211 protein-coding genes, 4 tRNA genes, 3 rRNA genes and 1 pseudogene (2 of these 219 running past the window's edge) are annotated in these 226781 nt (G+C 70.8%); 136 read left to right on the top strand and 83 right to left on the bottom strand.

Annotated features, from left to right (window positions below):
- Together glyA and DEJ18_RS14145 are read left to right on the top strand one after the other, a co-directional pair.
- On the top strand, nt 1-689 hold the 3' portion of the coding sequence (glyA, locus tag DEJ18_RS14150) for a serine hydroxymethyltransferase (protein WP_284177809.1). The gene continues 616 nt to the left of window position 1, outside the view; only the last 689 of its 1305 coding nucleotides appear in the window; the start codon falls outside the window, past its left edge; the stop codon is at nt 687-689.
- Nucleotides 686-1609 carry a tetrahydrofolate dehydrogenase/cyclohydrolase catalytic domain-containing protein gene (locus tag DEJ18_RS14145; RefSeq protein WP_111210071.1) on the top strand — a complete coding sequence of 308 codons (924 nt, stop codon included), beginning with the start codon at nt 686-688 and terminating at the stop codon, nt 1607-1609. The genes glyA and DEJ18_RS14145 overlap by 4 nt, the downstream gene beginning before the upstream one ends.
- 239 nt (nt 1610-1848) lie before the next feature.
- On the opposite strand, the gene galK is transcribed toward DEJ18_RS14145, so the two are convergent.
- Together galK and galT are read right to left on the bottom strand one after the other, a co-directional pair.
- Entirely contained in the window at nt 1849-2988 is a 1140-nt protein-coding gene (gene galK / locus DEJ18_RS14140; protein WP_111210072.1) for a galactokinase, read from the bottom strand.
- On the bottom strand, nt 2985-4082 hold the full coding sequence (gene galT, locus DEJ18_RS14135) for a galactose-1-phosphate uridylyltransferase (RefSeq protein ID WP_181434154.1): 1098 nt from the start codon (nt 4080-4082) through the stop codon (nt 2985-2987). The genes galK and galT overlap by 4 nt, the downstream gene beginning before the upstream one ends.
- 63 nt (nt 4083-4145) lie before the next feature.
- On the opposite strand from galT, the gene DEJ18_RS14130 reads away from it, so the two are divergent.
- Both DEJ18_RS14130 and DEJ18_RS14125 read left to right on the top strand, forming a co-directional pair.
- Complete coding sequence (locus DEJ18_RS14130) at nt 4146-4991, top strand: DeoR/GlpR family DNA-binding transcription regulator (RefSeq protein WP_258376877.1); 846 nt, start codon at nt 4146-4148, stop codon at nt 4989-4991.
- Nucleotides 4988-5935, top strand: a complete 948-nt coding sequence (locus tag DEJ18_RS14125) for an aldose 1-epimerase family protein (protein ID WP_111210074.1) — start codon at nt 4988-4990, stop codon at nt 5933-5935. The genes DEJ18_RS14130 and DEJ18_RS14125 overlap by 4 nt, the downstream gene beginning before the upstream one ends.
- A 115-nt stretch (nt 5936-6050) precedes the next feature.
- Here the strand turns inward: DEJ18_RS14125 and DEJ18_RS14120 are convergent, their stop codons facing one another.
- The 3 genes from DEJ18_RS14120 to DEJ18_RS14110 form a co-directional block, all read right to left on the bottom strand.
- Nucleotides 6051-6371, bottom strand: coding sequence for a hypothetical protein (locus tag DEJ18_RS14120; RefSeq protein WP_111079892.1), 321 nt, complete (start codon nt 6369-6371; stop codon nt 6051-6053).
- 160 nt (nt 6372-6531) lie between these two features.
- Nucleotides 6532-7170 carry a TetR/AcrR family transcriptional regulator gene (locus DEJ18_RS14115; RefSeq protein WP_146241515.1) on the bottom strand — a complete coding sequence of 213 codons (639 nt, stop codon included), beginning with the start codon at nt 7168-7170 and terminating at the stop codon, nt 6532-6534.
- Nucleotides 7171-7315: 145 nt separating this feature from the next.
- Nucleotides 7316-7388 (bottom strand) — tRNA-Lys (locus DEJ18_RS14110).
- A 43-nt stretch (nt 7389-7431) separates the two neighbouring features.
- Between DEJ18_RS14110 and DEJ18_RS14105 the strand changes: the two genes are divergently transcribed.
- The 3 genes from DEJ18_RS14105 (at nt 7432) to DEJ18_RS14095 (ending at nt 10160) form a co-directional block, all read left to right on the top strand.
- Nucleotides 7432-8061 (top strand): DNA-directed RNA polymerase subunit beta, encoded by a 630-nt coding sequence (locus DEJ18_RS14105; RefSeq protein WP_111079888.1) that lies wholly within the window; start codon nt 7432-7434, stop codon nt 8059-8061.
- A gap of 657 nt (nt 8062-8718) precedes the next feature.
- Nucleotides 8719-9318, top strand: coding sequence for an ECF RNA polymerase sigma factor SigK (gene sigK / locus DEJ18_RS14100; RefSeq protein ID WP_111079887.1), 600 nt, complete (start codon nt 8719-8721; stop codon nt 9316-9318).
- Nucleotides 9315-10160 (top strand): anti-sigma factor, encoded by an 846-nt coding sequence (locus DEJ18_RS14095; protein WP_111210076.1) that lies wholly within the window; start codon nt 9315-9317, stop codon nt 10158-10160. The genes sigK and DEJ18_RS14095 overlap by 4 nt, the downstream gene beginning before the upstream one ends.
- 160 nt (nt 10161-10320) lie before the next feature.
- Here the strand turns inward: DEJ18_RS14095 and pstB are convergent, their stop codons facing one another.
- The 6 genes from pstB to DEJ18_RS14065 all read right to left on the bottom strand — a co-directional run bounded on the left by pstB (nt 10321) and on the right by DEJ18_RS14065 (nt 17989).
- Complete coding sequence (gene pstB, locus DEJ18_RS14090; protein ID WP_111052332.1) at nt 10321-11100, bottom strand: phosphate ABC transporter ATP-binding protein PstB; 780 nt, start codon at nt 11098-11100, stop codon at nt 10321-10323.
- Between the two features lie 76 nt (nt 11101-11176).
- Nucleotides 11177-12256, bottom strand: coding sequence for a phosphate ABC transporter permease PstA (gene pstA / locus DEJ18_RS14085; RefSeq protein ID WP_111210077.1), 1080 nt, complete (start codon nt 12254-12256; stop codon nt 11177-11179).
- Nucleotides 12257-12276: 20 nt separating this feature from the next.
- Nucleotides 12277-13227 carry a phosphate ABC transporter permease subunit PstC gene (pstC, locus tag DEJ18_RS14080; protein WP_111079884.1) on the bottom strand — a complete coding sequence of 317 codons (951 nt, stop codon included), beginning with the start codon at nt 13225-13227 and terminating at the stop codon, nt 12277-12279.
- Between the two features lie 161 nt (nt 13228-13388).
- Nucleotides 13389-14504 (bottom strand): phosphate ABC transporter substrate-binding protein PstS, encoded by a 1116-nt coding sequence (locus DEJ18_RS14075; protein WP_111079883.1) that lies wholly within the window; start codon nt 14502-14504, stop codon nt 13389-13391.
- A gap of 375 nt (nt 14505-14879) precedes the next feature.
- Nucleotides 14880-15803 carry an NUDIX hydrolase gene (locus tag DEJ18_RS14070; protein WP_181434155.1) on the bottom strand — a complete coding sequence of 308 codons (924 nt, stop codon included), beginning with the start codon at nt 15801-15803 and terminating at the stop codon, nt 14880-14882.
- A gap of 20 nt (nt 15804-15823) precedes the next feature.
- Nucleotides 15824-17989, bottom strand: a complete 2166-nt coding sequence (locus DEJ18_RS14065; RefSeq protein WP_111210079.1) for an RNA degradosome polyphosphate kinase — start codon at nt 17987-17989, stop codon at nt 15824-15826.
- A gap of 209 nt (nt 17990-18198) precedes the next feature.
- Here DEJ18_RS14065 and DEJ18_RS14060 point away from each other — a divergent pair, with 209 nt between their 5' ends.
- The 8 genes from DEJ18_RS14060 (at nt 18199) to DEJ18_RS14025 (ending at nt 35222) form a co-directional block, all read left to right on the top strand.
- Complete coding sequence (locus tag DEJ18_RS14060) at nt 18199-18480, top strand: pyrophosphorylase (RefSeq protein WP_111210080.1); 282 nt, start codon at nt 18199-18201, stop codon at nt 18478-18480.
- Between the two features lie 104 nt (nt 18481-18584).
- On the top strand, nt 18585-23981 hold the full coding sequence (locus DEJ18_RS14055) for a DUF6531 domain-containing protein (RefSeq protein ID WP_111210081.1): 5397 nt from the start codon (nt 18585-18587) through the stop codon (nt 23979-23981).
- 15 nt (nt 23982-23996) lie between these two features.
- Nucleotides 23997-24446: a hypothetical protein gene (locus DEJ18_RS14050; protein WP_111210082.1), complete on the top strand. Its 450-nt coding sequence runs from the start codon at nt 23997-23999 to the stop codon at nt 24444-24446.
- A 755-nt stretch (nt 24447-25201) separates the two neighbouring features.
- Entirely contained in the window at nt 25202-25690 is a 489-nt protein-coding gene (locus DEJ18_RS14045) for a hypothetical protein (RefSeq protein WP_146241516.1), read from the top strand.
- A gap of 113 nt (nt 25691-25803) precedes the next feature.
- Nucleotides 25804-26160 carry a hypothetical protein gene (locus DEJ18_RS14040; RefSeq protein WP_146241517.1) on the top strand — a complete coding sequence of 119 codons (357 nt, stop codon included), beginning with the start codon at nt 25804-25806 and terminating at the stop codon, nt 26158-26160.
- Between the two features lie 562 nt (nt 26161-26722).
- Complete coding sequence (locus DEJ18_RS14035) at nt 26723-29413, top strand: hypothetical protein (protein WP_111210087.1); 2691 nt, start codon at nt 26723-26725, stop codon at nt 29411-29413.
- A complete protein-coding gene (locus DEJ18_RS14030; protein ID WP_111210088.1) occupies nt 29410-30771 on the top strand; it encodes a type 1 periplasmic-binding domain-containing protein in 1362 nt (453 codons plus the stop codon). The genes DEJ18_RS14035 and DEJ18_RS14030 overlap by 4 nt, the downstream gene beginning before the upstream one ends.
- Before the next feature lie 167 nt (nt 30772-30938).
- Nucleotides 30939-35222 (top strand): type VII secretion EssC family protein, encoded by a 4284-nt coding sequence (locus DEJ18_RS14025; RefSeq protein WP_111210089.1) that lies wholly within the window; start codon nt 30939-30941, stop codon nt 35220-35222.
- A 149-nt stretch (nt 35223-35371) separates the two neighbouring features.
- Here DEJ18_RS14025 and DEJ18_RS14020 read toward each other — a convergent pair whose 3' ends face one another.
- Genes DEJ18_RS14020 through DEJ18_RS14010 form a run of 3 tightly spaced genes read right to left on the bottom strand, consistent with a single transcriptional unit; the run spans nt 35372 to nt 39035 of the window.
- Complete coding sequence (locus DEJ18_RS14020) at nt 35372-37486, bottom strand: serine/threonine-protein kinase (RefSeq protein ID WP_111210090.1); 2115 nt, start codon at nt 37484-37486, stop codon at nt 35372-35374.
- Between the two features lie 47 nt (nt 37487-37533).
- On the bottom strand, nt 37534-38355 hold the full coding sequence (mshD, locus tag DEJ18_RS14015; RefSeq protein WP_181434156.1) for a mycothiol synthase: 822 nt from the start codon (nt 38353-38355) through the stop codon (nt 37534-37536).
- Between the two features lie 8 nt (nt 38356-38363).
- Nucleotides 38364-39035 (bottom strand): response regulator transcription factor, encoded by a 672-nt coding sequence (locus DEJ18_RS14010; RefSeq protein WP_111210092.1) that lies wholly within the window; start codon nt 39033-39035, stop codon nt 38364-38366.
- 99 nt (nt 39036-39134) lie between these two features.
- Between DEJ18_RS14010 and DEJ18_RS14005 the strand changes: the two genes are divergently transcribed.
- The 3 genes from DEJ18_RS14005 (at nt 39135) to ygfZ (ending at nt 41272) form a co-directional block, all read left to right on the top strand.
- Nucleotides 39135-39440, top strand: a complete 306-nt coding sequence (locus tag DEJ18_RS14005; protein WP_111210093.1) for a hypothetical protein — start codon at nt 39135-39137, stop codon at nt 39438-39440.
- A gap of 153 nt (nt 39441-39593) precedes the next feature.
- Complete coding sequence (locus DEJ18_RS14000) at nt 39594-40196, top strand: heme-binding beta-barrel domain-containing protein (RefSeq protein ID WP_111210094.1); 603 nt, start codon at nt 39594-39596, stop codon at nt 40194-40196.
- Nucleotides 40196-41272, top strand: coding sequence for a CAF17-like 4Fe-4S cluster assembly/insertion protein YgfZ (gene ygfZ, locus DEJ18_RS13995; RefSeq protein WP_111210095.1), 1077 nt, complete (start codon nt 40196-40198; stop codon nt 41270-41272). Before DEJ18_RS14000 ends, ygfZ begins: the two co-directional genes overlap by 1 nt.
- Nucleotides 41273-41371: 99 nt before the next feature.
- Here ygfZ and DEJ18_RS13990 read toward each other — a convergent pair whose 3' ends face one another.
- Nucleotides 41372-42160: a class I SAM-dependent methyltransferase gene (locus DEJ18_RS13990; RefSeq protein WP_111210096.1), complete on the bottom strand. Its 789-nt coding sequence runs from the start codon at nt 42158-42160 to the stop codon at nt 41372-41374.
- Between the two features lie 43 nt (nt 42161-42203).
- On the opposite strand from DEJ18_RS13990, the gene DEJ18_RS13985 reads away from it, so the two are divergent.
- The gene (locus DEJ18_RS13985; RefSeq protein ID WP_111210097.1) at nt 42204-42950 is read left to right on the top strand and encodes a phosphoglyceromutase; all 747 of its coding nucleotides are present in this window, start codon (nt 42204-42206) and stop codon (nt 42948-42950) included.
- Nucleotides 42951-43176: 226 nt separating this feature from the next.
- Here DEJ18_RS13985 and DEJ18_RS13980 read toward each other — a convergent pair whose 3' ends face one another.
- Both DEJ18_RS13980 and phoU read right to left on the bottom strand, forming a co-directional pair.
- Nucleotides 43177-43719 (bottom strand): P-loop nucleotide/nucleoside kinase family protein, encoded by a 543-nt coding sequence (locus tag DEJ18_RS13980; RefSeq protein ID WP_111210098.1) that lies wholly within the window; start codon nt 43717-43719, stop codon nt 43177-43179.
- Nucleotides 43720-43912: 193 nt separating this feature from the next.
- Complete coding sequence (gene phoU / locus DEJ18_RS13975; protein WP_111079863.1) at nt 43913-44584, bottom strand: phosphate signaling complex protein PhoU; 672 nt, start codon at nt 44582-44584, stop codon at nt 43913-43915.
- A 146-nt stretch (nt 44585-44730) separates the two neighbouring features.
- Here phoU and DEJ18_RS13970 point away from each other — a divergent pair, with 146 nt between their 5' ends.
- Together DEJ18_RS13970 and DEJ18_RS13965 are read left to right on the top strand one after the other, a co-directional pair.
- A complete protein-coding gene (locus DEJ18_RS13970; RefSeq protein ID WP_111079862.1) occupies nt 44731-45897 on the top strand; it encodes a sensor histidine kinase in 1167 nt (388 codons plus the stop codon).
- Nucleotides 45894-46574 (top strand): response regulator, encoded by a 681-nt coding sequence (locus tag DEJ18_RS13965; protein WP_111079861.1) that lies wholly within the window; start codon nt 45894-45896, stop codon nt 46572-46574. The genes DEJ18_RS13970 and DEJ18_RS13965 overlap by 4 nt, the downstream gene beginning before the upstream one ends.
- 125 nt (nt 46575-46699) lie before the next feature.
- Here DEJ18_RS13965 and DEJ18_RS13960 read toward each other — a convergent pair whose 3' ends face one another.
- Complete coding sequence (locus DEJ18_RS13960; protein ID WP_146241518.1) at nt 46700-47287, bottom strand: hypothetical protein; 588 nt, start codon at nt 47285-47287, stop codon at nt 46700-46702.
- Between the two features lie 188 nt (nt 47288-47475).
- Between DEJ18_RS13960 and DEJ18_RS13955 the strand changes: the two genes are divergently transcribed.
- The 4 genes from DEJ18_RS13955 (at nt 47476) to rlmB (ending at nt 51914) form a co-directional block, all read left to right on the top strand.
- Nucleotides 47476-47958, top strand: coding sequence for a CarD family transcriptional regulator (locus DEJ18_RS13955; protein WP_017888066.1), 483 nt, complete (start codon nt 47476-47478; stop codon nt 47956-47958).
- Nucleotides 47959-47965: 7 nt separating this feature from the next.
- Nucleotides 47966-49285: a 2-C-methyl-D-erythritol 2,4-cyclodiphosphate synthase gene (gene ispF / locus DEJ18_RS13950; RefSeq protein WP_181434157.1), complete on the top strand. Its 1320-nt coding sequence runs from the start codon at nt 47966-47968 to the stop codon at nt 49283-49285.
- Between the two features lie 171 nt (nt 49286-49456).
- Nucleotides 49457-50866, top strand: coding sequence for a cysteine--tRNA ligase (gene cysS, locus DEJ18_RS13945; RefSeq protein WP_111210099.1), 1410 nt, complete (start codon nt 49457-49459; stop codon nt 50864-50866).
- A gap of 28 nt (nt 50867-50894) precedes the next feature.
- Nucleotides 50895-51914, top strand: coding sequence for a 23S rRNA (guanosine(2251)-2'-O)-methyltransferase RlmB (gene rlmB, locus DEJ18_RS13940; RefSeq protein ID WP_111210100.1), 1020 nt, complete (start codon nt 50895-50897; stop codon nt 51912-51914).
- Between the two features lie 251 nt (nt 51915-52165).
- Here rlmB and DEJ18_RS13935 read toward each other — a convergent pair whose 3' ends face one another.
- Together DEJ18_RS13935 and DEJ18_RS13930 are read right to left on the bottom strand one after the other, a co-directional pair.
- Nucleotides 52166-53458 carry a DUF4032 domain-containing protein gene (locus DEJ18_RS13935; RefSeq protein WP_111079857.1) on the bottom strand — a complete coding sequence of 431 codons (1293 nt, stop codon included), beginning with the start codon at nt 53456-53458 and terminating at the stop codon, nt 52166-52168.
- Nucleotides 53459-53662: 204 nt separating this feature from the next.
- Complete coding sequence (locus DEJ18_RS13930; RefSeq protein WP_111210101.1) at nt 53663-54763, bottom strand: ABC transporter ATP-binding protein; 1101 nt, start codon at nt 54761-54763, stop codon at nt 53663-53665.
- A 262-nt stretch (nt 54764-55025) separates the two neighbouring features.
- Between DEJ18_RS13930 and DEJ18_RS13925 the strand changes: the two genes are divergently transcribed.
- The gene (locus tag DEJ18_RS13925; RefSeq protein WP_111079855.1) at nt 55026-55940 is read left to right on the top strand and encodes a DsbA family protein; all 915 of its coding nucleotides are present in this window, start codon (nt 55026-55028) and stop codon (nt 55938-55940) included.
- A gap of 78 nt (nt 55941-56018) precedes the next feature.
- Here DEJ18_RS13925 and ypfJ read toward each other — a convergent pair whose 3' ends face one another.
- Both ypfJ and DEJ18_RS13915 read right to left on the bottom strand, forming a co-directional pair.
- Entirely contained in the window at nt 56019-56915 is an 897-nt protein-coding gene (gene ypfJ, locus DEJ18_RS13920) for a KPN_02809 family neutral zinc metallopeptidase (protein WP_111210102.1), read from the bottom strand.
- A gap of 147 nt (nt 56916-57062) precedes the next feature.
- Nucleotides 57063-57827 carry an NAD(P)H-hydrate epimerase gene (locus DEJ18_RS13915; RefSeq protein ID WP_111210103.1) on the bottom strand — a complete coding sequence of 255 codons (765 nt, stop codon included), beginning with the start codon at nt 57825-57827 and terminating at the stop codon, nt 57063-57065.
- A gap of 34 nt (nt 57828-57861) precedes the next feature.
- On the opposite strand from DEJ18_RS13915, the gene DEJ18_RS13910 reads away from it, so the two are divergent.
- The 3 genes from DEJ18_RS13910 to DEJ18_RS13900 all read left to right on the top strand — a co-directional run bounded on the left by DEJ18_RS13910 (nt 57862) and on the right by DEJ18_RS13900 (nt 61271).
- Nucleotides 57862-58647: an alpha/beta fold hydrolase gene (locus DEJ18_RS13910; protein ID WP_111210104.1), complete on the top strand. Its 786-nt coding sequence runs from the start codon at nt 57862-57864 to the stop codon at nt 58645-58647.
- Between the two features lie 177 nt (nt 58648-58824).
- Nucleotides 58825-59856: an aldo/keto reductase gene (locus DEJ18_RS13905; RefSeq protein ID WP_111079851.1), complete on the top strand. Its 1032-nt coding sequence runs from the start codon at nt 58825-58827 to the stop codon at nt 59854-59856.
- Between the two features lie 80 nt (nt 59857-59936).
- Nucleotides 59937-61271 (top strand): hypothetical protein, encoded by a 1335-nt coding sequence (locus DEJ18_RS13900; RefSeq protein WP_146241519.1) that lies wholly within the window; start codon nt 59937-59939, stop codon nt 61269-61271.
- 75 nt (nt 61272-61346) lie between these two features.
- Here DEJ18_RS13900 and DEJ18_RS13895 read toward each other — a convergent pair.
- Both DEJ18_RS13895 and msrB read right to left on the bottom strand, forming a co-directional pair.
- Nucleotides 61347-61419: transfer RNA gene (locus DEJ18_RS13895), tRNA-Thr, on the bottom strand.
- A 73-nt stretch (nt 61420-61492) separates the two neighbouring features.
- Nucleotides 61493-61894, bottom strand: a complete 402-nt coding sequence (gene msrB, locus DEJ18_RS13890) for a peptide-methionine (R)-S-oxide reductase MsrB (RefSeq protein WP_111079850.1) — start codon at nt 61892-61894, stop codon at nt 61493-61495.
- A gap of 73 nt (nt 61895-61967) precedes the next feature.
- Here msrB and DEJ18_RS13885 point away from each other — a divergent pair, with 73 nt between their 5' ends.
- The 7 genes from DEJ18_RS13885 (at nt 61968) to DEJ18_RS13855 (ending at nt 68042) form a co-directional block, all read left to right on the top strand.
- Nucleotides 61968-62444: a GNAT family N-acetyltransferase gene (locus DEJ18_RS13885; RefSeq protein ID WP_111210106.1), complete on the top strand. Its 477-nt coding sequence runs from the start codon at nt 61968-61970 to the stop codon at nt 62442-62444.
- Nucleotides 62444-63487, top strand: a complete 1044-nt coding sequence (locus DEJ18_RS13880) for a DUF2332 family protein (protein WP_111210107.1) — start codon at nt 62444-62446, stop codon at nt 63485-63487. The genes DEJ18_RS13885 and DEJ18_RS13880 overlap by 1 nt, the downstream gene beginning before the upstream one ends.
- Nucleotides 63488-63610: 123 nt before the next feature.
- Nucleotides 63611-63910, top strand: coding sequence for a DUF3263 domain-containing protein (locus DEJ18_RS13875; protein ID WP_111210108.1), 300 nt, complete (start codon nt 63611-63613; stop codon nt 63908-63910).
- Complete coding sequence (locus DEJ18_RS13870) at nt 63907-64503, top strand: LytR C-terminal domain-containing protein (protein ID WP_111210109.1); 597 nt, start codon at nt 63907-63909, stop codon at nt 64501-64503. Before DEJ18_RS13875 ends, DEJ18_RS13870 begins: the two co-directional genes overlap by 4 nt.
- A gap of 268 nt (nt 64504-64771) precedes the next feature.
- Nucleotides 64772-64975, top strand: coding sequence for a cold-shock protein (locus tag DEJ18_RS13865; protein WP_022903461.1), 204 nt, complete (start codon nt 64772-64774; stop codon nt 64973-64975).
- A gap of 214 nt (nt 64976-65189) precedes the next feature.
- Entirely contained in the window at nt 65190-66812 is a 1623-nt protein-coding gene (gene groL, locus DEJ18_RS13860) for a chaperonin GroEL (RefSeq protein ID WP_111079845.1), read from the top strand.
- Nucleotides 66813-67112: 300 nt separating this feature from the next.
- Complete coding sequence (locus DEJ18_RS13855; protein ID WP_146241520.1) at nt 67113-68042, top strand: putative endonuclease domain-containing protein; 930 nt, start codon at nt 67113-67115, stop codon at nt 68040-68042.
- Nucleotides 68043-68207: 165 nt separating this feature from the next.
- On the opposite strand, the gene DEJ18_RS13850 is transcribed toward DEJ18_RS13855, so the two are convergent.
- The 5 genes from DEJ18_RS13850 to DEJ18_RS13830 all read right to left on the bottom strand — a co-directional run bounded on the left by DEJ18_RS13850 (nt 68208) and on the right by DEJ18_RS13830 (nt 74647).
- Nucleotides 68208-69917, bottom strand: a complete 1710-nt coding sequence (locus DEJ18_RS13850; RefSeq protein WP_111079843.1) for a sensor histidine kinase — start codon at nt 69915-69917, stop codon at nt 68208-68210.
- A gap of 83 nt (nt 69918-70000) precedes the next feature.
- Entirely contained in the window at nt 70001-70696 is a 696-nt protein-coding gene (locus DEJ18_RS13845; protein ID WP_110824090.1) for a response regulator transcription factor, read from the bottom strand.
- Nucleotides 70697-70777: 81 nt separating this feature from the next.
- Entirely contained in the window at nt 70778-72475 is a 1698-nt protein-coding gene (locus DEJ18_RS13840; protein WP_111211553.1) for a DNA repair helicase XPB, read from the bottom strand.
- A 58-nt stretch (nt 72476-72533) separates the two neighbouring features.
- A complete protein-coding gene (locus DEJ18_RS13835; protein WP_111211554.1) occupies nt 72534-74318 on the bottom strand; it encodes a helicase-associated domain-containing protein in 1785 nt (594 codons plus the stop codon).
- Between the two features lie 26 nt (nt 74319-74344).
- Entirely contained in the window at nt 74345-74647 is a 303-nt protein-coding gene (locus DEJ18_RS13830; protein ID WP_146241635.1) for a multidrug ABC transporter ATPase, read from the bottom strand.
- A 54-nt stretch (nt 74648-74701) separates the two neighbouring features.
- On the opposite strand from DEJ18_RS13830, the gene DEJ18_RS13825 reads away from it, so the two are divergent.
- Both DEJ18_RS13825 and DEJ18_RS13820 read left to right on the top strand, forming a co-directional pair.
- Nucleotides 74702-75079: a cold-shock protein gene (locus DEJ18_RS13825; protein ID WP_111079839.1), complete on the top strand. Its 378-nt coding sequence runs from the start codon at nt 74702-74704 to the stop codon at nt 75077-75079.
- 2 nt (nt 75080-75081) lie between these two features.
- Complete coding sequence (locus DEJ18_RS13820) at nt 75082-75696, top strand: DUF3027 domain-containing protein (protein WP_111211556.1); 615 nt, start codon at nt 75082-75084, stop codon at nt 75694-75696.
- Between the two features lie 156 nt (nt 75697-75852).
- On the opposite strand, the gene serC is transcribed toward DEJ18_RS13820, so the two are convergent.
- Nucleotides 75853-76971, bottom strand: a complete 1119-nt coding sequence (gene serC, locus DEJ18_RS13815) for a phosphoserine transaminase (RefSeq protein WP_111211557.1) — start codon at nt 76969-76971, stop codon at nt 75853-75855.
- A 173-nt stretch (nt 76972-77144) separates the two neighbouring features.
- Between serC and DEJ18_RS13810 the strand changes: the two genes are divergently transcribed.
- From DEJ18_RS13810 to DEJ18_RS13790, 5 genes are all read left to right on the top strand, one after another.
- A complete protein-coding gene (locus DEJ18_RS13810; RefSeq protein WP_111211558.1) occupies nt 77145-77840 on the top strand; it encodes an iron-dependent transcriptional repressor DtxR in 696 nt (231 codons plus the stop codon).
- 332 nt (nt 77841-78172) lie between these two features.
- Nucleotides 78173-78715: a hypothetical protein gene (locus DEJ18_RS13805; RefSeq protein WP_111211559.1), complete on the top strand. Its 543-nt coding sequence runs from the start codon at nt 78173-78175 to the stop codon at nt 78713-78715.
- 586 nt (nt 78716-79301) lie between these two features.
- On the top strand, nt 79302-80327 hold the full coding sequence (locus DEJ18_RS13800; RefSeq protein ID WP_220034363.1) for a C40 family peptidase: 1026 nt from the start codon (nt 79302-79304) through the stop codon (nt 80325-80327).
- Between the two features lie 437 nt (nt 80328-80764).
- Entirely contained in the window at nt 80765-81259 is a 495-nt protein-coding gene (locus DEJ18_RS13795) for an HNH endonuclease (protein ID WP_110824428.1), read from the top strand.
- Between the two features lie 117 nt (nt 81260-81376).
- Nucleotides 81377-81451: transfer RNA gene (locus DEJ18_RS13790), tRNA-Arg, on the top strand.
- 23 nt (nt 81452-81474) lie between these two features.
- Here DEJ18_RS13790 and DEJ18_RS13785 read toward each other — a convergent pair.
- Nucleotides 81475-82434: a DMT family transporter gene (locus tag DEJ18_RS13785; protein ID WP_111211560.1), complete on the bottom strand. Its 960-nt coding sequence runs from the start codon at nt 82432-82434 to the stop codon at nt 81475-81477.
- A gap of 118 nt (nt 82435-82552) precedes the next feature.
- On the opposite strand from DEJ18_RS13785, the gene nadE reads away from it, so the two are divergent.
- The gene (gene nadE / locus DEJ18_RS13780; protein WP_111211561.1) at nt 82553-83380 is read left to right on the top strand and encodes an NAD(+) synthase; all 828 of its coding nucleotides are present in this window, start codon (nt 82553-82555) and stop codon (nt 83378-83380) included.
- A gap of 80 nt (nt 83381-83460) precedes the next feature.
- On the opposite strand, the gene DEJ18_RS13775 is transcribed toward nadE, so the two are convergent.
- From DEJ18_RS13775 to DEJ18_RS13765, 3 genes are all read right to left on the bottom strand, one after another.
- Nucleotides 83461-83865, bottom strand: a complete 405-nt coding sequence (locus DEJ18_RS13775; protein ID WP_146241636.1) for a hypothetical protein — start codon at nt 83863-83865, stop codon at nt 83461-83463.
- A 172-nt stretch (nt 83866-84037) separates the two neighbouring features.
- A complete protein-coding gene (locus DEJ18_RS13770) occupies nt 84038-84316 on the bottom strand; it encodes a GlsB/YeaQ/YmgE family stress response membrane protein (RefSeq protein WP_111079831.1) in 279 nt (92 codons plus the stop codon).
- Nucleotides 84317-84422: 106 nt separating this feature from the next.
- Nucleotides 84423-84686 (bottom strand): glutaredoxin family protein, encoded by a 264-nt coding sequence (locus tag DEJ18_RS13765; protein WP_111079830.1) that lies wholly within the window; start codon nt 84684-84686, stop codon nt 84423-84425.
- A 75-nt stretch (nt 84687-84761) separates the two neighbouring features.
- Here DEJ18_RS13765 and DEJ18_RS13760 point away from each other — a divergent pair, with 75 nt between their 5' ends.
- The 7 genes from DEJ18_RS13760 to DEJ18_RS13730 all read left to right on the top strand — a co-directional run bounded on the left by DEJ18_RS13760 (nt 84762) and on the right by DEJ18_RS13730 (nt 91976).
- Entirely contained in the window at nt 84762-85769 is a 1008-nt protein-coding gene (locus tag DEJ18_RS13760; RefSeq protein WP_258377019.1) for a PrsW family intramembrane metalloprotease, read from the top strand.
- A 58-nt stretch (nt 85770-85827) separates the two neighbouring features.
- On the top strand, nt 85828-87552 hold the full coding sequence (locus tag DEJ18_RS13755) for an adenosylhomocysteinase (RefSeq protein WP_111211562.1): 1725 nt from the start codon (nt 85828-85830) through the stop codon (nt 87550-87552).
- 59 nt (nt 87553-87611) lie between these two features.
- Nucleotides 87612-88940: an amidohydrolase family protein gene (locus DEJ18_RS13750; protein ID WP_111211587.1), complete on the top strand. Its 1329-nt coding sequence runs from the start codon at nt 87612-87614 to the stop codon at nt 88938-88940.
- Nucleotides 88937-89443 carry a cupin domain-containing protein gene (locus tag DEJ18_RS13745; protein WP_258370982.1) on the top strand — a complete coding sequence of 169 codons (507 nt, stop codon included), beginning with the start codon at nt 88937-88939 and terminating at the stop codon, nt 89441-89443. Before DEJ18_RS13750 ends, DEJ18_RS13745 begins: the two co-directional genes overlap by 4 nt.
- An 82-nt stretch (nt 89444-89525) precedes the next feature.
- Nucleotides 89526-90347, top strand: a complete 822-nt coding sequence (locus DEJ18_RS13740; protein ID WP_111211563.1) for an ABC transporter substrate-binding protein — start codon at nt 89526-89528, stop codon at nt 90345-90347.
- Between the two features lie 7 nt (nt 90348-90354).
- Nucleotides 90355-91233, top strand: a complete 879-nt coding sequence (locus tag DEJ18_RS13735; protein ID WP_111211564.1) for an amino acid ABC transporter permease — start codon at nt 90355-90357, stop codon at nt 91231-91233.
- Nucleotides 91230-91976 carry an amino acid ABC transporter ATP-binding protein gene (locus tag DEJ18_RS13730; protein WP_111211565.1) on the top strand — a complete coding sequence of 249 codons (747 nt, stop codon included), beginning with the start codon at nt 91230-91232 and terminating at the stop codon, nt 91974-91976. Before DEJ18_RS13735 ends, DEJ18_RS13730 begins: the two co-directional genes overlap by 4 nt.
- Before the next feature lie 43 nt (nt 91977-92019).
- Here the strand turns inward: DEJ18_RS13730 and DEJ18_RS13725 are convergent, their stop codons facing one another.
- Complete coding sequence (locus DEJ18_RS13725) at nt 92020-92997, bottom strand: NAD(P)H-quinone oxidoreductase (protein ID WP_111211566.1); 978 nt, start codon at nt 92995-92997, stop codon at nt 92020-92022.
- A 177-nt stretch (nt 92998-93174) separates the two neighbouring features.
- On the opposite strand from DEJ18_RS13725, the gene DEJ18_RS13720 reads away from it, so the two are divergent.
- Nucleotides 93175-93678: a hypothetical protein gene (locus DEJ18_RS13720; RefSeq protein ID WP_111211567.1), complete on the top strand. Its 504-nt coding sequence runs from the start codon at nt 93175-93177 to the stop codon at nt 93676-93678.
- 98 nt (nt 93679-93776) lie between these two features.
- Here the strand turns inward: DEJ18_RS13720 and DEJ18_RS13715 are convergent, their stop codons facing one another.
- The 3 genes from DEJ18_RS13715 to DEJ18_RS13705 all read right to left on the bottom strand — a co-directional run bounded on the left by DEJ18_RS13715 (nt 93777) and on the right by DEJ18_RS13705 (nt 96097).
- Nucleotides 93777-94658: an aldo/keto reductase gene (locus DEJ18_RS13715; protein ID WP_111211568.1), complete on the bottom strand. Its 882-nt coding sequence runs from the start codon at nt 94656-94658 to the stop codon at nt 93777-93779.
- A gap of 61 nt (nt 94659-94719) precedes the next feature.
- A complete protein-coding gene (locus tag DEJ18_RS13710; protein ID WP_111211569.1) occupies nt 94720-95214 on the bottom strand; it encodes a DUF6264 family protein in 495 nt (164 codons plus the stop codon).
- Nucleotides 95215-95224: 10 nt separating this feature from the next.
- Entirely contained in the window at nt 95225-96097 is an 873-nt protein-coding gene (locus DEJ18_RS13705) for an HpcH/HpaI aldolase/citrate lyase family protein (RefSeq protein ID WP_111211570.1), read from the bottom strand.
- A gap of 172 nt (nt 96098-96269) precedes the next feature.
- On the opposite strand from DEJ18_RS13705, the gene DEJ18_RS13700 reads away from it, so the two are divergent.
- Complete coding sequence (locus tag DEJ18_RS13700; RefSeq protein WP_258377022.1) at nt 96270-100022, top strand: AAA family ATPase; 3753 nt, start codon at nt 96270-96272, stop codon at nt 100020-100022.
- 383 nt (nt 100023-100405) lie between these two features.
- Nucleotides 100406-100993 carry a CDP-alcohol phosphatidyltransferase family protein gene (locus DEJ18_RS13695; RefSeq protein WP_111211572.1) on the top strand — a complete coding sequence of 196 codons (588 nt, stop codon included), beginning with the start codon at nt 100406-100408 and terminating at the stop codon, nt 100991-100993.
- Nucleotides 100994-101031: 38 nt separating this feature from the next.
- On the opposite strand, the gene mscL is transcribed toward DEJ18_RS13695, so the two are convergent.
- The 4 genes and pseudogenes from mscL to DEJ18_RS13680 all read right to left on the bottom strand — a co-directional run bounded on the left by mscL (nt 101032) and on the right by DEJ18_RS13680 (nt 102563).
- On the bottom strand, nt 101032-101538 hold the full coding sequence (gene mscL / locus DEJ18_RS13690; protein ID WP_111211573.1) for a large conductance mechanosensitive channel protein MscL: 507 nt from the start codon (nt 101536-101538) through the stop codon (nt 101032-101034).
- Between the two features lie 50 nt (nt 101539-101588).
- Nucleotides 101589-101885, bottom strand: coding sequence for a hypothetical protein (locus tag DEJ18_RS13685; protein WP_349775064.1), 297 nt, complete (start codon nt 101883-101885; stop codon nt 101589-101591).
- Nucleotides 101885-101977, bottom strand: a pseudogene (locus DEJ18_RS15920) (FmdB family zinc ribbon protein); the annotation flags it as partial. The gene DEJ18_RS13685 and the pseudogene DEJ18_RS15920, both read right to left, overlap by 1 nt.
- Nucleotide 101978: 1 nt before the next feature.
- Nucleotides 101979-102563, bottom strand: a complete 585-nt coding sequence (locus tag DEJ18_RS13680; RefSeq protein ID WP_111080103.1) for a 5-formyltetrahydrofolate cyclo-ligase — start codon at nt 102561-102563, stop codon at nt 101979-101981.
- Nucleotides 102564-102666: 103 nt separating this feature from the next.
- Between DEJ18_RS13680 and galU the strand changes: the two genes are divergently transcribed.
- The 6 genes from galU (at nt 102667) to DEJ18_RS13650 (ending at nt 107366) form a co-directional block, all read left to right on the top strand.
- Nucleotides 102667-103557 (top strand): UTP--glucose-1-phosphate uridylyltransferase GalU, encoded by an 891-nt coding sequence (galU, locus tag DEJ18_RS13675; RefSeq protein WP_111077980.1) that lies wholly within the window; start codon nt 102667-102669, stop codon nt 103555-103557.
- 89 nt (nt 103558-103646) lie between these two features.
- A complete protein-coding gene (locus tag DEJ18_RS13670) occupies nt 103647-104306 on the top strand; it encodes a GNAT family N-acetyltransferase (RefSeq protein WP_111079816.1) in 660 nt (219 codons plus the stop codon).
- A gap of 133 nt (nt 104307-104439) precedes the next feature.
- Nucleotides 104440-105567: a hypothetical protein gene (locus tag DEJ18_RS13665; protein WP_111211575.1), complete on the top strand. Its 1128-nt coding sequence runs from the start codon at nt 104440-104442 to the stop codon at nt 105565-105567.
- 75 nt (nt 105568-105642) lie between these two features.
- Nucleotides 105643-105718: transfer RNA gene (locus DEJ18_RS13660), tRNA-Ala, on the top strand.
- A 107-nt stretch (nt 105719-105825) separates the two neighbouring features.
- A complete protein-coding gene (locus DEJ18_RS13655; RefSeq protein ID WP_181431009.1) occupies nt 105826-106248 on the top strand; it encodes a VOC family protein in 423 nt (140 codons plus the stop codon).
- 65 nt (nt 106249-106313) lie between these two features.
- Nucleotides 106314-107366, top strand: coding sequence for an amidase domain-containing protein (locus DEJ18_RS13650; RefSeq protein ID WP_111211576.1), 1053 nt, complete (start codon nt 106314-106316; stop codon nt 107364-107366).
- Nucleotides 107367-107408: 42 nt separating this feature from the next.
- On the opposite strand, the gene DEJ18_RS13645 is transcribed toward DEJ18_RS13650, so the two are convergent.
- Entirely contained in the window at nt 107409-108665 is a 1257-nt protein-coding gene (locus DEJ18_RS13645) for a hypothetical protein (RefSeq protein WP_181434289.1), read from the bottom strand.
- 117 nt (nt 108666-108782) lie between these two features.
- Between DEJ18_RS13645 and DEJ18_RS13640 the strand changes: the two genes are divergently transcribed.
- Entirely contained in the window at nt 108783-109634 is an 852-nt protein-coding gene (locus DEJ18_RS13640; RefSeq protein WP_111211577.1) for an alpha/beta fold hydrolase, read from the top strand.
- Between the two features lie 103 nt (nt 109635-109737).
- On the opposite strand, the gene DEJ18_RS13635 is transcribed toward DEJ18_RS13640, so the two are convergent.
- Complete coding sequence (locus DEJ18_RS13635) at nt 109738-111594, bottom strand: glycoside hydrolase family 2 protein (protein WP_111211578.1); 1857 nt, start codon at nt 111592-111594, stop codon at nt 109738-109740.
- A gap of 58 nt (nt 111595-111652) precedes the next feature.
- Complete coding sequence (locus DEJ18_RS13630) at nt 111653-113083, bottom strand: CHAD domain-containing protein (protein WP_111211579.1); 1431 nt, start codon at nt 113081-113083, stop codon at nt 111653-111655.
- Nucleotides 113084-113279: 196 nt separating this feature from the next.
- Between DEJ18_RS13630 and DEJ18_RS13625 the strand changes: the two genes are divergently transcribed.
- Nucleotides 113280-114599: a maltokinase N-terminal cap-like domain-containing protein gene (locus DEJ18_RS13625; RefSeq protein WP_111211580.1), complete on the top strand. Its 1320-nt coding sequence runs from the start codon at nt 113280-113282 to the stop codon at nt 114597-114599.
- A 73-nt stretch (nt 114600-114672) separates the two neighbouring features.
- Here the strand turns inward: DEJ18_RS13625 and DEJ18_RS13620 are convergent, their stop codons facing one another.
- Nucleotides 114673-114996, bottom strand: a complete 324-nt coding sequence (locus tag DEJ18_RS13620) for a DUF1844 domain-containing protein (protein ID WP_181431026.1) — start codon at nt 114994-114996, stop codon at nt 114673-114675.
- Between the two features lie 336 nt (nt 114997-115332).
- Here DEJ18_RS13620 and infC point away from each other — a divergent pair, with 336 nt between their 5' ends.
- The 18 genes from infC to rrf all read left to right on the top strand — a co-directional run bounded on the left by infC (nt 115333) and on the right by rrf (nt 137789).
- Nucleotides 115333-116004 carry a translation initiation factor IF-3 gene (gene infC / locus DEJ18_RS13615; protein ID WP_111211581.1) on the top strand — a complete coding sequence of 224 codons (672 nt, stop codon included), beginning with the start codon at nt 115333-115335 and terminating at the stop codon, nt 116002-116004.
- A gap of 59 nt (nt 116005-116063) precedes the next feature.
- Nucleotides 116064-116258 carry a 50S ribosomal protein L35 gene (rpmI, locus tag DEJ18_RS13610; RefSeq protein ID WP_110824045.1) on the top strand — a complete coding sequence of 65 codons (195 nt, stop codon included), beginning with the start codon at nt 116064-116066 and terminating at the stop codon, nt 116256-116258.
- A gap of 29 nt (nt 116259-116287) precedes the next feature.
- Complete coding sequence (gene rplT / locus DEJ18_RS13605) at nt 116288-116671, top strand: 50S ribosomal protein L20 (RefSeq protein ID WP_110824044.1); 384 nt, start codon at nt 116288-116290, stop codon at nt 116669-116671.
- A 119-nt stretch (nt 116672-116790) separates the two neighbouring features.
- A complete protein-coding gene (locus DEJ18_RS13600; protein WP_111211582.1) occupies nt 116791-117648 on the top strand; it encodes a TrmH family RNA methyltransferase in 858 nt (285 codons plus the stop codon).
- 147 nt (nt 117649-117795) lie between these two features.
- Nucleotides 117796-118836: a phenylalanine--tRNA ligase subunit alpha gene (pheS, locus tag DEJ18_RS13595; RefSeq protein ID WP_111211589.1), complete on the top strand. Its 1041-nt coding sequence runs from the start codon at nt 117796-117798 to the stop codon at nt 118834-118836.
- Nucleotides 118836-121328, top strand: coding sequence for a phenylalanine--tRNA ligase subunit beta (pheT, locus tag DEJ18_RS13590; RefSeq protein WP_111211583.1), 2493 nt, complete (start codon nt 118836-118838; stop codon nt 121326-121328). The genes pheS and pheT overlap by 1 nt, the downstream gene beginning before the upstream one ends.
- Before the next feature lie 73 nt (nt 121329-121401).
- A complete protein-coding gene (locus DEJ18_RS13585; RefSeq protein ID WP_111079803.1) occupies nt 121402-122499 on the top strand; it encodes an N-acetyl-gamma-glutamyl-phosphate reductase in 1098 nt (365 codons plus the stop codon).
- 59 nt (nt 122500-122558) lie between these two features.
- Nucleotides 122559-123710 carry a bifunctional glutamate N-acetyltransferase/amino-acid acetyltransferase ArgJ gene (gene argJ / locus DEJ18_RS13580; RefSeq protein ID WP_111080101.1) on the top strand — a complete coding sequence of 384 codons (1152 nt, stop codon included), beginning with the start codon at nt 122559-122561 and terminating at the stop codon, nt 123708-123710.
- The gene (argB, locus tag DEJ18_RS13575; protein WP_258370979.1) at nt 123710-124786 is read left to right on the top strand and encodes an acetylglutamate kinase; all 1077 of its coding nucleotides are present in this window, start codon (nt 123710-123712) and stop codon (nt 124784-124786) included. The genes argJ and argB overlap by 1 nt, the downstream gene beginning before the upstream one ends.
- Nucleotides 124783-126009 (top strand): acetylornithine transaminase, encoded by a 1227-nt coding sequence (locus DEJ18_RS13570; protein WP_111211584.1) that lies wholly within the window; start codon nt 124783-124785, stop codon nt 126007-126009. Before argB ends, DEJ18_RS13570 begins: the two co-directional genes overlap by 4 nt.
- Entirely contained in the window at nt 126006-126932 is a 927-nt protein-coding gene (gene argF / locus DEJ18_RS13565) for an ornithine carbamoyltransferase (protein ID WP_111079801.1), read from the top strand. Before DEJ18_RS13570 ends, argF begins: the two co-directional genes overlap by 4 nt.
- 28 nt (nt 126933-126960) lie before the next feature.
- Nucleotides 126961-128157 carry an argininosuccinate synthase gene (locus DEJ18_RS13560; protein ID WP_111079800.1) on the top strand — a complete coding sequence of 399 codons (1197 nt, stop codon included), beginning with the start codon at nt 126961-126963 and terminating at the stop codon, nt 128155-128157.
- Between the two features lie 168 nt (nt 128158-128325).
- The gene (gene argH / locus DEJ18_RS13555) at nt 128326-129795 is read left to right on the top strand and encodes an argininosuccinate lyase (RefSeq protein WP_181434290.1); all 1470 of its coding nucleotides are present in this window, start codon (nt 128326-128328) and stop codon (nt 129793-129795) included.
- A gap of 3 nt (nt 129796-129798) precedes the next feature.
- Nucleotides 129799-130479 (top strand): DNA-3-methyladenine glycosylase, encoded by a 681-nt coding sequence (locus DEJ18_RS13550; RefSeq protein WP_258377023.1) that lies wholly within the window; start codon nt 129799-129801, stop codon nt 130477-130479.
- A 32-nt stretch (nt 130480-130511) separates the two neighbouring features.
- Nucleotides 130512-131825: a tyrosine--tRNA ligase gene (gene tyrS / locus DEJ18_RS13545; protein WP_181434291.1), complete on the top strand. Its 1314-nt coding sequence runs from the start codon at nt 130512-130514 to the stop codon at nt 131823-131825.
- Nucleotides 131826-132418: 593 nt separating this feature from the next.
- Nucleotides 132419-133940: ribosomal RNA gene (locus tag DEJ18_RS13540) — 16S ribosomal RNA — on the top strand.
- A gap of 466 nt (nt 133941-134406) precedes the next feature.
- A 23S ribosomal RNA gene (locus tag DEJ18_RS13535) occupies nt 134407-137535 on the top strand.
- A gap of 137 nt (nt 137536-137672) precedes the next feature.
- Nucleotides 137673-137789: ribosomal RNA gene (gene rrf / locus DEJ18_RS13530) — 5S ribosomal RNA — on the top strand.
- The 16S, 23S and 5S rRNA genes sit together here, the layout of an rRNA operon.
- Nucleotides 137790-138241: 452 nt before the next feature.
- Here rrf and DEJ18_RS13525 read toward each other — a convergent pair.
- Entirely contained in the window at nt 138242-139051 is an 810-nt protein-coding gene (locus DEJ18_RS13525; RefSeq protein WP_181434211.1) for a hypothetical protein, read from the bottom strand.
- 123 nt (nt 139052-139174) lie between these two features.
- Between DEJ18_RS13525 and DEJ18_RS13520 the strand changes: the two genes are divergently transcribed.
- From DEJ18_RS13520 to arfB, 9 genes are all read left to right on the top strand, one after another.
- Nucleotides 139175-139948, top strand: a complete 774-nt coding sequence (locus DEJ18_RS13520; RefSeq protein WP_258376918.1) for a tetratricopeptide repeat protein — start codon at nt 139175-139177, stop codon at nt 139946-139948.
- A 16-nt stretch (nt 139949-139964) separates the two neighbouring features.
- Nucleotides 139965-140954 (top strand): HAD-IIA family hydrolase, encoded by a 990-nt coding sequence (locus DEJ18_RS13515; protein WP_258376919.1) that lies wholly within the window; start codon nt 139965-139967, stop codon nt 140952-140954.
- A gap of 695 nt (nt 140955-141649) precedes the next feature.
- Nucleotides 141650-142444 carry a TlyA family RNA methyltransferase gene (locus tag DEJ18_RS13510; protein ID WP_146241583.1) on the top strand — a complete coding sequence of 265 codons (795 nt, stop codon included), beginning with the start codon at nt 141650-141652 and terminating at the stop codon, nt 142442-142444.
- Entirely contained in the window at nt 142441-143367 is a 927-nt protein-coding gene (locus DEJ18_RS13505) for an NAD kinase (RefSeq protein ID WP_111082284.1), read from the top strand. The genes DEJ18_RS13510 and DEJ18_RS13505 overlap by 4 nt, the downstream gene beginning before the upstream one ends.
- A gap of 174 nt (nt 143368-143541) precedes the next feature.
- Entirely contained in the window at nt 143542-145233 is a 1692-nt protein-coding gene (gene recN, locus DEJ18_RS13500) for a DNA repair protein RecN (RefSeq protein ID WP_111210440.1), read from the top strand.
- 103 nt (nt 145234-145336) lie between these two features.
- On the top strand, nt 145337-147049 hold the full coding sequence (gene pyrG, locus DEJ18_RS13495) for a CTP synthase (RefSeq protein ID WP_111082286.1): 1713 nt from the start codon (nt 145337-145339) through the stop codon (nt 147047-147049).
- 111 nt (nt 147050-147160) lie between these two features.
- Nucleotides 147161-147730: an NUDIX domain-containing protein gene (locus DEJ18_RS13490; RefSeq protein WP_181434183.1), complete on the top strand. Its 570-nt coding sequence runs from the start codon at nt 147161-147163 to the stop codon at nt 147728-147730.
- Between the two features lie 12 nt (nt 147731-147742).
- Nucleotides 147743-148744 carry a site-specific tyrosine recombinase XerD gene (locus DEJ18_RS13485; RefSeq protein WP_111210688.1) on the top strand — a complete coding sequence of 334 codons (1002 nt, stop codon included), beginning with the start codon at nt 147743-147745 and terminating at the stop codon, nt 148742-148744.
- Nucleotides 148745-148787: 43 nt separating this feature from the next.
- Nucleotides 148788-149210 (top strand): alternative ribosome rescue aminoacyl-tRNA hydrolase ArfB, encoded by a 423-nt coding sequence (arfB, locus tag DEJ18_RS13480; RefSeq protein ID WP_111210441.1) that lies wholly within the window; start codon nt 148788-148790, stop codon nt 149208-149210.
- Between the two features lie 21 nt (nt 149211-149231).
- Here the strand turns inward: arfB and DEJ18_RS13475 are convergent, their stop codons facing one another.
- Together DEJ18_RS13475 and DEJ18_RS13470 are read right to left on the bottom strand one after the other, a co-directional pair.
- Nucleotides 149232-149684 carry a DUF2510 domain-containing protein gene (locus DEJ18_RS13475; protein ID WP_111210442.1) on the bottom strand — a complete coding sequence of 151 codons (453 nt, stop codon included), beginning with the start codon at nt 149682-149684 and terminating at the stop codon, nt 149232-149234.
- Nucleotides 149685-149792: 108 nt separating this feature from the next.
- On the bottom strand, nt 149793-150830 hold the full coding sequence (locus DEJ18_RS13470; protein WP_111210443.1) for an LLM class flavin-dependent oxidoreductase: 1038 nt from the start codon (nt 150828-150830) through the stop codon (nt 149793-149795).
- A 49-nt stretch (nt 150831-150879) separates the two neighbouring features.
- Between DEJ18_RS13470 and DEJ18_RS13465 the strand changes: the two genes are divergently transcribed.
- Together DEJ18_RS13465 and DEJ18_RS13460 are read left to right on the top strand one after the other, a co-directional pair.
- A complete protein-coding gene (locus DEJ18_RS13465) occupies nt 150880-151215 on the top strand; it encodes a TraR/DksA family transcriptional regulator (protein ID WP_111210444.1) in 336 nt (111 codons plus the stop codon).
- A 117-nt stretch (nt 151216-151332) separates the two neighbouring features.
- Nucleotides 151333-151848 carry a TIGR02611 family protein gene (locus DEJ18_RS13460; RefSeq protein WP_111210445.1) on the top strand — a complete coding sequence of 172 codons (516 nt, stop codon included), beginning with the start codon at nt 151333-151335 and terminating at the stop codon, nt 151846-151848.
- A gap of 43 nt (nt 151849-151891) precedes the next feature.
- On the opposite strand, the gene DEJ18_RS13455 is transcribed toward DEJ18_RS13460, so the two are convergent.
- Nucleotides 151892-153136, bottom strand: coding sequence for an MFS transporter (locus tag DEJ18_RS13455; protein WP_111210446.1), 1245 nt, complete (start codon nt 153134-153136; stop codon nt 151892-151894).
- Nucleotides 153137-153272: 136 nt separating this feature from the next.
- Between DEJ18_RS13455 and DEJ18_RS13450 the strand changes: the two genes are divergently transcribed.
- Together DEJ18_RS13450 and DEJ18_RS13445 are read left to right on the top strand one after the other, a co-directional pair.
- The gene (locus DEJ18_RS13450) at nt 153273-153638 is read left to right on the top strand and encodes an ArsR/SmtB family transcription factor (RefSeq protein WP_111210447.1); all 366 of its coding nucleotides are present in this window, start codon (nt 153273-153275) and stop codon (nt 153636-153638) included.
- The gene (locus DEJ18_RS13445; RefSeq protein WP_258376920.1) at nt 153635-155182 is read left to right on the top strand and encodes a DUF7059 domain-containing protein; all 1548 of its coding nucleotides are present in this window, start codon (nt 153635-153637) and stop codon (nt 155180-155182) included. The genes DEJ18_RS13450 and DEJ18_RS13445 overlap by 4 nt, the downstream gene beginning before the upstream one ends.
- Before the next feature lie 4 nt (nt 155183-155186).
- On the opposite strand, the gene DEJ18_RS13440 is transcribed toward DEJ18_RS13445, so the two are convergent.
- Both DEJ18_RS13440 and DEJ18_RS13435 read right to left on the bottom strand, forming a co-directional pair.
- Nucleotides 155187-156041 carry an NAD-dependent epimerase/dehydratase family protein gene (locus tag DEJ18_RS13440; RefSeq protein WP_181431219.1) on the bottom strand — a complete coding sequence of 285 codons (855 nt, stop codon included), beginning with the start codon at nt 156039-156041 and terminating at the stop codon, nt 155187-155189.
- Nucleotides 156042-156165: 124 nt separating this feature from the next.
- Nucleotides 156166-156756, bottom strand: a complete 591-nt coding sequence (locus DEJ18_RS13435; protein WP_111210448.1) for a TetR/AcrR family transcriptional regulator — start codon at nt 156754-156756, stop codon at nt 156166-156168.
- 122 nt (nt 156757-156878) lie between these two features.
- Between DEJ18_RS13435 and DEJ18_RS13430 the strand changes: the two genes are divergently transcribed.
- On the top strand, nt 156879-159374 hold the full coding sequence (locus DEJ18_RS13430) for a glycoside hydrolase family 3 protein (protein ID WP_111210449.1): 2496 nt from the start codon (nt 156879-156881) through the stop codon (nt 159372-159374).
- Between the two features lie 392 nt (nt 159375-159766).
- Here DEJ18_RS13430 and DEJ18_RS13425 read toward each other — a convergent pair whose 3' ends face one another.
- Nucleotides 159767-160780 (bottom strand): LLM class flavin-dependent oxidoreductase, encoded by a 1014-nt coding sequence (locus tag DEJ18_RS13425; RefSeq protein ID WP_111210450.1) that lies wholly within the window; start codon nt 160778-160780, stop codon nt 159767-159769.
- Between the two features lie 105 nt (nt 160781-160885).
- Here DEJ18_RS13425 and DEJ18_RS13420 point away from each other — a divergent pair, with 105 nt between their 5' ends.
- Nucleotides 160886-163441: a DEAD/DEAH box helicase gene (locus DEJ18_RS13420; RefSeq protein WP_111210451.1), complete on the top strand. Its 2556-nt coding sequence runs from the start codon at nt 160886-160888 to the stop codon at nt 163439-163441.
- A 99-nt stretch (nt 163442-163540) separates the two neighbouring features.
- Nucleotides 163541-163792, top strand: coding sequence for a DUF6458 family protein (locus DEJ18_RS13415; RefSeq protein ID WP_111082299.1), 252 nt, complete (start codon nt 163541-163543; stop codon nt 163790-163792).
- 121 nt (nt 163793-163913) lie between these two features.
- Here DEJ18_RS13415 and DEJ18_RS13410 read toward each other — a convergent pair whose 3' ends face one another.
- From DEJ18_RS13410 to DEJ18_RS13400, 3 genes are all read right to left on the bottom strand, one after another.
- Nucleotides 163914-164435, bottom strand: a complete 522-nt coding sequence (locus DEJ18_RS13410; RefSeq protein WP_111210452.1) for a ribonuclease H family protein — start codon at nt 164433-164435, stop codon at nt 163914-163916.
- 197 nt (nt 164436-164632) lie between these two features.
- Complete coding sequence (locus DEJ18_RS13405) at nt 164633-165250, bottom strand: hypothetical protein (RefSeq protein WP_111210453.1); 618 nt, start codon at nt 165248-165250, stop codon at nt 164633-164635.
- Nucleotides 165237-165827: a hypothetical protein gene (locus DEJ18_RS13400; protein ID WP_111210454.1), complete on the bottom strand. Its 591-nt coding sequence runs from the start codon at nt 165825-165827 to the stop codon at nt 165237-165239. The genes DEJ18_RS13405 and DEJ18_RS13400 overlap by 14 nt, the downstream gene beginning before the upstream one ends.
- 111 nt (nt 165828-165938) lie before the next feature.
- On the opposite strand from DEJ18_RS13400, the gene DEJ18_RS13395 reads away from it, so the two are divergent.
- Complete coding sequence (locus DEJ18_RS13395; RefSeq protein WP_111210455.1) at nt 165939-166268, top strand: hypothetical protein; 330 nt, start codon at nt 165939-165941, stop codon at nt 166266-166268.
- Between the two features lie 62 nt (nt 166269-166330).
- Here DEJ18_RS13395 and DEJ18_RS13390 read toward each other — a convergent pair whose 3' ends face one another.
- On the bottom strand, nt 166331-167149 hold the full coding sequence (locus tag DEJ18_RS13390; protein WP_111210456.1) for an aldo/keto reductase: 819 nt from the start codon (nt 167147-167149) through the stop codon (nt 166331-166333).
- Between the two features lie 73 nt (nt 167150-167222).
- Nucleotides 167223-168428: an MFS transporter gene (locus tag DEJ18_RS13385; protein ID WP_111082305.1), complete on the bottom strand. Its 1206-nt coding sequence runs from the start codon at nt 168426-168428 to the stop codon at nt 167223-167225.
- Nucleotides 168429-168806: 378 nt separating this feature from the next.
- On the opposite strand from DEJ18_RS13385, the gene nrdH reads away from it, so the two are divergent.
- The 4 genes from nrdH to nrdF all read left to right on the top strand — a co-directional run bounded on the left by nrdH (nt 168807) and on the right by nrdF (nt 172798).
- Entirely contained in the window at nt 168807-169040 is a 234-nt protein-coding gene (nrdH, locus tag DEJ18_RS13380; RefSeq protein WP_058769310.1) for a glutaredoxin-like protein NrdH, read from the top strand.
- A 115-nt stretch (nt 169041-169155) separates the two neighbouring features.
- Nucleotides 169156-169572: a class Ib ribonucleoside-diphosphate reductase assembly flavoprotein NrdI gene (nrdI, locus tag DEJ18_RS13375; RefSeq protein WP_111082306.1), complete on the top strand. Its 417-nt coding sequence runs from the start codon at nt 169156-169158 to the stop codon at nt 169570-169572.
- Nucleotides 169573-169589: 17 nt separating this feature from the next.
- Nucleotides 169590-171695 (top strand): class 1b ribonucleoside-diphosphate reductase subunit alpha, encoded by a 2106-nt coding sequence (gene nrdE, locus DEJ18_RS13370; protein ID WP_111210457.1) that lies wholly within the window; start codon nt 169590-169592, stop codon nt 171693-171695.
- Between the two features lie 101 nt (nt 171696-171796).
- Nucleotides 171797-172798 carry a class 1b ribonucleoside-diphosphate reductase subunit beta gene (gene nrdF, locus DEJ18_RS13365; protein ID WP_058725585.1) on the top strand — a complete coding sequence of 334 codons (1002 nt, stop codon included), beginning with the start codon at nt 171797-171799 and terminating at the stop codon, nt 172796-172798.
- A 182-nt stretch (nt 172799-172980) separates the two neighbouring features.
- On the opposite strand, the gene DEJ18_RS13360 is transcribed toward nrdF, so the two are convergent.
- Both DEJ18_RS13360 and DEJ18_RS13355 read right to left on the bottom strand, forming a co-directional pair.
- Nucleotides 172981-173403, bottom strand: coding sequence for a PRC-barrel domain-containing protein (locus tag DEJ18_RS13360; RefSeq protein ID WP_111210458.1), 423 nt, complete (start codon nt 173401-173403; stop codon nt 172981-172983).
- A gap of 973 nt (nt 173404-174376) precedes the next feature.
- Nucleotides 174377-174673, bottom strand: coding sequence for a hypothetical protein (locus DEJ18_RS13355; protein WP_146241546.1), 297 nt, complete (start codon nt 174671-174673; stop codon nt 174377-174379).
- Nucleotides 174674-174765: 92 nt separating this feature from the next.
- Between DEJ18_RS13355 and DEJ18_RS13350 the strand changes: the two genes are divergently transcribed.
- The 5 genes from DEJ18_RS13350 to DEJ18_RS13335 are packed head-to-tail and all read left to right on the top strand — an operon-like array spanning nt 174766 to nt 178063.
- Nucleotides 174766-175359, top strand: coding sequence for a sporulation delaying protein family toxin (locus tag DEJ18_RS13350; protein ID WP_111210459.1), 594 nt, complete (start codon nt 174766-174768; stop codon nt 175357-175359).
- A complete protein-coding gene (locus tag DEJ18_RS16025; protein ID WP_181434184.1) occupies nt 175356-175877 on the top strand; it encodes a hypothetical protein in 522 nt (173 codons plus the stop codon). The genes DEJ18_RS13350 and DEJ18_RS16025 overlap by 4 nt, the downstream gene beginning before the upstream one ends.
- Nucleotides 175858-176775, top strand: coding sequence for an HTTM domain-containing protein (locus DEJ18_RS13345; RefSeq protein ID WP_146241547.1), 918 nt, complete (start codon nt 175858-175860; stop codon nt 176773-176775). Before DEJ18_RS16025 ends, DEJ18_RS13345 begins: the two co-directional genes overlap by 20 nt.
- Before the next feature lie 3 nt (nt 176776-176778).
- The gene (locus DEJ18_RS13340; RefSeq protein ID WP_146241548.1) at nt 176779-177114 is read left to right on the top strand and encodes an SdpI family protein; all 336 of its coding nucleotides are present in this window, start codon (nt 176779-176781) and stop codon (nt 177112-177114) included.
- Nucleotides 177101-178063 (top strand): CPBP family intramembrane glutamic endopeptidase, encoded by a 963-nt coding sequence (locus tag DEJ18_RS13335; RefSeq protein ID WP_146241549.1) that lies wholly within the window; start codon nt 177101-177103, stop codon nt 178061-178063. Before DEJ18_RS13340 ends, DEJ18_RS13335 begins: the two co-directional genes overlap by 14 nt.
- A 136-nt stretch (nt 178064-178199) precedes the next feature.
- Here the strand turns inward: DEJ18_RS13335 and DEJ18_RS13330 are convergent, their stop codons facing one another.
- Entirely contained in the window at nt 178200-179249 is a 1050-nt protein-coding gene (locus tag DEJ18_RS13330; RefSeq protein WP_111210463.1) for a methionine synthase, read from the bottom strand.
- 20 nt (nt 179250-179269) lie between these two features.
- Entirely contained in the window at nt 179270-180256 is a 987-nt protein-coding gene (locus tag DEJ18_RS13325; protein WP_111210464.1) for a putative oxygenase MesX, read from the bottom strand.
- A 120-nt stretch (nt 180257-180376) separates the two neighbouring features.
- Here DEJ18_RS13325 and DEJ18_RS13320 point away from each other — a divergent pair, with 120 nt between their 5' ends.
- Together DEJ18_RS13320 and DEJ18_RS13315 are read left to right on the top strand one after the other, a co-directional pair.
- Nucleotides 180377-181318, top strand: a complete 942-nt coding sequence (locus tag DEJ18_RS13320; RefSeq protein ID WP_111210465.1) for a LysR family transcriptional regulator — start codon at nt 180377-180379, stop codon at nt 181316-181318.
- Between the two features lie 220 nt (nt 181319-181538).
- On the top strand, nt 181539-181799 hold the full coding sequence (locus DEJ18_RS13315; protein WP_111210466.1) for a hypothetical protein: 261 nt from the start codon (nt 181539-181541) through the stop codon (nt 181797-181799).
- 22 nt (nt 181800-181821) lie between these two features.
- Here DEJ18_RS13315 and DEJ18_RS13310 read toward each other — a convergent pair whose 3' ends face one another.
- Entirely contained in the window at nt 181822-182925 is a 1104-nt protein-coding gene (locus DEJ18_RS13310) for an SDR family oxidoreductase (protein WP_111210467.1), read from the bottom strand.
- 181 nt (nt 182926-183106) lie between these two features.
- Here DEJ18_RS13310 and DEJ18_RS13305 point away from each other — a divergent pair, with 181 nt between their 5' ends.
- Both DEJ18_RS13305 and DEJ18_RS13300 read left to right on the top strand, forming a co-directional pair.
- Nucleotides 183107-183544: a MarR family winged helix-turn-helix transcriptional regulator gene (locus DEJ18_RS13305; RefSeq protein ID WP_220034319.1), complete on the top strand. Its 438-nt coding sequence runs from the start codon at nt 183107-183109 to the stop codon at nt 183542-183544.
- A gap of 273 nt (nt 183545-183817) precedes the next feature.
- A complete protein-coding gene (locus DEJ18_RS13300) occupies nt 183818-185254 on the top strand; it encodes an MATE family efflux transporter (RefSeq protein ID WP_111210468.1) in 1437 nt (478 codons plus the stop codon).
- A gap of 111 nt (nt 185255-185365) precedes the next feature.
- Here DEJ18_RS13300 and DEJ18_RS13295 read toward each other — a convergent pair whose 3' ends face one another.
- Complete coding sequence (locus tag DEJ18_RS13295; RefSeq protein ID WP_111210469.1) at nt 185366-185746, bottom strand: hypothetical protein; 381 nt, start codon at nt 185744-185746, stop codon at nt 185366-185368.
- Nucleotides 185743-186126, bottom strand: coding sequence for a hypothetical protein (locus DEJ18_RS13290; protein WP_111210470.1), 384 nt, complete (start codon nt 186124-186126; stop codon nt 185743-185745). The genes DEJ18_RS13295 and DEJ18_RS13290 overlap by 4 nt, the downstream gene beginning before the upstream one ends.
- Nucleotides 186127-186411: 285 nt before the next feature.
- Here DEJ18_RS13290 and DEJ18_RS13285 point away from each other — a divergent pair, with 285 nt between their 5' ends.
- The 5 genes from DEJ18_RS13285 (at nt 186412) to DEJ18_RS13265 (ending at nt 191146) form a co-directional block, all read left to right on the top strand.
- A complete protein-coding gene (locus DEJ18_RS13285) occupies nt 186412-186951 on the top strand; it encodes an RNA polymerase sigma factor (RefSeq protein WP_111210471.1) in 540 nt (179 codons plus the stop codon).
- Nucleotides 186941-187702: a hypothetical protein gene (locus DEJ18_RS13280; protein WP_146241550.1), complete on the top strand. Its 762-nt coding sequence runs from the start codon at nt 186941-186943 to the stop codon at nt 187700-187702. The genes DEJ18_RS13285 and DEJ18_RS13280 overlap by 11 nt, the downstream gene beginning before the upstream one ends.
- A 192-nt stretch (nt 187703-187894) precedes the next feature.
- Entirely contained in the window at nt 187895-189445 is a 1551-nt protein-coding gene (locus tag DEJ18_RS13275) for an MFS transporter (protein ID WP_111210473.1), read from the top strand.
- Between the two features lie 88 nt (nt 189446-189533).
- A complete protein-coding gene (locus tag DEJ18_RS13270; RefSeq protein WP_111210474.1) occupies nt 189534-190352 on the top strand; it encodes an SDR family NAD(P)-dependent oxidoreductase in 819 nt (272 codons plus the stop codon).
- Nucleotides 190353-190603: 251 nt separating this feature from the next.
- Entirely contained in the window at nt 190604-191146 is a 543-nt protein-coding gene (locus DEJ18_RS13265) for a hypothetical protein (RefSeq protein ID WP_111210475.1), read from the top strand.
- Between the two features lie 79 nt (nt 191147-191225).
- Here the strand turns inward: DEJ18_RS13265 and DEJ18_RS13260 are convergent, their stop codons facing one another.
- The 5 genes from DEJ18_RS13260 to DEJ18_RS13240 all read right to left on the bottom strand — a co-directional run bounded on the left by DEJ18_RS13260 (nt 191226) and on the right by DEJ18_RS13240 (nt 196509).
- The gene (locus DEJ18_RS13260) at nt 191226-192440 is read right to left on the bottom strand and encodes an ROK family transcriptional regulator (protein WP_258376921.1); all 1215 of its coding nucleotides are present in this window, start codon (nt 192438-192440) and stop codon (nt 191226-191228) included.
- Entirely contained in the window at nt 192437-193231 is a 795-nt protein-coding gene (locus tag DEJ18_RS13255; RefSeq protein ID WP_111210476.1) for a substrate-binding domain-containing protein, read from the bottom strand. The genes DEJ18_RS13260 and DEJ18_RS13255 overlap by 4 nt, the downstream gene beginning before the upstream one ends.
- Before the next feature lie 105 nt (nt 193232-193336).
- On the bottom strand, nt 193337-194125 hold the full coding sequence (locus tag DEJ18_RS13250; RefSeq protein ID WP_110911029.1) for a carbohydrate ABC transporter permease: 789 nt from the start codon (nt 194123-194125) through the stop codon (nt 193337-193339).
- On the bottom strand, nt 194118-195101 hold the full coding sequence (locus tag DEJ18_RS13245; RefSeq protein ID WP_111210477.1) for a carbohydrate ABC transporter permease: 984 nt from the start codon (nt 195099-195101) through the stop codon (nt 194118-194120). The genes DEJ18_RS13250 and DEJ18_RS13245 overlap by 8 nt, the downstream gene beginning before the upstream one ends.
- Nucleotides 195102-195132: 31 nt before the next feature.
- Nucleotides 195133-196509, bottom strand: coding sequence for an ABC transporter substrate-binding protein (locus DEJ18_RS13240; RefSeq protein ID WP_111210478.1), 1377 nt, complete (start codon nt 196507-196509; stop codon nt 195133-195135).
- 249 nt (nt 196510-196758) lie between these two features.
- Between DEJ18_RS13240 and DEJ18_RS13235 the strand changes: the two genes are divergently transcribed.
- The 4 genes from DEJ18_RS13235 to DEJ18_RS13220 are packed head-to-tail and all read left to right on the top strand — an operon-like array spanning nt 196759 to nt 200315.
- Complete coding sequence (locus DEJ18_RS13235; protein WP_111210479.1) at nt 196759-197562, top strand: VOC family protein; 804 nt, start codon at nt 196759-196761, stop codon at nt 197560-197562.
- The gene (locus tag DEJ18_RS13230) at nt 197559-198515 is read left to right on the top strand and encodes an aldo/keto reductase (RefSeq protein WP_111210480.1); all 957 of its coding nucleotides are present in this window, start codon (nt 197559-197561) and stop codon (nt 198513-198515) included. Before DEJ18_RS13235 ends, DEJ18_RS13230 begins: the two co-directional genes overlap by 4 nt.
- 52 nt (nt 198516-198567) lie before the next feature.
- The gene (locus tag DEJ18_RS13225; RefSeq protein WP_111210481.1) at nt 198568-198930 is read left to right on the top strand and encodes a tautomerase family protein; all 363 of its coding nucleotides are present in this window, start codon (nt 198568-198570) and stop codon (nt 198928-198930) included.
- A 2-nt stretch (nt 198931-198932) separates the two neighbouring features.
- Nucleotides 198933-200315: a GH1 family beta-glucosidase gene (locus DEJ18_RS13220; RefSeq protein ID WP_181434206.1), complete on the top strand. Its 1383-nt coding sequence runs from the start codon at nt 198933-198935 to the stop codon at nt 200313-200315.
- A gap of 120 nt (nt 200316-200435) precedes the next feature.
- Here the strand turns inward: DEJ18_RS13220 and DEJ18_RS13215 are convergent, their stop codons facing one another.
- Nucleotides 200436-201113 (bottom strand): NUDIX hydrolase, encoded by a 678-nt coding sequence (locus DEJ18_RS13215; protein WP_502866248.1) that lies wholly within the window; start codon nt 201111-201113, stop codon nt 200436-200438.
- A gap of 203 nt (nt 201114-201316) precedes the next feature.
- Here DEJ18_RS13215 and DEJ18_RS13210 point away from each other — a divergent pair, with 203 nt between their 5' ends.
- From DEJ18_RS13210 to DEJ18_RS13185, 6 genes are all read left to right on the top strand, one after another.
- Nucleotides 201317-202081 (top strand): ABC transporter ATP-binding protein, encoded by a 765-nt coding sequence (locus DEJ18_RS13210; protein WP_111210483.1) that lies wholly within the window; start codon nt 201317-201319, stop codon nt 202079-202081.
- A complete protein-coding gene (locus DEJ18_RS13205; protein ID WP_111210484.1) occupies nt 202078-204015 on the top strand; it encodes an ABC transporter permease in 1938 nt (645 codons plus the stop codon). The genes DEJ18_RS13210 and DEJ18_RS13205 overlap by 4 nt, the downstream gene beginning before the upstream one ends.
- A 4-nt stretch (nt 204016-204019) precedes the next feature.
- Nucleotides 204020-205360, top strand: a complete 1341-nt coding sequence (locus DEJ18_RS13200) for a sensor histidine kinase (RefSeq protein WP_111210485.1) — start codon at nt 204020-204022, stop codon at nt 205358-205360.
- Nucleotides 205357-206034 carry a response regulator transcription factor gene (locus DEJ18_RS13195; RefSeq protein ID WP_258371197.1) on the top strand — a complete coding sequence of 226 codons (678 nt, stop codon included), beginning with the start codon at nt 205357-205359 and terminating at the stop codon, nt 206032-206034. The genes DEJ18_RS13200 and DEJ18_RS13195 overlap by 4 nt, the downstream gene beginning before the upstream one ends.
- Before the next feature lie 43 nt (nt 206035-206077).
- Nucleotides 206078-206590 carry a GNAT family N-acetyltransferase gene (locus tag DEJ18_RS13190; protein WP_258376922.1) on the top strand — a complete coding sequence of 171 codons (513 nt, stop codon included), beginning with the start codon at nt 206078-206080 and terminating at the stop codon, nt 206588-206590.
- A gap of 106 nt (nt 206591-206696) precedes the next feature.
- The gene (locus DEJ18_RS13185; RefSeq protein ID WP_111082346.1) at nt 206697-207056 is read left to right on the top strand and encodes a hypothetical protein; all 360 of its coding nucleotides are present in this window, start codon (nt 206697-206699) and stop codon (nt 207054-207056) included.
- Nucleotides 207057-207080: 24 nt separating this feature from the next.
- Here DEJ18_RS13185 and DEJ18_RS13180 read toward each other — a convergent pair whose 3' ends face one another.
- Nucleotides 207081-207722, bottom strand: coding sequence for a GntR family transcriptional regulator (locus DEJ18_RS13180; protein WP_111210486.1), 642 nt, complete (start codon nt 207720-207722; stop codon nt 207081-207083).
- Between the two features lie 119 nt (nt 207723-207841).
- On the opposite strand from DEJ18_RS13180, the gene DEJ18_RS13175 reads away from it, so the two are divergent.
- The 3 genes from DEJ18_RS13175 to DEJ18_RS13165 are packed head-to-tail and all read left to right on the top strand — an operon-like array spanning nt 207842 to nt 210661.
- Nucleotides 207842-208540 carry a DUF969 domain-containing protein gene (locus tag DEJ18_RS13175; protein ID WP_111082348.1) on the top strand — a complete coding sequence of 233 codons (699 nt, stop codon included), beginning with the start codon at nt 207842-207844 and terminating at the stop codon, nt 208538-208540.
- Nucleotides 208537-209607, top strand: coding sequence for a DUF979 domain-containing protein (locus DEJ18_RS13170; protein ID WP_111210487.1), 1071 nt, complete (start codon nt 208537-208539; stop codon nt 209605-209607). Before DEJ18_RS13175 ends, DEJ18_RS13170 begins: the two co-directional genes overlap by 4 nt.
- On the top strand, nt 209594-210661 hold the full coding sequence (locus DEJ18_RS13165) for a DUF2891 family protein (RefSeq protein ID WP_111210488.1): 1068 nt from the start codon (nt 209594-209596) through the stop codon (nt 210659-210661). Before DEJ18_RS13170 ends, DEJ18_RS13165 begins: the two co-directional genes overlap by 14 nt.
- Nucleotides 210662-210682: 21 nt before the next feature.
- Here DEJ18_RS13165 and DEJ18_RS13160 read toward each other — a convergent pair whose 3' ends face one another.
- The gene (locus DEJ18_RS13160; protein ID WP_111210489.1) at nt 210683-210988 is read right to left on the bottom strand and encodes a putative quinol monooxygenase; all 306 of its coding nucleotides are present in this window, start codon (nt 210986-210988) and stop codon (nt 210683-210685) included.
- Between the two features lie 166 nt (nt 210989-211154).
- On the opposite strand from DEJ18_RS13160, the gene DEJ18_RS13155 reads away from it, so the two are divergent.
- Nucleotides 211155-211766: a hypothetical protein gene (locus DEJ18_RS13155; RefSeq protein ID WP_111210490.1), complete on the top strand. Its 612-nt coding sequence runs from the start codon at nt 211155-211157 to the stop codon at nt 211764-211766.
- Entirely contained in the window at nt 211766-211996 is a 231-nt protein-coding gene (locus DEJ18_RS13150) for a helix-turn-helix domain-containing protein (RefSeq protein ID WP_111210491.1), read from the top strand. The genes DEJ18_RS13155 and DEJ18_RS13150 overlap by 1 nt, the downstream gene beginning before the upstream one ends.
- A gap of 4 nt (nt 211997-212000) precedes the next feature.
- Here DEJ18_RS13150 and DEJ18_RS13145 read toward each other — a convergent pair whose 3' ends face one another.
- The 4 genes from DEJ18_RS13145 to map all read right to left on the bottom strand — a co-directional run bounded on the left by DEJ18_RS13145 (nt 212001) and on the right by map (nt 215153).
- Complete coding sequence (locus DEJ18_RS13145; RefSeq protein WP_220034320.1) at nt 212001-212900, bottom strand: 5-oxoprolinase subunit C family protein; 900 nt, start codon at nt 212898-212900, stop codon at nt 212001-212003.
- A complete protein-coding gene (locus DEJ18_RS13140; protein ID WP_111210493.1) occupies nt 212897-213529 on the bottom strand; it encodes a 5-oxoprolinase subunit B family protein in 633 nt (210 codons plus the stop codon). The genes DEJ18_RS13145 and DEJ18_RS13140 overlap by 4 nt, the downstream gene beginning before the upstream one ends.
- Nucleotides 213526-214299 carry a LamB/YcsF family protein gene (locus tag DEJ18_RS13135; protein WP_111210494.1) on the bottom strand — a complete coding sequence of 258 codons (774 nt, stop codon included), beginning with the start codon at nt 214297-214299 and terminating at the stop codon, nt 213526-213528. Before DEJ18_RS13135 ends, DEJ18_RS13140 begins: the two co-directional genes overlap by 4 nt.
- A gap of 77 nt (nt 214300-214376) precedes the next feature.
- On the bottom strand, nt 214377-215153 hold the full coding sequence (gene map / locus DEJ18_RS13130; RefSeq protein ID WP_111210495.1) for a type I methionyl aminopeptidase: 777 nt from the start codon (nt 215151-215153) through the stop codon (nt 214377-214379).
- 49 nt (nt 215154-215202) lie between these two features.
- Between map and DEJ18_RS13125 the strand changes: the two genes are divergently transcribed.
- The 3 genes from DEJ18_RS13125 (at nt 215203) to DEJ18_RS13115 (ending at nt 218262) form a co-directional block, all read left to right on the top strand.
- Complete coding sequence (locus DEJ18_RS13125; protein WP_111082358.1) at nt 215203-215535, top strand: helix-turn-helix domain-containing protein; 333 nt, start codon at nt 215203-215205, stop codon at nt 215533-215535.
- Between the two features lie 129 nt (nt 215536-215664).
- The gene (locus DEJ18_RS13120) at nt 215665-217206 is read left to right on the top strand and encodes an MFS transporter (RefSeq protein ID WP_111210496.1); all 1542 of its coding nucleotides are present in this window, start codon (nt 215665-215667) and stop codon (nt 217204-217206) included.
- 195 nt (nt 217207-217401) lie between these two features.
- A complete protein-coding gene (locus tag DEJ18_RS13115; protein WP_111210497.1) occupies nt 217402-218262 on the top strand; it encodes a glycoside hydrolase family 16 protein in 861 nt (286 codons plus the stop codon).
- A gap of 134 nt (nt 218263-218396) precedes the next feature.
- Here DEJ18_RS13115 and DEJ18_RS13110 read toward each other — a convergent pair whose 3' ends face one another.
- Both DEJ18_RS13110 and DEJ18_RS13105 read right to left on the bottom strand, forming a co-directional pair.
- Nucleotides 218397-220529: an Ig-like domain repeat protein gene (locus DEJ18_RS13110; protein WP_111210498.1), complete on the bottom strand. Its 2133-nt coding sequence runs from the start codon at nt 220527-220529 to the stop codon at nt 218397-218399.
- Nucleotides 220530-220644: 115 nt separating this feature from the next.
- Nucleotides 220645-221916 (bottom strand): HupE/UreJ family protein, encoded by a 1272-nt coding sequence (locus DEJ18_RS13105; RefSeq protein ID WP_111210499.1) that lies wholly within the window; start codon nt 221914-221916, stop codon nt 220645-220647.
- A gap of 124 nt (nt 221917-222040) precedes the next feature.
- Between DEJ18_RS13105 and DEJ18_RS13100 the strand changes: the two genes are divergently transcribed.
- Nucleotides 222041-222787, top strand: coding sequence for a type 1 periplasmic-binding domain-containing protein (locus tag DEJ18_RS13100; RefSeq protein WP_111210500.1), 747 nt, complete (start codon nt 222041-222043; stop codon nt 222785-222787).
- 142 nt (nt 222788-222929) lie between these two features.
- On the top strand, nt 222930-223286 hold the full coding sequence (locus DEJ18_RS13095; RefSeq protein WP_111081350.1) for a hypothetical protein: 357 nt from the start codon (nt 222930-222932) through the stop codon (nt 223284-223286).
- Between the two features lie 175 nt (nt 223287-223461).
- Here the strand turns inward: DEJ18_RS13095 and DEJ18_RS13090 are convergent, their stop codons facing one another.
- Complete coding sequence (locus DEJ18_RS13090; RefSeq protein WP_111210501.1) at nt 223462-224940, bottom strand: MFS transporter; 1479 nt, start codon at nt 224938-224940, stop codon at nt 223462-223464.
- A 137-nt stretch (nt 224941-225077) separates the two neighbouring features.
- Here DEJ18_RS13090 and DEJ18_RS13085 point away from each other — a divergent pair, with 137 nt between their 5' ends.
- Complete coding sequence (locus tag DEJ18_RS13085; protein WP_111210502.1) at nt 225078-225650, top strand: TetR/AcrR family transcriptional regulator; 573 nt, start codon at nt 225078-225080, stop codon at nt 225648-225650.
- A 15-nt stretch (nt 225651-225665) separates the two neighbouring features.
- On the opposite strand, the gene DEJ18_RS13080 is transcribed toward DEJ18_RS13085, so the two are convergent.
- The 3 genes from DEJ18_RS13080 to DEJ18_RS13070 all read right to left on the bottom strand — a co-directional run.
- Nucleotides 225666-225965, bottom strand: coding sequence for a hypothetical protein (locus tag DEJ18_RS13080; protein ID WP_111210503.1), 300 nt, complete (start codon nt 225963-225965; stop codon nt 225666-225668).
- Complete coding sequence (locus DEJ18_RS13075) at nt 225962-226276, bottom strand: DUF7882 family protein (protein ID WP_110825899.1); 315 nt, start codon at nt 226274-226276, stop codon at nt 225962-225964. The genes DEJ18_RS13080 and DEJ18_RS13075 overlap by 4 nt, the downstream gene beginning before the upstream one ends.
- A gap of 313 nt (nt 226277-226589) precedes the next feature.
- Nucleotides 226590-226781, bottom strand: the 3' end of a protein-coding gene (locus DEJ18_RS13070; protein ID WP_181434186.1) for an MFS transporter. 1074 nt of this gene lie beyond the right edge of the window; the window shows 192 of its 1266 coding nt (coding positions 1075-1266); its start codon lies beyond the right edge, outside the window; its stop codon occupies nt 226590-226592.

Raw genomic sequence — 226781 nt, 5'->3', positions numbered from 1 at the left:
TCGCGGACGAGGTCGGCGCGACGCTCTGGGTGGACATGGCGCACTTCGCCGGGCTCGTCGCCGCGGGCCTGCACCCGTCGCCCCTCCCGCACGCCCACGTCGTCTCCTCGACGGTGCACAAGACGCTCGCCGGTCCCCGCTCGGGCATCATCCTGTCCAACGACGAGTCGCTCTTCAAGAAGCTCAACTCGGCCGTGTTCCCCGGGCAGCAGGGCGGCCCGCTCATGCACGTGATCGCCGCCAAGGCCACCGCGTTCCTGCTCGCCGCGACGCCCGAGTTCAAGGACCGCCAGGAGCGCACGCTCCGCGGGGCGAAGGCCCTCGCGTCGCGCCTCACCCAGCCCGACGCCAAGGCCGCCGGCATCGACGTCCTCACCGGCGGCACCGACGTGCACCTGGTGCTCGTCGACCTTCGCGAGTCCGAGATCGACGGCAAGCAGGCCGAGGACCTCCTGCACGAGGTCGGCATCACCGTGAACCGCAACAGCGTGCCGTTCGACCCGCGCCCGCCGATGGTGACCTCGGGCGTCCGCATCGGCACGTCGGCGCTCGCGACCCGCGGGTTCGGTGACGCCGAGTTCACCGAGGTGGCGGACATCATCGCGCTGACCCTCATGCCGAACCCGGACATCGAAGCGCTCTCGGCCCGGGTGAAGGCCCTCACCGACGCGTTCCCGCTCTACGCGTGAGCGACGCGCTTCCCCGCGAGCGCTGGGCCGGTGAGGGCAGTGCCGTCCGCATCGACGGCACCGCCCTCGCCGCCCGCACGCTCGACGACCTGAAGGTCCGCATCGACCGCCTGCACGACCACGGCTTCCGTCCCGGTCTCGGCACGATCATGGTCGGCCAGAACCCGGGGTCGGTGTCGTACGTCGCCGGCAAGCACAAGGACTCGGCGCAGATCGGGCTCGACTCGGTCCGCATCGACCTGCCGGAGACCGCCAGCGCTGCGGACATCCGGGGCGCGATCCTGCAGATGAACGACGACCCCCGGGTCACCGCGTTCATCGTGCAGCTCCCGTTGCCGCAGGGCATCGACCCGATCCCGATGCTCGAGCTCATGAACCCGGCGAAGGACGCCGACGGCCTGCACCCGACGAACCTCGGTGAACTCGTGCTCGCCGTGCCGGGCGGTGCCGGCACGATCGACGCCCCGCTGCCGTGCACCCCGCGGGGCATCGTCGCGATGCTCGAGGCGTACGAGGTCCCGATCCGGGGCAAGCACGTCACGATCATCGGGCAGGGCCTGACGGTCGGGCGTCCGCTCGGCCTGCTGCTCACCCGCCTCGAGGCGACGGCCACGCTGACGCACTCGCTCACCGAGGACGTCGCCGCCGAGTGCCGTCGCGCCGACATCGTCGTCGCGGCCGCCGGGGTCGCCGGGCTCGTGCAGCCGGACTGGGTCAAGCCCGGTGCGGCGGTGATCGACGTGGGCATCAGCCGCATCATCGACGAGACCACCGGGAAGGCGAAGCTCCGCGGCGACGTCGACCCGTCGGTCGCGCAGGTCGCCGGCTACCTGTCGCCCACGCCGGGCGGTGTCGGCCCGATGACCCGGGCGATGCTCATGAAGAACGTGGTCGAGGCCGCGGAGCGCCACCTGCGCTGAGCGCCGCGGCGCGTCTTCCGCCGGGCTGGTCGGCGGAAGCGACGGTTCCACGCCGACACCCGGCGCGGAACCGTCGCTTCCGCGGAGTACGAGCGCGTCCCGTCACCCGGACTGGAGGCGCGGATCACCGCCGCCACGCGCCTCCGCGGTGCTACAGAGTACCCGAGCCACGAGGGCTGACCGCGCGCGTCCGAGTCGCCCTGCTCGGGCTCGGCGTGCCCGGCTTGCCGGGCTGCGCGTCAGTCGCGCCGGGCGCCCTGCGCGGCGTGCACCGTGAAGACGGTCGGCTCGCGGTACCGGGCCGCCGCGAAGGCGGACGTGACCGCGTCGGTGATCGCGCCACGCGCCTCCCGGTCGACCAGCGCGATCGCGGCACCGCCGAAGCCGCCACCGGTCATGCGCGCACCGACAGCACCGTGCGCCATCGCGGTCTCGACCGCCAGGTCGAGCTCCGGCACCGAGATCTCGAAGTCGTCGCGCATCGACGCGTGCGAGGCGACGAGCAGGTCACCGATCGCACGCGGACCCTGCTCACGGAGCGTCCGCACGGTGTCGAGGACGCGCTGGTCCTCGGTCACGATGTGCCGGACGCGGCGGAACGTCTCGTCGTCGAGCAGCTCCTGCGCGCGCGGCAGGTCCGCGACCGACACGTCACGGAGCGCGGGCACACCGAGCACCTCGGCCCCCCGCTCGCACGAGTCACGGCGGGCCTTGTACCCACCGGTCGCGTGGGCGTGCTCGACGCGGGTGTCGATGACGAGGACCTCGAGCCCGTTCGCCTCGAGCGCCAGGTCGACGACGGCGGTGTCGAGCGTGCGGCAGTCGAGGAAGACGACCGCGTCCTGCTCGCCGAGGAGTGACGCGGACTGGTCCATGATCCCGGTCGGGGCACCGACGGCGTGGTTCTCGGAGTACTGGCCGACGCGGGCCAGCGTCTTGCGGTCGAGCCCGAGCTCCCACAGGTCGTCGAACGCGAGCGCGACGCCGCACTCGATCGCCGCGCTCGAGGACAGGCCCGCGCCGACCGGGACGTCCGAGTCGATGAAGACGTCGAAGCCGGTCTTGTCCGACAGGTCCGCACCGGCCTGCTCGCGCAACGCCCAGGCGATGCCGAAGACGTACGCCGACCAGCCGTCCATGGCGTCGGGGGCGAGGTCATCGAGGGACAGCGAGACGGCGCCGCCCTCCTGGTCGAACGCCGAGGCCACGCGGATGACGCGGTCCTCGCGCCGAGCGATGTCCGCCGTGGTCCGGCGGTCGATCGCGAAGGGCAGCACGTACCCGTCGTTGTAGTCGGTGTGCTCACCGATCAGGTTCACACGGCCGGGCGCGGAGTACCGCACCGTCGGCTCGTACCCGAACACCTGTTGGAACGTCATGCTCGTTCGATCCCTCCTCGGATGAACTCGGCCGCCTTCTCGGGCACGAGGTCCCCGATCCAGGCGCCCATCGCGGCCTCACTGCCGGCCAGGAACTTCAACTTGTCCGCTGCCCGTCGCGGCGAGGTGATCTGCAGCATCAACCGGACGGTGTCGCGCGCGGTGTGCACCGGCGCCTGGTGCCAGGCGGCGATGTAGGGCGTCGGGTCGCCGTAGAGCGCGTCGAGGCCACGGGTGAGCCGCAGGTGCATGTGTGCCAGTTCGTCCTTCTCGGCGTCGGTGAGCCCGGCGAAATCCGGCACGTGGCGGTGCGGGAGCATGTGGATCTCGATCGGCCAGCGCGCGGCGAACGGTACGAAGGCGGTGAAGTGCTCGCCGGCGAGGACGACCCGGTCCGACGCCCGCTCGTTCGCGAGGTGCTGCTCGAACAGGTCCGGCCCGAAGCGCTCGATCGACGCGAGCAACCGCTGGGTGCGCGGGGTGATGTACGGGTAGGCGTAGATCTGCCCGTGCGGGTGGTGCAGTGTGACGCCGATGGCCTCGCCGCGGTTCTCGAACGGGAACACCTGCTGGATCCCGGGCATCGCGGAGAGTGCCGCGGTGCGGTCTGCCCACGTTTCGACCACGGTGCGGGCGCGCGATCCGGAGATCGACGCGAAGGAGCCGCTCGTCTCGGGGGAGAAGCAGACGACCTCGCAGCGCCCGACGCTCCGGAGCTCCCGGTTCAGGCCGACCTCGGACAGGGACTCGAGCGAGGACGGGGCGTCGTCGGCCTCGAGCACCGGACCGAACGACGGCGAACGGTTCTCGAACACGGCGACGTCGTAGCGGCTCGGGATCTCGGACGGGTTCGCGGCGGTCTGCGGCGCGAGCGGGTCCTGGTCGGCGGGCGGCAGGAAGACCCGGTTCTGCCGGGCGGCGGCGATGGACACCCACTCGCCCGTCAGGACGTCCTGGCGCATCCGCGCGGTCTCGGGACGGGGGCCGAGGACGCGCTGGTCGATGCTCCGCTCGGCGGGGAGGGTGGAATCCGCATCGTCGAAGTAGAAGAGGTCGCGGCCGTCCGCGAGCGTCGTCGCACGTTTCGTGATCACCGCTTCACTGTACTCCGAGTCGAAGGGTTGCGAAAGCAAGTGGAAGCAGACGAAACTCGTGGTGTGACGTCTGACGAGCCTCCCGTCCTGCCAGCGCTGCTGCGCCAGGACCGCATCGTCGCGCTCCTGGACGGCGCCCCCGGCATGGTCCGGACCGCAGCACTGGCCGCGGCCGTCGGCACGAGCGAGGTGACGGTCCGCCAGGACCTGGCCGCCCTGGACCGGGAGGCCCGGATCCGACGGGTGCACGGTGGTGCCGTCCGCCTCGGGGCCGGGTCGCGCGAGCGTCCGCTCGAGGAGACCGCCGTCGAGAACAGCACCGCCAAGGCCGCGATCGGCCGGGCCGCGGCGGACCTCGTCCGCCCCGGGCAGTGCATCGTCATCGACGTCGGCACCACGCCGGCGGCCGTCGCCGAGGCGCTCGTCGCCCGCGAGGACCTGATCGACGTCACCGTCGTCACGAACTCACTCACCACCGCACTCGCGCTCGAACGGGCGGTGCCGCGCATCACCGTCGTCGTCACCGGCGGGACACTGCGTCCGCTCCAGCACTCGCTCGTCGCACCGTTCAACGCGACCGTGCTGCCGATGCTGTCAGCGGACCTGGTGTTCCTGGGCGGGACGGGGCTCGACGTCGAGCACGGCCTGACCAACGTGAACCTGCCCGAGACCGAGGCGAAGCGGGTCCTCGCAGCGGCGGGCAGGCGTACCGTCGTGGTCGCGGACGGGTCGAAGTTCGGCCGGGCCGACATCGGCGTGGTGAGCACGCTGGAGGACGTCGACGTCGTCGTCACCGCGGGCGTCAGCGCGGACGCGGTCGACCCGATCCGGGCCGCCGGGGTCCACGTCGTCGTCGCGGATGCACCAGCGGGCACGACCCGCGCATCGGAGAGGAAGCAGACACCATGAGCACAGCGGCCAGCGCAGCGGCACCCACCGGCGGCCAGTACCACCTGCGGCACGCCGGACCCGACGGTGTCGTCGAGGCCGTCGTCACCGAGGTGGCCGCCGGCATCCGCGAACTCCGCGTCGCGGGCTTCGACCTGACCGAGCCGTTCCTGGCGAGCGAGGCGCCCGCCGGTGCGAACGGCATCGTGCTCGTGCCGTGGCCGAACCGCGTGGCCGGTGGTGTGTGGCAGCTCGACGGGAAGGCGCAGCAGCTCGACATCTCGGAGCCGAAGTACGGCAACGCCTCGCACGGGTTGCTCCGCTTCGCGCCGTACCGGGTGGTGGACCAGACCGAGTCGTCGATCGCGCAGCAGGCCACGATCCACCCGCAGCACGGCTGGCCGTTCACCCTCGAGACCCGGGTGCACCACGAACTCGTCGAGGACGGCATCCGGATCACCCACACCATCACGAACCGGTCGGGTCGCCCGGCGCCGTTCGCGGTCGGGGCGCACCCCTACCTGCGTGCGGGCGACACCCCGCCGGAGGACCTGGTCGTCCAGCTCGACGCGGCGACCGCGTTCACCGTGGACGAGCGGAAGATCCCGAACGGCACCCGGCCGGTCGAGGGCACGGACGTCGACCTCCGTCAGGGGCGCCGGGCCGGGGACTCGGACCTCGACACCGCCTACACCGACGTGCAGCCGGACGAAGCCGGCATCCGGCGGACGTCACTGCACGGCCCCGAGGGAGACGGCGTCGAGTTGTGGCAGGACCGGTCGTTCCCGTACGTGCAGGTCTTCACCTCCCGCGAGTTCCCCCGCGGCGACGGGAAGGGGCTCGCGGTGGCGGTGGAACCGATGACCGCGCCCGCGGACGCGCTCAACTCCGGCGAGGGCCTCCGGTGGCTCGATGCCGACGAGACCTGGACCGGCTCGTGGGGGATCCGGCGCGTCTGGTCCTGACCCGCTCCACGCCTGAGTCGACCCGGTCTCTCCGGTGGTGGCGCTGGCGGTGACTGGTGACACCAGTCACCGGTCGCCGGTCGCCGGCGTGGCCGGGTCAGGCCCGGCGGCCGGGTCAGGCCCGGCGCATCCGCAGGGCTTCGACCGCCAGGGACTCGCTCGGGTAGCGACCGATCTCCTGCGCCCACGCCGGATCGTCACCACGCAGCGCCAGGAAGTCCTTGCGCTGACGGCAGACGTACCCGAGCACGGCAGTGCCGGTCGCGACTTCTGCGAAGTCGTTGCGGATGTGCCGGATGCTGACCTTGGCGTTGCGGCGGAGGGTGTCGAGCAGGAGCTCGTCGCTCATGGTCGTCCCGGTGGCGGCGGCGAGCTCCACGAGGCGGCGCGCGTCACCGGTGGAGCTGGTCTGCGTGGCGTCGATGGGCTCGATCACGATGTACCCCGTTCGGTGTGGTTCGTTCAGTGCTGGCGTCCCGCGGTGAGCGGAACCAGGAACGACCATATCCGGGCGAATCCAACAGACTGCTGAGCGGGCCACTGATGTGGACAGAGCAGTGGCCAAGGAACACCTGGGGGTGACTTGTACCCCGGGGTCAGCTCGCGCGGGTGAGGTCCCACACCGGGGGGACGTAGGCGCGGGACCAGCCCTCGCGCAGGCGCGTGACGGCACGGTCGAACGACTCGAGCAGGTCCATCTCCGGGCGGACCATCGACTGCAACTGCAGGCCCTCGTACGTGGCGAGCAACTGCTCGGCGCCGCGGGCAGGCTCCATGGTGTGCGGTTCACGGCCAGCCGCGATGTCCTGCACGAGCGACTGCTGCACGAAGCCGTGGAAACGACGCCAGCGGCTGTGGAGCATCGGTGCGAGCGGGTGCTTCGGGGCTGCGGCGATGTTCAGCGTCGCGGTGAGGAACCGCATGAGCGACGGGTCCTCGATGTTCTTCATGACGATGGCGCGGAGGAACCGGATGGTGCCGAAGTCCGCGGCGATCGGCATGAGGGGCGTCGTGCGCTGGTCGTTCCATCGGTCGATGCTCGCGAGGAGGAGGCCGTCCCAGCTCGGGAACGAGACCGTCATCGACTCGACGCTCATGGTCGCCTCGTCGGCGACGCGGGCGGGTGTGACCTCGTGCAGGGGCAGTTCGTGGAGCACGCGGATCATCGCATCGACGATCTGCAGGCGGGTGGCGACGTCGTCGTGCTGTGCGGAGTCCATGGTGGGGCTGGGCATGTCAGCACCACACCACATGGCGGAGGCGTCGGGGTACCCCCACAACGAGAGTCCTGTCCGCTCGGCGAGTGACGAGTCGCCTCCATGACGGGCGCTCCGGGGAATCCGGCCCTGGCGCAGTGAGCGCGAAGGAAGCGGAAGGGAGTGGGCCCCGTGGGGCTCGAACCCACGACCCTCGGATTAAAAGTCCGGTGCTCTACCAACTGAGCTAGAGGCCCTCGTCGACAAGGGTATCGGGAGAGCAGCGCCTACACTGTCGCGGTGCCTCGCGAACACCACCGTCCTGTCCAGTTCACCGATGCCGAGTTCGCCGCCATCCAGGGCGGTGAGGACCCGGCACTGGTGAACCGCGTCGCCCACGACACGGCGAACGCACTGCTGCACCGTGTGCGGGAGGACCCGGATCCGGCGGTTGTCGAGCGGTTGGTCACCTACACCGACGTGCACGGCATCGACGCGATCGCGGAGCTCTGGGCCCGCGTCGGAGCGCACACCCTGCCGGGAGCCCTGTGGCGCATCTACCTGGTGCGGACGGTCATCCGGCAGAACCCGGAGGAGATCGCGTACCTCTTCGAGCGGGGCACGCAGCTCATCGGCACGATCGACCAGGCCGTCGCGGGCGCGGAGGAACCGACGGGACCAGCCGAGATCCTCACCCTGTCCGACCGGATCCTGCACGGCCTCTACACGGGGGACTTCGCGGTGGCGCTGGAGCGCGGCGCAGCGTTCGCCCGGCTCACCGCGGCGGGGGCGACGTCGGTGGCGGACGACGCGGACCTGACGGCGGCGGAGCGGGCGTCGGCCCTGACGACCCGGGCGTACCGACTCGCCGAACTCGCCGAGGACCTGTCCGCCGCGGCGGCGCTCTGGCGGCGCGACAGCCTGGACTGATCCGCACGCCCGGAGGCCCGGACGCCACGGACGGCAACGGCGAAGGACCGCACGGGCGGACCTGACCGCCGGCAGCACGGGCGCGCAGCCGCCACGCGACCGGATCCACTTCCGGACATGAGAAGACCGGGCCGCAGAAGCGCCTCTCGGCGCGAGGCCGCTCGGAGCGGCGAATATTGGAGCCCGGGGCTTGCTGCGGCCCGGCGAGTTCAATTGTACGAGACACCTCCGGGTGTGCGCCCAGGTGTTCACTCTCGGTGGACAGATCCGGCACCGGGCGCGCCCCGGTTCGTTCCGCCCCGGCCCGTGCCGCCCGCGACACGGCGCCCGGGCAACGGCCGACGGGTGCACCCGCCCCCGCCGAGCGAACCCGAAGCGATCCTCACCCAATCCGACAGCGCGAGGGTGCCGAATCATCAGCGTGACCGTCGTACGACGATCACACGAGGTCCCCGTGCGACCCGGGCCCGCTCCCGGGTCAATTCCCTGTGGGTCGCACGGGGCCTCGCCACAGGCACCGCACCACCCGCGCAGCGACCGCTGCCGCGACCCGATCCGAACGGGACCCAGCTGATGACCACCGCGACCGCCGTCGCCGAGCGCTCTGTCCAGTGCGCGCGGAGGACGCCGTACACACGGGGAGGAGGAAAACCTGCAATGCTCACTCTCGTGGAAGGCGACATGGACGGTTGGACTCCCGCGGCGCCGGAACCGGTGTCGGCGGACGACCTGCTCAGTCGGGTCGCGACCGGCGACCAGGCTGCGTTCTCCGACCTGTACGACGAGCTGTCGGGGCGGGTCCTCGGACTCGTGACACGGCTCCTCAAGGACCGTGCGCAATCGGAAGAGGTCACGCAGGAGGTCTTCCTCGAGGTCTGGCAGCAGGCGACGCGCTTCGACCAGGCCCGCGGCAGCGCCGCGAGCTGGGTGCTCACCATGGCGCACCGGCGAGCGGTCGACCGGGTGCGGGCATCGCAGTCCTCCCGCGATCGCGACACCAAGATCGGCATCCGCGACTTCGAGACGGACTTCGACTCCGTCTCCGAGTCGGTCGAGATCCGACTCGAGCACGAGCGCGTCAGCCGGGCGCTGTCCCGACTCACCGAGTTCCAGCGCCAAGCCGTGCAGCTCGCCTACTACGGCGGGTTCTCGCACAGCGAGATGGCTGAGAAGCTCGGGGTGCCGATCGGCACCGTCAAGACCCGTCTCCGCGACGGGATGATCCGACTCCGTGACGAGATGGGGGTGACATCATGACCAGCAAGCACGACGACCCCGAGCTGATGACCGGCTCGCACGCGCTCGACGCCCTCGACGACGACGAACGTGCCGCGGTCGAGCGGGCACTGCAGGGCTCCTCCGAGCTCCGCGTCGAGGCCGACTCGCTGCGTGAGACCGCTCTGGCCCTCGCGTACGCGGTGCCGCCGGTCGAGCCGTCCGCTTCGCTCAAGAGCGCGCTCATGGCGAAGATCGCCACGACCCCGCAGCTGCCCGCCCTCGACGGCACGGAGCAGGCGAGTCCGGAACCCGTCCAGGAGGCCCGGCCCGCGCCCGTCACGGACGTCGCCTCCGACTCTGGTCGCGCCGCGTCCACCGCCCGCGCCCGCTGGTTCCAGCGCCCCGCCGCGATGCTCAGCGTCGCTGCCGCCGGCGCGGTCGTCTTCCTCGGTGTCGGCCTGGGCGTCGGCACCGCCCTCGACGACGGCAGCAACACCCCGGCGACCGCGCAGGCCGCCACGGGGCTCGACCAGATCTACGCTTCGCCGGACTTCCAGCGCAGCACCGCGAAGGTCAAGGGCGGCGGTACGGCCACCGTCGTGTGGTCCGGTCAACTCGGTCGCTCCGCGGTGATCCTCGACGGCGTCGAGGCGGCGCCCCAGGACAAGACGTACGAGCTCTGGTACATCAGCCCCGAGGAGTCGGGCGGCACCATCACGGCCGCCGGGCTCATGAACGACGTCGACGGTGGGGTCCGCTCCGCGGTCCTGCACGGCACGATGGGCGCCGGGGACGTGATCGGCATCACGGTCGAGCCGGCGGGTGGGTCGGACCAGCCGACGTCCGAGCCCGTCGTGGCCGTCCCCACCTCCGAAGCCTGACCGCGCGGTCCCGGCAGCACGAACGGAAGGCCCCCACCGGTCGGTGGGGGCCTTCCGTTCGTGCGGCGCGTCCCGCGCAATGACGGGAGGCCCGGTGCCGTCCGTGGCGGACGCGCACCGGGCCTCCCGTCCGGTGGTCAGCGGACCGACCGGCGGCCGATCACCCGAAGCGACCCGAGACGTAGTCCTCGGTCGACTTCACCGACGGGTTCGAGAAGATCGTCGCGGTGTCGTCGAACTCGATGAGGTGGCCCGGCTGACCGGTGCCCGCGATGTTGAAGAACGCGGTCTTGTCGCTGACGCGCGAGGCCTGCTGCATGTTGTGGGTCACGATGACGATCGTGAACTCCTTCTTCAGCTCCTCGATGAGGTCCTCGATGGCGAGGGTCGAGATCGGGTCGAGCGCGGAGCACGGCTCGTCCATGAGCAGCACGTCCGGCTGCACCGCGATCGCCCGGGCGATGCAGAGGCGCTGCTGCTGACCACCGGACAGGCCCATGCCGGGCTTCTCGAGGCGGTCCTTGACCTCGTTCCACAGGTTCGCACCCTGCAGCGAGCGCTCGACGATGTCGTCGGCCTCGGACCGCGAGATGCGCTTGTTGTTGAGCTTGACCCCGGCCAGCACGTTGTCCTTGATCGACATCGTCGGGAACGGGTTCGGGCGCTGGAAGACCATGCCGACCTGGCGGCGGACGATGACCGGGTCGACGCCGGGGGCGTACAGGTCGTCACCATCGACCTTGACCGAGCCCTCGACGTACGCACCGGGGATGACCTCGTGCATGCGGTTGAGGGTGCGGAGGAAGGTCGACTTGCCGCAGCCGGACGGGCCGATGAAGGCGGTGACGGTGCGGGGCTCGATCGTCATGTCGACGCCCTCGACGGCCTTGAACTTCGAGTAGTAGACGTTGAGGCCGTCGACCTCGATGCGCTTGGACACGTGGATCCTTCTGGGTTGGGTGGTCGAACCGCTGGGGCGGGAAGTCGGTGGAGGGGTGCTCGGGATCGTTTCCGCGCTAGCGCGGGAGCTTCGGGGCGAAGAGGCGGGTGATGAAGCGGGCCAGCAGGTTGAGCAGCATCACGATGAGGATGAGGAGCAGCGCTGCCGTCCAGGCGCGGTCGACGAACGGCACCGGGTTGGCGCCCTGCTGCGAGTACTGGGTGTAGGCGAACACCGGCAGCGTCATCATCGGGTCCCCGAACAGGTCGTAGTTCATGCTCGACGTGAAGCCGGCCGTGACGAGCAGCGGGGCGGTCTCACCGATGACGCGGGCGATCGAGAGCATGACGCCCGTCGTGATGCCGGCGAGGCTGGTGGGGAGGACGACCTTCACGATCGTCAGCCACTTCGGGACGCCGAGTGCGTAGGACGCCTCGCGGAGTTCCATCGGGACGATCTTCAGGACCTCCTCGGTGGACCGCACGACGATCGGGATCATCAGCACGGCGAGGGCGATGGAACCGACCAGGCCGAAGCGGGCGCCCGGGCCGAGGATCAGCGCGAAGAGCGAGTAGGCGAACAGACCGGCGACGATCGAGGGGATGCCGGTCATGACGTCCACGAAGAACGTGATGCCCCGGGCGAGGACGCCCTTGCCGTACTCGACGAGGTAGATCGAGGTGAGCAGGCCGATCGGGACGCTGATGAGCGCCGCGAAGAGCGTGATCTCGAGGGTGCCGATGAGGGCGTGGACCGCGCCGCCACCCTCGGAGATCACGCCGCGCATCGAGTACGAGAAGTACTCGGCGTCGAAGCGGGCCAGCCCCTTGGCGAGCACCGTGTAGAGCAGGGAGACCAGCGGCAGCACGGCGATCACGAAGGCGGTGACGACGAGCGAGGTGATGAGTCGGTCCACGGCCTTTCGTCCACCCTCGACGATCCGGGAGAGGACGACGATGAGGACGTCGAACAGGACCGTGCCGAGGAAGACCGCGGCCACGATGTTGAAGTCCTGCGTGGCGCCGCTGGCGGCGAGCAAGGCGAACACCAGGCCGAGGGCGACCCAACTGCCGACGAGGAGCAGCCACGGGACGGACTTGTGGAGCTTCCCGTTGGCGAAGACGTTGCCGGCGGGCTGACGGAGTGCGAGGGACATCGGGGGTGCGACCTTTCCCGTCAGGAGACTCGCTTGCGGACGATGTACCGCGCGAGCATGTTGATGACCAGGGTGATGACGAAGAGGATCAAGCCGGAGGCGACCAGGGCGTTCAGCGCCGTCCCGGAGGCTTCGGCGAACTGCAGGGCGATGTTCGCCGCGATCGTCGACGGGTTGAGCGATCCGATCAGGTTGAAGGTGATGTTCGTCGACACCGACAGGACCAGTGCGATCGCCATCGTCTCGCCGAGCGCGCGTCCGAGGCCGAGCATGATCGCGGACACGATGCCGGACTTGGCGAACGGCAGGACGGACATCCGGATCATCTCCCAGCGCGTCGCTCCGAGCGCCAGCGCCGCTTCCTCGTTGAGGGTCGGCGCCTGCAGGAAGATCTCGCGCATGACCGCGGTCATGATCGGGATGGCCATGACCGCGAGGACGATCGAGGCGGTCAGGATGGTGCGGCCGGTGCCGGAGACCTGTCCGGAGAACAGCGGGATCCAGCCGAAGTGTTCGTTGAGGAACTCGTAGAACGGGCGCACGAACCGAGCCAGCACGACGATGCCCCAGAGGCCGTAGACGACCGAGGGGACCGCGGCGAGCAGGTCGATGACGTACCCGAGCACCGGTGCCAGACGGCGCGGCGCGTAGTGCGAGATGAAGAGCGCGATGCCGAGTGACAGCGGCACGGCCATCACGAGGGCCAGGAACGCGGACCACACCGTGCCGAAGACGAGCGGGCCGACGTAGTCCCAGAAGTTCGCCGCGTCGTTCGGCAGGTCGCCCGCCTTCGCGGAGAACGCCGGGAGGCTCTGCCAGACGAGGAACGCGGCCACGAGCGCGAGGACGAAGAGGATGAGACTGCCCGCCACGACGGAGGCGGTGGAGAACACCCGGTCGCCGATACGGACGACGGCCTTGGGCTTCGACGGGGTGGCGGTGTCCTGGTCTCGGACCGGTGCGGTCGTCATGGGGCTCCTGTCGGAGGATCGCGCCCGGGGTGAACGCGAGGGGTTCGGGGGAGAGGTGATCGTGCGGGTCACGACGGGCGCGGAGGCAGCTCGCGTCGGGACGGGCGAGAGCCCGGACGCCGGTCTGGTGGGTGGGACCGGCGTCCGGGCGCTAGCGGGACTTACTTGATGGACTCGACCGCTGCTGCGGCCTTCTCCGACAGCTCGGACGACAGGGCGGCCGACTTGGCCTCCGTCGCCGCGGCCTTCTGCGCGTCCTCGGACACGACGTAGCCGAGGTACGCCTTCACGAGGTCGGCCTTGTCCTTGTCCTCGTACTCCTGGCACGCGATCGCGTAGGAGACGAGCACGAGCGGCCAGGCGCCCTCAGCGGTGTCCTTGCGGTCGATGTCGATCGCGAGGTCGTTCTCCTCGCGGCCCGAGGCCACGTCGGAGTCGGCCACGACCTGGGCGGCACCCTCGGCGGAGAGCTCGGTGGCCGTGTCGCCGACCATCAGCTTCGCCTTGTCGAGGTCACCGGCGCCGGAGTCGTCGATGTAGGTGATGGCGTTCGAGGCGCCCTGCATGGCCGAGGCCACACCCGAGGTGCCCTTCGCGCTGTCGCCGACCTGGAACGGGAAGGTCTGGCTCGGCTCCTCGGTCCACACGTCGGGGGCGTTCGCCGCGACGTACTCGGAGAAGTTCTGCGTGGTGCCCGAGTCGTCCGAGCGGTGCACGACCGTGATGTTCGACGACGGCAGGTCCACACCGTCGTTGAGCGCGGCGATCTCGTCGTCGTTCCACTTGGTGATCTTGCCGGAGAAGATGCCCGCGATGCTCTTCGCGTCGAGGGTCAGGTCCGAGACGCCGTCGACCTTGTAGGCGATCGCGATCGGGGAGATGTAGACGGGGATGTCGATGCCCTTGGAGTCCGCGGCGCAGTTCTTGAACTCGCCGGAGAGCTCCTCTTCCTTCAGCGCGGCGTCGGAGCCGGCGAAGTCAGCGGCACCGGACATGAAGTTCTCGCGCCCGGCACCGGAGCCGTCGGGCGTGTAGTTCACCGTGACGCCGGAGGCCTGCTCCTGGAAGCCGGCGGCCCAGGTGGCCTCGGCGGTCTGCTGCGCGGAGGAGCCCGAGCCGGTGAGAGTGCCGGAGAGGTTCGAGTAGTCGACACCCGAGGAGGAGGCGGACGACGAGGTGTCGCTGCCCGCGGTGTCCTCGTTCGCCGCGCAGGAGGAGAGCACGACGGCGCCGGCGATCGCGATTGCCGCGACCGAGCCGATTCGCTTGATGTTCACAGGGGTCCCTTCGGGAATGTAAGTGCAGTGGGACCGCTGTGTGGTCCCCGGGCCGGTGCTGACCCGGGAGTGACTGTAGGGACGAGAGGTGACCGGGATGACGCCCTCTGGTGAACGGAAGGTGAACGCGGGGTTCATCCGGTGCGGGTCGGCGGACGCGGGAGGCGGGCGCGGGCAGGATCGGGGCACGCTGCCCTGCGGACGGGAGGCTCGCGGGGACACTCCGGGTCCGTCACCGGACGGAGGTGCTCGCGTCCGCCTGCAGCGGCAGAGTGCTGGCCGTGCCGGCCGTGCCGGGCCCTGCCGCCCTGCCGGCCTTGCCGCCCTGCCGACCCTGCCGGTCTCTTGACCCGTTCAGCCCGCGAGATCGGCGTGTCAGGCGCTGACGGTGTTGCGGTGCGTCTCGACCGCGACGAGCTTGCGGCCAGCGATGTGCATGACGGCGAAGTCCCCGACCGAGAGCATCGCGGCACGGCGGAGGTCGAACCGCGAGCCGTCGTCAGCGGTGTCGGTCGCGATCCTGGCCACGATGTCCGGCAGCACGGGTCCGTGCGAGCACAGCACCGCGGACTTGGCCTTGTCGAGGCGCTTCCGGATGACGCCCTTCACGTCGGCGGTCCCGCGCTCGTGAGCGTCCTGGCTGATGTCGGGGGTGTCGGAGACGCCGAGCTTCGTCCTGGCGGACAGCGGTTCGACGGTCGCGAGGCACCGCGCCGCTGTGCTGCTGACGATCTTCTTCGGACCGAACGCCGCGACCGGTGCCGCCACGGACTTCGCCTGCGCCCGGCCGACCGGCAGGAGTGGGCGGGTCGCGTCGGGCCCGTCCCAGTCCGAACCGGGCACCGTCTTCGCGTGCCGGAGCGCGATCAGGGCGAAGGTGTCGTGCTCGCCCGCTGCCGCCCGCTCGGCGAAGCGGTCGAGGATCGCCACGTCCCGCTCGTAGGTGAGTCGTGCGCGGGCGTCGTCGATCGACACCCACTCGACCGCGGCGACCTCGTCGTTCGGACGGAAGGCGCCCGCCCGCTCGAACTCCTTCCGGCTCACCCGCGCCGACCAGTAGTGCACGACCTTGTCGCGTCCGCTGGGCAGGACGTACTCGGCCCGACCGAGGGGAGCACCGAGGTGCACGCGGTACCCGGTCTCCTCGTCGATCTCACGTACGGCGGCCTCGGGGACGCTCTCGCCCGGATCGACCTTGCCCTTCGGGAACGAGACGTCCTTGTGGTGCTCCCGGTGGATGAGGAGCACGAACGGGGCCCCGTCCTGCTCACGCCACACCACGGCCCCGGCCGCGACCACCGGGCCTGCCTGACCGCCACTCACCGCGTCGAGCGCTTCCGGGCCGAGATCGTCCGCATCTGCACGTTCTGGGCGTCGTCGAGCGGACGACCGTCCCCGTCCGTCGAGTGGCGCGTCCACTCGCCGTCCGACTCCAGGTGCCAGGAGCTGGTGGTCTCGGCCATCGCCAGGTCGAACATCTCCTGGACCTCGTTGATGTGCGCCGGCGCCGTGAGCCGCACCAGGGCCTCGACGCGACGGTCGAGGTTGCGGTGCATCATGTCCGCGCTGCCGATGAAGACCGCCGGGTCACCGTCGTTGTGGAAGGCGAAGGCCCGGGAGTGCTCCAGGTACCGTCCGACGATGCTCCGGACACGGATGGTCTCGCTCACCCCTTCGAGCCCGGGCTTCAGCGAGCAGATCCCACGGACCCAGACATCGACGGGGACGCCGGCCTGGCTCGCCAGGTACAGCGCGTCGATGATCTGCTCGTCGACCATCGAGTTGACCTTGATGCGGATGCCCGACGGCTTGCCGTCGCGGGCGTTCTGCGCCTCCGTCTGGATGCGCTTGATGAGGCCCTTCCGCAGGTGCAGCGGCGCGACCAGCAGTCGCTTGAACTTCTTCTCGATCGCGTACCCGGACAGCTCGTTGAACAGGCGGGTGAGGTCCTTGCCCACGGTGTCGTCCGCGGTGAACAGGCCCATGTCCTCGTAGATCCGCGAGGTCTTCGGGTTGTAGTTGCCCGTGCCGATGTGGCTGTAGTGCTTGAGCGTGCCGCCCTCCTGGCGGATGACGAGCACCAGCTTGGAGTGCGTCTTCAGCCCGACCAGGCCGTAGACGACGTGCACGCCGGCCTTCTCGAGCTTCCGGGCCCACGTGATGTTGTTCTGCTCGTCGAAGCGCGCCTTGATCTCCACCAGGGCGAGGACCTGCTTGCCGGCTGCTGCGGCGTCGATCAGGGCCTCGACGATGGGGGAGTCGCCCGACGTGCGGTACAGCGTCTGCTTGATCGCGAGGACGTTCGGGTCGGCGGCGGCCTGCTCGAGGAACGCCTGCACGCTGGTCGCGAAGGACTCGTACGGGTGGTGGACCAGGACGTCGCGGGCGGCGATGGCGCGGAACAGGTCGGGCTTCGTGTTCGGCTCGCCCGGCTGGAACTGCACCGGGGTCGTCGGGACGTGGCGCGGGTAGTGCAGATCCGGGCGGGCGATCTTGGCGATCTCGAACAGCCCGCCGAGGTCGAGCGGCGACGGCAGGCGGTAGACCTCCTGCTCGGTGATGTCGAGTTCGCGCACCAGGAGGTCGAGCGTCACCGGGTCCATGTCCTCGGTGATCTCGAGCCGGATCGGCGGACCGAAGCGCCGGCGGAGCAGTTCACGCTCGAGTGCCTGGATGAGGTTCTCGGCCTCGTCCTCCTCGATCTCGACGTCCTCGTTGCGGGTGATCCGGAACACGTGGTGCTCGAGGACCTCCATGCCCGGGAACAGGTCCGGCAGGTGGTTCGCGATGAGGTCTTCGAGGGGGATGAAGCGCAGCCGCCCCGAGTTGTCGTCCGGGAGCTTGATGAAGCGCGGGTAGTTCTGCGGCACCTTGAGGCGCGCGAACTCCTGCCGCTGCGACTTCGGGTTGCGCACCCGCACCGCCAGGTTGAGCGAGAGGCCGGAGATGTAGGGGAACGGGTGTGCCGGGTCGACCGCGAGCGGCATGAGCACCGGGAAGATCTGCTCGCTGAAGTACTCACGCATCCGCAGGCGGTCGTCCTCGCCCAGGTCGGACCAGTGCTCGACGTGGATGCCGGCGGCGTCGAGGTCGGGCTTGAGCGACCCGATGAAGGCGTTGGCGTGCCGTTCCTGCAGCTCGTGCGCCTTCATCGCGATGTCGCGCAGGACGTCGCTCGGGGCGCGACCGACGTTGGTGGGGACCGCGATGCCGGTGTCGATGCGGCGCTTCAGGCCGGCGACGCGGACCATGAAGAACTCGTCGAGGTTGGAGGCGAAGATCGCGAGGAAGTTCGCTCGCTCGAGCAGCGGCTGCGTCCGGTCTTCACCGAGCTCGAGCACGCGCTGGTTGAAGCGGAGCCAGCTGAGCTCGCGGTCGAAGTACCGGTCCGAGGGCAGCGACTCGTGCTCGATCTCCACGACCTCGTCGAAGTCGTCGAGGTCGTTCGCGACGGAGTCGCCGTCCAGCTGCGGTTCGGTGTCCATGGCCACATCCTGCCACCAGCACCCTGCACCGGGGGCGGCCCGGGTTGCGCCTGTGGAGACAGAGGGTGAACGGGCAGTTGTCGGGACGGCGGATCAGCTGTCCACAGGAGGGTACGAGCGGGTGGACGACTCGTTATGGTGGTGCGCGTCAGAGCCTCCGGGGGATCTTCTGCGCGGGGGTGCAGGTACGTAGAGAAGAGGGGTTCACCATGTCGCGTGTGCTTTCGACCGAACAGGCGAAGACCGCCATCCGTCAGATCCAGTCCATCGTGAACGGTGGGTTCACGGACCAGATCTCGCAGCTCGATGCCCAGGGGCGCATCCTGTCCGACTCGAACGTGTGGGACGGCCCGCTGGCCGGGAACTTCCGTGGGTCGACGTGGCCGGAGACCAAGGCTGCGCTGGACAAGGCGAAGACCGAGCTCGAGCAGCTCCGCACCCAGCTCGACAAGATCTCGCAGGACATCTTCACCGCGGGTGGCGGCGCCTGACACCGCCCGACAGCGCCCGGGTCGTCCGTCATGGGCGGCCCGGGCTCCCGCGTTCGACGCGGACCATCACGACCAGCACCAGTTCTTCCGGGGGGACGACAACCGTGTCAGGACAGCTGCACGCCAACACCGATCCGATCGAGTTCGACGACGCCACCGCTGACGCGCTCGCCAGTGCCATGCGCGGCGCGGCGAGTGCGATCGACGGGCAGATCGGGAGTCGTCAGTCGTACGTGTCGACGGCTTCGCAGGAGTTCCGCGGCCACTTCTCGCAGCTGTTCACCGAGAACGCGACGATCGCGAAGAGCGACGGTACGACCCTCTCAGACCTGATGCGCACGGTCGCGGGGTGGGTCGACCAGATGAAGAAGCTCGCCGCGGAAGAACGCGAACGGCGTCGCCAGGCCCGTGAGTGGCAGGAGCAGCAGGCTGAACGCAACGGGTTCGAGAAGTGGTGGGACGACACGTTCGGCACCGGGAACCCGCCGGACATCGAGAACAAGCCCGCGCCTCCTTTCGGCCCCGCGGAGATGCAGCCGAAGCCGAGGCAAACGCCGTCCCCGGGTTCCGGCGGCGGCGGGGGCGGGACGTCGTCCGCGAAGCCGGAAGACCTCCGGTCCTTCGCAACGGGCTCGGCGTCGTTGAACTCCGAGCTGTCCGGGAAGCCCGGGCTGCTCCGTGGCAAGCTGTCCGACTTCGCTTCGCGGTGCTCGTGGGGAACGATCAACGCGGACGGGCTCGTCACCGGCTTCGAGCGGTGGCTCGCAGCCAACGACCAGGACGTCGTCTGGGCGAAGACCATCGCCGACGCCTTCGCCGCCGCCGGGGGTGAAGGCGCGGTCTCGACCGTGTCTGACGCCGCGCTCGGCGCAGCCCTGCAGGCCGCGGGCGTGTCGGCCAACCGGACCGACCTGCAGATCGATCCGCCCACCGCCTACGGCGCGCAGCCGACGACCGGCTACTCGATGGACCCGGTCAACACGACGACCGGCAACTTCCTCGAGCCGGAGCTCGACCTCTCCTTCGACGGCGCATCCGCGTCCCTCAGGGTGTCGCGCATGTACAACTCCCTCGACCAGCGTGTGGGTGTCTTCGGCCCGGGGTGGGCGTCCGGCCTCGAGACCCGGCTGCTCCTCGACGACGAGGGCGCGTCCTTCGTCGGTGCCGACGGCCGACTCGTCCGCTTCCCCCGCGCCGGCGCCGGTTGGGCGCGCGGTGTCGGCGAGAACCGGTGGCTCACGGCGGAGGCAGACCTCCTGGTCGTGCGGGACAGCGAGGGTGGTCGCATCGACTTCACCCCGACTGGTCTCTGGGCCGGCGAGAGCGCCGGACCCGGAACCGCCGTGACGGTGGAACGGGACGCCTCCGATGCCGTCGTGCGTCTCCGCCACGAACGCGGTCGCTTCGTGGACGTCGAGTACGTCGACGGTCGTGTCGCCGTGCTGCGGGCCTCCGACGGACGTCGGGTGGAATACGGGTACGACGACCGAGGGCGCCTGGTCTCGGCCGCGACCCCGCTCGGGACCAGGACGTACGGCTGGGACGAGGACGACCTCATCGTGACGGTCACGAGTGCCGACGGCGTGCTCGAGGTCGACAACGTGTACGACGCGCAGCGTCGTGTCGTCGAGCAGACCAGCCCGCACGGCCGCCGGGTCCGGTTCGCCTACCTCCCCGGCCGTGTGACCGTTGTCTCCGATCAGGACGGGACGCGTTCGAACGCCTGGATCGCGGACCCGAAGGGTCGGCTCGTCGGGATCATCGACTCGGATGACCGTCGACAGTCGATGAGCTACGACCCGCACGGCAACCTCGTGTCGGCGACGGAACGCGACGGCTCGGTCACCGTGCACGCCTACGACGCACGGGGTCGGCGCACGAGGACGGTCACGCCGACCGGTGGTGACCTCACGTACGGCTACGACGACGCCGACCGCGTCACGACCGTGGTCACGGAGAGCGGCAGCGTCGTCACGTACGAGTACGAGGGTGACGAGCGTGACCCGTCGGTCGTCACCGACCCGGTGGGAGGCCGGACCGAACTCACCTGGGAGCGCGGCCTGCTCGTGCGGGTCGTCGACCCGACCGGTGTCACGCTCAGCCTCGACCACGACGCGTCGGGTGAGCTGGTCGCCGTGACGAACGCAGCCGGGCACATCGCACGGATCGAGCGGGACACCGCCGGTCACGCCGTCGCGACCATCAGCCCCACCGGCGCCCGCACGGAGTACCGCTACGGTGCCGCCGGTCAGGTCGTCGCTCGCCGAGACCCCGACGGCGCGACGTGGACGGTCGAGTACACCGCGGGTGGGCGCGTCAGCGCCGTCACCGACCCGATCGGTGCGCGGACCGTCCTCGCCTACGGCCCGGACGGCGAACTCGCCTCCACGACCGACGCGCTCGGACGGACCACTCGTCGGACGTACGACGACCAGGCCAACCCGCTGCAGGTCACCCTGCCGAGCGGTGCATCGTGGACCTTCGCGCACGACGCCTTGTCGCGCCTCCAGTCCGTCGTCGACCCCACCGGCGCAGTGTGGCGCCGGGAGTACGGGGTCAACGGCGACCTGCGCGCCGTGACTGACCCCACCGGCGTCCGCACGGAGTTCTCGGATGACCCGGCCACCGGTATCTCCACGTTGTCGGACGCGTTCGCGACGACCACGGTCCGGTCCGACGAGTTCGGACGCCCCGTCGAGGTGAGGTCCGATGAGACCGGTTCCGAACTCGTCACGTACGACGCGTGTGGCCGACCGGTCGAGCTCGTGGACGGTGAGGGTGGCCTCACCCGCATCGAGCGCGACATGAGTGGTCGTATCAGCGCCATCGTGTCGCCGAGCGGCGGGCGGACGACCTTCGAGTACGACGCCTGTGGCCGACCTTCGGCCGCCACCGACCAGCTCGGGGCCCGGACGACGATCACCTACGACGCAGACTCACGGGTCGTCGCGCGGACCCTGCCGACGGGGGACGTCGAGCGCATCGAGTACGACGTCGTCGGGCGCGTCGTCGCGCGGACCGCACCCGGAGAAGGAACGGCTCGCTACCGCTGGGACGCGGCCGGGAGGCTCGTCTCCGTCCACGACGCACGTCACGGTCGACGTCGGTTCCGCTACGACGCCGCGGGTCAGCTCACCGAGGCCGAGAACGGCGTCGGTGGAGTGACCGCCTACACGTACGACGTCGACGGGCGCCTGACCAGCGCGACTGACCCGGTGGGCGGCATCACCCGGTACACCTACGACGGCGCCGGACGGCTGACTGCCATCACGGATCCGCTCAGCAGGACGACCACCGCACGACTCGACGCCGCCGGCCGCCGCGTCCAGCAGACGGACCCCGACGGCGGGGTGGTCGAGTGGGCGTACGACGCTGCAGGACGTGAGCAGCGGCTCTCGGTGGACGGCGCCCTCGTGGCGGAGACCACGCACGACAGGGCTCGCCGGGCGGTCGTCGTCACCGACCACACGCGTGGCCCCGGACGGGACATCGAGCACGAGTTGTGCTTCGACCGGCGGGGTCTGCTCGTCCGGCGGAGCCGTGGTGGGCGGGCGATGTCGTGGGAGTACGACGCCGACGGACGTCGTACGGCGCGCACGGACCCGGACGGCAATCGCACGACATGGCGCAGGGACGCCGCTGGCCGCGTCGTCGGCGTCGAACGGGAAGGACTGACGCCCGCCGCGTTCACCCTGGACACCCTCGGGCGCATCGTCCAGGCCTCGACCGGTGACGTCGTCCAGTCGTGGTCCTACGAGCGCGGGGCGCTCGTCGAACACACCGTGACCACGCCGGAAGGCGGTACGACGACCCGCATCGACCACGACGAGGACGACCGCATCGCGGCGATTACCGGTGCGGACGGCCGGAGGACCTACACCCATGACGCCGCGGCGCAGCTGGTCAGTGCGCTCGACGGCGGCCGTGGTCGGACGTGGCGGTACGACGCGGCCGGACGCCTCGTCGCCGAGACCGTCGACGGTGCCGAACTCCGACACGAGTACGACGCTGCCGGGCAACTCGTCGCCACCACCGGTGCTGACGGTGCGCGGATCGAGTACGTGCACGACGGACTCGGTCGGCGCGTCCGGCGGACTGCTCCGGACGGTTCGACCACCGAGTACGCATGGTCGGACCTCGGGTTCCTGGCCGGCGTCGTCGAACGGGACGCGACGTACGACGAGACCGGCCGACTCGAGGTGTGGACCGACGCCCTGGGCGAGGTCGCGGAAGTCGGAGGATCGGACACCTGGTGGGACACCGCTGCGGGTGTCCCGGTCCTGGCCTCCGTCGGCGCGACGCCTGTCCTGGAGGCTCCAGGCGGGATCGTGGCCATCGACGGGAACTGGACGGCATCGACCTGGCGCGGGGCGCGAGCGACCGAAGCGACCGATCCCTGGGCGCTCCTCGCATCGACGAACGGGATCGGCGGCGGAGCTGCCCTGCCGTCCGGCGTCGGGCTGACCCCGGGCGGCAGCCTGAGCATCGCGGGGATGGAGTGGCTCGGGGCCCGGGTGTACGACCCCGTGGCGAAGGGCTTCCTGTCGACGGACCCGCTCGCTCCGGTCGTCGGAGCTGGGTGGTCGGGGAACCCCTACTCGTACGCGGGGAACGACCCGCTGCACGCGGTCGACCCGCTGGGGCTGCGGCCGGCTACGGACAAGGACCTGCAGGCGTACCGGGATGCACACCGAGGGGGTCTCTGGGAGCTCGCGGACAAGTACTCGGACGAGATCTCGACAGCGGCGGTCGTATTAGGGATCGGACTGACGGTCCTGTCCATGGTCACTCCCGCCGGGCCGATAGTCGCGATCGCGATGATGGCGGGTGCGGGTGCTGCTTTGTCCGGGGGAATGTCGATCCAAAGCAACAAAGGCAAGGACGGCAGGATCGACTGGGGTGCCGTAGGAGTCGACACCCTCATTGGCGGTGTGGCCGGAGCTGTAGGAGGCGGAGCGTCTTTCGGGTTGTCCAAGGCCGCACCGGCACTCAGTCGTTCGGGCTTCTCGTTGGCACAACGCGCAGGCCAGGTGCTCACGAAGCCGACACAGGCGGCGACCTCGAGTGCCCTCCAGGGAGCTGCGTCCAACGTGTTGGATGTGGGAGCGAAGTCGAACTGGAGTGCCTCCGGCGCCGAGTACTGGCAAGCGGCAGGTACAGGAACAGCGACGGGAGCGGCATTCAGTGCTGGATCGAGCTTCGTCTCTCCGAAGGTCGCATCGTCACTCGCGAACCGGCTCAACATCGTCCCGCAGTGGAGCTCGAGCGGCGCGCACGCCATGGCGGGGGCGCCGGCGGTTGCGCCGAACCTGGCCACGTGGAACACGGTCGTCGGCGGAGCTGTAGACAGTACGCTCGGTGGGATCGGTGCGGTGACCAACGAGATCATCCGGCCGGGAGGAGGACGCGATGCGGACAATGTGCTGCGCACGTTCGTCAATGGATTTGTCGGCGGCGCAGAGGGGCCGAATGTCAAGAACCGCGGCGCGCATGCCGGTTGACGCGGAGGAACGGACGTGAAGGAGTCAGGTGCGCAGTTGAAGCCTGGCCGGGCGCGCGCGCGGAGGCAAGTCATCGTCAACCGTTTGGTTGCGGCACTCATCGTCTTCGTAGTGTTCATCGTGCCGATCGGTTTCTTCGTGGGCGGGCCGACATTGCTGAAGTCCTATGACCGCTCGCATCTCGTCACGCTGCAATGCACCGTGGACTCTGCGGAAGCGAACAACACGTCGTCCCGGTCGAACCGAGGTATCGGCTCATCGAGTGCTGAGATTGTCCTCGCCACGAGTTGTGGCGAGTTCGTCTACGTGAACGGGGTGACATACGACAATGCTGAAGCGCTTGCGCGTCAGCTCCAACGCGATCCTGATCGATCGCTGTCGGTGGGCAAGGGCTCGATCACACTGCGGGGGCTCCTCGAGTTCTTCAATCTGCTGCCCAGGGTCCACAAGATCGGCGGCTTGTAGCGAAAACGTGCACCCGAGAAGCGGCTCGTCCGGATGAGCCGAGGGTGAGCGCACGGGACGCGCTTGTGTGTCGTCACAATCGGGATCCTGGTGCTGGTGGACCGGATTTGGTGCTCGTTACCGTGAATCTGGCTGATGTGAGACCGAAGCTGAGTAACGCTCCGCGCAGGTGTCACTACGGTGAATGCGTGGAAAGTCGATGAGGGGTAGTCAGCGAACGGTCGATACGGATTCGAGGTTGGAGCTGCGTCATACTGCTGGAGGGACTAACTCAGGTTCATTCATCAATCGATTGAGGTGCGCCGTTCGAGCGCATAAGCGCTTGTGATTCTGGTTGGTGCCGCGCACGGGGTATCCGAGGCAAAACTCGAATATCGCCGTCGGTACCCTCAGAGTCAGCAGATGGATTGGGGAATGGTAGACCAGACTGCCTGACGGTGCTACTCCATCGACGAGCACGAAGCGAAGGCGCGCGATCACGGTTCTGGCGGTTCTCGCGCTCATGCCGATCATGATCCTGGTCGTGCAAGTCGGGGGCTCTGCTCGGGACCGGACACATCCGATCTTCGTACGGATCAGGGTCATCTCAGCGGAGGGCGGAGTGCGGTCATCCGCCTCGGGTCGGGACGTGGGAGCGCCCTGCGACGACGTCAAGATCGGTCAAGGGTCTGCACGCCTGCGCGGATGGTTCCAAGCGGTCGGCGTCGCACCTAATGTGCTCGATGTGCGAACGGAACGTGGGGAGTGAGCCGCGCATGAAGTGGGACCGATCCGGCGGCCGGCAGAAGGCTACGACGATGATGATCCCCGGCGGGACATCGACGAGGAGCAACGTGGGAGCAAAACGGCACCGCGGGAACGTGCTGGTGATCTCGATGTTGAGCGCGATGGTGCTCGTCACCGCGCTGGTCCTCGGAGGCTCGTGGGCGTGGAAGGCCTACGAGCGCGCGCACGTGATCTCCGTCACGTGCACCGTGACGGGTGCCGAAGGAGACATCGGGTCGAGCACTTCCGGCAAGGGAATCGGGTCGTCGTTGGACCAGGTCGCGATCATGACGAAGAAATGTGGTCCGCTCGTCCTCCGGCGAGGGGTGACCACCGACAACAAGGACGCGATCGCCGTGAGGCTCGAAGCAGCAGGCTCGACTCGGTTCGAGATCGGCGAAGTATCATTCCGACATCGGGAGGCCCTCGTTCGTGTGCGCGAGAAGGTGTTCGTCTTCGGTTTTTCGGAGGAACCGTGACAGGGGCCTGCAGCTGTTGATCACATCGCGCTCCCAGGAGACGTATCGGTGACTGCCGCGAAGTGGAAGATGTCGAAGACCAAGGCCTGGTGTTGTTCACACTGTGGGCCTTCGTGATCGTCTTCGTGAGTGCGTTCTTCCTCGCGGGACCCGCGGTACTCCAGTCGTACGACGATGCACATCATGTCCAGCTGTCATGTGTCATCTCTTCGGCTGAGGCAAGTAGCGGGTCCACGCGCTCGGCAGGAGGCGTCGGAGCATCGGTTCCGCAGGTGGTCATCGAGTCGGGCGAATGTGGGAGGTTCGTGCTGCGCGAGGGTGTCACCGCGGACAACAGCGACGACATCGCATCTGGCTTCGAGATCGCGGAGAAGTACGATCTCGAGGCCGGCGACGGATTCCTGAAGATGCGAGGTCTGCTGCGAGTGTTCGGTGCCTCTCCGGAACTCTTCGGATACCGTCGCTCTTGAGCCTGCGCCCCGTGATCCGCGTGGGCACGGCCAGAGGGAACGAAGTGGAACTTGCCTCCCTGATCGACGCCCTGGATCAGCGCGGAGATGAGGACGCGTCTTCCGCAGAGCAGATCCTTGCAGTGCGGTCGGTCCTCGCCCGGGCTCTGGCGCAGGAACAGGGGAGTCCAGTGTCCCGTTCGATCGTGCGGGAAGCCGGACGGATGGTCGCAGACTCCTGGCCTCTCCAGAGCGAGCTCGGCGCGCTGGTGCTGACGTTCTCGCGATCGGCGTAGTCCTGGTCTCGGTGATCGCTTCACCGCTCGCCCGACGGCCTGCGGGTCGTCACCGCTGATCGTGTCGCCCGAACGGGGGACTCGAGGGCCTGTGGACAGTCGTCCCTGGACGCTGCAGCCCCGTTAGGATCGAGTCGCTTGTCGGTTCTTGAGGGGGACGATCGCCAATGTCGTTGCGCATGCTGCATCCAGGGGTACGAACGAAGAACGGCCGCGCGCTCGCCGTTGTCGCGATGGCGGGCGCTGCTGCGGTGGTCCTGGCGGGGTGCACGTCCACGGATCGCGCGGTGGAGAACCCGTCCCGCGTCCTGCAGACCGTCGACACGCGCTTGGCGGCGGACGGATCGATCACCACGATCTCCGACACCGCCATCTCCGTCGGTGCCGACGATTCGTCGTCCGAAGTCACGGAGCACGAGGCTGCCAAAGCTGCTTCCGACCTGCCGTTGCGCGTGACGACCCAGTACACGACGGCGAAGAAGAGCGGCACCGACCTCGCCGACCTCGCGGGCTACTCCGGCCGGGTCGAGATCGACCTGACCGTCGAGAACCTGACCGTCCGCTCGCGCAACCTCACCTACGACGTGGCGGGAGCCTCCCGGACGACCCCGGCGCTGGTGGGTGCGCCGTTCAGCATCGCGGCGTCGACGGTCCTGACGGGGACCGCGCCGAACCGCGTCGTCACCGACACCGCGGACGCGGGCACGGCGACCGACGGCGTCGTCAGCGCGAACGGGGACGGCGACGCCGTCGTGCAGTGGGGCCGTCTGCTGGCTCCGCCGACCTCTGGTGCGAGCAGCACGCTCCACCTCGTCGCGGACGTCGAGGACTTCGCGGCACCCTCCTTCGACCTGGCCGCGCAGCCGGGGGTCTCGACGGACCTGTCCTCCACCGGGGTCATGAACGCCGCGTTCGGGTCCGAGAAGGACTCCGAGCTCGCGCTGCAGCGGCGGACGATCGACCTCATCTCGCAGGTCAACGAGGTCCTCGCCCGCGCGGGCGGCACGATCACCGAGGTCCGCTCGAACCTCGAGACGACCTCGGCCACGCTCGGTGTCCGAACGGCGGAGCGGCTCGAGGACAGCAGCACGTCGCTGGCGAGCACCATGCAGTCCCTGTCGGGACAGCTCGGCTCGCTGCAGACCGACCTCGATGCGACGGTGAGCGGGACCCAGTCCACGGTCCTCCAGCAGCTGCAGGAGACCACCGGCAGCCTCGACGCGCTGCTCGGCGACACGTCGGCCACCGTGCCGACGCCGGCCATCGACGGGAACGGCTGCGCTGCCGAACCGCAGCCGGCCACCGGTGGTGCCAGCGTGTACGGCAACCTCCTGCGGGTGTCCGCGCAGCTCGCCGGGTACGCCGAGGCAAGTGAAGCCTGCAAGCAGCAGGTCAGCGCGCAGCTCGCATCGTCGGTCGGGCCGAGCGATCCGACGGCGGAGAAGTGCGCGGCCGAGGCCGCCCGCTCCTCCCTCACGTGTGCGCTGTTCGCGTCCTCGACGACGATCATGCAGGCGTTGACCAGGCTCGTCGCCACCGGCAAGGACCTCGCGGACAGTCTCAGGAAGACGCAGTTCGCGGAGGACGCCCTGGCCGACTACGGCAAGGTCAGTGCCGCAGTCAGTGGCATCGACGAAGAGCTGGCACAGCTCACGTTCGGGTCGACGTCCGACTCCGGCGAGACTCGGAAGGCCCTCGAGGTGCTGCGAGCAAGCGTGGAGCAGATGCCCGGAAAGATCGACGCCGTCCGGGGTCAGCTCCGCGCGGTGCACGACCAGGCGGAGGGTGCGCGGACGGCGCTCGGCGAGATAGAGGACCCGTCCGGACCGTCGATGCAGGCGCAGAACGCTGCACTTGCGGAACAGATCTGCCGCCTCATCGGACGCGACGCGAGCGGGATACCGCTGTTGCCAACGACCTCGGGGCTCACCGAGAACCAAGCAAATGACCTGCGCTCCTACCTGACGGCGACGCCGTGCGAGGACGGTGACGACCAGACGGTCGAGGAGCCGCTCGACCCGCCGTTCCCGTTCTCAAAGCCGATGGACGTCCGGCTCGATGACCAGCACGACGCATGGGACGCCATCGTGAGCGCCACGAACGTCGATGACACGAAGTCCGCCATCGGCGCCACGCTCGGAGACCTGGAGACGAGCATTGACCAGGTCAGGACGGCAATGGATGCCGTCAGGACGGCCACCGAGGAGGGCGACGGAGGTGTGCAGGACTCGCTGCATGAACTTCGACGGCTCGTCAATAGTCTCGTCGAGTCCGACCAAAAGGTGGCGACCGGCCTTGGAGCGGTCGTAACGCAGAAGGATGCGCTGGCGGAGAAGGTTGAGGAGCGCTTCGCCGATGCCAACGAAGAGACAAAAAAGAAGGTCGACGACCTCATCGACCAGCAGGTCCGCGACGTCTCGGAGCAGGCGGAGACGAGCAACACCGCGGTGATCGAGGCGTTCGACCAGTCCATCGCCGGCCTCCGCTCGACCTCGACCGACGTCACCTCCGGTGCCAAGGGCACGATCGACGAGCAAAAGGGCAAGCTCGAGCAGGAGAACGCGGCCCTCGCGAGCGCGGTCGACGAGCAGACGAGGCAGAGCCTCGAGCGCATCAACGCGAGCACCACCGCGTCGACCCGTGACATCGAAGGTGCGCGCACCCTCCTGACCGGTGACCTCAACCGCGTGATGCTCGACCTCGGCGACCGCAAGGTCAACGGTTCCGGCATCCTCGGCGCGATGGCCACGAGTGCGGCGAAGTCCGACTCCGCGGACTACCAGCTCGCCCTCGCGTCCCAGAACGCCGCCGGGTACGCGAACGTCCGCGCCGAGGACGTGTCGGGCATCTTGTTGCAGCAGGAGCAGTTCCGCGCCTCGCTCGACGCCGCCACGACCCTGCCGGCGTTCCGGATGAACGTGCCGGAGGGCGCGACCTCGACGACGCTGTACACCTTCACCATCGGGGACGCACGATGACGCACCAGGCCGTCGACGAGGTCCAGAGCACCCGCGGCCCGCGTCAGCCGCTCGTCATCGTTGCCGTGGCGGTGCTCGTCATCGCCGTCGTCCTCGCCGCCGTCGTGTTCGTCGTCGACCGGAACACACCGGCCGCCGAGGCGGTCCCGGCGACCGTGCCCGTCCCGCTCCGCGTCGCGCACGTGCCGGACGGGACCAAGATCGGCGTCGTGGTCACCCTCGGTGACGGCGAAGGGTCCGAGTGGGACGAAGCGGCACAGGGGGCCCTCGTCGCCGAACGTCGACTGACGCTCGGTGGCGTCGACGTCGAGCTCGTCACCCGGAACGACGGCGGCAGCGCCGGCGGCGGGGAGCGAGCCGTCCAGGCCCTCGTCGACAGCGGTGTCGCGGGCATCGTGGTCGCCTCGTCCGGAGCACACGTCTCCGGCGCGCTCGAGGCCGCGGCCGACGCCGGCGTCCCGGTGGTCCTCCCGTACGCGTCGAGTGGCAGTGACTCGTGGTCCACCGCCCCCTCCGCCGCATCGGTCAGCGCGGCGATGGAGCAGGCGCTCCGGGGTGCGGAGTCACCGCTCCTGGTCGACCTCGGTGGTGGCGCTCCGTCCGGTCTCGATGTCGCGCACGTGCTGACCGCGGACGACGTCGCCGACGACACTGCCCTCGCGGCAACCGTCGCGGAGCGGACCGGCGCCGTCACGGGCGCATCCACCGCCACCCCCGCAGCCGGCGACGAGGAAGCGGACGAGCAGGCTCCCGTCGACTCCGACGCGGTCGTCGTGAGCGGGCCGGCCGCACGACAGGGGGCGTTCGTCGCCGCCTTGCAGTCCGCGGACGTCACCGTCCCGGTGGTCCTCACCCCGCAGGCGACCAGCCCCGCATTCGGCACGGCCCTGGCCGACGCCGACGGCAGTCTGTCGGGCACGTTCGTGTCGGCGGGGGTGGCGACGGACGATGCGCGCGCCCTCACGTCGGATGAGCAGGGACGCGCGATGTCGGCGTTCCTCAACGGTGTCCGCGTCCTCGCCGACGATGCGGCGGCGCAGAACCTCACAGCTGACCAGCCCTTCTCCGCCGTCGCCTGGGCCGCTGACTCCCGCAGCCACGACGCGGTCGTCGCGCTCGTCCGGGCCGTGGGGTCCGCGCGCAGTGACGATCCGTCCGCCGTCGCGGACGCCCTGTCCTCCCTGCGGCTCGGCGCTGGTGACGGTATCGCCGGACCGGCGCTGGACTTCCGGCAGCAGCAGGCGTTGCGCAGCGACGCGACGGTGCTGGCGGCTTCCTCCCAGACGCTCGGACTGCGTCCCACGACGGCCGAACCGACGGCGTCGCTGGTGTGGTTCCAGGACTCCACCGCTCGCTGATGACCACCCGCACGCCCATGACCTGTTGCTGATGACCGCACGCTGACCGCCGGGGCAGTCGAAGCAGCCGCGGGAAGGCACCGGTCCCCATCCGGTCGCAGCACCGCACCCGCCGCGACACACACACCGCGGCACCCCCCGCCGCACGGACCACGAGGAGCGCGAACATGCGTCTGTTGATCGAACTCGACGACCGACGTGAAGCGGTCGAGGTCGACGGGTGGGCCGCCACGTCGTGCCTGGGCGAACTCGTCCAGTCCGCCGCTGGCATCACCCTGGAACCCGGCACGACCCTGGCGGTCGACGGACACCGGACGAGCGTGGACACCCCGCTCCGCGACCTCGTCCTGCTCGAGGGCTCCCGCATCGCACGCGCGCCGGAGGAACGGCCGCAGCTGGTGGACGGGTGGACCGTCACCCTCGCGGGCGGCCTCGACACGGGGGCGGTCGTCCCGATCCCCCGGTCCAGGAGGCTCGTGGTCGGTCGCGCACCCCAGGCCGACCTGGTCCTGCCCACCGAGAGCGCCTCGTGGGAGCACTGCACGCTCGAGCTCGAGGACGACGGCGTCCGCATCCGCGACTCCGGCTCGACGAACGGCACCGTGGTGGCGGGGCAACGACTCGACGAGGAGGGCGTCCTCGTCGAGGTCGGCACGAGTGTCATCGTCGGCGGCGCCGTGCTGCTCGTGCGCCCGGACCTGCACGAGACGACGGTCCCCGCTCCCGGCTCGCTGCCGAACCTGACGCCCGCGGCGACGGCGCCGTTCAACCGGCCTCCGCGCCCCGGGCGGAACCGGGACGTGGAGCCGGTGTCCCCGCCGGCGAAGCGGGACGTGCCGCCCGCGTCGAAGTTCAGCTGGATCACGGTCGCCGCGCCGTTGGTCCTCGCGGGGGCGATGGTCGCCCTCCTCGGCGATGCCCGTTTCGCGCTCTTCGCCCTGCTCAGCCCCGTCACGGCGATCGGCATGTGGTTCGAGCAGAAGCACCGGCGCGCGAAGAACCTCAAGGAAGAGGACGAGCGCTTCGCCGCGGCGGTGCGCGACTTCAGCGGCGAGATCACCGCTGCCGCCGCCGTCGAGGCCGCCCGTCGGCAGGAGCTCGTCCCCGACCCGGCGACCGTGGTCCGACGCGCGCTGTTGCCCGCGACCACCCTCTGGCAACGACGGGCCGACGACGTCGACTTCCTGAGCCTGCACGCCGGCACGGGCGACGCGCCCTGGCGTCCCCAACTCGACTCACGCGCGACGCAGATGAAGCTCGAGGAGGCAGCGAAGACCGCCATCGAGGAGAGCAAGCTGACCGCGGCCCCGGTCGTCGCCGACCTCAGCGACGCCGGTGTCGTCGGCATCGTCGGCGACCGCGCGGGCGCCCTCGCCCTGGCTCGGAGCCTCCTCGTCCAGGCGACGGTGCACTGCGGACCCGCAGACCTCACCGTGGGGGTGTTCTGCGACCGGGGCCGCGAGGACGACTGGTCCTGGGCCTCCTGGCTGCCGCACACCCGAGTGGCGGGGAGCAGCACCGGTCAGCGGTGGATGTCGGCCCAGCGTGACCAGGGCGCCGCGGTGCTCCGCGGCCTCCGCGAGTCCATCGACGAGCTGCCGACGCCGGAACTCCTCGTCCTCATCGACTCCGAGGTCCTCACCGAGGGCCGCGACGCTCCGGCCCGGAGCCTGCTCGGCCACGGTCGGTCGGCGCTCGGTCAGGTGCGCCGCCCCGGCGAACGACCGCGCCGGGTGAGCGGCATCGTGATCGCGACGAACGAGCAGCAGCTCCCCGCTGCGTGCACGACGATCATCACGGTCGGGTCCGACGCGGCCGCCACGGTCTACCGCCCGGAGGAGCGGATCCGTGTCGAGGACGTCGTGCTCGCCGGTCTCAGCCCGGCCGACGCCGAGCAGTGCGCCCGGCATGTCGCCCACTTCGACGACCCGGAGCTCCTCGTGCCGGGTGCCTCGCTGCCGGCGCTCGTGCGGTTGCCCGACCTGCTCGCGAGCGCCGCCCCCGCCGCCGCCGGGGAGCCGAGCGGTCCCGCGGCCATCCGCGCCGCCTGGGAGGCCCGCACCGGCTTCTCGACGCCGATCGGGTCGTCGGAGAGCGGCGTCCTCGAGATCGACCTGGTCCGGGACGGCCCGCACGGCCTGGTCGGTGGCACGACGGGTTCGGGCAAGAGCGAGTTCCTGCGTTCCTTCGTCGCCGGGCTCGCCGCGCGCAACGACCCGACGCGCCTCAACTTCCTGCTCGTCGACTTCAAGGGCGGTGCCGCGTTCGCCGCGTGTGAGCGCCTGCCGCACACGATCGGCACGATCTCCAACCTCGACGAGCAGTTGGCCGATCGCGCCATCCGGGCGCTCGAGGCCGAGCTCGGGCGACGCCAGCGCGTGTTCGCCGCAGCGGGTGCCGACATCGACAACCTCGACGCCTACCTCGCGACGAAGCCGTCCGAACCGATGCCCCGGCTGCTGTTCGTGGTCGACGAGTTCGCGATGCTGGCGAAGGACTTCCCGGACGTCCTGACGTCCCTCGTGGCGATCGCCGCCGTGGGTCGTACCCTCGGCGTGCACATGGTCCTCGCGACGCAGCGGCCGGCCGGTGTGGTCAGCGAGGACATCCTCGCGAACACGAACATGCGCGTGGCCCTGCGCGTGCAGAGCCGCGAGGACTCGACGAACGTCATCGGCGTGCCGTCGGCCGCCGGCATCGGGCGCCAGCAGACCGGTCGCGCCTACGTGAAGCTCGGCCAGGACGACATCACGCCCGTGCAGACCGCACTCGTCACCGGTCGGGCTCGCGATGCCCGCGCCGAGCAGCCCGTCACCGTCCGGCCCACCGACGTCTTCGGTGTCCCCGCGCCCGTGGCGTTCTCGGCACCGGCGTCGAACGACCTGACCGACCTCGACGTCCTCATCGACGCGATCCGGACGGCGAACGACGAGGCCGGCTACGCACCGCCGCGTCCGATCTGGCCGGAAGCGCTCGGCACCTCGGTCCCGCTCGACGCGCTCCTGCCGGAGGACGCCCCGAGGTCGCCGGTCCCGTCGCGCGTCCCCGTCGCACTCGCCGACGACCCCGACAACCAGCGGCAGATCCGGACCGGGTGGGACCTCGCCGAGGGCAACCTCATGCTCATGGGGATCCCGGGCAGCGGGACGAGCACGGCCCTCGCCTCGATCGCGCTGCAGCTCGCCCGCACGTCGAGCCCAGACGACCTCGATCTGCTCGTCCTCGACATGGGGACGGGTGACCTCGCGCCCCTGGCGGACCTGCCGCACACGAGCGCCTACGTCGGCTCCGGTGCCGGCGCTGCCGAGCTGCAGACCCGCATGCTCCGGCACCTCCGCACCGAACTCGACCGCCGCCGTGCTGCGCCGGGTGGTCGCCGCGCGGTCGTCCTCCTCGACGGCCTGGCGGCTCTCCGTGACGAGTACCAGGACTTCGAGGGCCAGCAACTCCTCGACGCGCTCTACCGCGTGTACGCCGAGGGGCCGGCGCTCGGCATCTCGTTCGCCGTGTCCACGACCCGCGCCAAGGCCGTCCCGTCGGCCATGGACGAGGTCACGACGCAGAAGTGGCTCTTCCGCCTCGCCGACCCGTACGACTACGCGACGATCGGTGTCCGCCCGAAGGACGTCCCGCCCCCCGTCCCGGGGCGGTTCATCGACTCGACGGCGAAGCTGCAGTCGCACGTGGGCACGCCGACGGGGACCCTCACCGAGGCTGTCCGTTCCGTGCGCGAGCAGTGGGGCGACGTCGCGCCCAAGGCCAGTGCGGTCGGTCGGCTCCCGGGGTCCGTCTCGGTGACCGACCTGGCCGTGCCCGCCCGCTTCGACACGGAACCGTGGCAGCTGCCGGTCGGGATCGCGGAGGACGACCTCGGCACCGCGGTGCTCGAGGTGTACGACGGCGAGCACGTCCTCGTCGCCGGTCCCGCGCGTTCCGGCAAGTCCTCGGTGCTGCTCGCCCTGGCGGCAGCGGCACGGAGCGCGGACGGCGTGAAGCCGGCGGTGTGGGGCATCTGCGACCGCCGCTCGCCGCTCGCGAACGCCCTCGAGCACGGGACGGTCGACCGGCTCGCCGTCGGTGCCGACGAGGTCCCGGCGCTCCTCGCCGGCATCCGCCTCGAGCGGGGACCGGTCCTGCTCCTCATCGACGACGCCGAACGCTTCGACGACGGTGACCAGGGCATCTCCTCGCTCCTCGCGACCGAGCGCCCCGGCCTCTGCGTCGTCGCGGCCGGCCGCTCGGCCGACCTCCGCTCGCTGTACAGCCACTGGACCCGCGCGGTCCGGAAGGCCCGCTGCGGCGTGCTCCTGCAGCCCGACGTCGACTACGACGGCGAGCTCCTCGGCGTCACGCTGCCCCGACGATCACCGGTCGCGCTGACCACCGGCCGGGGGTACGCGGCCTCGGGAGGCGCGGTGCGGCTCGTGCAGACGGCCTCCGCCGCGAGCTGACCGGCCCGGTCCCGGGCGGCACCCGTCCGGTCCGGGCCCAGCCGCATCCGGCGCGAAACCGACAGATCACCGCAGGACTCCCGCGGTGATCTGTCGGCTCCACGACCACACCGACCTCCCGGCCCACGGGCACGCCGTGAGCACCCTGGTCAGTCCCGCGTGGTGATCCCGAACGGCTGGCTCTCGAGGTTGGTGAAGTTGCCCACGGTCGCCCGCACGGTGCACGACGGCGCGACCGACAGCGCGGTCACGACGAGCCCGTCCGACGACACCGCCAGGGCTCCCGAGCATCCGTCGGCGAACCGCACGCCGGATTCACCGCCCGCGACGTCGGTCAGCATCTCCGAGGGCTTCCCGGCGCTCGGGCTGCGGTAGAGCGGGTTCAGCTCGTCCGCACCGCTCGGCCACACGGGCACGAGCGTCACGGGCAGCGTGGTCTGGCTGACGGTGCGGTCGGGGGTGCGGACGTCGACACCCTGGAGGCGCTGCACCGGGTACGCGGTACCGGTCACCTCCTGGTCGGTCACCGCTGCGGTGGTCGCTGCGCCGACGGCGTCGAGCCACTCCTGCAGCCCCGTTCCGCCGGACCCAGAGCCGCCGGACCCGGAGCCACCGGCCGCCACGACGTCCTGCGGCACGGAGGCCTGCACCGTGACGGAGCCGCCCGCCTCGATCTCGACCCCCGTCAGGCTCCACGCGCAGGCGGTGTCGACGCCGGTCAGGGACGGTTGGTTCCGCTTCGCGGTCACGCCCTCGCCGCTCCACGTCACCGCCGGGCAGTCGGCGTCCTCGTCCGCGCCGGGGAGGACCTCGAGCAGGGGTCCGCTGAGCGGTGCGGTCTGCGCGCTGTACGTGATCGAGACCTCGACGGTGCCGGCCTGGGGGTCGACGACGGCCTTGCGGGTGGTGGTCAGCCCCGTCGGGAGCGGCCGGTCCTGCTGGTACGCACTCGCCGCCTGCGCTGTCCCCGTGCCGGTGGCGGGTCCCTTGCGCCCCGCGCCCGGCAGCCACACGACGGCGGCGACGACGAGCACCACGACGAGGACGACCCCGACCACGCCGAGGGCGAGCATTCGGTTCGTCAGCCAGTCGGGCCGACGGAAGCGGCGACGGGGCGGCTCGGGTTCGGCCGTGACGACGGCCACCGGCGGGCGGGCGAGGGGACGGATGACGGTCTGCGACCCAGCCTGCCCGAGCTCGGGTTCGGGTCCCGCTGCGTCGGCGGCCGCCAGCGCGCTGCCCGCGTCCCCGTCAGCCGCACCGGCCGGGGAAGCACCCGCATCGGCCGACGAAGTGCCGGCACCGCCACCGGCCGCACCCGCAGCGCCGGACCCGCCGCGCACCACCGTCGCCGGCCGCTCGATCTCGTCGAACGACTCGGGGTCGTCGGCCCGCGGCAGGGCCGGCGCGTCCCGCAGGGACCGTGCCAGTCGGCGGAGGGTGGCCGCGGCGTCGACCGCCGAGGGACGCGCGGCCGGGTCCTTGGCGAGGAGCGACGAGAGGGCGGCCCACAGTGCATCCGGTACGTCGAGCCGCGGCGGGGTGGAGGTCACGTGCCGGTACGCCACCGCGAAGTCGGTGCCGGGCCCGGCGAACGGCGTCCGCCCGGACAGGAGCTCGTAGAGCATCACGCCGGCGCCGTAGACGTCGGCCGCCGGACCCGATCGGCCCTGGCTGATCGATTCGGGTGCCATGTACTGCGGTGTGCCGAGGAGTCCGGTGGTCTTGCGGTCCCGCTCCGCGACGACGGACGCGATGCCGAAGTCCGACACCCGTACGTCGCCCGTGCTGCCCGCGGTCCACTCGTGGTCGAGCAGCACGTTGTCGGGCTTGACGTCCCGGTGGCTGACGCCCTGCCCGTGTGCTGCTGCGAGGGCGTCGAGCGTCTCCGCGGTGACCGTCAGGGCGTCCCGCGGCGGGAGTGTGCCGACGGCGAGCAGGAGGTCGCGCGCCGAACCGCCGCCCACCAGGTCCATGACGATGGCGAGGCGGTCGCCCTCGACGACGAGGTCCCGCACCCGGACGATCGAGGGGTGCTCGAGCGCGAGGAGCACCGAGCGTTCGCGGACGAAGCGCTCGACGACGTCGGGTTCCGCGGCGAGTTCGGCACGCAGGAGCTTGGCGGCGAACTGCTCACCCGTCGCGGTGTGCTCGGTCCGCCAGACTTCGCCGGACGCCCCCGTCCCGAGCAGTTCGACCAGGCGGTAGGAGGCGCCGAGCGGCTCCCCGCGGCCGTACTGAGAGTGCTGCCCGTCCTGCGCCACAGATCCCCCGTACCCACGATCACCGGCGCGTCGCCGACGGCCTCATGTTACCGGCCGGACCTCGGCGCGGTGTACTGGACGTCGATGGTGTGGTCGCCGAACCCCTGGCGCCGGTAGAGCGCCAGTGCGGGGGCGTTGTCGCCCTCGACGTAGAGGGCGACGGCGTCGAGCCCGCGGTCGACGAGTCGTGCGGACCCGGCGCGCATGAGGACACCACCGAGTCCCCGGCCCTGCAGGTCGGGTCGGACGGCGACGGCGTAGTACTCGCCGACGCCGTCCTCGACCTTGAGCCAGCACGACCCCGCCAGGCGTCCCTCCGCGTCGCGCAGCAGGACGAGGTCGTCGCCGGAGAACCAGGCGTCGGACTCGCGTGCCCGCAGGTCCTCGAGCGTCATCCGACCCTGCTCGGGGTGCGACGCGAAGGCGGCCGCGTTGAGTGCGAGCCAGTCGGTCTCGTCCTCCGACGACCCGGGGCGGAACGCGTCGAGCCGGTAGCCGTCCGGGAGGCCCGGCTCCGGCCGCGCCGTCGGCACCGGTGCGCGCAGCTGCAGCAGCGTCCGCTCCGCGGACCAGCCGTGTCGCTTGGCGAGGGCCCGGGCGGCCGGGTGGTCGCCGTGGGACCACGCGCGGACCGGGGCCGGGTCGAGGGCGAGTGCCTGCTCGACGAGACGGGCGCCGATGCCGCGCCCACGGGCCTCCCGGCGGACCACGACCTCGACCTCGCCGTCCCGGACGACCGCGACCCCGGTGTCGTCGCCGAGCACGCGCGCCCGACCGGCGCGCAGGTCGACCAGGGTCTGGTCGGAGAACGGGGGAGCCTCGCCGTCCGCGACCGCGGCGGCGGCGAGCTGTTCGACGACGGCGAGCACTACTGTCCCTACAGCCGGTCGTCGTCGTCGTGGACGTTGAAGCGGTACCCGACGTTGCGGACGGTGCCGATGAGCGACTCGAGGTCGCCGAGCTTGGCGCGCAGGCGTCGGACGTGCACGTCGACGGTGCGGGTGCCGCCGAAGTAGTCGTAGCCCCAGACCTCACTGAGGAGTTGCTCCCGGGTGAACACCCGGGCGGGGTGCGACGCGAAGAACCGGAGGAGCTCGAACTCCTTGAACGTCAGGTCGAGCGGCCGGCCGCGGACCTTCGCGGAGTAGCTCGCCTCGTCGATGACGACGCCGGAGGCCTGGATCTTGGACCCGGTCGGGTTCTTCGAGGCGCGACCGGCGTTGAGACGGATCCGGGCGTCGACCTCGGCGGGGCCGGCGGACTCGAGGACGACGTCGTCGATGTTCCACTCGGTGGTGACCGCGGTGAGGCCGCCCTCGGTGACCACGAGGACGACCGGGGTGGTCGAGCCGCTCGTGGCGAGGATCTTGCACAGGGCCTTCGCGCTGACGAGGTCGGTGCGGGCGTCCACGAACATGAGGTCGCTCTGCGGTGCGTTGACCAGCTGCGCGGCCTCGGCCGGCACGTGGCGGATCCGGTGGCTCAGCAGGCCGAGACTCGGGAGGACGTCGCCGGGCGCGGCCGAGGTGAGTACCAGGAGCTGTGCCACAGGACCTCCAGAGGGAGAAGACGTCGTTGCGCCATCCTAGTGAGCCCGGCGCGACCCACCCGGACGGACGGTCCAGCGCGCGACTGTCATGATGGGGGCGTGAGCGAGACGACGGACCCCGTGACGGCCGAGCCGGCCACCGGGCCGAGCCAGCGCCGACTGCGCCTGGCGTCCGTCGTGCCGGTCTGGCTGCTCGCGGTCGTCGGTGCGGTGCTCGTGCTCACCCTCACGGCGAAGGACTCCTTCGCCTGGCTGTTGCTCGTGTTCGTCGCGACGGTGTTCGTGAGCTTCGTCCTGCAGCTCGCCACGCAGACGAAGGACGGCCTGGTCGAGCGGATCAGCATCGCCTCGTCGGGGTCGTTCGTGGTGGTGCTCGTGACGGCCCTCGTCCTGCTGGCTCGTTGAGCCTCCTGCGGTGTCGGTGACGGCCGCGTAGACTCCGGGCATGGATTCGCTGCTTGCGCTCGAGCTCTTCTACGTGGGCCTGCTCGGCCTGGCGTCGCTCGCGATCACGTTCATCTCGGTGTCGGTCGTCGTCAAGCTCTTCAAGGGCCAGCGGTGATCGAACTGCCCGAGGGCCTGTCGGCCGAGCTCGTCCCGCTGTCCTGGCTGGTCGGCGTCTGGGAGGGCACCGGCGTGGTCGAGTACCCCGTGGGCGAGGACGACACCGTCCGGGCCTACGAGTTCGGTCAGCGGGTGAGCTTCAGCCACGACGGCCTGCCCTACCTCAACTACTCGTCGACGACGTGGTTGCTCGACGACGAGCGCACCCCGCTCGCCGCCGAGATGGGCTACTGGCGGCTCGACCGGCCGTCCGAGCCCGGCGACCGGGGCCCGGCGATGCTGCTCGGTGACGGCCCGGTGCCGTTCTCGACCACGCAGAGCGTCGAGACCCTGCGCAACCAGACCGACGGCTTCGACGTCGAAGCGGCGATCATCCACCCGACGGGTGTCAACGAGCTCTACGTGGGCCGCGTCAAGCAGGGTCGCATCGACCTCGCCACCGACGCCGTCATGCGCTCCGCCAACGCCAAGGAGTACTCGGCGGCGACGCGCATGTACGGCCTGGTCGAGGGCAAGCTCTTCTGGGCGTGGGACATCGCCGCCCTCGGTCGGGAACTCACCTCGCACGCCTCGGGGCAGCTCGCGAAGGTCGACTGATGGGCTCGCCGTTCGCGGACCGTGACGGCTTCGTCGCCACCGATGCGGGGCCGGCCGCGCACTTCGGCAACCCGCTGGGGGAGCAGCGGCTGCTGGCCCGCGGCCGCGCGGTCGTCGAGCTCGGCCTCGGCATCGTGACGGTGACGGGGCCGGACCGCCTGTCCTGGCTCAACTCGATCACCTCGCAGCTGTTGACCGGACTCGCGCCGGGCGCCGGCACCGAGACACTGGTCCTCGACGCCTCCGGCCGCGTCGAGCACGCCGCGCGCGTGGTCGACGACGGTGAGACGACGTGGTTGCTCACCGAGGCGGACGACGCGGCACCGCTCGCGGCCTGGCTGTCGTCGATGCGCTTCATGCTCCGGGTCGAGGTCACCGACCGGTCGGCAGACCTCGCGACGCTCGGCTGGTTCGACGGCGCCGAACCGCTCGGCGGCGCCGAGCCCCTCGCGCTCTGGGTCGACCCGTGGTCGTCGGTGGCGCCCGGCGGTTGGAGCTACGCCGACCTGGAGGCCCACCCCGCCTCCGACTGGACCCTCCGGATCGCCGTGGTCACCCCCGACACCGTCGCTGCCGTCGCCGCCTCGGACGTGCCGGTGGCCGGGCTCCTCGCGCTCGAGGCCCTGCGGATCGCCGCCTGGCGTCCGGTGCTCGCCGACGTCGACGAGCGGACGATCCCGCACGAGCTCGACTGGCTCCGCTCGGCCGTGCACCTGTCGAAGGGCTGCTACCGGGGACAGGAGACCGTCGCGAAGGTCCACAACCTCGGACGCCCGCCCCGGCGCCTGGTGATGCTGCACCTCGACGGCTCGGACGGGGTCGTCCCCGCGCCGGGGACCCCCGTCACGCTCGACGGCACCGAGGTGGGGCGGCTCGTCGCCTCGGCCACGCACCACGAGCTCGGGCCGGTCGGGCTCGCCGTCGTCAAGCGCTCGCTCGACCCGGCGGCGGTGTTGACCCTCACCGCCGACGACGTGGTGGTGACCGCTGCGCAACAGGTGATCGTGCCTCCCGGTGCCGGCGCGACGGCCGACGTGCCGCGCCTCCCGCGCCTCGGGGCCGTCCGCCGCGGCTGACCCGCCGCCGATCGCGCCCCGGCACGAACATCGCGCCCTGTTCCGACGGGGCGCGTTGTTCGTGAGCGGGCGCGATGCGTGGTGCGCCGGCGGCGGCGTTCAGGCGGGGGCGACCGCCGACCACGGCACGCTGAGCTCGCCGAGTCGCCACCGCGTCACCCCGTGCAGGACCGGCCACCCGCGGTCACGCATGCCGGCCACGGTCACGATCCACCGCTGCCGAGGCCCGTACGTGCCGAGCGGCGCCGCCACCGCCCAGGACAGGTCGAGGTCGCGGAGGAACGCGTGCACCCGTTCGCCGGGGACGTTCCGGTGGATGAGCGCCTTCGGCAGTCGCTCGGCGACGATGCTCGGGACGTCGAGACCGGCCAGCCGCAGGGCGACGGTGAAGGTGTGCGGTGCCTCCCGGTCGAGCGTGACCCACGACGCGACCCGCCCGACCTCGTTGCAGGTGCCCTCGACCAGCTGCCCGCCCGGTTGCAGGCGGTCCTGCATGATCCGCCACGACCCGACCACGGCGGACTCGTCGTACTGCCGGAGCACGTTGAAGGCGCGGATCACCGCCGGTCGTCGTCCGTCCGGGGTGGGCGTCTCGAAGCCGCCGAGCCGGAACGTCACCCCGTCACGCGTGGCGGCGTTCGCCAGGGCCACGCGGGACGGTTCGATCTCGATCCCGGTGACCTCGACGTCCGGACGGACCCGGGCCAGGCGGCCGCGGAGCTCGAGCGTAGTCGTCGGACTCGCGCCGTAGCCGACATCGGCCACGAGCGGGTCGTCGGTCCGCCGGAGCACCGGGAGGGAAGCGATCCACCGGTCGACACGACGGAGCCGGTTGTGCCCGGTCGTCCCACGTGTGACGGTGCCGATCGGCGACGCGTTCCCGGGCATGGGACCAGGGTACGGGTGGAGTCGTGCTCGGTAGACTCGGCCCATGACCTCCACGCTCGTCCTGCTCCGTCACGGCAACAGTGACTGGAACCAGAAGAACCTGTTCACCGGTTGGGTCGACGTCCGGCTCTCCGAGCTGGGCGAGAAGGAGGCGAAGCGCGCCGGCGAACTCATCGCCGAATCCGGCATCGTCCCGGACGTCCTGTACACGTCGTTGCTGACCCGCGCGATCCAGACCGCGGACATCGCCCTGCTCGAGGCCGATCTCGCCTGGCTGCCGGTGAAGCGCGACTGGCGCCTCAACGAGCGCCACTACGGCGACCTGCAGGGCAAGGACAAGGCCCAGACGCTCGAGCAGTACGGCGAGCAGCAGTTCATGGAGTGGCGCCGCTCGTTCGACGTCCCGCCGCCCCCCATCGCGGACGACGCCGAGTGGTCGCAGGCCGGTGACCGCCGCTACGCCGAACTCGGCGACCAGCTGCCCCGGACGGAGTCCCTCAAGCTCGTCATCGACCGTCTGCTGCCGTACTGGGAGTCGGACATCACGAAGGACCTCGGCGCGGGCAAGACCGTCCTGGTCACGGCGCACGGCAACTCGCTGCGCGCGCTCGTGAAGCACCTCGACGGCATCTCCGACGACGACATCGCCGGGCTCAACATCCCGACGGGCATCCCGCTCGTGTACGAACTCGACGACGACCACCGCCCGACGAAGCCCGCGTACTACCTCGACCCGGAGGCCGCCGCAGCGGGTGCTGCGGCCGTCGCCGCGCAGGGCGCCAAGAAGTAGGACCACCCGGGGCGACGCAGGTCGCATCCGGTCTGGAGGCCCGTCCCGGCTGGGGCGGGCCTCCTCGCGTCCGGCCATCCGAGGGTCCGGCCATCCGAGTGTCCGGCGGTCCGGGGTGTGTGGATCGGGCGACGGGGCGGTCCGAGTGCCGGGCGGTCGGCCGGCCGGGCGGTCCGCGGGCCGGGCGGTCCGGCGTCGGGCGGTCCGGCGTCGGCTCAGGGCTGCGTCAGGCGAAGTGCGCGGCGATCTCCTGGACGAGCACGCCCACGTCGTAGGGCCGGGCGGTGTCGACCCGGACGACGGGCGTCACCCCGACCGGCCCGACCGCGACGCCGTGCTCGTCCCAGAAGGCGAGCACCGAGGCGAGGTCACCGTGCACGTCGTGGCGCACCGGCAGCGTGCCGGGGTCGTAGCGGTCGCGGAGCCGCTCCTCGGCCGTGGCCCGGTCGACGTCGCACCACACCTCGACGGCGCGTGGCGACCCTGCGGTGGTGAGCCCGGCCTCCAGGAAGGCACGGTCACGGGACGGCAGCCAGACGGCGTCGACGACGACGCCGTTCTCGACCGCGCCGGCCATCGACCACATCGTGTCCATCGCGACGCCGCCGAGCGTGCGCGGGTCGATCATCGGTCCGGCGATGTCGGCCAGGGGCTCCTTGATGCGGTCCTTCGACAGGAAGGGGCAGCCGAGCACCTCGGCGAGGGCGGCCCCCACCGTGCTCTTGCCGGAACCGGGCATGCCGTTGATGATGATCGCGACCTGGGCCATGCCCCGATCCTCCCAGGTCTCCGATCACAGCACACCGCCGAGACAGCAGGACGCCGCCGACCCCGCGGGACGCCGCGGGATGCGGCGGCGTCTCGCCGGTTCGGCGGCGTGTCAGGCAGCCGGGGCTGTCAGGCAGCCGGGCTGTCAGGCAGCCGGGCTGTCAGGCAGCCGGGCTGTCAGGCAGCCGGAGTCGTCAGGCCGGGGAGGTCGTGACGTTCGCAGCGCCGGCCCAGTCGCCGGTCGCCAGGTACTCGACCTTCTTCGCGATCGAGACCGCGTGGTCGGCGAACCGCTCGTGGTAGCGGGAGGCCAGGGTGGCGTCGACCGTGTCGACCGGCCCGCCCTTCCACGCCTCACCGAGCACGAAGTCGAAGACGCTGGCGTGCAGCTCGTCGACGGCGTCGTCCTCGTCGCGGATCTCGGCGGCGAGGGCGATGTCCTCGGTGGCGAGCAGACGCGTGAGCTTCTGCGCCATCTGCACGTCGTGGGCGCCCATCTGCTTGAACGTGCCACGGAGGCCCTTCGGCACGACCTTCTCCGGGAAGCGCTGGCGGGCGAGTTGCGCGATGTGCTCGGCCATGTCACCCATCCGCTCGAGCGACGAGCTCACGCGGAGGGCGGTGACCACGACACGGAGGTCGCGCGCCACGGGGGCCTGGCGGGCCAGGATGTCGATGGCGATCTCGTCGAGGCTCGACGCCGCGGCGTCGATCTTGGCGTCGTCGGCGATGACCTCTTCGGCGAGGGCGACGTCCGACTCGCTGAACGCCTCGGTGGCTCGGGTGATCGCGGACTCGACGAGCCCCGCGATCTCGGTCAGACGCTCTTGGACGTCCTGGAGCTCCTGCTGGAACACTTCGCGCATGGGGGAGAACCTCTCTCTGCGTACCGGACGAGTGTCGTCAGCCCAGGTGAACGATCGGTGACCTGCGGCTGAACGGTTCGCGATCCGGCCTCTGGAGAGGGGTGAACGGCGTCCGAACCGCGTGTGACCACTCCTACACTGGCGGCATGGACAACGCGTGGCTCGTGCCACTGTCGATGCTCCTCGGCGGTGTGTTCGGCGCGGGCGTCGTGGTGCTGATCATCACCGCCGAGCGCACGGCCCGGGCTGCCGACGTGGCGGAACGGAGCCTCCCCGACGGTGTCGCGGCCGTGATCGCCACCATGCACAACCCCGCCGTCGTCGTCGACCCGTCGAACACCGTGGTCGCCGCGTCGCCGCAGGCACTCGCGGTCGGACTGGTGGTCCGGCGGAAGCTCGTGCACGCCGAACTCGCAGAACTCGTCGACCAGGTCCGGCGCAGCGGAGAGATGGGGTCGGAGGACCTCGAACTCCCGCGCGGCGGTCGGGGCGAGGTCATCGGCTACCTGAGCTTCCGAGCGGCGCAGCTCGGCAACCGGTACGTGCTCGTGACGGCGGACGACCTGACCGAGAGCCGCCGGATCGACGAGGTCCGACGGGACTTCGTGGCGAACATCTCCCACGAACTGAAGACCCCGATCGGGGCGATCGGGCTGCTCTCCGAGACCCTGGTGCTCGCGGCCGACGACCCCGCCCACGTGCGGAAGTTCGCGGCGCAGCTCGTCTCCGAGTCGGAGCGGCTCGGCGCGCTCACCAAGGACATCATCGAGCTGTCCCGTCTGCAGTCCGTCGACGCGCTCGAGGCCAGCGAGGAGACGGCGATCGACAAGGTCGTCCAGGCCGCGATCGACGGCAACGAGGTCGTCGCCCGCGCCCGGAACATCGAACTCGTGCGTGCGAAGCGGTCGAAGCTGCGGGTCATCGGCGACCCGGGCCTGCTCCAGGTGGCGGTGTCGAACCTCATCGCGAACGCGGTCAAGTACTCCCCGGACAACACGCGCGTCGGCGTCGGCGTGCGCCGCGTGAAGGGGTTCGTGGAGATCGCCGTGACCGACCAGGGTGTCGGCATCCCGCAGTCCGACCTCGACCGCGTGTTCGAACGGTTCTACCGCGTCGACCCGGCCCGGTCCCGCGCGACCGGCGGGACCGGCCTGGGTCTCGCGATCGTGAAGCACATCGTCAGCAACCACGGCGGAGACGTCCGTGTCTGGTCCCAGCCCGGCAAGGGGTCGACCTTCACGATCCGTCTCCCCGAAGCAGATCCCGAACTGACCACAGCACTCGAAGAGCAACTGGAAGAGCAGCCATCGTGACCAAGATCCTCATCGTCGACGACGAGCCGGCCCTGAGCGAACCCCTGGAGTTCCTGCTGCAGCGCGAGGGGTACGACACCTCCGTCGCTGCCGACGGCGTCACCGCGCTGTCGAAGTTCGACGCGGAGAACCCCGACCTCGTCCTGCTGGACCTCATGCTGCCGGGCCTGTCCGGCACCGAGGTGTGCCGGCAGATCCGCACCCGGTCGAACGTGCCGATCATCATGCTCACCGCGAAGGACTCGGAGGTGGACATCGTCGTCGGGCTCGAACTCGGCGCCGACGACTACGTCACGAAGCCGTACTCGACACGCGAACTCCTGGCCCGGATCCGTGCGGTCCTCCGTCGCCGCACCGAGGACGACCCGGGCGACATCGGCATCCTGCAGGTCGGCGGCATCCGGATGGACGTCGAACGCCACACCGTGAGCGTCGACGGGTCCGAGACCCCGATGCCCCTGAAGGAGTTCGAGCTCCTCGAACTCCTGCTCCGCAACGCCGGTCGCGTGCTCACCCGCGGGCAGCTCATCGACCGCGTCTGGGGGTCGGACTACTTCGGTGACACGAAGACGCTCGACGTGCACATCAAGCGCATCCGGTCGAAGATCGAGCGCGTGCCGAGCACCCCGGAGGTCCTCGTGACGGTCCGCGGGCTCGGGTACCGCATCGAGGCGTAGCGCCGGGGCGGACGGAGCGACCTGGTCCCGTCCGCCGGATCCGGACAGACAGGAGGCCCGGGCCGGTTCTGCGGAACCGACTCCGGGCCTCCTGTCCGAGCGCTGGGATCACTCCCCGCCGGGGCTCACTCCGTGCCGTTGTCGCCCTCGGACGAGTCGGTCTGCGAACCCTCCTGCGTGCCGGGGGCGTCTGCGCCGCCGGTCGGCTGCGTGCCGCTGACGGAGGGGGAGGTCTCGGTCGGCGTCGGCGTGGGGGTCGGCGCGAGGGTCTGGTACTCCTCCTGCGCGCTGGTGAGGACCGGCACGGTGGCCGAGGCGCCCTCGGCGCCCTGGTACGAGAAGTACATCTTCACGAGCGAGCCGGGCTTCGCGGTGACGTCGTCGAAGTCGACGGTGTCGTGCTCTTCGTCGTCGGCCAGGACCACGGTGGAGTTGCTCGGCACCTCGACGGTCTGGTCGGTGCCGTCGAGTTCGAGCGTGACGGTGCGGTCGTCGTTCCCCGTGTTCACCAGCGTCCCGACGAACCGGGCGTCCTCGCCGGTGTCCGTGATGAGCAGGGCGTTGCGCACGTCGATGGTGCCGGTCGACACGTCGACGCCGTCGGTGATCTGACGGATCTCCTGGGTGCGGGACGGCGACAAGAATTCGCAGCCGGTCGCGCCGAGGGCGATGGTCGCAGCGACGGCGACGGACACGAGTACCCGAGCTCGCAAGAGGTTCCTCCGGAAGTTCACGTTGGCGGACCGTACGGCCCTGGCGATCATCCTACCCAGGCCCCGGGAGGCCGGGAGGTCAGGGTCCGCGCGGTCGCGGGCTCCCCTGCAGGGGGCACGGCGGTCAGGGTCCCCTTACCCGAACAGTCCTTGTGGTAAACTGGAAGTCTGGGAACGGAGCCTGATACATGCAATTCGAGGTCGGCGAGACCGTCGTCTACCCCCATCACGGGGCGGCAACCATCTCTGAAGTCAAGACTCGCGTCATCAAGGGCGAGGAGAAGGTCTACCTGAAGCTGCGCGTCACGCAGGGTGACCTGACGATCGAGGTCCCGGCGGACAACGTCGACCTGGTCGGCGTCCGCGACGTGATCGGCAAGGAAGGCCTCGACAAGGTCTTCGAGGTCCTGCGGGCACCGTTCACCGAGGAGCCGACCAACTGGTCGCGTCGCTACAAGGCGAACCTCGAGAAGCTCGCTTCGGGGGACGTCATCAAGGTGTCCGAGGTCGTCCGCGACCTCTGGCGCCGCGACCAGGACCGCGGGCTCTCCGCGGGCGAGAAGCGGATGCTGGCCAAGGCCCGGCAGATCCTCATCTCGGAGCTGGCGCTGGCCGAGAAGACCGACGAGGACAAGGCATCGACCGTCCTCGACGAGGTCCTCGCGTCCTGATCCCCGCTTGACCACCAGCGACACCACGACGACCGCACCGGCGCAGAGCCCCGCTCTGACAGCCCGTGCGGTCGTCGTCGTCGCGGCGGGCTCCGGCACGCGGCTCGGGCTCGGCACGGCGAAGGCGTTCGTGCCCGTCGCCGGCGAGCTGATGCTCGCGCGCGCCCTGCGGACGTTGTTCACGCTGGCCGAGCCGACGATCGTCGTGGTCGTCGCGCCCGCCGACCGGGTCGACGAGTGCCGGGCGCTGGTCGCCGCCGTCGCGGGTGCTGCGGTCGCGTACACGGCCGTCGTGCCGGGAGGCGCGGATCGCCACGCCTCCGTCCAGGCGGGCCTGGCAGCGCTGCCCGACTCCGTCGCGACGGTGCTCGTGCACGACGCCGCACGCTGTCTGACGCCCGCGTCGCAGTTCGAGCGGGTGTTCGCCGCCGTCGTGGAGCACGCCGACGGCGATGCTGCGGTGGGCTCTGTGGGTGGCGACGGCGCTGACGCTGGGGCTTCCGTGGTCGGCGTCGGCGTCGGCGTCGTGCCGGCGCTGCCGGTGACCGACACGGTCAAGCGCGTCGCAGGCGACGCCGTCGTCGAGACGGTCGACCGCTCGGCGCTCGTCGGTGTGCAGACGCCGCAGGGCTTCCCGCTCGCCGGACTCCGTCGGGCGTACGCGCTCGCGGCGCAGGCCGAGACCGACGACGCCGGGGTGTTCCACGCCGCGGGCGGCACCGTGCTGACGGTCCCGGGGGACGCCGACGCCTTCAAGATCACGACCGCGTGGGACCTGGGCCGCGCCGAGGCCGTCGTCGCCGAACGCGCCGGAACCGCTGCGGGACCGGCCGCGGCTGCCGGGAGCACCGCCGCGGTCGACGTCCGCGTCGGTCTCGGGATCGACGTGCACGCCTTCGATCCGGCGGTCCCGTGCCGCGTGGGCATGCTCGACTTCCCCGGTGAGCCGGGGCTCTCCGGGCACAGCGACGGGGACGCGGTCGCGCACGCGATCTGCGACGCCCTGCTGTCGGCCGGTGGTCTCGGGGACATCGGGGGGCGCTTCGGCACGTCCGACCCGCGGTTCGCCGGAGCTGCGGGTGAGGTCTTCGTGCGGGGTGCCGTCGACCTGCTCCGCGATGCCGGACTGGTCCCCGTGCGGGTCACCGTCCAGGTCGTCGGCAACCGCCCGCGCATCGGTTCGCGACGCGTCGAGATGCAGGACGCACTCGCCACGGCGGTGGGGGCCCCGGTCGCGGTGTCCGGCACCACGACGGACGGCCTCGGTGCGACCGGACGAGGGGACGGCCTCGCGGCGATCGCCACGGCGGTCGTCCGCGCGGTCTGAGCCACCCGCCCCCGTCTCCGCGCACGGGCCGGGCGGATCGTTCGTGTACCCGCTCCCCGTCGAGGGGCCGGACGCTTCCCACCGGCCGGATGCCCTCCACAGTCCGGCCCCGCTCTCCACAGGCCGGGTCGGTCCCGGAGCGCGGCGGGCGTCTCCCTCTAGGCTTGACCCGTGACCGTTCGCCTGTACGACTCCCGCGCCGCCGACGTCGTCGACCTCGTGCCCCTGGTCGACGGTCAGGTCAGCATCTACGTCTGTGGCCCGACGGTGCAGTCGTCCCCGCACATCGGACACCTCCGCTCCGCGCTCGTCTACGACATCTGGCGTCGTTGGCTGAGCCACCGCGGGTACCGGGTCACGCTCGTGCGGAACGTCACCGACATCGACGACAAGGTGCTCGACCTGGCCGCGGGCACCGACGAGCCCTGGTGGGCGCGGGCCTACCGTGTCGAGCTCGAGTTCACCGCGGCCTACTCCGCGCTGGGCATCATGCCGCCGACCTACGAGCCCCGGGCGACCGCGAGCATCCCGCAGATGCAGGACATCATCACGCGCCTCATCGACAACGGCCACGCGTACCCGGCCGCCGACGGCAGCGGTGACGTCTACTTCGACACCGCCAGTTGGCCCGAGTACGGCGCCCTGACCCGGCAGCGCCGTGACGACATGGTCGACGCCACCGACGCCGATCCCCGTGGCAAGCGCGACGCCCGGGACTTCGCGCTGTGGAAGGGCAGCAAGCCGGGGGAACCGTCGACCGCCAGCTGGGACTCGCCGTGGGGCGCGGGTCGACCCGGGTGGCACATCGAGTGCTCCGCGATGTCGCGCCGGTACCTCGGTCCGGCGTTCGACATCCACGGCGGCGGACTCGACCTGCGCTTCCCGCACCACGAGAACGAGCTCGCCCAGTCGACCGCGGCGGGGGACCCCTTCGCCTCGTACTGGCTGCACAACGGTCTCGTCACGGTGGGCGGCCAGAAGATGTCGAAGTCGCTCGGCAACTCCATCTTCGCCGCCGACTTCCTCGCCGCCGCACGTCCGGTCGTCGTCCGCTACTTCCTCGGCGCCGCGCACTACCGGTCCACGATCGACCACCACGACGGCTCTCTGGCCGAGGCCGAGGCGGCGCTCGACCGCATCGAGGGCTTCCTCGCGCGCGCCGCCGAGCGCCTCGAGGGGGTCCGGCTGGCCGACGCCCCATCGGTCCCGCAGGGCTTCGCCGACGCCATGGACGACGACCTCGCGGTGCCCCAGGCACTGGCGGTGCTGCACGAGACCGTCCGGGCCGGCAACGCGGCGCTCGACGCCGACGATGCGGAAGCGCTCGGGGTCGCGTACCATCAGGTGGCTGCGATGGTCGAGGTGCTCGGCATCGACCCGCGTGCACCGCACTGGTCGGGTGGTGCGCACGACACCTCAGCAGCACCGCTCGCCGCCCTCGTCGAACGCCTCGTGCAGGAGCGCGCCGACGCCAGGGCCGCGCGGGACTTCGCCACGGCCGACCGCGTCCGGGACGATCTCGCAGGCGCGGGCATCACGATCGAGGACACACCGTCCGGAACACGCTGGAGCATCGCCTGAACACGGCAGTGCCGAACAGGAGAACCGCATGAAGAACGTCTCGGGGAGCAAGAAGGGCCGTCCGGGCGCCGTCCGGACCGGCCGCAAGGGCAACAAGCAGGTCGGCTCCGGTGGTCAGGGCGCCCAGGCGCTCGAGGGTCGCAAGCCGACGCCGAAGGCCGAGGACCGCCCCTACCACCCGGCCGGCAAGCGCAAGGCCGCCAAGGAACGCTTCGAAGCGGCGCGCACCCGCCGCGGCGGCAGCAGTGCCTCGGCGCCGCAGACCCGCTCCGGTGGTCGTCCGCCGGCCCGGAAGACGGACGACAGCGAGCTCGTCACCGGCCGCAACTCGGTGCTCGAGGCGCTCCGGACGAAGACCCCGTCGACGACGCTCTACATCGCCGCCCGCATCGAGGTCGACGACCGCGTCAAGGAGATCCTGGCACTCGCCAACCACCGCGGCGTGCCGATCATGGAGATCATGCGCCCCGAGCTCGACCGCATCACGGGGCACGACAGCGTCCACCAGGGCGTCGCGCTCAAGGTCCCGGCGTACGAGTACGCCCTCGCCGAGGACCTCGTCGAGCGCGCGTTCTCCCGCGACCAGGTCCCGCTGCTCGTCGCCCTCGACGGCATCACGGACCCGCGCAACCTCGGTGCGATCATCCGGTCGACCGCCGCGTTCGGCGGGCACGGCGTCATCGTGCCGCAGCGTCGCTCGGTCGGCGTCACGGCGTCGGCGTGGAAGACCTCGGCCGGTGCGGCAGCGCGGACGCCGGTCGCGATGGCGCCGAACCTGACGCAGACCCTCAAGTCGCTGAAGTCGATGGGGCTGTTCGTGCTCGGCCTCGACGGCGGTGGGGACGTCGAACTCGACGCCCTCGAGCTCGCCGACCGGCCGATCGTCATCGTCGTCGGTTCCGAGGGCAAGGGGCTGTCCCGCCTCGTCACCGACACCTGCGACGCGATCGTCTCGATCCCGATCTCCAGCGCGACCGAGTCCCTGAACGCCGGCATCGCCGCGAGCGTCACCCTGTGGGAGGTCGCGCGGCGCCGTCGCTCGGCGTAGCGAGCACCACGACACCCGGGAGGCCCGGTGCCGGTCCACGAGACCGACACCGGGCCTCCCGTCTGTCGAGGTCGAGGTCGAGGTGCCGGTTCGCCGGGGCGCGGACTCGCCCGCCCGCCCCCGCTCGTCGGGGTCGCACGACATGCCGCCCGCGTCCGTCGCGGTTCCGCGACCGGGGAACCGCGACGCGCGAGATGCGCGAATTCTGGAACCCCGTGCGGGAGTGGGGGCGGAACTCCGTCGCGGTCGCGTCAGACGGACGCGCGCCAGTCGTCGACGTCCTCGTCGTCGTCCTCGCCGTCGAGCGGCAGGGCGATCGACGACGTCGGCGGGTTGATGAGCGTCCGCTCGTCCCGCCGGTGCCGCAGCACGTCGTTGATGTAGGCGGTCGTGGCCTCGGGGAGCGAGACCGAGCGCTCCTCCTGCTGCGACATGAACCAGCGGTGTTCGAGGAGTTCGTGGAACACCTCGGCGGGCTCGAGCCGTCCGCGGAGGTCGCGCGGGATCGCCCGCACGACGGGCTCGAAGACACGGGACACCCACTCGTGGGCGACCATCTCCTCGTCGAGCTCCTCGCGGCCGTTCCGAGCCCGGTACGCGTCCAGGTCGTTGAGGAGCCGTCGGGCCTGGTTCTCCTCGGCGTCCAGACCGGTCAGGCGCAGCAGTCGACGCTGGTGGTGCCCGGCGTCGACGACCTTCGGCTGGATGCGGACCTGCGCGCCGGACTCGGCGGTGCGGATCGACAGCTCCTCGATGTCGAAGCCGAGCGCGTTGAGCCGCTCGACCCGGTCGTTGATGCGCCACCGCTCGGCGGCGTCGAACTGTTCGGTGCCGGTGAGTTCGGTCCACAGGGTGCGGTACTGGGCGACGATGCGGTTCGACACGTCCACCGGGTCGGCGTTCTCGTCGAGGCGTCCACCGGCCTCGAGGTCGAGCAGCTCGCCGGCGATGTTGACCCGGGCGACCTCGAGGTCGTTCTCACGCTGCCCGTTCGACAGCCCGCCCGGGTAGAGCTTGCCGGTCTCCGCGTCCACCAGGTACGCGGCGAAGGACCCGGCGTCGCGGCGGAAGAGCGTGTTGGAGAGCGAGACGTCCCCCCAGTAGAAGCCGATGACGTGCAGCCGCACGAGCAGGAGCGCGAGGGCGTCCACGAGACGGGTGGCCGTGTCGGGGCGCAGCGTCTGCGAGTACAGGGCTCGGTAGGGGAGCGAGAAGCGCAGGTGCCGGGTGACGAGGACCGGCTGGAGTTCCTCGCCCTCGCGGCCGATGCGGTTCGTGATCACCGCGACGGGATCGACGCACGGCACGTCCATGCGCTGCAGGGTGCGGAGCATGTCGTACTCCGAGCGCGCGAGTTCAGCGCTCGTCTCCTTGACCGCGACGACGTAGCCGCTGAGGTGCACGAAACGCACCAGGTGCCGCGAGATTCCCTTCGGCAGCGCGACGATCGTCTCGTCGGGCCAGGCGTCGAGTGGCAGGTCCCACGGCAGGTCGAGCAGACCGGGGTCCACGGTGGCGGCGGTGATGGTCATGGAGTCGGGCACGACTGGTTCCTCGGGTGCTCGGCGGTGGGTCTGCGGAACTGGGCCCCCACCGTCGGTTCCCGGGCGACGCGTCAGCGCCGTCCGGGTCGTGTCGATGGGGGAGGCGGGTCACGGGCTGTGCACGCGCCTCCCGTCCGTCAGGGGGAACAGCGGGAGCCCGCCACCCGCCTGGTGCGGCGGCTGACGGGCTCCCGGTGGTGCTGATCAGGCGCTGACGACGGCCTTGTCGTCGAGGCGATCGCCCGACTCGGCGTCGAACACGTGGACGTGGCCCTGCTTCGGGCTCACGACGATCGTGTCGCCGATGGAGGGGTGCGAGCGGCCGTCGACGCGGGCGACGATGTCGGTGCGCGTGCCGGCGACGTCGGCGTGGCCGTAGAGGTAGCCGTCGGCGCCGAGCTCCTCGACGACGTCGACCGTGACCGGCAGGCCCTCGCCCGACTGCGACACGATGATGTCCTCCGGACGGACGCCGACCGTGACCGAACCCGAGCGAGCGTTCGACAGGGTGTCGCGGTCGATCGGGTGGTTGAGCGAGCCGAAGCTGATGCCACCCTCGACCACGGAGGCCGGGAGCAGGTTCATGGCCGGCGAGCCGATGAAGCCGGCGACGAAGACGTTGTTCGGCTTCTCGTACAGGTCGCGCGGGCTGCCGACCTGCTGCAGGATGCCGTCCTTGAGGACCGCGATGCGGTCACCCATCGTCAGGGCCTCGGTCTGGTCGTGCGTGACGTAGACGGTCGTGACGCCGAGGCGACGCTGGAGCGACGCGATCTGCGTGCGGGTCTGGACGCGGAGCTTGGCGTCGAGGTTCGACAGCGGCTCGTCCATGAGGAACACCTGCGGCTGACGGACGATCGCACGGCCCATGGCGACGCGCTGACGCTGACCACCGGAGAGGGCCTTCGGCTTGCGGCCGAGGTACTGCTCGAGGTCGAGGAGCTTGGCGGCCTCCTGCACGCGGGTGGCGCGCTCCTCCTTGCCGACGCCGGCGATCTTGAGCGCGAAGCCCATGTTCTCGGCGACGGTCATGTGCGGGTACAGCGCGTAGTTCTGGAACACCATCGCGATGTCGCGGTCCTTCGGCGGGACGTCGGTGACGTCGCGGTCGCCGATGCGGATGGCACCGGAGTTGACCTCTTCGAGGCCGGCGAGCATGCGCAGGGACGTGGACTTGCCACAGCCCGAGGGGCCGACGAGGACGAGGAACTCGCCGTCGGCGACGTCCAGGTCGAGGGAGTCGACCGCGGGGCGGTTGCCTCCGGGGTACAGACGGGTTGCCTTGTCATAGGTGACGGACGCCATGAGCGTTCGGTCCTCTCCACCGGCAGGTACGTGCCGGACGATCCGTAGTGAAGCGGCGGCCCGCGAGGGCCCCGGACGGTCGCCGTCGACCGTCGCTGTTCATACAACACGAGTTCTCCGGTCCGCGCCAGTGCTTCCCTGACGGTCGCCCGGAGGTCACCTGCTGGTTGGCTGGTTCCCATCGGCCGCCACTACAATCGCCGGGTCCGTCCGCCGACCGGGGGGAGGCCGAGCGGACACCGACCAGGAGGACGACCGCACGATGACCAACCGCCCCGAAGGCGACGCCCGCGCTGAGCGGAACGCGCGTCGCGCCGCCGCGCGCGAACGAGCCCAGCGAACCCGTACCCAGCAGAAGCGCCGCCAGCGGGGTGTCCGCATCGGACTCCAGGTCGGACTGGGCGTGGTGCTCGTCGCCGCGGCCACGGTCGTCACGCTCGTGCTCGTGAACTCCTCTCGGCCGGCAGGCCCCGGACCGGACACGATGGCCGACGGCGGGATCACGATCGGCGCCGGACTCAAGGCCGTCGAGCCCGGTGCGTCCTCGGCCCCGTCACCCAGCTCGACCGACTCGGCCGACACCGTGCGGATCACCCTGTACGTCGACTACCTCTGCCCGATCTGCGGTTCGTTCGAGCAGACGAACAGCGAGTACATCGAGGGCCTCGTCGACTCCGGCGCGGCGACGCTCGACGTGCACCCCGTCGCGATCCTGTCGAACCGCTCCCAGGGCACCAAGTACTCCCTCCGCGCCGCGAACGCCGCGGCCTGCGTCGCGCAGGAGTCCCCGGACTCGTTCTTCGCCGTGAACCGTGCACTGTTCGCCGCCCAACCCGAGGAGGGCACCGCGGGTCTGACCGACGAGCAGCTCGCCGACGTCGTGACGACCGTGCCGGGTGTGCGCAAGGGTTCCACGATCGAGCAGTGCATCGACGACCAGCGGTACGGCAAGTGGGTCGACGAGCGGACCACCGCGGTGACCGGCGGCGACATCCCCGGCTCCGACCTGACGACCTTCCCGGGCACCCCGCTGGTGCTCGTGAACGGTGAGCAGTACCCGTACTCCACCGCTTCGACGAACGACGAGTTCCGGACCTTCGTCGTCAGCGCCGCGGGCAGCAGTGAGACGACACCGACGCCGACCCCGAGCGCGTCCGCGTCGCCCTCGGCCCGGTGACACCCCGGCGCCTGACGCACACGGCCTGACGCGCACCACGGCCGGGACACCTCCGCGAGGTGGCCCGGCCGTCGTCGTTCAGAGGGCCGACGCGGGCACGGTGAGCGTGTCGCAACTGGTCGCACCCTGCTCGTAGCCCCGCTCGAACCAGTCCTGCCGCTGCTCGCTCGTGCCGTGCGTGAAGGAGTCGGGGTCCACCCGTCCGGTGGCGCGCTCCTGGATGCTGTCGTCACCGACGGCGCTCGCGGCCGACAGCGCATCGGCGACCTGGGCGCGGGTGACGGGCTCGAAGAACGTCTCGCCGTTCGCCGACTTCGTGGTCGCCGCGTCCCCGACCCAGGCGCCGGCGAAGCAGTCCGCCTGCAGTTCGACACGGACGCTGTCCGACGTGGCCCCGCTGCCGCTGCGGTCGGTCTCGGCGAAGGTGCCCTCGAGTTGCTGGATGTGGTGCCCCCACTCGTGCGCGACGACGTACATCTCGGCGAGCGGCCCGCCGGACGCCCCGTACGTGGACCGCAGCTCGTCGTAGAAGTCCGTGTCGACGTACAGGGCACGGTCGGGTGGGCAGTAGAACGGCCCCGTGGACGCCGAGGCCGTCCCGCACCCGGTGTCGGTCGACCCGGTGAACTGGAAGAACTCCGGCGTGGAGTAGCTGACCCCGAGTTCGCGCGCCTCGGCCGACCAGTACGTGTCGAGGGACTCCGCGGCGCCCTCCATGCGGCAGTCGATGCTCGCGTTCGCGTCACGGCCCGTGCGGCACTCCGCCACCGGCGAGGCCTCCGCGCCGCCCTGCTGGATGGTCGTCAGGCCGCCGCCACCGCCGACGACCCCGCTGAGGTCGACGCCGGTGAACTGCGCGATGAGGAACACCACGATCACGGTGCCGATGCTCCCACCACCGATCGCCACACCGCGCCCCGGCCCGCGCCGCTTGACCTTGCCACCACTGAGCTGCGAGTCGTCGTTGAACGTCATGCGATCGAACGTACGGACGGCGCACGGCGCACGTCCGCCCCAGCGCGACCTCCGGGCGTTGCGCGGACACCGGCGTCGAGCCGACACCGCCGGACGATCCCGGTCGTGCCGATCCCGCCGTACCGACCCTGGCCCGGGCGGCGCAGGTCAGGTGCGGACCAGCGGCTCCACGGTCGCCAGGTCCGCGCCGATCCCGACGTCGACGAGCTCGATCCGCCCGGCGAGCGTCGCCGCCGGCCCGCGGAGGAGCCCCGCCTTCACCCCGCCGAACGTCACCGTGACGTCGGCGTGCAGGACGTGGTCGTCCGCGATGCCGCCGGTGTCCACGTCGATGCCGCTCGGGACGTCCACCGCCACGACGAACGGCGCCCGCTGCTCACGTGCGAGCTCCCGGAGCGCCGCCACGACCTCGCGCGCGGGGGAGCGCAGCGGCCCACCGCCACCGATCCCCAGGATCCCGTCGAGCACCAGGTCCACCTCGAGCGCCGCCTCCCGGGCCACCCGCGCCAGACGTTCGCCGACCGGTGTGGCCGCGGCACGCAGGATGTCGGCTGCGCCTGCGGTGCCGACACCCGATCCGTCCTCCTCGGGGCCGTCCAGGAGGCCCGCCCCGGCCGCCAGGGCCGCCGCCAGGCCCGCCTCGTGGACACGTGAGCCGACGCGGAGGACCGTGACGTGCCTCCCGTCAGCAGCCAGGCGCGCGCCCGCGAACAGGGCGTCCCCGCCGTTGTCACCGCTGCCGGCCAGGACGAGGACGGACCCCGGTCCGTCACCGGGACGGACCGCGGGGTCGTCGAGCAGGTCGCCGACGACCGCGGCGAGCCCGTCCGCCGCGCGCTGCATGAGCGGCTCGCCCGCCTCGAGGTGGGGGCGTTCCGCCGCCCGGATCTGGTCGCCGCCGTAGCCGTCCATGGGGCCACTGTGGTCCCACTACCCTGGACGGGACATGTCACTCGTCCCCGAAGCGCCCCGTCCCCGCGTCGTCATGTCCCCGGACGGCGTGCCGCTCGCCACCTACGACTTCGGTGCCCCCGACGCACCCGCCGTCCTCGCCGTGCACGGCTTCGCGTCCGGAGCTGTCCTCAACTGGCACGCCTCGGGGTGGACGCGGGACCTCGTGCGTGCCGGACACCGCGTGATCGCGTTCGACCAGCGCGGCCACGGCGCCAGCGGGAAGCCGCACGACCCGCGCAGCTACTCCATGGACCTGCTCGTCGACGACGTCACCGCTGTCGTCGACACCTACCTGCTGGACGACGTCACGTTCCTCGGGTACTCCCTCGGCGCCCGCGTCGGGTGGCACGCCGCCGAGCGGATGTCCGACCGGGTTTCCCGTGCGGTGCTCGGCGGCATCCCCGACGCCGACCCGATGCGCCGCGTCCGCGTCGACCAGGCGTGGGCGTACATCACGGACGGCACGCCGGTCGAGGACCGCGTCACGAACGGCTACCTCACGATGGCGGCGAACGTCGAGGGCAACGACCTCCGTGCGCTCGTGGCGATGGTCGAGGGCATGCGCGACAGCGTCGAGCCGACCCCCGCGAACGCGCCGACGCAGCCGCTGCTGCTCGCCGCCGGCAGCGAGGACGGGATCAAGGACAGCGCCGTGCGGCTCGCCGCGACCGCGCCGCACGCGACCTTCGTCGAGATCCCGGGGCGGAACCACTTCAATGCCCCGACGTCGCGGCACTTCCGCCAGGCGGCGATCGCGTTCCTGGGGGAGCGGGACTGACGCTGGCGGTCCTGACGGGGCGGGACCACGCTGTGACACCGGTTCGGTGCCCCGACGTCGAGGCACTTCCGCCAGGCGGCGATCGCGTTCCTGGGGGAGCGGGACTGACGCTGGCAGTCCTGACGGGTACTCGTGGACCCTCCCGCCGCCGAGGAGGCGCGGCGTAGCGTCCGCCGCATGGAACACAGACTCCTCGGCAACAGCGGGACAGCGGTGTCCTCGCTGACCCTCGGCACCATGACGTTCGGCAGCGAGGCCGACGAACCCACCTCCCACGCGATCATCGACGCCTTCGTGGCCGCCGGCGGCACCCTCGTCGACACGGCGGACGTGTACTCGGGCAACGAGTCCGAGCGCATCATCGGCCGATGGCTCCGCGACCACCCCACGGAGGCGCAGCAGGTCGTCCTCGCCACCAAGGGCCGCTTCCCGCAGGGCGACGGCCCGAACGACCTCGGCCTGTCACGACGACACCTCCGCGTCGCCCTCGACGCGTCGCTGGAGCGGCTCGGTGTCGACCACATCGACCTGTACCAGATGCACGCGTGGGACGCCCTGACCCCGATCGAGGAGACCCTGCGCTTCCTCGACGACGCCGTGTCCGCCGGCAAGATCGGCTCCTACGGGTTCTCGAACTACCTCGGCCACCAGGTGACGAAGGCCGTCTACGAGGCGAAGGCCCACGGCTGGGCACCGCCGGTCACCCTGCAGCCCCAGTACAACCTGCTCGTGCGCGACATCGAGCACGAGATCGTGCCCGCCTGCCTCGACGCCGGCATCGGCCTGCTCCCGTGGTCGCCGCTCGCGGGTGGGTGGCTCTCCGGCAAGTACCAGCGTGACGAGGCCCCGACCGGCTCGACCCGCCTGGGCGAGGACCCGAAGCGCGGCATGGAGGCGTGGGAGGCCCGCAACGCCGACGAGCGCACGTGGCAGGTGCTCGACGCGGTCTCGAGCGTCGCCGAAGCGCACGGGGCCTCGCGGTCCCAGGTGTCCCTCGCCTGGCTGCTCGCCCGGCCGGCGGTGACGAGCGTCATCCTCGGCGCACGGACGGTCGACCAGCTGCAGGACAACCTCGGCGCGGCCGACCTGGTGCTCGACGAGTCCGAGCTGCAGACGCTGACCGATGCCAGCGCACCCCGGGTCGACGACTACCCGTACGGCACGGCCGGTGTCGCGCAGCGCGAGCGGAAGATCGCCGGCGGACGCTGAGCCAGGGCTGAGCACCGGAGCACCGAGCGACAGATCGCTCGGTGCTCCGGTCCTGTCCGAGTGGCTGCTAGCGTCCTGGGGTGCTCGAAACGACTCCCGTTCCGGTCGACTCCAGTCGTCGTCGTCGCAGCCTGCCGCACCTCGTGACGTGGATCGTCGCGGTCGTGCTCGCCGCCGCGTCGAGTCTGTGGATGTGGCACCGTCTCGGCTCGCCCACACGGGAGGTCGCCTGGGCCGAGGACTCCGGCGTCTTCCTCGACGAACGCCTGCAGCTCGGTGCGGTGCCGTCGCTGCTGCACCCCTACGAGGGCTACCTGCACCTCGTGCCACGGATCGTCGTCGACGCGGCTGTCGCCCTCTGGTCGATCGAGGACTACGCGGTGGTCGTCAGCGCCCTGTCGTGCTGCGTGATCGGCCTGGTGGGTGGGGCCGTGTTCGTCCTGGCGCGCGACGTCGTGACCTCGGTGCCGCTCCGGGCGCTCCTCGGGGTGATCCCGGCGATCACGCCGATGGGCGTCGTCGAGATCGCCGGCAACACCGCGAACCTGCACTGGTACATGCTCTTCCTGGCGCCGTGGGTCTTCGCCTTCCGGCCGCGGTCCTGGTGGAGCAGCGCAGGCCTGGCCGCCGCAGCGCTCGCGATCACCCTGACCGAGATCCAGGCGGCTCTCTTCGTGCCGCTCTTCCTGTTCGGGCTCAGGAGCCGTCGGGGCATCCCGGTCGTCGTCGCCGCCGTGCTGGGGCTCGCCTCGCAGGGTGTCGCGACCCTCCTGGACCCGCGCCTGCGGACGCCGAGTGACGCGAGCCCACTCGACATCGCAGCCGGGTTCCTCGCGCAGCCGCTCGCAGGCTCCTGGAACGGGGACGTGCGGAGCATCGGTGTCACGATCGTGCACCACGGGTGGTGGGTCGTCATCGTGCCAGCGATCCTGGTGGTGGCGGTGCTCGTCCTCGGACTCGTGGCGCGGAGTGGCGCGAGCAGGTGGTTCATCGTCGTGCTCGGTGTCGCGCCCGCCGTCCTCTGGGTGGCCGCGCTCCGGGTGAACGCCGTGCCGAGCACGTTCACGGAGTGGAACGAGGCATCGTTCCTGCGGTTCGGCCCCTACCGGTACGCCGCCGCCGGGTCGATGTTCTTGCTCGCCGCGGTGGTCGTCGCCGCAGACGTCTGTATCGCTCGGGGGCGTGTCGTGCAGCCGGTGCTCGGATGGGTGCTCGTCGCGAGCGTCGTCGCCGCCGGCGTCCTCAACGTGCACGCCGAGACCAGACGGTCCGACGGTCCGGTCTGGTCGAAGCAGGTGCACCAGCAGCGCGCCACCGTCTGCGCCGACGACCCGGACGGGACGGTCCGGGTCGAGGCGGCGCCGGAGGCCGGGCGGTGGACGGCCGATGTGCCGTGCGCGCGGTTCGATCGCTAGCCGGGAGCGCGACCGGGGAGACCCGGAACCCGTCCAGCACCACCTGGGCTCCGCCGGATGCGACCGGGGTGTGAGGGCCGGCAGCGGGACTCGAACCCGCAACCCCCGTATTACAAGTACGGTGCGCTACCAATTGCGCCATGCCGGCTGACCCGCCCATCGTACCGGGCGGACACGACGACGGCGCCCGGGCTGGGAGCCCGGGCGCCGTCGTCGACCCGCTACTTCTCCGCCGAGAAGTTGAGCGAGATCGAGTTCATGCAGTAGCGGTCACCCGTGGGCGTCCCGAAGCCGTCCGGGAACACGTGGCCGAGGTGCGAGCCGCAGTTCGCGCAGCGGACCTCGGTGCGCGCCATGCCGAGGGAGTTGTCCTCGATGAGCTGTACCGCGTCCGGATCGACCGACTCGTAGAAGGACGGCCAGCCGCACCCGGAGTCGAACTTCGTGCCGCTCTTGAACAGCTCAGCACCACACGCCGCACACGTGTACACGCCGGCACGCTCCTCGTCGAGGAGTTCACCGGTCCACGGGCGCTCCGTACCGGCCTGGCGCAGCACGGCGTACTGGTCCGGGGAGAGCTCCTCGCGCCACTGGGCGTCGGACTTGTCGACGTTGTATGCCATGTGCGTACCTCCTGGTTCCGACCGGGACTGGTGTCCACCGGTCATCGTGCTTCACCTCGGTAAACTCCGAGGGATGTCCGAACATTCCGTCCGTCACGCCCGCTGGGAGCACCTGACGACCGACGAACTGTACGACATCGTGCGCCTGCGGAACCGGGTGTTCGCCCTCGAACAACGTGTCTCGGCCGAGGACTTCGACGGCCGCGACCGCGAGCCCGACACCGAGCACTGGTGGTCGACCACCGGCGACGGCAGCACCGTCGGGTACCTCCGCCTCGTCCGACCGGCGGACGCCGAGCCGCACCCCGAGGGCACGGACGCTCCCATCCGGGTGGTCGGTCGCGTCGCCACCCGCGCCGACCACCGTGGCCGGGGGATCGCCGGCGGACTCGTCGCCGCGGTGCTCGACCGGCACGGCCACGAACCGTTCGTCCTGCACGCCCAGCAGTACGTCGCCGCGCTCTACGAACGGCACGGCTTCGTCCGCTTCGGTGCCCCGTACGACGAGGCCGGCATCGCCCACGTCGGCATGTACCGCCCGGGGTCCTGATGGACACGCGGCAGCGCTACCGCGCCTACGCCGACCGGATCGAGGCCGTCTCACCCTCGTACGCGGCATGGGCGCGTTCCGTCGACGGGTCACTGGCCGACCTGCTCGACGCCGTGCCCGAGACCAAGCGTCAACCGGAGCTGCTGTTCGCCGTCGCACGCCGGCTCGGTGCCGACCCGGCGGACCCGGCCGCGCTGGGCGTCATCGGCCGGGAGGCCCGCCCCGCCCTGGTCGCGGCCCTCACCACCGCCACGGTGCAGGCCAACGACCCGCGCCGGCTCGCCCCCGTCGTCCCGGTGCTCGCCGCGCTCTCGGCGGCGTCGGCCCGGCCGCTCGGGTTGCTCGACGTCGGCGCGGCCGCCGGGCTCTGCTCGACCCCGGACCGGGTCACGCTCGACCACAGGGAGCGCCCCTCGGCCCGTCCCGCGCACCCCGACACGTGCGGGAGCGACGACCGCACCGGAGCGCAGGACCGGGTCGTCCGGATGCACACCGCGGTCGCCGGGCCCGCGGTGCACCTCGTCGCCGACGTCACCGGGACGCCACCCGCACCGGCGGCGGGGCCGATCCGCATCGGCGCGCGCGTCGCCCTCGACCCGAACCCGATCGACCCCAGGGCACCCGAGGCGTTCGAGCGTCTCGTCGAGGCCGTCCCGCCCGAGGCGACGGACCGGACCGCCCTGATGCGGGACGCACTGCAGGCGACGCTGGTCGAGCCTCCCGTCCGGATCCGGGGCAGCGTGCCAGACGACCTCGACCGTGCCCTGGACGCGCTGCCGGAGGACTGCAAACCCGTCGTCCTCACCACGGGGACGCTCGTGTACGTGCCCGGTGCCGGGCGGCAGCGGTTCGCGGACCGGCTGCACGAACGCGGCGTCCGCTGGGTGGCGCTCGAACGCACCGGGATCCTCGCCGGGGTCGCGGCGACCCTGCCGGACGACGTCGACCCCGCGGACCCGCATGCCTTCGCGACCCTGTCACTCGACGGCCGGGCGCTCGCGGTGTCGGACGCCTTCGGCACGCGCGTCCGGTGGTTCCCCTGAACCAGGGTGCGCGGGCCGTGCGCTGAGCGGGTTCCGCGACAGTCCAGCACCGTGCCAGGGTCGACCTGCCGTCCGCCCCTACGATGTGCGAGACCTGCAACCCGTTCGCGATCGGACCACGCTGTGCCCGCCCTCCCCGCCGACGAGCTCACCGAGCTCGCCAAGCACGTGCTCGCCTTCGAGCTCGTGCGGGCACGGCACGACCGGACGAAGGAAGCGGAGATCCGGGTCGAGTTCGACATGTCGCCAGCGCGGTACTACCAGGTGCTCAACCGCGTGATCGACTCACCGGCAGCCCTCGCGTACGACCCGCAGCTCGTCACCCGACTGCAGCGGCTCCGCCGGGCCCGGACGAGCGCACGCGCTGCCCGCAGCTTCGTCGCGCCCCCGGCCGACCACGAAGGACGTGAAGAGGAACGATGACGAGATTCGAGCGAGACCGGTTCGACGAGGTCCCGGACGGCCCCCGGGTCGGCGCGCACCGCGGTGCCGCGCGACGAGGTGGCGGGTGGGTCGTCTTCGCGTGGGCGGCGCTCGCGACCGGCGTCCTCGTCGGCATCGGGGTGCTCGTGCTCGCACTGCTCAACGGCAGCGTGCAGTTCACGGAGGGCAGCGGGGGGTCGACGCCCTCCGCGTCCGCGTCGCCGTCGGCCAGTGCCTCCCCCGGGACGGACTCCGGCGCGGGAGACGGGGCGACGCAGTCGCCCTCCGCCGCAGCGGGCGCGACCGCCGCCGACCAGGGCGCGACAACGCTCGTCGTGCTGAACGGGACCTCGACGGCGGGCCTCGCCGCGAACGCGTCGACGGAACTCGGCGGCGCCGGGTGGACCGTGACCTCGACCGGGGACGCCGGGACGACCGGGGCGACGCAGACGATCGTGTACTACCAGCAGGAGTCGCAGGCGGCCGTCGCGCAGGGCGTCGCGCAGTCCCTCGGGGTGAGTGCCGTACAGCAGTCCTCGGCGTTCCCGAACGCCGACGTCTCCGTGGTGCTCGGGTCCGACTACACGGGCTGACCGCACGGTCCGAAGGCGTCGCACACGCTCGTCGTGTTTCCGACACGTTGCGGATCGGGGTTCACTGCGTGAAATGCGTGTCACACCCCTTGCCGAAACAGCGAGGTTCGGTCAGAGTCACCATTGGTCACCCCGCGATCGCGACGACGCCTCTCCCCGAGACCCGTCCGGCGTGAAACCGGGTGAGTCGACACGCGCTCGGACCCGACGGACGCCACGTGCGATGGTGCCGTCGTTCGCAACAGCAGTACCGCAGGGAGCAAGGAACATGGCCAACGGAACCGTGAAGTGGTTCAACGCCGAGAAGGGCTTCGGCTTCATCACCGTGGATGGAGGGGGCCAGGACGTGTTCGTGCACTACTCGGCCATCGACATGAGCGGCTACAAGGTCCTCGAAGAGGGCCAGGCAGTGACGTTCGACGTCGGCACCGGGTCGAAGGGCCCGCAGGCCGAGTCGGTCCGTCCCGCCTAGTCGCCCAGAACCGCTCGCGAACGCGCCGTCCCGTCCGGGGCGGCGCGTTCGTCGTCACGGGGACCGGGTACCGAGCGGACCTGTGGACTGGGGCAGAGCCTCCCGACTGTGTTGCACTCTCGGGTGGCGAGTGCCAGAATCGGGCTTGGCACTCGGCCAGGCTGAGTGCCAGAACGACCCCGATGACGACGTCCGGGAGGGACGAAGAACTCACATGGCAAAGATCATTGCTTTCAACGAAGAGGCCCGACGCGGCCTCGAGCGCGGCCTCAACCAGCTGGCCGACGCCGTGAAGGTGACGCTCGGCCCGCGCGGCCGCAACGTCGTCCTCGAGAAGAAGTGGGGCGCCCCCACGATCACGAACGACGGTGTCTCCATCGCCAAGGAGATCGAGCTCGACGACCCGTACGAGAAGATCGGTGCGGAGCTCGTCAAGGAGGTCGCCAAGAAGACCGACGACGTCGCCGGTGACGGCACGACCACCGCGACCGTCCTCGCCCAGGCCCTCGTCCGTGAAGGCCTCCGCAACGTCGCCGCCGGTGCCGACCCCGTGTCGCTCAAGCGCGGCATCGAGAAGGCCGTCGCCGCCGTCTCCGACCAGCTCCTCGCCGACGCGAAGGAGATCGAGACCAAGGACCAGATCGCTGCCACCGCGTCGATCTCGGCCGCTGACCCGACCATCGGCGCACTCATCGCCGAGGCCATCGACAAGGTCGGCAAGGAAGGTGTCGTCACCGTCGAGGAGTCGAACACCTTCGGCACCGAGCTCGAGCTCACCGAGGGCATGCGCTTCGACAAGGGCTACCTGTCGCAGTACTTCGTGACCGACCCCGAGCGCCAGGAAGCCGTCTTCGAGGACGCGTACATCCTGATCGTCAACTCGAAGATCTCGAACATCAAGGACCTCCTGCCGGTCGTCGACAAGGTGATCCAGGCGGGCAAGCAGCTCCTGATCATCGCCGAGGACGTCGACGGCGAGGCCCTGGCCACGCTCGTCGTGAACAAGATCCGCGGCATCTTCAAGTCCGTCGCCGTCAAGGCCCCGGGCTTCGGCGACCGCCGCAAGGCCATGCTCCAGGACATCGCGATCCTCACCGGCGGCCAGGTCATCTCGGAAGAGGTCGGCCTCAAGCTCGAGAACGCGACGCTCGACCTCCTCGGTCGTGCCCGCAAGGTCGTCATCACCAAGGACGAGACCACGATCGTCGAGGGTGCCGGCGACGCCGAGCAGATCGCCGGCCGCGTCCGTCAGATCCGCGCCGAGATCGAGGCGACCGACTCCGACTACGACCGCGAGAAGCTCCAGGAGCGCCTCGCCAAGCTCGCCGGTGGCGTTGCCGTCATCAAGGCGGGTGCCGCGACCGAGGTCGAGCTCAAGGAGCGCAAGCACCGCATCGAGGACGCCGTCCGCAACGCGAAGGCAGCCGTCGAAGAGGGCATCGTCGCCGGTGGTGGCGTCGCCCTCATCCAGGCCGGCAAGGTCGCGCTCGACGGTCTCTCGCTCGAGGGTGACGAGGCCACGGGTGCGAACATCGTCCGTGTCGCCATCGACGCGCCGCTCAAGCAGATCGCGCTGAACGCCGGTCTCGAGCCGGGTGTCGTCGCCGCTCGTGTCCGCGAGCTCGAGGCCGGCCACGGCCTCAACGCTGCGACGGGTGAGTACGTCGACCTCATCGCCGCGGGCATCATCGACCCGGCCAAGGTCACGCGCTCGGCGCTGCAGAACGCCGCGTCGATCGCCGGTCTGTTCCTCACGACCGAGGCCGTCGTCGCCGACAAGCCGGAGAAGACCCCGGCCATGCCGGCCGGCGACCCGACGGGTGGCATGGACTTCTAGTCCGTCCTGCTGGCAAGGGCCCTCGCACGCTGCGCGTGCGGGGGCCCTTCCGCGTGCGGGGGCCTCCGCGTGGGGGGGGCCTCCGAGGTTCCGTAATTCGCGCATCTCGCGCGCCGGGATCGCAGAATTGCGGAACCGCGACGAACGCAGACGGCACGTCGTGGAACCGGCGGTGTCGCGCAGGCGCCGGAGGATTCCGTCGCGTTCACTCCGTCGCACAGGAGGCCCGGCTCGCCTCCGTCTCCACAAGCGCGATCCACGTCGTGTCCACGCCGGTCCTCGTCGACGAGGCTCACGGCCATGAGCAGACCAGCCGAACTTCCCGTGCCCGACGACGGTCCGTTCCGCGTGCGGGACGCGGTGGCCGCTGGCGCGACCCGCACACGGCTCAGTCGGACGGACCTGGAAGCGCCCATCCACGGGGTCCGCGCTCCCTCCGGCCTCGGTGTGTCCAGGGTCGAGGCGCTCGCACTGGTGCTCCGCGACGACCAGTTCTTCAGCCATGGCACTGCGGCACTGTTCTGGGGAGCGCCGGTGTCAGGCCACTTCGGAGGCGAGGCGGTCCACGTCACGTCCGTCGGAGTCGCTCCGGTCATGCGACGCCCGCACGTCGTCCCACATCGCGTCCGGGACCCGACCGTCGACGTGCGGTACCGGAACGGGTTCCGGCTCAGTGCGCCGGCGCGCTCGTGGTACGAGTGTGCCGGGTCGTCGAGCCTCGAGGACCTCGTCGTGCTCGGCGACTACTTCCTCGGTCCTGCGGATCTGGCGACGCTCGACGGACTGCGAGCGGCGATCCCGCCCAGGGGACGACACGTGCGCCGGGCGCGAGCCGCGCTGGCGCGGGTCCGGGCAGGATCGGAGTCACCGATGGAGAGCAGGATGCGTGTCCGGGTCGTCGACGCGGGGTTCCCGGAGCCGGAGGTGAACCACGACGTCTTCGACGCGTCGGGCACGTTCCTGGGGCGGGCGGACATGGCATGGCCGGACCTCCGGATCGCCCTCGAGTACGACGGCGACCACCACCGTGAACAGCAGACCTTCCGACATGATCGACGGCGATCGAACGGCTTCGTCGTGAACGACTGGATCGTCGTGCACGCGACTGCGGTCGACGCGGACCGTCCCGCAGTGCTGTTCGAGCGTCTTCGACAGGCGTTCGAGCAACGGCGCGTCGAACGGGCGGCAGGTCCGACGCGGCGGTTCCGCGACGCGCCGCGTGAGTACTGACGAGGTTCCACGATCGGCGCATCTCGACCGTCGAGGTTCCAGAATTGCGGAATCCCGCGCCGCCGCCACCGCGCGGCCGCGCCGCCGCCGCCGCGCCGCCGCGCCGCCGCGCCGCCGCCGCCGCCGCGCCGCGCCGCCGCCCGGTGCCCGGCACCAGGCCGGGGGTCAGGACAGGACGGGCGCGGCGGGGGCGGACTCGCGGGGCAGGAGCGGCAGCCACACGCGGAACGTCGCACCACCACCGGGGGTGTCGAACACCTCCACCGACCCGTTGTGCGCGTGCACGATGCCCGACACGATCGCGAGCCCGAGGCCCGATCCGCCGGTGTCCCGCGCACGAGAGGTGTCCGCGCGCCAGAAGCGCTGGAAGATCTTGTCGCGCAGCTGGGGCGGGATGCCCTCGCCGTGGTCGATCACGTCGATGTGCGCCATGCCGCGGTCGTCATCCACCCCGATGCCGATCTCGATGGGGTCGTCGTGCTCGGTGAACCGCATCGCGTTGCCCATCAGGTTCGTGATGACCTGACGGATCTTGTTCTCCTCGGCCAGGACGATCGGTGGGCGCTTCGGCAGCACGATCGTCGGCAGCGGGGTCGTCTCGTCCGTCGGGTTCTTCGTGTCGACGTTCATCGCCCGGGACCGACGGGCACGCAGGCGTGCGATGGTCTGGCGTGAGAACGCGATCGGCCCGGTGGTGTTGAGCGAGGGCGACGCCGGCGCGGCGGGGGCACGGTCGCCGTCGGCAGCGGCACCGAAGGCGCTGGCCGGGCGCACGGCCTGCGGCACGTTCTCACCGGTCAGGGCGTCCTCGACGAGCACCTGGATCTCGCGGTCCGGGTTCGACGCCATCGTGTCGAGGGCGGAGTCGCGGGCGATGGCGACGAGGTCGACCGGCCCGAGCTCGAGCGGCTTCGACTCGTCGATGCGCGCGAGCTGCAGGAGGTCCTGCACGAGCAGGCCCATGCGCTGGGCCTCCTTCTCGATGCGTTCCATCGCCTGGGCGACGTCTTCTTCCTTGCGGAGCGCTCCCATCCGGTAGAGCTCGGCGTACCCGCGGAGGGAGACGAGCGGGGTCCGGAGCTCGTGGGAGGCGTCACCGACGAAGCGGCGCATCTGGTCGATGGTGCGCTGACGGTCCTCGAACGCGTCGTCGATCCGCTCGAGCATCGCGTTGAGGGAGCGGTTGAGGCGGCCGACCTCGGTGTTCGGGGTGTCGGCGTCGAGTCGCTGGTTGAAGTCACCGGCGGCGAACCGCGCGGCCGTGTCCTCGACGTTGCGCAGCGGGTCGAACGTGGCCGTGACGAGGAGGCGCGTGAGCATCGCGCCGAGCAGGATCACCGCGATGCCGAAGAACAGGAAGATGACGGTGAAGCGCAGGATGGTCTGATCGGTGTCCGCGCTCGACACGGCGACGAGGACGTACCCGGTCTCGGTCGCGCCCGTCGAGAGGTTCTGCAGGTTCGCCGGGATGACCTGGGCGCGCCATTCGTGGCTGTGCTGCTTGTCGTACAGGCTGAACGGGTGCACGGCGGTCGCCGCGGCAGTGAAGTCGACGCGGGTGATGTCCGGCTGCGACGAGGACTGGGTGTCGCAGATCTGCTCACCGTCTCCGTCGTAGGCAGCGACGTAGGAGCTCTTCTCGAGGACGACGGACAGCTTGCAGTACTGCTCGCCGTCGCTGACGTTCTGCCCCTCGAGTTGCGAACTCGTCGTCTTCACCTGGGTGTCGAGCTGCAGGTTGAGGTAGGTGCTCAGGACCGTCATGGTCCCGAGCCCGGCGACGAGCAGACCGAGTGCGACCAGGAGGACGGTGATCCCGGTGATCTTGGTGCGGAGGGAGATCCCGTCCCACCAGTTGCTCATTCGCTCGTGCATGCTTCCCCAACAGTAAGCGGCGGCCGCCGGGAAGAACCCGACGGCCGCCGACAGTCAGCTGTGCGACCTGGCCAGCTCGGCGCTCAGGAGGCCTTGGTCGCCTTGAGCATGTAGCCGAAGCCGCGCTTGGTCTGGATGATCGGCTCGGCCGAGTACTGGTCGAGCTTCCGACGCAGGTAGGAGATGTAGGACTCCACGATGCCGGCGTCGCCGTTGAAGTCGTACTCCCAGACGTGGTCGAGGATCTGCGCCTTCGACAGCACCCGGTTGGGGTTGAGCATGAGGTAGCGGAGCAACTTGAACTCGGTGGGGGAGAGCTCGATCTGCGCGTCGCCGATGGTGACCTCGTGCGTGTCCTGGTCCATCGTGAGTTCGCCGGCGCGGATGATCGCGTCCTCTTCGTCGTTCATCGTGCGACGGAGGATCGCCTTGATGCGGGCGACGATCTCGTCCAGCGAGAACGGCTTGGTGACGTAGTCGTCTCCACCGACCGTGAGCCCGGTGATCTTGTCCTCGGTGTCGTCCTTCGCCGTCAGGAAGAGGATCGGCGAGGTGTAGCCCGAGGAACGGAGGCGCTTGGTGACGCCGAACCCGTTCATGTCGGGGAGCATGACGTCGAGGATGATGAGGTCCGGCTCCTCTTCGAGCACGGCGGAGATCGCCTGTGCACCGTTCCCGACCGCCCGCACCGCGAATCCGGCGAAGCGCAGCGAGGTCGTGAGGAGATCGCGGATGTTCGGCTCGTCGTCGACGATGAGGATCTTGGGTCCGTCGGTCATGACCCCATCCTCTGACTGTTCCCTGGCTGCTTCCTGGGAGCACTTCGTGTGTTGGCCAGAGGCGCACTGAGGCGGCGGGTACTACGCGGCGGCCGGTGCCACCTGGTCGGCGTCGAGGATCGTGTACGAGTACCCCTGTTCCGCGAGGAAGCGCTGCCGGTTCTGTGCGAAGTCCTGGTCCACGGTGTCGCGCGTGACCAAGGTGTAGAACGACGCCGGGACGCCGTCCTTGTTCGGCCGGAGGAGTCGGCCGAGCCGCTGCGCTTCTTCCTGCCGGGACCCGAACGAGCCCGACACCTGGATCGCCACGGTCGCGTCCGGCAGGTCGACGGAGAAGTTCGCGACCTTGGACACGACGAGCACGTCGATCGCGCCCTCGCGGAACGCCTGGTACAGCCGCTCCCGCTCGTCGACGGGCGTCGCGCCCGTGATCTCGGCGGCGTCGAGGGATGCCGCGAGCTCGTCAAGCTGGTCGATGTACTGCCCGATGACGAGGATCTGCTCACCCCGGTGTTTCTCGATCAGGTCCCGCACCACCGGCGTCTTGGCCGGCGAGGTCGCCGCGAGCCGGTACCGCTCGTCGTCGCTCGAGGCCGCGTACTCCAACCGGTCCTCGTGCGCGAGGTCGATCCGGACCTCGTAGCACTCGGCGGGGGAGATGTAGCCCTGCGCCTCGATCTCCTTCCACGGCGCGTCGTAGCGCTTCGGCCCGATCAGGGAGAAGACGTCACCCTCGCGCCCGTCCTCGCGCACGAGTGTCGCCGTCAGCCCGAGCCGCCGCCGCGCCTGCAGGTCGGCGGTCAGCTTGAACACCGGCGCGGGGAGCAGGTGCACCTCGTCGTAGACCACGAGCCCCCAGTCGAGGGCGTCGAGGAGGGACAGGTGTGTGTAGGCGCCCTTCCGACGGGCGGTGAGGATCTGGTAGGTCGCGATCGTGACCGGCCGGATCTCCTTGACACTGCCGGAGTACTCGCCGATCTCGTCCTCGGTCAGGGTGGTGCGCTTGAGCAGCTCGGTCCGCCACTGCCGCGCCGAGACGGTGTTCGTGACGAGGATGAGCGTCGTCGCCTTGACGGTCGCCATCGCCCCGGCACCGACCAAGGTCTTGCCGGCGCCACAGGGCAGCACGACGACCCCGGATCCCTGCTGGAAGAAGCTGTCCACGGCGTCGTGCTGGTACGGCCGGAGGTCCCAGTCCGCGGTGTCGAGGTCGATGTCGTGCGGCTGTCCGGGCGTGTAACCGGCGAGGTCCTCGGCGGGCCAGCCGATCTTCACGAGCTCCTGCTTGACCTGCCCGCGAGCCCAGGCCTGCAGTTCGACGGCGGTGTCCGAGCGGCGCTCGCCGAGGAGCGGCTGGATGCGCTTCGACCGCGTGACCTCGGCGAGGAGCGCCGGGTCCGACGCGGTCAGCACGAGCGCGGGCTGCTGCTCGAGCTCCTCGGACGGGGAGTTCGCGATGACCGGGGCGTCCTCGCGCTCCTCGCGCCGGATCACCAGACGGCCGTAGCGGGAGACGGTGTCCTCGATGTCGACCGTGACGCTCTGCGGCACCGGGAACTTCGCGAACCGTTCGAGGGTGTCGACCATGGACGCGGCGTCGTGTCCGGCAGCCCGCGCGTTCCACAGCCCGAGCCGCGTGATGCGGTAGGTGTGCACGTGCTCCGGCGCCCGCTCGAGCTCGGCGAAGACCGCGAGCGCGTGGCGGGCGTCCTCTGCCTCGGGGTGCGCGACCTCGAGCAGGACGGTGCGGTCACTCTGCACGATCAGCGGTCCGTTCATGACGGATCAGCCTAGGCGGCGCAGCTGGTGCGACGCCCGGTTGTCCACAGGACGCCCGTCAGGCATCGCTCTCGATCGCGACGACGAGTGACAGCGGGAGGGTCCGCTCGACGTCCACCGCGGTGTCCTTCCCACGCACCCGACCGGCGGCGACCGAGGTCGGGACGATCGAGAACGGCCGCTCCGACCCGTCCGGCATCCGGACCGTCACCCGGACCGGCGTCCGTCCGCGCACCGCCATGTCGATCTGCCGGGCCATCCACTCCTGCTCCGGCTCCGCGTCGCCACGCTCCGTCGTCAGACGCAGGCGCTGCACGAGCGCGTGGGCCGCCTGTCCGGGCGAACGGCTCGGCGTGCGCCGTCGGACGGGAGGCCCGGATCGCGCCTCGGGGCGGGCGTCGGCTGCGAGCACGGCCGGGTAGCGCTGGTCCTCGAGGGCGCTCGCCACGACGTGCGGCGGGTACTTCGTCACGAGGGTGGTGAGGTCGGGCCGCTCCCACGCCAGTTGGCGGAGCTCGGCGTCCACCCCGATGAGGTCGAGTTGCTCGGGGGTCCCGTGCACCACCGAGCCGAGGTCGCCCTCGCCGCGGCCGACGACGACGCTGCCGTCCCGCGTGGCGACCTGGTCGACGAGGTAGGTGAGGGGCTGCGGGACGTCGGTGGCGCCGAGTCGGGTGAAGAGCGCCAGGACCTCGTCCCGGGTGCGGCCGGCACGCAGCGCCCGGCGGATCGAGTCCTCGGACACCCGGTACCGCGCCGCGAGTCCCGGCGCCTCGAGGTCGGCGACGGCGCGGAGGTCGTCGTCGTCGACCGGCGAGAGCGGGCCCGGTGCGATGACGGTGAGGTCCGGCTGGAGGTACACGCCGTCGACCGTCCCGGGCAGATCGGCATCGGCGGCGGCCCGGGCTGCGTCGGGGTCGTCCCCGAGCAGGGCACAGCCGGTGGAGGTCAGGCGTCCGTCGACCGCGAGCCCGAGGACCCTGGCCGTGCCCGCCGCGTCCAGCAGCGCGGCGTCGAGCCAGCGCGACCCGGCCGGGTACGCCCAACGGCCCGTCGCCACCAGGTCGGTGAGGTCGTCCTCCGCGAGGTCGAGGACCTCGACCACGGCGGGGGCGAGGGCACGCCGCCAGTCGTGCACGAGCGAGGCCCAGCGATCGGGCCACGACGACCGGAGCCAGGCCCGCCCGCGTTCCGACACCTTCCAGGAGCCGTCCTCCGGGTGCGCGGCGCCGACGCGGTCGAGCAGCGCGAGGCGGTCCGGCACCACGGCGGCGTCCGCTCCCGTGCGTTCGGCGAGTTGTCTGGCGAGCGGCGCCCCGATCCCGCCCTTCGCGACCTCCCGGACGGCGCCGGCGTCGGCCGCGTGGAGGAGTTCCGCGAGCACGGTGAGCGTCTCGAAGGCGTGCTCGGCCCCGGCGGCGCGAGTGCGGGCGTCGTCCGCGCCGTCTCCGGGGTCCTGCGGGGTGGCGGGTGCGGGGCGGGCTGGCGCCGGGCCTCCCGGGCCGTCCGGCACCAGGCCGGGCCGGGCCGCCAACCGGGCCGCGACCGCGTCGTCCACGGCGCCGTCCTCGGCGACCAGACCGAGTGCGACGGCCGGAGCGAGGTCCTCGGGGGAGCCGCCGTCACGCAGCGCGACGAGCGTGCGCCGGGGGAGCCGCTCGATGGCGGCGTCCACGGCGTCGTCGGTGCGGAGCGCCTCAGCGAGGTCGAAGAAGTCCGCGATGTGCTGCGGACCGGATTCGCCGAGCGCGGCGGCGGGCAGGGCGCGCGCGAGCACGAGTCGCTCGAGCGCGTCGTCGGGGAGCTCGCGCAGGCGTGCGGCGAGGTCCGTCGTGGTCGTCATCGTCCTGCGGGCGTCCGGGGCGGACGTCAGCGAGCCTCTGTGCGGTGCTGCCGCGCCTTGCGCGTCCAGGTGACGACCAGGAGCGTCAGCATGAGGACGAACGCGACCGGCGGACCGAAGTAGACGACCCCCAGGGCGACCGGCCAGATGCCGTCCCCCGGGATCTGCTGCAGCGTCAACCACCCGGTGATCATGACGATGAAGCACGCCAGGATGAGGAGGACGATCCCACCGACCATGAACGCGAGCGTGCGTTCGGTACGATTGAACGTCGCCGGGGGTTCCGCAGCAGTGCGGGGGGCCCCGGTGGATCGGGTCGGCTTGGCCATCCACCCAGGATAGTCCGACGCACCGCGGCCGTTCATGTGACGAGGAGTCCCAGCATGCCCACCGGCAAGGTCAAGTTCTACGACGACCAGAAGGGCTTCGGTTTCATCTCCGGAGACGACGGCGACCAGGTCTTCCTGCACGCCTCCTCCCTGCCCGACGGTGTGACCACGGTGAAGGCCGGCACCAAGCTCGAGTACGGGGTGGTGCAGGGCAAGAAGGGATCGCAGGCGTTGACCGTCCGGATCCTCGAGGCGCAGCCCTCACTCGCCAAGATGACCCGCCGCTCGGCCGACGACATGGCCGTGATCGTCGAGGACCTCGTGAAGGAACTCGACCGCATCAGCGGCGACCTCAAGCGAGGCCGCTACCCGAAGAACGGTGAGCGGATCGCCACCATCCTGCGACACGTCGCCGACCAGTTGGACGCGTGAACATGACCACCGACCTCACCGAGCTCGCCCGCGGGGCACTGCTCGAGATCACCCCGGAAGCCACCGTCGGGAGCCCTGTCGGCACGGTGGACGAGGGCGACGGCGTCGTGTCCGTCCTCTTCGCCAACCGCATGCCGGGGTACCCGGGGTGGCGCTGGACCGTCAGCATCGCCCAGGTCGAGGGTGACGAGCCCACCGTGCTCGAGGTCGAACTGATGCCGGGTGACGGCTCGTTGCTCGCGCCGGAGTGGGTGCCGTGGTCGGAGCGACTGGCCGAGTACCGGGCCGCGCAGGACGACGAGGAGTCGGACGAGGACGAGGACGACTTCGACGACGAGGCGGACGAGGACGACGACGAGTCGGACGACGATGACGAGTCCGACGACGACTCGGACGACGACGACGACTCGGACGACGACGAGTCGGATGACGACGACGACGAGGAGTCGGATGACGACGACGACGAGGAGTCGGACGACGACGAGCCCGTCGCCCCGCCCGCCCGCACCCGTGGTCGTCGCCGCACCCGCCGCGTCCGTCCCGTCGACCCCGACGACGACCTGGACCTGGACCAGCTCGACGCCGGCGAGACCGATCCCGGCTTCCACCGGTCCTGACCGGTCACTCAGGTCCTGACCCGTCGGTCCGGTCCTGCCCGACCCACGCGACACGTCGACGCACGCGACACGCCGACCCACGCGACACGGCGAGGGCGGTGCCCCGCAACGGAACACCGTTGCGGGGCACCGCCCTCGTCGCGTCCGGCGGCGGGGTCAGCTCGCCAGAGCAGCCACCACGTGGTCGATCGCCCGCGTGAGCTTGGTGACGTCGTCAGGGTCGATCGCCGTGAAGGTCGCGACGCGGAGCTGGTTGCGGCCGAGCTTCCGGTAGGGCTCGGTGTCGACGATCCCGTTCTGGCGGAGCGTCGCGGCCAGGGCCTTGGCGTCGATCGAGTCGTCGAGGTCGATCGTCACGACGACCTGGGACCGGTGCGCCGGGTCGGTGACGAACGGCGTCGCGTAGTCGGAGGCCTCGGCCCAGTCGTAGAGCGTCGAGGACGACGTCTTCGTGCGGCCGTCGGCCCACGCCAGACCGCCGGACTGGTTCATCCACCGCACCTGGTCGTCGAGGAGCAGCAGGGTCGTGATCGCCGGGGTGTTGAGCGTCTGGTCCAACCGGGAGTTGTCCACGGCGTTCTTCAGCGACAGGAACTCCGGGATGTAGCGGTCGGACGCGGCGATCCGCTCGACACGCTCGATCGCCGCGGGGGAGAACAGCGCGAGCCAGAGCCCGCCGTCCGAGGCGAAGTTCTTCTGCGGGGCGAAGTAGTAGACGTCGGTCTGGTCGACGTCGAACGCGGCACCACCGGCAGCGCTCGTGGCATCGACGACGGTCAGCGCGCCGGGGTCGCCCGCGGCCCGGACGACCGGGGCCATGACGCCGGTCGAGGTCTCGTTGTGCGGGTACGCGTAGACGTCCACGCCCTCGACGATCTCGAGCTCGGCGCGTGACCCGCCCGGGGCCTCCACGACGTGCGGTGCCTCGAGCCACGGGGCGGCGGCGGCCTTGGCGAACTTCGACCCGAACTCACCGAAGGAGAGGTTCTCCGCCCGGCGCTCGATGAGACCGAAGGCGGCGGCGTCCCAGAACGCGGTCGACCCGCCGTTGCCGAGGACGACCTCGTACCCGTCCGGCACCTGGAAGAGGTCGGCGAGGCCCTGCCGGACGGACCCGACGAGGTCCTTGACGGGCTTCTGACGGTGCGAGGTCCCGAGGACGGTCGCTCCGCGGGTGACGAGGGTCTCGAGCTGCGCTCCGCGGATCTTCGACGGACCACATCCGAAGCGGCCGTCGGTGGGGAGGAGGTCGGCTGGGATGACGATGTCTGCCATGGGCCGATCCTACCGACGGCCCCGCGGTCGCCCCCATGGACCGGCCGGACGGGGCGGGGCCGGGACGGGCCTCCCGGCCAGCGTCCGCGGAGAGCGCACGGTGTCGGTCCCGGGTCGTCGGTCCCACCAAGTAGTGTGGGTCGGGCTGGGTCCACATCAGGAGAGGCGGAGGCGTGACCGATCTCGTCGACACCACGGAGATGTACCTCCGCACCATCCTCGACCTCGAAGAAGAGGGCATCGTCCCGCTGCGCGCCCGGATCTCGGAGCGCCTCGGGCACTCGGGCCCCACGGTCTCGCAGACGATCGCCCGCATGGAGCGCGACGGCCTCGTCGTCGTCTCGGGCGACCGGCACCTGGAACTCACCGACACCGGTCGGTCCCGCGCCACGCACGTGATGCGCAAGCACCGTCTGGCCGAGCGGTTGCTCGCCGACGTGATCGGTCTCGACTGGGCCTTCGTCCACGACGAGGCCTGTCGGTGGGAGCACGTGATGAGCGAGCAGGTGGAGGTCCGCCTGCTCGAGATGCTCGGGAACCCGACGGAGTCCCCGTACGGCAACCCGATCCCGGGCCTGGCGGAGATCGGCGGTCCCACCGCTCCGGGCTTCCTGGACGGCGTGCGGAACATCGTGGCGGCCACCGACGACACCGACGCCGTCGCGACCGGCGTCATCCGGCGCCTGGGTGAGCCGGTGCAGTTCGAACCGGAGCTCCTGCACCAGCTCCGCGCCGCCGGGGTCATGCCCGGGCGGACGGCGAGCGTGCAGCGTGCGGGCGCCTACGTGTCGGTCCGCGTCGACGGCGAGGACGCCGGGATCGAACTGCCGACCGAGGTCGCGCAGCACGTCTACATCAGCACCGACTGACGTCTCCTCGCCCGCCGCACCGAGGGGCAGGAACGGTCTGCCCTGTCCGGGCGTGCCCCGTCCGTTCCCTGGACGCCCGTCGGACGACCCGCACGAGGACGTGAAGGTGTTGACTCGAACCCCGCCGACGCGGCGGACCGGAAGCCGGTCCTCCACCACGACCCGCTCACCGGTGACAGGTCCGGCTACCTGGACGCCGACACCGAGTCCGTGTACAACGTGGGGCGGGTCACGACGGGGCACGAGGACGATGCGACCGCGTACCACCCGAAACCACCGACGAAGCGAGACCAGGACCTGATCGACGGGAAGCCCTGGTGGATGGCGGGACGATGACGACGACGACCACCGCACGATGGACCACGGCGAGGCGCGCCGTCGCGGGCGTCCTCGTCATGACGGCCACCACCACCGTGCTCGCAGGCTGTGTCCTGCGGGGACCCGACACCGCAGCACCAGGACGAACGGAGCCGACTGTGGACGCCGACACCGCGAAGCAGCAGATGATCGAAGCCGTCGACGACGCCACCGAGCGACTCGGTGGGGAGTGGAAGGCGCGCACCGGCCCGGACTACCCGGAAGACTGCGAACTCGAGGACGGCACGCGAGGGGCGCAGTGGCGCTACCTGACCGGGAGCACGCTCGAGGGGTCGCCCGACGAGGACGCCACCCGCATGGAGGAGCACTGGAAGTCCCAGGGGATGCAGGTCGTCCGCCGCGAGTCGAGCGACGGTCCGGCGGTCATCGGCAGCGGTGGCGGGAAGATCGCGTCGATCAGCGCGTACGCGTACCCCGGGAACTACACCGTGCAGGCGGTCTCGCTGTGCTTCCCCGGCAACGCCGACGACATCGCCGAGGACCTCTTCGGCGAGTGACCTGTCGCTCGCCGGCACAGCCCGGGCCAGGCGCTGCGTCGGGGTGCACCGGAGCCCGCACTCCGGGGTACCTGCATTCCGTCCTCGTCACATGTGCACCGCGATCCCGTGACCGTCCCTGTCGACGTTCCGCAACCCGTCCTGGACCGGCCGGTCGGTCGTGTGCTGTCGCTGCGATCGCTCGGTGCAGGTGCCGGGCGTCACAGCACGAGGGTCCGTTGGTGGACCGGGATCGCCGCGGTGAGTTCGCGCCTGGGTCCTCGTGGTGGGCGAACTGTAGGGGGTACACGTCGGGGGTGCAACACCTTTACGGACGTACAAGAATCGGACGCACCGGTGTAACGCCGTTGGCAGCGCTCTGACCGGGGCTTCTTCACCTGTTCGTTACCAGATCACGGTTTCATCTCGACAGCGTGACCGAGCGCCCGTACACTCGACGGGTCCCCGGGAGCAGCGATCGCGGGGACCCGTGGCAGGACGTCTCACGACCCGTCTCCTGCCTGGATCGGAAACGATGACGAACGGATGGGGTTGCACACGCTCGGTCGACCACCGGGTGCGTGTCGATGAGACGCCGGAGACCCACTTGACCCACACCGGTACCGCCGCGGACGACTCGACGACCGCGAACCCGACGACCTCCGGTGACGCCACCGCAGCTCCCCTGACCCGCAGGGCAGTACGCGAAGCAGCCGAGCGTGCCACGCGCCGACCGCTCGCCCGAACGGCGTCCACCCCCGCCCGCACGACCGCGGCCCGCCCGACGGCGGCCCGCACCGGCAGCGCCCTCGGTGTCACCCGCACCGCCGCCACCCGCTCGGCAGCAGCGCCGACGACCTCCTCGCGCAAGCGGAAGTTCATGGCGCCCGTCGTGCTCGCGGTCGCCGCCGGCATGTTCGGCACGATGGCCGTCCCCGCCGCCTTCGCGAGCACTCAGCCGGCCACCACGTCCGACGTCGCCGCCCCCACCGCCGTGCAGGCGCAGGCGCAGGAGTTCGACGTGTCGGCCGCCGCCGGCGTCGGTGACACCTCGCGCGACGGCTTCGGCGCCACCTCGACCGCGACCCTCGAAGCGCAGGCCGCGGCGAAGTCCGCTGCCGAGCATGCCGAGCAGGTCGAGGCCGCCCGCGCCGCGAAGGCCGCCGAGTTCGCCTACGACGGCAAGACGGCCGAGGACTACCTCGCCGACGCCTCCGAGGCCGCCGCGACGACCGCCTCTGCCTCCGACGCCGCCGCGACCAGTGCGGCTCCCGCCGCCGGTACCCCGTTCTCGCTGCCGGCCGTCGTCGCCACCGCGAAGCAGTACATCGGCACCCCGTACGTGTTCGGTGGTGCCACCCCTGCCGGCTTCGACTGCTCGGGCTACGTCATGTACGTCTACGCGCAGCACGGCATCAGCCTGGCCCACTCGGTCACCCTGCAGGACCAGGCCGGCACCACGATCCCCGAGTCAGAAGCGCAGCCCGGCGACGTCGTCGTGTTCAACGACGGTTCGCACGACGGCTTCTACATGGGCAACGGCATGATCATGGACGCCCCGAAGCCCGGTGGTTCCGTGTCGATCCGACCGATCTGGTCGAGCAGCTACCACATCGTCCGTCTCGGGATCTGACCCCGTGGTCGACGCCCTGACGTCGACGATGTGAACAGCGTCCGAACCGGCCCCGCACCCCTCGTGCGGGGCCGGTTTCTGGGTTAGCCTGCACGCATCGGATCGACTCGACCCGAACGGGAGACCACATGTCGACGTCACGCACGACCCGCACCATGGGTCGGCGCGCGCATGTCGACATACGGACGACCACAGCCTGCGAGCCCCGGCTCGCGCGCGATTGACCAGAGCACTGCCCTGACGGGTGGTGCTCTTCGTGTTTCCGGACCTCCCCACCCCGACGGGGCCGTCCTGCTCCGGCAGGACGGGCCCGCTGACGGCGGGATCGGTCCGGCCGGACCCAGCCCGGGGCCGGAGGCCGTGACCACCCGCTCGACGCCGACCGACCCGGTGCCCGCACCGCCTGGAAGCCGTCCAGGCACGTCGGAAGGGAACCCATGCGCACTCTCGTCCTCAACGCCGGTTACGAGCCCCTCGCGGTGATCTCGTTCCGTCGAGCCCTGGTCCTCGTCATGAACCAGAAGGCCTCCGTCGTCGCCGCCGACACCCTGCACCCCGTCACCGGTGCCGCCGTCAGCTACGACCGTCCGTCCGTCATCATCCTGACCCGGTACGTGCGCATCCCGCAGTCCCGGCTGATCCCGGTGTCCCGGCGCGGTGTGCTCCGCCGGGACGCCAACCGGTGCGCCTACTGCGGCCGGAACGCCACGACGATCGACCACGTGCAGCCGAAGTCCCGCGGCGGCCGCGACTCGTGGGAGAACCTCGTCGCCTGCTGCCTGGCCTGCAACAACGTCAAGGGTGATCGCACTCCGCGTGAGATGGGGTGGACGCTGCGCTTCCCGCCGAAGGCCCCGCACGGTTCGGCGTGGGTCGTGCGCGGCATCGAGCGGCCGCAGCCGGACTGGGACGAGTACCTGGTCGCCGCGTAGACGGCGACGGTCGCGACCGGGGACGGTCGCGGGAGCCGCCGGACGGGAGGGCCGGGGTGCGCGCGCCCCGGGCCTCCCGTCCAGCGCGTCCCGGCTCCCGCTAGAGTGGACTGGCTGGCCTCTGTAGCTCAATGGAAGAGCAGTTCCGTCCTAAGGAAAGGGTTGGGGGTTCGAGTCCCTCCAGGGGCACCACGGTGGTCGCGGTAGCGGCTGTGTCACCGCTGTCGCCGGTCCGGGGGACCTCCGGCCGTCGTGTTCGTCGGCGCCACCGCGAGGACGACGAGCACGAGCGCGATCACTCCGAGGCCTGCCCACCCCACCGCGGTGAGTCGCTCGCCGACGACCAGCACCGCCAGCACGGTCGCGACGGCCGGCTCGGTCAGGGTGACGGTCGTGGCCGTGCTCGCCGGGACCCGTGACAGGCCGTACCCGAACAGCAGGTAGCCGAGGAACATCGGCACGAGTGCCATGTAGGCCCCCACCGCGGCGTTCTGCGCGGACGCGATCAGCGGTGCCCCGGTGACGGCGAGCACCGGCACGAGGAGCAGGCCACCACCGCCGAAGACCGCGCCCATCGCGGCCGCTCGTGGGACGCCGTCCACCATGAGGCGCCGGGAGGCCCAGGAGTAGACCGCGTACGAGGCTCCGGCCACGAGACCGAGAGCGACGCCGACGGTCGTCGACCCGGGAGCGCCGGCGGTCCCGTCCGCGCCGTGCGGGCCATCGGGAGCGGGCGAGCCGGTCACGCTCGACAGGCAGAGCAGCACGCTCCCGAGGACGCCGAGCACCGCGGCCAGCACCCACCACCGGCTGAGGGGGTGCCGGTCGAGCGCCCGCTCCAGGACACCGGACGCCAGGGGCGCTGACGCCAGCGACACCACCGACCCGACGGCCACCCCGGCGGTGTGCATGGCGGTGTAGAACGCCAGCGGGTACACCGCGACGGCGAGCGCACCGACGAGGACCAGCATCCGACGCGGCCGGAGCAACGGGGCGCTCGCTCGGAGGGACCGCGCGCCGACGACGGCCTGCAGGAGTCCGCCGATGCCGAGCGCCGCAGCGCCGACGGCGAGCGGGCCGACGTCCGGAGCGAAGGTCGCGGCCGTCCCGGTGGTGCCCCAGAGCAGCGAGGTCACCGCGATCGCGAGGAGGCCGGCCCGGTGCCCGTCCGTCACAGCACACCTCCGTCATCACCGGTGCGGGTGCGACCTCCCGAGCGGTGTGCGCGCCACTCTAGCGAGCACGGCGCGCGGACCCCGTGCGTCCGGCGCGGCTCGGGCGGATACTGGGGGAGTGCGAGAACTCCAAGCCGCCATCGCCGCGGACCTCAACGTCCAGCCCACCATCGACCCCGAGCAGGAGGTCTCGCGGCGCGTGGGCTTCCTGCGCGACTACCTGCTGACCACGGGCGCGAACGGCTACGTCCTCGCCGTCAGCGGCGGGCAGGACTCCACCCTGGCCGGCCGCCTGACGCAGCTCGCGGTCGAGTCGCTCCGGGCCGAGGGGCGCGCCGTCGAGTTCGTCACGGTCCGGATGCCGTACCGCGTGCAAGCCGACGAGGACGACGCGCAGCTCGCCCTGCAGTTCATCGCGGCCGACCCGGGCATCGTCGTGAACATCGAGCACGGGGTGGACGGCGTGGTGCAGGACACCGCCGAGGCCGGCGTGGCGCTGAGTGACTTCGTCAAGGGCAACGTCAAGGCCCGCATGCGGATGGTGGCGCAGTACGCGGTCGCCGGGCAGCGCGGTCTCCTGGTCATCGGGACGGACCACGCGGCCGAGGCGGTCACGGGCTTCTTCACGAAGTACGGCGACGGCGGAGTCGACCTCACTCCGCTGACCGGTCTGACGAAGAGCCAGGGCCGGCAGCTGCTCGAGCACCTCGGGGCACCGGCCCGCCTGTACGAGAAGGCCCCGACCGCGGACCTGCTCGACGACGTGCCGGGGCAGACGGACGAGGCGAACCTCGGCCTCACCTACGCGGAGCTCGACGCCTACCTGCAGGGGCACGACGTCCCGGTCGAGGTCGCCGAGGCGATCGAAGCCCGGTACCGCTCGACGGAGCACAAGCGTCAGGTCCCGGCGTCGCCGTTCGACGACTGGTGGCGCGCAACCGCCTGACCGGCGTCGGAGCGACCGACCACGGACGGGAGGCTCCCCACCGGACCGGTGGGGAGCCTCCCGTCCGTCGCGTCGGTGGATCAGGCGGGGTCGCGGTCGCCGCGTCCGTCGGGGTCGACGTCGGGGTGTCCGGCGTCCTGTCGGCCGGCGTCCTCGCGGTCGTCCGCCAGGCGCTCCTGCCAGAGGATGCTGCGGGCCGCGCCCTCGAGCACGTCGTCGACACTGCTGCCGGTGCGGGCGGCGAGCGCTCCGCTGAGTCCGGCCGTGAGGGTGCCACCGGCCTGCGCGAGCCGTTCGACGACCTCCTCCTGACGCGGGGTGAGCGGCACGTCGACCAGTTCGTCGACGGCGTCGCGGATGTTCGCCTCGCTCGCGTCCATGGCGGCCTCGTCGCCGGACTGCAGGGCCGCAGCCTCACCGACCACGACGAGACCGAGTCGAGCTGCGTCCTGCTCCGGGCGACGGATGTCGTTCTCGTCTGTCATGTCGTGGACCGTACGCTCCGTGCCTGCGCGCGTTCCGGACATCGGGTGACGGTGCCCGATGCGGTCCGAGGACTCCGTGGTCACGACCGGCCCCACGACGGACGCGAGGCCCGGTACCAGCTGGTACCGGGCCTCGCGTCGTGTGGTCAGCGCGTCAGCGCTGCGTGCGCCGTCAGCGACGGTTGGCACCCTTGCCCGCGAAGCGGGTGTAGAGGAACAGCACGATGACCGAGCCGATGATCGACCCGATGATGCCGGCCGGCTGGAAGAAGCCGTCCGACGGGTCGTGCTGGAAGATCAGGAAGCCCAGCAGACCACCGACGAACGACCCGACGATGCCGAGGACGATCGTCATGAGGATCGACATGTGCTGCTTGCCGGGGATGATCAGTCGGGCGAGGGCACCGGCGATGAGGCCGATGATGATCAGGCTGATGATGAGACCGAGCACGGTGTTCTCCTTGTTCTGCGGCCGGTCCGAGGCTGCGGCGGTTCGCCGCGCTCAGGGCCGACGCCCGAGGCAACACTCCCTCGGCTCAGTGCGTTCCCAGGAACGGTCAGCGGGCGCCGGACGCCTCCAGCTCGGACTGCAGCTCGGCGTCGGACGGCTCGACGAAGTGCCTGCCGTTCGGCAGCACCACGACCGGGATGTTCTTCCGACCGCTGATCGCCTCGGCGCGGTCCGCCGCGGACAGGTCGGCCTCGACGTCGACGTACTCGTAGTCCACGCCCAGACGGTCCAGCAGCGCCTTCGAGCGGCGGCAGTCGCGGCACCAGTCCGCGCCGAACACGGTCACCTTGTCGAACGTCTCGTCAGTCATGTGCAGGACTACGCAGACCGCGTCTTCCGTATTCCCGGTGACCCCGCCGACGCACCGCGGAGCACGATGAGGCGCATGACGCTCGAGACCGCGCACGTCGGCACCCACCCCCACCATCGGCACGGCTGGTGGTGGAAGACCCTGCTCAGCGGGTTCCTGCTGTGGGTCGTCACGATCATCGTCACCGTCGCGACGCAGAACACCAACCTGGTGCCGACCATCATCCTGCTCGGCAGCTTCCTCGTGCCCTTCACCGTGGTCCTGTTCGTCATCGAACGGGTCACCGGGACCGTGAGCACCCTGCAGCTCGTCACGGCGTTCTTCGTCGGCGGGATCCTCGGCGTGCTCGGGGCGTCGCTCCTCGAGTCCGACCTGCGGCCCGGGGCGACCCTGTACCTGCTCGTCGGGTTCGCGGAGGAGCTCGTCAAGGGCGTGCTGCTCGTCGTCGTCGGGTGGCGGGTCCGGCCGAAGACGGCCCGGCAGGGGGCACTGCTCGGCGCGACGGTCGGCGCCGGCTTCTCGGCGTTCGAGTCCGCCGGGTACGCCTTCAACGCGGCGATCACCACCCGCGGCATCGACCTGGCGTCGCTGCTGCAGACCGAGGTGGCCCGCGCCGTGCTCTCACCGGTCGGCCACGTGCTCTGGACGGCGATCCTCGGAGCCGTGCTCTTCGGGGTGGCGCACGGACGCCCGCGGTTCCGGTGGACGTGGCAGGTGCTGGTCGCCTACGTCGTCGTGTCGGTGCTGCACGGGCTGTGGGACTCGAACTCGACGATCTCGACCCTGCTGGCGTTCGTGCTCACCGGGACGCCGTTCTCGGCGGCGCAGAACGGGTACGTGCCGTCCTCGCTGGCCGGCATCGTGACGTCGCTGTACATCGCCGGGCTCGCCGTCGTGTCGGTCATCGGCGTGGCCGTCCTCGTCGGCGTGCTCCTGCACTACCGGCGGCAGGCGCGACGCGTCGCGGCGCAGCAGGGGTCGGCCGCGCTCGGCTCCTGGCACGCGCCCGCCGGGCCGTGGAGTGCGCCCTCGGAAGGTGCCGAGCAGGTCTGGCACCGGACGCCGCCGCCGCACGCGCTCTGACCTCACCGGCGGGACGGGCAGGGCCGGCCGGGGACCGCCGTCGCTCTACGATGGCCCCATGCCGCGAGCCGATCCGACGACCCGCGCCTGGGCCGGGGCAGCGGTGCGACACACCGCCCGCGTGACGAACATGCTCATCGCCGCCCGGCGCTTCCGCATCGTCGGCGGCGATCCGCGGGACGTCATCGTGCTGCACGACCTGCTCACCGGGCTCGGTGCCCGTCCCGCTGACACCGGTGACGACGCGGCCGTCGACCAGCTCTGGTGTCTCGGCACGCCCGAGCAGAGCACCGCCGCCGTCGAAGCCGCCAGCGCCGACCGGCCCCGCGGCGCCCTGCTGCTCGTGGTCGATGCCGGCCGTCACGTCCCGGCCGTCGACGAGGACGCCTTCGGACCGACGACGCTCGCCCGACCTGGGGTCCTCGGCGTGCCGACGCTCTCCGACGACGTGTTCCTCGTCTCCACCGGGCGCGAACCCGAGGACGACCCCGCAGCCGGTGCCCGCCTGCGCTGGGCGCGCCGCTCGATGCCGGTCTCCCGCGCGGTCGCCGACGAGCTCCGGCAGGGCGGCTTGCTCCGCGGCACCCGCATCGGCGTCAGTTTGTTCCTCGAGCCGAAGACCGCGGTGCTCTCGCTCCTGCTGCAGGACGCCGGCGCCGACGTCGTCGTCTACGCCCACGCGGACGAGACCGACGACGCCGTCGCCGAGGTCCTCCGCCGTGCCGGCGTCCCCGTGCACGCGAGCAGCGCCGCGACGGTGGCGGAGCAGCGCGCGCTGGCACTGGCGATGCTCGACACCCGGCCCCACGTCCTGGTCGACGACGGCTCGCACGTCATCCGGCTCGTGCACCAGGACCGTCCCGACCTGCTGCCGACCATGCTCGGAGCGGCCGAGGAGACCACGAGCGGCCTCCGCCCGCTCCGGGTCATGGCGTCACGTGGGCAGCTCGGGATCCCGGTCGTCGCGGTGAACGACGCCCGCACGAAGACGTTCTTCGACAACCGGTACGGCACCGGACAGTCCACGGTGTTCGCGACGCTCGACCTGGTGGACGCGCTCGACGACGACGTCCGGCCCGACCTGGGAGGAGGCTCGGCCGTCGTCGCCGGGTTCGGTCACGTCGGCGAGGGGGTCGCCCTGGTCCTCCGCGCACTCGGCTTCCGGGTCACCGTCGCGGACACCGACCCCGTACGGGCGCTGCAGGCCCTGTTCGCCGGGTACGCCGTCGCCCCGCTCGTCGAGGCGGTCCGGACCGCCGACCTGGTGATGAGCGCGACCGGTGTGGCCGACACCGTCAGCGTGGACGTGCTCCGCGCCTGCGCTCCCGGATCGGTCGTCGCGGTGGCCGGCGGCGTCGACCAGGAGGTCGCGGTGGACGCAGCCGTGGCAGCGGGGGCGGTCCGCACGAGGGTCGGACGGAAGGTCGAGCGGCTCGCGGTGCCGGGGGGCCAGGGCGTGCTGCTGCTGGACGGCGGCGGGTGCATCAACATCACCGCGGCGGAGGGCAACCCGATCGAGATCATGGACCTGTCGTTCGCGGTGCAACTCGGTGCCGTGCGGATGCTCGTCGAGCGGGGTGACGAGTTGGACCGTGCCGTCGTGCCGATCGACCCCGAGGTGGACGAGGTGACCGCCCGTGTGGCGCTCGCCGTGTCCGGGGCGGGGGGCGGGCCTCCCGGCGGCGGTGGCGGAACGGACGGAGCGACGGGCGACGCGCTCGCCGCGCAACCCGCCGACCGCGAGCCGGACGTCCGCACCCGACGGTTCGGGGACCCGTCGTGACCGGTCGGCCGGAGCCGTCGGCGCAGACCACGGTGCACTCCGCGCGGATCGTCGTGCCGATGACCGCGCCGCCCATCGCCGACGGGGCCGTGGCGGTGCGCGACGGGCGCATCCTGCACGTCGGGGAGCGCTCGTGGGTGGTGGACCAGCTCGACGGCACACCGTTCACCGAACGACGGTGGCGTGGTGCCCTGCTGCCGGGGCTCGTCAACGCGCACACGCATCTGCAGTACACCGGCATGGCCAGTGTCGGCCGCCGTCAGTACGACGGGTTCGAGGACTGGGCGTCCGCGTTCAACGACGTCTACGCCGAGCCGCACGACTGGCGCGCCGAGGCCGCGGTCGGCGCCGAGCAGTCCGTCGCCGCCGGGGTGACGAGCATCGCCGACGTCGTCACCGACCTCGAAGCGGTCACCGCACTCGAGGGAGCGGGCCTCGGTGGCATCGCCTACTGGGAGGTGATGGACTGGGAGAACGCCGCCTGGCAGGAGCACGGGCGCGACCAGGTCCTCGCCGAACTCGAACACGTCCCGACCACCCCCGGAGCCGGCCTTTCCCCGCACGCGCCGTACTCGCTGGACGTCGCGCCGCTCCTCGAACTGCCCGACATCGTGCGGCAGCGCGGACTCCGCCTGCACCTGCACCTCGGCGAGGCCGCGTTCGAGGGGGAGCGCAGCGCGATCGAGCCGATCCCCGGACTCGACGGCGTCGTCGGCGTCGTGCACGGCTCGGACTGGCACCTGGCGAACGTGCCGTCCTTCCGGGCGATGCGCGCGCTCGGGTTCGGCGCGAGCGCGACGTCGTTCGTCGACCGACTCGGCGTCCTCGGGCCGGACTGCCACATCGCGCACGGCGTCTACATGACCGCGGCGGACCGGGCACTGCTCCGGGCCCGGGGCACCGCGGTGGCGCTCTGTCCCCGGTCGAACGCGGTCATCGGGCTCGACCCGCCTCCGGTCGCCGACTACCTGCGCGAGGGAAGCCCGATCGCCATCGGCACGGACTCCCTGTCGTCGTCGCCGTCCCTCGACCCGATGGCCGACGTCACCGCGCTGCACGCCATCGCCCGGGCCCAGGGCTACTCCGGGCGGGACCTGCACGAGCGTTTGCTCGCCGCGGTGACCCTCGGTGGGGCACACGCGATGGGCCTGGCGGTCGGACCGGACCGGGTCGGGCACCTCGCCGTCGGAGCCCGGGCCGACCTCGCCGTGTTCGACGTCGACGCCCGGACCGTCCCCGACGCGCTCGCCGAACTCGTCGAGGACGGGGCCGGCCGCGCTGCCGCGACCGTCATCCGCGGTGTCGTCCGGACCGCCGACGCCGCCCCCTCGATCCCGACCCCTGCGTCGTCCCCAGCACCCGCCGTCACCAGCAAGGAGTCCCGATGACCGACACCGCACCCCGCCCCGGCATGGTCGCCCGCCGCACCGTCTCCGGAGACGTGGTCGAGTGGCTCGACGTCCCGCAGCGGGCGCGGGCGCTCGGCATGGAGCCGCACCCCGAGGGTGGCTGGTACGTCCGGACCTGGACCTCGCCCGCCACCGTGCAGACCACCGCGGGGGAGCGACCCGCGGCGACGCTGATCCACTTCCTCCTGCCCCCGGGCGAGGCCTCCGCCTGGCACCGGGTCACGAGCGACGAGATCTGGATGTGGCACGGACCGGACACGGTCGAGCTCGAACTCGGCGGGTCGGGGGACCAGCCGGAGCCCGGCGCGCGGATCACCCTCGGACCGGACGCCGGACGGGACCGGGTGAACGACGCGCAGGCGTTCGTCCGCGGGGGCGTGTGGCAGCGGACGATCCCGGGCGACGGCGAGGTGCTCCTCAGCTGCCTGGTGTCGCCGGGCTTCTCGTTCGACGACTTCACGATGCTGGAGTCCTCCGAGTAGCGAGGGGTCATCCGCTTCGCGCTGGTATCCCACGGCGAAGTACACTTCGAGCTGCCCTGTTCCCCCTGACGAAGGCCCGATCGTGACCCGTCCCCTCCGCCTGACCACCGCTCTCGCCGCGTCCCTCGTGGCCGTGACCGCACTCGCCGGCTGCTCGGCCGGCGGCGGGGGCAACGCGGCGGGCACAGTCACGGACGGGAAGCTCACCATCGCCACCGGACAGCCCGCGTACTCGCCCTGGGTCGAGGACGACGACCCCGAGTCCGGCAAGGGGTTCGAGGCAGCGGTCGCGTACGCCGTCGCCGAGGAGATGGGGTACGACGAGGACGACGTCGTCTGGAAGCGCAGCACGTTCGACAGCGCCATCGCCCCGGGTGCGAAGGACTGGGACCTCAACCTCCAGCAGTTCTCGATCGACGCCAAGCGCAAGAAGGCCGTCGACATGTCCACGCCCTACTACACGACCACCCAGGCGGTCGTGACGGCCGAGGGATCGCCCGCCGCCGACCACACCACGATCGCGGCGCTCGAGCAGGACACCATCGGGGTCGCCGCCGGCTCGACGAGCATCCAGAGCGTCAAGGACGTCCTCGGTGTCACCCCGCAGGTGTTCAACTCGAACGACGACGCCGTCCTGGCCCTGCAGTCCGGGCAGATCGACGCGATCGTCACCGACCTGCCGACCGCGTTCTTCATCGCTGCGTCCCAGGTCGACGACGGCACCGTGTCCGCCCAGTTCCCCGCCGACGGCGAGGGCGACCAGTTCGGCATCGTGCTGCCGAAGGACTCGGAGCTCACCAGCAAGGTGGACGACGCCCTCGAGACCCTCGAGGACGACGGCACCCTCCAGGACCTGCAGACGAAGTGGTTGTCCTCCGAGACGAACGCCCCGGTCCTGAAGTGACGCGGGCATGACCCTGCCCGCAGGCGCCGGCACCCCGGTGGTCGCACCGGCGGTGAGCCAGGTCGAGCGCGAACGGCAGCTGTACCGTCGGCAGCGCGGCCGTCGATCCGCCACGGTCTCCGTCCTCTCCACGCTCGTCGTCGTCGCACTCGTCTGGATCGGCGTCGTGAACACGCCCGGTTGGGCGGCCGTCCAGCAGTCGTTCTTCGACCCGCAGGTCGCCTGGGAGACCCTGCCCGACATCCTGCTCGGGCTCTGGTTGAACGTCCGGATCCTGTTCTTCGCCAGTGTCGGGGTCGCCGTGCTCGGCACCCTGCTCGCGGTCGTCCGCGGCCTGCGGAGCCCGGTGTTCTTCCCGCTGCGGATGCTCGCCACCGCGTACACCGACCTGTTCCGTGGTCTGCCGCTCATCATCGTGCTGTACCTGGTCGGCTTCGGCCTGCCCGGGCTCGGGGTGTTCCCGCGGCTGGCCCCGGAGTTCTGGGGCACGATCGCGATCGTGCTGACGTACTCGTCGTACGTCGCCGAGGTGCTCCGCGCCGGCATGGAGGCGGTCCACCCGTCGCAGCGCCTGGCCGCCCGGTCGCTCGGCCTGTCCCACGCCCAGACACTGCGGTCGGTCGTGCTGCCGCAGGCGATCCGCAAGGTCACACCGGCGCTGATGAACGACTTCGTGTCGATGCAGAAGGACGTCGGGCTGGTCTCGATCCTCGGTGCCGTCGACGCGGTCCGCAGCGCGCAGATCGCGCAGGCGGAGCAGACGAACTTCACGCCCTACCTGGTGGCCGGGCTCCTGTTCGTCGTCATCAGTCTGCCGCTCATCCGGATCACCGATGCGATCGCGCGGAAGCAGCAGCAGCGTGAACAGACCGGAGGCGCGGTGTGACCGGGTCGACCACCCCCGTCCTCGAGCTGCGCGGCCTGCGGAAGACCTTCGGGGACCGGCCGGTCCTCCGTGGGATCGACCTGACCGTGCACCGCCACGAGGTCATCTGCGTCATCGGCGCGTCCGGCTCGGGCAAGTCGACGCTCCTCAAGACCGTCAACCTGCTCGAGGGCATCGACGACGGGCAGGTCCTCCTCCAGGGCGAGGACGTGTCGGACCCGCGCGTCGACGTCGACGCCACCCGCGCACGCATCGGCGTCGTCTTCCAGCAGTTCAACCTGTTCCCGCACATGAGCGTCCTCGACAACGTGACCCTGGCCTCCCGGAAGGTGCACCGCGCCTCCCGGACGGATGCCGAGGCGACCGCTCGTCGCCTGCTCGACCGGATCGGCCTCGGCGACTTCGCCGGTGCGTTCCCGGACCGGTTGTCGGGCGGACAGCAGCAGCGCGTCGCGATCGTCCGGGCCATCGCGTCCGACCCGGAACTGCTCCTGCTCGACGAGGTGACGAGTGCACTCGACCCGCAGCTCGTCGGCGAGGTCCTCGACCTCGTCACCGAGCTCAAGGAGCAGGGCTCCACGATCCTCATGACGACGCACGAGATGCGCTTCGCGCGGAACGTCGCCGACCGGATCGTGTTCCTGCACGAGGGCGAGGTCGTCGAGCAGGGCGCTCCCGCAGCGCTCCTCGACGACCCGCAGCACCCGGCGCTCCGCGCGTTCCTGGCGCGGGTGCACGCGTAGCGCGGGCCGGACACGACCGGCGGTGGCGCGGCCGCCGCCAGCGCTACAGGGCGAGCAGCAGCTTGCCGACGACGTCCCCCGACGCCAGGCGCCGGTGGGCCTCGGCCGCGTCGGCGAGGGGGAACACGGCGTCCACGACCGGACGCACACGCCCGTCCTCGACGAACGGCCACACCTCCCGCCGCACGGCTGCGACGATCTCGGCCTTCTCGGACGCCGGCCGTGCCCGGAGCGTCGTCCCGCTGACCGAGGCGCGCTTCCGCATGAGCTGCCCGATCGGCAGGGTCGCGTCCGGCCCGGACCCGGCGGCGATGATCGCGAGGTGTCCGTTCGGTGCGAGGACCTCGAGGTTCCGGTGCAGGTACGACGGGCCGACCACGTCGAGGACCACGTCCACACCGACACCGTCCGTGAAGGCCAGGGCACGCTCGACGAAGTCCTCCTCGCGGTGGTCGACGACCAGGTCCGCGCCGAGCTCGCGGGAGGCAGCGACCTTCCGCGCGCCGCCGCTCGTCGCGACCACCCGGGCGCCGAGGGCCTTCGCCCAGAGCACCGCGTGCGACCCCATCCCGCCGGTGCCACCGTGCACGAGGAGCGTCTGCCCCGGCCGGAGTCCGGCGAGCATCCCGACGTTCGAGTAGACCGTGCACGCGGCTTCGGGGAGCCCGGCCGCGGCCACCAGGTCCAGGTCGTCCGGCACCGGCAGGAGCTGCGCGGCCGGCACCACCGCGAGGGACGCGTAGCCGCCACCGCTGAGCAGCGCACACACGCGGTCGCCGACGGACCACCCGGTCACCCCGGCACCGAGCGAGCGGACCGTGCCGGAGACCTCGAGCCCGAGGACGTCGGACGCGCCCGGCGGCGGCGGGTAGTTCCCCTGCCGTTGCTGCAGGTCCGCGTTGTTGACGCCGGCGGCCGCGACCTCGACGAGGACCTCGCCGTCGCCCGGGACCGGGTCGGGGAGCTCGCCGAGGGACATGACGTCCACGTCGCCGGGCTGGGAGATGGTGATGGCACGCATGGCCTCGACCGTACGCGTCCGTCCGGCCGGCGAGCGTCGGGGCCGAGCCGGCCGGGGCCCGACGCGTGGTCGAGGCCGTCCGTCGCGCCGGACCGGACTCCCTGAGCGATCGATCAGTACTGTCGGGCCGGAACGGGTCACCGATCGGGGGACGCGTCACGAACCAGGGGGGATCCCATGTCCACGAAGCACGTCTCCGTCCTCGCGACCGCCGCACTCGCCGCGGTCCTGCTCGCCGGTTGCTCCTCGGGCGGCAGCACGACGGCCGAGGGGACCCAGGGCCAGGGCGCCACGAGCGGGTCCTCGAGCGCACCGACGAAGGCCGCGGAGGAGCAGTCGGGCTCGCAGTCCAAGGCCGACGCGTGTGCCGCGTTCGAGAGCAAGGTGCGCTCCGCTGCCGAGGGGCTCCAGTCCGAGGCCACGAAGCTGCAGTCCGACCCCGACGCCGCGGTCGCCGAGCTCAAGGAGCTCGACGCGGACATCGACGCCGGTGTCGACGCGGTCAGCAACACCGAGGTGAAGGGCAAGGCCGAGGCGTTCCAGAGCGCCTACGGCGACATGGTGACGCGGCTCGAGGCGATCACGAAGGACCCGCAGTCGGCCGACCTCGGCGCGTTCCAGGACTCGGCCAAGGCGGTCCAGACCGCCGGGACGGACTTCGACTCGACCTGCGCGTCCTGAGCGGCGCCGTCGACTGACGGACGCACCACGGGCCTCCCGTCGTCCGGACGGGAGGCCCGTGGTGCGCGAGCCGGTCGGCTCGCCGCAGCGTGCGAGGCCTAGGCCGCCTGTTCGGGCCGCGAGGCGTCGAGACGCTCGACCTCCTCCGGACGGAGCTTCACCGTCGCGGCCGTCACCGAGTCGAGGATCGACTGCGGACGGGACGCTCCCGGGATCGGGATGACGACGTCGCTCTTCGCGAGTTCCCAGGCGAGCGCGATGACCTGCGGGGTGACGTCCCGCTCCTGGGCGAGGACGGCGAAGTCCTCGGCCGTGGTGCCGAGGTCGGCCGCGCCGGCGATGCCGCCGAGCGGGCTCCACGGCAGGAACGCGATGCCGAGCTCGTCGCAGAGCTCGAGTTCCGGCTCACTCGAGCGGAACACGGGGGAGAAGCGGTTCTGCACGGATGCGAGCCGACCCCCGAGGACCTCGTTCGCCTGCCGGATCTGGTCGACCGTCGCGTTCGAGATGCCGGCCATCCGGATGACGCCCTCGTCGAGCAGCTCGGCGAGCGCGCCCACCGACTCGGCGTACGGCACGGCCGGGTCCGGCCGGTGGAACTGGTACAGGCCGATCGCCTCGACGCCCAGGCGCTTCGCGGACGCCTTCGCCGCCTCCTTGAGGTACGCCGGGTCGCCGTTCTGGGCCCACGCCCCGGGTTCCGGCCGCAGGTGCCCGCCCTTGGTGGCGATGAGCAGCTCGGACGTGTCCCCGCCGTACTCGCGGACGGCGCGGGCGATGAGCTCCTCGTTGTGGCCGACCTCGTCGTGCGCGGCCAGGTGGTAGGCGTCCGCGGTGTCGATGAGGGTGACGCCGGCCTCGAGGGCGGCGTGGACGGTGGCGACGGAGCGCCGTTCGTCCGGTCGCCCCTCGATGGACATCGGCATGCCGCCGAGACCGATCGCACTGACGGACGTGTCTCCGATGACTCGTTGCTTCATCCGCCCAGCATGCGCCGCACCGGTCGGCGGACGTCCAGCCGCGGGCTCGGGGGCGGGGTGCTCAGGGGACGGGGAGCTGTGCGGTGCCGAACCCACTCCCCGGGCCGACGCCCTGGTCGTCGAGCGCCTGCACGAAGAGCACCGTCCCCCATGTGACGACGGCGACGGTCAGGACGAAGCCGATCCCGGCGATCCACCACGAGGTCCGTCGCCGGATCCAGGCGCCGATCGCGAACACGAGCGTGACGACCCCGATGACGAACGCTCCGCCGACCGCGATCGCCGCGCCTGCGATGGTCCCGCCGGGGGAGCAGTCACCGGCGGCGCCGCAGGACGTCGTCGTGGAGGCGACGGCGATGACGCCCGTGACGGCGGCGATCGCGGTGAGGACGGCACCGGCCGCCAGGAGCAGGACGGTCGAGACCCGGTCGGCGATCTTCCCGGGCGGGAACAGCGACGACGCGCCCTGCTCCCAGGCGATGCGCTCGGCCTCGCTGTGCTGCTGGGACCCCGCGTGGTGCTGCGGTCCGGATCCGGGGACGTTCGACCAGGTCATGGCACCGTTCCTACCGGGGCTCGACGCCGAACGCCTGGGCGAGCCGCTGGATCTTCTGCGCCCGTCCGAGTCGCGGCAGGTCCGATCCGTCGCGGATGACCCGGCCACGGGCCTCGAAGTCGTCGAGGAAGTCCTGCGCCCAGGCGACGTCGGTCGGTGTCGGCGAGATGACCTCGTTGATGACGGGCAGTTGCTCGGTGTCGAGGCAGAGCTTGCCGGTCAGGCCGAGCGACACGGCGACCTGGGACTGCTCGCGGAGGATCGGGTGCGACGACCCGACCGTCGGTCCGTCGATCGGACCGGGCAGGTCACCGACGCGGGACGCCACCACCAGGCGCGACCGGGGGTACGCCATCGCGAGGGTGTCGGCGCTCGTGCCGGTGTCGCGGCGGTAGTCGCCGCTGCCGAACGCCAGGCGGAACGCACCCTGTGCGCGGGCGATCGAGACCGACTCCTCGATGCCGACCGCCGACTCCACCAGCGCGATGACGGGGGTCTGCCCGCCGAGCCGGTGCCACGTGTCCGTGACCTGCGCCGGCGACTCGGTCTTCGCGAGCATCACGCCCTGCAGCCCGGGCAGCCCGCGGAGCTCCTCGACGTCGTCGGCCCAGAAGTCGGTCGTGACGTCGTTGATCCGCACCCAGGCCTCGCCGCCGCCGGCCAGCCACGCGGCGACGGTGGCACGGGCGGAGGGCTTGGCTGCCGGGTCGACGGCGTCCTCGATGTCGAGGATCACCTGGTCGGCGCGGGAGCGGGTGGCCCGGTCGAAGCGTTCGGCGGCGGTGCCGGCGACGAGGAGCCACGAGCGCGAGATCTCGGCGGGGACCGTTCGACGCCGGGACGGCGCGGGAGTGGACGGAGCGGGACGGTCGTCGATGGCCATGCACCGTTGGTACCACACCCGAGGGTCCGGGCTCCGGCCGGGCGAGGGGGCGGTGTGCGGCCCGGCGGGACGAAAACCCGAAACAGGGGGCTCATTGCCAGAGTGCTGTGGCGCTTCCGCCTACAGTGGGCGGGTGTGGAGAGTGGACAGGGCGACCGACGATGAGGACGACGTGAACGACGACGCCCCCGTCGAGGGCAACGACCTGCCCGACGAGCAGTCCCCGCTGCGTCCCGAACTCCAGGTCACGAGCCCGCACGCGATCAGCCTGGGCGACCCCCGCCTGACCGCGGGCAACGCCGCCGAGCCCGCGTGGGACGCCTGGCGCGAGCAGCTCGCCGGTGTCGGTGGGACGAGTCCCCTCGTGCACTTCGCCGACCACCCCCGTGCGCGCATCGAACTCTCGACCACGCACCCCGGCGGCCTGGCCCAGTTCATCACCGGCAAGACGACGCTGCTCTCGAGCCTGATCCGCGACGAGGTCGCGCTGCGGGCAGCCCGCGTCGCCGCCGGGCACGTCGAGGCGAAGGGCACCGAGCTCGCCACGGTCCGCGGGATCGACGCCGTCAAGCTCGGCATCGGCATCGCGGACTGGCAGCACGGCGACGAGCACTTCCGTGGCCCGGTGCTGCTCCGACCGCTGGCGATCCGCCGTCACGGCCGCGACTTCGAGGTCCGACTGCTCGGCGAGCCCGTGCTCAACCCGGGTCTGTCCGACGCGCTCCGCGAGCAGTTCGGTGTCACCCTCGACGCCCAGTCGTTCGTCGCGCTCGCGCAGCAGGACGGCTCGTTCACGCCGAACCCGGTGATCGACCGGCTCCGCGGGCTGACCGCGCACATCCCCGGCTTCTCGGTGCACGCCCGGCTCGTCGTCTCGACGTTCGCCGAGGTCGCGACCGGGCTCGTCGAGGACACGAAGGACCTCGCCCACCCGGTGCTCGACGCCCTCGCCGGCAACCCGAGCGCGAAGTGGCAGGTCGAGCAGTCGTACCACCCGGTCGAGCAGACCCCGTCGGACGAGCGCAGCCCGGAGACGGACACCCTGCTGCTCGACGCCGACGACGAGCAGGAGAACGTGATCGCACAGATCACGGCCGGCAACTCCATCGTCGTGAAGACCCTGCCGGGCACCGGCGGCACGCAGACGATCGTCAACGCGCTCGGTGGCCTCGTCGCCGCGAACAAGCGCGTCCTCGTGGTCAGCCCCCGCCGCGCCACCCTGCGTGGCATCGCCGCCCGCTTCGGCGAGGTGCACCTGCCCGGTGTCGCCGTCACGCCGAACACCCTGCGCCGCGACGTCGTCCGGGCCATCGCCCGGAACGAGAAGGCCAGCCGTCCGAACCTGCGCGAGGTCGACGACGCCCTGGTCCGGCTCCGCAAGGTCCTCACCGACTACCGCGGTGCCCTGACCCGCACGGACCCCGACTTCGGGGTCAGCGTGCTCGACTGCCTGGTCGAGCTCTCCCGTCTGTCCCTGCTGCCGGTCGCCCCCTCCACCACGGCCCGGCTCTCGAAGCAGTCCGTCGTGTCGATGGTCACCGGCCGCGCCCGTGTCGCGGAGACCATGGTCAGCGCGGCGAACCTCGGCGAGTTCCGGTACGGCCCGGACGACTCGCCCTGGTACGGCGCGAAGTTCACCTCGAGCGACGGCGCCCAGCGCGCCCACAAGACCGCGCAGGAGCTCGACGGCGGAGCGCTGCCGGCCCTCCTGCAGCGTGCGCACGACCTCGTCGCGTCGACGCACATGCGGCAGTTCACGACGATCAACGAGCTCGGCATCTACCTCCGCCTGCTCACCGAGATCCGTGACACCCTCGACCGCTTCCTGCCGATCGTGTTCGACCGTTCCGTGTCGGAGCTCGTGGCCGCGACCGCACCCCGGGGCGAGGGCGCGCCGATGTCGAGCACGAACCGCCGACGGCTCAAGAAGCTCGCACGGGAGTACGTCCGTCCGGGCGTGCACGTGTCCGACCTGCACGAGGCGCTCACGCGGGTCCAGCAGCAGCGCGTGCTCTGGCAGCGCTACGTGGCCGCCGGGGTGAACCCCGAGGTCCCCACCGGCATCGCCGACGTCCAGGTGCTGTTCTCGAACGTGGTCGAGGACCTGGCCCGTCTCGACGAGCCGCTCGGCCGGACCAGTCGCGAGCAGCAGCTCGCGAACCTGCCGATCGACCAGCTCGTGCCGACCATCGCGGAACTCGCCGCCGAGTCGGACGTCCTGCACAACCTGCAGGAGCGCACCGAGCTCATGCAGACCCTCCGCGACCTGCAGCTCGAGCCCCTGCTCACCGACCTGGCGAACCGCCACGTGCCGGACGTGCAGGTGCCGGCCGAGCTCGAGCTCGCCTGGTGGCAGTCCGCGCTCGAGACCATGCTCGAGTCCGACCGGGCACTGCTCGGCGCGAACACCGACATGCTCGACCGGGTCGAGGCCGACTTCCGACTCGTCGACGACGCGCACGCCGCCGGCGTCTCCCAGGGGCTGGCGTGGCAGCTCGCCGAGAACTGGAAGGTCGGGCTCGTCGACTGGCCGGAGGAGTCCTCCGCGCTGAAGACGCAGCTCAAGGAGGGTGCGATCACCTCGCGCCTGCTCCACGACTCCGCCCCGCACCTGTCCCGTGCCATCGCGCCGGTCTGGCTCGCCTCGCCCTACGAGGTCGCGCAGATCGCCGACACGATGCCGTTCGACACCGTGATCCTCGTCGACGCCGGTGCCGTGACGATCGCCGAGACGGTCGGGGCCGTCCGCCGTGCCCGGCAGACCGTCGTGTTCGGGGACCCGGTGACGCAGACGCCGTCGCCGTTCCGCGTCGCCGTCGACCCGGACCACCGCGCGCTGCAGGTGGACGAGGAGACGCTCGACGCCCTGCACGCCGACTCCGCCCTCGCCAAGCTCTCCACCCTGCTGCCGACGCTGTCGCTCACCCGCTCGTACCGGGCCGGCGGCGAGGACCTGGCGGAGCTCGTCAACCGTCGCTTCTACGGCGGCCGCATCGAGTCGCTGCCGTGGGCCGGGTCGTTCCTCGGACACGGCTCCATCGCGCTCGACTACGTCAGCGAGGGCAAGGCCGTGCCGGACCCCGAGTCCGGAGCGGTCGAGAGCGTCGACGCCGAGGTGGACCGAGTCGTCCGGCACGTCATCGAGCACGCCCGCACCCGGCCGACCGAGTCGCTCATGGTCATCACGGCCTCGGCGAAGCACGCGGTCCGGGTCGAGCAGGCCGTGCTCGCCGCGGCGCAGGGGCACAAGGACCTCACCGAGTTCGTCATCGGTGACCGGCCCGAGCCGTTCATCGTCGCCACGCTGGAGCAGTCCGTGGCGCAGAGCCGTGACCGCGTCGTGTTCTCGATCGGCTACGGCCGCACCCCGCACGGCCGCGTCCTGCGTGACTTCGGTCCGCTCGGCAAGCCCGGCGGGGAGCGGCTGCTCGCCGTCGCGATGACCCGGGCCCGTCGTTCGATGGTCATCGTCACGTGCTTCCAGCCGTCCGACATCGAGGCCGAGCGCATGGGTCACGGCACCGTCGCCCTCGCCGAGATCCTGGCCGAGGTCCGTGCCCGCACCACCGCCGAGTACGTGCCGGACGACTCCGACCCGCTGCTCGTCGACCTGGCCCGCCGACTCGAGATGCGTGGCATCCCGGTCGCGCTCGGCCACCGCGGCAAGCTCGGCCTGGTCGCCGCGCACGGCGGGGTCTGCGTCACGATCGAGACCGACGCGTCGCTGGTGAAGGGGTCGCTCCGCGAGTCCCTGCGGCTCCGTCCCGAGGTGCTCCGTCGTCTCGGGTGGCACTACGTGCGCGTGCACGCGTTCCAGCTGTTCTCCGACCCGGACCGGGTCGCGAACACGGTCGCGCAGGTGCTCGGTGTCGACCGCGGTGCCACGCAGGAGATCTCCATCCCCCCGGTTCCCGCACGCCGATGACGCCCCGGCCTTCCCGCCGGGCCTCGCGGCCGGCGGGGCCGGTCACGCCGACGACGGACCACCTCACCGGCGCCTGGACGCCCGAGGCGACCGCCCCGTCGACGGGAGGCGCACTGCCGTCCGCAGACGCGCCTCCCGGCCACGCGGGCGGGGGACAGCCCGGCAGCGCCGCTCCGTCGGTCCGACCCACCCGCTCGGGAGGGCCGACCCGCTCCGGCAGGCGTGTCACCACCCAGCCCGCGCCGGGCAGCGACCCCACCCCGGTTCCGGAGCCCCCGCGGCACGGGACCGGTGAGAACGACGCCCGGTTGCTGGGCGACCGGCCGCCGCACTGGGGCTGACCGGTACGCTGGCAGTCTGCGAACCCCGAACGGAAGCGTGTGATGACGGAGCCCTCCCGGCGGACCCGGCCCGACTGGCAGACGCTGCCGAACCTCATCACGCTGGTGCGCTTCGCCCTCATCCCGGTCTACGTCGGGCTGGTCGTCGCCGGGCACCCTGGATGGGCGCTCTCCTCCCTGGTGGTCCTCGGCGTGAGCGACTGGGCGGACGGGTTCCTCGCCCGCCGACTGCACCAGGAATCCGCGCTCGGCAAGGCGCTGGACCCGATCGCCGACCGGTTGGCGATCGTCGCGATCGTGCTGTCGCTCGTGCTCGTCGGGCTGCTGCCGTGGATCGTGGTCGTGGTCGTGGTGGCCGTCGACCTGGCGCTGCTGGCCCTCTCGAGCGCGTGGTTCCGCGGCAACCCGGACCTCCGCGTGACCTGGACGGGGAAGATCCGGTCCGCGCTGCTGTTCGTCGGCCTGCCGGTGTTGCTCTTCTCGTCGACGTCGGTGGCCGCCGACCACGACTGGGTCCGGAGTGTGGGTCTGGTGTTCGTCTGGCTCGGAACGGTCGGGCACGTCCTGGCCGGGCTGCAGTACGCGGCCGAGATGGCCCGCAAGCACCGCTTGCAGCGCGCCCCCGCCTAGGGCTCGGCGCGGTCGCGTCCGCAGGACCTCGCCCGCGGCTAGAGCTTGGTGGTCCCGGCGATCCCCGTTCCCTCCGGCGCGTCCGACGGTGCGACGTGCGCGCCGCCGCCGGCCCCGGGTGCGGAGTCTCCGCCCTGCTGTGCACGGAGCAGGTCGCGGATCTCGAGGAGCACCTCGACGTCCGTGGGCGGGACGTCGGCGGGCGGCTGTTCCGCGTCGTGCTTCGTCCGGTCGAAGGCGACCTTCTTGAGGTGGTTCACCGGCACGACGAGCGCGAAGTAGACGACCGCGGCCACGATCACGAAGTTGAGGACCGCGCCGATCACCTTGCCGAACAGCAGCTCGGTGTCCCCGCCGGACACGGTCGGGAACGACACGATCAGGGCCTTGTCGAGGCTGGAGGCGTTGAAGACCGCACCGATGAGCGGGTTGATCAATGCGGTCACGACCGCCGTCACGATGGCGGTGAACGCGGCGCCGATGACGACCGCCACCGCGAGGTCGATGACGTTCCCGCGGAGCAGGAACTCCCTGAAGCCCTTCACGCGAGCCCCCTTCTGTCGTGGACGGCCACCGCTCGGTGACCCGCTCCAACCTATCCAGGAGGCGCGGGGCGGGTCAGGACGCGGACGACCCCGACCCGGAGGAGCCGGACGATCCCGAGGAGCCGGACGATCCCGAGGATCCGGAGGACGACCCGGACGATCCCGAGGAGCCGGAGGACGACCCCGATCCGGATGACGAGCCGGAACCCGACGACGACGACCCGGAGCCCGACGACGACCCGGAGCCCGACCCGGAGGGCGCCGCGCGCGAGTCCGTCCGGTAGAAGCCACCACCGTTGAAGGTCACGCCGACCGGCGAGAAGACCTTCCGCAGGACGCCGCCGCACACCGGGCACTCGGTGAGCGCGTCGTCGGAGAAGGCCTGCTTGATGTCGAACGCGTTGCCGCACTCGGTGCAGCGGTACGAGTAGGTGGGCACGTCAGCTCCGGAACGTGATGATGCGTGACGGCGTGATGATGCCGTCGACGGGTTCGTCGTGGGGTTCGCGCGGGACCTCGTCGAGGTACTCCGTGTCGAACACCACAGCATAGACGGGCGGCCGGTTCGCCATGGACCCGAGGGTCTTGTCGTAGTAGCCGCGTCCCCAACCCATCCGCACGCCGTCGTGGCCCACCGCCGCAGCGGGCGTGATGATCGCGTCGACGTCGTTGATCGCGAGGGGGGAGAGGACCTCGCCGACGACCTCGGGCATCCCGAACAGGCCCTCGCGTTCCGAGGCCCCGTCGCCGACCGCCCAGTCGAGCAGGCCGTCGTCGCGGGTGATCGGGAGCAGGACCCGGATGCCCTGCTCGAACGCCCAGTTCAGGAACGGCCGCACGTCGGGTTCGTCCGGCGCGGACAGGTACACGGCGACCGAGGCGATCTGGCGTTCCTCGACGAACCGCTGCAGCGTGGCGGTCAGGGCGAGGGAGTCGGCGTCGCGTTCGGTCGAGGTCCGGCTGCGCCGTCGCTGCCGGAGGTCGGCTCGCAGGGCGCGCTTCTCGTTCCCGAGATCGGCGGTCATGGCGACGAGTGTAGCGAGCACGGGTGATGCGGCTTCCCGCTGATCTGCCTGTCCTCCTATCGGTTGACATGCCCAGGAAAAGGGTTTCGGATACGGTCGCTCCATGGGCTTCCAGATTTCGAAGGCCGTGATCCCCGCCGCAGGGCTGGGCACGCGCTTCCTCCCCGCGACCAAGGCGATGCCGAAGGAGATGCTCCCCGTCGTCGACAAACCGGCCATCCAGTACGTCGTGGAAGAGGCCGTGGACGCCGGTCTCACCGACGTCCTGATGATCACCGGGCGCAACAAGAACGCGCTCGAGAACCACTTCGACCACGTCTCGGAGCTCGAGGAGACCCTCAGGAAGAAGGGCGACCACGAGAAGCTGCAGAAGGTCAACCAGTCCACGGACCTGGCCGACATGCACTACGTGCGCCAGGGCGACCCGCTCGGCCTCGGTCACGCCGTGCTCCGCGCCAAGATGCACGTCGGCCGCGAGCCGTTCGCCGTCCTGCTCGGCGACGACATCATCGACGCCCGCGACCCGCTGCTCAAGCGCATGATCGAGGTCCAGGGCGAGAAGAACGCGACGATCGTCGCACTGCTCGAGGTCCCGGAGTCGCAGACCCACCTCTACGGCATCGCGACCGTCGAGGAGACCGACACCGACGACGTCGTGAAGATCACCGGCCTGGTCGAGAAGCCGGCGCAGGGCGAGGCCCCCTCGAACCTGGCCATCATCGGCCGCTACGTGATCCGCCCCGAGGTGTTCGACGTCCTCGAGAAGCAGGAGCCGGGCAAGGGTGGCGAGATCCAGCTCACCGACGCCCTCATGAAGATGGCGAGCGCCGAAGAATGGACAGGAGGCGTGTACGGCGTCGTCTTCCGTGGACGCCGTTACGACACCGGTGACAAACTCGACTACATCAAGGCGATCGTGCAGCTCGCCTCGGACCGCGAGGACCTCGGCCCGGACCTCAAGTCCTGGCTCAAGGAGTTCAACGCGGGCGAATGAGTCGACCCATCCCGCACGGGCCCGGTGACCCCGGCCCCGTGCGGGACACCCGTCCCGCCGAGTGCGGGACACCGGAGGAACCAGAAGCGATGACGACCATCCCGACCCTCACCCACGGGCGGGTCACCATCCGCCCCCTCCGGATCCGCGACTCCCGCGACCTCGATCTCGCCCTGGCGGGCAACCGCTCGTGGCTCCGCACCTGGGAGGCGACCAACCCCTCGGGTCTGGTGTCCTCGGACGTGCGGGGGAGCATCCGCGCGCTGCAGGCGAACGCCCGGGCCGGGTTGGGCCTCCCGTTCGCGATGGAGCTGGACGGTCGGTTCGTCGGGCAGTTGAACGTGTCCGGCATCACGTACGGCTCGCTCGCGAGCGCGTCGATCGGGTACTGGGTCGTGCAGGACGCGGCCGGGCACAACGTGACCCCGACCGCGGTCGCCCTCGCGACCGACCACTGCTTCCGGTCCGTCGGCATCCACCGTCTCGAGATCTGCATCCGACCGGAGAACGCGCCGAGCCTCCGCGTCGTCGAGAAGCTCGGGTTCCGGTACGAGGGCCTGCGTCGCCGCTACATCCACATCAACGGTGACTGGCGGGACCACTTCTGCTTCGGCCTGGTCGCCGAGGAGATCCGCGAGGGCGTCCTCGACCGCTGGGTCCGCGGTCAGGTGCCGCACGGTGCCGGCCGGGTGCCGCAGGACGCCTGGGACGAGGCGGCCGTGCCGCTGTCCACGTCGCCGCGCGGCTGACCACCGCCCGACACGTGAGCGCCGGCCATCCGGCCCCGGAGGCCCGCAGCACGCCCGGTGGATCCGTCACGACTCGCTCGACACGCTCCCGGCAATGGGCGTCGGGGCGGTGCGCTCCCCCTACCGTTGCCCCATGGGATTCGGGACCTGGGGCGGCGGCGGCGTGCTGCTCGTGGCGGCGGTGCTCTGGGTCGTCTACCTGATGCCCGCCTGGGCCGCTCGACGGCAGTACCTCGCGACGGAGCGGAACGCCATCCGGCTGCAGCAGACGCTCCGCATCCTGGCGCAGACCGCTGAGCTGCCGGACGAGGTGCGGATCGAGATGAACGCGAAGTCCATCGCCGAGGCGCAGCGCGTCGCCCGTTCGGAAGAGGCGAAGCGCGCCGCGATCGTCCGCGCCCACGAGGCTGCGCGGCAGCGGGAGATCACCCGTCGTCTCGCCGCCCAGGCGCCCGTGCTCGAGCAGGCCTCGTCGGTGCCCGCACTGACCGCGATGCGCATGCGGCGCTCCCGGCTCGGCGCGACGACGCTCGGCACGCTCGGGCTCGTGCTCGCCGTGGTCGTGCTCGTCGTCGCGCCAGGTGCCTGGCTCCTCGCGGTTGCGGGCTTCGTCGCGGCCGGAGGGTCCGCCGCCGTGCTCGCCCAGCTGCACCAGGTCGCGACCGCTCGTCGCCGCCGGGCCGCCGCCGGCGCGCCGGAGCGGGCCAGGGCCTCCCGTCCGGGCAGCACCTGGACCGACCCCGCGCCACCGCTGCCCACCGAGCGCCCGGAGACCGCCCCGGCGGACCGGACCTGGACACCGGGCCCGCTCCCGAAGCCGCTGTACGTGCAGACGCCGGCGCAGCCCGACCCGTCGCCGGAGTCGTCGGCGGAGCTCGCCGCCCGACTGCGCGAGCGGGTCGCGCAGGCGAAGGCCGAGGCGGACGCCGAGGCCGCTGCGATCCGCGCCGGCGAGTCCGACCCGTCGCTCGCGCGCGTGTCGCGGATGCGTTCGGACGTGGAGGAGGCTGCCGCGGCGCTGTCGTCGCACGACCAGGGACGCCTGGCCGAACGGCTCGGGCTCCGCGCCGCCGCCGATGCTCCTGCGGGACCGACCGCCGGTCGGTCGACCGGCGCCGCGGGTGCCGGGGACGCTGCCGCTCCTGCCGAGCCGGAGGCGCCCGCTGCGCCGAGCCGGTGGGCGGGGATGGGCGTGATCGGTGACGATGCCTACGGGCAGACGGACCTCGACGCGATCATGCGTCGTCGCCGCGCGGTCTGATCCGCGCGGCACGCCCGGCCGCTGCGCCTCGATTTCGGGATCGCTGCGCCCCGGTGCTATCGTGGTCGAGCACTTGGGGCTATGGCGCAGTTGGTAGCGCGTCTCGTTCGCAATGAGAAGGTCAGGGGTTCGAATCCCCTTAGCTCCACCAAGCACGTGACGGCCCGGGTCCTCGGATCCGGGCCTTCTTCGTCCGAGTCGCCCTTGCGGGGCTCCGGATCGGCTGGGACGATGAGCCGACGGACGAAGGAGCCCATCATGACCTCACGACTGAACCCCTACCTCGGCTTCCGGGACGACGCCCGACCGGCGCTCGAGTTCTACCAGTCGGTGTTCGGCGGGGACCTGCGCATCGGCACGTTCGCCGAGATGGGCGCCGAGGGCGACCCGGCCGACGCCGACAAGGTCATGCACGGGCAGCTCGACACGACCCGGGGCTACGTGCTCATGGCGTCGGACACCCCGGCGTCGATGGGGCGCTCCGAGACGAACAACATCTCGCTGTCGCTCTCCGGTGACGCCGACGACGCCGGGGACCTCCGCGGGTACTTCGCGGCCCTGGCCGAGGGCGGCCGGGTGCTCGAACCGCTGACGCAGGCGCCGTGGGGCGACGAGTTCGGCATGGTCACCGACCGCTTCGGGATCACCTGGCTCGTGAACGTCAGCGCTCCCACGGCCTGAGGCGCACTGCTCCCGGCGGTGCGGTCGGTCGTTCTCCGGGGGATCTCGCTTAGCCTGGACCGGTCATGACTGCTCCGATCACGCGCCGCACCCTCCTGTCCCTGGCCGGCATCACCGGCGTCGGCTTCGTCGCCGCCGCCTGCTCCTCGGACGGGCCGGCAGCGACCTCCCCGTCGACGGGCCGTGCGTCCGGCGCGGCGTCGTCCGGCGCGGGCAGCACCGCCTCGGCCGTGCAGCCGTCGGCCTCGGCGGTCGAACCCGCCGAGCTGCCCCTCGCCGGCGGGGTCACCGTGACCGTCACCGGGGTCGGTCTGGCCGCCGTCAAGGGCGTCACCGTCGGTGGTGTCGCCGCGCGGGACGTCGTCGCCCGTGCCGAGCGGGTCACCTTCACCGCGCCGCACCAGGCGATGTACACGGCGGGCCCGGCAGACGTGGCCCTGTTCACGGAGCCGGTCGAACCCGTCGCCTCGGCGAACCAGACCTCCGACGGCAACGGCAGCCAGGTGAACGACGGCCAGGTCGGGGCGACGCAGGACGACACCGCCGCCACGCCGACCCCGGCCGCATCGACCGGCCCGGACGCGGACACCGCGGTGGCCACCACGACGATCGCCTACGCGGCGAAGACCGCCGTCGACCGACAGCTCGAGTACGCGATGCGCCACTGGTCGGACTACAACACCGCCGAGTTCGGGACGATGAACCCGATCGGCGGGGACTGCGCGAACTACGTCAACCAGACCCTGCAGGCGCGCGGGTGGGAACAGCGCGACGACTGGTACAACCGTGCAGGCGGCGCGGAGCACTCCGCCACCTGGACGTACTGCCCGGCGATGGACCCCTGGCTCGACCAGAACGCGGCGACCTTCGGCCTCACCCGCCGGACCTCGGACGAGCGCGAGCACGTGAAGGTCGGCGACATCGTGATGTTCGACTGGAACGCGAACGGCTCGCCGGACCACACGACCGTCGTGTCCGAGGTGTTCACGGAGACCGACGGCACGATCCGCATCAAGTCGGCGAGCCACAACCAGGACGGCCCCTACCGCGACCTCGACGAGATGATCACGGTGCAGCACCCGGGCGGGACCGCCTGGTTCCACACGGTCGACGCCTAGCAGCGGCGGGGCGGGCACCGCCGGCGCGGGCACCGCCCGCGGTCAGGGGAACCCGAGGAACCAGAGCAGGACCACCGCGACCGCCTGCAGGCAGACGCCGACCACGAGCCACCCGGTGGCCCGTCTGCGCGTCCCGGTGAACACATCGGACGCGAGCAACGGCGTGACCGGCATGAGCAGCCGGGGCAGGCTCTGCTGCGGCAGGAACACCGCCACCAGGTACGCGATGTAGGCGACGGCGAACCCGAGCACCTCGGGGCCGAGCACACGCAGGTCGCGCCGACGGAGGAACCACGCCGTCGCGGCGAGGACGAGCACCACGAGCACGATGCCGGCCGGCCCCAACCAGCGTCCCGCCATGAGGAACCACGGGGTCAGCGGGGCGAAGTGCTGGCGCCCGACGAACCCGACCCACCAGGACAACTCCGTGTCGAGGTACGCACCGGGGCGGCCGGTCACCGCCGTCGCCACCACCGGCCACGCCAGACCCGCCGCGGCAACCACGAGCCCGGCGGCGATGACCGCCACCCGCTCCCGCCATGGGAACGACTCCCGTCCCCGGGGTCCGGCGTCCACCGCTCGCCGTGCCGCCACCCACCGCACGACGAGGTGCACGGCGAGGGCGACGGCGAGCGCCAACACCCCCGGGCGGGTGAACGCCGCGAGCACCCCGAGGACGGCGACCAGCCAGTACCGTCGCCGGACGAGCGCGAGCAGGGCGCCGAACAGCAGGAGCAGGAACATGCTCTCGGCGTAGGCGACCTGCAGCAGGAAGCCCGTCGCGCCGAAGGCGAAGAACGCCGTCGTCCACCGCGCCCGGCGCGCGTCGGCCACGGCGAGGACGAGACGGAACAACACCACGCAGGCGCCGGCGCCGCACACGCTCGCGACGACGAGACCCGCGACCCAGAAGGACGCCCCCGTCGTCGCTATCAGCCCACGCACGACGCCCGGGAACAGCGGCAGGAACGCCCACGGGTTCGGGACGACGTGCCCGTCCGGGTCGGTCGGCAGCACCCGTGGGTACCCGTCCTCGGCGATGGTCCGGTAGAAGGACGCGTCCCACGACCCCGAGAAGGTGGCGAACGAGGGGTCGCGCCGGTACGAGGCGAAGTGCCAGCCGTTCGTGGTCGCGAGCCAGTAGACGGAGCCGAGGAGCGCCGTGCTGACGATCCGCGAGGCCAGCCACAGCAGGAGGGGCGTGGTCCACCCGCTGTGCCGGGCCGCCAGGCCGTCCGTCAGCATCCGTCGGAGGCGGGTCGGTCGGGAGGCTCGGGTCGTCTCCGCCAGGTCCGTCACCCGGTCGATCCTGGCAGACGGCGCACTGTCCGATCGCCGCACCGGGCCAGGCCGCGCTCAGTGGCCGGGCGTTGCATCACGTTCCGTTCCCTGGAAACGAACCACCACGGAGGAAACATGCCGTTCATCACCGTCGGAGCCGAGAACGGGCACGACATCGACCTGCACTACGACGACTTCGGAACGGGCGACCCGGTTGTCCTCATCCACGGATGGCCGTTGTCCGGCCGCTCGTGGGAGGGCCAGGTCCCGGCCCTCGTCGCCGCCGGCCACCGCGTCATCGCGTACGACCGTCGGGGCTTCGGCCAGTCCTCGCAGCCGTGGGACGGCTACGACTACGACACCTTCGCGGCCGATCTGGACACCCTGATCAACTCCCTCGGGCTGACGAACGTGACGCTCATCGGGTTCTCGATGGGCGGCGGCGAGCTCGCCCGCTACGTCTCCACCTACGGCACCGGCAAGGTCGCCAAGCTCGTCTTCGCGAGCGCCGTGCCGCCGTACCTGTGGAAGTCGGACGACAACCCCGACGGCGGGGTCGACCAGGACCTGGCGGACTGGTTCGCCAACGGGATCACCGGAGACCGTCCCGCGTTCCTGCACGAGTTCGTCGACATGTTCTACACGGCGGGTGGGAAGGTCTCGCTGACCCACAAGCCCCTCGTCAGTGACGACCAGCGCGCCTACGACCTGGCGATCGCCGAGTTCGCGTCCCCGAAGGGCACGCTCGACTGCACCGTCGCGTTCGCGACCACCGACTTCCGTGACGACCTGACCGAGATCGACGTCCCGACGCTCGTCATCCACGGAGACGCGGACGGCATCGTGCCGTTCGAGGTCTCGGGCAAGCGCACCGCCGAGGCGATCCCGAACGCCGAGCTGCACGTCATCGAGGGCGGGCCCCACGGTGTGCTCGCCTCGCACCGGGACGAGTGGAACGAGGCGGTGCTGCGCTTCCTCGCGAAGTAGGGCGGCTCGGTCCGCCGGGGCCGGCACCGACGGACGGGAGGCCCGTGACAGCTGGTCACGGGCCTCCCGTCCGTCGAGAGCTGCGTCCGCCGCGCCCTGTCCGTCAGCCGCCGAGGACGGCGCGCCGGATCCGGTCGATCGGCTCCTTCGGTGTCCGGTCCGCGTTGAGCAGGCCGTTCGTCTCCTGCATCGTGTCGGTGAGCTGCGTCCAGCAGCTGCCCGCCAAGAAGGAGCTGGCCCGGACGGCGTCGTACAGGGCGGTGATCCTGGCGATCCAGTCGTCGCCGTCGGCCGCGGTGGTGTACCCCCAGGCGTCGTCGCGCTGCACGCCGGGCTGGTGGTTGACGCCGCCGAACTCCGTGAGCATCACCGGTTGTCCGTGGTCCTGGGCGCCGCCGACCAGGATCGGACGATCGGCCGGACCGATCCCGTCGAGCAGTCGTCGACGCGCGGCGTCGTCCGCGTAGGTGCGGGCCAGCCGCTCACCGTCCCCCTCGTAGTCGTGCACCGAGATGATGTCCGAGTCCGGGTGCTCCCACCCGTCGTTCGAGATCACCGGGCGGGTGGGGTCGAGCGCCCGTGTCACGTCGGCGAGGGAACGGGCGTACGCCTGCTGAGCCGGGTCGCTGGCGATGTGCTGTACGCCCCAGCTCTCGTTCGCGGGGACCCAGGTGACGACCGACGGGTGCGAGGCGTCCCGCTCGACGGCGTCCATCCACTCGCGCATGAGTCGCTGCACGGCGGTGGGGGAGAACGCGTACGCGGCCGGTGCCTCACCCCAGACCATGAGGCCGAGACGGTCCGCCCAGTACAGGAACCGCGGGTCCTCGATCTTCTGGTGGTTCCGAGCAGCGTTGAAGCCGAGCTCCTTGATGAGCTCGACCTCGCGGCGGAGGGCCTGGCGGGTCGGTGCGGTCAGGTGCGACTCCGGCCAGTACCCCTGGTTGAGGACACTCCGCACGTCGATGCTGCGGTCGTTGAGCAGGAACCGGCCGCTCCCGATCGCGGTGGTGCGGATGCCGAAGTAGGAGCTGACGGCGTCGAGGGGTGCGCCGTCGGCGGCGACGAGGGTCACGACCGCGTCGACGAGGTGCGGTGCGTCCGGGCTCCACTGCAGCTCCTGCTCGGCCTGCCCGTTCGCCTGCCGGGCGATCGGCACGACGAGGTCGACCTCGTGCGCCGTCGGGGCGACGGTGACCTCGACGGTCGCCAGGTGCTCGTCGTGCTCCGTCCAGTGCACCTCCACCCGCAGGCGCGTCCCGGCCGGATGGGTGCCCGTCAGCCGGACGGTGAGCCGCATCGTCTCGTGGTCGACGTTCGTCCACCGGAGGTGGCGGACGGACGTCGTCGGCACGGCCTCGAGCCAGACGGTCTGCCAGATGCCGGTGGTGCGGCGGTACCAGATGTCGTGCGGTTGCTCGTGCCAGTCCTGTTTGCCGCGGGGTTGGGTGAGGTCGTGCGGGTCGTCCTCGGCCCGGACCACGAGGGTGTGCGCGGCATCGGCGCCCGTGCCCGTGCCCGTGCTCGTGAGGGCGTCCGTGACGTCGAGGGTGAACGGGGTGTGGCCGCCCTCGTGCCCACCGATGAACTGCCCGTCGATCCAGACCCGGGCACGGTGGTCCACGGCGCCGAAGTGCAGGAGGAGACGTGGGGTGTCCTCGTCGTGGCCGGCGGCCTCGAGGTCCGCCGCGGTGACGGTCCGCGAGTACCAGACCACCGGGTGGAAGCCGGGCTCGTCGATGCCCGATGCGACCGACTCCGGCGGGAAGGGGACGACGATGTCCCGGGGCGCGGGGAAGCCCGCACGCCACGACGGGTCGTCGCCGGTGTTCCGGAACGACCAGGTCCCGTCGAGGTCGGCCCACCGGGCCCGCATCATCTGGGGCCGCGGGTACTCGCCGTCCTGGCGGGTCGCGAGGGGCAGTCCGGGGGCGGCGTCGTTGCCGAGGTGTGCGTTCATGGGTCCATGCTGGTCGCGGGGTACATCGATGTAAAGGCGGACGCGGTCCGCTGGTCGGTCAGATCCGGGCCAGCAGCTCCCGCCCCCGTCGGACGCGACGGTCGGACCGCTGCTGGTCGACCGTCGCGAGGACACCGGCGGTGAACCCGGACTCGTCGCGGAGTGCCTCGGCGGCGTGGGCTGCGTCGAGCCCGGCACCGAGGACCTCCTGCACGCGGCGCAGGCGTCCGAGGTGCTGGTGGCTCGCCGCGAACCCACCGGCGGCCTCGACGGCGTACCGGAGTCGTCGTGCCGCCTTCCGCGCCTCGTGCAGCGGCGCCAGGTCGTCCCGGCTCGCGGCGCGGTCTCGGGCTCGCCGGACCCGGCGTCGCTCGCGGTGCAGCCGACGTTCGACGAAGCCGCGGACGGGGTCATCTGCGCGCGGTCCCGGCGGTGCCGCTGCGATCAGCGCGTCGAGTGCGTCCAGCGCCGCGAACCACTCGGGCGATCGCAGCGCGTCCTGGAGGTCCGCGAGCCGAGCGCGGCGCTCGTCGAGGAACCGGTCACGGAGCGCCCCGAGCGCACCGTCCTCGACGAGACCCGTCGGCGCACGCTCCGCGGTCGGGGTCAGCCCGGCTGCGAGCACCTCGGCGTCCCGCACCTGCCCCGCAGCGCGACCGATCACCGCCAGGCGCTGCCGGAGCGACTCCGTCGCCGCTCGGTCGAGCGCTCCGCGGTACGCCGCCAGGACGCTCCGGAGTCGCCGCAACACCTTGCGCAGGTCATGCACGGCCTCGGGAGCGTCGGCACGCGCGTACGGGTCGGCCTCGACCACGTCGGCCCGGAGCCCGGCCAGGACGTCGACGACGAACCGCGCCGACGTCCCGGAGCGTGGCCGGTGTGGGCGGCCGGGTCGCCGCACCGGGGCCAGTCGCGGGACCGGTCCGGCCGGGTGGTCATCCGCCGGGGCGTCCGAGGCTGCGTCGTCGAGGGCCCGCTCCACCCCGCGGACGAGGGAGCCGGTGCTGCCGTCGTCGGTCAGCGCCCACCATCGCCCGAACCGCAGCACGGCCGAGTCCGGTGAACCCTCGTCGACGCGGACGTCCGCCACCTCGGCACGCCGTCGGCCGTCCTTGCCGTGCAGGACGAGGAGCGTGGTCACCGTGTCACGAACGCGGACGACGGCGAGCGGGCGGCCCCGGAGGAACACCTCGACCTGGTCCCGGAGCCCGTCCGCGCCGGCACCGGCACCGCCACCGTCGACGACCTGCGGTCCCGCACCCCGGTCGATCGTCCACGTGCCGTCCTCGGCGCGGAGCGCCTCGACGCCGGCCGCGGCGAGCACTCCGTCCTCGCTGTCCCAGACGGTCTCGCGGACGGACACGACGGGGACCCGCAGGACGTCGTCCGCGTACGGCTCGAGTGCCGGCAACCGACGAGCGTCGGGGATGCGCCAGGTCCGACGCGGTGCCGGGAGGCCGTCGTGCCGGGGTTCGTCAGGAGCGTGCATGCGAGTCAGTGTCGTCCGCGGTACCCCGGCAGTGGTCCGACAGCCGCGACCTGTGGACAACAGACCCGGCGAGTGCCGCCTGTGCAGGAGCACTCGCGCCACCCGGACGGCGTCGACCGGGTCGCAGACCGCCGCCGACGGACAGTGCGACCCGAACCCCCGGACCGGTGCAGCCGCGACGGGTAGCGTCCCCGACATGACCGACGCCGTGCACGCCGACCCCCTCGAGACAGCTGTCGCCGGCTGGATGGCCGAGCAACGCTGGTACGCGGCGAAGAGTGGGACCCCGAGCATCCGCGTCCTCGCCGAACGCAGCGACGACACCGCCGATGCCCGCATCCGCACCCTCTTCGTCCTCGACGACGCACCCACCGGGGCCGTCCTCTACCAGGTGCCGCTCACGCTCCGGCAGGCGCCCGAACCCGGACTCGCGCACGCCCTCGTGGCCGAGGTCGACGGAGTCCACGTCTACGACGCGCCGCACGACGTCGCCTACGCACGGTGGCTGCTCGGCCGCATCGAGGCCGACGGCGACCACATCGGGCCCGTCACCGACGCCCGCGTCCTCAGCGGCGAACAGTCGAACACCTCGATCATCTGCGGGACGGAGCAGAGCGGTCAGGTCATCACGAAGGTCTTCCGCGTGCTGCACGACGGCGACAACCCCGACGTCGTGACGCAGCGTGCCCTGTCGGCCGCCGGGTCCGACCGCGTGCCGCGGACGTTCGGCGCGCTCGCGGGGGAGTGGCCTGACGACGCGCAGCCCGGCGGCACCGCCCACGGTCACCTGGCCTTCGCCCAGGAGTTCCTGCCCGGGCTCGAGGACGCCTGGCGCGTCGCCCTGACCGCTGCCCGCGGTCGTGCGTCCTTCGCGAGCGCAGCGGACCGGCTCGGAGCAGCGCTCGCCGAGGTCCACACGGTGCTCGCGGACGCGATGCCGACGGCGACCGCCGGACCAGACCAGGTCGACGAGGCCGTCGCGACCATGCGCCGTCGCCTCGAGACCGCAGCGGCCGAGGTGCCGCAGGTCGCCGAGCACGCCGAGGCCGTCGCCCGTGTCTACGACCGCGCGGCGACGGTGCCGTGGCCGACCATGCAGCGCATCCACGGCGACCTGCACCTGGGACAGGTCCTGTCCGCACCCGAGCCACGAGGGTGGGTGTTCCTCGACTTCGAGGGCGAACCGCTCCGTCCGATGCCCGAGCGGTCCCGCCCCGACGTCGCGCTGCGGGACGTCGCCGGCATGCTGCGGTCCTTCGACTACGTGGCCGGCGCGCTCGCACACGACGAGCAGCCGGTGGACACCGGCGACTGGGCGCACGAAGCCCGCAGCGCGTTCCTCGACGGGTACGAGCGGGGCAGCGGCTCCGACCTGCGCGCGCACCGCGCGCTGCTCGACGCGTTCGAGCTCGACAAGGCCGTGTACGAGGTCGTGTACGAGGCACGCAACCGCCCCACCTGGGTCGGGATCCCGGTCGCGGCGGTCGACCGCCTGGTCGCGCGCTCGGCCGGCTGACCCGGCCCGGACGACGGACGGGAGGCCCGTGGCGACACCGCCACGGGCCTCCCGTCCGTCCAGGGGGACCCGGTCAGTTGACCGGCCCGGTGTACTTCTCGCCCGGGCCCTTGCCCGGCGCGTCCGGGATGGCCGATGCCTCGCGGAACGCCAGCTGCACGGACCGCAGTCCGTCGCGCAGCGGGCGGGCGTGGTGGTCGCCGATCTCGGTGGCCGCGGCGGTGACGAGGCCGGCGAGCGAGGTGATGAGCTTGCGTGCCTCGTCCAGATCGGTCTGCTGCTCGGGGTCGTCGGCCAGGCCCACCTTCACGGCGGCGGCGCTGAGCAGGTGCACGGCCACGGTGTTGATGAGTTCGACCGCGGGGACCTCGGAGATGTCCCTGGCGGCGTCGTCCACACCGTCGAGCCCGTTCTGGTCGAGATCAGGGTCGGGGTTGCTCGGGGTGTCGGTCACGGTGCTCCTCTGCTAGACTCGCCGACGGCAGACGCTGTCCGCGCGCCCGGATCCCTCCGGAAGTCAGGACAGTGTCACGAAAGAGGAGTTCCTCCCACCCGTGGCTGCACCAAGGCTACCGGGTCACCACCGCTCCGCCGGCGCTCACGAAGTGCGCACCGGTCGGCCGGACCGCAAGGGTCGGCGTCGGGCGGCTGCCGAGCGGGTCTCGATCCGTGCGTCAGATCTCCTCTCTCGTGCCGTCGTCCCGGGCACACGCCCCGGACGGCCACCACCTGATTGAAGGAGCTCCGCATCACCGATCCCCGTACCAACGACCGAATCCGCGTCCCCGAGGTCCGACTCGTCGGCCCCCAGGGCGAGCAGGTCGGCGTTGTCCCCATCGCCGTCGCACTGCGCCTCGCGCAGGAAGCCGAGCTGGATCTGGTCGAGGTCGCGCCGAACTCGAAGCCGCCCGTCGCCAAGATCATGGACTACGGCAAGTTCAAGTACGAAGCCGCTCAGAAGGCCAAGGAAGCCCGCCGCAACCAGGTCAACACCGACCTGAAAGAGGTCCGCTTCCGCCTGAAGATCGACGTGCACGACTACGAGACGAAGCGCAAGCGCGCCGAGGGGTTCCTCCTCGGTGGCGACAAGGTGAAGGCGATGATCCTCTTCCGCGGTCGCGAGCAGTCGCGCCCGGAGCAGGGTGTCCGACTCCTCCAGAAGTTCGCGGAGGAGATCGCCGAGTTCGGCGTCGTCGAGTCGCGTCCGACCCAGGACGGCCGCAACATGACGATGATCATCGCGCCGCTCAAGAACAAGTCGGACGTCAAGGGCGAACAGAACGCCAAGCGCGCCGCCGAGAAGGCCGAGCGCAAGGCCTCCGAGCACTCCGCGAAGACCAAGCCGGCGGACGAGACCGCGTCCGGGACCGCCGCAGCAGCCCCGGCCGACTCGTCGGCCGAATAGGTCCCCCAGACCGATCCCGCGCTCGCGCGGCCCCCATCCACCCCACGGAAAGGCACACGATGCCCAAGCAGAAGACCCACTCCGGGTCGAAGAAGCGCTTCAAGGTCACCGGCAGCGGCAAGATCATGAAGCAGCAGGCCGGTATGCGCCACAACCTCGAGGTCAAGTCCGCCAAGCGCAAGGCCCGCCTCAACGAGGACCAGGTCCTCGCCAAGGCCGACGTCAAGGCCGTCAAGAAGCTCCTCGGCCACTGAGCCGTCCCGGAACGTAAAGGAACAGATCAATGGCAAGAGTGAAGAGAGCGGTCAACGCCGCCAAGAAGCGCCGCGTCATCCTCGAGCGCGCCGAGGGCTACCGCGGCCAGCGTTCGCGCCTGTACCGCAAGGCGAAGGAGCAGGTCACCCACTCCCTCGTCTACGCGTACCGCGACCGTCACGCGAAGAAGGGCGAGTTCCGTCGCCTCTGGATCCAGCGCATCAACGCTGCCTCGCGTGCGAACGGCCTGACCTACAACCGCCTCATCCAGGGTCTCAACCTGGCCGGCGTCGAGGTCGACCGTCGCATCCTCGCGGACCTCGCTGTGAACAACGCCGAGACGTTCGCGGCGCTCGTCGAGACCGCCAAGAAGGCCCTGCCGGCCGACACCTCGGCGCCGAAGGCCGCCTGAGCCACGTCGCCGTGCACCGGAACCCCCACTCCTCCGGGAGTGGGGGTTCCGTCGTCCCCGGGCACGGCCGACCGCACACCGGTGCGGGGTCGCCGTCGCGTCGTTCCTAGACTGGGCACGTGAGCGATCTCCTCGAGAACCCCCGTGCCGGCCGCGTCAAGGCCGTCGCTGCCCTGGCCAAGAAGGACGTCCGTGCCGAGACCGGACTGTTCCTGCTCGAGGGGCCGCAGGCCGTGCGCGAGGCGATCGAGTACCGCCCCGAGTTGCTCCGCGAGCTGTACGTGACACCGACCGCGGCGGCGCGCCACGGTCTGGACGACGCGCCGGTCGACACCTGGTTCGTGACGGAACAGGTGCTCGACGCGATGGCCGACACGGTGACCCCGCAGGGTGTCGTCGCGGTGTGCCAACAGTTCCCGACGTCGGTGAAGGACGTCTTCCCGGACGCCCGCGCGGGCGCCCGTGCCGACGCCGACGGGTCGGACGCCCTGCCCGGACTGGTCGCGATCCTCGAGGAGGTCCGCGACCCGGGCAACGCCGGCACCATCATCCGCGCGGCGGACTCCGCGGGTGCGGACGCCGTGGTGCTCACGGGTCGCAGCGTCGACCCGTACAACCCGAAGGTCGTCCGTTCGACCACCGGTTCGCTCTTCCACGTGCCGGTCTCCGTCGGCGTGACCCTGGCGGACGCGATCGAACGTGCCCGCGGCCTCGGGTACACGATCCTGGCGGCCGACGTCTCCGGCGACGACCTGCCGGACGTGCGGGCCGACGGCATGCTCGACGGACCGACCGTGTGGGTGTTCGGCAACGAGGCGCGGGGGCTGACGGCAGAGGACCTGGCGCTCGTCGACCGTGCGGTGAAGGTCCCGATCTACGGTCGCGCGGAGTCGATGAACCTGGCGACGGCGGCCTCGGTGTGCCTGTACGAGAGCGCGTTCGCCCAGCGGACCGGTCCCGCCACGGCCACGGACTGACGGCGCGACGACCCTCCTCGCGGCTCGGCCGACACGTCCCTCCCCGCGGCCTCGGCCGACACGTCGCTCCGCGGGGTCCGCGACGCGTGGGGACCGTCCGATCGGTGCAGGACGGCGGTATCCCATCGGCCGGTAGGCTTGGCTCTCGTGTCAGAACCTCTCGAGATCAGCGAATCGGCGGTCGCCGACGCCGTGGACGCGGCCCTGGCCGCCGTCCACGCCGCGACCACCGTCGCGGAGCTGAAGCAGGCCCGTGCCGAGCACACCGGTGAGCAGTCGACGCTCGCCCGGATGAACGCGTCGATGCGCAGCGTCCCGCCGGAGCAGAAGGCCGCCGCGGGCAAGCTCGTCGGTCAGGCCCGTGGCCGGGTGAACCAGGCCGTCGCGGCGCAGGAATCCGTGCTGGCCGAGGCCGAAGAGCGCGCGCGGCTCGAGTCGGAGCGCGTGGACGTCACGGCCCTGCCGTCGCGACGGACGCCCGGTTCGCGCCACCCGCTCTCGCTCCTCAACGAGACCGTCGCCGACATCTTCGTGGGGATGGGGTGGGAGGTCGCCGAAGGCCCCGAACTCGAACACGAGTGGTTCAACTTCGACGCGCTGAACTTCGACCAGGACCACCCGGCACGGGCGATGGCGGACACGGTCTTCGTCGAGCCGCTCGACCGGCACCTGCTCATGCGCACGCACACCTCGCCGGTGCAGGTGCGTTCCCTGTTGTCCCGTGAGCTCCCGCTCTACGTGATCGCTCCGGGGCGGGTCTACCGTGCCGACGAACTCGACGCCACGCACCTGCCGGTCTTCACCCAGGTCGAGGGCATCGCCATCGACAAGGGCCTGACCATGGCGCACCTGCGTGGCACGCTCGAGCATTTCGCGCGCCAGGTGTTCGGCGCCGAAGCGCAGATCCGCCTGCGCCCCAACTACTTCCCGTTCACCGAGCCGAGCGCCGAGATGGACGTCTGGCAGCCGAACGCCAAGGGCGGCGCGCGGTGGGTCGAATGGGGTGGCTGCGGCATGGTGAACCCGAACGTCCTCCGTGCGGCCGGCATCGACCCGGACGAGTACCAGGGCTTCGCCTTCGGCATGGGCATCGAGCGGACGCTCCAGTTCCGCAACGGCCTGAACGACATGCGTGACTTCCTCGAGGGCGACATCCGCTTCTCGCAGCAGTTCGGAACGGTGGTCTGATGCGCGTCCCACTCCGCTGGCTCGGCGAGTCCGTCGACCTCCCCGACGACGTCTCCCTCGAGCACGTCCACGCCGCACTGGTGTCGGTCGGCTTCGAGGAGGAAGCCGTGCACACCTTCGACCTGACCGGCCCCGTCGTGGTCGGTCGGGTGCTCGAGCGCGTGCCGGAGCCGCAGAAGAACGGCAAGACGATCAACTGGTGCCAGGTGGACGTCGGCGAGCCCGAGCCCCGCGGCATCGTCTGCGGTGCCCACAACTTCGACGTCGGCGACCTCGTGGTCGTGACGCTCCCCGGCGCCGTGCTCCCCGGTCCGTTCCCGATCGCCGCGCGCAAGACCTACGGCCACGTGTCGGACGGCATGATCGCCTCCGCTCGTGAACTCGGGCTCGGCGACGAGCACGACGGCATCCTGCGCTTCGCCGACCTCGGGATGGAGCCCGAGGTCGGTGCGAACGCCATCGCACTGCTCGGTCTCGACGACGCCGCGGTCGAGATCAACGTGACGCCCGACCGCGGTTACGCGATGAGCATGCGCGGTGTCGCCCGCGAGTACGCGCACGCCACCGGTGCGACCTTCTCGGACCCGGCCGATCGCGTCCTGCCGCGCACGGGCGAGGGCTTCCCGGTGACCATCGACGACGCCGCCCCGATCCGCGGTCGTGTCGGCGCGCACACCTTCGTCACCCGTGTCGTCCGTGGGATCGACGCGTCCCGACCGACTCCGGCCTGGATGGTCGCACGTCTGAGCCTGGCCGGTGTGCGCTCCATCTCACTGCCCGTGGACATCACGAACTACGTCATGTTCGAACTGGGCCAGCCGTTGCACGGGTACGACCTCGCGACGGTGCAGGGCGGGCTGACGGTCCGTCGCGCCACGGCCGGCGAGCGCCTGACCACCCTCGACGACGTCGAGCGGGCGCTCGACACCGAGGACCTCGTCATCGCGGACGACGCGGGCGCCGTCGGGCTGGCGGGCGTGATGGGCGGTGCCCGCACCGAGATCACCGCGGGGACCGCCGACGTCCTCATCGAGGCCGCCGGCTTCGACCAGGTCTCGATCGCGCGCACCGCGCGCCGCCACAAGCTCCCGAGCGAGGCCTCGCGGCGCTTCGAGCGTGGCGTCGACCCGCTCGTCGCCGAGGCCGCGGCGAACCGCGCGGTCGAACTCCTCGTCGACCTCGCCGGTGGGACGCCGGACGCGCTCGGATCGACCCTGGTCGACGAGACGCCGCGTGCGACCGTGACGATGCGTCTCGCCCGGGCCGCCGAGCTCATCGGTGTCGAGTACACCGACGCCGAGGTGCTCGACACCCTCCGGGCGATCGGTGCCACGGTGGACCTCGACGGCGACGTGCTCGCCGTCACCCCGCCGACGTGGCGCCCCGACCTGGGCGACGACGTCTCGCTGGTCGAGGAGATCGCCCGTGTCGTCGGCTACGACCGCATCCCGAGCGTCCTGCCCGTCGCACCGCCCGGCCGTGGCCTCACCCGGCACCAGCAGGCGCGCCGGCGGGTGTCCGCCGCGCTGGCCGCCGCCGGGCTGACCGAGGTCGTCACCGCGCCCTTCGTCTCCGCGACGACCGCTGCCGCCTACCCCGGCATCGACCCGGCCGGCGGTCCGAGCGTCGTGCTCGCGAACGCGCTCGACAGCGCGCAGGACCACCTGCGTCGCAGCGGCGTGCCGGCCCTCGTCGACGTCGCACGGCGCAACGTGTCTCGCGGACTCGTCGACGTCGCCGTGTACGAGACGTCCCGCGTGTTCCTGCCCGAGGAGGGCGTCCAGCTCGGGACGACCGACGTACCCGTGGGAGCGCAACGGCCGTCCGTCGAGACCCTCGCGGCCCTCGACGCCGCCCTGCCGCCGCAGCCGTTCCACGTGAGCGCCCTGCTCCTCGGCAACGCCGTCGTCAAGCAGCCGGGCACCGCGCCGGAGCCGTTCGGCATCGCGGACGCCCTCGACGTCGCGCGGACCGTCGCCTGGGCGGTCGGCGTCGAGCTGTCGGTCGCGCAGACCAGCCACCCGTCGCTGCACCCCGGTCGTGCTGCCGCGCTGCTCGTCGGCGGGACCGTCGTCGGTGTCGCGGGCGAACTGCTGCCGGAGCGCGCGGCCGACGCCGACCTCCCGCGGGTGGTGGCGGTCGTCGAGCTCGACCTCGACGCCCTCGTCGGCGCGGCCCCCGATGTCGTGGACGTGGCGGCGATCGTCTCCTACCCCGCGGCGACGCAGGACCTCTCCCTCGTGGTCGACGTGGCGGTCCCCGCCGGTGACGTACTGGCCGCGGTCCGCTCTGGTGCCGGAGAGCTGTTGGAGTATGCTCGGCTCGTGGATGACTACCGGGGTGCCGGCGTGGACGAGGGACAGAAGTCCCTGACGTTCGCCCTGCGCTTCCGTGCCACGGACCGCACGCTGACCGCTGCCGAGGCCTCCGAGGCCCGTGACGGCGCCGTCCGACGTGCCGGCGAGCGATTCGGGGCGACCCTGCGCGACTGATCCACGACGGATCACCGCCCGGGGTCGCCGCCTCCGACTCTCTCGACGAACAGTCCGACCAAAGGTGGAACCCATGTCCGTATCCGTCGCCGTGGCGGGAGCCAGCGGCTACGCGGGTGGCGAGTTGCTGCGCATCCTCTCCGCTCATCCCGAGTTCGACGTCAGGACGGTGACGGCGTTCTCGAACGCCGGACAGCCGCTGATCGCGACGCAGCCGCACCTGCGGTCGCTCGCGCACCTGACCCTCGTGGAGACGACCCCGGAGAACCTCCGTGGGCACGACGTGGTGTTCCTCGCCCTGCCGCACGGCCAGTCGGGCGCGATCACGGCCGAGCTCGACGCGGACACCCTCGTCGTGGACTGTGGTGCAGACCACCGCCTGACGGACGAGAACGCGTGGGCCGCCTTCTACGGTGGCGAGTACCACGGGGCGTGGACCTACGGTCTCCCGGAACTCCTGCACGCCCCGCCGGCTCCGGGTGCTGCCGACGAGTGGCGGGACGTCGACGACATCGTGCCGCAGGGACGGCAGCGCACCGAGCTCGCCGCCACGAAGCGGATCGCCGTGCCCGGGTGCAACGTCACGGCGATCACCCTCGGCATCCAGCCCGGCGTGCAGGCCGGTCTCGTCGAGTCGGACGACGTCGTCGCGGTCCTCAGCGTCGGCCCGAGTGGTGCCGGCAAGAAGCTCGAGCCCACGTACCTCGCGGCCGAGATCATGGGCTCCGCCAGTGCCTACGCGGTCGGCGGGAAGCACCGGCACGTCCCGGAGATCCAGCAGAACCTGCGCGTGGCCGGTGCTTCCGACGTCCGCGTCTCGTTCACGCCCGTCCTGGTGCCGATGGCCCGTGGCATCCTCGCCACCACGACGGCTCGCCTCGCTCCGGGGGTCACCGCGCACGACGTGCGCCTCGCGTGGGAGCAGGCCTACGCCGACGAGCCCTTCGTGCACCTCCTGCCCGAGGGCGTCTTCCCCCGTGTGGCCGACACGATCGGGGCCAACACCGCGCTCGTCGGCATCGCGGTCGACGAGGCCGCCGGCCGCGTGGTCGCGGTGACCGCGCTCGACAACCTCGCCAAGGGGACCGGCGGTGCCGCCGTCCAGTCCGCGAACATCGCGCTCGGGTTCCCCGAGACCCTCGGCCTCAGCGTGGACGGAGTCGCCCCGTGACCGACACCAGCAACCAGTCCGAGCCGACCACGGGCCTCCCGGCTCTCGCGCTGCGGGGCGTGACCGCCGCCGCCGGGTTCCGCGCGGCCGGTGTCACCGCCGGTCTCAAGGCGAGCGGCAGGCCGGACGTCGCGCTCGTCGTCAACGACGGTCCGTCCGACGCGGTGGCCGCCGTCTTCACCACGAACCGCGCCCAGGCGCACCCGGTCATCTGGTCCCGGCAGGTGGTCGGTGACGGTGTCGCCCGCGCCGTCGTGCTCAACTCGGGAGGCGCGAACTGCTTCACGGGTCCCTTCGGCTTCCAGACGACGCACCTCACCGCGGAAGCCGTCGGTGGCGCCCTGGGTGTGGGTGCCGGTGACGTCGTCGTCTGCTCCACCGGGCTCATCGGCGTCGGCGACCAGACGTTCCGCGACAACGTCCTGCGCGGGGTCTCGCTCGCGGCCGACGCCCTCACCGACGACGGGGGCGCGGACGCCGCGACCGCGATCATGACGACCGACACCAAGCCGAAGCAGTCCGTGGTGACGGCAGGCGGCTGGACCGTCGGCGGCATGGCGAAGGGCGCGGGCATGCTCGCACCGGGCCTCGCGACGATGCTCGTCGTCATCACCACGGACGCCGCTCTGCCGTCCGACGACCTCGACCGGGCGTTGCGTGCGGCCACGCGGGTGACCTTCGACCGGGTCGACTCCGACGGCTGCATGTCGACGAACGACACCGTCGTGCTGATGTCCTCCGGAGCGTCGGGCACGACGCCGGGGACCGACGAGTTCCAGCAGGCCCTGACCGCGGTCTGCGCGGACCTGGCGCGTCAGCTCCAGCAGGACGCCGAAGGCGCCGCGCACGACATCACGATCGAGGTCGTCGGAGCGGTGAGCGAGGACGACGCCGTCACGGTCGGCCGGAGCGTCGCCCGCAACAACCTGTTCAAGGCAGCCGTGTTCGGCAACGACCCGAACTGGGGCCGCGTCCTCGCGGCGATCGGGACGACCGACGCCGAGTTCGACCCGTACGCGGTCGACGTCTCGATGAACGGCGTCCGGGTCTGCCACGCCGGAGCTCCCGATCAGCCGAGCGACGCCGTCGACCTCACCCCGCGGGACACCCACGTGCTCATCGACCTCGGGGTGGGATCGTCCTCGGCGACCATCCTGACGAACGACCTGACGCACGACTACGTCCACGAGAACAGCGCGTACTCCAGCTGATGAGCGACGCGGACCTCTCGAAGGAAGAAGAGCACGAGCTCGCGACCGTCAAGGCCGCGACGCTCATCGAGTCCCTGCCGTGGTTGAAGCGGTTCTCGGGCAAGATCGTCGTCGTCAAGTTCGGCGGCAACGCGATGGTGAACGACGACCTCAAGCGGGCGTTCGCCGAGGACATGGTCTACCTCCGGTACGCCGGCCTGCACCCGGTCGTCGTGCACGGCGGCGGTCCGCAGATCTCGGCGGCGCTGAAGGAGCAGGGCATCCAGTCCGAGTTCCGCGGCGGTTACCGCGTCACCACGACCGAGGCGATCACCGTCGTCCGCGACGTCCTGGCCGGCGAGGTGAACCGCGAGATCGTGGACCTCATCGACGAGCACGGCGACGGACTCGGCGTCGGGGTGTTCGGTGACGGCGGGTCGTTGTTCACGGGCGAGAAGAAGGGCGTCGTCGTGGACGGCGAGCACTTCGACCTCGGCCACGTCGGCGACATCACGCACGTCGACCCGTCCGGGGTCCTCGCGGCGATCCGCGCCGACCGGATCCCCGTGGTGTCGAGCATCGCGATCGACGACGCCCACCCGGACCAGGCGCTCAACGTGAACGCCGACGCCGCCGCGGCCGCACTCGCGATCGCGCTGAACGCGTCGAAGCTGATGATGCTGACCGACGTGCCCGGGCTGTACCGCAACTGGCCGGACCGCGACTCGATCATCGACCTGATCGCGGTCGAGGAACTCCGCCAGCTGCTGCCGTCGCTCGAGTCCGGCATGATCCCGAAGATGACCGCGTGCCTCGACGCCGTGGTCGGCGGGGTCGGTGGCGCGACCATCATCGACGGCCGCATCCCGCACTCGATCCTGCTCGAGGTCTTCACGCTCCGCGGCGCGGGCACCGAGGTCATCCCGGACCCGAGCCGTCGGACCGAGAACCAGAACACCCACGCCGAGATCGGCCGACGCGCGGCGGTCCACGCCCCGGGCAGCGGTCACGACGACGCCCCGGGTGGTCAGCACGTCGCTCGACGCGGCGACGACCAGACGATCCAGCACGACGACGAGAAGGGCACAGCACGGTGAGCACGGAGACGCAGACCGAGACCTGGAACGACCGGTTCGGGGCGTCGCTCATGCGATCCCTGACCCCGCCGAAGATCATGCTCGAGCGCGGTGAGGGCTGCCGGGTGTGGGACGTCGACGGCAACGAGTACCTCGACTTCCTCGCCGGCATCGCCGTGAACTCGCTCGGCCACGCCCACCCGGCGCTCGTCGAGGCGGTCAGCGACCAGGCCGCGAAGCTCGTGCACGTGTCGAACTACTTCGCCACCCCGCCGCAGCTCGAGCTCGCGGAACGCCTCAAGCGGATCTCCGGCGCGGGTGACGCGGGGCGCGTGTACTTCGGCAACTCCGGGGCGGAGGCGAACGAGGCGGCCTTCAAGTTGGCCCGGCTGAACCGTGGCGAGGACGGTCGCAAGACGCGCATCATCGCGCTGCAGCAGGCGTTCCACGGGCGGACCATGGGCGCGCTCGCCCTCACCGGCAAGCCCGCCCTCCAGCAGGACTTCCTGCCGATGATCCCGGGCGTCGAGCACATCGAGACCTCCATCGAGGCACTCGAGCGCTCGATCGACGACACCGTCGCCGCGCTCATCCTCGAGCCGATCAAGGGCGAGGCCGGCGTGGTCGACCTGCCCGAGGGCTTCCTGCAGGCCGCCCGGACCCTGACCGAACAGCACGGCGCCCTGCTCATCCTCGACGAGATCCAGACGGGCATCGGCCGCACCGGAGCCTGGTTCGCCTTCCAGAACACGGGCGTGGTCCCGGACGCGATCACGGTCGCCAAGGGCATCGCCGGCGGCTTCCCGATCGGGGCGCTCGTGACCTTCGGGTGGGCATCCGACCTGTTCTCGGCGGGCCAGCACGGCTCGACCTTCGGCGGCAACCCGCTCGGCACCCGCGTCGCGAACGCGGTGCTCGCGGAGATCGAGCGCGCCGACCTCGTGGCCGGTGCGGTCGTCAAGGGCGAGCGCATCCGCGCCGGCATCACCGCGCTCGGCTCCGACCTGGTGGAGGAGGTCCGGGGGAGCGGCCTGCTCATCGGCGTCGGCCTCCGTCGCCCGGTCGCCGCCGCGGTCTCGGCCGCCGCGCTCGAGCGCGGCCTCATCATCAACCCACCGAACGAGTCAAGCCTGCGCATCGCGCCGCCGCTCATCGTGTCCGACGACGAGATCGACGCGTTCCTCGCGATCCTCGCCCAGAGCATGGCGGCCGTCGAGGGCGCCGACCAGGAGACCTCCGCATGACCCGCCACTTCCTCCGGGACGACGACCTGACCCAGGCCGAGCAGTCCGCGATCCTCGACCTCGCCGTCGAGATGAAGCGCGACCGGTGGGGCGCCAAGCCCCTCGCCGGTCCGCAGAGCGTCGCCGTGATCTTCGACAAGTCGTCCACCCGCACCCGGGTGTCCTTCCACGTCGGCATCAGCGACCTCGGCGGCAGCCCGCTCATCATCTCGACCGCGAACAGCCAGCTCGGTGGCAAGGAGACCCCGACCGACACCGCCCGCGTGCTCGAGCGCATGGTGTCGGCGATCGTCTGGCGCACCTACGGCCAGGCCGGGCTCGAGGAGATGGCGGCGAGCACCACGGTGCCGGTCGTGAACGCACTGTCCGACGACTTCCACCCGTGCCAACTCCTCGCCGACCTGCTGACCATCCGCGAGCACCGCGGCGCGTTGGCCGGGCAGACGATCGCGTTCGTCGGCGACGGCGCGAGCAACATGGCGCAGTCGTACCTGCTGGCCTGCGCGACGGCCGGGATGCACGTGCGTGTCGCATCGCCGGTCGCGTTCTCGCCCGCACCGCAGGTCGTGACCGACGCGGAGCACCGCGCTGCCGAGACCGGCGGGTCCGTGCTCGTCGTGACCGACCCGGTGGCCGCGGTGGCCGGTGCCGACGTCGTCGTGACCGACACCTGGGTCTCGATGGGCAAGGAGGACGAGAAGCAGCAGCGGCTCGCGACCTTCGCCGGGTACCGCGTCGACGACGAGCTGCTCGCGCACGCCGCGGACGACGCCGTGTTCATGCACTGCCTGCCCGCCGACCGCGGCTACGAGGTCACCGCCGAGGTCATCGACGGACCGCGCAGCATCATCTGGGACGAGGCGGAGAACCGCCTGCACGCCCAGAAGGCCCTGCTCGCCTGGCTCCTCGCCGCGAACAACTGATTCCCCCAACACCCCTAGGAGACATCACATGGCAGACCGCGTCGTACTGGCGTACTCAGGAGGGCTCGACACCTCCGTCGGGATCGGTTGGCTCAAGGACGCCACCGGCAAGGAGGTCGTGGCACTGGCCGTCGACGTCGGCCAGGGCGGCGAGGACATGGACGCCATCCGCCAGCGCGCGCTCGACTGCGGCGCGGTGGAGTCGGTCGTCATCGACGCGAAGGACGAGTTCGCGGACGACTACCTCGTCCCGGCCCTCAAGGCCAACGCGCTCTACCAGAAGCGCTACCCGTTGGTCTCCGCGCTGAGCCGGCCGCTCATCGCGAAGCACCTCGCCACCACGGCGAAGCAGCTCGGAGCGGACAGCGTCGCGCACGGCTGCACCGGCAAGGGCAACGACCAGGTCCGCTTCGAGGCCGCGGTCGCCGCGATCGCCCCCGACCTGACGAGCGTCGCCCCGGTCCGTGACCTCGCGCTGACCCGCGACAAGGCGATCGTCTACGCGCAGGAGCACGACCTGCCGATCCTGCAGAGCAAGAAGTCGCCGTACTCGATCGACCAGAACGTCTGGGGTCGCGCGGTGGAGACCGGGTTCCTCGAGGACCCCTGGAACGCCCCGATCGAGGACCTGTACGCCTACACGCAGGACCCCGCCGTCGACCGTGAGGCCGACGAGGTCACGATCACGTTCGAGCAGGGCGTCCCGGTCGCGATCGACGGCCAGCGCTTCAGCGTCCTGCGCATCGTGCAGGAGCTCAACGCCCTCGCCGGCAAGCACGGCGTCGGCCGCATCGACGTGGTCGAGGACCGCCTGGTCGGCATCAAGTCGCGCGAGGTCTACGAGGCCCCGGCCGCGATGGCGCTCATCGCCGCGCACGAGGAGCTCGAGAGCCTGACGCTCGAGCGCGACGTGAACCGCTACAAGCGCGGTGTCGAGTCCGAGTGGGCCGACCTGGTCTACGACGGTCTCTGGTTCGGTGGCCTGAAGCGCAGCCTCGACGCCTTCATCGACTCCACGCAGGAGTACGTGTCGGGCGACATCCGCATGCAGCTGCACGGCGGTCGAGCCACGGTGACCGGTCGTCGGTCGGAGCAGAGCCTCTACGACTTCGACCTCGCCACGTACGACACCGGCGACACGTTCGACCAGTCGCTCTCGAAGGGTTTCATCGAACTGTGGTCGTTGCCGAGCAAGATCTCCGCTCGCCGCGACCTGGCGAACTGAGCGACCGAGGACGGCGGGACCGGTCGGTCCCGCCGTCCTCGCCGGACGGGAGGCGCGGCACGCGCCCGTCCCGTCGCCGCCGGTCCGGCAGGCGCGCGTAGCCCGGAAACCCGGATCCCCCGACCCCCGACCCCCGACCGACCCGACCCGAGACGACGCAGGACCCTCATGACGGACGCCCCCCGAGCCTCCCGGCCGGAAGAAGCCAGCAGCAAGACCGACGCGACGAACACGGGCGCCCTGTGGGGTGGCCGGTTCGCGGACGGTCCGAGCGCGGAACTCGCCGCCCTGTCGAAGTCGACGCACTTCGACTGGCAGCTGGCCCCGTACGACATCGCCGGCTCACGTGCGCACGCCCGGGCGCTCCAGGTGGCGGGGTACCTCACGGCCGACGAACTCGACCGGATGCTCGCCGGCCTCGACCGCCTCGAGGACGCGCACGCCGACGGCTCCCTGCAGCCGGACGAGTCCGACGAGGACGTGCACGGCGCGCTCGAGCGGCTGCTCATCGCGGACCTCGGGCCGGAACTGGGCGGGAAGCTCCGCGCCGGCCGGAGCCGCAACGACCAGATCGCGACGCTCGGCCGCATGCACATGCTCGACCACGGCCGGCGGATCGGCCGGATGGTGATCGACCTCGTCGACGCGATCAGCCAGCAGGCGTCCGAGCACGAGGGCGCCATCATGCCCGGCCGGACGCACCTGCAGCACGCACAGCCCGTCCTCCTCGCGCACCACCTGCTCGCCCACGCCTGGCCGCTCGTGCGGGACCTCGAGCGCCTCCGTGACTGGGCGGGCCGTGCGAGCGTCAGCCCCTACGGCGCGGGTGCGTTGGCGGGCAGTTCCCTCGGGCTCGACCCGACCGCGATCGCCCACGAGCTCGGCTTCGACCGTCCTGCCGACAACTCGATCGACGCGACGGCCGCGCGTGACGTCGTCGCCGAATTCGCCTTCGTCCTCGCCCAGATCGGCATCGACGTCTCCCGCCTGGCGGAGGAGGTCATCCTCTGGAACACGAAGGAGTTCGGCTTCGTCCGGCTCCACGACGGGTTCTCGACCGGGTCGAGCATCATGCCGCAGAAGAAGAACCCCGACATCGCCGAGCTCGCGCGCGGCAAGTCGGGCCGGCTGATCGGCAACCTGACCGGGCTCCTCGCCACCCTCAAGGGCCTGCCGCTGGCGTACAACCGCGACCTGCAGGAGGACAAGGAGCCCGTCTTCGACTCGGTCGCGACGCTCGAGGTCCTGCTCCCCGCCTTCACCGGCATGATCGCGACCCTGTCCTTCGACACCGCCCGGATGGCGGAGCTCGCACCGCAGGGGTTCTCCCTGGCGACGGACGTCGCCGAGTGGCTGGTCCGGCAGGGCGTGCCGTTCCGCGATGCGCACGAGGTGTCCGGCGCGCTCGTCCGGTACTGCGAGGGACGCGGCATCGACCTCGACGACCCGACCGATGCGGAGTACGCCGCGGTCTCCGAGCACCTGACCCCGGAGGTCCGCGGGGTCCTGACGATCGAGGGCAGCGTCGCGTCCCGTCGCGGGGTCGGTGGCACGGCACCCGAGCGCGTCGCCGAGCAGCTCGCCGCCCTGACCCGGTCCGTCCGGGAGATCGCGGCCGGGACCCCCTTCACCCGGTGAACCGTGTCGGCTGAGGGGGCGCCGTCGGACGCGCTGCTCGCGCTCCTGCGCGAGCCAGCGCCGGTGTGCGCGCCCGCACTCCTCGGCGCGACGATCACGGGCAAGGGCGTGACGCTGCGGATCACCGAGGTCGAGGCCTACTCCGGCGAGGTCGACCCGGGTTCGCACGGCCACCGTGGCATGACGCAGCGCAACCGGCACCTCTTCGGTCCGCCGGGGACGCTGTACGCCTACCGGTCGTACGGCATCCACACGTGTGTGAACGTCGTGAGCGGTCCGGCTGGCCTGTCGTCCGGTTCCCTGCTCCGCGGGGCGGCCGTGGTGGTCGGCGCCGAGGTCGCCCGCGAGCGTCGCGGGCCCACCGTGGCCGACGTCGCGCTGGCACGTGGACCGGGGAACCTCGGCGTCGCGCTCGGCGCGGTCCTCGGCGTGGACGACGGCACCTCGGTCCTCGACGGTTCCGGCCCGTACACGCTCCGCTTGGCTCCCGCCCTGGAGGCCCGGCTCGCCTCCGTCCCGGTGGCGCAGGTCGTCGACGACCTCTTGTCCGGCGGCATGGTCGCCCGCGGTCCGCGGACCGGCGTGGGCGGGGTCGCCGGGGGAGCGACGTTCCCGTGGCGGTTCTGGCTGCCGGGGGACCCGACCGTGTCGGCGTACCGCCGGCACAAGGGCGCGATCGGCTGAGGTGGCGCCGAGCGCGCCGGTACGATGACGAGGTGCCCAGTGATACCGCTCCCGACGTCCTGACGCGCCAGCAGAACGACCCCGCATTCGCCTCGGTGTGGGACGAACTGCGCTGGCGTGGTCTGGTGCACGTCTCCACCGACGAGACCGCACTGCAAGAGGCCCTCGATGCCGGCCCGGTCACCTACTACTGCGGGTTCGACCCGACCGCGCCGTCGCTGCACTGCGGGAACCTGCTCCAGCTGTTGACCATGCGTCGCCTGCAGCTGGCCGGGCACAAGCCGCTCGCGCTCGTCGGCGGATCGACCGGGCTCATCGGGGACCCGCGGCCGACCGCCGAGCGCACGCTGAACACCCGCGAGACCGTCGAGGAATGGGTCGGACGGCTGCAGAGCCAGGTCTCCCGGTTCCTCAGCGCCGACGGTGACAACGGCGTCCGGCTGGTGAACAACCTGGACTGGACCGCGCCGCTGTCCGCGATCGACTTCCTGCGCGACATCGGCAAGTACTTCCGCGTCAACTCGATGCTCAAGAAGGACGCGGTCGCCGCCCGGCTGAACTCGGACGCCGGCATCAGCTACACCGAGTTCAGCTACCAGATCCTGCAGGGCCTGGACTTCCGTGAGCTCTACCGCCAGTACGGGTGCACCCTGCAGACCGGCGGCTCCGACCAGTGGGGCAACCTCACCTCGGGCACGGAACTCATCCGTCGGACCGAGGGCGTGTCCGCGCACGCGCTGGGGACACCGCTCATCACGAACTCGGACGGCACGAAGTTCGGCAAGAGCGAGGGCAACGCGATCTGGCTCGACGGCACGATGACCTCGCCGTACGCCTTCTACCAGTTCTGGCTCAACACGGCGGACGCCGACGTGGTCGCGCGCCTGCGGGAGTTCACCTTCCTGTCGCGCGCCGAGGTGGAGCGCCTCGAGCGTGCCGTCGCCGACGAGCCGTTCCGCCGGGAGGCCCAGCGCACCCTGGCCTTCGAGGTCACCGCCTTGGTCCACGGGGAGGCAGCGACCCAGGCCGCGATCGACGCGTCGGCGGCGCTGTTCGGGAACGGCGACCTCGCCGCGCTCGATCCGGAGACCCTGCGGTCGGCGATCGCGGAGGTCCCCGGCTCGGTCACCCTGGCCGGTGATGCCGACCTCGCCCGAGCACTGGTGGAGACCGAGCTGGTCAAGTCCCTCGGTGAGGCCCGGCGTGCGATCACCCAGGGCGGCGTGTACGTCAACAACGAGCGGGTCGACGACCCCGCCGCGACCCTGTCTTCCGTGGTGTTGCCGGCAGGAGTCGTCGTGCTCCGGCGCGGGAAGAAGACCCTCGCCGGCGTGACCGTCGCCTGACCCCTCGCGTTACCCCGGAGACGCCCGGTTCCCTCGAAGAGCCGGGCGTCTCCGTCGTCCGCGGTGTTCGCAGCCCCTGTTGCAGTGTGCGACACGCCCGGGATGGGGGGTGGGTTGGTGGTGGGTGTGGGGGCTGCGTAAAGTAATCCCTCGTCACCCCAAAGGTGCGGCGGAGCGGCTGGAGCGAAAGCCCAGAGCACGTCGGCCCTCAAGCGGGACCATCCTCCACTGGAGTTCAGATCTGGCCTTGTGCTGGGTCGCTTCGACGCTTAGGATGACTACTCCACCGGTTCTCTCCTACGGGATGAGCCACTGGATCTGACAGCACGGGTCGTGTTGGCGGGTTCGACGACATCGGTGGGTTCGAGAACGACAGCCTCTCTGGCGAAGCATCCTGGTGGTGTGGAGTGGGGAGTGCGTCTGGTCCTTGAGAACTCAACAGCGTGCACATTGTCAATGCCAATTTTATTGACCCCGTGCCTGGTCGGTTTCGGCTGATCGGGTGTGGAGCAATTCCTTTTGGATTGAAGATTGTCAGTAGACAGTCAACAGTCAAGATCAACTCGCTGACACTTCGGTGTTGGTTGTAATTTTTTACGGAGAGTTTGATCCTGGCTCAGGACGAACGCTGGCGGCGTGCTTAACACATGCAAGTCGAACGATGATGCCCAGCTTGCTGGGCGGATTAGTGGCGAACGGGTGAGTAACACGTGAGTAACCTGCCCCTGACTCTGGGATAAGCGTTGGAAACGACGTCTAATACTGGATATGACTACTGGTCGCATGGCCTGGTGGTGGAAAGATTTTTTGGTTGGGGATGGACTCGCGGCCTATCAGCTTGTTGGTGAGGTAATGGCTCACCAAGGCGACGACGGGTAGCCGGCCTGAGAGGGTGACCGGCCACACTGGGACTGAGACACGGCCCAGACTCCTACGGGAGGCAGCAGTGGGGAATATTGCACAATGGGCGAAAGCCTGATGCAGCAACGCCGCGTGAGGGATGACGGCCTTCGGGTTGTAAACCTCTTTTAGTAGGGAAGAAGCGAAAGTGACGGTACCTGCAGAAAAAGCACCGGCTAACTACGTGCCAGCAGCCGCGGTAATACGTAGGGTGCAAGCGTTGTCCGGAATTATTGGGCGTAAAGAGCTCGTAGGCGGTTTGTCGCGTCTGCTGTGAAATCCCGAGGCTCAACCTCGGGCTTGCAGTGGGTACGGGCAGACTAGAGTGCGGTAGGGGAGATTGGAATTCCTGGTGTAGCGGTGGAATGCGCAGATATCAGGAGGAACACCGATGGCGAAGGCAGATCTCTGGGCCGTAACTGACGCTGAGGAGCGAAAGCATGGGGAGCGAACAGGATTAGATACCCTGGTAGTCCATGCCGTAAACGTTGGGCGCTAGATGTAGGGACCTTTCCACGGTTTCTGTGTCGTAGCTAACGCATTAAGCGCCCCGCCTGGGGAGTACGGCCGCAAGGCTAAAACTCAAAGGAATTGACGGGGGCCCGCACAAGCGGCGGAGCATGCGGATTAATTCGATGCAACGCGAAGAACCTTACCAAGGCTTGACATACACCGGAAACGGCCAGAGATGGTCGCCCCCTTGTGGTCGGTGTACAGGTGGTGCATGGTTGTCGTCAGCTCGTGTCGTGAGATGTTGGGTTAAGTCCCGCAACGAGCGCAACCCTCGTTCTATGTTGCCAGCGGGTTATGCCGGGGACTCATAGGAGACTGCCGGGGTCAACTCGGAGGAAGGTGGGGATGACGTCAAATCATCATGCCCCTTATGTCTTGGGCTTCACGCATGCTACAATGGCCGGTACAAAGGGCTGCGATACCGTAAGGTGGAGCGAATCCCAAAAAGCCGGTCTCAGTTCGGATTGAGGTCTGCAACTCGACCTCATGAAGTCGGAGTCGCTAGTAATCGCAGATCAGCAACGCTGCGGTGAATACGTTCCCGGGCCTTGTACACACCGCCCGTCAAGTCATGAAAGTCGGTAACACCCGAAGCCGGTGGCCTAACCCTTGTGGAAGGAGCCGTCGAAGGTGGGATCGGTGATTAGGACTAAGTCGTAACAAGGTAGCCGTACCGGAAGGTGCGGCTGGATCACCTCCTTTCTAAGGAGCATCTGGTCAGCGCTGCTCACCGTGTGGTGGGTTGGTTGCTGGTCCAGGCGCCCGGTTCGGACCGAACGTGTCCGACGGGTAGCTCATGGGTGGAACATTGACAGTGCAGTCGGGAGCGCGTCTTCCGGTCTCAGTACGTCCCGCTTGCGGGGTTGGAACGGGTCGGGTGGGAGCGGGTCGGCTGGTGCACGTTGTTGGGTCCTGAGGGACCAGGCTTCCTGGCCACGGTGGGTCACTTTCGGGTGGTTCGGTGGTTGGGGGTTGGGCCGGAAGGTCCTTCGGTGGGCCGCATGATGTCAGACCGGTTGGTCTGGGGGAGTGTGGTGCCGATCGTATGTTGAGAACTACACAGTGGACGCGAGCATCTTTAGATTCGCGTCATCCGAGACCGGTTGGTTGCCTTTGTGGTGATCGGCGTGGTGTTGGTGTGGCGTTGGATCGCAATTTTAATCTTTGTGGTCAAGTTTCTAAGAGCAAACGGTGGATGCCTTGGCATCTGGAGCCGAAGAAGGACGTAGAAATCTGCGATAAGCCTCGGGGAGCTGATAATCGAGCTTCGATCCGAGGATTTCCGAATGGGGAAACCCCGCCAGGCGACTTGTCGACCTGGTGACTCCCGCCTGAATATATAGGGCGGGTAGAGGGAACGTGGGGAAGTGAAACATCTCAGTACCCACAGGAAGAGAAAACAACATGTGATTCCGTGAGTAGTGGCGAGCGAAAACGGATGAGGCTAAACCGATCATGTGTGATAGCCGGCGGGCGTTGCATGGTCGGGGTTGTGGGACACGTCGCTCAGTTCTGCCGGACTGGGGCGGTTACAGCGCATCATAGTCGAACCGGTTTGAAAGCCGGGCCGTAGTGGGTGCCAGCCCCGTAGACGAAATGGTGTTATGGCCGGATGTGTATCCCAAGTAGCACGGGGCCCGAGAAATCCCGTGTGAATCTGTCAGGACCACCTGATAAGCCTAAATACTCCCAGATGACCGATAGCGGACAAGTACCGTGAGGGAAAGGTGAAAAGTACCCCGGGAGGGGAGTGAAATAGTACCTGAAACCGTTTGCTTACAAACCGTCGGAGCCTCCTTGTAGGGGTGACGGCGTGCCTTTTGAAGAATGAGCCTGCGAGTTAGCGATATGTGGCGAGGTTAACCCGTGTGGGGTAGCCGTAGCGAAAGCGAGTCTGAATAGGGCGATTTCAGTCGCATGTCCTAGACCCGAAGCGAAGTGATCTATCCATGGCCAGGTTGAAGCGACGGTAAGACGTCGTGGAGGACCGAACCCACTTCAGTTGAAAATGGAGGGGATGAGCTGTGGATAGGGGTGAAAGGCCAATCAAACTTCGTGATAGCTGGTTCTCTCCGAAATGCATTTAGGTGCAGCGTTGCGTGTTTCTCGCCGGAGGTAGAGCTACTGGATGGCCGATGGGCCTCAACAGGTTACTGACGTCAGCCAAACTCCGAATGCCGGTGAGTGAGAGCGCAGCAGTGAGACGGTGGGGGATAAGCTTCATCGTCGAGAGGGAAACAACCCAGACTACCAACTAAGGCCCCTAAGCGTGTGCTAAGTGGGAAAGGATGTGGAGTTGCACAGACAACCAGGAGGTTGGCTTAGAAGCAGCCACCCTTGAAAGAGTGCGTAATAGCTCACTGGTCAAGTGATTCCGCGCCGACAATGTAACGGGGCTCAAGCACACCGCCGAAGTTGTAGATTTCGCACACTAGACAAGCCTTCGTGGTTCAGTCGTGCGGAGTGGTAGGAGAGCGTCGTGTGGCGAGTGAAGCGGCGGAGTGATCCAGCCGTGGACGCCACACGAGTGAGAATGCAGGCATGAGTAGCGAAAGACGGGTGAGAAACCCGTCCTCCGAAAGACCAAGGGTTCCAGGGCCAGGTTAATCCGCCCTGGGTAAGTCGGGACCTAAGGCGAGGCCGACAGGCGTAGTCGATGGACAACGGGTTGATATTCCCGTACCGGCGAACAACCGCCCAAGCTAATCCAGTGGTGCTAAGAGTCCTAACCCGGACGTACCGGATCCCTTCGGGGTGATGGTCGCCGGTCTAACGCTCGACCCCATGCTGGTGCGGTTAGCGTATGAACAGGTGTGACGCAGGAAGGTAGCTGAGCCAGGCGATGGTATCCGTAAGGTGAACCTGGTGTAAGGATGTAGGGCTGACGATAGGCAAATCCGTCGTCTGTATGCCTGAGACCCGACGCGTACCCGTAAGGGGAAATCAGTGATCCTATGCTGCCGAGAAAAGCATCGACGCGAGGTTGCAGCCGCCCGTACCCGAAACCGACTCAGGTGGTCAGGTAGAGAATACCAAGGAGATCGAGATAATCGTGGTTAAGGAACTCGGCAAAATGCCCCCGTAACTTCGGGAGAAGGGGGGCCGGACACGTGACCGGATTCACTCCGTGAGCGTTGAAGGCCGCAGAGACCAGTGGGAAGCGACTGTTTACTAAAAACACAGGTCCGTGCGAAGTCGCAAGACGATGTATACGGACTGACGCCTGCCCGGTGCTGGAAGGTTAAGAGGAAGGGTCAGCCTCACGGCGAAGCTCTGAATTTAAGCCCCAGTAAACGGCGGTGGTAACTATAACCATCCTAAGGTAGCGAAATTCCTTGTCGGGTAAGTTCCGACCTGCACGAATGGCGTAACGACTTCCCAGCTGTCTCAACCGCGAACTCGGCGAAATTGCACTACGAGTAAAGATGCTCGTTACGCGCAGCAGGACGGAAAGACCCCGTGACCTTTACTACAGTTTGGTATTGGTGTTCGGAGTGGCTTGTGTAGGATAGGTGGGAGACTGTGAAGCGGGCACGCTAGTGTTCGTGGAGTCATTGTTGAAATACCACTCTGGTCACTTTGGATGTCTAACGTAGGACCCTGATCGGGTTCATGGACAGTGCCTGATGGGTAGTTTAACTGGGGCGGTTGCCTCCCAAAGAGTAACGGAGGCGCCCAAAGGTTCCCTCAACCTGGTTGGCAATCAGGTGGCGAGTGTAAGTGCACAAGGGAGCTTGACTGTGAGACTGACAGGTCGAGCAGGGACGAAAGTCGGGACTAGTGATCCGGCAGTGGCTTGTGGAAGCGCTGTCGCTCAACGGATAAAAGGTACCTCGGGGATAACAGGCTGATCTTGCCCAAGAGTCCATATCGACGGCATGGTTTGGCACCTCGATGTCGGCTCGTCGCATCCTGGGGCTGGAGTAGGTCCCAAGGGTTGGGCTGTTCGCCCATTAAAGCGGTACGCGAGCTGGGTTTAGAACGTCGTGAGACAGTTCGGTCCCTATCCGCTGCGCGCGTTGGAAATTTGAGAAGATCTATCCCTAGTACGAGAGGACCGGGATGGACGAACCTCTGGTGTGTCAGTTGTTCTGCCAAGGGCACCGCTGATTAGCTACGTTCGGACCGGATAACCGCTGAAAGCATCTAAGCGGGAAGCCGTCTTCGAGATGAGATTTCCATGCACCTTGAGTGTGAGAGGCTCCCAGCAGACTACTGGGTTGATAGGCCGGATGTGGAAGCGGGGACTAACGACCCGTGGAGCTGACCGGTACTAATAAGCCGAAGACTTGACACACACTTTTTTCCCACACTTCGGTGTGGGGCTCGCGTCCACTTTGTGGTTCCCGACAGACGATCGGGAACAACTGAAACTGAACACCGCGCATGCGCGGAACTGTTTCGAACCTTCCCTGGTAGAAGTGTCGAACGTGTTCCGGTGGTCATAGCGAGAGGGAAACGCCCGGTCACATTCCGAACCCGGAAGCTAAGCCTCTCAGCGCCGATGGTACTGCAAGGGGGACCTTGTGGGAGAGTAGGACGCCGCCGGACTCCTTTTCACAACAGATGTGGCCATCGGCCCTCCATCGAGAGCGAAAGCTCTCGGGAGGGTCGGTGGCCATTTCTCATTCCCAGGGTGTCCTGCTGGTCGACTCTGCGCCGTGTTCGTGATGGACTTGGGGCAGGGCGAGCAGGACAGCCCACACACAACGACACAGCGGACGACCGTCGGGACACCTGATCCCGGCACGCAACGAGGAGCTACGGTGGCGAACGACGACGAACAGCGACGAGACGGGCGCGACGGCGACCGTCAGGACCGGCCTCGACGCGACGGCGGGCCGCAGCGGAGCGGTGACCGCGGTGGTTGGTCGTCCGGGCCCCGCGACTTCGAGCGTCGAGAAGGACAGCGCGGCGACGAGCGTCGTGGTGGGAGCCGTCCGTACAACGACGCTTCAGATCGTCGTCCGGGCGGTCGTGACTTCCGTGAAGGCGGAGCGCGATCAGACCGTCCCTCGTGGCGATCGGACCGACCTTCCTCCGACCGTCCGCGTCGTGAGGGTGAGCGCCCGGCCCGTTCCAGCGGTTCCGACCGTCCGTTCCGCGGAGCCGACGACCGGCCACGTCGTGACGGCGACCGTCCATTGCGTGGTGGCGATGACCGTCCGCGTCGGGACGGAGACCGTCCGTTCCGTGGTGGCGATGACCGTCCGCGTCGGGACGGAGACCGTCCGTTCCGTGGTGGTGATGACCGGCCGCGTCGTGACGGTGACCGGCCGTTCCGCTCCGGTGGCGGTGACCGTCCGTTCCGTGGTGGTGATGACCGTCTGCGTCCTGACGGTGACCGCCCGTTCCGCTCCGGTGGCGGTGACCGTCCGTTCCGTGGTGGTGATGACCGTCCGCGTCGTGACGGAGATCGGCCGTTCCGCTCCGGTGGCGGTGACCGTCCGTTCCGTGGTGGTGATGACCGTCCGCGCCGTGACGGAGACCGCCCGTACCGTTCCGGTGGCGGTGACCGTCCGTTCCGTGGTGGTGATGACCGTCCGCGACGGGACGGTGACCGCCCGTACCGTTCCGGCGGCGGTGACCGGCCGTTCCGCGGAGGAGACGACCGTCCGCGACGGGACGGTGACCGCCCGTTCCGCGATGGGGGACGACCGCGTCGTGACGATGACCGTCCGGGCCGCGACGGCGCCGATCGGAAACGGTTCGGCGACGGCACGCGCTCGGCCGGCGCACGGTTCGGCGAGGCAGCCCGCGACGACTGGGAAGACCGTGACCCGTACGGCACCCGGTCGATCCGACCGCGCCACGACGACCCGGAGATCCCCGAGGAGATCCAGGCGCGTGACCTGCACCCCGCCGCGCGTGCCGAGCTGAAGACACTGAGCAAGGACAACGCCGACTGGGTTGCCCGGCACCTCGTCACCGCTGCGATGCTCGTGGACACCGATCCGGAGCTCGCGAACCAGCACGCTCTCAGTGCTGCTCGTCGCGCTGGTCGCGTCGCCGTCGTCCGCGAGACGGCTGCGATCACGGCGTACCGGCTGGGCGACTTCGCGACCGCGCTGCGGGAACTCCGCACGTACCGCCGGATCTCCGGCCGCAACGACCAGCTGCCGATGATGGTCGACTGCGAGCGTGGGCTCGGCCGACCCGAGCGTGCACTCGAGCTGGGACGGTCGGTGGACCGTGCCGCCCTGGAGACGCCGGTGCAGGTGGAACTCGCGATCGCGATGTCCGGGGCCCGGCTGGACCTCGGCAATCCCACAGCCGCTCTGGGCGAACTCGAGATTCCACAGCTCGACCCGTCGACGGCCTACAGCTGGTCGCCGGCGCTCTACAGTGCTTACGCGGCCACGCTCGAGGAGCTCGGCCGCCAGGACGAGGCCGACGAATGGTGGGCCCGTGTCGACCGTGCGGCCGAGGCTCTCGCCGAGGCTGCTGAAGACGATGCTTGGGAGACAGTGGATGTGGTCGAGGAAGCGCTCGAAGACGACGGGCTCGACAGTGGGCCCGGAAGCGACGAGTCCGACGGCGCCGAACTCGACGACAGCGAGCTCGACGACGCAGAACTCGGGGACGCCGAGCCCGGCAACGGGTACGTCAGCACCCTCGGAGATGACGAGTCCGACGACGTCGCCGGAGACGACCTCGGAGAGGTCGACGAGGACAACCCGCGGGACATCGACGGCTCCGCAGCCGGCTGAGACCCCGCGTACGCCGGTGGACGGCGTCGACGTGGTCCTCACCGACCTCGACGGCGTCGTCTACCGCGGACGCAACGCGGTGCCGTACGCCGTGGAGGCCCTGACCCGGGCCGCCGCGTCGGCCCGCGTCGGCTACATCACGAACAACGCCTCGCGGCGTCCCGGCGACGTCGCGGAACACCTCGAGCAGTACGGGCTGCAGGTCACCGCCGATGACGTGGTGACGTCCTCCCAGGCCGGCGCGCGGCTCCTCGCGACGCTGGTCCCAGCGGGTTCCACGGTGCTCGTGATCGGTGGACTCGGCCTGACGACGATCGTCGAACAGGCCGGCTTCGTGGTCACCGACAGCGCGGAGGACAACCCGGCGGCCGTCATCCAGGGCTTCGCTCCGGAGCTCGGCTGGAAGCAGCTCGCGGAGGCGTCCTTCGCGCTGGCGGACGCTGGCGTGCCGTGGGTGGCCACGAACATGGACTGGTCTATCCCCGTCGAGCGCGGCATCGCGCCCGGGAACGGCACGCTGGTGGCGGCCGTGCACCAGGCGGTCGGCAGGATGCCGGTCGTCGCGGGCAAGCCCGAGCGCCCGATCTTCGACGCCGCCCTGGCCCGCTTCGGCGGGACGAGTCCGCTCTTCATCGGCGACCGGCTGGACACCGACATCAAGGGTGCGAACGACGCCGGCATCCCGAGCGTGCTGGTGCTCACCGGCATCGACCAGCCCAAGCAGGTCCTCGCGGCCGATCAGCGGTCGCGGCCGACGTACGTGCTCCGGGACCTCCGGGGTCTGCATGAGCCGTATCCGGTGACCATCCGGCAGGAGGACCGGGACGGAACCCGCCGGGTCACCGTCGGCGAGTCGACGGTGAGCATGCGGGGGCACGTCGTCCGTGCCGAGCAGGTGGGCCCCGACGACTTGGACCTGTTGCGCGCCGGCGCGACGGCGATCTGGGACTCCGGGCTGGCCATCTACGGGCTGGACGTGGACCCGAAGCTGTACGGCGGCGAGTAGCGTGACGGGCGTGGAACAGGCCCGGACGGACGACGCTGCCGAGTCCGTCCTCCCGGCGGCACCGCGAGTGGTCCCGGGACCTCCGCGGGGTGTGCCTGCTCCGGCCAGACCAGTTGCCGCGGCGCTGGTGACGGGGACGCCCGGCGCGCGGACGGCCGACACGGCATCGAGCAGTGGGCGCGACGATGACGATCATCGTGGTGCAGCGGAGGGTGCTGCCAGCATCACCGGCGGGTCTGACGACGGTGACCACGACCTCCGGCGGCGCACCGATGCCGTGGAAGCCCTGCCACTCGCCGAGCGCGCAGACGCCTTCGCTGCTCTGCACGACGACCTCCGCACGCGCCTCGAGCAGGGCGAGGCGCCGCGTGCCTGACCGCGGAGCAGCTCGGGACCTCGCCGGCCCGCAACCTCCGTCGTCCCGAGGACGGGAAGAGCGCTCCATGGCAGGGGTCGGGGATGCGCGAGGGGCGTGGGACGCGGGAGCGACCGGGAACCCGGCAGCGTCTGCGAACCCGGCCGAGGCCGGGGATCCGACGTCGGCCGGAGACGCGACAGCGGCCGGGAGATCGACCGAGGCCGAGGCCGAGGACACGACCAGGACCGGGAGATCGACCGAGGCCGGGGACACGACCAGGACCGGGAGCTCGACCGAGGCCGGGGACACGACAGGAACGGGGGACCGCGCGGTCACACTGCGTCTCGATGCCGCCGTGGCGGCCAGAGGCCTGGCACGCTCCCGCACGGCGGCCGCTGCGCTCATCCAGGCCGGACGCGTCACCATCGACGGGGTCCCGGTGGTGAAGGCCTCGACGCCCGTGACCGCTGCGTCCGACATCACCGTGGACGCCGAGGACGAGTGGGTGTCCCGCGCTGCGCTGAAGCTCGTCGCCGCCCTCGACACGTTCGACATCGACCCGCGCGGCCGGACCGTGCTGGACGTCGGCGCCTCCACGGGCGGGTTCACGCAGGTGTTGCTGTCGCGTGGTGCGGCCCGCGTGGTCGCCCTCGACGTGGGACACGGTCAGCTCGCGCCGGAGATCGCCCTCGACGACCGAGTGGTGGTCGTGGAGGGGGTCAACGCCCGGAACCTCACGAGCAGCGACTACTCCGCCCTCGACCCGGCAGCGGGGGACACCAGCCTGGTGGTCGGGGACCTGTCCTTCATCAGCCTCCGCATGGTCCTGCCGGCACTGGTCGAGGCCGTGCCCGCCGACGACTTCGTCCTCCTCGTCAAGCCGCAGTTCGAGGTCGGCCGGACAGGGATCCGTGAGGGCATCGTCCGCGACGCGTCACTGCGGCAGGACGCGCTGATGAACGTCCTCTGGGCCGCGTGGCACCTGGGCTTCGGGACGGCGGGCCTGGCGCCCTCTCCGATCGTCGGGACCCACGGCAACCAGGAGTACCTCGCGCGTCTCCAGCGAGGTGCCGGGGAGAACCCGACAGAATGGATCGTCCGGGCGACGGAACTGGCGGAAGGAGCTCCATGAGCGACGAACGGCACATCCTGCTCGTCTCGCACACCGGGCGGCGCGACTCGATCGACGCCGCCGTGGAGGTCTGCGACATCCTGCACGCCGCCGGCCTCACTCCGGTGATGCCCTTCGACGAGTACGCCGACGTCCGCCGTGCCGAAGCATCGGTCGGGCAGGTCGACATCCTCGGCGTCGACGTCCGGCCGGACGAGATCGAGATCGTGATCGTCCTCGGCGGGGACGGCACCATCCTCCGCGCCGCCGAGCTGGCCCGCGGCACCTCGGCGCCGATCGTCGGGGTGAACCTCGGCCACGTCGGCTTCCTCGCCGAGAGCGAGCGGGACGGTCTGGCCGAGACGGTCGAGCGTGCGTTGACCGGGGAGTACAAGGTCGAGGAGCGCGTCGCCCTGCAGGTCGACGTCGTCGTCGGCAACGAGATCGTCTACTCCAGCTGGGCCCTCAACGAGGCGACGGTCGAGAAGGCCTCGCGGGAGCGCATGCTCGAGGTCGTGACCGAGGTCGACGGCCGGCCGTTGTCCTCCTTCGGGTGCGACGGCGTGGTGTTCTCGACCCCGACCGGATCGACCGCGTACTCCTTCTCGGGCGGCGGTCCCGTGGTGTGGCCCGACGTCGACGCCATCCTCATGGTCCCGTTGAGCGCGCACGCCCTGTTCTCACGGCCGATCGTCGTCGGCCCGGACCGCGTCCTCGCGGTGGAGGTCCTCCGACGCACGAGCGGTGTGGGCGTCCTCTGGTGCGACGGCCGGCGGACGCACGACCTGCCTCCCGGCGCTCGCGTCGAGGTGCGTCGCTCGCCGGACCCGGTTCGGGTCGCCCGACTCAAGGACGCTCCGTTCGCCGACCGCCTGGTGGCCAAGTTCCGACTCCCGGTCGCGGGGTGGCGCGGCCCGCAGCGCGACGACGAGGGCGTCGAGTGATCCGGTCGAGCGACCGGGTCCGCGACGGCGACGACGACCGTGCCTGACCCAGCCGACCGCGCCTGACCCAGCCGATCCCGACGACGAGCACGCACCCCGGCACGACAGGCACCGGCACGACCGGCACCAGCACGACCGGCACCACGACGTGAACCAGCAGCAGGAGCACATCCAGTGATCGAGGAAATCCGCATCTCCGACCTCGGCGTGATCGGTGACGCCACGCTCGAACTCGGCCCGGGCTTCACCGTCGTGACGGGTGAGACCGGTGCCGGCAAGACGATGATCGTCACCGCGCTCGGTCTGCTCCTCGGGGCCCGGGCGGACGCTGGCTCCGTCCGCCGGGGTGCCACCAGCGCGGTCGTCGAGGGACGGTGGGACCTGCCGGACCACGCCGCGGTGGCGGAACGCGTCGAGGACGCCGGTGGGACGGTGGAGGACGGCGAACTCATCCTCACGCGTACCGTCTCCGCGGAGGGCCGCAGCCGGGCGACGGTCGGTGGGCGCAGTGCCCCGGTCGCCGTGCTCGGGGAACTCGCCGACCAGCTCGTGACGGTGCACGGCCAGTCCGATCAGATCCGGCTGACCTCGGCCTCGGCGCAACGTGCCGCGCTCGACGGGTTCGGCGCGGCCTCGGTCGAGAAGGCCCTGGCGAAGTACGTCGCCGTGTACGACGCCTGGCAGCAGCACGTCGGCGACCTCGAGACACTGACCCGGAACCGGGACGGACGCCTCGCCGAAGCCGAACGCCTCCGCGTGGCGTCCGAGGAGATCGAGGCCGCAGACCCGCAGCCGGGGGAGGACACCGAGCTCGCCGATCGCGCGGAGCGGTTGGGGAACCTCGAGGAACTCCGTCTGTCGGCCGGCCTCGCGCACGAGGCCGTCTCGACCGAACAACTCGACGGACCGGACGTCATCGGCCTCGTCGAGTCCGCCCGTCGAGCCATCGAGCGGGTCGCGACCGTCGACCCCGCTCTGCAGCCAGTGCTGGAGCAACTCACCGAGCTGGGGATCCAGGCGAGCGAGGCGTCGGCGTCGTTGTCGAGCTACATCGGTTCGCTCGAGCCCGAAGCGGGGCACGACCTCGAACTCGTCAACGAGCGCCGCGCCCTGCTGGCGGGCTTGACCCGGAAGTACGGGGAGACCGTCGAGGACGTCATCGCCTACGGGCAGCACGCCTCCGACCGGCTGCTCGAACTCGACGGCGACGACGACCGGATCGTCGAGCTGCAGCAGGCGGTCGAGGCGGACCGGGCAGCGCTGGAGACCGCGGCCGCCGCGCTGACGAAGGTGCGGACGAAGGCGGCGACGGACCTCGCCAAGCGGGTCACCGCGGAGCTGAAGAGCCTCGCCATGGCCGGAGCGACCCTGGTGGTGGAGGTCTCCGACGCTGGCGAGTTCCGACGCCACGGCCGCGACCAGGTGGCGATCCTGCTGCAGCCGCACTCGGGCACCGACCCCCGTCCGATCGGCAAGGGCGCGTCCGGTGGAGAGCTCTCCCGCGTGATGCTCGCCATCGAGGTCGTGATGGCCGGGAGCACCACGGTCCCGACGTTCGTGTTCGACGAGGTCGACGCGGGCGTGGGCGGAGCGGCTGCGATCGAGATCGGCCGACGCCTGGCGGCGCTCGCCGAACGCACGCAGGTCATCGTGGTCACCCACCTCGCGCAGGTCGCCGCGTTCGCGAACAACCACCTCAACGTCGTCAAGGACGCCAGCGGCGCGGTCACCTCGTCGAGCGTGCGGCGCCTCGAGGGCGACGACCGCCTGCAGGAGATGGCGCGGCTGCTCTCCGGTCTCGGCGACAGCGCCAGTGGCATGGAGCACGCCCGCGAACTGCTCGAGGTCGCCGGCCGCTCCGTGTGACGGTCGGGAGGCACGGCTCGCGCCGGCGACCGCCATCCGGTCGCAACGCGCCCGGCGAACGTGGGTCGCGCCTCCCGGCACTTCTGACGTACGATGGAATCCCGTGGCGGACACTCTCAGCAGCGGTACCCAGGCAAACACCTCGACCCCGAAGGTGACGAAGCAGATCTTCGTGACCGGCGGGGTCGTCTCGTCTCTCGGCAAGGGCCTGACGGCGGCCAGCCTCGGCAACCTGCTCACGGCACGCGGCCTCAAGGTCGTCATGCAGAAGCTCGACCCGTACCTCAACGTCGACCCGGGCACGATGAACCCGTTCCAGCACGGCGAGGTCTTCGTGACCGACGACGGCGCCGAGACGGACCTCGACATCGGGCACTACGAGCGCTTCCTCGACATCGACCTCGCGCAGTCGGCGAACGTCACGACCGGGCAGGTCTACTCGACGGTCATCGCCAAGGAGCGTCGCGGCGAGTACCTCGGCGACACCGTCCAGGTCATCCCGCACATCACCGACGAGATCAAGCGTCGGATGCGCGAGCAGGCGGAGAACGACCCGCAGCCCGACGTCATCATCACCGAGGTCGGTGGCACGGTCGGTGACATCGAGTCGCAGCCGTTCATCGAGGCTGCACGGCAGGTGCGGCACGAGCTCGGTCGGAACAACGTCTTCTTCGTGCACGTCTCGCTCGTGCCGTTCATGAACGCCTCGGGCGAGCAGAAGACGAAGCCGACGCAGCACTCGGTGGCGCAGCTCCGCTCGATCGGCATCCAGCCCGACGCCCTCGTGCTCCGCTCGGACCGCCCGGTGTCGGACGCGAACAAGCGCAAGATCGCCCTGATGTGCGACGTCGACGAGGACGCCGTGGTGAACGCCGTGGACGTCCCCTCGATCTACGACATCCCGACGATGCTGCACGACCAGGGCCTCGACCAGGTCATCATCGACGCCCTCCGCCTCGAGGCGCACGACGTCGACTGGTCGCGCTGGAACGGCGTGCTGACCGCGGTGCACGAGCCGAAGAAGGCCGTCACGATCGCCCTGGTCGGCAAGTACATCGACCTGCCGGACGCCTACCTGTCGGTCACCGAGGCGCTGCGCGCGGGCGGCTTCGCGCACACCGCCAAGGTCACGCTGAAGTGGGTCGCGTCCGACGAGTGCATCACCCCCGAGGGCGCCGCCAAGAACCTCGGGGACGTGGACGGCATCTGCATCCCCGGCGGGTTCGGCATCCGCGGCATCGAGGGCAAGCTCGGCGCGCTCAAGTTCGCCCGCGAGCAGAACATCCCCACGCTCGGGCTGTGCCTCGGCCTGCAGTGCATGGTCATCGAGTACGCCCGCCACGAGGCCGGCCTGCTCGACGCGTCGAGCACCGAGTTCGACCCGGAGACCTCGACGCCGGTCATCGCGACCATGGCGGAGCAGGTCGACATCATCGCCGGCGGCGACCTGGGCGGCACGATGCGGCTCGGCATGTACCCGGCGCACTTCACCGACGGCAGCCTGGCCGCCGAGCTGTACGGCGCGACCGAGGCCTCGGAGCGTCACCGCCACCGCTACGAGGTGAACAACCACTACCGCGAGCAGATCGCGGACGCCGGCCTGCGCTTCTCCGGCACCTCGCCGGACGGCACGCTCGTCGAGTACGTCGAGCTGGACCGTGCGGAGCACCCGTTCTACATCGGCACGCAGGCGCACCCGGAGCTCCGGTCGCGTCCGAACCGCGCGCACCCGCTCTTCGCGGGGCTCGTCGGTGCGGCGATCGAGCGCAACGAGTCGACGCGGCTGTTCGACCCGGAGACCGAAGCGGTCGCCTGAGGGACACGAGGTCGCCACCGCGACCACGTCACGGACGGGAGGCCCCGCACCGGCTGGTGCGGGGCCTCCCGTCTGTGGTCGGTGCCGACCGACGTGGGGCAGGATGGCGAGGTGACTGACGCACCGATCGCCGACGAAACCGCTTCCTACGACGTCACCGGCTCCGAGCGGGTGTTCAAGGGTGCGGTCTGGGACATCACCCGCGACCACATCGACTACAACGGCTCCGACATGGTCCGTGAGTACGTCGACCACACCGGCGCCGTCGCCGTGTACGCGGAGGACGACGAGGGCCGTGTGCTCGTCATCCAGCAGTACCGGCACCCGGTGCAGCTGCGTGACTGGGAGCTGCCCGCCGGGCTGCTCGACCAGGAGGGCGAGGACCACCTCACCGCCGCGAAGCGCGAGCTCGCGGAGGAGGCCGACATCGAGGCCGACGAGTGGCAGCACCTCGTGCGCTACAACACCTCGTCGGGTGGCAGCAACGAGTTCATCGAGGTGTACCGCGCCACCGGCGTGCGCGCGACGGAGTCCGCTTTCGAGCGCGAGGCGGAAGAGGCCGACATCGTCATCCGCTGGGTGCCGCGCGCCGAGCTCGTGGAGGGGATCCTCGCGGGTCGGCTGCACAACTCGGCGCTCATCGTCGCGACGCTCGCGGTCGAGGCGCTCGAGCGCCGCTAGCCTCGACGGGTGATCCCGTTCGAGCGTGCCACCCAGGACTACCTGCGGCACATCGCGATCGAGCGGGGGCTGTCACAGCACACCCTGTCCGCGTACCGGCGCGACCTCGTGACGTTCGGGGAGTGGGTCGGGACGCAGCCCGTGATCGACTCCGCCGGTGCCGACCGTGCCGGCGGTGCCGCGGTCCTCGACGACGTCGGCCGCCTCGCACGCGCGGACCTCGCCGGGTTCGTGCAGCACCTCGCGACGAAGCCGGAGGGGCCGCTCGCGCCGCGGTCGGTCGCCCGGATGCTCAGTTCGGTGCGCTCGTTCAGCGCGTTCGCGGCGGCGGAAGGCTGGCTGCCGCTCGACCCCGGCGCCTCCGTCCGACCGCCGAAGGCACCCATGCGCCTGCCGAAGGCGATCTCGGTGCACGACATGGAGCGGTTGCTCGGCGCGGTGGTCGGTGACGAGCCGGCGCAGCTCCGCGACCGTGCCCTCCTGGAACTGCTCTACGCGACCGGAGCCCGCGTGTCCGAAGCGGTCGGGCTCTCCGTCGACGACGTGACGACGCTCGCCGGGATCGACGACGCTGCGGACGACACCGGCGACGGAACCGACGTCTCGGTCGTACGGGTCACCGGCAAGGGGAACAAGCAGCGGATCGTGCCGCTCGGCAGCTACGCACGAGCGGCGGTCGACGCCTACCTGGTGCGGGCGCGGCCGGTGTTCGCTGCTCGTGGCCCCGGAACCCCGGCGCTGTTCCTCGGGGCGCGCGGGGCTCGGCTGTCCCGGCAGAGCGCGTGGCTCGTCATCCAGGCCGCGGCTGAGCGGGCCGGACTCGCCGCCCACGTCTCCCCGCACACGTTCCGGCACTCCTTCGCGACGCACCTGCTCGAGGGCGGGGCGGACGTCCGTGTCGTGCAGGAGCTGCTCGGGCACGCGAGCGTCGCGACGACGCAGATCTACACGCTCGTCACGGCCGACATGCTGCGGGACGTCTACCAGACGGCGCACCCGCGGGCGCGGCGGTAGGCGGAGCGAGCCAGCGCCGCGTGGATCGTGCGACCCTTGGCGCATGGACCTCGAGGTGGGGCCGGGGCTGACGATCCCCGAGTCCGAGCTGCGCTGGCGGTTCTCGCGGTCGTCCGGCCCCGGGGGCCAGCACGTCAACACCTCCGACAGCCGTGTCCAGCTCACCTGGGACGTCGTGGCGTCGTCGGCGCTCAGCGAGGAACAGCGGGCGCGCATCCTCGGGCGGGTCGGCCGGCGGACGACCGCGGGAGCGATCACCGTGACGGTGTCGGAGCGACGATCCCAACTCCGCAACCGCGAGGACGCCCTGGAGACACTCCGCGAACTCGTGCGGGACGCACTCGCCCCGCCCGGCCCGTCACGGCGTGCGACCCGGCCGACACGCGGCTCACAGCGCCGGCGTCTCGCGACCAAGCAGCAGCGGTCCGTGACGAAGCAGCACCGTCGGCGGCCGTCCGACGACTGACCGTCGAGGCGCGGCGGTCCGTCAGAACAGGTGCAGGTGGGTGTTCACCACGACCACGCCCGTCGCGACGGCGAGCACGAGTGCCGAGGTGCCGATGCTCTGCCCCACGACCCGCCACGCTCCGGTCGCGCCGGGGCGCACGAGTGCAACGATCCCCGTCACCATGGCGAGGAAGCTGCACGCACCCCAGGGGTTCAGCACGAGCGACGCGACGGCGAAGAGCACGGCGAGGACCGCGAACACGCAGAAGCGCCGGTCGGTGCTGCCGTAGGCCCAGGACCGCCCCTCGGACGGACCGGCGGGGCCCTCGACCGAGAACGCCGGACCGCTCGGCACCGCGAGGGCCTGCAGCGCGGGTTCCGGTGCGACACGGGGGAGCGCCCGGGTGGTCTCACCCCAGGCGTGACCGTCCCACCACCGCAGTCGAGCGGTGTCGCGGGGGTCCGGGAACCAGCCGGCGGCCGGCAGCGTCACGGGGAACTCCTGGTGTGTGGGGGTGTCGTCGGTGCATTCCGACGCTACCCGTCACGGATTCCCACAGCAGCCCCAGAGCGGGTGTCGGCAGAAGGGGGGACCGGCCCGTCAGGCTGCTGCCGGCGTCGCGTCCACCTCGGTGAAGACGTCCTTCACGGCGGCGAGCAACCGCGCGTTGAAGTCCACCCCGAGCTGGTTCGGGACGGTGACCAGGACGGTGTCGGCCTCGCGGACCGCTCGGTCAGCGGCGAGCTCGGCGACGAGTTGCTCGGGTTCACCGATGTACGACCGGCCGAACCGGGCGAGCCCGCCGTCGAGGTGCCCGACCTGGTCCTGCCCCTCGACCTGCGCGCGGACGCCGAAGTAGTGGCGCGACTCGTCGTCGATGATCGGGATGATGCTGCGCGAGACGGAGACCCGCGGTTCACGGCCCCAGCCCATGGACTCCCACGTCGACCGGAAGCGCTCGATCTGCTCCGCCTGCAGTTGGTCGAAGGGCACGCCGGTGTCCTCGGTGAGGAGCGTCGACGACATGAGGTTCATGCCCTGCTCGGCCGTCCACTCCGCGGTCGCGCGGGTGCCGGCCCCCCACCAGATCCGCTCCGACAGCGTGTCGGACTGCGGGGTGATCGCGAGCGACCCGACCGAGCCGGTCATCTGCGGGTTCGCGTTCGCCATCGGTTCGCCGGCGATCGCACGCCGGAACACCACGGTGTGGTCGCGCGCGAGGTCCGCTCCGTTCTCGTCACCGACCTCGGGGACGTAGCCGAACGAGCGGTAGCCGGCGAGGGCGGTCTCGGGTGACCCGCGGCTCACGCCGAGCTGAAGCCGGCCGCCGGAGACGAGGTCCGTCGCCGCGGCTTCCTCGGCCATGTACAGCGGGTTCTCGTAGCGCATGTCGATCACGCCGGTGCCGATCTCGATGCGGCTGGTCCGGGCGGCGATCGCGGACAGCAGCGGGAAGGGTGCGGCCTGCTGCTGCGCGAAGTGGTGCACGCGGAAGTACGCGCCGTCGACGCCGGCCTCCTCGGCGGCCACGGCGAGGTCGATCGCCTGCAGGAGGGCCTCGCGGCCGCTGCGGACCTTCGACCCGGGGACGTCGCGCCAGTGCCCGAAGGACAGGAACCCGATCTTCGTCATGCCCATGCGAACGCATCCGTACGGTGGTCCATTCCGCCGGACTACCGTCGTCGCCATGGACCTCGATCCCCGCGCTGCCCTGGACGCCGAGCGGGCCCGCGCGACGAAGCTCCTCGCCGACGTCGAGCGCAGCATGCAGGACGTCAGCGACGCCCGGGACGGTGCGAACGCGGACGACGAACACGACCCGGAGGGCGCCACGCTCGCCTGGGAGCGGGGCTCGCTCGGCGCGGTGCGGGACGACGCCCGACGCCGGATCGACCAGGTCGACGCGGCCCTCCGCCGCCTCGGCGAGGGCGCCTACGGCCGTTGTGCGGTGGGCGGGGAACCGATCCCGGAGGCGCGTCTGACGGCCCTCCCGTGGGCCGCGACGTGCGTCGCGCACGCGTGACGGGCCTCCCGGCCGGCCTGAAGGCCCGAAGGACGCCCGCGACACCGGCTCAGGACACCCACCTGGTGCGGACCCGACGCGCCGCGGTTTCCCAGCCGCGCCCCCTAACGTGCGGGCATGCACGGCGACCCGACTGAGCCTCCCCGGAGTGCCGGCCCTGCCGCGAACGAAGCTGCCGCGGACGGACCCGACGCGTCCGGACCCGACGCGTCCGGCGCCACCGACCAGGCCGACGGCGGCCGTCAGCGCTTCCAGTGGTTCCGCGACCTCCGGACGTGGATCCACGCCCGTCCGCACGTGCACCTCTTCTACAAGGTCCTGGTCGGGATCGTCGGCGGTCTCATCGTCGTGATCGGGCTCGCCCTGGTGCCACTGCCCGGTCCCGGCTGGCTGGTCGTGTTCATCGGCCTGACGGTCCTGGCGAGCGAGTTCCACTTCTTCCACCGGATCATCACGTGGCTCCGCGCGAAGCTGCACCGCTTCTGGGACTGGGCCAAGCGCCACGCGCCGTCGAAGCGGATGCGGGACGCGGCGGACAAGGGCAAGGCGGACGTCGACGCGGCCCATGCCGAGGCGCACCGGAACGTCGGGGTGCAGCGCCCCCGCGGTCGGACCGCACGGCCCGGGCTCTAGCGGCTCGTCCGACGGCCGACGGCCGACGTCGCGCGGGTGCGCGTCAGACGGCGCGGACCGAGCCCGTCGCCGTGCGCTCGACGGCTTCCGCCGCGGCCTCCTCGACCGCGGCCGCGTCCTTCGACGTCAGCTGCAGGGCGAGGGCGACGACCGCTGCGAGGACGATGAACGCGCCGTACCCGGCGAGCACCGGGACGAGCCCGAGCACCGGCTCGAGGAACCCGCCGATGACGCTCGGGACGCCGAAGGCCAGGTAGCTGACGACGTAGATCGTCGAGAGCAGTCCGGCGCGGTGGGTCGGCGCCGCGGTGGCGAGGAGCATCCGGAGCGGTGCCTGGAACCCCGCGCCGAAGCCGACGCCGGCGATCGCACTGCCGACGACCAGGCCCGGCAGGGACTGGGCGAACACGAAGCCGATCGTGACGACCGGCCCGAGGACCAGTGCGACGAGCCCGATGAGCACGCCGATGCGGGGGTCGAGCCGCTGGGTGGCGATCCCGGTCGCGGCACCGACCCCGGTGACGACGGCGATGAGGGCACCGGCGGCGAAGTGGTTGTCGATGCCGAAGACGGCGCCGAGCGCCGAGGGGACGAGTGACAGGAAGAGTCCGCCGAGGGCCCAGCTCGCGATGAGGGACCCGGCGACGCCGCGGAACAACCGGCGGGAGGACCGCGGCACGGCGATCGTCGGGCGGAGGGACCGGAGGGCTCCGGGGCGGCGGGTGACCCGCTCGGGGACGACGACGAGCGCGACGAGCATGAGCACGAGGAGCGCACCGAAGAGCAGGTAGACGAACTGCTCGGGAGCGGGACCCCACTCGACCAGGGCGCCGCTCGACAGGGCGCCGGTGGCGAGGGCGATCGGCGGGACCGCTCCGTTCAGCACGCCGGCGAGTGCGGGGTGTCGTTCGAGGGAGTTGTCGATGAGTGCGGCACCGAGGGCACCGATGAGCAGGCCGACGGCGACGCCCTGCACCACGCGGTCGAGGACGAGGGCACCGAAGCCGTCGGCGACCGCGAAGAGCCCGAGCGACACCGCGAGGCCCACCCCGCCGGCGACGAGCACGGGCTTCCGGCCGACGTGGTCGGACAGACGGCCGGCGACGAGCAGGCTCACGAGGAGGCCGGCGACGTAGACGGCGAACACGGCGGTGAGCATGAGCGGCGTCAGGTGCCACTCGGCGGCGTAGACGGGGTAGATCGGGGCGGGGACCGCCGAGGACGCCAACGCCACGAGCAGCATGGCGGCGATGATCCAGAACCCGGCGACCGAGCGTGTGGACTGCATGGGCGTCCCTTCCGTCGTGATGACCCAGCGGTGTCCCAGTACGAGCAGAGTCGTACCAGGTGGTACCGCATTGGTACCGTACCGGGCAGTACGACGCAAGTCGTACTGGGACAGGAACGGTGGTAGCGTCCCGTCCATGCCCGAGCGCGACGATGCCCCCGAACGGCTGCCCCAGCCGTCGCCGGCCGAGATGGACCTGCCCGTCGTGATGGACGCCCTGTCCGACCCGATTCGGCTGTCGATCCTGCACCGGTACCTGGTCGACGCCGCCGGCGGGGAACGCTCCTGCGGCTGGGTCGGCATCGACCGCCCGAAGTCGACGCTGACGCACCACTTCCGTGTCCTCCGCGAAGCCGGGCTCCTCGAGCAGCACCTGGAGGGACTGACCCGGGTCAGCCGTGTCCGGACCGAGGACGTCCAGCAGCGTTTCCCCGGCCTGCTCGACCTCGTGCTCGACTGGCAGGTGCCGGCGGGACTCGTGCGCGCCGAGGCCGTCGCGTGAGCGGGGGGACCCAGCGGCACCGACTGCCGACCGTCGTCGCCGACCCCGTCGTGACGTCGGCGCTCGCCGCGGACCTCGCCGCCACCGGCTACACGGTCGAGGGTGTCGACGCGCTCTGGGGGAGCGAGGCGGCGGCAGCGCTGCACCGCGGCACCCGGGTCGCGGCCCTCCGCGCACTCGCCGAGCGCCCGACCACACCCCTGTCCACGATCGCCACGCTGTTCGTGCTCGGACTGCCGGTGCCGCGCGCCGACGCCGAGACGGCCTTCCCGACCACCGGCGTCGACGCGCTCGTCACGGCCGGCGTGCTGCGGACGGACACGGACGGCATCGCCCCCGCCCTCGACCTCCGCCCGTACGCCTTCGTCGACGACCTCGGCGCCGGCAGCTGGTGGATCGCGTCCGACCTGGGTGAACTCGCCCTCGGGCACGCCATCAGCGAGGAACACGTCCTCGGCATCGGCGGTGCCACCACGACGCTCAGCGGGCTGCAGCTGCCCGTGCCCGTGCGACGGGTGCTCGACCTCGGCACCGGCTGCGGCATCCAGGCCATGCACGCCCGCCGCTTCGCCGACACCGTCGTCGCGACCGACATCTCCGCCCGCGCCCTCGACATCGCCCGGTTCAACGCGCAGCTCAACGACGTCGACGGCATCGACTTCCGCCTCGGCTCCCTGTTCGAGCCGGTCGCGGGCGAGCGGTTCGACCGGATCGTGTCGAACCCGCCGTTCGTCATCACGCCCCGGCGCGAGGGCGTCCCCGCCTACGAGTACCGCGACGGCGGGATGGTCGGCGACGCCCTCGTCGAGACCGTGCTCCGCGGACTCGAGGACCACCTCGAGCCCGGCGGGACCGCGCAGCTCCTCGGCAACTGGGAGTACCGCTGGGGGAGCGACGGTCTCGACCGCGTGCGCTCCTGGTTCGACGACGCCGACCTCGACGTGTGGGTGGTCGAGCGGGAGCGCGAGGACCCACCCGCCTACGCCGAGACCTGGATCCGCGACGGCGGCACGAAGCCCGGGACGCCGGAGTTCGACGCGCTCGTCGATGCGTGGTTGGACGACTTCCGCGACCGGCACGTCACCGGTGTCGGCTTCGGCTACGTCGTGGTCCGCCGGGGAGGCCCGTCCGGCCTCCGCCGCTTCGAGCGCGTCGCGGAGACGCTCGGTTCGAACCCCGCCGGGCTCGGAGCCACGATCGCACGGGTGTTCGACGCGGTCAGCTGGCTCGCCGCCCACGACGACCGGGCCTTCGCCGCGGCACACCTCCGCGTCGCCGGCGACGTCACCGAGGAACGGCACTACTGGCCCGGCAACGACGACCCCACGGTCATGACGCTCGTGCAGGGCGGCGGGTTCGGCCGCCGGATCGACGCCGACACCGCGCTCGCCGCGTTCGTCGGGGCGGCAGACGGGGAGCTCGCCGTCGGCCAGATCGTCGGCGCGATCGCCCAGCTCACCGACGTCGACGAGGTGGCACTCTCGGCGGACCTGTTGCCGCGCCTGCGTGACCTGGTGCTCGACGGGCTGCTGCTCCCCGCCTGAGGGGTCAGCGGCGCCAGGTGTGCTCGGGGGCGTAGCCGAGGAGCTCGCGGGCCTTGTCGGAGGACAGCAGCGAGCTGACGCCGTCGATGTCGGCACGGCGCTCGACGTCCGGCAGGTACTGCTCGACGAGCTCCAGCGTCGGGGTGTCCATGACGGTGTCGGGGCTCGCGATGATGAACGCCTCGAACCCGGTCAGCTCGCTCTCGACGGCCTTCCGCACGGCCTGGGCGCCGTCGCGGGAGTCGATGTACGACCACAGGTTGAAGGTCTTCGCCTCCGGGGTCGCGTCCCACGGGAACGCCGGGTAGTCGGTCTCGTCCATCACGTTCGAGAAGCGCAGACCGATCATCTTCAACTGCGGGTCCCAGTGGGTGAAGTGGCGGGCCATCTCCTCCTCGACGGCCTTCCCGAGCGAGTACGACGACTGCGGGCGGACCGCGAACTCCTCGTCGACGGGCAGGTAGGGCGGGTGGTGCTCGCCCATCGGGATCCCCAGGAGCGTCTCACTGGAGGCCCACACCACGTTCCGGATGCGGGCCGCGCGGGCAGCGTGGAAGACGTTGATCGACGCGGTCACGTTGTTCGTGATGAGTGCGACGTCCGGCACCTGGCCCGGCGCCGGCACCGCGCCGAGGTGCACGACGGCGTCGACCGAGTCGTAGCGGTCGTCGACCCCGATCAGGGTGTTGAGGACCTGGCCGTAGTCGGTGAGGTCGGTGCGGACGAACTGCACCCGCTCGGGCTTGTCCGGCGAGGGCACCCGGTCGATCAGCACGACGTCGTAGCCGTGCTCGTCCAGGTCGCGGACCACCGCCCGTCCGAGCTTGCCGCTGCCACCGGTCACCACTACACGCGTCATCGCGTCACTCCACCTCGTCGTCGAGACCCCGGGTCGGGTCCGGTCCATCCTGCACCGCGGGCGGTGGACGCGACCAGGTACCGGCGGTACCCGTGTCGTGGGGACGGGGCGGGCCTCCCGGCCGTCAGGAGCCGGCCGTGACCTGCGCCATCGCGAGGCGTGTGACGAGCTCGACGTGCTCGGCCATGTCCCGGGTCGGGTCGTACAGCCACTGGATCTGCATGCCGTCGGAGGTGGCGAGCAGGACGCTCGCGAGTTCCTCGGGGTCGAGGTCAGCGCGGAGCCGGCCGTCCTGCTGCATCCGGCGGAAGTCGTCCGTCATGCGGCTGCGCGTGGTCTCGTAGCGCTCGCGGAAGTAGGCGTGCGCCGGGTGCTCGGGATCGGTCGCCGCCGCGGCGGACAGGTTCACGAACATCTGCACGAGGCCCGGGACCTCGGCGTTGTGCCGGACGACCGCGGCGAGGAGCGCGGCGGGGTCCGGGGCGTCCCACTGCGCGGCGTTGTCCAGGTCGTCGCGGCGGCGGAGGATCGCGACCCAGAGCTCGTCCTTCGAGTCGAAGTAGTGCAGCAGACCCGCCTGGGTGAGCCCGACGGCGTCGGCGATGTCCTTGATGCTGGTGCGCCGGAACCCCTGGGTGGCGACGAGCTCCAACGCGACGGAGAGGATCTCCTCGCGCTTGGCGATGCCCTTCGCGTACGAACCCCGTCGTGCCATGGCGAGAGAGTACCGCCCCGCGCCGGAACCAGAAACCGAGCGCTGGTAGGGATTGGTGCTAGCGTGAGGACACTGCCGACGACGGCGCTCGGCGGTACGTCTCCGACGGAAGGAACGCCCCCGTGACCACCACCTCCGCAGCCTCCGACCCGCTCCTGGAACGCATCGACGCGCTCCTCGACCGGCTCACCACCGAGCAGAAGGTGCAACTGCTCACCGGCCGTGACTTCTGGACGACCTGGCCGGTCGAGGAGATCGGACTCCGCCGGATCCTCATGTCGGACGGGCCCTCCGGCGTGCGCGGCGAGGTCTGGGACGAACGGGACCCGTCGCTGAACCTGCCGTCCGCGACCGCGCTGAGCGCGTCGTGGGACCGGGCGATCGCGAAGCGCTACGGCGGGGCGGCCGCCGTGGAGGCCCGGCGCAAGGAGGTCGACGTCGTGCTCGGTCCGACGATCAACCTGCACCGCTCACCGCTCGGTGGACGCCACTTCGAGGCGTTCAGCGAGGACCCGGTGCTCACCGCCGAGCTGGCCGCCGCCTACGTCGAGGGCGTCCAGGAACACGGCGTCGCGGCGACGCCGAAGCACTACATCGCGAACGACTACGAGACCGACCGCTTCACCGCCTCGACCGAGGTCTCCGAGCGGGCACTGCGGGAGCTGTACCTGCTCGCGTTCGAGAAGACGGTCACCGAGGCGCACGCCTGGGCGGTGATGTCGTCGTACAACGCGGTCAACGGGGTCACCGCGTCGGAGAACGACCTGCTCGAGACGCCGTTGAACTCCGAGTGGGGTTTCGACGGGGTCGTCGTGTCGGACTGGACCGGGGTGCGCTCCGTCGAGGCGGCGAAGGCGTCGCAGGACCTCGCGATGCCCGGGCCGAACCCGTGGTGGAGCGAGGGACCGCTGCTGGCCGCGGTGGAGTCCGGCCAGGTCCCGATGGCCGCGATCGACCGGAAGGTGCGCCGGATCCTCCTGCTCGCGGCCCGGGTCGGGGCGCTGTCGGGCGTGGACGACGCGACACCTGCCGGTGCCGGTGCTGGTGCCAGCGCTCCCTCGGTCGAGGACGGCGTCGCCTTCGTGCGCGAGGCCGAGGCGGAGGGCACGGTCCTCGCCCGCAACACCGGCGTCCTGCCCCTCGACCCCGCCGCGGTGTCGCGCATCGCGGTGATCGGGCACAACGCCGACCAGGCCCGGACGCAGGGCGGCGGCTCGGCGACGGTCGTGCCGGAGTCGGTCGTGTCCCCGCTCGACGGGATCCGCGCCGGGTTCCCGGCGGCGTCGGTCGAGTACACGATCGGGGCCGTCGTCCAGGAGGGCATCGCCGAGTTCCCGCTCGACACCATCACGAACCCGGTCACCGGGGAGCCCGGCGCGCGGATCGCCTTCGTGCGCGAGGGCGCCGAGCTGTACACCGAGGACCGTCGGGCCACGGCGCTGTTCTGGTTCGGCGGTGACGCCCCCACGCGCGAGGCCGACCGCCTCGACGTCACCACGACCTGGACGGCCCCGCAGGACGGCTCCGTGCGGATCGGCATCGGTGCGGCCGGGCGCTCTCGGATGTGGATCGACGGCGAGCTCCTGCTCGACGAGGACGTGCCGTACGAGGGCGACCAGCTCGGCGCCGCGTTCCTCAACCCGCCGGCGCGCTCGGTCCCCGTCACCGTCACGGCCGGGCAGCGGGTCGCGATCCGCATCGAACACGACATCGTGCAGGACGAGGCGCTCGGCGGTGTCCTCGCCTACCAGTTCGGCACCGAGCCCTCGGACGACGACCCGGCCGACCTCATCGCAGCCGCGGTGTCCGCCGCGTCGCAGGCCGACGTCGCGATCGTGGTCGTCGGCACGAACAGCCGGGTCGAGTCCGAGGGGTACGACCGGACGTCCCTCGCGCTGCCCGGGCACCAGGACGACCTCGTCCGTGCGGTCGCCGCGGCCAACCCCGCCACGGTCGTCGTCGTGAACGCCGGCTCGCCCGTCGAGATGCCGTGGCGCGACGACGTCGCCGCGGTGCTCCTCACCTGGTTCGGCGGGCAGGAGTACGGCAACGCGCTCGCCGACGTCCTCACCGGCGCCCGCGAGCCGGGCGGTCGGCTGCCGACCACGTGGCCGGCCGCGACGGCGGACGTCCCGGTGCTCGACGTCACCCCCGTCGACGGGCGGGTCGCCTACGACGAGGGCGTCCACATCGGCTACCGGGCCTGGCTGCGGGCGGACACCGAACCGGCCTACCCGTTCGGGCACGGCCTCGGTTACACCACGTGGACGATCGACGGCCTCGCGTCGACGCCGACCGTCACCGAGGGCGATGCCGTGGTCGTCACGGCGACGGTGACGAACACCGGCGACCGCGCCGGCAAGCACGTCGTGCAGGTGTACGCGTCCCGGGCGGAGTCGGCCGTCGACCGACCGGCGCGGTGGCTCGTCGGGTTCGCCCCGGTGCGTCTCGACGCGGGAGCCTCGACCGAGGTGTCCGTCGAGGTCCCCGCCCGTGCGTTCGCGTACTGGGACGGCGGGCGTGACGGGCGCTGGGTCCACGAACGCGGCACCGTCACCCTGCACATCGGCGCGTCCGTCGTCGACGAAGCCGGACGGACCTCCCTCGAACTGGAGTGACTGTCGACACCTGTGGATCCGTCCACTTTCCGCACCGGCCGGATCGGGGCCAGTACGATCGTCGATGCGTCAGCCGGCTGGTTACCGGCGGCGCCCGCATCGATGACGGACTGCCGAGTGAGCGCCGCGGCCTCCTGATCCGGCCGATGACGCCCCGGCGGTCCTGATGCGGTCAGATGCGCCCCCGCACCCGGTGCGGGGGCGCATCCTCGTTCGCTGCGAACTGTGTGACAACGCACCCGCTGGGTGGAACGATGGTCCGACCATCCCGTGTGGATCAGGGACGGGATGGTCGTCCGGCGGGGGAGCCCACGGAACTCACCACACCGTGGGTCCCGCTGGATGCCCGGATCAGCGCCCGGAGTGCTCGCCGGTCCCGGGCCTCACGTCCGTCACGCCGTGCGCACCGCAGGCGCGATCTCCTCGGCGACGATCCGCAGGATCCGCTCGTGAGAGGCCCGGTCCCCGTTTGCCGGGAGGGTCACGACGAGTTCGTCGGTCGCCGACACGGCCGGGTCGGCGAGCAGCGCGTCGACGATCGCGGTCGGCTCGCCGGAGAGCACCCTGCTGAAGCGGAACGGCGGGCCGGAGAGCGGCCGACCCTCGTCGTCCATGCCGGAGGCGTACCCGGTGAGGAACTCCTCGTGCGCGGCGCGGTCGGCGTCGTCGAGCAGCGGGACGAGGATCCGGCCCACGGCGACCTTCGGCGTGCGGTCCGGGTGCAACTCGGCGAACCGGCCACGGTAGGCGGCGATCTGATCGGCCTGCGCCTCGGCGAACGGCGCGCCGGTGTCCTCGGTGTTCAGCGTCGAGCAGTGCAGCAGCAGGCCCTTCTCGGCCGTCTTCACCGCAGTGCCCATGCTGCCGCCGCCCCACCAGACGCGGCCCAGCAGGTCGGGGCTCTGCGGCTGCAGGGTGAGCTCGGCACCGGCCGGGATGGACTCGTAGCCCTTCCCGGCGGAGCCCAGCGCGTCGCCGTGCAGGACCTCGAGCAGTCGGGCAGCGCGGGCCTCGGCCTCGTCGCGGAACGAGCGCTCCGCGGCGCCGAACACCGGGTCGAGGATGGGGCCGTACCCGGCGATCCCGGTGCTGATGCCGAGCTGCACCCGACCGCCGCTGAGCAGGTCCACCGTGCTGGCGTCCTCGGCGAGACGGACCGGGTCCTCGTACCGCATGCCGAGGACGGCCGTGCCGAAGCCGATCGTGCTCGTCCGCTGGGCGGCCGCGGCGAAGAACGTCATCGGGCTCGTCAGGAAGGGCTCGAAGTGGCGTCCGCGGACCCACCCGGTGCCGTAGCCGAGCGCCTCGGCGGTCTCGAACAGCCGGAGGCCGTCCTCCAGGGCGCTGGCGGCACCCGGGGTGCCACCGTGGTTCGGGACGAAGGAGAGGAAGCCGAGTTCGCGCACGGATGCAGTCTATGCGGGCGTATAGATCTGCGGAAGGTGCGGGGGCTGTCCAGCGGATGCGGGCCTCCCGGGACCGCTGACGCGTGGTGCTGGGAGGATGGGGACATGACCGACGTCTCCACCGCCCCTCCGCTCGTCGCCGCACTGCCGGCGGCAGAGGGCGGTGTCGTCGACCCCGACGCCGTCTACCTGGCCTTCGCCGAGTGGGCCGCCTCCGGTGGTCGGCCGCTCTACCCCGCCCAGGACGAAGCGCTCATCGAACTCGTCTCCGGCGCCAACGTCGTCCTGAGCACGCCGACCGGCACCGGCAAGTCCCTCGTCGCGGCCGGCGCACACTTCGCGGCGCTCGCCGAGGGCAAGCGGAGCTACTACACCGCCCCGATCAAGGCGCTCGTCTCCGAGAAGTTCTTCCAGCTCGTCGACCTCTTCGGCGCGCAGAACGTCGGCATGGTCACGGGCGACTCGGCCGTCAACGCCGATGCGCCCATCGTCTGCTGCACCGCCGAGATCCTCGCGAACCTCGCCCTCCGGCAGGGCCCCGACGCCGACGTGGACGTCGTCGTGATGGACGAGTTCCACTTCTACGGCGACGCAGACCGCGGGTGGGCGTGGCAGGTGCCGCTGCTCGTGCTCGACCGCGCGCAGTTCCTGCTCATGTCCGCCACCCTCGGTGACGTCACCTCGATCGCCGACGACCTCTCGCGACGCACCGGCCGGCCCACCGCCCGGGTCACCGGCGTCTCGCGCCCCGTCCCGCTCGCCTACGAGTACGTCATGACGCCGGTGCAGGAGACCGTCGAACGCCTGCTCGACGAGCGCAAGGCGCCGGTGTACATCGTGCACTTCGCCCAGGCGGCGGCGCTCGAGCGGGCGCAGTCGCTCATGTCCGCCAAGGTCGCCAGCCGTGAGCGCCGCGACGAGATCGCCGAAGCCATCGCCGGCTTCCGCTTCAGCGCCGGGTTCGGGCAGACCCTGTCCCGCCTGATCCGCGCGGGCATCGGGGTGCACCACGCCGGCATGCTGCCGAAGTACCGCCGCCTGGTCGAGCAGCTCGCGCAGCGCGGGCTCCTGCCCGTGATCTGCGGGACCGACACCCTCGGCGTCGGCATCAACGTCCCGATCCGAGCGGTGCTCTTCACCGGGTTGACGAAGTTCGACGGCACGAAGATGCGGCAACTCTCCGCGCGCGAGTTCCACCAGATCGCCGGCCGTGCCGGTCGCGCCGGCTACGACACCGAGGGCGACGTCGTCGCGGAGGCCCCGGAGCACGACATCGAGAACGCCCGCGCCGTCGCGAAGGCCGGTGACGACCCGAAGAAGAAGAACAAGATCAAGCGGAAGAAGGCGCCCGAGGGATTCGTCTCCTGGGGGCAGGCGTCATTCGAGCGCCTCATCGCCGCCGAGCCCGAGCCGATGGTGTCGCGGATGCGGATCACGCACGCGATGGTGCTGTCCGTCGTCGCCCGCGGCGGGGACGCCTTCGAGGACGTCCGCTCGCTCGTCTTCGACAACCACGAACCGCGAGCGCGCCAGCTCGCGATGGCCCGGCGGGCGCTCACCATCGCCCGGACCCTGATCAACGCCCGGGTGATCGAGAAGGTGGACGGGACCTACCGGCTCACCGTGGACCTGCAGGCGAACTTCGCGCTGAACCAGCCGCTGTCACCGTTCGCGCTCGCCGCCTTCGAGCTGCTCGACCCCGAGTCGCCGACCTTCGCGCTCGACATGGTGTCGATCGTCGAAGCCACCCTCGACGACCCGCGCGCGATCCTGTCGCAGCAGCAGTTCAAGGAGCGCGGCGAAGCGGTCGCCCGGATGAAGCAGGAGGGCATCGAGTACGACGAGCGGATGGAGCTCCTCGAGGAGGTCACCTGGCCGAAGCCGCTCGACGAACTCCTCACCGCCGCCTACGAGAGCTACGCGGACGAGCAGCCCTGGGTGCTCGACTTCTCGCTCTCGCCGAAGTCCGTCGTCCGCGACATGTACGAGCGGGCGATGACCTTCGGCGACTACGTCCGGTACTACCAGCTCACCCGATCCGAAGGGCTCGTGTTGCGGTACCTGTCCGACGCCTACCGGACCATGCGGCAGACGATCTCGGACGAACACCGCACCCCGGAGCTCGACGACCTCATCGAGTGGCTCGGAGAACTCGTGCGCCAGGTCGACTCCTCGCTCGTCGACGAGTGGGAGGCGCTGATGAACGGGGACATCGCGCTCGCCGAGGCCGAGCACGAGGAGATCGCCCCGCCGCAGCCCGCCCGCCTGACCGGCAACGTCCGGGCCTTCCGGGTGCTGGTCCGCAACGCCCTGTTCCAGCGGGTGCTCCTCGCGGCCCGTGACGACATCGAGGGCCTCGGCGAACTCAACGCCACCGCCGGGTTCGACCAGCACGCGTGGGACAACGTGCTCGAGGAGTACTACGACGAGCACGACACGATCGGCATCGACGCCGAAGCCCGCTCCATGCAGTACCTCGTGCTCTCCGAGCAGGGGCGGACCTGGCGCGCGCGGCAGATCTTCGCCGACCCGGCGGGTGACAAGGACTTCGGGTTCTCGGCGACGATCGACCTCGACGCGTCCGACGAGGCGGGGGAGGCCGTCGTCCGGGTCACCGAGGTCGGTCGCTTCGACGGGTGGGCAGAGGTCGACGTCGACTGAGCGTGCCGAGGCCTCCGAGGAACGCACCGGTCGACGGTCCGGAACGCGTGTCGAGCGCGACGGGTAGGTTCGGCGGCAGCCCGACGGAAGGAACCCCTCATGCGCATCGGCTCCAGCATCGCCCTGATCGTGATCGGCGCGATCATCGCGTTCGCGGTCGATTACCAGATCGCAGGCATCGACCTGAAGCTCATCGGCTACATCCTCATCGCAGCCGGGATCATCCTGCTCATCATCAGCCTGGCGGTCGGGTTCGGTGCCCGTCGCACCACGACCACGACCCGGAGCGGGGTCGATCCGGCCTCCGGCGAGCAGATCACCCGGCAGGACCGCCGCGACGGCACCTACTGACACCAGGAGCGCGAACGACGAGGGCGGGACCGATCGGTCCCGCCCTCGTCGTGTGTCCGGGTGCTGTGCGGCTGCTGCCCGCGCGACCGGCTGTGCGAGCGGCTGGCTGCGCGTGCTCGGCTCAGAAGAGCGTCGCGGGTGGGACGGCCTCGGGCAGTGCTTCCGGCTCCGGGACGTCGACGCCCGGCCAGCCGGGCCCCGTCGGCACCTCGGTGCGGTTCTGGTACGCGGTCGCTGCAGCCCGGGCGCGGACGTCCGCAGCTTCGTTCATCTCGTGGCCCATGTGCCCGCGGACCCACTCGAAGGTGACCTTGCGGCCCTGGAGCTCGGCGTCGAGTTCCTTGATGATCTCGACGTTCAGCACGGGCTTGCCGTCGGCCTTCCGCCAGCCCTTCCGCTTCCACCCGGCGAGCCACTCGGTGCAGGCCTTGATGGCGTACTGGCTGTCGCAGAGGATGTGCAGGGGTTCGCCGGTGTCCTTGGTCGCACGGAGGAGCTGCAGGACCGCGGTCAGTTCGCCCTGGTTGTTCGTCCCGCGGGGCCATCCGCCGGCTGCCCACCGGTCGTCGTCCACGTACCAGGCCCAGCCGGCGGGGCCTGGGTTGCCGAGGGCTGAGCCGTCTGCGGCGGCGACGATCGTCACGGTGGGACCTCCTGGTGGTGGCGAGTGCCCGACGAGCGTAACGGACCTGTCGGGCGGGGCGTGCCTCCCGGCCGTCGGCGGGGGACGGTGCCGGGGTCGCGCCCCGCTGCGCTCGTCGCACCCTGTCGCGACGGGGCTCGTCGCATCCTGTCGCGACACGGTGCGTCGTCCGCGGCGGGGCGCAACCGGACCGAGGATCAGCGGCCGCTCACCTGACGGAGCGCGGCGACGAGGGCGTCCCCGTCGGCGACGTCGTAGAGCGCGAAGTTCTCGCGTGCGCCGGGTGCGCCGTCGAGCCCGGTGTTCGCGTACTGCTGTGCCGCCGCGCTCCCGCCGTAGAAGAGGGTGTCGAGGTCGCTGACGTCGTCCCACTGGACCGTGACGTGCCCCGGTGATCGGTCGACGTACCAGTCGGTGCGTCGGGCATCGGTCTCGCGGGTCCTGCGGCCGTTCGTGATGAGGACACGTTCCGTCGTCACGGCGTACACGTCGGTGCGTTCGCGGTGGCGCTTCACGGCGAAACGGCCGACGAGCATGTGCAGACCGACCAGGACGAACGCGGACAACAGCGCGATCACCACTGGGTGGGCGTGGGACCGTGCGGCACTCACGAGGCCGATCGTGACCATGGTCGTGAAGAAGGCACTGAAGGGGATCAGGTACCGGTCGGCGTCGACGAACATCCGGCGCGGGTCACTCTGGCCGGCCCAGAGGATCTGCTCGCCCGGACGGAGCAGCCGGTCCACGAGGTCGTGCGCGGCCCCGACGTGACCGACGGCGGGACCATCGGGCGCTGGGTCGTCAGCGCCGGGCATCGTCGGGTCGTCGGTGCACGGATGCGGCATCGAGGGCCTCGACCAGCGCCTTGCCGTCGAGCACGTCGTAGAACCCGAACAACCGTGGGCCAGCGATGCCGTCGAGGCCCGAGTTCGCGTACTGCGCGGCGACCGAGGTCGAACGCCCGAAGAGCGAGCCGGCACCGCCCCGGTCCTGCCACTCGACCGAGACGTGTCCCCGCGACCGGTTGATGGTGCGGTCCGTCCTGGAGATGTCGGTCTCGCGGGTGTTCGAGCCCGTCGTGACGAATGCGCGGCGATCGGTCACGGCGTAGACCTCGGTGCGCTTGCGGTGCCGCTTGACGAGGAACCGACCGGCGATGAGGTACAGACCGGCCGCGACGAACACGGCGCCGAAGAGCGGGAAGAACCACGGCGCTCCGCTGGTCAGGACGCCGACCTCCCAGAAGATCGCGAAGCCGCCCCACAGGAGGCTGAAGGGAACGAGGAAAGCATCACGCGCGCTGAACAGGCGGGCTGGGTCGCTCTGCCCCACCCACAGCAGGCGCTCGCCGGGACGGAGCTCGTCGGAAGCGAGGGCACGAGGATCGATCACCCTTCGACGGTACCGATGCGAGCGCGGCGCCGTTGTGCCCCGATCGAGCCGGTGCCCTGGGAGCCGATCGCCCTCCGCCGCCTACCGTTCTGGAAAACGGGAGGAAGCACCATGAGCAACGACATCGCAGGCCCCGAGCACTCGGACGACCGGGACCGCTCGGACGCCCTGACCTCGGCCGCACACAGTGACGACGTCGACGGTGTCAGTGGCAGCGAGCAGCGGGCCGCCGACACGTCGTACAGCCCCTCGAGCGAGCGGGAGATGGACGCGTCCCAGACGAAGCAGCGGGACGACGCGGACCTGCGCGAGGACGGTATCGACCCCTCGCGGATCGTCGCTGCCCCCGGCACCGGTGGCGCCGACGACGCCGGTGACGTCGAGCCGGAGCCGGGCGACCTGAACCTGCCGTGGCAGTCCGAGGAGGACCGCCAGGGCTGATCGCCGGGCGGGCTGTCAGGACGCGGGTCTGTCCGCCAGGACGCGGGCCCAGGGTCGGTCCGTCAGGACACCGAGTCCGGGTGGGAGCCCGTTCGCTGCCCGGACTCGAGTCCGGCGATCGCGGCGAGCTCGTCGTCCGTCAGCACGAACCCGTCGACGTCGAGGTTCGACCGGATGCGCGACGGCGTGACCGACTTCGGCAGGACGACGACGCCCTGCTGCACGTTCCACCGCACGAGCACCTGGGCGACGCTCACCCCGTGCGCGGCGGCGATGCCGGTGAGGACCGATTCGTCGATGAGGCGTCCGCGGCCGAGGGGCGACCACGCCCCGGTGACGATGCCGTGCTGCGCGTGGAAGGCGATGAGCTCGCGCTGTGGCAACCACGGGTGCCGCTCGACCTGGTTGAGCGCCGGGACCTCGCCCGTCTCGTCGATGATGCGTTCGAGGTGCGGCACCTGGAAGTTCGAGACCCCGATGCTGCGCGCCCGGCCGGACTCCCGGAGCTCGACGAGCGTGCGCCAGGTCTCGACGTAGCGGTCGTTGGCCGCGGCAGGCCAGTGGATGAGGTAGAGGTCGACGGCGTCGAGGCCCAGGCGGTCGAGACTGGCGTCGAACGCCCGCAGGGTCGCGTCGCGCCCCTGGTGGTCGTTCCACACCTTCGTCGTCACGAAGACGTCGTCGCGGTCGAGCCGGGAGGCCCGGATCGCCTGCCCGACGCCGCGTTCGTTCCCGTACATCTCGGCGGTGTCGACGTGGCGGTACCCGGCCTCGAGCGCCAGCCCGACGGCCGCCGATGCCTCGGCGTCGTCGACCTTGTAGACGCCGAAACCGATCGCGGGGATGCTCCGACCGTCGCGGAGGGGGAACGTGGTGACCATGCACCCATCCTGCCCGGCGTGACGGGGGTGAGCCGAGCCTCCAGGCGGACCGTGGAGAACCGGGGGTTCCGGATCAGGTGGGGAGGTGCACCGGCTCGGTGTCCGGGATGGGGCTGACGTCCCGCCCACGGAGGTCGGGCAGCCAGCTCTTCATCGCCAGGGGCAGCACGACGCCTGCGGCCGCCATGACGGCACCGACCATCAGCCCGCCGCTCGGCCCGTTGCTGTCGATGAGGAAGCCGGCCACGGCGGAACCGCCGGCGGCACCGATGAGCTGCCCGGTGCCCATCCAGCCGTAGGCCTCGGCTGTGTCGGAGAACTTCACGGTCGCCGAGACGGAGCCGAACATCACCGCGAGCGCGGGAGCGATCCCGGCGCCGGCGATGACCAGGGCGATGCAGAGCCACCAGAACGTCGGGTTGCCGACGGCCAGGACGAGGCCGACGAACACGATCAGCATCCGCAGCCAGAGCGTGTTCGGCGAGATCGGGCGGTGGCCGAGCGCCAGGCCGCCGACGAGGGACCCGACGGCGAACACGGCGAGGACGATGCCGGCGTTCGGGCTGCCCTCGCCGAAGACGCTGGTGACGCTGGCCTCGACCGCGGCGCACGCGCCGATGAGCAGCAGGCCGGTCAGGGTCGCGACGACGACGGCCGGGCGCTTCATCACGACGCCGAACGCACGCTTGGAGCGGGGGATCCGGACGCGTCCGAGTTCGGGGGAGGCGATGAACCACGCCCCGCCGACGAGCAGGAAGACCATGGCGACGACGATGGCCTCGACCGTGCCGATCTGCGTCGCGACGAACGTGGTGATGACCGGGCCGGCGACCCAGATGAGCTCCTGCGCGCTCGCGTCGAGGGAGAACAACGGGGTGAGCTGCTTCGACGTCACCATCTTCGGGTAGATGGTGCGCACCGCGGGCTGCACGGGCGGGACGGCCAGGCCGCCGACGAACCCGATGACCACGTAGGCCCAGAGCGGCATCACGAAGAACGCGATGACGCCCATGGTGACGAACGCGACGATGCTCGTGAGGACCAGGACGGGGCGCATGCCCCAGCTGCCCATCCACCGGCTGGTCAGCGGGCCGGCGAGGGCCTGGCCGATGCTCGTGGTCGCGAGGACGAGTCCGGCGGCACCGTACGAGTGGAAGATGTGCTCGACGTGCAGCAGGTACGCCAGCGACAGCATGCCGAACGGGAACCGTGCGGTGAGTTGTGCGGCGATGACCCGGCCGACCCCGGGCGTCTTCAGCAGGGACCCGTACGCGCTCACGTGTCGAGTGTACGGACCGGACGGACCGCGCCGCAGCGACTGTGGAGAGCGCTGACCCCTGTGTGGGGGAGGGGTGCCCGGAGGCTGTCCGCACAGCGTTCTCAGACACGCCGAGCGGCAGGTCCGTCCACCGGTTTCCACACCCGTGGAGAGGGGCCCCCGACAGGGTGTGGGAAGTGTCGGTGGCGGGTGCGAGAGTGGCGGAAAACCGGGCCTCCCGGGAATCCACAGACTGTGGAGGGCGTTGTGGAGAACTACAGGGGTGTAACACTTCCTCTAGTGGTCCATCCGTCCATCGGGCACTACATGTAGTAGCGTCGTCCACGACACAGCACCAGAACGTCGGGCCTGCAACCGGGCCCAGAACCAGGGGAGATCATGGCCGTCACCGTGTACACCAAGCCGTCCTGCGTCCAGTGCACTGCGACGTACCGCGCCCTCGACAACAAGGGCATCCAGTACGAGGTGCACGACGTCTCCACGGACGAAGCCGCGCTCGAGCACGTCAAGAGCCTCGGCTACATGCAGGCTCCCGTCGTCGTGACCGACGACGACCACTGGTCGGGCTTCCGCCCCGACAAGATCGCCACCCTCAGCGCCGAACTGGCCTGATCCGCGCGGGCCGGTCCGGCCCGCGCACCCCGGCGGTGGGCAGACAGCCTGGAGGCTCGTCCCGCCCCCGCCACACCCCTCCGGTCCGCAGTCCGCACCTGGCAAGGAGCGCACCATGAGCCGCCTCGTCTACTTCTCGAGTGTCTCGGGCAACACCGCCCGGTTCGTGGAAAAGCTCGGCCAGGACGCCGACCGGATCCCGCTCCTGCCGAGCGAACCGTTCCTCCACGCGGACGGCCCGTACGTCCTCGTCCTGCCCACCTACGGCGGCGGCAACGGACACGGAGCGGTCCCCAAGCAGGTCATCAAGTTCCTCAACGACGAACACAACCGGGCGCTGATCCGGGGCGTGATCGTCGGCGGCAACACGAACTTCGGCGAGGCCTACGGTCTCGCGGGCGATGTGATCGCACAGAAGTGCCACGTGCCCGTGCTCTATCGATTCGAACTCTTCGGGACCCCTGACGACGTGTCGGCGGTCAACTCAGGATTGGAAGCATTTTGGACGCAGCAGTTGCAGACGTCGATCTGACGTCGCCGCAGACGGGGATGGACTACCACTCCCTCAACGCGATGCTCAACCTCTACGACGCGAACGGGAACATCCAGTTCGACAAGGATCGTGAGGCGGCCAAGCAGTTCTTCCTGCAGCACGTCAACCAGAACACCGTCTTCTTCCACAACCTGAAGGAGCGGCTGGACTACCTGGTCGAGAACGAGTACTACGAGCAGGCGACGATCGACCAGTACTCGCTCGAGTTCATCCAGCAGCTCAACGACCTGGCGTACTCGAAGAAGTTCCGGTTCCAGACGTTCCTCGGTGCGTTCAAGTACTACACGAGCTACACGCTCAAGACGTTCGACGGCAAGCGCTACCTCGAGCGCTTCGAGGACCGCGTCGTCATGACCGCGCTCGGCCTGGCGCAGGGCAACGAGCAGCTCGCGATCGACCTCGTCGAGGAGATCATCGCCGGCCGCTTCCAGCCCGCGACCCCGACGTTCCTCAACACCGCCAAGGCCCAGCGCGGCGAACTCGTCTCCTGCTTCCTCCTCCGCATCGAGGACAACATGGAGTCGATCTCGCGCGGCATCAACTCCTCGCTGCAGCTCTCGAAGCGCGGTGGCGGCGTGGCCCTGCTCCTCTCCAACATCCGTGAGGCCGGCGCCCCGATCAAGCAGATCGAGAACCAGTCCTCGGGCATCATCCCCGTGATGAAGCTGCTGGAAGACTCCTTCTCGTACGCGAACCAGCTCGGCGCGCGTCAGGGTGCCGGTGCCGTCTACCTGTCGGCGCACCACCCCGACATCATGAAGTTCCTCGACACCAAGCGCGAGAACGCGGACGAGAAGATCCGCATCAAGACGCTGTCGCTCGGTGTCGTCGTGCCGGACATCACGTTCGAGCTCGCGAAGAACAACGAGGACATGTACCTGTTCTCGCCGTACGACGTCGAGAAGGTCTACGGCGTCCCGTTCGGCGACGTCCCGATCTCCGAGAACTACCGCGCGATGGTCGACGACTCGCGCATCAAGAAGACGAAGATCAAGGCGCGTGACTTCTTCACGACCATCGCCGAGATCCAGTTCGAGTCGGGCTACCCGTACATCGTGTTCGAGGACACGGTGAACAAGGCCAACCCGATCAAGGGTCGGATCAACATGTCCAACCTGTGCTCGGAGATCCTGCAGGTCAACACCCCGACCACCTTCAACGAGGACCTGTCCTACAAGGAGATCGGCAAGGACATCTCCTGCAACCTCGGCTCGCTGAACATCGCGCTGACGATGGACTCGCCGGACTTCGGCAAGACCATCGAGACCGCGATCCGCGGCCTGACCTCGGTGTCGCAGATGTCGCACATCACCTCGGTCCGCAGTGTCGAGGACGGCAACGACAAGTCGCACGCCATCGGTCTCGGCCAGATGAACCTGCACGGCTACCTCGCTCGTGAGCGCGTCTACTACGGCTCCGAAGAGGGCATCGACTTCACGAACATCTACTTCTACACGGTGCTGTTCCACGCCCTGCGTGCCTCGAACAAGATCGCGATCGAGACCGGGGAGACCTTCGACGGCTTCCGCGACTCGAAGTACGCGTCGGGTGAGTTCTTCGACAAGTACACCGACCAGGTCTGGACGCCGGCCACCCCCCGCGTCGCGTCGCTGTTCGACAACGCGAACATCACCATCCCGACGCAGGACGACTGGAAGGCGCTGAAGGCGTCCATCCAGCAGTACGGCATCTACAACCAGAACCTGCAGGCCGTCCCGCCGACCGGTTCGATCTCGTACATCAACCACTCGACGTCGTCGATCCACCCGATCGCGTCGAAGATCGAGATCCGCAAGGAAGGCAAGCTCGGCCGCGTCTACTACCCGGCGCCGTTCATGACGAACGACAACCTGGACTACTACCAGGACGCGTACGAGATCGGCCCCGAGAAGATCATCGACACCTACGCCGCTGCCACGCAGCACGTCGACCAGGGTCTGTCGCTCACGCTGTTCTTCAAGGACACCGCCACCACGCGCGACATCAACAAGGCCCAGATCTACGCATGGCGCAAGGGCATCAAGACGATCTACTACATCCGTCTGCGCCAGCTCGCCCTCGAGGGCACCGAGGTCGAGGGCTGCGTCAGCTGCATGCTCTGATCGCTGCCGCGATCCACCCTTCGGACTGGAGGCGCGGGGCGACCCCGCCACGCACCTCCAGTCCGACACCTGTTCCGCTCACCACCATCCGGAAGAAAGCCATGACCCTCACCGACCCGGTCCACGCCACGGGCAAGTCCATCCCGCTGATCAGCGCGGTCAGTGCCATCAACTGGAACCGCATCCAGGACGACAAGGACGTCGAGGTCTGGAACCGTCTGGTCAACAACTTCTGGCTGCCCGAGAAGGTGCCGCTGTCGAACGACGTGCAGTCGTGGAACACCCTCACGCCCGAGGAGCAGCAGCTCACCATGCGGGTCTTCACCGGCCTGACGCTGCTCGACACCATCCAGGGCACCGTCGGCGCGATCAGCCTGATCCCCGACGCGATCACCCCGCACGAAGAGGCCGTCTACACGAACATCGCGTTCATGGAGTCGGTGCACGCGAAGAGCTACTCGTCGATCTTCTCGACGCTCGCCTCGACGCCCGAGATCGACGACGCCTTCCGCTGGTCCACGGAGAACCCGAACCTGCAGAAGAAGGCCCAGATCGTCCTCGACTACTACACCGGTGACGACCCCCTGAAGCGCAAGGTCGCCTCGACGCTGCTCGAGTCGTTCCTGTTCTACTCCGGCTTCTACCTGCCGATGTACTGGTCCTCGCGCGCGAAGCTCACCAACACCGCCGACCTGATCCGCCTGATCATCCGCGACGAGGCCGTCCACGGGTACTACATCGGGTACAAGTTCCAGAAGGGACTCGAGGGCGCTTCCGAGGAGCGCAAGCAGGAGATCAAGGACTACACGTTCAACCTGCTGTTCGAGCTCTACGAGAACGAGGTGCAGTACACGCAGGACCTCTACGACGGTGTCGGGCTGACCGAGGACGTCAAGAAGTTCCTGCACTACAACGCCAACAAGGCGCTGATGAACCTGGGCTACGAGCCGATGTTCCCCAAGGAGACGACGGACGTGAACCCGGCGATCCTGTCGGCGCTGTCGCCGAACGCGGACGAGAACCACGACTTCTTCTCGGGGTCGGGCTCGTCGTACGTCATCGGCAAGGCCGTCGTGACGGAGGACGAGGACTGGGACTTCTGAGTCTGGTCTGACTCTCACTCGTTTGAACGCTCCGTGAGACGCACTCCGCTAGTTGCGTTTCTCGCCGAGGCACCTGGGCATCGCACTGACGTTGTTGCGTTCGCTACCTCGGAACATGTCAGTTCTCGCCGCGCTGGCGGCCCCGGGCTGCCGCGCTTGCTCGGGTCACTCGCCGGCGCTGCTCACGCCGACGGCGTCGTGCCCGCGCCCTCGGTGTCGTCTGCGCCTGCTGGACCAGTACCAGCCTGGTCGAGGTTCTCGTGCGGATCACCCATGTCGCCGGTCGCTCTGCCGGTGGGGGACAGCCCAAAGTGCTTGCGGACGGCGTTCGCCTCGGTGGCGGACAAGGTGTTTCCGGCTCCGGGGGAGGGTGCACCCTTGATCGCGCTCTTCGCGTACCCGACGTGCAGGTCCGTGCCGTCGAACGTGGCGTCCTCGACCGGGACGAGCGCGGTGTGACCCCCGAAGAGTCCTGTAGCGACGCTGACGAACGCAGCGTTGCCGTCCTCGGAGGGGAACACCTGCGCGACCTTGCCGACCGATACGCCGTCGCGGTCTCGGACGGTCGCGTTTTCGACCTCGTGGATCTTGCTCTTGGTGATCATGGGCGTAGTCAACGCCCCACGCCTGACCCGCTTGTGTCAGTGATCGTGAGACGGGCCCGAGTGCTTCACGAGATGATCGTAGAGATGTTGCTGAAGCGCAGCGGTCTGGAAGAAGCTCTGGCATGAAGCCCGATCGGCGGAAGGCCGTGATCGTCCTCCGGGCGACAGGAGCGGCGCTGTTCGCCGTCGTCGTTCTCACCGGCTGCAGCGCAGAGCTCGGGAAGAGCCCAGAGCAGACGGAACAGTCCATCGTCAAGGTCGTCAAGGTCGTCGAAGGGTCCACCGACGTCGTTGGTGACGACTGGGAGGTCCGAGACAGTCCGGGGCTCGGGAAGTGCGGCCTCGGCCCTGGGGTAGGGGCGTCCAGTACGTCTACGCGATGGTCCGGTCTGCGAGCGAAGACCCGAACCCCGATGTCGTTGCGGTGGAGCGCCACTGGAAGGAGCTCGGGGTCACGACCGAGCGGTACCAGACCGGCGGTGAGTATCCCATCCTCGGAGTCCGGGGCAGGGGCGGTCCGGTGAGTTCTTCCGACTTCCGAGCGGATCCTCGGGGTACACGATCGACGGCAGCTCGCAGTGCATTACGGGCGACTTCGACAAGGTGAGCCGCGACAGCCCGGGATGAGGAGCTCCGCGTCGAGACCAGCAACGACGCTGCGTGAAGCGGCCGTCGCGCACCTGCTGGCTGATGCGGCCGCGCGATGCCACGTCGTGGCCGTTCGCAGCAGCCCTTTCGCAGGTCTGAGAAAGTTCAAGCTGGTTGCTCCGGGTGGGTTGCGCTGCCGACACATCTGTCAAAGGGGCGGGTCGGCCCGAGGTTTTCCTCGCGCGCCTGCGCGGCGCAAAGCCGTCGCCACCTGGACCGTCGTGACGGTCACGTTCCCGGTGACGGCGTTGCTTTGCGTGCCTGGATGATGCTGATCGGATCGTCGTGACGCCCCGCGGGCGTCGGCCTGCTGGGTGTTCGCTGTTCAAGGATGCGTCTCATCGTGCCCGTTCGGTTGAGCCGCTGACGCTTTGGCGACGGCAGCGGCTGCTCGCTCGATCGAGACTCCGGGATGGTCTTCGCGGTACCTCCGGACGTCTGCGGGATCGATCTCTGTGCCGACAGGAAGCTCGATCGCCTCGCCGGAGCTCCAGCGTGTCGTCGCCGTCCAGAGTGTGGCTGCTCCGATCCAGCCGGTCAGGAGCGGGCTCAGGTACAAGCACCCGTACGCCGTGGCTGCAGCGCCGACGACGACGGCGGGGATGCGGATCCACCTCTTCATGGGAAGTAGCTTGCACCGGCCACCCTTGACATGCAATATCCATCCGGTGAAAGATCAGTTGGCGCAACAAGCGTCTTGATTGAGGAGGACCCATGTTGACGATGAAGACGGCCGCGCTCCTCGCTGGCGGGGCGCTGATCATGACGAGTGGGGTGATCACGCCAGCGGGTACGGCGTCAGCCGAGCAGACCGCGGCCGCGGGTGTGACCGTGGCGCTCCCGGCCAGGTACAAGTACTCCGATGATCAGGTGCTGACCGCCGTGTTGTTCGGGGCCGGTCCTGTTGCCTCGGCGCTGGGCGTTCACATTGGCGACGAGACGCCGCTGCCGGAGAACTTTGACGAGCTTGCCGCGGAGGTGGTTCGTGAATTCCGATCGGACCGCGCTGAGGTGACCGACACCGCGCTTGCTGCGTTCCGGTCCGGAGATCCGATCCGCGTCCACGAGGCCGTCAGGACCCTCCAGCGCACGTTCCAGGAGACGTACGTCGGGGGAACGCCGCGCGTCGAGAACGGTGCGCTGTGCGCGACGGTGAATCTCGTGCTGGCCGGTAACCTCGCCGTCGCGATCAACGTTGGTGTCGCGGTGACGGTCGCCTTCGTGACGTGGGTGGTCACTCGTCAGGTTGAAAACGATGCTGATGCGCAGTTGATCTCGGCGCGTCTTGCGGATCTCGGTCGCGAATGAAGCACGGGAAGAGCGCGGCTGCGGTGTTCGGGCTGTTGGTGACCGCGGTCGCGCTCTCCTCGCTTCCGTCTGCACGGTACTTCCCGGCCGGGCTGACACGAGCTGTGAAGGCAGTCGCAGTGTCATCCCCGCAGGGCTGGGCGTTCTTCACGAAGGACCCTACGGAGGCAGCTGATCTGGCCTACCTCGAACGTGGCGGGAGGTGGGTGCCGGTTGTCGACGCGCTCCCTACCGCCGATGCGATGGGTTTGTCGAGGCGAGCCCGCGCGATTGATGCTGAAGTAGCTGCCCTTTCGCAAGCAGCCGGGGACGCCTCGTCGTCGTGCGCCGCGAATGCTGATGTGCAGCGGTGCGCGGTTGCGGCGCCACGAGTGCAACATCAGTTCGAGCTCGCTGCCCCGCCGGTTTGTGAGCCAGTCCTCATCCGGAAGAGGGAGCCGATCCCCTTCGCGTACGGGACGCGCGTGAGCGCGATGCCATCCAAGGTGGTGATCGTCGATGCGCAATGCCCTGCATGACCTGACCGCTGGTCTTCGACGCGCGAACCCGATCGGCGTTTCGCGGTCGGTGCTGGCTCTCGGGAGTCTTTCGACCCTGTTGCTGAGCGATGAGCGGTCGTTGTTCCTCACGTTCCTGCCGAACGCGGCTGCATCAGGTTGCGTCGGTGCCGGACGGTTCGGGCTGTTCTGCGTCTCCGAGGTGATTACCAACGGCCTGACTCTGGCGACGATCGCGGCAGTGCTCGTGCTTGTCGGGGTCATCAGCGGCTTCGCCCCCAGAATCCTTGCCGTCCCGCACTTCTACGTGGCGTGGAGCGTGTCGCAGAACGTCGTGCTCGTCGAGGGTGGGGATCAGGTCAATGCGGCCATGACGATGCTTCTGATCCCGTGGCTACTGAGTGCGCCGAGGGGGAGTGCGTACTCCCCGCAGACGCCCTACTTCGACTTGCTTCGCGAGAACGCATTCGCGTACGGGGCCGCTGAGTTGATCAGGTTGCAGCTGTCGATCGTCTACGCGATCGCTGCCGTCGCGAAGTTCGCTGTGCCGCAATGGTCCGACGGGACAGCGTTCTGGTACTGGCTGCAGATGCCCACGTTCGGGCTCCCACCAGACATGTTCGCTGCGTTCGCTCCGGTTCTCGAACATCCGCTCATCATGGTGACGGCCACGTACGCGGTCCTCGTGTTCGAGCTCAGCCTCGTCGGAGTGATCTGGATGCGCGGGCGGTGGTCACGGCTCCTACTCGGCGCCGGCATCGCCTTCCACGCCGGCATCGCCATCGTTCTGGGGCTCTGGTCCTTCGGCATCACCATGGCCGGAGCGCTCCTCATCTGCCGCGCCTTGCAGAACGCTGCGGTGTTCAGCATCAACGTTCAACGGCCAGGCGCGCGCTCGGTCGTTCTGGGAAAGGGGTAGAAGGTGATCTTCGTCGAAATGGTTGCGGCGGTGGTGACCGTGGTCTTCGTCGCGTTGCCCGCAGGGGGCGTCATCGGCCGGAACTCATTCGTCGGTGTTCGTACGCGAGCGACGATGCAAGATGCGGCAGCCTGGCGCCGAGGGCACCAGGCTGCCGTGCTCCCGACCAGCGTTGCTGCCGGTGGCGTGATCGTTCTCGGGATGACCGCAGCGGTGACGGGGCGGCCGAACGACGTGTCTGCGGTGATCCTCTGCGCTGCTGTGCTGCTTGCCGGGGGCTTGTGGAGCGTCGCCGCTGCGCAACGAGCAGTCCGGAAAGCACCTGATGCTTCGCGTTGATGGCCCTGTCATTCCCGAGCCAGTGGCAGCGGAGGTCCGCTGGAAGCCGATCCTGATCTTCACGGTCCTGGCCTGGGGCTTTGGATGGCTCACCAGCCTGCCGCTGTGGATCGATCCGGTGGGCTTGGCGTCGGCGCACGCGCTGTGGGTCCTGCCGATCACGATGTTCACACCCTGCGCTGCAGCAGCGATCGTTGTGCTGCTGCAGCTACGCGTTCCGGTGCGGCGGGCTGTCCGGCAGCTCGGAATCGTCCCGCTCCGACCGGTCGGAAAGCTCCTGCGCTTCTCACTGGGCGGCATCGTCGTGCTTCCACTCGTCGTCATCGCCGGCATCGCAGTCGCCGCGCTCCTGCATCTCGTCCGCCTCGACCTCGTGACGTTCAGCGGGTTTGCCGCGATACTTCCCGAGGAAGCGAGGGACCTTCTGCCGATCGGCGTACTCGTCCTCGTGCAGGTCATGTCGATCCCGATCGCCGCGATACTGAACGGGGTGCTCGCATTCGGTGAGGAAATCGGGTGGCGTGGTTTTCTGCTCCCTGCCCTACGGCCTGTCGGCGACTGGCCCGCTGTGCTGATCACCGGCATCGTGTGGGGCGTCTGGCACAGCCCGATCATCTTGCTGGGCTACAACTTCGATCGTCCAGACCTGTCCGGGGTCGTCCTGATGATCGTCGGAGCCACCGCCGTTGGAACGTCCCTTGGCTGGCTCCGGATCTGGAGCAATTCCGTCTGGCCTGCCGTTTTCGGGCACGGCGCGTTCAACGCAGCCGGCGGTCTGGTGCTGCTGTTCTCATCTGCGAAACATCCGCCGGACCTCGCCCTGGCGGGCCCGCTCGGCGTTGGAACTTGGATCGCCGCTGCAGTTTTCGGGACGATCGTCATCGCTTGCTCGCGTCGATTCAGTAACCGCTGGGACGGCGATCGGGTTCGCGGGTGCGGTGAGGGGTGACGCCAATACCAACGCGACCTGTCGGTCGGACAGGAGCCGCGCCTCCAGGCGGGATCGAGAGCCAAGCAGCCGGCCGATTTAGCTACAGGGCGGCTCCCCTCCTTCCGGAGGGGAGCCGCCCTGTAGCTCGTGGCGGCTAACGTCCCGACGGGACTGCGGTGCCGACGAGCTCAGCCCGCACGATGGCGGCTCCCGCGGACAGCGCACCGAGCTTCGAGAGCGCAGCACCTCGCGCAAGCGGTGCCATCCCGCAGTTGGAGCTCGGGATGAGCTTGTCGGCGTCGATGAAGGAGAGGGCGCGTCGGAGTGTCTCGGCGACCTCCTCCGGGGTCTCGACGGTCTCGGTGGCGACGTCGATCGCGCCGAGCATGACCTTCTTGCCGCGGATCAGCTCGACGAGTTCGAGCGGGACGTGGGAGTGGATGCACTCGAGGGAGACGATGTCGATCGAGGACTGCTGCAGGAGCGGGAAGGACTGCTCGTACTGCCGCCACTCGGCGCCGAGGGTCTCCTTCCACTTGTTGTTCGCCTCGATGCCGTAGCCGTAGCAGATGTGCACGGCGGTCTCGGCGTGCAGGCCCTCGGCGGCGCGCTCGAGCGCGGCGACGCCCCAGTCCTGCACCTCGTCGTGGAAGACGGTGAAGGCGGGCTCGTCGAACTGGATGACGTCCACGCCGGCGTCCTGCAGCTCCCGAGCCTCCTGGTTGAGGATCGTGGCGAACTCCCACGCCAGCTTCTCGCGGCTCTTGTAGTGCTGGTCGGAGAGCGTGTCGATCATGGTCATCGGGCCGGGGAGCGCCCACTTGATCGGCCGGTCGGTCTGGGCTCGGAGGAACTTCGCGTCCTCGACGAACACCGGGGCGGGGCGGCTCACGGCACCGACGACCGTGGGCACGGCGGCGTCGTACCGGTCGCGGATCCGGACGGTCTCCTTGCGCTCCTGGTCGATGCCGTCGAGGTGCTCGATGAAGGTCGTCACGAAGTGCTGGCGGGTCTGCTCGCCGTCGCTGACGATGTCGATGCGGTTGCGCTCCTGCTCGTGGACGGCGGAGCGGAGGGCGTCCTGCTTGCCCTCGGTCAACGCCTCACCCTCGAGCAGCCAGGGGGACCAGAGCCGTTCGGGCTCGGCGAGCCAGGACGGCTTCGGCAGGCTGCCGACGATCGAGGTGGGGAGGAGGTCGCTCATGCGCGTGGAGGTCCAGTCGGTCAGTGGGAGAGGGTGGAGAGGGCGGAACGGCCGGCAGCCCAGCTCTCGAGGAGCGCGCGGTGCGGCTGCACGAGATGCTCCTCGGTGTAGCGGCCCTGCGTGACGCCGAGGCGGCTGCGCTCCTCGCGGTCGTAGGCGATGCCGGTCGAGGTCCAGTCCGTCTGGTCGAGGCTCGGCCGGAACGTGCTCGGAGCGACGGTGTCCGCGTTGTAGATCTCCGGACGGTAGATCTTCTGGAACGTCTCCATGGTGGCGATCGTGCCGGTGAGCTGGAGGTCCGTGTAGTCGCCCGTGAGGTCGCCGGGCGTGTAGAAGGCGAGCGGTGCCTTCGCGCCCGGAGGCATGAAGTAGCGGACCTGCATGCCCATCTTCCCGAAGTAGTCATCCGTGAGCGAGGAGTGCTCGTGCGCGTACTCGGCGCCGAGGACCGGGTGGACGTACTCCGTCTGTCGGTAGGTCTGGCTCGTGGAGACGCTGATGCAGACGACGGGCTCCGCGGTGAAGTGATCCGTGAACGCGGAAGACGCGAGGAAGCGCTGGAAGAGATCTCCGTGGAGCTGCCCGAAGTCGTCCGGGATGCCCGCGCTCGTGTCGAGGGACGGCAGCAGCACCGCGAAGTCGTAGTCGCGGAGGTACGACGAGAAGTTGTTGCCGAGGATGCCCTGGTGCCGCTCGCCCGTGAGCTGGTCGAGGATCGTGACGTCGAGCACCTCGATCAGGGGGAACGACTCGGCGACCCCCGCGTCCTCGAAGTGCACGGTGACCGAGACGATGTCGAGCTCGACGCGGTAGCGGTCGGTCTCCGGAGAACCGGCGAGGTCGTTGCACCGCGTGTCGATCAGGGCGAGCGCGTTGCGGAGGTTCTGCTGACGGTGCTCCCCGCGGGCGAGGTTGGCGAAGTTGGTGGTCAGCCGCGAGCTGTCCGACGGCGTGTAGTCCTCGTCGAACCGGGTCCTCGTGATGCTGAAGGTGGGCTCGTTCGCCATGTTCTGCCATCCGTACGCTGTGTGGCCCGGGGGCACTGGGGAAGGGATCCCTCGATCATGACGGGAGGCGCCAGTCATCAGGTAATACCGAGACGCTATGGGGCGATATAGCCTGCGCCTATGGCACGGGTCCCGAACGACATCACCCTCCAGCAGCTCCGCTACTTCATCGAGGTTGCGTCGGAGGGGTCGATCAGCGCCGCCGCCGACCTGCTCTACATCTCGCAACCGACGCTCTCCGCGGCGATGAAGGACCTCGAGACGCGGATCGGCCGCCCGTTGTTCACCCGCTCGGCGCGCGGGGTCGTCCTCACCGCCGACGGGGTCGAGTTCCTCGGGTACGCCCGGCAGGTCGTCGAGCAGGTCTCCCTCCTCGAGCAGCGGTACGTCGGGGGTCAGCCGTCGCGCCGTCTGCTCGGGGTGTCCGCCCAGCACTACTCGTTCGCCGTGGAGGCCTTCGTCCGGATGGTCGAGGGAGCCGACGCCGAGGGGTACGAGTTCTCGCTGCGCGAGACCCGCACCTGGGACATCATCGAGGACGTCCGGACGCTGCGGAGTGAGCTCGGAATCCTCTACCGCAACGACTTCAACCGGCAGGTGCTCGGGAAGCTCATGCGGGACGCCGGAGTCGTGTTCACGCCGCTGTTCGTCGCGAAGCCGCACATCTTCGTGGCCCGGCGGAACCCGCTCGCATCACGGGAGCGTGCGACCCTCGACGACCTCGCTGACCTCCCTCGGCTCACGTTCGACCAGGGCGCGAACAACTCCTTCTACCTGGCGGAGGAGATCTTGTCGACGATGTCGAGCAAGCGGGAGATCCGCGTCTCGGACCGGGCGACGATCTTCAACCTCATGATCGGCCTCGGCGGGTACACGATCTCGACGGGACTCATCAGCGACGACCTCGACCCCGAGATCGTGGCCATCCCGCTCGACGTCGACGAGCGCATCGAGATCGGGTGGATCGCGCACGCCTCGGTACCGCTCACCGTCCAGGCGCAGACGTACCTGGACGAGCTGCGCGCGGTTGTCGTCAGCTACGGGGTGGAGCCGCTCCGGTGAGTCGGAGACCTCGCGCGCGCCGGCCGCGTGTGCGGTGACCAGCCTGGAGGCGCGATCCGCCTTCGTCAGGCGGGTCGCGCCTCCGTGTCGATCTCAGAGCAGCGTCTGGCCGTGCTCCTGGGGGCGGTGCCTGCGGCCCACATCACGTCGCGGTCCTTCCCGATCACACCGCGATCAGTTCTCGGGTCCCAGATCGTCCGGCAGCCCACGCCTGTAGGCAGTGGGGCACTCGAACTCGGTGGGTCGGATCAGCGGCGGTGGCGAACGCGGATCACCGTGCCCGTGTGCACGCGGTGCGCTCCAGATCGTCGTCGGTGTCGCGGTGAACGGTGCGATCCTCCTCGCGGCCGGCTCGATCGCGGTGTTCCTCCAGCGCAGACCCGTCTGGTTGCGGTGGCAGAAGTGGGTCACGGGGACGCTCCTCGGTACGATCGGTGTCAAACTCGCCATCGACGCTCCGAGCCCGGCAGCGGCGACCTAGCTGTACCGAGGTGAGGGGCGCACTATGCGGCCGGCACCGGCAGGATCCGCCGCCGGCCGAGGTCGTCGAGGAGCTCCACGAGCCGGTCGGCCGAGTCGTGGCACTCCGCGAAGCCGGCCTGGCGGATCTTGATCAGCGAGGAGACGTTGTCCCACGTCGAGTTCAGGATCATGTCCGCGAATCGCCAGTCGACGAGGTCGGCGTACGGGGTGGCGACGAGTCCGTGCCGCTCCACCATCCGCTGCCACAGGTCCTCGCCGGAGGGCATGACCTGGGCGAGTTCCATCGACTGGGGTTCGGCGAGGTCGAGGTCGTAGTGGTCAGCCAGGCGCTCGAACAGGTGGCTCCAGCGCACCACGTCACCGTTCGTGACGTTGAAGGCCTCCCCGGCCGCAGCGGGGGTCGTGCCCGCCCAATCGGTCGCGCGAGCGAGGAGTTCGGCGTCCGTCATCTGGTAGAAGATGCCGTCGTACGTGGTGCGGGCGCCGGGGAACCGCAGCGGCAGGCCGAGTTCCTTCGTCATGCTCACGTACGTCCCGATCGCCATGAGCAGGTTCATGGGCGTGCCTTGCGCGTACCCGATCACCGCCTCGGGGCGGAGCACGGTCAGCGCGAAGCCCCGGGACGCTGCGCGCTCGCGGAGCAGGTCCTCCTGGTCGTAGTAGAAGTTCGGGACCATGAGCCGCGGGTCGTCCTCCTTCGCCGGCGTCTTGAAGCGGCCGAGGTGCGCGCCGTAGTACTTCATCCCCTGGTACAGGGTGACGTGGCGGAGGGGAGCGTCGAGCCGGTCGAGGGCGTCGAGCGTGTTCTCGAGGAGCGCGACGTTCGGCGCGATCTGCTCGGCGAGCTCGGCCTTCTCCACGTAGGCGGCGAACGCGAGCCGCGTCGTGTCGGCAGCCGGGCGGAGTCCGTCGACCGCTGCTTCGGCGTCCGACAGGTCGACGGGCAGGTGGTCCCAGTCGGACACGGAGCCCTGCGGAGCACGGCGACTGGCACCGCGGGTGCGGACACCGTTGCGGGCGAAGTGCTCCACGACGCTCCGGCCGACGACACCACCTGCTCCGACGACGAGGACCGCGTCACTGCCGTCGGCGGGCGTCTCGGGTGCGGTGGAACCGTCGTCCATGGTGCTGCTCCTGTCGGGTCGCGATCGCGGCGCAGCCGCTGCCACGCCGGTGCCGATCCTGCCCCGCCGACCCCGACCGGAGCCCAGGAACGACAAGACGGGAGGCTCGCTCCGGCACCGACTCCTCGCGAGCTGCCACATGACGTTGACAGTTAGAACCCGAACACTTAGGGTTCTGATCATGCAGGCACCGCACTTCGACACGCCCCTCCAGCTCATGCGCTGGATCGGGTGGGCCCAGCGCAAGGCCGCCGACGAATGGGTGCGGGAGCGGGAGCTCACGCACGAGCAGAGCTTCGTGCTCGGCTACCTGCAGCAGAACCCGGGAGCCATCCAGCGCGACATCGCCGAGATGACCCGGACCAGTGCGGCCAGCGTGTCGAGCCTCCTGCAGGGGCTCGAGAAACGGGGCCTCATCGAACGACGCGCTGACGCCGGCAACGCCCGGACGAAGCTCGTGTACGCCACACCCGCCGGCATCGACCTGATCGCCGGGTTCGAGGACGCGATGCTCGCCCTCGACGACCGCCTGCTCGCCCCGCTCGGTCCGGACGAGCGCGCCACGCTCCGCGACCTCCTCCTCAGGGTGACCGCCGAGCTGCCGGAACCCACCCGGTAACCGCACCCGAGCCTCCCGGCCGACCGCCGGAGGCGCGAGCCTGCCCGCGCGACGGCACCCGCCGTCGCGCGCTCCGCCATGCCGTGACGGCACCCGCCGTCGCGCGCTCCGCCATGCCGTGACGGCACCCGCCGTCGCGCGCTCCGCCATGCCGTGACGGCACCCGCCGTCGCGCGCTCCGCCATGCCGTGACGGCACCCGCCGTCGCGCGCTCCGCCATGCCGTGACGGCTCCCGCCGTCGCGCGCTCCGTCCTGCCCGGAAGGGGACAGTCATGAGCAGCACCACACAACCCACGGACACCGCAGCGGGGAAGAACCGCTGGTACCTCTCCGCCGCCCCGATCGCCCGAGCCCTCGTGCACCTCTGCGTGCCGATGGCCGCCGCGATGGTCGTCAGCGCCCTCTACAACGTCATCAACGCGGGCTTCATCGGCTCGCAGCACGACACGGCGCTCCTGGCCGCGATCACCCTCGGCACACCGCTGCTCGGCCTGGTCATGGCCGTCGGCGGGGTGTTCGGCGTCGGCGGCAGCTCGCTGATGTCACGCCTGCTGGGTGCCTCGGAACACGACCAGGGGAAGGCCGACGAGATCAAGCACGTCGCCTCCTTCGCGGTGTGGGGGTCGGTCGTCACCGGCATCGTGCTCGGCGGCCTCGGTCTGCTGTTCCTCCGGCCGCTCGTCGGCCTGCTCGGGGCGGACGCCGCAGCCGTGCCGGCGACGAGCGCCTACGTCAGCGTCATGCTCGCGTTCGTGCCCGTGCTCGCCGCCGCGTTCTGCCTGGAGCAGATGGTCCGCGCGGAGGGGGCCGCACGCCAGGCGATGACCGGCCTGGTCCTGTCGACCGTCGGGAACCTCGTCTTCGACGTGCTGTTCATCCTCGTGCTGCCGTGGGGCGTCGCCGGAGCCGCGCTCGCGGTCGGTCTGGCGAACCTGGTCAGCATCGTCTACTGGGCGCGGTGGCTCGGGAAGCACAGCGAGAACGTCAGCCTGTCGCTCCGCTGGTTCACGCTCCGCCCAGCGGTCCTGAAGCCCGTGTTCGGCATCGGCGTCAGCGAGTTACTGCAGGCCGGGTTCCTCATCGTCACGACCCTCGTGCTCAACAACCTGGCGGCGCAGTACGGCGACGACCCCCTCGCTGCGATGGGCGTGGCGGTCCGGATCGCCCAGGTGCCGGAGTTCCTCGTCATGGGCGTCACGATCGGCGTGCTGCCGCTGCTGGCCTACGCGTTCGGCAAGGGGGACCGGGAGCGCCTGCGCTCGGCGTTGCGGGCCTCCGCGCTGACGGTCGGTGCGATCGTGCTGGTGTTCTCGGGCACGGTCTTCGTGTTCCGCGAGCAGGTCTTCACGGTCTTCTCGTCCGACCACTCGGTGCTGGCCATCGGCCTGACGATCCTGGTGGCGCAGCTCGTCGCGACCGTCGTCAACGGGTTCACCGGGCTGTTCACGTCGCTGTTCCAGGCTGCGGGGCTCGCCACCCCGGCGATCGCGCTGTCGATGGCGCAGGGGATCCTGTTCATCCCGATCGTCCTGCTCGGCGACCTCTGGTTCGGGCTCGCGGGGATCATCTGGGCGCTGACGCTCACCGAGGTCCTGGTCTTCCTGGCCGGGGTCGGCATCTGGCTGGCGTCGCGCGGCCGGATCGACCGCGGGCTGGCGGCGGGCAGCGAGGAGCGTGCGGAAGCGGCGGTGGAGCAGGCAACCGTGTGACGGGTGCTCTGCCGGGAGGCGCGGCGCGGCCGGAGGCGCGGGTGCGGCCGGGAGGCGCGGGTGCGGCCGCCAGGGCCGCCGCTGGCGCGGGGCGCGAACGGGACGCAGACGTCACGAGGAGAAGACGAACGTCCCGAACCCGATCCACGCGAGACCGATGCCGACCAGGGTCGCGAGGCTCGAGACGCTGGTCGCGACGACGGCCGTCACCGGCTGCCTCCACCTCCGCAGCGACCGCACCGAGATCCACAGTGCGACGACGGAGACGGGCAGCGAGCTGATCAACACGAGGGCCTGCAGGGTCGCGCTGGCGCCGGCTGCTGCTGTCGACAGCTGTCCGCCGGCGTGGTCGAACGGGGACGGCGGGGTGTCCCGCTGCGGGCCGAGCGCGCCGGTGGTGACGAGCACGGCACACCATGCGACGACCAGGAGGATCGCGATCAGCGCGCCGACGTCGAGTTGCGTCCGATGCGTGTCCGTACCTGTTGTCATCGGTCGACCACCATCGCGTGCGCGTCGGCGAGGGCCTCGGTGTCGTCGTCGACGGAACGGTCCCGGGACGGCCCGATCCGACGCCACGTCGCGATCGCTGCAGCGGCTCCGGCAGCGATCGCGATGCCGAGGGAGAGCGATGGGTCGGCGCCCGACATCCACCACGCCATGGCGAGCGACGACGTCACCGCGCCGAGCACACCGGCCAGTGCCGCGTGTGCTGCCGTGTGGACCGCGCGGGAGCGCACCCGCTGCAGTGCCCGGCCGAGCAGGTGCGTGAACGGCGCGGACAGGACGGCGCCGAGGAGAGCCAGCGCGTCGGTGACGACGACGAACAGGAGGCTCCACCACCCATGAGAGAGCGTCGGGAGCGGTGCCACTGGTGACGGCGACGATCGCGGGGACGGCCGCCGTGCCGACAGGGACGGTCACTGCGGCCATCCAGAGGAAGCTCCGGCCGATGAGTCCGACGGTGTCGCCGATGTCCCAGGTGTCCATGCACCTCACTCTGCGGTGCAGCGCTCGCGGATCGGCCGCGGTCCGTCGAAACGAGACCGAACAGCAACCTCGGCAGCACCAGCGTGACGGCACTGACACGCCGGAGCTCGGAACTGCTCGTCAGGATCGCGCCGCCCCGGACACTTCTGATGTGAGAGGGGACATGAGTGGATGAGGACACCGAAGCCGACGCAGCACTGACTCGTCGGCTCGCGAGCGGGGACCGGACGGCGCTGGCCGACGCGTTCGACCGGTTCGCGCCGACCCTGACCCGGTACGCGTGGGCACAGGCCGGCAGTCGGCAGGACGTCGAGGAACTCGTGCAGGACACGTTCCTGACGCTCTGGCAGAAGGCTGCCGGGCTCGACCTGGCCACGAGTGCACTGCTGCCGTGGTTGCTCGTGGTGTGCCGCAACCACGCCCGGAACCAGGCCCGGCGCTCGGCGAAGAACCGCGGTGACGAACTCCCCGAGGAACTCGCGGCACGTCCGGGTGCCGATGAGGCCCGGGAACGCCTGCGCTGGGTGCGGGACGAGATCGCGGCACTGGCACCCACGGACCGCCGCATCTGCGAGCTGTGCCTGCTCGAGGGCCACTCCTACGCCGAGGCCGCGCAGATCCTCGGCCTCAGCGTCGGGGCGGTCACCCAGCGGGTCTCCCGCTCGCGCGCACGACTGAAGAAGGCGGTGATGCACGATGAACACTGAGCCCCCCACCGGAGACGACCTGCAGCGGATGCTCGTCTCGATGAAGCAGACCGTCCTCGACCGCGCCGAGGACCGTCGCCCCGCACCTCGCCGTCGCGGCCGACGTGCCGGCATCGCGATCGGCGTGATCGCGATGCTCGGCCTCGGCGCCACGAGCGGCGCTGTCGCCCTCGGGATGATCCCGCAGCCCTTCACGGCCTCGGCCCCCGCGCCGTCGCCCAGCCCCACCAGACCGGCGATGCCCAGCCCGCCGGCAGCGGCACCCGTTCAGGAGGTCCCGGATCCCGTCCCGACACCGACACCCACGCCGACACCGACGGCGAGGGCGGGCACGCTGCCGACGGACTGCCGTGCCCTCGTGCCGGCATCGGAGTACGACCGCCTGTTCGGCACAACACCCCTGACGGACCCCGCAGGCAGCGAGGCGGGCAGCGACGGGGACGGACCGGCCGTCGACCTCTCGTGCATCTGGCGAGATCCGCGAGCGGACGTCACCGGGCTCGGCGTCAACCTCGGGTCGGGCCCTGCCCAGGAGACCGTGGACTACGAGAGCCTCCTCGTGCGGAGCGGGTACGCCTGCTCGGACAGCGGTGCTGGTCGGTTGTGCCGGATGACGATGGCGGACCAGAACTACCCCGTCGACACCACGTTCACCTATTACTCCGAGGGGTCGACCTGGGTACTCATCCGGCAGACGAACTTCCCCACCAACGGCCTGCTCCCGGCGATCCAGCAGCAGATCTGGGGGTAGCGGTCCGGCGACGTCGACCCGACACGAGACCGACGACGGGCGGGAAGCGGCAATTGGGGGGCGCTTCCCGCCCGTCGTCACACCGGCGGGGCTGAGCGCTCGTTCACGGACGGCTGTGACAGCGCCGGGGTGTGGACAGGAAACGTCCTCGCCGCGGACCCCGCACCGTGACGCGCCTACCGTGAGGGCGTCATGACAGCCGAACACCGCAGACCCGCCGAGCCCGATGCGGCTCCGTCCGTCGCCCACCACACGGCTCACCACGCTGCGCCCGCCGATCCGTCGAAGCCCGCGCAGACCGACGACCGCAGCTCCGGCGACCAGCCGGACCCGAACCGCTGGAAGGCGCTCGTCATCTGCCTGCTCGGCGGGGGCATCGTCCTGCTCGACGTCTCGATCGTCAACGTCGCGCTGCAGTCCATCTCGACGGGGCTGCCCGGCACCACGCCCGAGGCGGTCCAGTGGATCCTGTCCGGGTACGCGCTGTCCTTCGGCCTGCTGCTCGTGCCCGGTGGACGACTCGGTGACGCCACCGGCCGACGTCGGATGTTCGTCATCGGGGTCGGCCTGTTCACCCTGGCGAGCGCCCTCTGCGGCTTCGCACCGAACGGCATCGTCCTGGTCGTCGCCCGTCTGTTGCAGGGCCTGGCCGGCGGCCTGCTCACGCCGCAGGTCACCGCGCTCATCCAGCAGCTGTTCCGCGGCAAGGAGCGCGGCACCGCGTTCGGCCTCTTCGGCGCCACCGTCGGCATCGCGACCGCGATCGGCCCCCTGATCGGCGGTCTGCTCATCACGGCGTTCGGCACCGAGAACGGCTGGCGGTTCGTCTTCTTCGTGAACCTGCCCGTCGGACTCGTCACGATCCTCCTGGCCTTCCGGTACCTGCCCGCACCGAAACGGGACGAGCGGGGGAAGAAGCACGACTTCGACCCCGTCGGCATCGTGCTCCTCGGCGCCGCCGTGGTCGCCCTGCTGCTGCCGTTCGTGCAGTCGCAGGAGTGGAAGGGGAACGCGAAGTGGTGGCTCATCGTCGTCGCCGTCGTGTTCGGCGTGCTGTTCGTCCTGTGGGAGCGGCACTACGGGCGGACGAAGGAGCCCGTGGTCGACCTGCGGCTGTTCCGCCGCCGGTCGTTCTCGCTCGGCGTCGGTCTGGCGACGGTGTACTTCGCCGGCTTCACCCCGCTGTTCTTCGTCCTGACGCTCGCGCTGCAGTCCGGCCTGCACTACTCCGCGCTGATGGCCGGACTGGCGTCGATCCCGTTCGCCATCGGTTCGGGCATCGCCTCGACCGTCGGCGGCCGCGTCGTGCACCGCTTCGGTCGGCAGCTCATCGTCATCGGGACGATCCTCGTCCTCATCGGGCTCGGTGCGGTCGTCTGGGTGGTCGCGAACCACTTCGAGTCGGACCTGGGGTGGTGGCTCGTCCTGCCGCTGCTCGTCGCCGGCATCGGGTCCGGGCTCACCATCTCGCCGAACCAGACCCTCACGCTCTCCGAGGTGCCGGTCGAGCAGGGCGGATCGGCGGGCGGGCTGATCCAGGTCGGCGCCCGCGTCGGCTCGGCGATCGGGATCGCAGCGGTGGGCAGCGTGTTCTACTCCACGCTCGCCGATTCGCGCGGCGACTACGCGCAGGGCCTGCCGCTCGGCCTCGCGGTGTCACTCGGGTTCGTCGCGGTGGCGCTGGTCGCCGGGATCGTCGACGTGGTCGTCGGGAAGCGACACGGCACCGAGGTGTCGGTCTGACGCCGCGCACACTGCACGCGGATCCGGACATCGACGCGCACCGATCGGCCACGGCGTTGACTGGCCCGGTCACACGACTGGAGGACACATGAGCAAGAGCTGGTTCATCACCGGAGCATCCAAGGGCTTCGGCCGCGAGTGGGCGGAAGCAGCACTCGAACGCGGCGACTCCGTCACCGGCACGGCCCGCGACGTCGACGACGTGCAGGACCTCGTCGACCGGTACCCGGACACGTTCCTCGCGCTCCGGCTCGACGTGACCGACCGGACCGCCGACCGCGATGCCGTCGCCCGTGCCGCGGAGCACTTCGGGTCGCTCGACGTCGTCGTCAACAACGCCGGCTTCGGCCACTTCGGCATGGTCGAGGAGCTCAGCGAGGACGAGCTCCGCGCCCAGCTCGAGACCAACCTGTTCGGCGCCGTGTGGGTCACCCAGGCGGCACTGCCGATCATGCGCGAGCAGGGCTCCGGGCACGTCATCCAGGTGTCGAGCATCGGCGGCATCAGCGCGTTCCCGACGGTCGGCGCCTACCACGCGTCGAAGTGGGCACTCGAGGGCCTGTCGCAGTCGCTCGCCCAGGAGGTCGCGGGCTTCGGCATCTCGGTCACCCTCATCGAGCCCGGCGGGTTCTCCACCGACTGGTCCGGCCCGTCCTCGAAGCACAGCGAGGAGAACCCGGCCTACGCCGAGGTCCGCGAGGCCGCGTCGAAGCGCCCCTCGGCGGCCGACCCGGGCAAGCCGGAGGCCACGCGGGCCGCGATCCTGAAGGTCGTCGACGCCGAGCAGCCCCCGCTCCGGGTGTTCTTCGGCAAGGCCCCGCTCGGCATCGCGGAGCGGGACTACGAGTCGCGCCTCGCGACGTGGCGCGAGTGGCAGCCCGTCGCCGAGGCGGCCCACGGCGTCTGATCGGCCGTGTCGGTCCCGACGGGAGGCACTGTGCCGACCGGCACCGTGCCTCCCGTCCGTCGTGACCCGGCCACGCACGCCGCGGACCTGAGCCGACACCGGACCGCCGACGCGTAACGTCCCGAGCACACGACGGAGCGACCCGGAACGCGATCTGCACCCGGATCCCGCCGCGGGTACGGCCTCGCGCTGCTGCCCGCCCCCGCGCGGCCGACCACCGCGCCAGCGCCAGCGACCAGGAAGCGACCCCCATGTCCCAGAACAACACCTTCATCCGCAGCATGCACGACCTCGGCCTCGCCGCCTGGTTCGGTGGCAACCTCATGGGTGCCACCGGCCTGAACGGCGCCGCCGCCGGCGCGAAGGACCCCGTCGAGCGCCTCACCCTGTCGAGCGTCGGCTGGGGCAAGTGGGCACCGGTGCAGCTCGCCGCGCTCGCGGTGCACGGCATCGGCGGCATCGGCCTCATCGTCGCCAACCGCGACCGCCTCGGCGTGCAGCAGGGCGCCCGCACGAACACGGGCATCAAGCTCGTGCTGACCGGTGCGGCCCTCGTCACGACCTTCTGGTCGGCCTCGGTCGGCAAGAAGATGGCCGAGCACGCCCGCGAGGGCGCCGAGGGCACCACCGAGCCGAACGCCGACGCGTCGGACACCCTCAAGGCGGCCCAGCGGCAGCAGAAGATCCTGCAGTGGGCGACCCCGGTGCTCACCGGAGTGCTGCTCGTGATGGGTGCGGAGCAGGGCGAGCAGCAGCGCTCGAAGGCCGGCATGCTCGACAAGTGGCGTCGCTGACCGGCACGGCCTGACGACCGGACGGGAGGCGCGGTGCCAGCGGGTGCCGCGCCTCCCGTCCGTCATGCGGTCGACGGGGCTACCAGCCGCCGGACCGGACCGCGTGCGGTGTGAGTGCGTGTTGCAGGGCCAGACTCGCAGCGCCGCCCGCGGCGGCGTCGAGTCCGGGGTCGGCGAGTTCGACGAGGACCCCGTGGATGCCCCGGGTGCGGGCGAACCGCTCGACCTGCTGTCGGATCTCCCGGGCGTAGATCGCGCCGGCCTCCGCGAAGCCGGGGCCAGCGAGCACGATGCGGTCGAGGTCGAGGATGTTCACGACCGACAGCGCTGCTGCAGCGAGGTAGCGCGCTGACCGCTGGATCAGGGCGTGGCAGTCGGCGTCACCCTGCGCGGCAGCCTGGGCGATGCGGTCGAAGTCGACGCGGAAACGCTGAGCATCGCCCGACAGGCCGAGGCGCGCGGCGAGGTCAGCGTCCGCTGCGGCGACGACGGCCCGCGGTGCCGCGAGCATCTCGAGGCACCCGTGCGCGCCGCACCAGCACTCCGGCCCGTCGATGTCGACGATCGTGTGACCGATCTCGCCCACGTTCGACGACGCTCCCCGCGCGATGCTGCCGCCGACCATGATGCCGAGACCGAAGCCGTTCGACATGTAGAGCGTCGCGAAGTCCTGCGTGGACGGAACCCGCCCGGCCCAGTACTGACCGAGGGCGGCACACGCGGCGTCGTTGTCACGGACCACGGGGAGACCGATGCGGGGCTCGAGCGCCTCGGGCAAGGCGAAGGACTCCCACTCCGTCGCGGTGAGGGAGTGCCGTTCCGCTCCGGCACCGAGGTCGAGGCCGGCTCCGGCGACCCCGACGCCGACGACGGACTCGAGGGGGATGTCCAGTTGCACGAGCAGTTGCCCGAGTTCGCGGGCGATGCGCACGACGTCCTCACCGGGCGCGTCCTGCTCGATGCCGGGTGACACCAGACGTCCGACGACCGCACCGGCCAGGTCCGTGACCACGTAGGTCAGTCGGCCGGCGTCGAGGGACACCCCGACGGCGAACCGTCCGGTGGTGTTGAGCTCGAGGAGGCTGCTCCGTTTGCCGCCGGTCGAGTCGAGGAAACCGACCTCCACGACGAGTCCCTCGTCCAGGAGGGTCTTCACGATGCGCGTGATGGACGTCGGCGTCAGGCCGGACCGTGCTGCGAGTTCTGCGCGTGTGACGGTCCGGCCCGAGCGCACCATGTCGAGCACGGCGCTCCGGGTGGCCGCCGAGGACGGCCCGAGCCGCCGGCCGGTCACGTCGTCTCCCGGGGCACGACGACCGGAGCGGGCATCGCGACCGCCGGCAGGACCGAGTGATCGACGGCCCGCACGGCTGCCTCACCGAGCACGGCCCCGATCTCCCTCCCTCGGCGGTCGATCGCGGTGATCGGGAGACTCGCACTCTGACAGACGAGCGAGTCGCTCCGGCAGACGAGCGCGACGTCCTCCGGCACGCGGAGGCCCGCGTCCCGGAGACCGGTGAGCACCGCGACCGCGTCGTGGTCGCCGTCGACGACGAGGACCGTCCGACCACTCCCGTCGGCCTCTGCCCCGATCCGGAGGCAGGTCCCGACCACGTCGTCCGTCCGGACGACCTCGGTGACGGTGTCGTCCGGTCCGAGTTCGTCCCCGAACGGTTCGGCTGGTGCCGTCCCCGTCACGGACACACGGCGCTCGGCGGGGTAGCCGTCGAGGTACGCCGCGAGCGCCGCGGACGACGCCCCGCGGTCGACGGCCACCGCCGGGAAGTCCACCGGGAGCGTCGACGGGGCGAGCGCCACGAAGGGCATGTCGATCTGCCGGAGGAGCGCCGGTCTCGGGTCGTCGCGCGACACCTCGAGCAGGATCACGCCGGCGACCCCTCCGGCCCGCGCCCAGAGGCGGTAGACCCGCAGCTCGGCGTCCTCGTCCGCCACGGACCGGGTCACGAAGCGCTTGCCGGCGGCGACGAGCGGGCCGGCGACGGCGCGGACGACCGCTCCGGCCACCGGGTCACGGTCGTGACCCTGTCGGATGACGAGCCCGATGGAGGCTCCCTGGTCGCTCATGCGGGTCCCTCCCGGCGTCCGGTCCGATGCGTGGGCACCGGGGACGGCGCCGCAGGACAGCAGTCTGCCGGATCGTGCAGCGGCTCGAGGTGCACGCGGGTGCGCCTACTTGAGTGCACCGGCCGCCATCCCGCGTTCGAACTGCCGCTGGAGCGCGATGTAGGCGACGATCGTCGGGATCGCGGTGATCACCGACGCGGCGAGGATCTTCGGGGTGTCGTCGTTGTACTGCCGTCGGAAGAACTCGGGCAGCTGCGTGACCACCCCCAGCCCGTCGTCGATGAGGAAGACCTTCGGCAGCAGGTACGAGTTCCAGGCGTAGATGAGCACCAGCATCATCAGCGCCACCGCCATCGGTCGGGACAGCGGGACGAGGATGGACCAGAACACGCGCCAGGTGCTCGCACCGTCGATCCGCGCCGCCTCGAACAGTGCGTCCGGGATCCCGTCGACGTACCCGCGGGCGATGAGCACGGTGAACGGGATCTGCAGCGCGGCGATCGGCAGGATCACCGACCAGTACGTGCCCAGCAGCCCGAGCCGTACCGCCGTCGTGTAGAGCGGAGCGATCAGGACGACCTCGGGCAGCGTGAGCGCCGCCATCATCAGCCAGAAGTAGACCTCCTTGCCACGGACCCGCAACTTCGAGAAGCCGAACGCCGCCATGAGGGTGGCGAGGTAGACGATCACCATCGACGCGGCGGCGATGACGATCGTGTTGAGGAAGAACTTCGGGAAGCCGGGGACCTGCACGACGGCGAGGTAGTTCCGCCAGCCGGCGCCTTCGAAGCTCGTCTGCAGCATCGCGATGAGGGGCACCACGAACGGCACGACGGCGAGCGTCAGGACGAGTTGGAGGACGATCCTGGATCGTCGGGAACGGGTCTCAAACACCGGAGGTCTCCTTGTGACGTCGCGTGGGTCGCGCGACGCGTTCGCGTCCGCGCATCTGCATGAGGACGGACACCGCGACGGCGATCACGAGGACGAGGATCGACAGGGCGGAGGCGAACCCGAGGTTCCGGTCGCTGCTCGCGGTCTCGGCGTAGATCATCGTGCCGAGGAACTCCGACGAGTGCGCCGGTCCGCCCTGCGTGATGAGCCAGGGGTTGTCGAACAACTTCAAGGCGGTGATGAAGTTGAGGATGGCGAGGGACACGATCACGGGTCGGAGGCTCGGCATGACGATCGAGAAGAGGACGCGGAGGTTCCCCGCACCGTCCAGCCGACCGGCCTCGACGAGCTCCGGGTCGACCTGCGCCATCCCCGCGTAGAGCAGGATGAAGCCGTACCCCACCGCGCCCCAGCAGCCGACGAGGACGACGACGACCAGGGACGTGGTCGATTGACCGACCCACGACTGCTCGAGCCCGGAGAGTCCGAGCCATCCGAGGACGTGGTTGACGGTGCCGTCGCTCTGCCAGACCTGCAGCTGCGCCGGCGCGAGGGTGGCCGGCGCGACCACCACGGGGATGACCACGAGCACCTTGTAGACGTTGGCGAAGCGGATCGACGAGTGCATCGCGGCTGCGAAGAGCGTCCCGCCGACGACCTGTACCGCGAACACGACGATGAAGTAGACGAGCGTGTTCCGCAACGCGCCCCACAGCACGGGGTCCTGCAATGCCTGGACGTAGTTGCCGAAGCCGATCGGGGTCATCAGTGCGCGGCCGCCGGGCCAGTCGAAGAAGGAGAGGTAGCCCGAGTAGACGATGCTGTAGTAGATCAGACCGACCGAGATGACGAAGCCGGGCAGGATCCAGCGGAGTCCGCCGGGCAGGACGAGGGGGCGTCGGCGCCGTGGGCGTCCCGCCCCCGGCGTCCGACCGGCGCGGACGCCGGGCCGGACGGACGAGGAGGTGTCGATCACGATCGCGCCGTCCCGCTGCGGTGGACCCGGCTCACTTCGTGCCGACCTTGCTGGCGACCGACGCCGCTTGCTGGTCGTCGGCGATGTCCTGGATCGACTTGTCCACCGACGGGTCGAGCACCTGCTGCGTCGCGACGACGATCGCGTCGAGCGACTTCTCGGTGGCCTGCCACTGGCGGGATTCGCTCGCCTCGCTGCTGTCCTCGATGAGCTTCTCGATCGCCGGACGCTGGACGGACTCGTCCACGAGCTGGATGGAGTCCCAGTCGGGGCTGACGCCCTTGACCGCGGGCAGGAGGTCGATCGCGTTGGCCACGTTCTGCTGACCCTGCTCGTGGAGGGTCATCCAGGACACGAACGTCTTCGCGGCCCCGATGTGCTCGGACGCCGAGTTGATCGCGATCCCGTAGTCCGCCTCGCTGAAGTACGCGGAACCGTTGCCCTTCCCGGCGACGTCCGGGAAGGGCGTCGGCAGCTGCACGAAGCACTTCGGATTGCTGACGCCGGCGGCCTCCATCGCGGCCTTGCACGAGTCGGCTCCGGCGTACTGCGTGTACCAGAAGCCCATCTGGACCATGGCCGCGTCACCCTTCATGAACTCGTTGTTCGCGAGGGGGTACTGCGGGCCGTCCAGGGCGTCCGCGGGGATGATCCCGTCGTCCTGCATCTTCTCGATGATCCGGAGGACCTCGATGCCGTTCTCGTCGTTCCACTTCGCCTTGCCGGTCGCGGCCTTGATGAACCACCCGGGGGCGACCGAGTTCGCGATCGCGTGGTACATGTCCGTCGGGAACGTGTCGCTGCCGCCGGCGCCCATCGTGAAGCAGGTCTTGCCGATCGCGGTGACCTTCTCGCAGGTGTCCACCCACGACGGGTAGTCGGTGGGGACATCCGCGCCGGCCTCGTCGAGGACGTCCTGGTTGTACCAGAGGAACCCGGCTGACATCCCGCCCAGCGGCAGTGAGACGAACCGTCCGTCCGAGCTGGTCAGCTGCTCGACGTAGTCACCGCCGATGTCGTCCTTCCACCCGGCGCCGAGCGTGCTCTTCGCGAGCGAGCTGAGGTCGAGCGCGTACGGCCCCCACAGGTCAGGCGACCCGCCGGCCGGCGAGAGGTCGAAGACGTCCGGGCCCTTGCCGGAGTCGAGCGCCGGCGTGATCGTGTTCCGGTAGTCGACGTTCTCGAAGTTCTTGTAGTTGACCTCGATGTCGGGGTACTGCTCGTTGAAGGCCTCGATGTACCGCTCGGCCACGGGGGTGTCCGGCGTCCACCCCCACCACGTCACCGAGCCCTTCTTCGCTGGCTTGACGTCCTCCCCGGCGTTCCCGGGGGACCCGGAGCAGCTGGTGATGAGCAGAGCGGCGGTCGCGGCGAGGGCCGCGGCGGTCAGGATCCGCGTTCGCTTCATTGTTCTTCCTTCACGTCGTTGTGCTGGGGGTGCACCTGTGTGCCCGTTCGGCGGCGAGCCTACGGACGACGCTCCGCCCGCGCAAGAGTTCGAACCTATTTGTCACGAACTCGCGCAGAGCGGCATTGAGGCCAGTGCGCGCTCTTCATCGTCGGGTACCGCGACTTAGTTGCGCAGTGTTCATGACGGCACTAGCGTTGCCCCCGCCTGGCACGAAGGCACCCGCTTCACCGACGAAAGGACCCTTCCGTGGCCATCGAATCCGTCCTCCTCAACGTGCGCGACGTCGCGCAGTCCGCGGAGTTCTACACGCGTCACCTCGGCGCGACCGTCATCTCGTCCTCGCCCGACGCGGCCGAACTCGACCTCGTCACAGCGCGCTTCGTGCTCACCCGCGTCGACGCGCCGGCGGAGTCCACGTGGATCGGCGACGACCTGCAGCGCGGCTTCCGGCACGTGGGCTTCAAGGTCGCCGACCTCGACGCCCGCGTCAGCGCGTTGCACGACGCCGGCGTCCCGTTCCACCTCGAGCCGATCAACGCCGAAGGTGGCGTGCGCATCACGTTCTTCTTCGACCCCGACGGAACGCTCCTCGAGCTCGTCGAAGGTCCGTTGCAGTACCACGAGGTCCACGACCAGCAGGCCGTGGACCGGGACTGGGGTCTCGGCGAACCGGACCGGCCGCGTTTCGACCACGTGGCCGAGACCGTCGCGGACATCGACCGTACGACCGAGTTCTTCGCCGAGCTCGGCTACGTCCGCATGGCGGGCATCCACCAGCCGAGTGACGACCGGGGCTTCGAGATCACCTTCCTCCGAGCCGGTGACAGCTCGCTCGAGGTCTTCACCTACGACCGTGCGGAGAAGCAGGAGCGGACGCCGCAACTCGATGCCCTCGGGTTCGCCGCCGTGGCCTTCGGTGCGACCGGGACCGAGTCGGCCCCCACGGCAGGAGCAGGCGGCGGCAGCGTCGCCCTCGCCGTCGGCACCCTGCTCGGCCAGGACGTCCGCACGGATCCGGACGGCCTGCCGTTCATCATCGCCTCGGCATGAGCGCCGGTCTCCTCCGACCCCTCGGCAGCACGGGGCTGCTCGTCAGTCCGGTCACCCTGGGCGGGGCCCCGCTGGGCAGCATGCCCGAGAACTTCGGGCACGAGGTCGCCGAGGCGGACGCGGTCGCGCTCGTCGGCGCGGTGCTCCGCAGCGGCATCCGGACGATCGACACGGCCAACGGGTACTCGGACGGCCGGAGCGAAGCCCGCATCGGTCGCGCGATCGCCGAGTTCGGCGGTGTCCCCGACGACGTCACGGTCATCACGAAGGTGGACGCGCGGGACGGTGACTACAGCGGCGACCGCGTCCGCCGGTCGATCGCCGAGAGCATCGAGCGCCTCGGGATCACCCCGCTGCCCCTGGTGCACCTGCACGACCCGGAGTTCCACGACTTCGGTGCGCTGTCCGGCCCCGGCGGAGCGCTCGAGGCTCTCGTGGCCGCACGGGAGCGGGGCGAGGTCGAGCACGTCGGTCTCGCCGGTGGGAACGTGCACGAGATGCGCCGCTGGCTCGACCTCGGGGTGTTCGAGGTCCTGCTCGTCCACAACCGCTGGACGGTCGTGGACCGGAGCGCCGGACCGCTCCTCGACCGGGCCGCGGAACTCGGCGTCGGCGTCGTCAACGCCGCCGTGCTCGGCGGCGGGATCCTCGCCGACGAGACCGGGCGGACGACGTCCTACGGGTACCGCCCGGCGCCGCCCGCGACCCTGCGGGCGATCACGGCGATGCGAGAACTCTGCCGTGACGCCGGGACGACGCTCGCCGCAGCGGCGCTGCGCTTCTCGACCCGCGACCCGCGCTTCGCCAGCACGATCGTCGGGATCAGCAGGCCGGAACGCATCCGGCCGACCCTCGACGCCGCCGACCTGGACCTGCCGGACGCGTTCTGGGCGTCCCTCGAGGACCTGGTCCCCACCTCCGACAACTGGCTCGACGCGCCGGACGCGCGCTGAGCCTCCAGACCGGCCGCCAGGCCACCACCGACCCAACGAAACCGAGGCCCACATGCCACTCGTCCGCATCGACATGCACACCCCTCTCGCTGACCTCCGACCGCAGATGAGCGAGGCGATCAACTCCGCCCTGGCCGACGGCTGGGGGATGCCCGCCGACGACCTGTTCCAGGTCTTCCAGCTGCACGAACCCGGTGACCTGTTCTACAGCCGCACCTTCCCCGAGGCGGACCGGACCGACATCGTCTTCATCGAGATTCTCGCCTACACCGGGTACTCGCCCGAGGTGAAGCAGCGCGGCGCCGCCCTCGTCGTCGACCGCCTCGCCGCGCTCGGCATCAAGCGCGACAACGTCCTCATCGCGATCCACGAGAACGGCGACGGCGACTGGCTCGCCCCGTCCGCGGTCCAGTGACCATGCGTCGCAGCGACCTGCCCGCCGACTTCGTCCTCGGCGCCGCGACCGCCTCGTACCAGATCGAGGGGGCGACGCAGGCGGACGGCCGCGGCGCGAGCATCTGGGACACCTTCGCCCGGGTGCCGGGCGCGATCGCCGACGGGTCCACCGGTGACCCGGCGGACGACCACTACCGCCGGATGCCGGAGGACGTGTCGCTCATCGCCGACCTCGGCTTCGACGCGTACCGGTTCTCGATCGCCTGGCCGCGCATCCAGGCCGACGGCACCGGTCCGGTGAACACCGCCGGCATCGACTTCTACCGGCGGCTCGCCGAGGGGCTCCTGGAGCGGGGCATCACCCCGTGGGCGACGCTGTACCACTGGGACCTCCCGCAGGCGCTCGAGGACCGCGGAGGGTGGCTCGAACGGGACACCGCCGCACGCTTCGCCGAGTACGCAGCGCTCGTGACCGAGCAGCTCGGCGACGTGGTCACCGACTGGATCACCCTGAACGAGCCCTGGTGTTCGTCGTTCCTCGGCTACGCCAGCGGGGTGCACGCACCGGGGCGGCACGAGGGAGCCCGGTCCGCGCAGGCGGCACACCACCTCCTGCTCGGGCACGGACTGGCGCTGGAGGCGGTCCGGGCGACGCGGCCCGAGGCCCGAGTCGGCACGACGCTGAACCTGTACTCGGTGCGTCCGGCGTCGGACTCCGCCGAGGACCGCGACGCCGCACGCCGGATCGACGGCCTGAGCAACCGCTTCTTCCTCGACCCGGTGTTACGGGGGAGCTACCCGGCCGACGTGCTCGAGGACCTCGGGCAGACGTCGTGGTTCGCCGAGCACGCCACGGCGGAGGACCTGCAGCGGATCGCCGCGCCGATCGACTTCCTCGGCATCAACTACTACAGCCGGCACACGGTGGCGGCGCCGGCCGACGTCGACGAAGCTGGCACCACGGAGCCGAGCGCCTACCCCGGCAGCGAGCGGGTGCGGTTCGTGCGGACCGGGGCAGCGGTGACCGGGATGGACTGGGAGGTCCACCCGGACGGCATGGTCGACGTCCTGCGGCAGGCGCACGACCTGGCGCCGGAACTGCCGCTGTACATCACGGAGAACGGGTCGGCGTACCCCGACCCGGACCACGTCGGGCCGGAGGGGGAGGTCGTCGACCCCGACCGGACGGCGTACCTCCGCGCACACCTCGGAGCGTGCGCAGCGGCCGTTGACGCCGGGTTGCCGTTGCGCGGGTACTTCGCGTGGTCGTTGATGGACAACTGGGAGTGGGCCTGGGGCTACTCACGGCGGTTCGGCATCGTGCATGTGGACTACGAGACGCAGCAGCGGACCGTGAAGCAGAGCGGGCACTGGCTCGCGGCGTTCCTCCGCGACGCGGACTGATCCGCGGTCACGCGAGCCGTCCGCGCCGCAGCCCGACGGGGACGGCGATGACGGACGGGAGGCGCGGTGCCGGCTGGCACCGCGCCTCCCGTCCGTCGTGCTGTCGACGGCCCGACGCGCTCACCGCCCCGGGATCGCCACCACCCGCTCGTGGTCCCATGGCTCGGTCCACCCGACCCGGTCGAACAGGCCGTCGAGCAGCGTCGCGGTGAAGCCCCAGACGACGTGCGAGCCGGACCCGGTGCGGACCGTGAAGGCCGGACCGCGCCACTCCCTGCCGTCGCGGTGGAACACCGTGACGCCGCGGTTCGCCGGGTCGAGCAGATCGGCGACCGGTGCCCGGAAGACGGCTGCCGACTCCGCCTCGTCCACGACCCTGACCGGCGACGGCGTACGCCACCACCCGAGCACCGGGGTGACCAGGTGCCGCGAGTGGGCGAGCGGCACCGGTGCGGCAGCACCGAGCACGTCGACGCCCGTGACGTCCAGGCCGGTTTCCTCACGGGCCTCCCGGAGGGCGGCAGCGACGGCGTCGACGTCGCCGGGGTCGACCCGGCCGCCCGGGAACGCCACCTCGCCGGCGTGTGAGCGCAGGGTGGCGGCACGGGCGAGCAGGAGCACGTCGAGGTCCCGCGAGACGTCATCGGCTCGAGCGGGACGCGCACTCGGGACGCGGTCGAGCGTGCCGAACAGCATGAGCACCGCCGCCCGCCGTGGGGACGGGGCCGCGGGCATCCCGGTGACGAGGGGCGCCGTGCCGGGTGCGACGGCCGCCGCGAGCTGTCCCCGCGCGCTCACAGCGCCCTCGGAGCGACGGAGACGGAGGACGTGCAGGGCGAGGTCATCAGATCAGCCTAGGCACCGGGCGGTGTCCGAGCCGGCCCGCGCTGTGCGGAGAGCGTCGACGGGTCCGGGCGGTCACGGCACCCCCTGGCTGGCCAGGGGGGCGTCGCCGGGTCCGCACGCTGTTCCGCGAGCGTCGGGACGGCTGTGATCGAGGCATGACAACGACCACCACGACCCAGACCCTCGTCCACCACGACACGGCGTTGGCACTCCTCGGCGTCACCCGGACCCACGGCTCCGGTGACGCGAGCGTGACCGCGCTCCGCGACGTCACCCTCGAACTCCCCACCGGCTCCTGGACCGCGATCATGGGTCCGTCCGGCTCCGGGAAGTCGACCCTCCTGCAGATCGCCGCGGGCCTCGACCACGTCGACTCCGGCCGCGTCGTGCTCGGCGGGACGGACATCACCGACGCCAGGGACCACGAGCGCACGCTGCTGCGCCGCAACCGCATCGGGTTCGTCTTCCAGGCATTCAACCTCATCGCGTCGCTGACCGCGGAGCAGAACGTCGCGCTGCCGCTCGAACTCGCGGGTCGCCACCCGTCCCGACAGATGATCCGCGACGCCCTCAGCCGCGTCGGCCTGGGCGACCGGGTGGGACACCGGCCACGGGAGCTCTCCGGCGGGCAGCAACAGCGCGTCGCGATCGCCCGCGCGATGATCACCGCACCCGAGGTCCTGTTCGCCGACGAGCCGACCGGGGCGCTCGACTCCACCGCCGCCCGCGTGGTCCTGGCGATGATGCGCGAGATGACCGACGCCGGGCAGACCATCCTCATGGTCACCCACGACCCGGCTGCCGCGGCCGCCGCCGACTCCACCGTGTTCCTCCGCGACGGCCAGCTCGTCGACGCACTCACCGGCGCCGACGCCGCCACGATCGCGAACCGCCTCGTCAGCCTGGAGACGGGACGATGAACCGCATCGCACTGAGCGGGTTCCGGGAGCGCTGGCAGACGTACGTCGGCGCGATCGTCACCGTCGCCCTCGGCGTCGGGCTCGTGCAGGCGTCGCTGCTGCTCCTGCTGTCCGTGCTCGGCATGCAGCCGGCGGCCGACGCCGGCGCGCTCACCCAGGCCCGGTCCGACGGCAGCAGGATCGTCGCGGTCACCGTCGTCTCCGTCACCCTCGGGTTCGCCGCCTTCCTCGCGGTGTCCATCATCGCGTCGACCTTCGCCTTCTCCGTCACCGAGCGTCGACGGGACCTCGCCCTGCTGCGCATCGTCGGAGCCGAGGTCGGGCAGGTACGACGGATCCTGCGTGGCGAGGCCGTCGTCCTCGGCCTCGTCGGGGCCGCGCTCGGCATCCCGGTCGGCATCGCATTGATGGCGGTGGAGACGCGCATGCTCGTGACTGCCGGTTTCGTGCCGTCGGGCTTCTCCCCGGTCTGGTACGTGTGGATCGTCCCCGCGTCCCTCGCCGTCGGGATCGGCCTCGCATCTGCCGGGGTCGCGGTCGCCGCTCGGCGAGCCGCCCGGGTCGACCCGCTCGACGCGGTGCGGGAGACCGGCGCCGCGGCACGACCGATGACCCGATCGCGGTGGATCGGTGGGCTCGTGCTCGCCGTGGCGACGGTCGCCCTGGTCGTCCTCGCACCCGTGGGTGGGCTCGCCGGCGCGCAGGCGATGGCGATGTCCGCCGGCATCACCGGCGCACTCGCGATCACGATGACCGCCCCGGTGCTCGTGCCGCTCGTGGCGGCCGTCCTCCCGCGTCCGCGTTCGGCGATCGGGTCGTTGGCCGTCGCGGAACTCCGCGACGCCCGGACGCGATCGGCCTCCACCGCCGCCCCGCTCGTCGTGCTGCTGGCCCTGGTGCTGAGCCAGCCGATCGCGATGCTGTCCTTCTCGGACGCCGCGACCGCCCAGATCGCGCGGGGCACGGACGCGGACCTCGTGCTGCAGACGACCGGCGCGTTCACCGCGGACCCGACTTCGGTGCCCGGGGTCGCGGCCGCGTCCACCGAGTGGGCCGTCCCCGTGCGGGTCCAGCCGTCCGGGCCGGCCGTCCCGGGGATGTCCGAGGAACTCGCGGGGACGCCGCTCGCCGTCACGACGGAGGCCCTCGTGGTCGACCCCGAGGGGTTCGCGGCGGCACACCCCGGTGCGGGCGCCGCGATGCAGGACCTCGGCGGTCGGTCCGCGGCCCCCGGCCCCGGTGCGACCGGACTCGGTCTCGGACGAGCCGGGACCGTGGCCATCGGTGACCGTGCCCTCGGGGCGGTCCGGTTCGGCCTCCCCGTCGCGGCCGGGAGCGCCGGGCAGGTCGGGATCGTCGTCCCCCGGGACCTGGTGCCGGCGGACGTCCTGGCCGACAGCCCCGCGACCACGTTCGTCGTCCTCGACCAGGGCGCGGACCGCGAGGCCGTCACCGCCGCCCTCGCCCGCATCGGGACGGTGGCGGAGACCGACGCCTGGGCGGCGGACGCCGGGGCAGCCGGCCTCGACCAGAACACCCGCGTCCTGCTCGTCGTGATGGCGGTCGGAGCGCTCTACGCGGTGATCGGTGTCCTCAACGCCGTCGCGATCGCGACCTCCGGCCGACGCCGGGCCTTCGCGGTGGCCCGCGCGAGCGGGATGACGCGCGGACAGGTCCTGGCCGCGGCGACACTCGAGACCGTCCTCGTCGCCGGCTCGGCGGTCGGGCTGGCGCTCGTCGCGACCGCGATGACCGCGGCGGCCGTGCTCGCCGGGACGGCCCAGGCCACGGGAGCAGCGGTGCTGCACGTGCCGTGGCTCCTCGTCGTCGTGGCGAGCGGCGGCGGACTCGTCCTGACGGGGGCGGCCGGGCTCGTGGCGGCGGCGGTCGCGACGCGTCAGGGCCCCGCGACGCTCCTGGCAGCGCGAGGATAGGCCCGTGACGGAGAGACGACGACGGTACGTCGACGAGTGGCGCGGCTGGACCGGGCGGACCTGGTACCTCCTGACGGCGCTCCCGGTGGACCTCGTCGGCTTCGTCGTCGTCCTGACCCTGCTGTGTCTGGGACTCGGGCTGGGGATCGTGTGGGTGGGGCTCCCGGTGCTGGCCGTGACCGTGCGGATCGGACGCCTGCTCGGGGTGTTCGCCCGTCGCCGGGCGGGCAGGGTCGGCGAGGTCCCGGACGCTCCGGACTGGACGGTCCGTCCTGACCTCCCGACCGGCGTCCCCGGGGTGCGGTTGGTGGCCCCGCTCGCCGACACCAGGAACTGGGCCGCGACCGCCCACGCCCTCGCGACCTTCCCGGTGTCGGTCGCCACGTGGGTGGCCACGGTGACGTGGGGCGCGCTCGCACTGGGCGCCGTCACGTACCCGGCGTGGACCTGGGCCGTCACCCCGGCCGACGACATCTGGCTGGAGCGGGTGGCCGCGGGCATCGGGGAGACCGGGCAGTGGACCGGGACGGTGCTCCGCCCGCTGGTCGTCGTCCTCGCCGGACTCGTCCTCGCCGCGACGTTCCCGATCGTCACACGCGTCCTGATCGTGCCGCACCTGGTGCTCGCCGGACTCCTCCTCGGGGAGCGGCAGGACGTCCGACTGCTCCGCGGGGCGCAGCGCGCCGAGGCCGGACGTCGGGCCGCCCTCCTCGCCGAGGACGCGTCGCTGCGCCGGCTCGAGCGGGACATCCACGACGGCCCCCAGCAGCAGCTGCTCCGCCTGCAGTACGACCTGGCCATCGCCCTCCGCCGGTTCCCGGACGACACCGCAGCGGCCGAGCGGCTCGTCGAGGAGTCGTTGGACCGGTCGAAGGCCGTGCTCGAGACGATCCGGAACCTCTCCCGCGGGCTCGCACCGCCGATCCTCCAGGACCGCGGTCTCGCGGCGGCCGTCGAGGCCCTGGCCGAGGACAGCGTCCTGCCGACGACGGCGGACGTCCGGCTGGACGCCGCCGGGGCCGGGCTCGCCGCCGTCGAGCGGAGTGCCTACGCGATCCTGTCGGAACTGCTCACGAACGTGACGAAGCACGCCCACGCGAGCAGCGCGAGGATCCGGGCGGTGGCCGCCCCGGGCGGCGACCTCGAACTGGAGGTCCGCGACGACGGGGTCGGCGGTGCTCGACTCGACCCCGGCCATGGTCTGGACGGACTCCGGGACCGTGTGGAGGGCCTCCAGGGCGCGTTCACGGTCACCAGCCCACCCGGGGGACCGACCGTGGTGCGGGTCCGCATCCCGGTCCCCGTCGAGGCACCGGCGACCGGAGGCCGTACCCTGGCCGGGTGACCCTCGGAGCAGGTGCAGTCCCCGCGTTGCGCATCGTCCTCGCCGAGGACTCGGTCCTGCTCCGGGAGGGCACGATCCGCCTGTTCGAGGAGGCCGGGTTCACGATCGGCGGGTCGTACGGTGACGCCGGCGCCCTGCTCGCGGAACTCGCCACCGTGCGACCGGACGTCGCCGTGCTCGACGTGCGGATGCCGCCCACGTTCCGGGACGAGGGCCTCCGCGCGGCGATCCGGATCCGGACCGAGCACCCCGAGGTGGCGGTGCTGCTCCTCAGTCAGTACGCCGAACTCGACTACGCCCGGGAACTCCTGGCGACCGGCGAACACCACGTCGGGTACCTGTTGAAGGACCGGATCTCGTCGATCGACGACCTCCGGGACGACGTCGCCCGGGTCGCCCGCGGCGGTCTGGTCCTCGATCCGCAGATCGTGCAGCGGCTCATCGCCCGCCGGACCGACCCGGTCGAGCGCCTCACGCCACGGGAACGCGACGTCCTCCGGCTCATCGCCGAGGGGCAGACCAACCAGGCGGTCGCGCACCGGCTGCGCATCGCGGTCGCCTCCGTCGAGAAGCACATCAGCTCGATCTTCACCAAGCTCGACCTCGAACCGACACCCGACGCGCACCGGCGGGTGCTCGCCGTCCTCGCCTGGCTGCGGGGCGGCGGCGCCTGACGCCAGCGGGACCCTGACGACACCGGACCGGGAGGACCACCGGATGCCACTGCCCGACCACATCGTGATCCGCCGCACCGGCCGCGACGACTGGGCCGCGTTCCGCGACCTGCGCCTGCGGATGCTCGCGGACACCCCGCTCGCGTTCCTCGAGACCCTGGCGCACGCACGACAGCTCGACGAGGACGAGTGGCGTCGGCGTGCCGGCAGCGGTGCCGACGACGACACGCCCTGTTTCGTCGCCGAGGACGTGACGACCGGTGCCTGGGCCGGCATCATGGGCGGTCGCCTCGACGGCGGGCACCCGCTCCTGGTCAGTGTGTTCGTCGACCCGCACCATCGTGGCCGGGAGTCGGGCGTGACGGACGCCCTCCTCGACGCAGTGGAGGACTGGGCACGGGGCCACGGTGACCGTTTCCTGCTGGACGTGCACGAGGAGAACCCGCGCGCCATCGCCTTCTACCGTCGCCGCGGGTTCGTCCCGACCGGCCGCCGCGTGCCCTACCCCCTGCCGCCACACGGCGAGGAGCTGGAGCTGGTGAAGTCCCTGCGCTGACCGGTCCCGGGCCGGCCGACGTTGTCCGCTGCACGCGCCCGTGTGCGGCACGACCGGGGTGTTCCCGGGCAACGGGTCTTTGATGGTCTGGCGAAAGGGGCTCCCGATGAAGACCATCCACTACGACAGCACCGCGATCCTCACCAGTGACGACGTCGCCGACGCCGTGATCGAGTACGCCGCAGCGCTCTCCGGAGGCGACCGGGCCGACACCGTGGCCGTGCCGAGCGTCGCCGAGGACGGCACGATGACGACGACGAAGATCCTCATCGGACCGTCGAGCGAGGTCGTCGTCTCGGACGCCGAAGAGGACGAGCTCGAGCTCGAGAACGACGAGTTCGTCGCCCGGTTGCGCGCCGCTGCCCGCACGTTCGGGCACGACACCGTGATCCACGCCGACACCCGGTCGGACCTGACCGAGGGCGACGAGGAGCCCGGAGCCCCGGCGGAGCCGGCGAAGCCCTGAGCCGCGATCCGGGCCTCCCGGTCGTCAGCGCGAGGCGGCGGCGGACCGCAGCGTCGCTTCCGCGTCGTCGAGGTAGTCGGCGAGCAGCGACGCCGCGCCGTCCCGGTCGCCGGTGCGCAGCGCTGCGACGATCGCCTCGTTCCGGTCGACGAAGTCCGCGTGGAACGCGGCCGGGTCGTCGGTGGTGAGGAACGCGAGCCGCATCTCGGCGAGCAGCGAGTCCATGAGCACGTGCAGCCGTTCACTGGGCACGGCCCGGACGAGTTCCGAGTGGAAGCGGATGTCCGCGGTGCCGACCGCGCGCCAGTCCCCGGCGACGGCGGCAGCGCGGGCGTCCGCGACGGCGGCGGCCGCGGCGGCCAGGGCGGGGGACTCCGGGGCGCAGGCGCGGATGCCCGCCTCCTCGAGGACCCGACGGGCCGCGTAGAGGTCCGTCACGTCGTCGGCCGACAGGCGCCGGACGAACACCCCGCGGTTGAAGACGTGCTCGACGAGCCGGTCGCGGGCGAGCAGCCGGAAGGCCTCGCGCAGCGTGTTCCGTGAGACGCCGAGCTGGTCGCTCAGCCGCTCCTCGGACAAGCGCGCCCCTGGCATGAAGGCACCGTCCGCGATCGAGGACCGAAGTCGGGCCGCGGTCGACTCAGCGCCGCTGACGGTTCGGGTCATGGCCTGATCCTGACAGAGGGAGCGTCCGGACCGGCCGAACGCGGGCTCGTGTGACCGCCGTGTTACAGATGCCGGCCGGGTCTTGAGATTGTTCAACAATGCAGGCCAGACTGTCCCGCATGTTCGTCCTCATCGGCGTCGCCGTCGTGATCATCGGCTTCGCGCTGCGCATCAACGCGCTGCTCGTGGTCACCGTGGCGGGCATCGTCACGGCAGCCATCGGCGGGATCGACCCCGTCGGCATCCTCACCGCGTTCGGGAACGGTTTCGCGTCCAGCCGCAGCGTCACGACGTTCGCACTCGTGCTGCCGGTCATCGGCCTCATCGAGCGGTACGGACTGCAGGACCAGGCGAAGCGCCTCATCGCGAAGCTCGACAAGCTGACCACCGGCCGCATCCTCGCCGGGTACCTCGCGGTCCGGCAGGTCACCGCCGCCGTGGGTCTGACGAGCATCGGCGGGCCGGCGCAGACCGTCCGCCCGCTCGTGCACCCGATGGCGGAGGGGGCGGCGACGAAGAAGTACGGCCGCATCGACGAGCGGATGCGCGAGAAGATCAAGGGCTTCTCGGCGTCGTCCGACACCGTCGGGGTGTTCTTCGGCGAGGACGTGTTCGTCGCGGTCGGGTCGATCCTGCTCATCACGACCTTCGTCGACACCACGTACGGCCTTGCCCTCGAGCCGATCGACCTGGCGCTGTGGGCGATCCCCACCGGCATCGCGGCGCTCGTCGTGCACGGTGTCCGCCTGCTCCTGCTCGACCGGAAGCTCGACAAGATGGCGGCTGACGTCCGCCAGACCGAGGAGGTCGCGGCGTGATCACCAGCGAATGGCTCTACTGGCTCATCGGCGCGTTCTTCATCGCCGTCTCCGTGTTCATCGTCACGGACCGCAGCCACGCCAAGCGGGTCGGGAACGCGGCGTTCTGGGGCATCCTCGGACTCTCGTTCTTCGCCGGCACGTTCGTCGTGTCCGGCGCCATCCCGGCCTGGGCACTCGGCGTCGCGGTCCTGGTGATGGTGGCGCTCGCCGGGCTCGGGTTCACCGGCACGACGAGCCGCACGCGGGTCGCGAGTGTCCCGGGCGCCGGGGTCGGCTCCGCGACCGGTCCGGCCGAAGCCACCGCCGTCACCACCCGACCGAGCTCCAGCACGAGCGTCCTCGCGACGACGAGTCCGGACGAGCGCGCCGCGTCCGCGCAGCGGTTCGGCAACAAGCTGTTCATCCCCGCGCTGGTGATCCCGGTCGTCGCGGTGCTCGTCGCGACCCTCGGCCCGCTCGTGTCGATCGGCGGGGAGCCGCTGCTCGCCGAAGGCAGCGCGACCCTCACCGGGCTCGGCATCGGCTCGGTGCTCGCCGTGGTCGTCGCGGTGTTCGTGCTCCGTCCGCCGCGGCTCGACACCCCGGTCCGCGAGGGTGCCCGCCTGCTGCAGGCGATCGGCTGGGCGGCACTCCTGCCGCAGATGCTCTCCACGCTCGGGATCGTCTTCACGCAGGCCGGTGTCGGCACGGCGGTCGGCACGATCATCGAGGCGGTGCTGCCGGACGGCTCGCTGTTCGCCGCCGTGATCGTGTACTGCCTCGGCATGGCGCTCTTCACCGTCATCATGGGCAACGCCTTCGCGGCCTTCCCGATCATGACCGCGGCGGTCGGCTGGCCGGTGCTGGTGCAGGGCTTCGACGGCAACCCGGCGGCGATCTTCGCCATCGGCATGCTCGCCGGCTTCTGCGGCACTCTGGTCACCCCGATGGCCGCGAACTTCAACCTCGTGCCCGCTGCCCTGCTCGAGATGCGGGACAAGTACGGGCCGATCAAGGCGCAGCTCCCGACCGCCGGGGTCCTGCTCGTCGTCAACATGGGAGTGATGTACCTTGTCGCATTCTGACCCCGCCCCCACCGGCGCATCCGCCGACCTCGGCCGTTCCGCCTGGGCGGCCGGCTTCGCCGCCGTCGCGCTCGACAACATCACCCGCGAGTACCCGTACGCGTCGCACCACACGACGTCCGGTCCGGACGACCGTGCGCTCCCCGTCGAGCTGCACCCCGCCTTCGCCACGTCCTACGACTGGCACTCCTCGGTGCACATGCACTGGCTCGCCGCCCGCCTGGTCGCCTTCGGCGTGCCCGCCGACCTGGAGGCCCGGATCACCTCCGTCCTGCAGGCCCACCTGTCCGAGGCCCACCTGGCGACCGAAGCGGCGTACCTCCGCGCGACCCCGCACTACGAGCGCCCCTACGGCTGGGCGTGGCTGATGCGCCTCGCCGCCGAGGTGTCCGCCTCCGAGGCGCCGGCGGTCCGGGCGCTCGCGCCGGGGTTCGCACCCGTCGTCGAGGTGCTCGAGGACCTCGTCACCCGCTGGGTCGACGGCGCGGCCCACCCGGTCCGGCACGGGGTGCACTCGAACTCGGCGTTCGGACTGCTGCTCGTGCTCGAGGGTGCTCGCTCGCTCGGCCGACACGACCTGGTCGCGACGGTGGAGCGCGCTGCCCGCGAGTGGTTCGGTGCCGACGCCGGCTGGCCCTTCGCCTGGGAGCGGAGCGGGCACGACTTCCTGTCCGCCGGACTGGCCGAGGCCGATCTCATGCGCGCGGTCCTGCCGGCGGACGAGTTCGCCCCGTGGGCCCGCTCGTTCCTCGTGCAGGTCACGGAGGGCGACGCGGTCCTCACCCCGACGGTGGTGCGCGACGAGAACGACCCGCAGCAGGTGCACCTGTTCGGCCTCGACCTGTCCCGCGCCGGGTCCGCACGCCGCATCGCCGACGCCCTCCGGGCAGCGGGCGCGGACGGTGTCGAGACGGCCGCGCTGCTGGACGCCGCCGCCGACTCGTTGCTCGCCGCTGGCCTCGCCGCGAGCGTCGGTGAGGAGTACTACTCCACCCACTGGCTCGCGAGCTTCGCGTGGGACGCGATGGAGGCCCGGGAGCACGCGGCCCGCTGACCTGTCGCGTGGTGCGAGGGGTCAGGCGAGGGGGATCGTCCGACCGAAGGTGCGGGTGACCGGGGGCGCGGCGAGGACGGCGCCGAGCGCTTCCGCGGCACCCTCGGGCGTCGCGCGCCAGGCGACGTAGGCGTCGTGGTCGGCGGCCGTCGCCCAGCGTTCCAGGACGACCAGACGCGTCGGGTCGGCGTCGTCGACCAGGACCTCGAGCGACTCGTTGCCGGTCCGGGCGGCGGTCTGCGCGAGCGTCTCGCGGATCGCGCGCTCGACCGCCTCGGCCGACACGTCGCTGCGGAGCTCGACCTCGAGGAAGACCGTCATCGTCATGGTGTGCACCTTTCGTCTGCCGGGCCCCGTCGAGTGACGCGGCCCGTGGGGGTGAACCCGCTCGGCTCCGACCTTGTTCCGGTACCGGGGGTTGTCGTTCGTCGACCCATCGATTACCGTTGCATCGAAGATCGATACCATCGAAGATCGACAAGGGGATGAACCGATGACCACACCCGTCTACGACCCGCCGCGCGGGACGAACTCCTACCTCGCCTACGTGGTCGCCTGCGCCGTGGGGATCATCGTCGTCGTCGCCCGGTACGTGGTCGACCTCGTCGCTTCGGTGCGGTCCGGGCTCGTCTCTGTCCCGGTGCGCACGGCTCCGACGACCGAGGTCCCACAGCCGCCCGGCGGTGCGACGGTGCGCGCCGACCGTCTCACCCTGCAGGTCCGCACCGACGACGTCCCCGGCGGTGCGATCGGGCTCATCCGCGTCGGTGACGTGCTCGAGGTCGTGCTCGTCGCCGTGCTCATCGCCCTCGTCGCCGCCGTGGCGTGGACGATCTCGCGCGGGAAGCTCTTCGACCGGTCGGCGACCGTCGTCCTCGGCCTGTTGGCCGGCGCGGCCGTGCTCGCCGGTTTCGTCCCCACCTTCGTCCGACGGATGGGCTGGAACTGGGTGGTGTCCGGGCTCGGCTGGGACGGACGTCTGCCGGCACCCGTCGTCGAGCCGCCGTACGTGGCGGTGTACCTCGGGTTGCTCCTGGTGATCTGCTTCCGGTTCGCCCTCACCGCGTCGCAGCGGATGGTCCGCGACCAGTCGGGGTTGGTCTGATGGCTCCGGAGGTCGAGGACGGTCACGCGGTCGTGTGCCACATCGACGATCTGCTGGCCGAGCGCGGCATGACGCTCACCGAACTCGCGGACCGTGTCGGCGTGACCGTCGTCAACCTGTCCGTGCTGAAGAACAACCGCGCCCGGGCGATCCGGTTCTCGACGCTGACCCGGATCTGCCAGGTGCTCGGTTGCCAGCCGGGCGACGTGTTCTCGGTGCGGAGCGCCTGAGTCGTCAGTGGCGGGCCCGTCGGCGGACGACACGGAAGCGCAGCGGATCACCCGGCCGGAGCTGTGCCGCACGGTCGACGGACTCCGGTGTCAGGACGGCCACGACCGGGTAGCCGCCGGTGACCGGGTGGTCGGCGAGGAACAGCACCGGGAACCCGGTCGGCGGGACCTGCAGTGCCCCGGTCTCGACGCCCTCGCTCGGGAGCTCCCGCGCGACGGCACGCTCGAGCGGCACAGCGGCGGTGGTGCGGACCCCGACGCGGTCGCTGTCGGCGCTCACCGTGTACTCCTGACCGGTGAGCACGCCCCGCCAGTCCGGGGTGAACCAGTCGTCGCGAGGACCCGGCAGCACGTCGAGCTCGGCGGGCTCGTCGGCCCAGGGCGTGCGCGGCGGTGGGACGGCGTCGACCACGGGCCATGCCCCCGCTCGGTCGCCCACGGGCAGGACGTCCCCGACGCGCAGGGGAGCGGGACCGAGCTGGGCGAGGGAGTCCCAGGAACGACTGCCGAGCACCGGCCCGACCGCGACGCCGCCGCGGACGGCGACGTAGGCGCGCAGACGGTGCTCGGGCAGGCCGATCCGGACGGTGTCGCCGGGAGACAGTGACAGGACCTCGTAGGCGGCCGCGCCGTGGACGCGGCCGTCGGCCCGTTCGATCGACACCGGGCACGGCGCCCCCGTGACGGCGGCGAGCACGTGTGCGTCGGAACGGAGGGCGACGGAACCGAGGAGGGCCTCCAGGACGGCTGCGTCCGGAGCGTTCCCGACCATCCGGTTCGCGAGCGCTGCCGAGCCGCGGTCCGCCGCGCCGGCGGCACCCAGGCCCATGTCGCTGAGGCCCGGTCGTCCGAGGTCCTGGGTGGTGACCCCGAAGCCGACCTGCACGACCGTGAGCGTGCTCACGCGGCGGCTCCCGCGTCGACGAACCGGATCCGGGTGCCGGCCGGGGCGAGGGCGGGTGGCGTGCGCTCGAGCGACCACATCGGGACGTCGGTGCGGCCGATGAGCTGCCATCCGCCGGGCGAGGTGCGCGGGTAGACGGCGCTGAACTCGCCGGCGAGGGCGACGGCCCCGCTCGGGACCGCGGTGCGCGAGGTGTCGCGACGCGGGAGGTCGAGCGAGGGGGAGGTGCCGGTGAGGTAGCTGAACCCCGGAGCGAACCCGCAGAAGGCGCTCGTCCAGACCTGCCCGGTGTGCCAGGCGACGAGCTCGTCGCGGGTCATGCCGGTGAGCCCGGTCACCGCTCGGACGTCCTCGCCGTCGTAGGTCACCGGGACGACGACGGGTTCGCGGTCCGCGGTGTCGCCGGCGGGATCGACCGGTGCGACCTCGGAGAGCAGGGCGCGGAGCCGTCCGGCGTCGGTGACGGCGGGGTCGAACCGGAGGAGGAGGGTCCGCGCGCCGGAGACCACCTCGGTCACGCCGGGCAGGACCGCGCCGGCGAGGCCCGTCCGGAACGCCACGACCTCCGTCAGGGTGTCGAACGTCGCCAGCACCGCCGAGGCACCGGCCGTGCGGACGTCCGGGGTCATGACGCGGCGGCCGTCGAGAACGACGTGATGTCGATGCCCTGCACCGTCAGCAGCGTTCGGACGGCCCGGGCCATCGCGACCGCGTCGGGGGAGTCGCCGTGCACACACACCGAGTCGGCGCGGACCGGGATGTCGGTGCCGTCGACCGCGGTGGCGATCCCCTCGGTGACCATCCGCAGGACGCGGGCGGCGACCTCGTCCGGGTCGTGCAGCACCGACCCCGGGCGGCTGCGGGAGACGAGTGACCCGTCCGGTTCGTAGGCACGGTCGGCGAAGGACTCGCTGACCGCACGGAGTCCGTGCCGTGCCGCCGCCAGCAGCAGCTCCGAGCCGGGCAGCGCCAGGACGGCCAGCGAGGCGTCGACGTCGGCGACGGCGCGGACGACCGCCTCGGCCTGCACCGGGTCAGCGCAGGCGGTGTTGTAGAGGGCGCCGTGCGGCTTGACGTAGGTGACGCGGGTACCCGCGACCCGGGCCGCGGCGGCCAGGGCGCCGAGCTGGTGGACGACGTCGGCGTACAGCTCGTCAGGGGAGACGTGCACCGGACGGCGGCCGAACCCCGCGAGGTCGCGGTACGCCACGTGTGCGCCGACGGCCACGCCTCGTTCGGCCGCGGCCCGGCAGGTGTCGAGCATGATCGTCGGGTCACCGGCGTGGGCGCCGCAGGCGATGTTCACGCTCGAGACGACGTCGAGCATCGCCCGGTCGTCGCCCGCGGTCCAGGCGCCGAAGCCCTCACCGAGGTCGCTGTTCAGGTCGATCGATGGCACGCGGACCCCCTGTCTGGATTGTTCAACAACCTACCGGCCGCCACCGTCGCTGTCACGAGGGCGAGGTCCGGTCGGCGTCAGACCCGGGACGGCAGGGTGAGGACCTCTGCCCCGTCCTCGGTGATCGCGATGGTGTGCTCGCTGTGCGCGGTCCGGCAACCCGTGGCGCTGCGGAGCGTCCAGCCGTCCGGGTCCGTGACGAGCTCGTCCGTGTCGACCATCACCCACGGCTCGAGCGCGAGGAGCAGCCCCGGTCGCAGGGCGTACCCGCGACCCGGTCGGCCGTCGTTCGCCACGTGCGGGTCCTGGTGCATGGTCGAGCCGATGCCGTGCCCGCCGAACTCCAGGTTGATCGGGTACCCGGCGTCCGAGAGCACGGACCCGATCGCGTGCGACAGGTCGCCGAGCCGGGCACCCGGGCGGGCAGCCGCGATGCCGGCGGCGAGGGCACGCTCGGTCGTCTCGATGAGGGCGACGCTCTCGGGCGGGCGGCTCGTGCCGACGACGAAGCTGATGGCGGAGTCGGCGGCGTAGCCGTGGTGCACGACGGCCAGGTCGAGCGTCAGCAGGTCCCCGTCCGCCAGGGGGCGGTCGTGCGGCAGGCCGTGCAGGACGGCGTCGTTCACGGCGGTGCAGATGTGGTGACCGAACGGGCCGCGCCCGAACGAGGGGGCGTAGTCGACGTAGCAGGAGGTGGCCCCGGCAGCGGCGATCATCTCGGCCGCCCACCGGTCGAGGTCGAGGAGGTTCGTGCCGACCGTCGTCCGGCCACGGAGCGTGTGCAGGATGTCGGCGACGAGGGTGCCGGCAGCGCGCGCCCGGGGGAGCTCGGCCGGGGTGAGGATCTCGATCATGCGGGCGCTTCTTCCGTCGGGATAGTTGTAACGGTATTACTATCAGAACATGGTCCGGTTGCCGCTCACCCCCCTCGACCTCGAACGCGGGCGGCGCCTCGGTGCGGTGCTCCGGTCCGCGCGGGGGGAGCGCTCGATGCTCGACGTCGCGCTCGCGGCCGGGATCTCCCCCGAGACGCTCCGGAAGATCGAGACCGGACGCATCGCCACGCCGTCCTTCGCGACCGTGGCGGCGCTCGCCGGAGTGCTGGGGCTGTCACTCGACGCGGTGTGGGCCCAGGCCTGTGGCGGCACCCCGCGCGCTGACGGCCCGGTCGACCACCCGGGGGACCGATCTGGTATCGTTATGGATTCAGAACCAAGGGGGCTGCCCGTCGCGTGAGGTCGACGGACGGCTCGTGTACCGCTCACAGTCGGTGCCACCCGCGCGTCCTTCGGTTCGGACCCCTCGTGCCCCTCGCCGTGCGGCCCTCCGCCGGAGCACGATCCGTGTCGTCCGAAGGAGCTCCCCATGGGCACGTCCATGCCCGGATCCCGCCGCACCCTGCGCGGCAACCCGATCGCCACCCTCGTCGCCGTGTGCTTCGGCCTGTTCATGGTCGGGCTCGACGCCACGGTCGTCTCGATCGCGAACCCCGCCATCGCCGCCGACCTCGGCACCACCTTCACGCAGCTGCAGTGGATCACGAACGCGTACCTGCTCGCCCTCGCGGTGTTCCTCATCCTCGGCGGCAAGCTCGGGGACCGCTTCGGTCGTCGCCGCATGTACCTGATTGGGGTCGTCGCGTTCGCGCTGGCGTCGGTGGCGATCGGCCTGGTCGGGACGGCCACCGGCGTGATCGTCTTCCGCGCGGTGCAGGGGCTCAGCGCCGCACTGCTCATGCCGCAGACCCTGGCGCTCCTGCGCGCGACCTTCCCGAAGGAGCGGTTCGGCGTCGCCGTCGGCGTCTGGGGCGGGGCGTCGTCGGTCGCCATCGCCGCGGGCCCGATCGTCGCGGGCGTGCTCGTCGCGGCCCTCGGGTGGGAGTCCGTCTTCTTCGTGAACGCCCCGATCGCCGTCGTCGGACTGGTGTTCGGTGGGCTGGTCCTCCGCGAGTCCACGGCTCCGCACCGCGGACGCTTCGACGTCGCGGGCGTGGTGCTGCTCGCGCTCGGCCTGTTCGGCATCGTCCTCGCCGTCGTCCAGTCGGAGTCCTGGGGCTGGGGGAGCCCGCTCACCCTCGGGGTGCTGCTCGGTGGTGCGGCGCTGCTCGTGGTGTTCGTCGTCGTCGAACTGCGCGTGACCGACCCGCTGCTGCCGATGTCCCTGTTCCGCTCGTCGTCGCTCTCGATCGGGGGACTGGCCGTCGGCGCGATCTTCTTCGCGATGCTCGGCGTGACGTTCTTCCTGTCGCTGTACATGCTCAACCTCCGCGGGGTGACCGGCCTGCAGGCGGGACTCATGCAGCTCCCGCTGAGCGGTGTCTCGATCATCGCCTCGCCGATCGGTGCTGCCCTCGTCGCCAAGCTCGGCATCCGCCGCACCCTCACCGTCGGCCTGCTCATGGTCGGGGTCGCCCTGTTCGCGCTCACCACCACCACGCAGGACTCGGCGTACATCGGGATGGCGATCCCGTTCATCGTCTTCGCCCTCGGCGCGGGCTTCACGATGACCGCGGGTGCCGAGGCCGTCGTCGGCGGCGCCCCCGTGCAGCTGGCGGGCGTGGCCGGCGGGTTCCAGGCGACGGCGCTCCAGCTCGGCGGCGCACTCGGCACGTCGGTGCTCTCCGCCGTGGTCAGCGCCGGGGTGCTCTCCGGTACGACCGGTCTGGGGCTCTCGAGCGCCGCCCGGCAGGGGCTCGCCCAGGGCATCGTGCCCGACGGGCTCGGATCGGCGGCGGCCGCGACGGCCCGGGACGCGTTCCTCGGCGGGATGCACACCGCCTTCGTCGTGGCCGGGGTGGTCGCGGTCGTCGTGGCGGTCCTCGCCGCGGTGTTCGTCCGCACCCGCACAGCGCACACGTCGTCCGAGGTGTCGGAGGAGACGGTCGAGGCATCGGCCGGACACGCCTGAGCGGGCACCGATCGCGCCGGACCAGCTGACACACGGGAGGCTCGTGGCGAGCCCGCCACGGGCCTCCCGTGTGGCCAGTGCCCCTGGCCGGTCTGGCCGCTGAGCGCGGCCGACCCGGACGGGGGCATGGCGTTCGGGCGGAACGTGTCGTCTACTGTTCCTCTCACCCACGACAGCACCCGTGCCGGAGGACCCATGACGAACGAGGACCAGTCGCACCAGGCCGACGGCGCGATCGACCGCCGCCGCCTGCTCACGCTCGGCCTGGGCGCGGCCGCCGCGGCCGGGATCACCGGCGTCGCCGCGCTCCGCCCCGAGACGGCCCGAGCGGCCACGACACCGGCGCTCCTCGCGGCCGACGAGTTCGACGGGCCGGCCGGCAGCGCGCCGAACCCGGGCATCTGGCGGTACGACCTCGGCGGTGGCGGTTGGGGCAACGGCGAGCTCGAGGTGTACACGGACTCGCGGCGGAACTCGGCGCTCGACGGCAACGGGAACCTCGTCATCACCGCACGGCGCGAAGCCGACGGGTCGTACACGTCGGCCCGCCTGACGTCGCAGGGCACGTACTCCGTGCAGTACGGGCGCGTCGAGGCCCGGATCAGGATCCCGCGCGGGCAGGGCATCTGGCCCGCGTTCTGGATGCTCGGCGCCGACCTGCCGCAGGTCGGGTGGCCGGCGTGCGGCGAGATCGACGTCATGGAGAACATCGGCCGCGAGCCCGGGACTGTCCACGGCACCGTGCACGGCCCGGGGTACTCCGGCGCCGAGGGCATCGGCGGGGGTGCGACGCTGCCGCAGGGCGCGTTCGCGGACGACTTCCACGTCTACGCGGTGGACTGGCGGCCGGGGTCGATCAGCTGGTCCGTGGACGGCGCGACCTACCGCACGATCACGCCGACGGACACGAACGGCGACCCGTGGGTGTTCGACAAGCCCTTCTTCGTGATCCTCAACGTCGCGGTCGGCGGTGGGTGGCCGGGCTCGCCGGACGCCACCACCCGGTTCCCGCAGCAGATGCTCGTGGACTGGATCCGGGTCTGGCAGAACGCCTGACCGACGGCGTCGCGACATCGCCAGAGGCGCGCCGCCTCCCGTGGGACGGAGGCTCGGCGTCGGCTGCCGGTCCGCAGAACGGGTGAGGGCCCCGCAGCCGAAGCCGCGGGGCCCTCACTCGTCCTGGATGCGGGTCAGCGCACCCGGACCGAGAGCGTCGGGCTCGTGCTGCCCGCGATCGTGGTGGTGCCGCTGAAGACGGTGTGCAGCTTGTGCGTGCCCTTCTTCAGTGCGAACCGCGTCGCGGCCGAGTTGTCGACGATCTTGACGGTCTTGATGTGCTTCTTGCCGTCGTAGATGCGCGCTTCACCGTTCACCACGTTGCCGGGCGAGGTCACCTTCACGACCGCCTTCCCCTTGGAGTAGGTCATGCTCGTCGACGACGAGGCCTTCTCCACCGTGACCGCGATCGCCCGGGTCGTCGAGGAGTTCGTGCCGGAGTAGGCCGAGTCGCTGACGAAGGACGCCGTGATGCTGTGCTTGCCGACCGTGAGGGTCTTCGGCAGCGTGAAGGTCGCCTTGCTGTCCGCCACCGTCGCCGTGCCGAGCTGCTTGCCGCCCTCGGAGAAGGTCACCGTGCCGGTCTTGGCGCCGATGCCGCCGCCGATGGTCGCGGTGACCGTGACCGGCTTGGTCGTGCCGTAGGCCTGCTTCGCGGCCGAGGCCGTGAGCGTGGTGGTGGTCGCCGGCAGCGTGGCGTGCAGCGAGAACTGGTCGACGTTCGAACCGATCGGTGCCGGGTCGGCCGACTCGGTCGGCTTGAGGGTCACACCGCAGCTGTCGACACGACCGTGCTGGACGGCCGAGTTGAGCGTGGTGCAGTCGCTCGCCCGGACGTTCGTGACGGCGAGGTTGTCGTCCGTGACGCCGATCTTGACGTAGGTGCGGACGTGCTCCTGGTTCTCCACCGAGTTGGCGAAGTGGCGCTGGCCGGTCGGGTCGAGCGGGTCGGGACCGTAGCCGCCCTGGGAGGCGTCGGGGGCGGTCAGGTCGTAGTACTTCGAACCCGACGCGGAGTTGGCGGTGACGTAGATGACGCCACCGGGACCGGCGAAGACGTCCTCGGCGCCCGGCTGCTCGGCGGGGTTGGCCTTCTTGCCGTTCTTGATCGCGTAGCTGCGGGTGTACGCGTGGTCGTGGCCCTGCAGGACGACGTCGACACCCATGTCCGAGAACGCGCGGGTGAAGTCGAAGCGGCGCTGCTGGTTGTCGCGGTCGTTCGCGTGCGCAGCCGGCGAGTAGATCGCGTGGTGGTAGACCAGCGCGGTCCACTTCGCGTCGTCGCCGTGACGGGTGATGATGTCGCGGACGTAGTTCACGTGCGCCGCGTCGGAACCGCCCGAGTAGGCGTTCGAGTTGATGTCGATGAACAGGACGCCCTTGTACATGTACCAGTAGTCGCCACCCGAGTTCGCGGTGCTGTTGCCGCCCGGGTAGAAGTCCGGCACGCGGAGGGAGTTCGGCAGCTGGTTGTGCTGCTCGTAGGCCTTGCCGCCCACGTCGTGGTTGCCGATGGTCGAGGCCCACGGGTAGCGCTTGAGGACGTCGCTGCTGTCGGCGAACGCACCCCACTGGTACTCGTTGTTGGCGTTCTCGACCTGGTCGCCACCGGAGACGAGGAGCTCGGCGTCCTTCTCCTTCGTGGTGGCGTACTTCAGGGTGTCGGCCCAGCCGGCGCCGTCGTCGTCGGTGAAGCCCGACGAACCGATCTGCGGGTCACCGAAGAACAGGAAGTCGAAGTCGCCGCTGAAGCTCTTCGTGGTGAACGTGTACGGGGTCGACCAGGCGGAACCGTCCGCGGCACCCACGTGGTAGGTGTACGTGGTGTTCGGCTCGAGGTCCTTGATCGTCGCGTGCGCGTTGATGTAGCCGGACGCGGCGGTGATGCCCGGGATGGAGCGCGTCGACGAGTCGGTCGTGCTCGTGTCGGCAGCCGTGTTGGCGGCCTTCGACGCGGCGATCGTCTGCTTCGCGTCGGTGAAGACACCGCCGGTCATGCTGTCGGTCTTCTGGATCTCGAGCGACTGGGCGACGTTGGCGGGGAAGTACCACGAGGCGATGCGCTGGCTCTCGGTGGCACCGACGCCGAGCAGGATGTGGATCGGGCCACCGTTCGAGACGTTGCTCGTGGGGGTGTTGGTCGCCGCGGTCGCGGGGTTGGTGCCGACGAGGCACGCACCGGCGATGAGGGCCGCTCCGATGACGGCCCCGCCGAAGCGGAGGGTGGTGGTTCTGCGCCGGGAAGGGGCGCCGGACAGGAGACTCATGTCGTTCCGTTCTCAAGGAGAGGGATGGTGCAGCAGAGAGACTCTGCATCGCCCTGGTAGATCGTGAGTAAACGCTGTGTGACCATCCGGCTCACAGCGCCGAGGCGGTAGGGGATCAGCCCTCGACGAGCCGCTGGACGAACCAGATCATCCCCATCACGAACACGCCCGCCGTCACGGCCCCCGTCACCCAGAGCGACACGACGTGGGCCTTGCGACGCAGCAGGGACAGCGGCGGGAAGACGATGACGATGATCGCGAGCTGCACCGCCTCGATGCCGACGTTGAAGATGAGGAGCGACACGAGCAGCTGCCACGAGAACGCCTCCTGGATGCCGAGCGCGCCCGCGAAACCGAGTCCGTGGATGAGTCCGAACGCGAACACGACGGCCAGGCGGGACCACCCGGACCGGTCCAGGGCGAACCGACCGTGGTCGGCGACGACCAGCTCGTCCGCGCGCGACCGACGCTGCACGAGCCGCCACAGGTACCACCCGGCGACCGCGGCGATCGAGAGCGCGATGAGCGGCTCGACGACGATCGACGGCGGGCTCACGACGCCGAGCGCGGCGAGGATGAACGTGATCGAGTGCGCGATCGTGAACGCCGACGCCGTGTACACGACCTCGCGCAGGCGACGGGAACCGGCGATGAGCGCGATGAGGAACAGGATGTGGTCGATGCCGGTGAGCAGGTGCTCCGCGCCGAGCGTGAAGAACTCCCAGAACCGGGCTCCCGCGGACTGCTCGGTCGAGAACGACGGCTGCCCGGCGTCGAGCGTCGCCGTGCCCTCCTGGTCGTCGACGTCGTAGGTGACGATCGTCTTGGTGTCCTTCACGAACGTCTCGCTGTCCGGGAACAACCCGGACCGGACGACGTGCCCGGACGCGGTGTGCCCGGCCTCCGGGCACGTGAACTCCGCCGTGACGTGTGCGTACGGCACCTCGTCCTGCAGGTCCACGCGGACCGAGTCGTCGAGCGCGCCGGTGCACTCCCGACCGCCGGAGGTCACCGCGAAGCGGTCGAACACGTACCGGCCGATGGAGTCGAGGTGCGTCTCGGCGGCGCGCACCATGCCCGGGAAGTCGCCGTCGTCCCAGGCCGCCTGCCCCTGACGGTAGAGCGCGTCGTCATCCTCGCTCGTCCCGACGGACACGAGCATGAGGTCGTACTCGAGCCCGAGTCCGGCCCGGACGGTCTCGGCCCCCTGGCCGGTCACGTCCGCGTAGACGACGGAGCTGAACCCGTGGGCGCTCGCCGCGGACGCGCCGACCAGGAGGCTCACGGCCACCGTGCCGACCAGGACCACGGCGGCGACGATCCGGGCGATGAACGAGGGGAGGAGGGGGAGCCCGGTGGGAGCGGGGCGGGTGCTTCGGTGCTTCACCGGCCGACCATCGCGGCCGAGGGTGACCAGCAGGGAAACACTCGGCAACCAGCAGTGGGACGGGCTCTGGACAGCGGCTCGAGGGGGTTCGCCACGGGGTGCCGGTGTGCTTGCATGGCCTCTCGTGACCCGCAACGCTCCCCGCCCCGCCGTCCTCCTCACCGCCGCTGCGGTGGTGCTGGCCGGCACGGTCCTCGCGGCCGGGTGTTCGGCGGCGACGAGTGGCCCGTCAGGCGGCACGGCGAGCGGAGACCGCGCCACCAGCCAGAACGGCACCGCCCAGTCGGTTGCCCCCACCCCGGTCCGCGGCACCGGCACCCTGGGCGAGGACTTCGCCGACCACGAGAACCCGCCTGCGCCGGAGGCCACGATCAACCCGGCCCCGGGGTCGTGGGACGACGTCGCGCCCCCGGCGGACTACCGCGTCGTGCTGCTCTCGCCCGGCGACCCCGATGCCGAGACCGAGACACTCGTGGACGCCGTCGAGTCCTGGGCCGAGGCCGAGGACGTCACGGTGGTCCCGGTCGTCGCGGACACCGTCGACGACCGCTTGCCGTCCGTCGCGACGGCGATCGGGAAGCGCTCGGACCTCGTCATCAGCGTCGGCGACGATATGGTCGACCCGATCGCCGCGATCTCACCCTCGGCCCTGCACCAGCAGTTCCTGGTGCTCGGTGCCGAGATCGCCGAGCCGACCTCGAACGTCACGGCCGCGGACTGGACCGGAGCGGGCTTCCGCGGGGAGGGGCTCGGCGTCTCGAGCCACCACGACCCGTCGACCTTCACTGACGAGCGCGCTGGACGTGCGCTCCGCGCCGGGGTCGCTGCGGCGCTGAACGGCTTCAGCGGCATCGTCGTCTGGGTCCCCTGACCGCCGCGGTACGCATTCGGGATCGTCCGTGAGCCCGCACCGGAGCCGGGACGTATCCTCTGGGACGGAAGCAACGTCGGTTCCGGCCAAGCCTCGAGCGCCTCACCCCCGCCGAGACGTCACTCGCCACCCTGAGCTCCTCGTGACTGAACACATCATCGAATTCGTCGCCCGCGACCGCACGGGCATCACCACCGTCGTCACCGCCAACGGTGTCATCGACGCGGACACCGTGATCCGCAACATCTCCGCCGGGCACTCCGGGTACGCCGTCGCGGCCGCGGGCAGCCGCCCTGCGCCGGTGCGCAGCCTGATGGCGCTCGGCACGCCGTACCTGTTCGCGAACTGGGACGGGTCGAAGCGGAACAACCTGCACGACCTGGCCTTCACGGCACCGATCCGGACGGTCCCGACGGCGCCACCGGCCGGCGTCCGGTTCCGGATGGCCGTGGTCGAACGGCTCGCCGCCGTCCTCGGACGTGTGAAGAACCGGGCCTGACCGCGGTCGGTCCGGCAGTGGCCCGCACCACTCGTGAGCAGCCGACGCCCCCTCGCACGGTGCCGTGACGGACGGGAGGCCCGGACCACGTGAGCGGTCTGCTCACCTGGTCCGGGCCTCCCGTCCGGTGCTCGCGTGTTGCGCGGCGTCCCGCCGACGACTGCCGCTCGACGCGTCAGCGCGTGACCTCGTCGAAGTCCGTGACGCCCGACGCGACGGCGGCCGCCCGGCGTGCGCGCATCGACGGTGCGGCGAGAGCGCCGAGGACCGCGAGGACCGCGACGCCCGCGCAGGCCCAGAAGCCGATCGTGAAGGCGTCGTCGGTGGGCAGACCCTGCGGGGTGCTGTGCGAGGTGATGAGCGCCGCGATGACGGCGGTGCCGACGCTCGACCCGATCGTCCGGACGACGGTGTTGGCGCTGATCGCCTCGCCGGTCTGGTTTGCGGGCACGCTCTCGATGATGGCGTTCGAGCAGGCCGCGAGGGCGAGGCCGATCCCGATGCCGGTGAGGACGCCGGAGACGACGACCTCGGCGATGTCGGCGTGCGAGACGGCGGGGATCGCGAAGGCGGCGACGATGGCGATCCCGCCGAGGAGCATCGGCGGCTTCGGGCCGACCCGGCGGACCAGGATGCCCGCGATCGGTCCGGCGATGACCATCATGACCACGGTCGGCAGGAGGAAGAGCCCGGCCTCGGTGACGTCCTTGCCGAACCCGTAGCCGAGCGCGGTCGGGAGCTGGAGGAGCGTCGGGACGAGGACGAACGTGCCGAACATCGCGAACCCGAAGACGAGGGCGACGACGTGGGCGGTCCAGACCCCGCGGACGGCGAACAGGCGCACGTCGATGAGCGGCTCGGCCACGCGGAGCTCGACGAACACGAAGACCACGAGCGCGACCGCGCCGAGGACCAGCAGACCGACGGTCTTCACGTCGCCCCAGCCCCACGTCTGTCCCTCGCTGACGGCGAGCAGGATCGCGACGAGCGAGACGGCGAGGACGGCGGTGCCGGCCACGTCGAGGCGGCCGGGCTTCCGGACGGGGGACTCCGGCATGCCGAAGACGGCCCCGAGCAGGGCGATCACCACGAGGACGGCGGGCAGCCAGAACAGCCAGTGCCAGGACAGGTGCTCGACGATCGGACCGGCGGCGACGATGCCGACACCGGCGCCGATGCCGAAGATCGCGGAGAGCAGGCCGATCGTGACGCTCACCTTCTCCTTCGGCAGCTCGTCACGGACGATGCCGATGGACAGTGGCATCACCGCGCCGGCGGCGCCCTGCAGGGCGCGGGCGACGATGAGGACGCCGAGGTTCGGGGCGAGCGCTGCGAGGACCGCGCCGGCCAGGAGGATCGTGAGGACCCAGATGAGCACCTTGCGCTTGCCGACCATGTCGCCCAGGCGACCGAGGATCGGCGTGAGCACGGACGCAGAGAGCAGGTACGCGGTGAGGACCCAGCTGGCGGCGCTGGTCGAGGCGCCGAGGTCCTGGCCGATGGTGGAGAGGGCCGGGGCGACGAGGGACTGCAGCACGGCGAACGACAGGCCGCCGAGGGACAGGTACACGATGATCGCCGTGCTGTTCGGGCGGCGCTCGCGTGCGGTGGTCGGCGTGGAGCCCGTTCGTGGGCTCTCGGTGGCGGTGGACATCGTGCTCCGTCCGGTCGTGATGGTGTCGGGCCGACGACGCTGTCGAAGTCAACAACTGCTGACTCGACGAGGGTACGCAGTTCCGGCACGATGTCAACACGTGCTTACACGAGGGCGCGGCGCGCTACCCTCGGCACATGAGCAAGGACGCCGCCGCCACCCGCCTGGCGCTCGTGCAGGCGGCTCGTCGGCGCTTCGCCTTCGACGGCTACCGTGCGACGACCGTCCGGGACATCGCCGCCGACGCGGGGGTCAACGTGGCCCTCATCAACCGGTACTTCGTGTCGAAGGTGGGGTTGTTCCGTGCGTGTCTCGACCGAGCCGTGCCCGACCGTGACCTCGGCGCTCCGGATCTCGACCGTGCGGTCGGCGGTCTCATCCGCCACATCATCCGCTCGCCGACGGACGAGGACTCGATGCAGCTGCTGCTGCTGCTCCGGAGCTCCGGGGACGAGGCCGTCGACGCGATCCGTCGGGAGACCCTCCGCGGCTACGCCGAGCGCCTTGCGGGAGCGGTCCGTGCCGGCCGCACCACGCTGGTCGACGACGACCTGCTCGTCCGTGCCGAGATCGCCCTGTCCGTCGTGCTCGGCATGACGATGATGCGGACGTCGACGCGGGTCGAACCCCTGGCGTCGGCCGACGTGGAGGCGGTCGCCGTGCCGCTCGAGGAGGCGCTCCGGGCCCTGCTCGGCGGCCAGGCGTCCTGACCGGACGACCCGGCGTCAGGAGTCGGCGGGGCCGAGCTCGACCGACGCGGGACGCTGCTGGTCCGGCAGGAGGTACCGGGCGACGGATGAGTCCTCGTCCTGCTCGTCGACGTCCCGCTCGGTGACGATCGCCACAGGGGTCGCCGGCGAGACGAGGAGCAGGGCGGGCGTCGCTCGGCCGTCCCCGTAGTTCACCTGCAGCCACATGAACGGCTGTGACCGGAGGCCCTCGTCGATGCGTGCTCGCACGGTCTCGGTGTCTTCGTTGGCGATCGTGTACTGGGTGCCGCCGTACGTGACGATGGTGCGCTTCACAGGGTCTCTCCGGTGTCGGTCGGTTCGGGGACGATGCGGAGGCCCGCGGACGACCCGGCGGTCAGACCGAGCGCTTCGACCCAGGCGCGGTTCACAGCAGGCACGCGGCTGCCGGAGTACCGGAAGACGAGGGGCATCGAGCGGTCGAGCCAGATCGCGGTCCGTCCGTCACCGAGCTCGACGTCGTCCTTCCACGAGAACATGAACGACTCGCCCCGGCGCAGCTTCATGCCGATCACGATCTGCAGGTGGGTGAGCAGGCGGTCGTCGAACTCCGCGGTGAACGTCGAGTCGTAGACGAGTTTGCCCATGGTGGTGTCCTTCCGCGCCGACTGTCCGGCTTCGGCTGAAGCCTAGGCGTCCCCCAGGAGGCACCGGACAACCTGGCCGACATGCGCCGCATCCACTACGTGAACAGCTACGTCCTGACCGGGGACCGCACCTGCAAGGCCCTCCTCCGGTACGCCCGTGCCCTCGCCGTCGCGAACCGGTCCGACGTCGTCCAGATCCCGGTGGTCACGGAGGGTGGGAGCAGAGCCTACGCGCACCTGCTCATCGGGCCGGCGAGCGAGATCTACTCGACGCCCGTACCCGACAGCCCGGACGAGCCGTTCGACGAGGACGTCATCGCGTACCTGGAGCGGGAGACCCTGCGTCTCGAGCCAGCCCGGCCCGCGTGGAACCAGGAGATGACCGACGTGCCGGACCTCGACGAGTACTCCGACCTGCAGGACCTGCAGGGGTCCTGAGGGTCAGCAGCGCCCCGAGCCCCACGACCACCGCGGCGACGAGGAACACCGGCCCGGTCCCGGCCGC

It is taken from the genome of Curtobacterium sp. MCSS17_015, assembly GCF_003234265.2.
In the GTDB taxonomy this organism is placed as follows: Bacteria; Actinomycetota; Actinomycetes; order Actinomycetales; family Microbacteriaceae; genus Curtobacterium.
The sequence above is the reverse complement of the archived record's forward strand: the minus strand, read 5'-3'. Positions and strand labels throughout refer to the sequence as shown.

Bases quoted from the DNA above. Each gene is read 5' to 3' on its own strand.
- pheT (WP_111211583.1), top strand. From the start codon at position 118,836: ATGCGCGTCCCACTCCGCTGGCTCGGCGAGTCCGTCGACCTCCCCGAC.
- DEJ18_RS13735 (WP_111211564.1), top strand. From the start codon at position 90,355: ATGACCCTGCCCGCAGGCGCCGGCACCCCGGTGGTCGCACCGGCGGTG.
- DEJ18_RS13110 (WP_111210498.1), bottom strand. From the start codon at position 220,529: ATGAGTCTCCTGTCCGGCGCCCCTTCCCGGCGCAGAACCACCACCCTC.
- DEJ18_RS13210 (WP_111210483.1), top strand. From the start codon at position 201,317: ATGACAACGACCACCACGACCCAGACCCTCGTCCACCACGACACGGCG.
- DEJ18_RS13520 (WP_258376918.1), top strand. From the start codon at position 139,175: ATGCTCGTGGACACCGATCCGGAGCTCGCGAACCAGCACGCTCTCAGT.
- DEJ18_RS13265 (WP_111210475.1), top strand. From the start codon at position 190,604: ATGTCCCAGAACAACACCTTCATCCGCAGCATGCACGACCTCGGCCTC.
- DEJ18_RS14115 (WP_146241515.1), bottom strand. From the start codon at position 7,170: ATGCCCAGCCCCACCATGGACTCCGCACAGCACGACGACGTCGCCACC.
- DEJ18_RS13990 (WP_111210096.1), bottom strand. From the start codon at position 42,160: ATGCCCGGGAACGCGTCGCCGATCGGCACCGTCACACGTGGGACGACC.
- DEJ18_RS13185 (WP_111082346.1), top strand. From the start codon at position 206,697: ATGAAGACCATCCACTACGACAGCACCGCGATCCTCACCAGTGACGAC.
- DEJ18_RS13755 (WP_111211562.1), top strand. From the start codon at position 85,828: ATGCCGCGAGCCGATCCGACGACCCGCGCCTGGGCCGGGGCAGCGGTG.
- ypfJ (WP_111210102.1), bottom strand. From the start codon at position 56,915: ATGACGTTCAACGACGACTCGCAGCTCAGTGGTGGCAAGGTCAAGCGG.
- argB (WP_258370979.1), top strand. From the start codon at position 123,710: ATGAGCGACGCGGACCTCTCGAAGGAAGAAGAGCACGAGCTCGCGACC.
- DEJ18_RS13985 (WP_111210097.1), top strand. From the start codon at position 42,204: ATGACCTCCACGCTCGTCCTGCTCCGTCACGGCAACAGTGACTGGAAC.
- DEJ18_RS13505 (WP_111082284.1), top strand. From the start codon at position 142,441: ATGAGCGACGAACGGCACATCCTGCTCGTCTCGCACACCGGGCGGCGC.
- DEJ18_RS13955 (WP_017888066.1), top strand. From the start codon at position 47,476: ATGCAATTCGAGGTCGGCGAGACCGTCGTCTACCCCCATCACGGGGCG.
- rplT (WP_110824044.1), top strand. From the start codon at position 116,288: ATGGCAAGAGTGAAGAGAGCGGTCAACGCCGCCAAGAAGCGCCGCGTC.
- DEJ18_RS13930 (WP_111210101.1), bottom strand. From the start codon at position 54,763: ATGGCGTCCGTCACCTATGACAAGGCAACCCGTCTGTACCCCGGAGGC.
- DEJ18_RS13140 (WP_111210493.1), bottom strand. From the start codon at position 213,529: ATGACCCCGGACGTCCGCACGGCCGGTGCCTCGGCGGTGCTGGCGACG.
- DEJ18_RS13805 (WP_111211559.1), top strand. From the start codon at position 78,173: ATGACGACGACGACCACCGCACGATGGACCACGGCGAGGCGCGCCGTC.
- DEJ18_RS13310 (WP_111210467.1), bottom strand. From the start codon at position 182,925: ATGGACGACGGTTCCACCGCACCCGAGACGCCCGCCGACGGCAGTGAC.
- DEJ18_RS13830 (WP_146241635.1), bottom strand. From the start codon at position 74,647: ATGGCCAAGCCGACCCGATCCACCGGGGCCCCCCGCACTGCTGCGGAA.
- DEJ18_RS13175 (WP_111082348.1), top strand. From the start codon at position 207,842: ATGTTCGTCCTCATCGGCGTCGCCGTCGTGATCATCGGCTTCGCGCTG.
- DEJ18_RS14095 (WP_111210076.1), top strand. From the start codon at position 9,315: ATGACCAGCAAGCACGACGACCCCGAGCTGATGACCGGCTCGCACGCG.
- DEJ18_RS13680 (WP_111080103.1), bottom strand. From the start codon at position 102,563: ATGACCGCCGATCTCGGGAACGAGAAGCGCGCCCTGCGAGCCGACCTC.
- arfB (WP_111210441.1), top strand. From the start codon at position 148,788: ATGGACCTCGAGGTGGGGCCGGGGCTGACGATCCCCGAGTCCGAGCTG.
- DEJ18_RS13695 (WP_111211572.1), top strand. From the start codon at position 100,406: ATGACGGAGCCCTCCCGGCGGACCCGGCCCGACTGGCAGACGCTGCCG.
- DEJ18_RS13390 (WP_111210456.1), bottom strand. From the start codon at position 167,149: ATGGTCACCACGTTCCCCCTCCGCGACGGTCGGAGCATCCCCGCGATC.
- DEJ18_RS13765 (WP_111079830.1), bottom strand. From the start codon at position 84,686: ATGACTGACGAGACGTTCGACAAGGTGACCGTGTTCGGCGCGGACTGG.
- DEJ18_RS13350 (WP_111210459.1), top strand. From the start codon at position 174,766: ATGTTGACGATGAAGACGGCCGCGCTCCTCGCTGGCGGGGCGCTGATC.
- DEJ18_RS13750 (WP_111211587.1), top strand. From the start codon at position 87,612: ATGACCGCGCCGCCCATCGCCGACGGGGCCGTGGCGGTGCGCGACGGG.
- DEJ18_RS13295 (WP_111210469.1), bottom strand. From the start codon at position 185,746: ATGACAACAGGTACGGACACGCATCGGACGCAACTCGACGTCGGCGCG.
- DEJ18_RS13415 (WP_111082299.1), top strand. From the start codon at position 163,541: ATGCGCATCGGCTCCAGCATCGCCCTGATCGTGATCGGCGCGATCATC.
- DEJ18_RS13970 (WP_111079862.1), top strand. From the start codon at position 44,731: ATGGACAACGCGTGGCTCGTGCCACTGTCGATGCTCCTCGGCGGTGTG.
- DEJ18_RS13355 (WP_146241546.1), bottom strand. From the start codon at position 174,673: ATGAAGAGGTGGATCCGCATCCCCGCCGTCGTCGTCGGCGCTGCAGCC.
- DEJ18_RS13630 (WP_111211579.1), bottom strand. From the start codon at position 113,083: ATGCACGCTCCTGACGAACCCCGGCACGACGGCCTCCCGGCACCGCGT.
- DEJ18_RS13395 (WP_111210455.1), top strand. From the start codon at position 165,939: ATGAGCAACGACATCGCAGGCCCCGAGCACTCGGACGACCGGGACCGC.
- DEJ18_RS13880 (WP_111210107.1), top strand. From the start codon at position 62,444: ATGGACACGCGGCAGCGCTACCGCGCCTACGCCGACCGGATCGAGGCC.
- DEJ18_RS13820 (WP_111211556.1), top strand. From the start codon at position 75,082: ATGACCACCGACCTCACCGAGCTCGCCCGCGGGGCACTGCTCGAGATC.
- DEJ18_RS13090 (WP_111210501.1), bottom strand. From the start codon at position 224,940: ATGTCCACCGCCACCGAGAGCCCACGAACGGGCTCCACGCCGACCACC.
- DEJ18_RS13205 (WP_111210484.1), top strand. From the start codon at position 202,078: ATGAACCGCATCGCACTGAGCGGGTTCCGGGAGCGCTGGCAGACGTAC.
- DEJ18_RS13850 (WP_111079843.1), bottom strand. From the start codon at position 69,917: ATGCACGAGCGAATGAGCAACTGGTGGGACGGGATCTCCCTCCGCACC.
- ygfZ (WP_111210095.1), top strand. From the start codon at position 40,196: ATGGGCTCGCCGTTCGCGGACCGTGACGGCTTCGTCGCCACCGATGCG.
- DEJ18_RS13075 (WP_110825899.1), bottom strand. From the start codon at position 226,276: ATGGGCAAACTCGTCTACGACTCGACGTTCACCGCGGAGTTCGACGAC.
- DEJ18_RS13705 (WP_111211570.1), bottom strand. From the start codon at position 96,097: ATGGCCATCGACGACCGTCCCGCTCCGTCCACTCCCGCGCCGTCCCGG.
- DEJ18_RS13655 (WP_181431009.1), top strand. From the start codon at position 105,826: ATGACCTCACGACTGAACCCCTACCTCGGCTTCCGGGACGACGCCCGA.
- DEJ18_RS13560 (WP_111079800.1), top strand. From the start codon at position 126,961: ATGGCAGACCGCGTCGTACTGGCGTACTCAGGAGGGCTCGACACCTCC.
- DEJ18_RS13775 (WP_146241636.1), bottom strand. From the start codon at position 83,865: ATGACAGACGAGAACGACATCCGTCGCCCGGAGCAGGACGCAGCTCGA.
- DEJ18_RS14125 (WP_111210074.1), top strand. From the start codon at position 4,988: ATGAGCACAGCGGCCAGCGCAGCGGCACCCACCGGCGGCCAGTACCAC.
- DEJ18_RS13240 (WP_111210478.1), bottom strand. From the start codon at position 196,509: ATGAAGCGAACGCGGATCCTGACCGCCGCGGCCCTCGCCGCGACCGCC.
- DEJ18_RS14030 (WP_111210088.1), top strand. From the start codon at position 29,410: ATGACGCACCAGGCCGTCGACGAGGTCCAGAGCACCCGCGGCCCGCGT.
- DEJ18_RS13280 (WP_146241550.1), top strand. From the start codon at position 186,941: ATGAACACTGAGCCCCCCACCGGAGACGACCTGCAGCGGATGCTCGTC.
- DEJ18_RS13640 (WP_111211577.1), top strand. From the start codon at position 108,783: ATGCCGTTCATCACCGTCGGAGCCGAGAACGGGCACGACATCGACCTG.
- DEJ18_RS13160 (WP_111210489.1), bottom strand. From the start codon at position 210,988: ATGACGATGACGGTCTTCCTCGAGGTCGAGCTCCGCAGCGACGTGTCG.
- nrdF (WP_058725585.1), top strand. From the start codon at position 171,797: ATGACCCTCACCGACCCGGTCCACGCCACGGGCAAGTCCATCCCGCTG.
- DEJ18_RS13470 (WP_111210443.1), bottom strand. From the start codon at position 150,830: ATGGGCATGACGAAGATCGGGTTCCTGTCCTTCGGGCACTGGCGCGAC.
- rlmB (WP_111210100.1), top strand. From the start codon at position 50,895: ATGAAGAACGTCTCGGGGAGCAAGAAGGGCCGTCCGGGCGCCGTCCGG.
- galK (WP_111210072.1), bottom strand. From the start codon at position 2,988: ATGACGTTCCAACAGGTGTTCGGGTACGAGCCGACGGTGCGGTACTCC.
- msrB (WP_111079850.1), bottom strand. From the start codon at position 61,894: ATGGCATACAACGTCGACAAGTCCGACGCCCAGTGGCGCGAGGAGCTC.
- serC (WP_111211557.1), bottom strand. From the start codon at position 76,971: ATGGCAGACATCGTCATCCCAGCCGACCTCCTCCCCACCGACGGCCGC.
- DEJ18_RS13625 (WP_111211580.1), top strand. From the start codon at position 113,280: ATGACCGACGCCGTGCACGCCGACCCCCTCGAGACAGCTGTCGCCGGC.
- DEJ18_RS13795 (WP_110824428.1), top strand. From the start codon at position 80,765: ATGCGCACTCTCGTCCTCAACGCCGGTTACGAGCCCCTCGCGGTGATC.
- DEJ18_RS13855 (WP_146241520.1), top strand. From the start codon at position 67,113: ATGAGCAGACCAGCCGAACTTCCCGTGCCCGACGACGGTCCGTTCCGC.
- DEJ18_RS13665 (WP_111211575.1), top strand. From the start codon at position 104,440: ATGGGATTCGGGACCTGGGGCGGCGGCGGCGTGCTGCTCGTGGCGGCG.
- DEJ18_RS13360 (WP_111210458.1), bottom strand. From the start codon at position 173,403: ATGATCACCAAGAGCAAGATCCACGAGGTCGAAAACGCGACCGTCCGA.
- DEJ18_RS13320 (WP_111210465.1), top strand. From the start codon at position 180,377: ATGGCACGGGTCCCGAACGACATCACCCTCCAGCAGCTCCGCTACTTC.
- DEJ18_RS13840 (WP_111211553.1), bottom strand. From the start codon at position 72,475: ATGAACGGACCGCTGATCGTGCAGAGTGACCGCACCGTCCTGCTCGAG.
- nrdH (WP_058769310.1), top strand. From the start codon at position 168,807: ATGGCCGTCACCGTGTACACCAAGCCGTCCTGCGTCCAGTGCACTGCG.
- galU (WP_111077980.1), top strand. From the start codon at position 102,667: ATGGGCTTCCAGATTTCGAAGGCCGTGATCCCCGCCGCAGGGCTGGGC.
- DEJ18_RS13440 (WP_181431219.1), bottom strand. From the start codon at position 156,041: ATGACGCGTGTAGTGGTGACCGGTGGCAGCGGCAAGCTCGGACGGGCG.
- nrdI (WP_111082306.1), top strand. From the start codon at position 169,156: ATGAGCCGCCTCGTCTACTTCTCGAGTGTCTCGGGCAACACCGCCCGG.
- DEJ18_RS13435 (WP_111210448.1), bottom strand. From the start codon at position 156,756: ATGGCACGACGGGGTTCGTACGCGAAGGGCATCGCCAAGCGCGAGGAG.
- DEJ18_RS13335 (WP_146241549.1), top strand. From the start codon at position 177,101: ATGCTTCGCGTTGATGGCCCTGTCATTCCCGAGCCAGTGGCAGCGGAG.
- DEJ18_RS13905 (WP_111079851.1), top strand. From the start codon at position 58,825: ATGGAACACAGACTCCTCGGCAACAGCGGGACAGCGGTGTCCTCGCTG.
- DEJ18_RS13725 (WP_111211566.1), bottom strand. From the start codon at position 92,997: ATGCGTGCCATCACCATCTCCCAGCCCGGCGACGTGGACGTCATGTCC.
- DEJ18_RS13865 (WP_022903461.1), top strand. From the start codon at position 64,772: ATGGCCAACGGAACCGTGAAGTGGTTCAACGCCGAGAAGGGCTTCGGC.
- DEJ18_RS13845 (WP_110824090.1), bottom strand. From the start codon at position 70,696: ATGACCGACGGACCCAAGATCCTCATCGTCGACGACGAGCCGAACATC.
- DEJ18_RS13710 (WP_111211569.1), bottom strand. From the start codon at position 95,214: ATGACCTGGTCGAACGTCCCCGGATCCGGACCGCAGCACCACGCGGGG.
- DEJ18_RS13420 (WP_111210451.1), top strand. From the start codon at position 160,886: ATGACCGACGTCTCCACCGCCCCTCCGCTCGTCGCCGCACTGCCGGCG.
- pstC (WP_111079884.1), bottom strand. From the start codon at position 13,227: ATGACGACCGCACCGGTCCGAGACCAGGACACCGCCACCCCGTCGAAG.
- DEJ18_RS13670 (WP_111079816.1), top strand. From the start codon at position 103,647: ATGACGACCATCCCGACCCTCACCCACGGGCGGGTCACCATCCGCCCC.
- DEJ18_RS13460 (WP_111210445.1), top strand. From the start codon at position 151,333: ATGCACGGCGACCCGACTGAGCCTCCCCGGAGTGCCGGCCCTGCCGCG.
- DEJ18_RS13190 (WP_258376922.1), top strand. From the start codon at position 206,078: ATGCCACTGCCCGACCACATCGTGATCCGCCGCACCGGCCGCGACGAC.
- pstA (WP_111210077.1), bottom strand. From the start codon at position 12,256: ATGTCCCTCGCACTCCGTCAGCCCGCCGGCAACGTCTTCGCCAACGGG.
- DEJ18_RS13835 (WP_111211554.1), bottom strand. From the start codon at position 74,318: ATGACGACCACGACGGACCTCGCCGCACGCCTGCGCGAGCTCCCCGAC.
- rpmI (WP_110824045.1), top strand. From the start codon at position 116,064: ATGCCCAAGCAGAAGACCCACTCCGGGTCGAAGAAGCGCTTCAAGGTC.
- DEJ18_RS13885 (WP_111210106.1), top strand. From the start codon at position 61,968: ATGTCCGAACATTCCGTCCGTCACGCCCGCTGGGAGCACCTGACGACC.
- DEJ18_RS13325 (WP_111210464.1), bottom strand. From the start codon at position 180,256: ATGGCGAACGAGCCCACCTTCAGCATCACGAGGACCCGGTTCGACGAG.
- DEJ18_RS13120 (WP_111210496.1), top strand. From the start codon at position 215,665: ATGGGCACGTCCATGCCCGGATCCCGCCGCACCCTGCGCGGCAACCCG.
- groL (WP_111079845.1), top strand. From the start codon at position 65,190: ATGGCAAAGATCATTGCTTTCAACGAAGAGGCCCGACGCGGCCTCGAG.
- DEJ18_RS13180 (WP_111210486.1), bottom strand. From the start codon at position 207,722: ATGACCCGAACCGTCAGCGGCGCTGAGTCGACCGCGGCCCGACTTCGG.
- DEJ18_RS13270 (WP_111210474.1), top strand. From the start codon at position 189,534: ATGAGCAAGAGCTGGTTCATCACCGGAGCATCCAAGGGCTTCGGCCGC.
- DEJ18_RS14060 (WP_111210080.1), top strand. From the start codon at position 18,199: ATGTCGCGTGTGCTTTCGACCGAACAGGCGAAGACCGCCATCCGTCAG.
- DEJ18_RS13585 (WP_111079803.1), top strand. From the start codon at position 121,402: ATGTCCGTATCCGTCGCCGTGGCGGGAGCCAGCGGCTACGCGGGTGGC.
- DEJ18_RS13455 (WP_111210446.1), bottom strand. From the start codon at position 153,136: ATGCAGTCCACACGCTCGGTCGCCGGGTTCTGGATCATCGCCGCCATG.
- DEJ18_RS14045 (WP_146241516.1), top strand. From the start codon at position 25,202: ATGAAGTGGGACCGATCCGGCGGCCGGCAGAAGGCTACGACGATGATG.
- DEJ18_RS13150 (WP_111210491.1), top strand. From the start codon at position 211,766: ATGGCTCCGGAGGTCGAGGACGGTCACGCGGTCGTGTGCCACATCGAC.
- DEJ18_RS13915 (WP_111210103.1), bottom strand. From the start codon at position 57,827: ATGGACGGCTACGGCGGCGACCAGATCCGGGCGGCGGAACGCCCCCAC.
- DEJ18_RS13255 (WP_111210476.1), bottom strand. From the start codon at position 193,231: ATGAGCGACCAGGGAGCCTCCATCGGGCTCGTCATCCGACAGGGTCAC.
- DEJ18_RS13720 (WP_111211567.1), top strand. From the start codon at position 93,175: ATGTCCACGAAGCACGTCTCCGTCCTCGCGACCGCCGCACTCGCCGCG.
- DEJ18_RS13870 (WP_111210109.1), top strand. From the start codon at position 63,907: ATGACGAGATTCGAGCGAGACCGGTTCGACGAGGTCCCGGACGGCCCC.
- DEJ18_RS13450 (WP_111210447.1), top strand. From the start codon at position 153,273: ATGCCCGAGCGCGACGATGCCCCCGAACGGCTGCCCCAGCCGTCGCCG.
- DEJ18_RS13125 (WP_111082358.1), top strand. From the start codon at position 215,203: ATGGTCCGGTTGCCGCTCACCCCCCTCGACCTCGAACGCGGGCGGCGC.
- DEJ18_RS13305 (WP_220034319.1), top strand. From the start codon at position 183,107: ATGCAGGCACCGCACTTCGACACGCCCCTCCAGCTCATGCGCTGGATC.
- DEJ18_RS13115 (WP_111210497.1), top strand. From the start codon at position 217,402: ATGACGAACGAGGACCAGTCGCACCAGGCCGACGGCGCGATCGACCGC.
- DEJ18_RS13925 (WP_111079855.1), top strand. From the start codon at position 55,026: ATGACCAACCGCCCCGAAGGCGACGCCCGCGCTGAGCGGAACGCGCGT.
- DEJ18_RS13980 (WP_111210098.1), bottom strand. From the start codon at position 43,719: ATGGCCCAGGTCGCGATCATCATCAACGGCATGCCCGGTTCCGGCAAG.
- DEJ18_RS16025 (WP_181434184.1), top strand. From the start codon at position 175,356: ATGAAGCACGGGAAGAGCGCGGCTGCGGTGTTCGGGCTGTTGGTGACC.
- phoU (WP_111079863.1), bottom strand. From the start codon at position 44,584: ATGCGCGAAGTGTTCCAGCAGGAGCTCCAGGACGTCCAAGAGCGTCTG.
- DEJ18_RS13715 (WP_111211568.1), bottom strand. From the start codon at position 94,658: ATGAAGCAACGAGTCATCGGAGACACGTCCGTCAGTGCGATCGGTCTC.
- DEJ18_RS13330 (WP_111210463.1), bottom strand. From the start codon at position 179,249: ATGAGCGACCTCCTCCCCACCTCGATCGTCGGCAGCCTGCCGAAGCCG.
- map (WP_111210495.1), bottom strand. From the start codon at position 215,153: ATGATCGAGATCCTCACCCCGGCCGAGCTCCCCCGGGCGCGCGCTGCC.
- DEJ18_RS13085 (WP_111210502.1), top strand. From the start codon at position 225,078: ATGAGCAAGGACGCCGCCGCCACCCGCCTGGCGCTCGTGCAGGCGGCT.
- sigK (WP_111079887.1), top strand. From the start codon at position 8,719: ATGCTCACTCTCGTGGAAGGCGACATGGACGGTTGGACTCCCGCGGCG.
- DEJ18_RS13465 (WP_111210444.1), top strand. From the start codon at position 150,880: ATGGACCTCGATCCCCGCGCTGCCCTGGACGCCGAGCGGGCCCGCGCG.
- DEJ18_RS13275 (WP_111210473.1), top strand. From the start codon at position 187,895: ATGACAGCCGAACACCGCAGACCCGCCGAGCCCGATGCGGCTCCGTCC.
- DEJ18_RS13155 (WP_111210490.1), top strand. From the start codon at position 211,155: ATGACCACACCCGTCTACGACCCGCCGCGCGGGACGAACTCCTACCTC.
- DEJ18_RS13760 (WP_258377019.1), top strand. From the start codon at position 84,762: ATGACGCTCGAGACCGCGCACGTCGGCACCCACCCCCACCATCGGCAC.
- DEJ18_RS13345 (WP_146241547.1), top strand. From the start codon at position 175,858: ATGCGCAATGCCCTGCATGACCTGACCGCTGGTCTTCGACGCGCGAAC.
- DEJ18_RS13745 (WP_258370982.1), top strand. From the start codon at position 88,937: ATGACCGACACCGCACCCCGCCCCGGCATGGTCGCCCGCCGCACCGTC.
- DEJ18_RS13910 (WP_111210104.1), top strand. From the start codon at position 57,862: ATGTCACTCGTCCCCGAAGCGCCCCGTCCCCGCGTCGTCATGTCCCCG.
- nrdE (WP_111210457.1), top strand. From the start codon at position 169,590: ATGGACTACCACTCCCTCAACGCGATGCTCAACCTCTACGACGCGAAC.
- argF (WP_111079801.1), top strand. From the start codon at position 126,006: ATGACCCGCCACTTCCTCCGGGACGACGACCTGACCCAGGCCGAGCAG.
- DEJ18_RS14065 (WP_111210079.1), bottom strand. From the start codon at position 17,989: ATGGACACCGAACCGCAGCTGGACGGCGACTCCGTCGCGAACGACCTC.
- DEJ18_RS13405 (WP_111210453.1), bottom strand. From the start codon at position 165,250: ATGCCCGGCGCTGACGACCCAGCGCCCGATGGTCCCGCCGTCGGTCAC.
- DEJ18_RS13300 (WP_111210468.1), top strand. From the start codon at position 183,818: ATGAGCAGCACCACACAACCCACGGACACCGCAGCGGGGAAGAACCGC.
- DEJ18_RS14025 (WP_111210089.1), top strand. From the start codon at position 30,939: ATGCGTCTGTTGATCGAACTCGACGACCGACGTGAAGCGGTCGAGGTC.
- DEJ18_RS13650 (WP_111211576.1), top strand. From the start codon at position 106,314: ATGACTGCTCCGATCACGCGCCGCACCCTCCTGTCCCTGGCCGGCATC.
- DEJ18_RS13220 (WP_181434206.1), top strand. From the start codon at position 198,933: ATGCGTCGCAGCGACCTGCCCGCCGACTTCGTCCTCGGCGCCGCGACC.
- DEJ18_RS13230 (WP_111210480.1), top strand. From the start codon at position 197,559: ATGAGCGCCGGTCTCCTCCGACCCCTCGGCAGCACGGGGCTGCTCGTC.
- argH (WP_181434290.1), top strand. From the start codon at position 128,326: ATGACGGACGCCCCCCGAGCCTCCCGGCCGGAAGAAGCCAGCAGCAAG.
- DEJ18_RS13825 (WP_111079839.1), top strand. From the start codon at position 74,702: ATGCCCACCGGCAAGGTCAAGTTCTACGACGACCAGAAGGGCTTCGGT.
- DEJ18_RS13225 (WP_111210481.1), top strand. From the start codon at position 198,568: ATGCCACTCGTCCGCATCGACATGCACACCCCTCTCGCTGACCTCCGA.
- DEJ18_RS13635 (WP_111211578.1), bottom strand. From the start codon at position 111,594: ATGAACGCACACCTCGGCAACGACGCCGCCCCCGGACTGCCCCTCGCG.